General features: G+C 37.4%; 210 protein-coding genes, 1 tRNA gene and 1 CRISPR repeat array (1 of these 212 cut by a window edge). Of the genes, 84 read left to right on the top strand and 127 right to left on the bottom strand.

Annotated elements, in window-relative coordinates; translation table 11 throughout:
• Nucleotides 1–70: 70 nt before the first annotated feature.
• From cmk to AS4_RS09665, 24 genes are all read right to left on the bottom strand, one after another.
• Nucleotides 71–760 carry a (d)CMP kinase gene (cmk, locus tag AS4_RS09780; protein WP_096734015.1) on the bottom strand — a complete coding sequence of 230 codons (690 nt, stop codon included), beginning with the start codon at nt 758–760 and terminating at the stop codon, nt 71–73.
• A gap of 11 nt (nt 761–771) precedes the next feature.
• The gene (locus AS4_RS09775) at nt 772–1206 is read right to left on the bottom strand and encodes an SRPBCC family protein (protein WP_004821248.1); all 435 of its coding nucleotides are present in this window, start codon (nt 1204–1206) and stop codon (nt 772–774) included.
• A gap of 85 nt (nt 1207–1291) precedes the next feature.
• Nucleotides 1292–1816 (bottom strand): tRNA adenosine(34) deaminase TadA, encoded by a 525-nt coding sequence (gene tadA / locus AS4_RS09770; protein WP_034610219.1) that lies wholly within the window; start codon nt 1814–1816, stop codon nt 1292–1294.
• 6 nt (nt 1817–1822) lie between these two features.
• Complete coding sequence (locus tag AS4_RS09765; RefSeq protein WP_034610216.1) at nt 1823–2944, bottom strand: enoyl-CoA hydratase/isomerase family protein; 1122 nt, start codon at nt 2942–2944, stop codon at nt 1823–1825.
• Nucleotides 2941–3654 carry a uracil-DNA glycosylase gene (ung, locus tag AS4_RS09760; protein ID WP_004821244.1) on the bottom strand — a complete coding sequence of 238 codons (714 nt, stop codon included), beginning with the start codon at nt 3652–3654 and terminating at the stop codon, nt 2941–2943. Before ung ends, AS4_RS09765 begins: the two co-directional genes overlap by 4 nt.
• Before the next feature lie 74 nt (nt 3655–3728).
• Nucleotides 3729–4325, bottom strand: a complete 597-nt coding sequence (locus tag AS4_RS09755; protein ID WP_096734014.1) for a 6-pyruvoyl trahydropterin synthase family protein — start codon at nt 4323–4325, stop codon at nt 3729–3731.
• Between the two features lie 232 nt (nt 4326–4557).
• On the bottom strand, nt 4558–5514 hold the full coding sequence (gene gspK, locus AS4_RS09750; RefSeq protein WP_096734013.1) for a type II secretion system minor pseudopilin GspK: 957 nt from the start codon (nt 5512–5514) through the stop codon (nt 4558–4560).
• Between the two features lie 47 nt (nt 5515–5561).
• Nucleotides 5562–6218 carry a type II secretion system minor pseudopilin GspJ gene (gene gspJ / locus AS4_RS09745; RefSeq protein WP_096734012.1) on the bottom strand — a complete coding sequence of 219 codons (657 nt, stop codon included), beginning with the start codon at nt 6216–6218 and terminating at the stop codon, nt 5562–5564.
• Complete coding sequence (gspI, locus tag AS4_RS09740) at nt 6218–6601, bottom strand: type II secretion system minor pseudopilin GspI (RefSeq protein WP_004821236.1); 384 nt, start codon at nt 6599–6601, stop codon at nt 6218–6220. Before gspI ends, gspJ begins: the two co-directional genes overlap by 1 nt.
• Nucleotides 6588–7154 (bottom strand): prepilin-type N-terminal cleavage/methylation domain-containing protein, encoded by a 567-nt coding sequence (locus tag AS4_RS09735; RefSeq protein WP_034610211.1) that lies wholly within the window; start codon nt 7152–7154, stop codon nt 6588–6590. Before AS4_RS09735 ends, gspI begins: the two co-directional genes overlap by 14 nt.
• A gap of 5 nt (nt 7155–7159) precedes the next feature.
• Entirely contained in the window at nt 7160–7774 is a 615-nt protein-coding gene (locus AS4_RS09730; RefSeq protein WP_004821232.1) for a TetR/AcrR family transcriptional regulator, read from the bottom strand.
• Between the two features lie 87 nt (nt 7775–7861).
• Entirely contained in the window at nt 7862–8635 is a 774-nt protein-coding gene (locus AS4_RS09725; RefSeq protein WP_004720827.1) for a TatD family hydrolase, read from the bottom strand.
• Nucleotides 8636–8662: 27 nt separating this feature from the next.
• The gene (locus tag AS4_RS09720) at nt 8663–9004 is read right to left on the bottom strand and encodes a PilZ domain-containing protein (protein ID WP_004821228.1); all 342 of its coding nucleotides are present in this window, start codon (nt 9002–9004) and stop codon (nt 8663–8665) included.
• Nucleotides 9005–9030: 26 nt separating this feature from the next.
• Nucleotides 9031–10011 (bottom strand): DNA polymerase III subunit delta', encoded by a 981-nt coding sequence (locus tag AS4_RS09715; protein WP_096734011.1) that lies wholly within the window; start codon nt 10009–10011, stop codon nt 9031–9033.
• A 66-nt stretch (nt 10012–10077) separates the two neighbouring features.
• On the bottom strand, nt 10078–10839 hold the full coding sequence (gene kdsB, locus AS4_RS09710; RefSeq protein ID WP_096734010.1) for a 3-deoxy-manno-octulosonate cytidylyltransferase: 762 nt from the start codon (nt 10837–10839) through the stop codon (nt 10078–10080).
• 4 nt (nt 10840–10843) lie between these two features.
• A complete protein-coding gene (gene lpxK / locus AS4_RS09705; RefSeq protein ID WP_004821223.1) occupies nt 10844–11860 on the bottom strand; it encodes a tetraacyldisaccharide 4'-kinase in 1017 nt (338 codons plus the stop codon).
• Nucleotides 11861–11866: 6 nt separating this feature from the next.
• Nucleotides 11867–13597, bottom strand: coding sequence for a lipid A export permease/ATP-binding protein MsbA (msbA, locus tag AS4_RS09700; RefSeq protein WP_034610206.1), 1731 nt, complete (start codon nt 13595–13597; stop codon nt 11867–11869).
• Between the two features lie 3 nt (nt 13598–13600).
• Entirely contained in the window at nt 13601–14023 is a 423-nt protein-coding gene (locus AS4_RS09695) for an ExbD/TolR family protein (protein WP_004821219.1), read from the bottom strand.
• Between the two features lie 20 nt (nt 14024–14043).
• Entirely contained in the window at nt 14044–14676 is a 633-nt protein-coding gene (locus tag AS4_RS09690; RefSeq protein ID WP_004821216.1) for a MotA/TolQ/ExbB proton channel family protein, read from the bottom strand.
• A gap of 35 nt (nt 14677–14711) precedes the next feature.
• Nucleotides 14712–15602: a ParB/RepB/Spo0J family partition protein gene (locus tag AS4_RS09685; protein WP_004720851.1), complete on the bottom strand. Its 891-nt coding sequence runs from the start codon at nt 15600–15602 to the stop codon at nt 14712–14714.
• Entirely contained in the window at nt 15599–16381 is a 783-nt protein-coding gene (locus AS4_RS09680; RefSeq protein WP_096734009.1) for a ParA family protein, read from the bottom strand. The genes AS4_RS09685 and AS4_RS09680 overlap by 4 nt, the downstream gene beginning before the upstream one ends.
• Before the next feature lie 24 nt (nt 16382–16405).
• A complete protein-coding gene (gene rsmG, locus AS4_RS09675; RefSeq protein WP_004821214.1) occupies nt 16406–17038 on the bottom strand; it encodes a 16S rRNA (guanine(527)-N(7))-methyltransferase RsmG in 633 nt (210 codons plus the stop codon).
• Between the two features lie 106 nt (nt 17039–17144).
• Nucleotides 17145–17834 (bottom strand): N-acetylmuramate alpha-1-phosphate uridylyltransferase MurU, encoded by a 690-nt coding sequence (murU, locus tag AS4_RS09670; RefSeq protein ID WP_096734008.1) that lies wholly within the window; start codon nt 17832–17834, stop codon nt 17145–17147.
• Nucleotides 17831–18850, bottom strand: coding sequence for an aminoglycoside phosphotransferase family protein (locus tag AS4_RS09665; RefSeq protein WP_096734007.1), 1020 nt, complete (start codon nt 18848–18850; stop codon nt 17831–17833). Before AS4_RS09665 ends, murU begins: the two co-directional genes overlap by 4 nt.
• A gap of 119 nt (nt 18851–18969) precedes the next feature.
• Between AS4_RS09665 and AS4_RS09660 the strand changes: the two genes are divergently transcribed.
• Both AS4_RS09660 and AS4_RS09655 read left to right on the top strand, forming a co-directional pair.
• Entirely contained in the window at nt 18970–21420 is a 2451-nt protein-coding gene (locus AS4_RS09660; protein ID WP_096734006.1) for an LPS-assembly protein LptD, read from the top strand.
• Complete coding sequence (locus AS4_RS09655) at nt 21420–22736, top strand: peptidylprolyl isomerase (protein WP_004821208.1); 1317 nt, start codon at nt 21420–21422, stop codon at nt 22734–22736. Before AS4_RS09660 ends, AS4_RS09655 begins: the two co-directional genes overlap by 1 nt.
• Before the next feature lie 133 nt (nt 22737–22869).
• On the opposite strand, the gene hfq is transcribed toward AS4_RS09655, so the two are convergent.
• The 4 genes from hfq to tsaE form a co-directional block, all read right to left on the bottom strand.
• Nucleotides 22870–23385 (bottom strand): RNA chaperone Hfq, encoded by a 516-nt coding sequence (gene hfq / locus AS4_RS09650; protein ID WP_004720864.1) that lies wholly within the window; start codon nt 23383–23385, stop codon nt 22870–22872.
• Between the two features lie 90 nt (nt 23386–23475).
• A complete protein-coding gene (miaA, locus tag AS4_RS09645; protein WP_004720866.1) occupies nt 23476–24420 on the bottom strand; it encodes a tRNA (adenosine(37)-N6)-dimethylallyltransferase MiaA in 945 nt (314 codons plus the stop codon).
• Between the two features lie 6 nt (nt 24421–24426).
• Nucleotides 24427–26436 carry a DNA mismatch repair endonuclease MutL gene (gene mutL, locus AS4_RS09640; protein ID WP_096734005.1) on the bottom strand — a complete coding sequence of 670 codons (2010 nt, stop codon included), beginning with the start codon at nt 26434–26436 and terminating at the stop codon, nt 24427–24429.
• Between the two features lie 65 nt (nt 26437–26501).
• On the bottom strand, nt 26502–26960 hold the full coding sequence (gene tsaE, locus AS4_RS09635; protein WP_004720868.1) for a tRNA (adenosine(37)-N6)-threonylcarbamoyltransferase complex ATPase subunit type 1 TsaE: 459 nt from the start codon (nt 26958–26960) through the stop codon (nt 26502–26504).
• Between the two features lie 147 nt (nt 26961–27107).
• On the opposite strand from tsaE, the gene AS4_RS09630 reads away from it, so the two are divergent.
• The 3 genes from AS4_RS09630 (at nt 27108) to AS4_RS09620 (ending at nt 28982) form a co-directional block, all read left to right on the top strand.
• Nucleotides 27108–28025, top strand: a complete 918-nt coding sequence (locus AS4_RS09630) for a pseudouridine synthase (protein ID WP_096734004.1) — start codon at nt 27108–27110, stop codon at nt 28023–28025.
• Between the two features lie 107 nt (nt 28026–28132).
• Nucleotides 28133–28444, top strand: coding sequence for a type II toxin-antitoxin system RelB/DinJ family antitoxin (locus AS4_RS09625; RefSeq protein WP_004720870.1), 312 nt, complete (start codon nt 28133–28135; stop codon nt 28442–28444).
• Between the two features lie 94 nt (nt 28445–28538).
• Complete coding sequence (locus AS4_RS09620) at nt 28539–28982, top strand: GNAT family N-acetyltransferase (RefSeq protein WP_004821200.1); 444 nt, start codon at nt 28539–28541, stop codon at nt 28980–28982.
• 21 nt (nt 28983–29003) lie between these two features.
• On the opposite strand, the gene AS4_RS09615 is transcribed toward AS4_RS09620, so the two are convergent.
• The 3 genes from AS4_RS09615 to AS4_RS09605 form a co-directional block, all read right to left on the bottom strand.
• On the bottom strand, nt 29004–29339 hold the full coding sequence (locus tag AS4_RS09615) for a peptidyl-tRNA hydrolase (RefSeq protein ID WP_096734003.1): 336 nt from the start codon (nt 29337–29339) through the stop codon (nt 29004–29006).
• Nucleotides 29340–29341: 2 nt separating this feature from the next.
• The gene (locus tag AS4_RS09610; RefSeq protein ID WP_096734002.1) at nt 29342–30064 is read right to left on the bottom strand and encodes a pseudouridine synthase; all 723 of its coding nucleotides are present in this window, start codon (nt 30062–30064) and stop codon (nt 29342–29344) included.
• A 107-nt stretch (nt 30065–30171) separates the two neighbouring features.
• Nucleotides 30172–31080, bottom strand: a complete 909-nt coding sequence (locus tag AS4_RS09605) for an NAD(P)/FAD-dependent oxidoreductase (protein ID WP_004821193.1) — start codon at nt 31078–31080, stop codon at nt 30172–30174.
• A gap of 102 nt (nt 31081–31182) precedes the next feature.
• On the opposite strand from AS4_RS09605, the gene AS4_RS09600 reads away from it, so the two are divergent.
• The 3 genes from AS4_RS09600 to AS4_RS09590 all read left to right on the top strand — a co-directional run bounded on the left by AS4_RS09600 (nt 31183) and on the right by AS4_RS09590 (nt 33721).
• Entirely contained in the window at nt 31183–31641 is a 459-nt protein-coding gene (locus AS4_RS09600) for an RrF2 family transcriptional regulator (RefSeq protein WP_004720880.1), read from the top strand.
• A 108-nt stretch (nt 31642–31749) separates the two neighbouring features.
• On the top strand, nt 31750–32208 hold the full coding sequence (locus AS4_RS09595; protein ID WP_096734001.1) for a DUF441 domain-containing protein: 459 nt from the start codon (nt 31750–31752) through the stop codon (nt 32206–32208).
• 604 nt (nt 32209–32812) lie between these two features.
• Nucleotides 32813–33721, top strand: coding sequence for an alpha/beta fold hydrolase (locus tag AS4_RS09590; protein WP_096734000.1), 909 nt, complete (start codon nt 32813–32815; stop codon nt 33719–33721).
• Between the two features lie 223 nt (nt 33722–33944).
• Here the strand turns inward: AS4_RS09590 and AS4_RS09585 are convergent, their stop codons facing one another.
• The 4 genes from AS4_RS09585 to AS4_RS09570 form a co-directional block, all read right to left on the bottom strand.
• Nucleotides 33945–34958, bottom strand: a complete 1014-nt coding sequence (locus AS4_RS09585) for a sensor domain-containing diguanylate cyclase (RefSeq protein ID WP_004720885.1) — start codon at nt 34956–34958, stop codon at nt 33945–33947.
• A 458-nt stretch (nt 34959–35416) separates the two neighbouring features.
• A complete protein-coding gene (gene gltS / locus AS4_RS09580; protein WP_096733999.1) occupies nt 35417–36637 on the bottom strand; it encodes a sodium/glutamate symporter in 1221 nt (406 codons plus the stop codon).
• Between the two features lie 334 nt (nt 36638–36971).
• Complete coding sequence (locus tag AS4_RS09575; RefSeq protein ID WP_096733998.1) at nt 36972–37424, bottom strand: hypothetical protein; 453 nt, start codon at nt 37422–37424, stop codon at nt 36972–36974.
• Between the two features lie 170 nt (nt 37425–37594).
• Nucleotides 37595–38578: an ion transporter gene (locus tag AS4_RS09570; protein WP_004821177.1), complete on the bottom strand. Its 984-nt coding sequence runs from the start codon at nt 38576–38578 to the stop codon at nt 37595–37597.
• A gap of 787 nt (nt 38579–39365) precedes the next feature.
• Here AS4_RS09570 and AS4_RS09565 point away from each other — a divergent pair.
• Both AS4_RS09565 and mqo read left to right on the top strand, forming a co-directional pair.
• Complete coding sequence (locus tag AS4_RS09565) at nt 39366–39851, top strand: Lrp/AsnC family transcriptional regulator (protein WP_004720894.1); 486 nt, start codon at nt 39366–39368, stop codon at nt 39849–39851.
• A gap of 320 nt (nt 39852–40171) precedes the next feature.
• A complete protein-coding gene (gene mqo, locus AS4_RS09560; RefSeq protein WP_096733997.1) occupies nt 40172–41818 on the top strand; it encodes a malate dehydrogenase (quinone) in 1647 nt (548 codons plus the stop codon).
• A 354-nt stretch (nt 41819–42172) separates the two neighbouring features.
• Here mqo and AS4_RS09555 read toward each other — a convergent pair whose 3' ends face one another.
• A complete protein-coding gene (locus AS4_RS09555; protein ID WP_004821175.1) occupies nt 42173–42505 on the bottom strand; it encodes a helix-turn-helix domain-containing protein in 333 nt (110 codons plus the stop codon).
• A 128-nt stretch (nt 42506–42633) separates the two neighbouring features.
• Between AS4_RS09555 and AS4_RS09550 the strand changes: the two genes are divergently transcribed.
• The gene (locus AS4_RS09550) at nt 42634–43062 is read left to right on the top strand and encodes a hypothetical protein (RefSeq protein ID WP_035370957.1); all 429 of its coding nucleotides are present in this window, start codon (nt 42634–42636) and stop codon (nt 43060–43062) included.
• 650 nt (nt 43063–43712) lie between these two features.
• On the opposite strand, the gene AS4_RS09540 is transcribed toward AS4_RS09550, so the two are convergent.
• From AS4_RS09540 to AS4_RS09520, 5 genes are all read right to left on the bottom strand, one after another.
• A complete protein-coding gene (locus AS4_RS09540; RefSeq protein WP_004720906.1) occupies nt 43713–46352 on the bottom strand; it encodes a bifunctional aconitate hydratase 2/2-methylisocitrate dehydratase in 2640 nt (879 codons plus the stop codon).
• 384 nt (nt 46353–46736) lie between these two features.
• A complete protein-coding gene (locus AS4_RS09535; RefSeq protein ID WP_096733996.1) occupies nt 46737–47006 on the bottom strand; it encodes a hypothetical protein in 270 nt (89 codons plus the stop codon).
• A gap of 176 nt (nt 47007–47182) precedes the next feature.
• On the bottom strand, nt 47183–47860 hold the full coding sequence (locus AS4_RS09530) for a tetratricopeptide repeat protein (RefSeq protein WP_096733995.1): 678 nt from the start codon (nt 47858–47860) through the stop codon (nt 47183–47185).
• Between the two features lie 65 nt (nt 47861–47925).
• Entirely contained in the window at nt 47926–48300 is a 375-nt protein-coding gene (locus AS4_RS09525) for a hypothetical protein (RefSeq protein WP_004821171.1), read from the bottom strand.
• A gap of 71 nt (nt 48301–48371) precedes the next feature.
• The gene (locus tag AS4_RS09520) at nt 48372–49136 is read right to left on the bottom strand and encodes a glutathione S-transferase family protein (protein ID WP_004821170.1); all 765 of its coding nucleotides are present in this window, start codon (nt 49134–49136) and stop codon (nt 48372–48374) included.
• Between the two features lie 396 nt (nt 49137–49532).
• Between AS4_RS09520 and AS4_RS09515 the strand changes: the two genes are divergently transcribed.
• The 9 genes from AS4_RS09515 to AS4_RS09475 all read left to right on the top strand — a co-directional run bounded on the left by AS4_RS09515 (nt 49533) and on the right by AS4_RS09475 (nt 59464).
• Nucleotides 49533–50738: an SfnB family sulfur acquisition oxidoreductase gene (locus tag AS4_RS09515; RefSeq protein ID WP_096733994.1), complete on the top strand. Its 1206-nt coding sequence runs from the start codon at nt 49533–49535 to the stop codon at nt 50736–50738.
• 36 nt (nt 50739–50774) lie between these two features.
• Nucleotides 50775–52007, top strand: a complete 1233-nt coding sequence (locus AS4_RS09510) for an SfnB family sulfur acquisition oxidoreductase (RefSeq protein WP_096733993.1) — start codon at nt 50775–50777, stop codon at nt 52005–52007.
• Complete coding sequence (locus AS4_RS09505) at nt 52007–53440, top strand: LLM class flavin-dependent oxidoreductase (protein WP_096733992.1); 1434 nt, start codon at nt 52007–52009, stop codon at nt 53438–53440. Before AS4_RS09510 ends, AS4_RS09505 begins: the two co-directional genes overlap by 1 nt.
• A 55-nt stretch (nt 53441–53495) precedes the next feature.
• Nucleotides 53496–54377, top strand: coding sequence for a MetQ/NlpA family ABC transporter substrate-binding protein (locus tag AS4_RS09500; RefSeq protein WP_096733991.1), 882 nt, complete (start codon nt 53496–53498; stop codon nt 54375–54377).
• A gap of 10 nt (nt 54378–54387) precedes the next feature.
• Nucleotides 54388–55224, top strand: coding sequence for a MetQ/NlpA family ABC transporter substrate-binding protein (locus AS4_RS09495; RefSeq protein WP_056510766.1), 837 nt, complete (start codon nt 54388–54390; stop codon nt 55222–55224).
• 11 nt (nt 55225–55235) lie between these two features.
• The gene (locus AS4_RS09490; RefSeq protein ID WP_096733990.1) at nt 55236–56306 is read left to right on the top strand and encodes a methionine ABC transporter ATP-binding protein; all 1071 of its coding nucleotides are present in this window, start codon (nt 55236–55238) and stop codon (nt 56304–56306) included.
• Nucleotides 56287–56946 carry a methionine ABC transporter permease gene (locus tag AS4_RS09485; RefSeq protein WP_004720927.1) on the top strand — a complete coding sequence of 220 codons (660 nt, stop codon included), beginning with the start codon at nt 56287–56289 and terminating at the stop codon, nt 56944–56946. The genes AS4_RS09490 and AS4_RS09485 overlap by 20 nt, the downstream gene beginning before the upstream one ends.
• 349 nt (nt 56947–57295) lie before the next feature.
• Nucleotides 57296–58387, top strand: coding sequence for a redox-regulated ATPase YchF (ychF, locus tag AS4_RS09480; RefSeq protein ID WP_004720929.1), 1092 nt, complete (start codon nt 57296–57298; stop codon nt 58385–58387).
• A gap of 465 nt (nt 58388–58852) precedes the next feature.
• Complete coding sequence (locus AS4_RS09475; protein WP_056510760.1) at nt 58853–59464, top strand: superoxide dismutase; 612 nt, start codon at nt 58853–58855, stop codon at nt 59462–59464.
• A 222-nt stretch (nt 59465–59686) separates the two neighbouring features.
• On the opposite strand, the gene AS4_RS09470 is transcribed toward AS4_RS09475, so the two are convergent.
• Nucleotides 59687–60229 carry an Mpo1 family 2-hydroxy fatty acid dioxygenase gene (locus AS4_RS09470; RefSeq protein WP_096733989.1) on the bottom strand — a complete coding sequence of 181 codons (543 nt, stop codon included), beginning with the start codon at nt 60227–60229 and terminating at the stop codon, nt 59687–59689.
• Nucleotides 60230–60561: 332 nt separating this feature from the next.
• Between AS4_RS09470 and AS4_RS09465 the strand changes: the two genes are divergently transcribed.
• The gene (locus tag AS4_RS09465; protein ID WP_096733988.1) at nt 60562–61263 is read left to right on the top strand and encodes a Crp/Fnr family transcriptional regulator; all 702 of its coding nucleotides are present in this window, start codon (nt 60562–60564) and stop codon (nt 61261–61263) included.
• A 168-nt stretch (nt 61264–61431) separates the two neighbouring features.
• Entirely contained in the window at nt 61432–61839 is a 408-nt protein-coding gene (locus AS4_RS09460) for a hypothetical protein (protein WP_096733987.1), read from the top strand.
• A 75-nt stretch (nt 61840–61914) separates the two neighbouring features.
• On the opposite strand, the gene AS4_RS09455 is transcribed toward AS4_RS09460, so the two are convergent.
• Complete coding sequence (locus AS4_RS09455; protein ID WP_004720940.1) at nt 61915–62397, bottom strand: hypothetical protein; 483 nt, start codon at nt 62395–62397, stop codon at nt 61915–61917.
• A gap of 102 nt (nt 62398–62499) precedes the next feature.
• On the opposite strand from AS4_RS09455, the gene AS4_RS09450 reads away from it, so the two are divergent.
• The 6 genes from AS4_RS09450 to dapC all read left to right on the top strand — a co-directional run bounded on the left by AS4_RS09450 (nt 62500) and on the right by dapC (nt 69528).
• A complete protein-coding gene (locus AS4_RS09450) occupies nt 62500–63237 on the top strand; it encodes an AzlC family ABC transporter permease (protein ID WP_096733986.1) in 738 nt (245 codons plus the stop codon).
• 1 nt (nt 63238) lies between these two features.
• Nucleotides 63239–63574, top strand: coding sequence for an L-valine transporter subunit YgaH (gene ygaH / locus AS4_RS09445; RefSeq protein ID WP_004821146.1), 336 nt, complete (start codon nt 63239–63241; stop codon nt 63572–63574).
• A 167-nt stretch (nt 63575–63741) separates the two neighbouring features.
• Nucleotides 63742–64239 carry a metal-dependent hydrolase gene (locus tag AS4_RS09440; RefSeq protein ID WP_096733985.1) on the top strand — a complete coding sequence of 166 codons (498 nt, stop codon included), beginning with the start codon at nt 63742–63744 and terminating at the stop codon, nt 64237–64239.
• 189 nt (nt 64240–64428) lie between these two features.
• Nucleotides 64429–65637 carry a formate-dependent phosphoribosylglycinamide formyltransferase gene (gene purT, locus AS4_RS09435; protein WP_096733984.1) on the top strand — a complete coding sequence of 403 codons (1209 nt, stop codon included), beginning with the start codon at nt 64429–64431 and terminating at the stop codon, nt 65635–65637.
• A 26-nt stretch (nt 65638–65663) separates the two neighbouring features.
• Nucleotides 65664–68330, top strand: a complete 2667-nt coding sequence (gene glnD, locus AS4_RS09430) for a [protein-PII] uridylyltransferase (protein ID WP_096733983.1) — start codon at nt 65664–65666, stop codon at nt 68328–68330.
• Between the two features lie 28 nt (nt 68331–68358).
• Nucleotides 68359–69528 carry a succinyldiaminopimelate transaminase gene (gene dapC / locus AS4_RS09425; protein ID WP_096735505.1) on the top strand — a complete coding sequence of 390 codons (1170 nt, stop codon included), beginning with the start codon at nt 68359–68361 and terminating at the stop codon, nt 69526–69528.
• Nucleotides 69529–69581: 53 nt separating this feature from the next.
• Here the strand turns inward: dapC and AS4_RS09420 are convergent, their stop codons facing one another.
• Complete coding sequence (locus AS4_RS09420) at nt 69582–71759, bottom strand: TonB-dependent receptor (protein WP_096733982.1); 2178 nt, start codon at nt 71757–71759, stop codon at nt 69582–69584.
• Between the two features lie 431 nt (nt 71760–72190).
• Between AS4_RS09420 and AS4_RS09415 the strand changes: the two genes are divergently transcribed.
• Entirely contained in the window at nt 72191–73366 is a 1176-nt protein-coding gene (locus AS4_RS09415) for an efflux RND transporter periplasmic adaptor subunit (RefSeq protein ID WP_096733981.1), read from the top strand.
• A gap of 1 nt (nt 73367) precedes the next feature.
• Nucleotides 73368–76538 (top strand): efflux RND transporter permease subunit, encoded by a 3171-nt coding sequence (locus AS4_RS09410; protein ID WP_096733980.1) that lies wholly within the window; start codon nt 73368–73370, stop codon nt 76536–76538.
• 137 nt (nt 76539–76675) lie between these two features.
• Here the strand turns inward: AS4_RS09410 and AS4_RS09405 are convergent, their stop codons facing one another.
• From AS4_RS09405 to msrB, 4 genes are all read right to left on the bottom strand, one after another.
• On the bottom strand, nt 76676–77296 hold the full coding sequence (locus tag AS4_RS09405) for a LysE family translocator (protein ID WP_096733979.1): 621 nt from the start codon (nt 77294–77296) through the stop codon (nt 76676–76678).
• Between the two features lie 72 nt (nt 77297–77368).
• A complete protein-coding gene (locus AS4_RS09400; protein ID WP_096733978.1) occupies nt 77369–78214 on the bottom strand; it encodes an AraC family transcriptional regulator in 846 nt (281 codons plus the stop codon).
• A 35-nt stretch (nt 78215–78249) separates the two neighbouring features.
• The gene (locus AS4_RS09395) at nt 78250–78732 is read right to left on the bottom strand and encodes a glutathione peroxidase (protein ID WP_096733977.1); all 483 of its coding nucleotides are present in this window, start codon (nt 78730–78732) and stop codon (nt 78250–78252) included.
• Nucleotides 78729–79148 (bottom strand): peptide-methionine (R)-S-oxide reductase MsrB, encoded by a 420-nt coding sequence (msrB, locus tag AS4_RS09390; protein WP_004720961.1) that lies wholly within the window; start codon nt 79146–79148, stop codon nt 78729–78731. Before msrB ends, AS4_RS09395 begins: the two co-directional genes overlap by 4 nt.
• Nucleotides 79149–79299: 151 nt before the next feature.
• Between msrB and AS4_RS09385 the strand changes: the two genes are divergently transcribed.
• Together AS4_RS09385 and AS4_RS09380 are read left to right on the top strand one after the other, a co-directional pair.
• The gene (locus tag AS4_RS09385) at nt 79300–80535 is read left to right on the top strand and encodes a pyridoxal phosphate-dependent aminotransferase (RefSeq protein WP_004720962.1); all 1236 of its coding nucleotides are present in this window, start codon (nt 79300–79302) and stop codon (nt 80533–80535) included.
• A 308-nt stretch (nt 80536–80843) separates the two neighbouring features.
• Complete coding sequence (locus tag AS4_RS09380) at nt 80844–81902, top strand: type II asparaginase (protein WP_004720964.1); 1059 nt, start codon at nt 80844–80846, stop codon at nt 81900–81902.
• Between the two features lie 126 nt (nt 81903–82028).
• Here the strand turns inward: AS4_RS09380 and AS4_RS09375 are convergent, their stop codons facing one another.
• On the bottom strand, nt 82029–83375 hold the full coding sequence (locus AS4_RS09375) for an esterase-like activity of phytase family protein (RefSeq protein WP_096733976.1): 1347 nt from the start codon (nt 83373–83375) through the stop codon (nt 82029–82031).
• A gap of 110 nt (nt 83376–83485) precedes the next feature.
• On the opposite strand from AS4_RS09375, the gene AS4_RS09370 reads away from it, so the two are divergent.
• Nucleotides 83486–84025, top strand: a complete 540-nt coding sequence (locus AS4_RS09370; protein ID WP_096733975.1) for a hypothetical protein — start codon at nt 83486–83488, stop codon at nt 84023–84025.
• A gap of 68 nt (nt 84026–84093) precedes the next feature.
• On the opposite strand, the gene tsaD is transcribed toward AS4_RS09370, so the two are convergent.
• Complete coding sequence (gene tsaD / locus AS4_RS09365; protein ID WP_096733974.1) at nt 84094–85110, bottom strand: tRNA (adenosine(37)-N6)-threonylcarbamoyltransferase complex transferase subunit TsaD; 1017 nt, start codon at nt 85108–85110, stop codon at nt 84094–84096.
• 145 nt (nt 85111–85255) lie between these two features.
• Here tsaD and rpsU point away from each other — a divergent pair, with 145 nt between their 5' ends.
• Complete coding sequence (rpsU, locus tag AS4_RS09360; RefSeq protein WP_001136722.1) at nt 85256–85471, top strand: 30S ribosomal protein S21; 216 nt, start codon at nt 85256–85258, stop codon at nt 85469–85471.
• 38 nt (nt 85472–85509) lie between these two features.
• Complete coding sequence (locus AS4_RS09355) at nt 85510–85956, top strand: GatB/YqeY domain-containing protein (protein ID WP_004720970.1); 447 nt, start codon at nt 85510–85512, stop codon at nt 85954–85956.
• Nucleotides 85957–86080: 124 nt separating this feature from the next.
• Here the strand turns inward: AS4_RS09355 and AS4_RS09350 are convergent, their stop codons facing one another.
• The 6 genes from AS4_RS09350 to AS4_RS09325 form a co-directional block, all read right to left on the bottom strand.
• Entirely contained in the window at nt 86081–86641 is a 561-nt protein-coding gene (locus AS4_RS09350; protein ID WP_096733973.1) for a GNAT family N-acetyltransferase, read from the bottom strand.
• 38 nt (nt 86642–86679) lie between these two features.
• On the bottom strand, nt 86680–87039 hold the full coding sequence (locus tag AS4_RS09345; RefSeq protein WP_004821117.1) for a hypothetical protein: 360 nt from the start codon (nt 87037–87039) through the stop codon (nt 86680–86682).
• Between the two features lie 150 nt (nt 87040–87189).
• Entirely contained in the window at nt 87190–88587 is a 1398-nt protein-coding gene (locus AS4_RS09340; RefSeq protein WP_227548159.1) for a M48 family metalloprotease, read from the bottom strand.
• Nucleotides 88588–88759: 172 nt separating this feature from the next.
• The gene (locus AS4_RS09335) at nt 88760–89725 is read right to left on the bottom strand and encodes a 2-hydroxyacid dehydrogenase (protein WP_096733971.1); all 966 of its coding nucleotides are present in this window, start codon (nt 89723–89725) and stop codon (nt 88760–88762) included.
• A 34-nt stretch (nt 89726–89759) separates the two neighbouring features.
• Complete coding sequence (locus AS4_RS09330; protein WP_096733970.1) at nt 89760–90467, bottom strand: hypothetical protein; 708 nt, start codon at nt 90465–90467, stop codon at nt 89760–89762.
• Between the two features lie 152 nt (nt 90468–90619).
• Nucleotides 90620–90832: a hypothetical protein gene (locus AS4_RS09325; RefSeq protein ID WP_096733969.1), complete on the bottom strand. Its 213-nt coding sequence runs from the start codon at nt 90830–90832 to the stop codon at nt 90620–90622.
• A gap of 735 nt (nt 90833–91567) precedes the next feature.
• On the opposite strand from AS4_RS09325, the gene AS4_RS09320 reads away from it, so the two are divergent.
• Complete coding sequence (locus AS4_RS09320) at nt 91568–93196, top strand: long-chain-fatty-acid--CoA ligase (protein ID WP_096733968.1); 1629 nt, start codon at nt 91568–91570, stop codon at nt 93194–93196.
• 366 nt (nt 93197–93562) lie between these two features.
• Here the strand turns inward: AS4_RS09320 and AS4_RS09315 are convergent, their stop codons facing one another.
• Together AS4_RS09315 and AS4_RS09310 are read right to left on the bottom strand one after the other, a co-directional pair.
• Nucleotides 93563–98104 carry a translocation/assembly module TamB domain-containing protein gene (locus AS4_RS09315; protein ID WP_096733967.1) on the bottom strand — a complete coding sequence of 1514 codons (4542 nt, stop codon included), beginning with the start codon at nt 98102–98104 and terminating at the stop codon, nt 93563–93565.
• Between the two features lie 35 nt (nt 98105–98139).
• Entirely contained in the window at nt 98140–100884 is a 2745-nt protein-coding gene (locus tag AS4_RS09310; protein ID WP_096733966.1) for an autotransporter assembly complex protein TamA, read from the bottom strand.
• Between the two features lie 175 nt (nt 100885–101059).
• Here AS4_RS09310 and AS4_RS09305 point away from each other — a divergent pair, with 175 nt between their 5' ends.
• Nucleotides 101060–102379: an MFS transporter gene (locus AS4_RS09305; RefSeq protein ID WP_096733965.1), complete on the top strand. Its 1320-nt coding sequence runs from the start codon at nt 101060–101062 to the stop codon at nt 102377–102379.
• 1 nt (nt 102380) lies between these two features.
• Complete coding sequence (gene coq7, locus AS4_RS09300; protein WP_004720993.1) at nt 102381–103016, top strand: 2-polyprenyl-3-methyl-6-methoxy-1,4-benzoquinone monooxygenase; 636 nt, start codon at nt 102381–102383, stop codon at nt 103014–103016.
• Nucleotides 103017–103138: 122 nt separating this feature from the next.
• Here the strand turns inward: coq7 and AS4_RS09295 are convergent, their stop codons facing one another.
• From AS4_RS09295 to AS4_RS09275, 5 genes are all read right to left on the bottom strand, one after another.
• The gene (locus tag AS4_RS09295) at nt 103139–103663 is read right to left on the bottom strand and encodes a hypothetical protein (RefSeq protein WP_004720995.1); all 525 of its coding nucleotides are present in this window, start codon (nt 103661–103663) and stop codon (nt 103139–103141) included.
• Nucleotides 103664–103690: 27 nt separating this feature from the next.
• The gene (locus tag AS4_RS09290; RefSeq protein WP_016539512.1) at nt 103691–104122 is read right to left on the bottom strand and encodes a 2-amino-4-hydroxy-6-hydroxymethyldihydropteridine diphosphokinase; all 432 of its coding nucleotides are present in this window, start codon (nt 104120–104122) and stop codon (nt 103691–103693) included.
• The gene (folB, locus tag AS4_RS09285) at nt 104079–104459 is read right to left on the bottom strand and encodes a dihydroneopterin aldolase (protein ID WP_096733964.1); all 381 of its coding nucleotides are present in this window, start codon (nt 104457–104459) and stop codon (nt 104079–104081) included. The genes AS4_RS09290 and folB overlap by 44 nt, the downstream gene beginning before the upstream one ends.
• A gap of 108 nt (nt 104460–104567) precedes the next feature.
• Nucleotides 104568–105866 carry an ABC1 kinase family protein gene (locus AS4_RS09280; RefSeq protein WP_034612833.1) on the bottom strand — a complete coding sequence of 433 codons (1299 nt, stop codon included), beginning with the start codon at nt 105864–105866 and terminating at the stop codon, nt 104568–104570.
• Between the two features lie 39 nt (nt 105867–105905).
• Nucleotides 105906–106688, bottom strand: coding sequence for a HesA/MoeB/ThiF family protein (locus AS4_RS09275; RefSeq protein ID WP_096733963.1), 783 nt, complete (start codon nt 106686–106688; stop codon nt 105906–105908).
• 299 nt (nt 106689–106987) lie between these two features.
• Between AS4_RS09275 and AS4_RS09270 the strand changes: the two genes are divergently transcribed.
• Both AS4_RS09270 and AS4_RS09265 read left to right on the top strand, forming a co-directional pair.
• Nucleotides 106988–107461 (top strand): Lrp/AsnC family transcriptional regulator, encoded by a 474-nt coding sequence (locus AS4_RS09270; protein WP_004721004.1) that lies wholly within the window; start codon nt 106988–106990, stop codon nt 107459–107461.
• A 164-nt stretch (nt 107462–107625) separates the two neighbouring features.
• Complete coding sequence (locus AS4_RS09265; protein ID WP_096733962.1) at nt 107626–108099, top strand: GrpB family protein; 474 nt, start codon at nt 107626–107628, stop codon at nt 108097–108099.
• Nucleotides 108100–108344: 245 nt separating this feature from the next.
• Here the strand turns inward: AS4_RS09265 and AS4_RS09260 are convergent, their stop codons facing one another.
• The 3 genes from AS4_RS09260 to AS4_RS09250 all read right to left on the bottom strand — a co-directional run bounded on the left by AS4_RS09260 (nt 108345) and on the right by AS4_RS09250 (nt 111779).
• Nucleotides 108345–109799: a hypothetical protein gene (locus AS4_RS09260; RefSeq protein WP_034612843.1), complete on the bottom strand. Its 1455-nt coding sequence runs from the start codon at nt 109797–109799 to the stop codon at nt 108345–108347.
• A 560-nt stretch (nt 109800–110359) separates the two neighbouring features.
• The gene (locus AS4_RS09255) at nt 110360–111109 is read right to left on the bottom strand and encodes a YebC/PmpR family DNA-binding transcriptional regulator (RefSeq protein ID WP_004821088.1); all 750 of its coding nucleotides are present in this window, start codon (nt 111107–111109) and stop codon (nt 110360–110362) included.
• 106 nt (nt 111110–111215) lie between these two features.
• Nucleotides 111216–111779, bottom strand: a complete 564-nt coding sequence (locus AS4_RS09250) for a 1-acyl-sn-glycerol-3-phosphate acyltransferase (RefSeq protein ID WP_004721021.1) — start codon at nt 111777–111779, stop codon at nt 111216–111218.
• A gap of 740 nt (nt 111780–112519) precedes the next feature.
• Between AS4_RS09250 and AS4_RS09245 the strand changes: the two genes are divergently transcribed.
• The 3 genes from AS4_RS09245 (at nt 112520) to AS4_RS09235 (ending at nt 114966) form a co-directional block, all read left to right on the top strand.
• Entirely contained in the window at nt 112520–112948 is a 429-nt protein-coding gene (locus AS4_RS09245; protein WP_096733961.1) for an MAPEG family protein, read from the top strand.
• Nucleotides 112949–113414: 466 nt separating this feature from the next.
• Nucleotides 113415–114521, top strand: a complete 1107-nt coding sequence (locus AS4_RS09240; protein ID WP_004821080.1) for an OmpW/AlkL family protein — start codon at nt 113415–113417, stop codon at nt 114519–114521.
• Between the two features lie 211 nt (nt 114522–114732).
• Entirely contained in the window at nt 114733–114966 is a 234-nt protein-coding gene (locus AS4_RS09235; RefSeq protein ID WP_004721027.1) for a DUF2171 domain-containing protein, read from the top strand.
• A 426-nt stretch (nt 114967–115392) separates the two neighbouring features.
• Here the strand turns inward: AS4_RS09235 and AS4_RS21750 are convergent, their stop codons facing one another.
• Nucleotides 115393–115563, bottom strand: coding sequence for a hypothetical protein (locus AS4_RS21750; protein ID WP_096733960.1), 171 nt, complete (start codon nt 115561–115563; stop codon nt 115393–115395).
• A 311-nt stretch (nt 115564–115874) separates the two neighbouring features.
• Here AS4_RS21750 and AS4_RS21745 point away from each other — a divergent pair, with 311 nt between their 5' ends.
• The 3 genes from AS4_RS21745 to AS4_RS09220 all read left to right on the top strand — a co-directional run bounded on the left by AS4_RS21745 (nt 115875) and on the right by AS4_RS09220 (nt 118274).
• Nucleotides 115875–116021, top strand: a complete 147-nt coding sequence (locus AS4_RS21745; RefSeq protein WP_167468940.1) for a hypothetical protein — start codon at nt 115875–115877, stop codon at nt 116019–116021.
• A 591-nt stretch (nt 116022–116612) separates the two neighbouring features.
• Nucleotides 116613–116689, top strand: a tRNA-Ile gene (locus tag AS4_RS09225).
• A gap of 547 nt (nt 116690–117236) precedes the next feature.
• Nucleotides 117237–118274: a jacalin-like lectin gene (locus tag AS4_RS09220; protein ID WP_096733959.1), complete on the top strand. Its 1038-nt coding sequence runs from the start codon at nt 117237–117239 to the stop codon at nt 118272–118274.
• Between the two features lie 91 nt (nt 118275–118365).
• On the opposite strand, the gene AS4_RS09215 is transcribed toward AS4_RS09220, so the two are convergent.
• The 3 genes from AS4_RS09215 to atzF are packed head-to-tail and all read right to left on the bottom strand — an operon-like array spanning nt 118366 to nt 124510.
• On the bottom strand, nt 118366–119058 hold the full coding sequence (locus AS4_RS09215) for a GntR family transcriptional regulator (protein ID WP_096733958.1): 693 nt from the start codon (nt 119056–119058) through the stop codon (nt 118366–118368).
• Nucleotides 119059–119061: 3 nt separating this feature from the next.
• Nucleotides 119062–122664: an urea carboxylase gene (uca, locus tag AS4_RS09210; RefSeq protein WP_096733957.1), complete on the bottom strand. Its 3603-nt coding sequence runs from the start codon at nt 122662–122664 to the stop codon at nt 119062–119064.
• 13 nt (nt 122665–122677) lie between these two features.
• Complete coding sequence (atzF, locus tag AS4_RS09205; RefSeq protein ID WP_096735504.1) at nt 122678–124510, bottom strand: allophanate hydrolase; 1833 nt, start codon at nt 124508–124510, stop codon at nt 122678–122680.
• Between the two features lie 573 nt (nt 124511–125083).
• On the opposite strand from atzF, the gene AS4_RS09200 reads away from it, so the two are divergent.
• Complete coding sequence (locus AS4_RS09200; protein WP_096733956.1) at nt 125084–125356, top strand: putative quinol monooxygenase; 273 nt, start codon at nt 125084–125086, stop codon at nt 125354–125356.
• Between the two features lie 46 nt (nt 125357–125402).
• On the opposite strand, the gene AS4_RS09195 is transcribed toward AS4_RS09200, so the two are convergent.
• On the bottom strand, nt 125403–125942 hold the full coding sequence (locus tag AS4_RS09195) for a type 1 glutamine amidotransferase domain-containing protein (RefSeq protein ID WP_096733955.1): 540 nt from the start codon (nt 125940–125942) through the stop codon (nt 125403–125405).
• A gap of 296 nt (nt 125943–126238) precedes the next feature.
• Between AS4_RS09195 and dctA the strand changes: the two genes are divergently transcribed.
• The 3 genes from dctA (at nt 126239) to AS4_RS09180 (ending at nt 129376) form a co-directional block, all read left to right on the top strand.
• Nucleotides 126239–127522, top strand: coding sequence for a C4-dicarboxylate transporter DctA (gene dctA, locus AS4_RS09190; RefSeq protein WP_096733954.1), 1284 nt, complete (start codon nt 126239–126241; stop codon nt 127520–127522).
• Between the two features lie 376 nt (nt 127523–127898).
• Nucleotides 127899–128414, top strand: a complete 516-nt coding sequence (locus AS4_RS09185; RefSeq protein ID WP_096733953.1) for a GNAT family N-acetyltransferase — start codon at nt 127899–127901, stop codon at nt 128412–128414.
• 152 nt (nt 128415–128566) lie between these two features.
• Nucleotides 128567–129376, top strand: coding sequence for a siderophore-interacting protein (locus AS4_RS09180; RefSeq protein ID WP_096733952.1), 810 nt, complete (start codon nt 128567–128569; stop codon nt 129374–129376).
• A gap of 138 nt (nt 129377–129514) precedes the next feature.
• Here AS4_RS09180 and AS4_RS09175 read toward each other — a convergent pair whose 3' ends face one another.
• The 3 genes from AS4_RS09175 to AS4_RS09165 form a co-directional block, all read right to left on the bottom strand.
• Nucleotides 129515–130294, bottom strand: a complete 780-nt coding sequence (locus AS4_RS09175) for a TIGR03915 family putative DNA repair protein (protein WP_096733951.1) — start codon at nt 130292–130294, stop codon at nt 129515–129517.
• Nucleotides 130295–131554: a putative DNA modification/repair radical SAM protein gene (locus AS4_RS09170; RefSeq protein WP_096733950.1), complete on the bottom strand. Its 1260-nt coding sequence runs from the start codon at nt 131552–131554 to the stop codon at nt 130295–130297. It abuts the gene before it with no gap.
• Between the two features lie 201 nt (nt 131555–131755).
• Nucleotides 131756–132178 carry a PACE efflux transporter gene (locus AS4_RS09165; protein WP_004821026.1) on the bottom strand — a complete coding sequence of 141 codons (423 nt, stop codon included), beginning with the start codon at nt 132176–132178 and terminating at the stop codon, nt 131756–131758.
• Between the two features lie 93 nt (nt 132179–132271).
• On the opposite strand from AS4_RS09165, the gene AS4_RS09160 reads away from it, so the two are divergent.
• A complete protein-coding gene (locus tag AS4_RS09160) occupies nt 132272–133195 on the top strand; it encodes a LysR family transcriptional regulator (protein WP_096733949.1) in 924 nt (307 codons plus the stop codon).
• A 139-nt stretch (nt 133196–133334) separates the two neighbouring features.
• Nucleotides 133335–134051 carry a tRNA (guanosine(46)-N7)-methyltransferase TrmB gene (gene trmB / locus AS4_RS09155; protein WP_096733948.1) on the top strand — a complete coding sequence of 239 codons (717 nt, stop codon included), beginning with the start codon at nt 133335–133337 and terminating at the stop codon, nt 134049–134051.
• A gap of 56 nt (nt 134052–134107) precedes the next feature.
• Here trmB and AS4_RS09150 read toward each other — a convergent pair whose 3' ends face one another.
• The gene (locus tag AS4_RS09150; protein ID WP_096733947.1) at nt 134108–134962 is read right to left on the bottom strand and encodes a hypothetical protein; all 855 of its coding nucleotides are present in this window, start codon (nt 134960–134962) and stop codon (nt 134108–134110) included.
• Between the two features lie 155 nt (nt 134963–135117).
• Here AS4_RS09150 and AS4_RS09145 point away from each other — a divergent pair, with 155 nt between their 5' ends.
• Together AS4_RS09145 and AS4_RS21740 are read left to right on the top strand one after the other, a co-directional pair.
• Entirely contained in the window at nt 135118–136521 is a 1404-nt protein-coding gene (locus AS4_RS09145; RefSeq protein ID WP_096733946.1) for an aminotransferase-like domain-containing protein, read from the top strand.
• Between the two features lie 129 nt (nt 136522–136650).
• Nucleotides 136651–136809: a hypothetical protein gene (locus AS4_RS21740; RefSeq protein WP_004721086.1), complete on the top strand. Its 159-nt coding sequence runs from the start codon at nt 136651–136653 to the stop codon at nt 136807–136809.
• Between the two features lie 42 nt (nt 136810–136851).
• Here AS4_RS21740 and AS4_RS09140 read toward each other — a convergent pair whose 3' ends face one another.
• From AS4_RS09140 to AS4_RS09105, 8 genes are all read right to left on the bottom strand, one after another.
• The gene (locus tag AS4_RS09140; RefSeq protein ID WP_096733945.1) at nt 136852–137631 is read right to left on the bottom strand and encodes a Rossmann-like and DUF2520 domain-containing protein; all 780 of its coding nucleotides are present in this window, start codon (nt 137629–137631) and stop codon (nt 136852–136854) included.
• Between the two features lie 88 nt (nt 137632–137719).
• Nucleotides 137720–138754 carry a 14-3-3 family protein gene (locus tag AS4_RS09135; RefSeq protein WP_096733944.1) on the bottom strand — a complete coding sequence of 345 codons (1035 nt, stop codon included), beginning with the start codon at nt 138752–138754 and terminating at the stop codon, nt 137720–137722.
• A gap of 144 nt (nt 138755–138898) precedes the next feature.
• Nucleotides 138899–140449, bottom strand: a complete 1551-nt coding sequence (locus tag AS4_RS09130) for an OmpA family protein (RefSeq protein WP_096733943.1) — start codon at nt 140447–140449, stop codon at nt 138899–138901.
• A 193-nt stretch (nt 140450–140642) separates the two neighbouring features.
• Complete coding sequence (locus AS4_RS09125) at nt 140643–141878, bottom strand: dihydroorotase (protein WP_096733942.1); 1236 nt, start codon at nt 141876–141878, stop codon at nt 140643–140645.
• A 16-nt stretch (nt 141879–141894) separates the two neighbouring features.
• Complete coding sequence (locus AS4_RS09120; protein ID WP_004721095.1) at nt 141895–142911, bottom strand: aspartate carbamoyltransferase catalytic subunit; 1017 nt, start codon at nt 142909–142911, stop codon at nt 141895–141897.
• Between the two features lie 94 nt (nt 142912–143005).
• The gene (locus tag AS4_RS09115) at nt 143006–143599 is read right to left on the bottom strand and encodes a hypothetical protein (protein WP_096733941.1); all 594 of its coding nucleotides are present in this window, start codon (nt 143597–143599) and stop codon (nt 143006–143008) included.
• 111 nt (nt 143600–143710) lie between these two features.
• Nucleotides 143711–144070 (bottom strand): hypothetical protein, encoded by a 360-nt coding sequence (locus AS4_RS21735; RefSeq protein ID WP_096733940.1) that lies wholly within the window; start codon nt 144068–144070, stop codon nt 143711–143713.
• 164 nt (nt 144071–144234) lie between these two features.
• A complete protein-coding gene (locus AS4_RS09105) occupies nt 144235–144846 on the bottom strand; it encodes a LysE family translocator (protein ID WP_096733939.1) in 612 nt (203 codons plus the stop codon).
• A 189-nt stretch (nt 144847–145035) separates the two neighbouring features.
• Between AS4_RS09105 and rlmKL the strand changes: the two genes are divergently transcribed.
• Nucleotides 145036–147240 (top strand): bifunctional 23S rRNA (guanine(2069)-N(7))-methyltransferase RlmK/23S rRNA (guanine(2445)-N(2))-methyltransferase RlmL, encoded by a 2205-nt coding sequence (rlmKL, locus tag AS4_RS09100; protein ID WP_004721106.1) that lies wholly within the window; start codon nt 145036–145038, stop codon nt 147238–147240.
• A gap of 18 nt (nt 147241–147258) precedes the next feature.
• Here the strand turns inward: rlmKL and AS4_RS09095 are convergent, their stop codons facing one another.
• A complete protein-coding gene (locus AS4_RS09095; RefSeq protein WP_004820988.1) occupies nt 147259–147723 on the bottom strand; it encodes a hypothetical protein in 465 nt (154 codons plus the stop codon).
• A gap of 504 nt (nt 147724–148227) precedes the next feature.
• Nucleotides 148228–150807: an ATP-dependent chaperone ClpB gene (gene clpB / locus AS4_RS09090; protein WP_096733938.1), complete on the bottom strand. Its 2580-nt coding sequence runs from the start codon at nt 150805–150807 to the stop codon at nt 148228–148230.
• A 267-nt stretch (nt 150808–151074) separates the two neighbouring features.
• Here clpB and AS4_RS09085 point away from each other — a divergent pair, with 267 nt between their 5' ends.
• Nucleotides 151075–152223: a hypothetical protein gene (locus AS4_RS09085; RefSeq protein ID WP_096733937.1), complete on the top strand. Its 1149-nt coding sequence runs from the start codon at nt 151075–151077 to the stop codon at nt 152221–152223.
• Between the two features lie 57 nt (nt 152224–152280).
• Here the strand turns inward: AS4_RS09085 and epsC are convergent, their stop codons facing one another.
• Nucleotides 152281–153189: a serine O-acetyltransferase EpsC gene (gene epsC / locus AS4_RS09080; RefSeq protein ID WP_004820985.1), complete on the bottom strand. Its 909-nt coding sequence runs from the start codon at nt 153187–153189 to the stop codon at nt 152281–152283.
• Nucleotides 153190–153794: 605 nt separating this feature from the next.
• On the opposite strand from epsC, the gene AS4_RS09075 reads away from it, so the two are divergent.
• From AS4_RS09075 to AS4_RS09060, 4 genes are all read left to right on the top strand, one after another.
• A complete protein-coding gene (locus AS4_RS09075) occupies nt 153795–154283 on the top strand; it encodes a rhodanese-like domain-containing protein (RefSeq protein WP_004820984.1) in 489 nt (162 codons plus the stop codon).
• Nucleotides 154284–154487: 204 nt separating this feature from the next.
• The gene (locus AS4_RS09070) at nt 154488–155420 is read left to right on the top strand and encodes a family 2A encapsulin nanocompartment shell protein (protein WP_004721119.1); all 933 of its coding nucleotides are present in this window, start codon (nt 154488–154490) and stop codon (nt 155418–155420) included.
• Nucleotides 155395–157362: a family 2A encapsulin nanocompartment cargo protein cysteine desulfurase gene (locus AS4_RS09065; RefSeq protein WP_096733936.1), complete on the top strand. Its 1968-nt coding sequence runs from the start codon at nt 155395–155397 to the stop codon at nt 157360–157362. The genes AS4_RS09070 and AS4_RS09065 overlap by 26 nt, the downstream gene beginning before the upstream one ends.
• A 256-nt stretch (nt 157363–157618) precedes the next feature.
• Nucleotides 157619–158422 carry a peptidoglycan DD-metalloendopeptidase family protein gene (locus AS4_RS09060; protein WP_406565193.1) on the top strand — a complete coding sequence of 268 codons (804 nt, stop codon included), beginning with the start codon at nt 157619–157621 and terminating at the stop codon, nt 158420–158422.
• Between the two features lie 184 nt (nt 158423–158606).
• Here AS4_RS09060 and AS4_RS09055 read toward each other — a convergent pair whose 3' ends face one another.
• The gene (locus AS4_RS09055; protein WP_004721138.1) at nt 158607–159029 is read right to left on the bottom strand and encodes an OsmC family protein; all 423 of its coding nucleotides are present in this window, start codon (nt 159027–159029) and stop codon (nt 158607–158609) included.
• Between the two features lie 151 nt (nt 159030–159180).
• Between AS4_RS09055 and crp the strand changes: the two genes are divergently transcribed.
• Both crp and AS4_RS09045 read left to right on the top strand, forming a co-directional pair.
• Nucleotides 159181–159891 (top strand): cAMP-activated global transcriptional regulator CRP, encoded by a 711-nt coding sequence (gene crp / locus AS4_RS09050; protein WP_004721139.1) that lies wholly within the window; start codon nt 159181–159183, stop codon nt 159889–159891.
• A gap of 329 nt (nt 159892–160220) precedes the next feature.
• Complete coding sequence (locus AS4_RS09045; protein ID WP_096733934.1) at nt 160221–161270, top strand: NADP(H)-dependent aldo-keto reductase; 1050 nt, start codon at nt 160221–160223, stop codon at nt 161268–161270.
• A 94-nt stretch (nt 161271–161364) separates the two neighbouring features.
• Here the strand turns inward: AS4_RS09045 and AS4_RS09040 are convergent, their stop codons facing one another.
• From AS4_RS09040 to AS4_RS09020, 5 genes are all read right to left on the bottom strand, one after another.
• Nucleotides 161365–162150, bottom strand: a complete 786-nt coding sequence (locus AS4_RS09040; protein WP_004721143.1) for a M48 family metallopeptidase — start codon at nt 162148–162150, stop codon at nt 161365–161367.
• Nucleotides 162151–162261: 111 nt separating this feature from the next.
• The gene (locus AS4_RS09035) at nt 162262–162567 is read right to left on the bottom strand and encodes a hypothetical protein (RefSeq protein ID WP_004820960.1); all 306 of its coding nucleotides are present in this window, start codon (nt 162565–162567) and stop codon (nt 162262–162264) included.
• 140 nt (nt 162568–162707) lie between these two features.
• Nucleotides 162708–163499, bottom strand: a complete 792-nt coding sequence (locus tag AS4_RS09030) for a M48 family metallopeptidase (RefSeq protein ID WP_096733933.1) — start codon at nt 163497–163499, stop codon at nt 162708–162710.
• Nucleotides 163500–163679: 180 nt separating this feature from the next.
• On the bottom strand, nt 163680–164999 hold the full coding sequence (locus AS4_RS09025; protein ID WP_004721148.1) for an adenylosuccinate synthase: 1320 nt from the start codon (nt 164997–164999) through the stop codon (nt 163680–163682).
• Between the two features lie 70 nt (nt 165000–165069).
• The gene (locus AS4_RS09020) at nt 165070–166236 is read right to left on the bottom strand and encodes an ATP phosphoribosyltransferase regulatory subunit (protein WP_056510528.1); all 1167 of its coding nucleotides are present in this window, start codon (nt 166234–166236) and stop codon (nt 165070–165072) included.
• A 315-nt stretch (nt 166237–166551) separates the two neighbouring features.
• Here AS4_RS09020 and AS4_RS09015 point away from each other — a divergent pair, with 315 nt between their 5' ends.
• Nucleotides 166552–167061, top strand: coding sequence for a hypothetical protein (locus AS4_RS09015; RefSeq protein ID WP_096733932.1), 510 nt, complete (start codon nt 166552–166554; stop codon nt 167059–167061).
• A 71-nt stretch (nt 167062–167132) separates the two neighbouring features.
• On the opposite strand, the gene AS4_RS09010 is transcribed toward AS4_RS09015, so the two are convergent.
• Entirely contained in the window at nt 167133–167675 is a 543-nt protein-coding gene (locus tag AS4_RS09010) for a cysteine hydrolase family protein (RefSeq protein WP_096733931.1), read from the bottom strand.
• A 124-nt stretch (nt 167676–167799) separates the two neighbouring features.
• On the opposite strand from AS4_RS09010, the gene AS4_RS09005 reads away from it, so the two are divergent.
• Nucleotides 167800–168210 (top strand): Lrp/AsnC family transcriptional regulator, encoded by a 411-nt coding sequence (locus AS4_RS09005; RefSeq protein WP_096733930.1) that lies wholly within the window; start codon nt 167800–167802, stop codon nt 168208–168210.
• A 37-nt stretch (nt 168211–168247) separates the two neighbouring features.
• Nucleotides 168248–168820 carry an RNA 2'-phosphotransferase gene (locus tag AS4_RS09000; protein WP_096733929.1) on the top strand — a complete coding sequence of 191 codons (573 nt, stop codon included), beginning with the start codon at nt 168248–168250 and terminating at the stop codon, nt 168818–168820.
• Here the strand turns inward: AS4_RS09000 and AS4_RS08995 are convergent.
• Nucleotides 168817–169272 (bottom strand): Lrp/AsnC family transcriptional regulator, encoded by a 456-nt coding sequence (locus tag AS4_RS08995; RefSeq protein ID WP_167468978.1) that lies wholly within the window; start codon nt 169270–169272, stop codon nt 168817–168819. The genes AS4_RS09000 and AS4_RS08995 overlap by 4 nt on opposite strands.
• Nucleotides 169273–169429: 157 nt before the next feature.
• On the opposite strand from AS4_RS08995, the gene AS4_RS08990 reads away from it, so the two are divergent.
• The gene (locus AS4_RS08990; RefSeq protein WP_096733927.1) at nt 169430–170173 is read left to right on the top strand and encodes an AzlC family ABC transporter permease; all 744 of its coding nucleotides are present in this window, start codon (nt 169430–169432) and stop codon (nt 170171–170173) included.
• A complete protein-coding gene (locus AS4_RS08985) occupies nt 170170–170469 on the top strand; it encodes an AzlD family protein (protein ID WP_004721162.1) in 300 nt (99 codons plus the stop codon). The genes AS4_RS08990 and AS4_RS08985 overlap by 4 nt, the downstream gene beginning before the upstream one ends.
• Nucleotides 170470–170519: 50 nt before the next feature.
• Here the strand turns inward: AS4_RS08985 and AS4_RS08980 are convergent, their stop codons facing one another.
• The gene (locus tag AS4_RS08980) at nt 170520–170816 is read right to left on the bottom strand and encodes a hypothetical protein (protein WP_096733926.1); all 297 of its coding nucleotides are present in this window, start codon (nt 170814–170816) and stop codon (nt 170520–170522) included.
• A 126-nt stretch (nt 170817–170942) separates the two neighbouring features.
• Nucleotides 170943–171965, bottom strand: coding sequence for a type I glyceraldehyde-3-phosphate dehydrogenase (locus AS4_RS08975; RefSeq protein WP_096733925.1), 1023 nt, complete (start codon nt 171963–171965; stop codon nt 170943–170945).
• A 193-nt stretch (nt 171966–172158) separates the two neighbouring features.
• On the opposite strand from AS4_RS08975, the gene AS4_RS08970 reads away from it, so the two are divergent.
• From AS4_RS08970 to csrA, 5 genes are all read left to right on the top strand, one after another.
• Entirely contained in the window at nt 172159–172905 is a 747-nt protein-coding gene (locus AS4_RS08970) for a PA3715 family protein (protein ID WP_227548151.1), read from the top strand.
• A gap of 47 nt (nt 172906–172952) precedes the next feature.
• Nucleotides 172953–173735 (top strand): PA3715 family protein, encoded by a 783-nt coding sequence (locus AS4_RS08965; protein ID WP_096733923.1) that lies wholly within the window; start codon nt 172953–172955, stop codon nt 173733–173735.
• Between the two features lie 243 nt (nt 173736–173978).
• On the top strand, nt 173979–176672 hold the full coding sequence (gene alaS, locus AS4_RS08960; RefSeq protein WP_171066878.1) for an alanine--tRNA ligase: 2694 nt from the start codon (nt 173979–173981) through the stop codon (nt 176670–176672).
• Nucleotides 176673–176735: 63 nt separating this feature from the next.
• On the top strand, nt 176736–178016 hold the full coding sequence (locus tag AS4_RS08955; RefSeq protein ID WP_004721171.1) for an aspartate kinase: 1281 nt from the start codon (nt 176736–176738) through the stop codon (nt 178014–178016).
• Nucleotides 178017–178258: 242 nt separating this feature from the next.
• Nucleotides 178259–178510 (top strand): carbon storage regulator CsrA, encoded by a 252-nt coding sequence (gene csrA / locus AS4_RS08950; protein WP_004721174.1) that lies wholly within the window; start codon nt 178259–178261, stop codon nt 178508–178510.
• A gap of 79 nt (nt 178511–178589) precedes the next feature.
• Here csrA and rnhB read toward each other — a convergent pair whose 3' ends face one another.
• On the bottom strand, nt 178590–179159 hold the full coding sequence (gene rnhB / locus AS4_RS08945; RefSeq protein ID WP_004820802.1) for a ribonuclease HII: 570 nt from the start codon (nt 179157–179159) through the stop codon (nt 178590–178592).
• A 249-nt stretch (nt 179160–179408) separates the two neighbouring features.
• Nucleotides 179409–179786, bottom strand: coding sequence for a hypothetical protein (locus AS4_RS08940; protein ID WP_004820799.1), 378 nt, complete (start codon nt 179784–179786; stop codon nt 179409–179411).
• 224 nt (nt 179787–180010) lie between these two features.
• On the opposite strand from AS4_RS08940, the gene AS4_RS08935 reads away from it, so the two are divergent.
• Entirely contained in the window at nt 180011–180562 is a 552-nt protein-coding gene (locus AS4_RS08935; protein WP_004721181.1) for a cytochrome b, read from the top strand.
• A 99-nt stretch (nt 180563–180661) separates the two neighbouring features.
• On the opposite strand, the gene AS4_RS08930 is transcribed toward AS4_RS08935, so the two are convergent.
• The 7 genes from AS4_RS08930 to AS4_RS08895 all read right to left on the bottom strand — a co-directional run bounded on the left by AS4_RS08930 (nt 180662) and on the right by AS4_RS08895 (nt 193246).
• Nucleotides 180662–181015 (bottom strand): hypothetical protein, encoded by a 354-nt coding sequence (locus AS4_RS08930; protein WP_034611944.1) that lies wholly within the window; start codon nt 181013–181015, stop codon nt 180662–180664.
• A 70-nt stretch (nt 181016–181085) separates the two neighbouring features.
• Nucleotides 181086–182087 carry an adenosine deaminase gene (locus AS4_RS08925; RefSeq protein ID WP_004721186.1) on the bottom strand — a complete coding sequence of 334 codons (1002 nt, stop codon included), beginning with the start codon at nt 182085–182087 and terminating at the stop codon, nt 181086–181088.
• Nucleotides 182088–182208: 121 nt separating this feature from the next.
• The gene (locus tag AS4_RS08920; RefSeq protein WP_004820795.1) at nt 182209–183528 is read right to left on the bottom strand and encodes an NCS2 family permease; all 1320 of its coding nucleotides are present in this window, start codon (nt 183526–183528) and stop codon (nt 182209–182211) included.
• A gap of 884 nt (nt 183529–184412) precedes the next feature.
• The gene (locus AS4_RS08910) at nt 184413–185810 is read right to left on the bottom strand and encodes an efflux transporter outer membrane subunit (RefSeq protein WP_096733921.1); all 1398 of its coding nucleotides are present in this window, start codon (nt 185808–185810) and stop codon (nt 184413–184415) included.
• Between the two features lie 18 nt (nt 185811–185828).
• On the bottom strand, nt 185829–188924 hold the full coding sequence (locus tag AS4_RS08905) for an efflux RND transporter permease subunit (protein ID WP_096733920.1): 3096 nt from the start codon (nt 188922–188924) through the stop codon (nt 185829–185831).
• Complete coding sequence (locus AS4_RS08900; RefSeq protein WP_096733919.1) at nt 188921–192034, bottom strand: multidrug efflux RND transporter permease subunit; 3114 nt, start codon at nt 192032–192034, stop codon at nt 188921–188923. The genes AS4_RS08905 and AS4_RS08900 overlap by 4 nt, the downstream gene beginning before the upstream one ends.
• Nucleotides 192035–192037: 3 nt before the next feature.
• Entirely contained in the window at nt 192038–193246 is a 1209-nt protein-coding gene (locus tag AS4_RS08895) for an efflux RND transporter periplasmic adaptor subunit (protein ID WP_096733918.1), read from the bottom strand.
• A 298-nt stretch (nt 193247–193544) separates the two neighbouring features.
• Between AS4_RS08895 and AS4_RS08890 the strand changes: the two genes are divergently transcribed.
• Together AS4_RS08890 and AS4_RS08885 are read left to right on the top strand one after the other, a co-directional pair.
• Entirely contained in the window at nt 193545–194066 is a 522-nt protein-coding gene (locus AS4_RS08890) for an RNA polymerase sigma factor (RefSeq protein ID WP_004820783.1), read from the top strand.
• 254 nt (nt 194067–194320) lie between these two features.
• Nucleotides 194321–196537, top strand: coding sequence for a TonB-dependent siderophore receptor (locus AS4_RS08885; RefSeq protein WP_096733917.1), 2217 nt, complete (start codon nt 194321–194323; stop codon nt 196535–196537).
• A 317-nt stretch (nt 196538–196854) separates the two neighbouring features.
• Nucleotides 196855–198504: a CRISPR direct-repeat array (repeat unit 28 nt; unit sequence TTTCTAAGCTGCCTATATGGCAGTGAAC).
• A 325-nt stretch (nt 198505–198829) separates the two neighbouring features.
• Here AS4_RS08885 and AS4_RS08880 read toward each other — a convergent pair.
• The 3 genes from AS4_RS08880 to AS4_RS08870 form a co-directional block, all read right to left on the bottom strand.
• Nucleotides 198830–200887, bottom strand: coding sequence for a TonB-dependent receptor domain-containing protein (locus AS4_RS08880; protein WP_096733916.1), 2058 nt, complete (start codon nt 200885–200887; stop codon nt 198830–198832).
• Nucleotides 200888–201391: 504 nt separating this feature from the next.
• Nucleotides 201392–201571 (bottom strand): ribbon-helix-helix protein, CopG family, encoded by a 180-nt coding sequence (locus tag AS4_RS08875; RefSeq protein WP_004721206.1) that lies wholly within the window; start codon nt 201569–201571, stop codon nt 201392–201394.
• Between the two features lie 262 nt (nt 201572–201833).
• Complete coding sequence (locus AS4_RS08870) at nt 201834–202190, bottom strand: hypothetical protein (RefSeq protein WP_096733915.1); 357 nt, start codon at nt 202188–202190, stop codon at nt 201834–201836.
• A 1128-nt stretch (nt 202191–203318) separates the two neighbouring features.
• Here AS4_RS08870 and AS4_RS08865 point away from each other — a divergent pair.
• Nucleotides 203319–203870: a DUF2799 domain-containing protein gene (locus tag AS4_RS08865; protein WP_096733914.1), complete on the top strand. Its 552-nt coding sequence runs from the start codon at nt 203319–203321 to the stop codon at nt 203868–203870.
• 235 nt (nt 203871–204105) lie between these two features.
• Here AS4_RS08865 and AS4_RS08860 read toward each other — a convergent pair whose 3' ends face one another.
• From AS4_RS08860 to AS4_RS08850, 3 genes are all read right to left on the bottom strand, one after another.
• The gene (locus tag AS4_RS08860) at nt 204106–204513 is read right to left on the bottom strand and encodes a hypothetical protein (protein ID WP_096735503.1); all 408 of its coding nucleotides are present in this window, start codon (nt 204511–204513) and stop codon (nt 204106–204108) included.
• 81 nt (nt 204514–204594) lie between these two features.
• Nucleotides 204595–204798 carry a hypothetical protein gene (locus AS4_RS08855; protein WP_096735502.1) on the bottom strand — a complete coding sequence of 68 codons (204 nt, stop codon included), beginning with the start codon at nt 204796–204798 and terminating at the stop codon, nt 204595–204597.
• Between the two features lie 356 nt (nt 204799–205154).
• Nucleotides 205155–205415: a hypothetical protein gene (locus AS4_RS08850; protein WP_096733913.1), complete on the bottom strand. Its 261-nt coding sequence runs from the start codon at nt 205413–205415 to the stop codon at nt 205155–205157.
• A gap of 1735 nt (nt 205416–207150) precedes the next feature.
• Between AS4_RS08850 and AS4_RS08840 the strand changes: the two genes are divergently transcribed.
• Nucleotides 207151–208029, top strand: a complete 879-nt coding sequence (locus tag AS4_RS08840) for an ATP-grasp fold amidoligase family protein (RefSeq protein WP_096733912.1) — start codon at nt 207151–207153, stop codon at nt 208027–208029.
• Nucleotides 208030–208152: 123 nt separating this feature from the next.
• On the opposite strand, the gene AS4_RS08835 is transcribed toward AS4_RS08840, so the two are convergent.
• The 5 genes from AS4_RS08835 to AS4_RS08810 form a co-directional block, all read right to left on the bottom strand.
• Entirely contained in the window at nt 208153–208410 is a 258-nt protein-coding gene (locus AS4_RS08835; protein ID WP_096733911.1) for a hypothetical protein, read from the bottom strand.
• 1299 nt (nt 208411–209709) lie between these two features.
• Nucleotides 209710–210321, bottom strand: a complete 612-nt coding sequence (locus AS4_RS08825) for an NAD(P)-dependent oxidoreductase (protein ID WP_004820758.1) — start codon at nt 210319–210321, stop codon at nt 209710–209712.
• A gap of 586 nt (nt 210322–210907) precedes the next feature.
• Nucleotides 210908–211108, bottom strand: coding sequence for a hypothetical protein (locus AS4_RS08820; protein ID WP_004820756.1), 201 nt, complete (start codon nt 211106–211108; stop codon nt 210908–210910).
• A 25-nt stretch (nt 211109–211133) separates the two neighbouring features.
• On the bottom strand, nt 211134–211403 hold the full coding sequence (locus AS4_RS08815; protein WP_004721225.1) for a hypothetical protein: 270 nt from the start codon (nt 211401–211403) through the stop codon (nt 211134–211136).
• A 102-nt stretch (nt 211404–211505) separates the two neighbouring features.
• Nucleotides 211506–211664 carry a DUF1328 domain-containing protein gene (locus AS4_RS08810; RefSeq protein WP_004721227.1) on the bottom strand — a complete coding sequence of 53 codons (159 nt, stop codon included), beginning with the start codon at nt 211662–211664 and terminating at the stop codon, nt 211506–211508.
• 1102 nt (nt 211665–212766) lie between these two features.
• Between AS4_RS08810 and AS4_RS08800 the strand changes: the two genes are divergently transcribed.
• From AS4_RS08800 to AS4_RS08760, 7 genes are all read left to right on the top strand, one after another.
• Nucleotides 212767–213216: a BLUF domain-containing protein gene (locus AS4_RS08800; protein WP_096733910.1), complete on the top strand. Its 450-nt coding sequence runs from the start codon at nt 212767–212769 to the stop codon at nt 213214–213216.
• Between the two features lie 39 nt (nt 213217–213255).
• Nucleotides 213256–213723, top strand: coding sequence for a BLUF domain-containing protein (locus AS4_RS08795; protein ID WP_096733909.1), 468 nt, complete (start codon nt 213256–213258; stop codon nt 213721–213723).
• A gap of 1354 nt (nt 213724–215077) precedes the next feature.
• Entirely contained in the window at nt 215078–215266 is a 189-nt protein-coding gene (locus AS4_RS08780) for a hypothetical protein (RefSeq protein ID WP_096733907.1), read from the top strand.
• Nucleotides 215267–215391: 125 nt separating this feature from the next.
• Nucleotides 215392–216045: a DUF4145 domain-containing protein gene (locus AS4_RS21990; RefSeq protein WP_167468939.1), complete on the top strand. Its 654-nt coding sequence runs from the start codon at nt 215392–215394 to the stop codon at nt 216043–216045.
• A 384-nt stretch (nt 216046–216429) separates the two neighbouring features.
• Nucleotides 216430–217713 carry a Y-family DNA polymerase gene (locus AS4_RS08770; RefSeq protein ID WP_096733906.1) on the top strand — a complete coding sequence of 428 codons (1284 nt, stop codon included), beginning with the start codon at nt 216430–216432 and terminating at the stop codon, nt 217711–217713.
• Nucleotides 217714–217833: 120 nt separating this feature from the next.
• The gene (locus AS4_RS08765; RefSeq protein WP_096733905.1) at nt 217834–218244 is read left to right on the top strand and encodes a hypothetical protein; all 411 of its coding nucleotides are present in this window, start codon (nt 217834–217836) and stop codon (nt 218242–218244) included.
• Between the two features lie 39 nt (nt 218245–218283).
• The gene (locus AS4_RS08760) at nt 218284–218823 is read left to right on the top strand and encodes a hypothetical protein (RefSeq protein WP_096733904.1); all 540 of its coding nucleotides are present in this window, start codon (nt 218284–218286) and stop codon (nt 218821–218823) included.
• Nucleotides 218824–218954: 131 nt separating this feature from the next.
• On the opposite strand, the gene AS4_RS08750 is transcribed toward AS4_RS08760, so the two are convergent.
• The 11 genes in view from AS4_RS08750 to AS4_RS08700 are tightly spaced (at most 52 nt apart) and all read right to left on the bottom strand, a layout consistent with a single transcriptional unit that may run on beyond the window.
• On the bottom strand, nt 218955–219323 hold the full coding sequence (locus AS4_RS08750; protein ID WP_096733902.1) for a hypothetical protein: 369 nt from the start codon (nt 219321–219323) through the stop codon (nt 218955–218957).
• The gene (locus AS4_RS08745; RefSeq protein ID WP_096735499.1) at nt 219324–219830 is read right to left on the bottom strand and encodes a lysozyme; all 507 of its coding nucleotides are present in this window, start codon (nt 219828–219830) and stop codon (nt 219324–219326) included.
• Nucleotides 219814–220047 (bottom strand): phage holin family protein, encoded by a 234-nt coding sequence (locus AS4_RS08740; protein ID WP_034618350.1) that lies wholly within the window; start codon nt 220045–220047, stop codon nt 219814–219816. Before AS4_RS08740 ends, AS4_RS08745 begins: the two co-directional genes overlap by 17 nt.
• Before the next feature lie 44 nt (nt 220048–220091).
• Nucleotides 220092–220283: a hypothetical protein gene (locus tag AS4_RS08735; protein WP_004720115.1), complete on the bottom strand. Its 192-nt coding sequence runs from the start codon at nt 220281–220283 to the stop codon at nt 220092–220094.
• Nucleotides 220283–224755: a host specificity protein J gene (gpJ, locus tag AS4_RS08730; protein ID WP_096733901.1), complete on the bottom strand. Its 4473-nt coding sequence runs from the start codon at nt 224753–224755 to the stop codon at nt 220283–220285. The genes AS4_RS08735 and gpJ overlap by 1 nt, the downstream gene beginning before the upstream one ends.
• Nucleotides 224756–224807: 52 nt before the next feature.
• Nucleotides 224808–225458 (bottom strand): tail assembly protein, encoded by a 651-nt coding sequence (locus AS4_RS08725; protein WP_096733900.1) that lies wholly within the window; start codon nt 225456–225458, stop codon nt 224808–224810.
• Entirely contained in the window at nt 225442–226197 is a 756-nt protein-coding gene (locus AS4_RS08720; protein ID WP_096733899.1) for a C40 family peptidase, read from the bottom strand. Before AS4_RS08720 ends, AS4_RS08725 begins: the two co-directional genes overlap by 17 nt.
• Before the next feature lie 3 nt (nt 226198–226200).
• Nucleotides 226201–227001, bottom strand: a complete 801-nt coding sequence (locus AS4_RS08715) for a phage minor tail protein L (RefSeq protein ID WP_096733898.1) — start codon at nt 226999–227001, stop codon at nt 226201–226203.
• Entirely contained in the window at nt 226985–228160 is a 1176-nt protein-coding gene (locus AS4_RS08710; RefSeq protein WP_096733897.1) for a phage tail fiber protein, read from the bottom strand. Before AS4_RS08710 ends, AS4_RS08715 begins: the two co-directional genes overlap by 17 nt.
• Nucleotides 228161–228210: 50 nt before the next feature.
• A complete protein-coding gene (locus tag AS4_RS08705; protein ID WP_096733896.1) occupies nt 228211–228552 on the bottom strand; it encodes a phage tail protein in 342 nt (113 codons plus the stop codon).
• Nucleotides 228549–230686, bottom strand: the 3' portion of a protein-coding gene (locus AS4_RS08700; RefSeq protein ID WP_096733895.1) for a transglycosylase SLT domain-containing protein. 1738 nt of this gene lie beyond the right edge of the window; only the last 2138 of its 3876 coding nucleotides appear in the window; the start codon falls outside the window, past its right edge; its stop codon occupies nt 228549–228551. Before AS4_RS08700 ends, AS4_RS08705 begins: the two co-directional genes overlap by 4 nt.

The raw sequence follows: 230686 nt of genomic DNA, 5'->3' as shown, positions 1-230686 counted from the left end.
GTTAAGCCATCCACATAGTCCGTATAAACTGATCAAGCTATGCTTTGGCTAATATTTGGTTAAATATTCTTTATTTAGCTAAATGTAACTCGACATAATCAGTCATCAGTTTAAACACTTCATCGATGTTCATTTCTGAGCTATCAATGATATAAGCGTCTTCTGCTGGCTTGAGTGGAGCGACTGTGCGTTCCATATCTCTTTTATCTCGAGCTTGTATATTTGCTAAAATGTCGCTTATTTTAACATCCAGCCCCATTCCCTGCAACTGTTTTACACGACGCTCTGCGCGGGACTCCGCTGAGGCAGTGAGATAAATCTTCGCTTGCGCTTGTGGAAAAATAGAAGTGCCCATATCACGCCCATCGGCAACCAAGCCAGGCGACTGAGCAAAAGCATGTTGTCGATCTACCAATGCCGCTCTAAGCGCTGGAATTGCTGCGACTTTTGAAGCAAATTCACCAACGCGTTCAGTACGAATCGTTTGTGAGACATCTTCACCATCCAACAAAATCATGATTCCGTTGTCAGCACTCTTAAATACGATATCTAAATTTGTTGCAATCGTCACACTTTGTTGCAATACAGATTCAGTGTCTAATGCGTCCAACAATTCTTTTTGATGCAATGACAATCCAAGCAAACGATACAGCGCACCAGAGTCTAATAAATGGAATTGATAGTGATGCGCAAGTTTTGCTGCAAGTGTTCCTTTACCAGAACCACTTGGCCCATCGATTGTGATAATTTGAATTGTCATTGAATTTCCAATTAAGCTACAGACTTAGCAAGTTTCTTAAATCCAAGTGTAATCGCTAGTTTAAGCTGTGCAAGTATTAATTTACTCACAAATGGTGCACGTGCTTGTAATTCGATCGTATAGTCAACACGGGTTTTGTTTGCAGCAAGCGCTGTAAATTCAATAATTCCAATATGATGTTTAATCAATGGATTGTTAATTAACTTATATTCAATACGTTTATTGACATCCAGATGCGTAATTTGCTCTTGAATCGGCTTGATCGGACCAAACCCCATACGACGGATAGAACCCAATCCATCTGGGCGTTCAGGATCAGCAGCATCTTTTACCCGTACAACTTGAATGGGAGCAAAAGCCACATTATAGGTTGAATGTTTTGATAACAAGTCAAAGACCTGATCGATTGGTGCATTAAACTCTTGTTTTACTTGAATAGAATTCATTGTTAGACCCTTTTAAACTTTAACTATATTTTTAAACCCTTATTTTGACAATTTTCATTGTCACTAAAATCTTGTGTATTTTAGATCATTTTAATGAGTCATTTAAGGTCTTTTGTTGTAACTTTAATTGTTTTTTTTGCTCACGGCGCATTTTAAAAAAATCAGACAGTTGGCTTGAGCACTGCGTTTGTAAACAACCACCTTCAAACTGAAATATATGATTGTAATAGCCAATCTCTAGCAGTTGACGACTACTGATGAGTGAACCCGCTTTAGGTTCAGTCGCGCCAAAAACCACACGTTTGATTCTTGCATGGATTAATGCACCAACACACATGGTACAAGGTTCAAGTGTGACGTATAACGTTGCATCTTCTGGTAGGCGATAATTTTCAATCTTTTGACACGCATTGCGCAGTGCCTGAATTTCCGCATGGGCTGTTGGATCATGCTGAGCAATCGGTTGATTATAACCTTCACCGATGACTTGCCCCTGACTTACAATCACCGCGCCTACAGGAATTTCACCGATAGATGCAGCAAATGCAGCTTGCTCTAAAGCCAGCTGCATCCATTGTTGATCTATGTAGTGTTGAGTTTCTTCAGTCATACGACCTTAAATAATACCGTACTGACTTAGCAGCGTATTCCAACTGTCAATTGTTGTTACAGGTGGGTTTTTCGCAAGGATTCCACGCAATGTTCGCGACTCAACCTGTTCCCACTCTGGTGATAAATCTTTATCCACCAAACGTGCGCGTACACCTTCAACAAAATCAGGATGACGAATTTTCCAATCAGAAATTTGTTTTTCTAATTCAAAAACCTCAGACCACGGATGAACTTGACGTCCCCACTGCCATAACAACCAGGTAATCGCAGCAGTACTTGGTGAACCTTTTTGTAGATTCTCGCTGGCTTGACGCAACCAATCACTACGCGCATCACTTAGACCAATAATCGCTTCATAATCATGTTCAAAGTTTACACCACGACAAACACTATGAATCACATCCAAAGAGTTTTGCAACGGTCCAGGTGAAACAGGACGATGTAAACTATTTAAGGTGTCATCTAAAGCACGGAAATCACCAGCAGGATAATGATCCCAATCGATATCAATCAGTTTCTGTAAAACCACATCACGTTGTGCATCACAAATATGGGTTGCCCAACCAATCCCATAACCACCTGCTGCAGTCATGATCGATCCAGTTAAACCCGTAAATAAACCTATCGGACCACGATCTGCTAAGAAACGTGTAGCACCCACATCTGGATATAGACCGATATTCACTTCAGGCATAGCAAGACGCGAATACGGTGTAACTAAACGGAAAGGCGCTGCCATGAATAAGCCTAAACCACCACCCATGACATAACCTTCACCCCAAACCACTACAGGTTTAGCATAATTATGCAACAGTAAATCTAAAGCATATTCGGTTTCAAAAAACTTATTGGCTGTTTCAACTTCATTGTTGATCACCAATTGACGCAGTTTACGAACGTCACCGCCTGCACAAAAAGCTTTAGGCGTGGTTGAATCTAACCAAATTGCCTTAACTGAGTCATCATGATGAAAATCCTCAAACAGCTTCAATAATGCCGCAACGATAGATTCATCAAGTGCATGAAGCGACTTAGGACGATTTAAGCGAATAATTCGCCATCCCTTTTTCGCTTCTTCGATAATCAGATCTGGGTGATAATTATTTATTTCGGGAGAGTTTGTCATGCGTCCAGCTGCCAGTCGATTGGCTCAATGCCATATTGTTTCAGATAATTATTTGTTTTTGAAAAAACCTTACAACCAAAAAAGCCACCACGATTTGCTGCCAATGGAGATGGGTGCGCAGCTTTTAATACCAGATGCTTTGTTTGATCTATACGTTGTCCTTTTTTCTGAGCATATGCGCCCCAAAGTATAAATACAATGTGCTCTCTATGCTCATTCAACACATCAATCACATGATCTGTAAAATTTTCCCAACCGCGTTTTTGATGTGATGTCGGTTGCCCAGCTTCCACTGTCAACACACTATTTAAAAGCAATACACCTTGTTGAGCCCATTTGGTGAGATCACCATGACGGGATACAGGTACAGCTAAATCTGTATTTAATTCATGAAAGATATTACGTAAAGACGGAGGCAATGCAACGCCTTTTTGTACGGAAAAACTCAATCCATGCGCTTGATCAGGACCGTGATAAGGATCTTGTCCTAAGATGACCACTTTTACATGATTCAATGGCGTTGTGTCTAATGCATTGAAAATAAGTGAGCTCGGTGGGTAAATGGTTTTATTTGCATTTTTTTCAGCAACTAAAAAAGAACGCAAATCATCCATTTGCTGACTCAAAAGAAACTCAGCTAAACCTTCTTTCCAACTTTGATCTAACCGAACTTGATTTAATTTTGTTTGTTCGAGTTCAGATAATTGCATCAACTTTCATCCTAAATTTCATTTTCCTAAAAATTTATTTGTCCTAAAGATGGATTTCACTCAAAAATCATCATTTAAATTTTAACCTGTAAATCCACTTCAGGGTTTTGAAACGGAATACCCTGTTTCAATTTTTCATACATTTCTGGGTCAGACCATTCAGATGTGACCTGCTCAGAAAAAATAATTTTATCCAGACTCAACAGTCCCATCTGAGCATTTTCAATATCTTCTTGAAAACTTTGCGCATAACCTGTATCGGTTTCATGCACAATCACAGAATAGACTTCAACATCCCCTTCCCCATTTTGGGTAATGGTTGATTTTAAAATCTGTTGCGCGAGAAAAAAGAATATCCGTGAAAACTGTTCAGCCGAAGGAGAAACAGGCAAAGCCACCCAACGAGCACTAAAGGTTTTACACGCCTGAATATATTCAGGGTTATCTTCTTGCCAAAAACAGATCGCATGGTCAAAACTGTCGAAAACTTCTTTGATTACACCTTTAAGCAAGCCAAAGTCATATACCATTTGACCATGATCAAGTTTTGAAGCTTTAAGTAGTAATTCAACTTTATAGCTGTGCCCGTGTATAGACCGTTTGCAACGATCTGACGTGCAATTCCGCACAATATGTGCATTTTCAAACTTAAATAACTTACGAATTAACATGAGCCAAATTTTATAAACAAATCGGTAAAGAATCTCGATTATAAAGCAAAACTCGAACCCTGAGCATTAATTTTCACGTTGATTGCAATTAGCCAAAAGGATGATCTGCTTTTTTAGGCTTATTTAGCTTATCGAATCATGTTTAGTCAATCAACCAACCTTTTAACTACCTTTTAACTATTTTTTATAGTTATTTAAAATCATATAGTTAAAAAAATATTCACTAAAATTTTCAAAATGGTGCAAGGCTACGCGAATAAACATAAACTTGTGATTTATCATTACGCATAAAGCGTGTAGTAAATTGACGCTTGCGATTGCTTAAAGATACTTCGATCTTAGCTTTAAAATAACTGGATGTTACTCCAAAAAACTTGTCTGCCTCTGTTTTGCTTGCAGCTTCCAAGCTGTCAAATGGTGCGATTTTCATTAGCTCGCCCACATTGGCAAAATGCTCAAGTTTTTCTTGTCGCGCTTTTAAAGCTGTTTGTACGCTATTTATGTCTAGTTTCTCATCCATGGCTGCCAAAACCATTGCAGGTGCAGTATTGACATTAATTTTTGTTGCAATATCAGGCAGTGCCGATATATAAGGTGCAATTAAATCATACTTCTTTTCTTCAAAACCACGTACTTGTTTAAGTTCTTCAACACTGGAAAATTTTCGATTTGCAGCCAAATATGGTTTAGGCAAACCTTGGTAATAACTTGTTTCAGCACCGTATGAACCTATGGTTTCATTGTCTGGATCTTGCCAATCAATCACGGCTTGAACAGCATCAGCAGGTAAACCGACACGAACCAAAAGCTTAGAAAAATATTTCTGTGCCGCGTCGTTGGGCTTACCTTCATTGGTTAATAAACTGTTTAAATTGAATTTACCGGACTCATCCTCCAACACACCTGTGACATATCCATCTTCAACTGGAAATGCTGGCATCGGTTTTGCCCATGTTTCTTGTAAGTAATCTGCCTCTTTGCTGTTTTCGCTGTCTTGTACCAATATCTCAGAATAAAATGCTTCCGCACTCTTTGCATAAAAAAGTGCTTGGCTTTGCCGTTTTAAAAACCCTGTACTTTCATTGGTGTAATTTTGACGTTTAGCAATCGTCGCAGCAATGATGGTTGCTAAAGCGACCATCACTAAAATCGTAATTAATGCGATACCTTTTTGCTGCTTTAATTGCATGAATGATTTACCTAAATTTATTGATCCGCATCGACCACAATACTGATTTAATTAGCTGCGCCGTTATTGATCAGATAGTCAGAATTGAGCAAACTAAAAATCCATTCATATTCTATATCACGAATCGTGACTTTAATTTTAATCCCACGCGGCAATTGCCCATCATTTTTAATCATATCGTTTGGCCAACGATCTAATTCTGTTGGATTTAAAACATCAATACGATACTGATCAACATCTGCCAACAACACACTCGACAAGGGCTGTTCTGAATTATTTCGATTTAAATTTGAATATTTTAACCGATAAAGTTTTTTCTCTTGCGCATTGTAAACATATTCAATTCGTTCATAGGGTGACAACCCCTGTTTAAGCGGGTCGGTTACACCTGTTTTACTGAAAGAAAGTTTTTGATTATCTAAACCTAAAGCAGGTTCAATTTCCTCACCACTTCTTGCAGAAATAGGAACAATCTGTAAGGTATCACGCTGAATCTGTTGATAGGCACCTTGTAATTGGCCTAAATTTTCCTCATGTATGACATTACGATCTTTAACTTTAATCAGGTAGTCAAATATTTTCCAGCCCAATGCTGACAAAACAGCAAAGATTGCTATGGCCACCAAAAGTTCAATTAAGGTAAAGCCTGTGCTTTTCTGTGCATACACAGTTTGATTTTTTTTATGCTTGATTAGATTCATCATTATTTTTCTTTGATCGGATAATTAAAGAACACCATATTGGTAATCCCTGCTTCTACTTTACCCGTATCAGGATTAAAAAGGCTCACTTGCACATCTATTTTTTGTACATTTGGGCTCAGTGTAGATTCTGCTTTTTTATCTACCTGCCAAGTTTCACCTTGTGTGGTGACTTGTTTGGATGACGTTCCTGACAGCCATTCACGATTAATCATCATCATTGAGATTTCATTCTGTGCAACAAACTGAGCCTTGGTTCGTAAAATCGCATTGGCGGTCGACTGCGTATATTGCATCGCGACTTTGGTCAAAGCCATTGCTGCGACTGCAAAAATCGCCAAAGCCACAACCACCTCAATTAAAGTAAAGCCTTTATTTTTCTTCATCTACTTTACCCAAATAATCAACTCGAATTACCCCACCCACTGGCTTTTGCTGATAATACATTTGAATTGTGACAGGTTTGACTTCACCATTTCCAAACCAAATCAATTTAGGTGCATTATTTCCCAAGAGTTCTGAGTTATTTGCATTTTGGAATTGATGATCTTCCGTTTCAATAGAAAATGAAACGTATTCTGGCAACGCTCTTTTAGGAAAGTCCGTCACTTCTTTCCATGGTTTATTGTCAACCACTCGAATACGTTGCTCAGCGTCTTCTTTGACTGGAATATACTCAATAACACCATACTGTGCAGCTGCAACATCCGTAGCATTGTGTAAATCAAGTGCATAAATACGCGCTTGATCATTGGCTTCACGATTAATCTGCTTTAAATCGAGCAATAACATCTCACGTGCTTGCATAGCTTTACGCTGATCTACGCCATCAATATTTAAAATGATCAATGAGGCAATAATACTGATGATGACGATCACCACCATCACCTCAATTAAGGTAAAACCTCGTATTTTTTGAGATGATCGTAGATTTTTCATTGCAGCTAAGCCACCTGTTCTGAGGCTTGTGGATGTTTTGGCACAGCCAATGCCTGATCAATCAATGCGACACGTAAGGTATCTCGACAACCTAAATAACGCTGATAGAAGCTGGAATTCAGTATCGCTGCTCCACCATGCGTAATTGACCAAATCGAAGCCAAATAATCACGTACCGACATCAAACTTTGAATCGATTCTAGATAGCTTTCTGTCATGCGAATAATGATACGTAAACGTTGTTTACGTACTTGATAGAGTTCGCTAAATAAATGATGGATGCCTTGTCCTGTGGTGGATAGTCGCTCTTCGATCTGATGGAATAACACTGCACGTTCAGGATGGTGTAAATGGTGCAACATAAAAAAAGCCAAATGCTCAGGAAATGCTTTCTCAGTATCACGTACCATTTCAAGTAACATACGTTCATTACGAATGATAAGCAGTATATACAACTCATCCTTACTCTGAAAATGCTTATAAAGTGTTCCCTTGGCTAGATCTAGTTCTGCAGCAAGGGCATCCAATGTCATCCCTGCTTCACCATTTTCTAAAAGCAGTTGTTCAGCAACCTGAAAAATCAATGCTTCTCTTGCTCTAAACTGAGCCTGTCGATCCATCTTCACCCGATAAACTCTCTTGTTAATTCTATCCGTTAATAAATTGACGCACTTCTATTGATTGCTTTTTAAATCAGTGCTTTTCAATCACTTTTGTTGAAGCAGATTTTCAAAATTTTGTGTGGTAATGAAAGCGATCTCTTCAAGCGTTTTATCATATACATCACTCAGCGCTTTGGCTACATAAGGAACGTATTTTGGTTCATTCGGTTTTCCTCGATAAGGCATCGGTGCCAAATAAGGACTATCCGTTTCAATCAACAAGCGATCTAAAGGCACTTGCTTTGCAACATCTCTTAAATCTTGCGCGTTTTTAAATGAAACAATTCCAGAGAAGGAAATATAATAACCACAATCTAAAACGGCTTTTGCTGTTTCCCAATCCTCTGTAAAGCAATGCAAAATACCATGTGTTGATTTTTCAGCGCGAATAATATCTACGGTTTCATGTTTTGCTGAACGGGTATGCACAACTACAGGCTTTTTAAGCTGTTGCGATGCGTGAATATGTCGTGCAAAACAGGCTTTTTGTTCAGCAATAAATTCTGTGCTATGAAAATAATCCAAGCCTGTTTCACCCAATGCCCAAACTTTTTCAGCTTGCGCCAGTTCAACCAGTTTTTCAACGCTTGCACGTTGCATCACTGCAGGATCTTCGCATGGATGTACACCAACACTATAACCCACATCTGAATGTCTTGCGGCAATTTCTGCAAGTGCGATATGGTCATCCAAATCTACAGAAATTCCCATAAATTTGGACACACCAGCATCTCTTGCTTGTTGTAATGCGGCATCGAGATCCCCTGCATAAGGTTCAAGATTTAACATGGTTAAATGGCAATGCGTATCAACAAACACAGAAATTCCTAAATATTGAAAATTGGCTTACATTGTAAAGCTAGGACGGTCTAAAGACATACTCCCAGCGAGTAGTTTTTCTGCTTCCATTTTGTAATAGATGCCTTTTTCGCCAGTGAGTTGAATTGCAAAACCTTGTGGCTTAATTCCATTTTGCTTTTGCGAAATCCAAATTACTTTCCCTGTTAAAGGAACTTTCTGTGATTGATCTGGCAAACCAGCCAGTACAAACACTTCATCGCCCATTTTTACAGGATTCTTTGATGGTACAAATAAGCCACCGCCTAAAATATAAGGCATATAACTGGCTTGTAAAGTTGCGCGATCATTGATGTTGACTTGAATCAAACCGCCCATACGTGGTTGCATGATTATTCCCCCTGAATATTCAAATTTTATGTCACATTCATTAACTGAATAGACAATTGATCAATAATTAGATTTGTTTGTACATTTTGATCAACTTTTAGCTTCGATTGTTGTAAATCTTCATAAATAGAGAACAAGCTTTGCAATTGATACTGCGCAGCAAGCTCATCTAATTGCAAGTCTGAATTCTTTACAACTTGATTCAGCTTGACACAAATTATATCTGACAACAAGTATTCAAACATTTGTAAAAAATCATAAAAACTCAGTTCTTTATTCCATTTTGAAGCAAACTGTAAAGGCATGCTTTTTTGACTGACCAGTTTTTGCCAATCTTGTAAAAATTCGCCACGTCGATTTAACCAATCCAGCTCAGCAAGTGCCAATGCTTGTAATGGCATATTATTGGATAAGTTCATCAACAAGTTGATTTTAGAATGCATTTCAATCGGTAAATGCTGTTGCAAATATTGTTCTGAAAGTGTGGGGCTAATACGATCCATAGCAAAGTGCTGTAATCGACTACGAATCGTTGCTGGCAGCTTTAGATAATGTTCTGCAAGTAAGATAATCTGTACCCGATCACCTGGCTCTTCTAGTGTTTTTAATAATGCATTTGCAGAAGCAATGTTTAAAGCTTCTGCAGGTTCAATGACTATAACGCGCCAACCATCTACTGTCTGCTGCACAAATGGTAGTAAATCACGGATCTTCTCGATCTTAATTTTCGCGTTTTGCTTCTTATTCTCTTCATCGGTCGTGATATTAACATAGTTAGGATGGGTATCCGATTTGAGCCACTGGCAACTTGCACACTCGCCACAAGCACCTTGAGGTGTTTTATTTAAACACAAAACCCATGACAAAAAATGTTGGGTAAATGCATGTTTACCACAACCTTTTTTACCATAGAACAATAAACCATGCCCTAATTTTGGAAAGCGACCTGTTAAGGTTTCCCATGTTTGTTGCTGCCAAGGATAAACCTGAGAATTAGAAGCATCCATGAATCAAAAACCTAAATACAAGTGAGGTAAAACAAGTGACGCAAATATAAATAATGCAAAGTCAAACTATTCAAAAACCGCTACATCTAAGGCGTTTAAGCGATCCAAATCTGCTTGAGTATCGACACCAGGTGGTAAATTTACTTGTGCGATATCAATCGCAATACGATGTCCATTTTCTAAAACACGTAATTGCTCTAAACTTTCCAACTGTTCTAAAACACCCACATCCCAAGTGACATATTCTTGTAAAAGCTTGACACGGTAAGCATATAAGCCCAAATGGCGATAAGCATGCTGATGTAGCTTTTGCTCAACCTGTTTAACACCCTCTCGATCGTAAGGAATTTGTGCACGACTGAAATAAAGTGCTTCGTTGAACTTAGACATCACCACTTTCACAATGCTGTCACGCTGAAACTCGTCAAGCTGATGTATAGGCTCACATAAGGTCGACATTGAACAATCCGCTTTCTGTGCCAGCAACTCAGCTACTTGAATCACCAATTGTGCAGGCAATAAAGGCTCATCCCCCTGTACATTGACAATAATATCCTCGGCATCCCAACCTTTGATCCGAGCAACTTCACTTAAACGGTCTGTGCCCGAAGGATGATTCGGATCAGTCATCACAACATCCACACCTTCTGCTCGACAAAGCGCTGCAATACGTGGGTCATCTGTCGCCACACAAAGATCATCAAATCCCTGTACTTTTTTTGCTTGATCGACCACACGTAAAATCATGGCTCGCCCATGAATTTCTAAAAGAGGCTTACCGGGAAGGCGTGAACTGGCAAAACGCGCAGGAATAACAATATGTTTCATCAAATTAACCTTGTATTAGATCAATACCAAGTTGAGTAAGTTGTTGGTTGAGTAATAGATAACATTCATCAGACAAGACAGCTCCCACTGGAACCACCCAAATCTCACGACTAAATGTAGAATGATTTTTCAATAACGGTAAAAGCTTTACCGCATCTTTTTCAGTGGTAATAATCGGATTGTTATCTTCAAACTGCAAATCATCAATTTCATAATCATAATGGTCTGGAAATTCATGACATTGAAATTGAGTTACACCGATACTTTCCAAGGTGTTATAAAAGCGTTGCGGAAAACCAATTCCAACGACTGCATAATAATCAAGTGCAGGATCAAACTGTTCAGATTGGTCAAAACTTGGATTTAATAGATAAGGTTCAGTCACTTCTAAATGCATATTGAGAGCTGAATGCGGCTGATGCGCATGCTCAATCACGGTACCGTGTTTTAAACGGCTCACAGGCTCGCGTAAATAACCTTCAGGAAGTAGCTTCTGATTGCCCAAACCTCGGTTATTATCCAGTACAATCCATTCGATTTGACGCGCCAAAGCCCAATGCTGTAAACCATCATCACTGATGATTAAATCAAGTTCATAATGTTGCAGTAGTAACTCAATATTGGCTTGGCGATTACCACCCACCACCATGGGAACCTCAGTAGACTGAACAATTAAACAAGGTTCATCGCCCACTTGATCAGGCACAGAATCTAAAGTAACCAGTGCAGGGAAAGGCCCTTGCCCCCCATAACCACGACTAATCACGCCAACGCGAACATGGTGATGTTGCAAATATTTCACCAACTGGATCAATAACGGTGTCTTTCCACTCCCGCCCACAGTAATATTTCCAATAATCATCACGGGGACAGGTGCTTGATAGGTTTTTTTTATACCTTTTTGATACAGTTGCTTATTTACCGTAAAACCGAACTGATATAACCATGACAATGGCCGCAATGCAATCAACCACTTGGACTGTTTATTCCAAGCATCTTGAATGATTTGCGCAATAGACATGTTCGATTATTCCTCAAAGTTACGTTCATACAATTGATAGTAAGCGCCATGCTTCGCCAATAACTCAGTATGAGTACCTTGTTCTATGATACGCCCTTTATCCATAACCACAATCTTATCCGCTTTTTCGATCGTAGATAGACGGTGAGCAATCACTATCGTGGTTCGATTTTGATCAAGCATCGCTTCATCAAATGCTTTTTGAATAAAGTGTTCAGACTCATTATCCAAAGCACTGGTGGCTTCATCAAGGATAAGAATTGGTGCATTTTTAAGGATTGCACGTGCAATAGCGATACGTTGACGTTGACCACCTGAAAGACTTAAGCCCTGCGCACCCAAAGGTGTGTCATAACCTTTTGGTAATTCCATAATAAAGTCATGTGCATAAGCTGCTTTAGCAGCGGCAATAATGGCTTCCTCAGATGCTTTTTCTAATTGGCCGTATGCAATATTTTCACGCACTGTTCGATCAAATAACACTACTTGCTGGTTGACCATCGCAACTTGGGTACGCAAACAACTGAGTTCAATATCTTGAATAGGCAGTTGATCTAGATAAATTTGCCCTGCACTAATTTCTTGAAAGCGCACCAACATATTCACCAAAGATGACTTACCAGCACCTGAACGCCCAACCAAAGCAATGGTTTGGCCTGCTTGTATGTCTAATGAGAAATCATCAATCCCTTTTACATTATTTTTATAAACCAAAGACACATGATCAAACTTGATATTACCCAATAATTTTGGCGTTAATGTTCCGGTATTTTCTTCTTGAGGCAGGTCTAGAACTTCAAATACAGAATATGCAGCTGCAATACCACGTTGTAATTTTTCATTGATATCTGTTAAATTTTTAATAGGCTTCGCCAATAACCCTGCTGCTGTGATATAGGCAACAAACTCGCCAGCTGAAGTATCGCCTAAAATTTGTGGACGTAATGCCAACCAAATAATGATACCTAGAGCAAAAGCCATGACCAATTGTACAAGTGGACTATTTAAGTTTTGTACAACCACCATTTTCAAACCACGTTTTAAGTTTTCTTCTGAAGACTTATAGAAACGTTTTTGTTCATTTTCCTCGCCAGCAAAGCTTTTGACAACCGCATTCGCACTGACTGTTTCTTGCACAATATGGTTCACATCTCCCATGGTATTTTGCACTTGAATAGACAGCTTACGCATGCGTTTTGAAGCTTTACGCACCAATAAACCAATAATCGGCATAAAGATAAAAATACACAAGGTTAAACGCCAATTGGTATACAGCAAATAACCCAATAAACCTAAAGCAATTGCACCATCACGAATTAATGTTTTTAACGATTCAGAGGAAGCTGCGGTTAACTGCTCCACGTTATACATAATTTTTGCAGTGATGTGACCTGATGAATTATCCAAATAATACTGCGCGGGTAGTTTTAACAGTTTGGCATAAACTTCTTGACGAATACTAAATACCAAACTTCTTGAGATGACTGCAGTAAAGTAGCCCCCCATAAACAACCCTAAGCCACGGAAAAAAATCAACAAGATAATTAGCGCTGGAAACCAATCAAGATCTCCACGATTACCATCTTGAATTGCATCAATAATATATTTAAGTAATTTCGCTACAGAAACTTCAGTTGCCGCATTTACGCCAAATCCAATAATAACGAGTAAGGCTGCCCCCCAGTACGGCTTTAAATACGCCAAAAGACGGACATAGACCTTAAAATCTTGATTCACTAATTAATAACCTCGAGATGGAACTTTGGTACTGATATTGATGTTAACGAAACCGAGCTGTCCTGCGACATCCATCACTCGTATAACATCTTGATGCGTCGCTTTGGCATCTGCAGCAATCACAAACATCAGATCACGATTGTCATTTGCTGCTTGCTTAATTGCAGTACTTAAATCAGCCGACTCTTTACTCGAAAGTGCCTGCCCATTTACTGCATAATGCCCTGCCGAGTCTACCATGACTTCAATTTTATTTTTGTATTCTTTTGGCGGAACACCTTGTGCATCCGGTAAAGAAAGATTGATCCGACTTTGCTGGTTAAAGGTGGTGGTCAGTAATAAAATCACCAATATAAATAACAAGCAATCAATCAATGGCGTAAGATTGATATGAATATCTTCAACTGTTCTGCGTCTAAATTTCATGAAACACCCCTAAAACGGATTTAACCAGCTTTCTTTTTTTCATTTTCAAGGTGTTTCTGAAAAAATAAGGCGGCATGAAATAAAGTCGACTGTTGCTCAAGTTCAGCCACATATTCCTGAACTAGGCGCTGAAAATAACGATAGGCAAATAGTGCTGGAATAGCAATCACCATACCTGCAGCTGTGGTAATTAATGCCTTAGAAATACCTGGAATCATCATGGTTGGATTGGCATTTGTACCTAAATCAATCACCAGAAAAGACTCGATAATCCCAATCACTGTACCCAATAGTCCCAATAACGGTGCAACAGCGCTCAATGTACCTAAGAAATTGATATTTTTTTCTAAATACCCAATTTCGCGCGAAGCAGTCGCTTCCATCTGAGCACGTGCAAATGCCTCGCCTTGAGCGTAAGCATCAATACCATCTTTAAAAATATAGCCCAATGCCGTTTGGCAAACTGCTTGATCTTGTTCCATTTCATCTAAAACATCGTCAACACTGCGGCCTTTTTGCATCATAAGCGACTTAGGTAGAACTAAAGATCGTTTCAGCCGTATAAATCTCTCGATTGAAATCGCAACAGTAAAAATTGAACATAAAACCAATGGCAGCATTAACCAACCGCCGGCTTTAACAAGTTCCCACATCTTTAGTTCCCCAAATTAATTAAATCGCTTAAACATTATTGTTCTGGTAAACAGATATTTAAAATTCCATCTAACTCATCAAGCGAGTTATAACTGATGACCAGCTTGCCTTTACCCTGTTTGTTATAGTCTAATTTTACACTGGCACTAAAGCGCTCTGACAGTTTCTGAGTCAGTTGTTGCACATCTGGCGCAAGTGGATCTTTAGATTTTTCCTGCTTTGGCGTATTCCAATCACGCACCAACTGCTCGGTTTGACGAACAGACAAACTCTTATCAATCACGATTTTTGCAATTTGCAATTGATCTTTAGCTTTTAGAGTCAATATCGCACGGGCGTGCCCCATGTCTAACAGACCTTGTTGCATTAAATCTTTAATTTCATCTTCTAGACTTAATAAACGCAATAAATTACTTACGGTAGTCCGTGCTTTACCTACAGTGTCTGCAATTTCTTGATGACTAAGCCCAAATTCTTCATGGAAGCGCTGTAATGCCAGTGCTTGATCAACTGGGTTTAAATCTTGACGCTGAATGTTTTCGATCAATGCCAAGGCAATCGCAACTTGATCGGTCAAATCACGCACAATTGCAGGGATTTCAGTTAAACCCGCCAATTGAGCAGCACGCCAACGACGTTCACCTGCAATGATTTCATAGGGAGTTTCGTCATTTTCAATCGGACGAATCACAATCGGCTGCATTACACCATGTTTTTTAATTGATGCTGCAAGTTCTTGTAAATCTTGCTCACCAATAAAACGACGGGGTTGATACGCGCCGCGTTTTAATTGGGTTACATCCATCTGTTTTAATTGGCCATGATCCAATGCTTGAACTTCAAGTTGTAATTTTTCTTTTTGGATTGAACCTAATAATGCATCTAAGCCACGACCCTTTGCCAACCCTCTTTTTTTCACGGTCATGCTTTATTTCCTTTTTTCACTTTACTCTTTTTCAACATTTCAGCTGCTAAATTTAAATATGCAATTGCACCTTTAGAGCTTTTCTCAAAATAAATAATCGGTAATCCATGTGCTGGCGCTTCGGCCAAACGCACATTACGCGGAATCACTGTATCATAAAGTTTCTTACCAAAATACTGTTCTAATTCGGCAGAAACATCACGGGTGAGTGCATTACGTGCATCATACATGGTACGAAGCACCCCAATAATTTCCAATTCAGGGTTTAACGCCTGTTGAATTTTATCAATGGTCTGGGTCAGATCTGCCAATCCTTCTAATGCATAATACTCACATTGCATTGGAATAATCACTGCATCTACTGCGGCTAAAGCATTGACCGTAATTAAACTTAAACTTGGTGCACAATCAACAATAATATAATCAAAGTCTTTTTCAATTTGCTGTAAAGCGTTACGAAAAATAAACTCACGTCCATCTTGCTCTGCGATTGCCAGTTCAACACCTGCCAAATCACGATTTGAGCCAAGTACTTTATAACCGACTTCAGCTTTACTAATTGCAGTTTCAATCGGTACTTCACCCAGAAGTACATCGGTGACTGAATATAACAAATCATTTTTTTGAATACCCGATCCCATGGTAGCATTACCCTGAGAGTCCATATCCACCAATAAAACACGCTTTTTCAACACTGCCAAAGAGGCAGCCAAATTCACGGCTGTCGTGGTTTTACCTACGCCACCTTTCTGGTTTGCGATAGCAATAATTTGAGCCATGGTAACCCCAACCCTTAGTCTGTTTTAAATCTGTTTTAATAAAAGTAAATGACGTTGTTCGTCTAACCGAGGTACATGCAATTCAATAATGTCACAACTCCACTTGTCTTTTAAAGCATCAACTTCTTCAGTGGGAATCAAACCTTTCATTGACGCAATGATACTGCGTTCATGCATATAAGGTTTTGAAGCTGTCACAAAATCTGTCAATGAAGCAAATGCACGACTGGTGATCACATCAAATTGTCCTAGATCATGGATACTATCTTCATTTTCTACACGTGTCTGAACTGCGACAACATTTTTTAGTTTTAAATCTGCAATAAACTGTTTCAGAAAACGAATTTTCTTACCATTTGAATCCAACAAAACACATTGGCGTTCAGGCTGGCACAGTGCAATGATCATCCCTGGCATCCCCCCGCCTGTACCAATATCGAGTAAACGACCAGCGGGTAAATCATTTAAAATACTTAAGCTATCCAATAAATGTTTAACCAACATTTCTTTTGGATCGCGAATCGCCGTTAAGTTATAAGCTTTGTTCCACAGGACGAGTGCATCTTGATATTGCAACAATAATCCTAATGCTTCATCACTAAGTTTTAAGCCAAGCTTTAGACTGCCTTGCTTTAACTCTTGAAAAAATGGATGCATGATCAAATAACATCTCTAAATAGTTAGCTGAAAGTATACCTATTTCTCGCCCGTGGAACAGTAGTTAACGATGAGTTAATACGCACTTAGGCGTATTTATCCTCACTTAACTATACTCACCCTGTCTTATTTGCAAATCCAAGGCTGTTAAACGCTCAGGTGTACCCACATCAACCCACGTTGCCTGCATTTTCTCAGCTGAGATTTTACCGTCTAGCATGCCTTGTTTAAGCAAGGGTGCAAGCGGTCTTTTACCCTGTTCCAGACCATCAAACATTTTTGGGTTAATCACAGCGACACCACTATAAGTTAAATTTTCACCTTGCTGATTTTGCTCAAAGGTATAAGCACGACCATTTGCCAAGGTAAAATCGCCCTGAGGATGCTGTTCAGGATTATTGACAAAAACCAAATGTGCAAGATCATCGGCAAGATTGATATTTAATAATGATGCAAAATCAAAAGTGGTCCATACATCACCATTGACCAGAATAAAAGGTTGATCACCGAGAAGCGCTAAGGCATTGATAATCCCACCTGCGGTTTCCAAGCCCTCATCTTCACGCGTCCAGCGTATAGTCACACCAAATTGTGAGCCATCACCCAAGGTACCAATCAGAATATCTGCCAACCATGCAGAATTAATCACGATTTCAGTCACACCGATTTTTTTTAATTTTTCTATATGCCATACAATCAGTGCTTTGCCGCCAACTTCTAATAAAGGCTTTGGCTTATAGAGGGTCAAAGGTCGCATTCTATTGCCTAGCCCCGCAGCTAAAATCATTGCTTTCATGCTGCAATCACCTCATATACGCCATATTTTTCTTCAAATTTTGGTAAAACCCGTGCATGAATAAAATGCATAAACGGTTGTAATTCTGGGTAAGGTTTTGATTCTTCCAATAAGTACCACATGACACGAGGCAAGTCTTTGAGATAACCAGATTTACCATCACGCTCAAACAAACGCACAAAAATACCTAAAATTTTGATATGGCGCTGAATTGCCATAAAGTCAGCATCTTGTTTGAATTGATCAAAATCACGATCTTGCTTGGCAGATTCTGGTAACAAGTCATAAAACACTTTAAACCACCCATACACACGCTCAGGACCCCACTGTACGTAGGCATCACGGGTAATCGAAATCAAATCATAGGTGTCCGCACCAATCACTGCATCTTGAAAATCAATCACGCCTTGGTCTTTCTCAGCTTCAAGAATCATCAGATTACGACTATGGAAATCACGATGTACGATTACTTGAGGTTGTGCCAAAGCTGCATTGGCAAGAATAGCAAAGGTTCGTTTAATTAACCCAAGCTCTTCATCTGTTACTTGGATAGCTAATGAGGGTAACAACCAATCCGTTAACAATTCCATTTCTGAGATCAGCTTTTCATAGGCATATGTTGGCAAGTGTGATGAATCAGCAGCAATAGACTGCAACTGCACCAACTGCTTAAAACTTTGCGCATAATGTGCATCTACCGTTTGACCATTCAATTGTGTAGATAACAATACATCGCCAAAATCTTCAAGTAACAACAAACCTTGATCTAAATCCTTGGCAACAATATGAGGTACACGCACCCCATTTGTGTCAAAGAATTCATCAATCGCAACAAAAGGACGACAATCTTCCTTCTCAGGAGGTGCATCCATAAGCATAAATGTTTTATTATTCAAGGTAATTCGTGCATAACGACGGAAACTCGCATCGCCTGCTAAAAAATTGATTTCAAATTGATCTGAACTGAGTACAGATGTTAACCATGTTTGTATCAATTGTTCACGTTGTGTATTCATTTGCAATTTAATCTAATTCAGGCTGAATTTTTGAAGTGCTAAGTGTAGCTACTTATCGACTTTTTCTCTATGATGCGACAATAATTAATTGCGATTAGCATATTTGGTTAACGAGACAAATGAAGCATCAGTTTAAATTTAATCCTTTAGCGACTGCTATTTTGACACTTCTTTGTGGAAGTTCAGTATCCAGCTATGCTGAATCGACAGACACTGTTTCTGAAGTTAATAATAAGCAACTGAATGCAGCCATCAAAGAAAGCTTTGCAGGGCAAAATTTCTTTGAACAATATTATGTGGACAAAAACTCACCTGAAGCACAGGTACGTGATTTAAAAAATCCAAGTACCCGTTATTGTGAAGGTGTCTGGGTTACACCTTTTAGCACCCAAGCTAAATCAACAAACCCAGAAGAAGCATCATCTGTGATTACTGCAGATAATGGTTATTACAATCCCAATGGCGACTCTTTCCTGTCTGGTGATGTGGTCATTGACCAATCTGGACGTATGATCCGTGCTGATGAAGTGACCATTGATAAAACACAAACTTTCGCCAAAGCGAAAGGCAATGTACAAATGGCACAAGGTGGTATCATCGCGCAAAGTGATCAGATTGATTACAACCTGAAAGATGAAACTGGGCAGCTAAATAATAGTTTCTATATTGCAGAATTGACCCACGCACATGGTCATGCAGAAAAAATAGAAAGAACTTCGCCAACCAATATCGTCCTTGAAAATGCCACCTACACCACCTGCCCACCCGATGAAAAACCCACTTGGAAAATTCAGGCCAATAAAATTGAATTGGATCAAGACACTGGTCGAGGTGTAACGCGTGGCACCAAACTCTATGTTAAGGATGTGCCTGTACTCGCAGTTCCATATTTTAACTTCCCAATCGATGACCGCCGTACTACAGGGATTTTAAATCCTAGTTTTGGCTTTACCAATGATGGTGGTTTTGAACTCGCAGTTCCCGTTTATTTAAATTTGGCGCCCAACTATGATGCCACCATTACACCACGGCTGATTACTGACCGTGGTCTTATGGCTCAAGGTGAGTTTCGTTATTTAACTGAGAACTTTGGTGCTGGTAGCGTTTGGGGAAGTTACTTACCTTCTGACCGTGATTATAATGATGAAGATCGTAAAGACCTGCATTTTCTGCACAAGTGGGATATCACTAAACAATGGTCAACCAACTTAGAATATAACTATGTTTCTGATAAAGATTTTTTCTCAGATCTAGATAATAACCCAAACACTCGTACAGAGCTGAACCAACGTCGCGCATGGGAACTCAACTACAATCACGGTATTCCAGGCTTAAAAGCTCAGCTTAAAGTTGAGGACTTCCAAACCCTTGATAAAACCATCAAAGATGTAGATAAGCCATATGCCCGCCTACCGCAGTTTTTACTGAACTATGTCGCTGGAAATCCGCAAGGTTTGGAATACGAATTTAACAACGATACTGCGTATTTCCAAAAAGACATCAATGATGCCGATTATAACAACCAGCCAAGTGGTACACGTTTATATAACCAATTTGCGACACGTTATAATTTCCGTAATCCATGGTCTTTTGTGATTCCTGAAGTCTCTGTTCGAAGTTTAAATACTTTCTATGATCAAACCACAGTAGATCAACTTAATTTAAATAACCAAAGCCAAGATAGCAAAAACAAATCCGTTGTTGTTCCTCAATTTACTTTGGATACGGGTTTAACATTTGAAAAGGACGGAAAATTTCTCCAAACCATTACACCTCGCGCTTTCTATGCGTATGCACCATATAAAAATCAAACAGGTTATCCAAACTTTGATTCAACAACAGCTTCTATCAGCTATGATCAATTGTTTAGCCCGTACCGCTTTTATGGACATGACCGTTTAGAAGACAATAACTTTTTATCTCTTGGTTTAAGTTATAGCTTATTTGATACAGTCGGCTTAGAGCGCTTAAGAGCCAGTATTGGTCAAAGTTATTATTTTGATGATCGAAAAGTTACTTTACTCAACAATACAGATGATTTAGACAGAGAAAAACATACTGGTCCTGTGCTGAGCCTTTCTAGCCAACTTTCACAAAACTTCACACTGAGTACCAATTCAGCGTGGATGTCAAATGGTGATAGCGCTCAACATGACTTCCAATTGTATTATACAGGCCAACGCGGAAACCTTTATAACGTTGGTTATTTTTATCGCAATAACCTCCCTGACCGTCAACGTGCATATGATCAAGCAGTTGCATCATTTATACAGCCTGTAAAAGACAACTGGCGTATTATGGGACATGTTCAATATGACCTTGACAACCATGTCGCACGCGAATATTTATTGGGTGTGAATTATGAATCTTGTTGTTGGGGAATTTCCGTCTATGGTCGCTCGTACTTTAATGATCTAGATGACGTTTCTCTTCCTGATACAAAGCCAAAACGCGCAGTGATGGCTGAGATCACACTAAAAGGACTTGGTGGTTTGAACAACAAGTTAAGTTCATTACTTGAAAATCGTATTTTAGGTTTTGATAAAGCTAATCAATCTTGGACACATTAATGAAGACGCAAAAATTTAAAAAATTATTTAAAGCATCAACCTTAGCTTTACTCATCTCCACCTCGGTATCAGTTTATGCTGCTCCGCAGGACCAAATCATTGCAATTGTTGGTTCTACAGCAATTTTAAAAAGTGATTTAGACCAAGGTGTTGCTGAAGCGACACATCGACTTCAGGCACAAAAGAAAGAAATCCCACCACAAAACATTCTGCAACAGCAAGTACTGAGTCAGCTCATCACCCATGATGCACAGCTTGAACAAGTGAAGAAGTATGGCTTAAAAGCAGATGAAAAAAGCTTAAATGAAGCCGTATTGAAAGTTGCCCAACAATCTGGTGCAAATTCTTTAGAAGCTTTTCAAAAAAAATTAGATGCTGTTGCACCGGGTACCTATGAATTACTGCGTAACCGTGTTGCGGAAGATTTACTCATTCAACGATTGAGTCAACAACAAGTGATGTCTCGTATCAAGATCACTGACCTTGATGTTGAAAACTTCTTAAAATCACCTGAAGGTCAAGCTGCTGTTGGTAGTCAAGTCCATGTACTACATATGCGTATTTCAGGAGAAGCGCCTGCAAGCGAGTTAGAAAGTATTGCAAAAGCAGTCCGTACTGACTTAAAAGATAGCAATGACGTTAAAAGCATAGAAAAGAAATTTAGCACAGCTCAAGTTAAAGTTGATGGTGCTGATATGGGCTTCCGTCCGCTTTCAGATATCCCAACAGATCTTGCTGCACGTGTTACTACCCTTGAGCCAGGACAAACCACTGACTTAATTCCAGCAAAAGACGGCGTTCATGTTTTAAAATTATTAGAAAAAAAATCGAATGAGCAAAAAGCTTTAGTTCCGCAATTTAATACGCGTCATATTTTGATTAAAACATCAGAAGTTGTTAGCCCTGAAAATGCAAAGCAAACCATTGACAGTATTTATAACCGCTTAAAAGCGGGCGATGATTTTGCTACGCTTGCTTCAACCTATTCAAATGACCCTGGTTCTGCTCGTGATGGCGGAAGTCTTGGCTGGGTAAGCCCTGGCATGATGGTTCCTGAATTTGACAAACTCATGCAGAGTTCACCAGTCAACGAAATCAGCAAACCATTTCAAACTCAGTTTGGCTGGCATATTCTCCAAGTTACAGGCACACGTCAACAAGATATGACCTCAGAGTACCAAAAGCGTATGGCTCGCCAAATTTTAGGTGAACGTCAATTCGAATCAGAATATGACGGCTGGTTAAGAGAGTTACGTGCAAATACTTACATTGAAATCAAAGACCCAAGCCTAGATCCAAAGAAAAATGAAAGTTAAGTCTATGCTAAGTCGTTAAATTAAAAACCAGTGCTTTTGCACTGGTTTTTTTCTCTCTAAATTTAGCAGCACCAATAAAAAAGAGACGCCAATTTGGCGTCTCTTTTACAATCGTTCTTGTTAAATCAAGAAATTAACGATTGTTTTCATCTTCTTGTGAATCTTCAAATTTTGTTTCGCCACCAAAGTCAGTACCTTGACCGCCGAAGCCACCTTGACCACCGAAGCCGCCTTGACCACCGAAGCCACCTTGACCGCCGAAGCCACCTTGGCTACCGAAACCACCTTGACCACCGAAACCGCCTTGTTGACCACCAAAGCCGCCTTGTTGACCACCGAAGCCGCCTTGACCACCGAAGCCACCAGCTTGACCACCGAAGCCGCCAGCTTGACCGCCGAAGCCACCAGCAGCGCCTTGAGCACCAGCAGGAGCACCAGCAGGACGTGGATTACGTGCAGGTACTACAGTTGAAATAGCATGCTTATAAACCATTTGGCTTACTGTGTTTTTCAACAAAACAACATACTGGTCAAAAGATTCAATATGACCTTGTAATTTAATACCGTTTACAAGAAAAATAGAAACAGGAATACGTTCTTTACGGAGAGAATTTAAGAACGGATCTTGTAAAGTTTGACCTTTAGACATTTTATACTCCAAAAAAAATTAAAATCAGCGCAAAAACTACCTTTATTTTTCAATTAAAATTTATAAAAAAGGTAGTTGTTAAATTTTGCTTTATCCGTATAAGTTTCGCAAGTCTTCTTGTGCTTGGTTTATCGTAAAAAAAGTTTGAAAAGAGTGTGTTTCTTGCAAAGATCGTAACCATGTGTATTGACGTTTTGCTAATTGTCGTGTCGCAAATAGTGCTTTATCCTTCATTTGACGCTCACTTTCTTGACTCAAATCACTGTTTTTTAAAAAATCTATCGCTTGTCGGTATCCAACAGAGCGTGAAGAAGGTAAATTTTCTTCGAGATCGTATTTTTTCATAAGATTTTCAACCTCATTTAAAAATCCGATTTCCCACATTTTTTCCAAACGAAGTTCAATTCTCTTGTGCAGCTCTAGGCGATCAGGCAATAAAGCATAATTATGAAAATCATATCGGTACGGTTGATTCTTCGGTTGTTCCGCCTGTAGTTGAGTAATCGGACGACCAGTAATTTTATACACTTCTAAAGCGCGAATGATTCTTTGCTTATCACTGACTTTAAATTTTTCACCTGCCAATACATCAACAGATTTTAATTCATCATACACCGATTGCCAGCCTTCCGTTTCACCTTTTAACTCAATCGCAGCACGAATCGCGTAATCAGCACTCGGTAAATTTGTAGAAAGCCCCTCAAGCAACGCTTTAAAATATAGCATTGTACCGCCAACTAAAATAGGTGTTTTACCGCGTGCATGGATATCATCAATCAGTTGACAAGCATCCTCGACAAATTCAGCAGCGGAATAAACCTCAAGTGGGGTAATAATATCAATCAAATGATGCGGATAACGCTCCTGCTCCGCTTTGGTTGGCTTTGCAGTACCAATATCCATATCTTTATAGACCAAGGCAGAATCTACAGAAATAAGCTCATAATTCCCATGATCATACAATTCACATGCCAAAGCAGTTTTACCGCTTGCGGTTGGTCCCATTAAATTGATGACGGGCAATTGATTTGACATGTACAACTACTCTCCTCGAGCAAATAATTTATCTAATTGGGGCAATGGAAATGCACGCCATGTTGGTCGACCATGATTACACTGACTGGCAAATTCTGTGTGTTCCATTTGACGCAACAAAGCATTCATTTCGGAAAGACTTAGCATCCGATGGGCACGCACTGCACCATGGCATGCCATGCCTGCTAAAATTTGATCACGTTTTTGCTGTAGCGCCTGCGCTTCATCATTTGGATCTAAATCATTGAGTAATTCAGGTACCAAGGATTCAAAATCTGCTTTATGTAAAATCGCAGGTACACCACGTACAATCACTTGATCATCACCATATTGATCGATTTCTAGGCCTAAGCGTTCCAACTGTGGTTTTAAATCATCAACACGGGTTGCCTGCATACGGGTAATCGAAATAACTTTAGGAATAAGCAACTGTTGTGAGGTCCAAAATTCTGGTTTATCCCATGCAGATTTCATTTGTTGTAGCAAAATACGTTCATGCGCTGCATGCATATCGACAATAATCAGGCCTTCCGTATTCTGTGCAAGAATATAAATCCCATGTAATTGCGCTATTGCAATTCCCAACGGATATTCATCAACCTGATGGACCTGTTTATTTTGGATCTCTTGTACAGATCGCTCATAGGACGCTTGATCTGTTAATTCTTGATCAGCATCACCAGACTCACGTAAAGGGGCTAAATAGCTTTTCAAGGCGTTATTGAGTTGTTGAGTGCCACGATACTGCTGTTGTGGTTCATAGTGGGAATAATTGACTGTTTGGGCTTGTGTATCCCTAAAATCTGTTAGACCACTATGCTGTAAAGACCCATCTGAATTGCTTCGGCTATTTTGATCACTTTCATGTTGCTCAGCTGGCGCATTGCGATGTAAAGGAAATTGTTCCTGATAGCGTGGCTGCGCTGACAATGCTTGATTTTCTGTTACCCCATCCTGCTTCATTGCAGAAGATAAATCCGCAGTTGCAGTCTGAAATTGAGATAAGGTGTCTTTAGCAAAATGTCGTACAAACTCATGTACTTCACGCTGATTAAGGAAACGGATTTCATGCTTGGTTGGATGCACATTGACATCAATATTTTCAGGATCAACTTCTAAAAACAGCAAATACGCTGCATGTTGATGTCCATGCAAAATACCATCATATGCCATACGCAAAGCATGAGAAATGGTTTTATCTTTGACAATACGACCATTCACATAGACATATTGCAAATCGGCTTGTGCTCGCGCATCTGAAGGATGTCCTAACCAGCCTGATAAACGCATGCTAATACTGTCTGCATCTATCCAATAAGCATTTTCAGTGAATTGGCGACCCAATAATTGCTGTACCCGTTGAAATCTTAGCTCACCACTATCTGCAATCGGCAAATTAAGGCGAATATTGTCATTATGTTCTAAAACAAAGCGGATATCGAAATGCGTAAGCGCCATTCGACGTACAATTTCCTCAATATGACCAAATTCAGTACTTGGTTTCTTTAAAAATTTACGCCGCGCAGGCACATTAAAAAACAAATCCTGAATACGGATATGTGTACCTTGTTGGGTTGCTACCGCTTGAATATCTTGATGGTCAAATGCTGTACCATTGACTTCTAGTTGGTAACCGACACCTGAATCATCCTGACTACTGGTTAAAGTTAAACGCGAAACCGCTGCGATAGAGGCAAGCGCCTCTCCACGAAAGCCTAAACTCACAATTGCTTGTAAATCTTCAGCAGATTGAATTTTACTGGTTGCATGACGGGTGACTGAAAGTGCTAAATCCTCAGCGTGAATACCTCGACCATTGTCAATAATTTCAATTAGGGTGCTACCACCATTTGCCACACGAATAATCAGCTCAGTCGCACCTGCATCAATCGAGTTTTCAAGCAACTCTTTCACTACAGATGATGGTCGTTCAATCACCTCACCTGCAGCAATTTGGTTGGCCAGTGCTGGATCTAAGTTTTGGATACGTCTTAAACTGATATCTTCGCGTTGCATTCAATTAACCTAAAAATTTAAATAAATTAAAATATATGATGGGCTTAAAATGCTGAAACCATTGATCAAGTCAACGCTTCAATCAATTCAGCAGAAATACTTTCAATGACCACTTCTCGTGCAGCTTCATCTTCTGTTTTTAAAATGCGAATGACGTGATCTGGCTGTGGAATTTCATCACCGCCCTTAGAAGGCCATTCAAATAAGAATAAAGCATTCTCGACCTCTAAATAATCACGAATACCCATCAATTCAAGCTCATAAGGATCATTTAAACGGTATAAGTCAAAATGAAACACCTCTTTCGCATTGATATTATAAGGTTCTACCAAGGTATATGTTGGACTTTTAACCGCACCCTGATGACCTAAACTTTGCAACCAATAGCGTGTGAGTGTGGTTTTACCTGCCCCCAAGTCACCGATTAAATAAATCACGCCTTTTGCAATATGTTGAGCTAACTTTTGTGCCAACATTTGGGTGTCTTGTTCATTGCTCAGACTTAATTTATATGAATATTGCATAACGCTCACGACATGATTCAAACCAGACAATATGATAGCATTGCGTGACTTTAAAACCTATGTTGCATTGTTTAGAAATCATGTTTTGATACTTTCCAACACGCTTAGACAACTCACTTTAAACTTATCTGCATAAAAAATACGCTTATGAAACCCGCCACCCCTGTTTCAGAATATCAACCGCCAATGAGAGATGGTGTAACTGCATCAAAAGTTTATCTCCCCAAGCGAGCAGATTTACCTAAAAATTTATTCAGTTATTTATGTGAGCATTTTCCACATATTCCAGCCAATGAATGGCAACAACGTTTTCAAGACCAACTCATCATCGATATGCAAGGACAAGCATTAACCGTTGATCACCCCTATCTAGAGAATACCCATCTTTACTACTATCGATTTTTACCCCATGAAATTCATGTGCCATTTCAAGAAAAGATATTGTTTGAAAATGAAAATTTAATCGTGGTAGACAAGCCTCACTTTTTAACCATCAGCCCTTCTGGGCAATATATACAAGAAACCTTATTAGTTCGTTTAAAAAAAACCACAAACAACCCAGACCTCACCCCAATCCATCGCTTAGATCGAGAAACTGCTGGCGTTGTATTGTTTTCAAAACGGTCTCAAACACGTGGTTTATATCAACAAATGTTTGCTGAGCGGCAAGTCAATAAGACCTATCAAGCGATTGCTCTATTCAATGCTAATTTAAAATTTCCATGTGCTGTGGACTTGAGAATGGAAAAGGGCGAACCCTTTTACACCATGAAAGTTGTTGAGGGAAAATCAAACTCATATACCGAAATTGATCTGATTGAACACAATCAAATTTGGGCAAAATATTTACTAAAGCCGACTACAGGTAAACAACATCAATTACGGATGCATTTAAATTGGTTAAATATTCCAATTAAAAACGATCCTTTTTATCCGCAAGTTCTACATAAAGATGCTGCTGATTTTTCACAACCTTTACAGCTATTAGCCAAGAAAATTGAGTTCCTTGATCCGATTACACAAGCCGAATATTGCTTTTGTTCTGACTATGAATTGACACTGTAATTTTGACGTAATGACAAATATATGACTTTTTGACGATTAAGCATTGAAATTCCGAAAGCTTTGATTAAAATAAGCATTCAAACTCAAATTTTGTTTGGTCACTATTCATGAGAAAAACCGAAGTCTATCAAGTACGTCTTGATTCACAAGAAAAAAAACTAGCATTTGCTGTTTTTAAACAATTGGGGATTACGCCTGCACAAGCAGTTCGACTGTTTTTTAAACAAGTTGTCATCACAAAATCCATCCCTTTCGCCATAGAAAATCAGAATATCAATATGGATCAGTTATTCAAGCTGAGAAAACTTAAGCAAGACCAACAAAACGGACAACTGAATTCTTCTGTTGATTTAAATGATGACGATGAAGATCTATTTGCAGAGTTAAATGCCATCTTGGGTGAAAGTGACAAAAAATAACACTGTCGCATTTTTAAACAAATAATTAAGTTTACTTTTCTATTTTTTGGTTATGCTCTTTTGCAAAGATAAAAATCATTGCAAGGAGTAATAAATGATCGTTAGACGAGCGACCAAAGAAGATTTAAATCAACTTGCTACTTTATTTGATGAATATCGCCAATTTTATGGTGCATCTTCCAATATCCAACAGTCCTTTAATTTTTTAAAACAACGTTTTGAAAATAAAGAAAGTGTTATCTTCATCCATGTAAAAGATGATGTTTTTACAGGCTTTGTGTTGTTATACCAAGGCTTTTCATCTGTTTCTTGTTCAAAGTACTATATTTTAGATGATGTGTATGTAACACCTGTTTTTCGTCGACAAGGTTCTGCCAAACAACTGATTGATACTGCAATTCTCTTTGCACGCCATGAAGATGCGCAACGAATCAGTTTAGAAACCCAGAAAAACAATTACCATTCACATCAGCTCTATGAGCAAATGGGCTTTGTTAAAGACAATGAATTCCAGACATTTCATTGTTTCCTCAAGTAGTTTTTACAATGCATTTTTTGATCAATTCAATGTCGGTTTCCACATCTTTGCGAATTTAAGTACATTGGGTATCGAGTCCTGTGAAATAGGAAAAACCACAGCACAGGATTTCTTAGCATCCAATACTGTACTTTCATGTCCTAAATAACACTTTAATTGAGCAATTTTATCAAATTCTTTTTGATTCACCTTGACCACAACTTTACGAAAAGAATGTTCTAACCAATTTTTATAACTTTCAGCATCAGCATCTTGAACAAATTGTAAGTGCGCAGCCAAGACTGCATGCGCAACAAGGGTTGGAACCATAAAGTCTGGCATTTCATCTAAAACAGCAATATAGAGCTTTAAAGCCATGATCAAATCACTATTTGTTCATTTTGACTATTTCTAGCAGCATTCACCTGATCTTCTGTCAAATAGACCCACTCACCTTCAACTAATTCTTTGAGTGCTAATTGCCCGACTTGTGCACGATGCAAGCTTTCAACCTTATTGCCCACAGCAGCCAACATCCGTTTGACTTGATGATAAACCCCTTGGTGTACAGTCATTTGTAATGCATATTCAGCCAAGCGCAGTACATCTGTTGCTGCAAAGATACCCTTTTCATTGCGTAATTCTACGCCCTGTTCAAGTTGTTGAATCTGATCATCTGTAATCGGATCTGCTGTTTGTATTTGATAAACTTTAGCCACATGCTTTTTAGGATGAGTCAATGCTTGTAAAAACTGCCCATCATCCGTCAGTAGCAATAAACCTGTCGTGTCCTGATCTAAACGACCAACAGTTTGTAAACCTCGGTTCATAAGTACATCATCAAATAAATCAAAAACACTAAAATGGTGTGTTGATTGATGGGAACATTCGTAGTCCTGCGGTTTATTTAAGGCAATATAGACTTTTTCACGGTATTGAAATGTTTCGGTATACACTGAAAATACTAGATTTTGGGTATCAAGTTTAAATTTGGGGTCGGTAACAACCTCGTTTTGGATTTGAATTGCACCATTTTTAATGAGTTGTTGGCAATGCTTACGTGAACCAAAGCCTTGTGATTGCAACATTTTTTCCAAGAACATAAATCAATACCTTAAAAATTCACGATACATTTTAAAGTATCGTAACTTGAAACCCAAACAACATTCAGGCTTTTTTAGCCTTAATGATTAATTAATAGATGCTTTTATCAGGTATTAAAGATAAATGACTTATGTACAGCAACACCCGCCAGTGCTCCATCTGCGACTGAGAAAGCAACTGAACCACCTGAACGGGTAATATCACCACAAGCATATATCCCTTTAAGATTGGTTTCTTTCATGGCTGTGGTTTGAATGGCTTCGCTATATTCATTTATATCAAGCACTATCCCCAGTTTTTTAATCCAAGGGGCGTTGATGCGCATAAAAGTAGAGACGAATAATCCATCTAATTGAACCTGCTCACCATCTTCAAAAACTAAATCACAATGATTGTGTATTTTGACAATTTTGCGTGTATCCAATTTCACATTTCGTTGTTTAAGCTGCCCAAGTGTGATGGGATCTAATTCAGCTTGTGAAATTACATCATTTAAAAATAAAGTGGTATTGCCCCAGTCGGGTAACATCAATGCCATATGGATCGAATGTAGACCTGAACATAACATTCCAAGTGTTCCAAGATTTAACTCATAGCCATCACAGTATGGACAATGAAAAATGCTTTTCCCCCACCGTTCTGCTAAACCATCGATTTCAGGTAAATCATCTTGAACACCTGTAGCAATAATTATTTTTTTGCCTTGAATGGTTGCAAACTTGTCATCGGTTTGGTCTATTTGAATCTCATATTGCTGCCCTACAGCGCTCACATCGGTGACGGATGCGTTAATACATGACAAAGTTTGGTATTTATCTAACTGTAATTTTGCATCACGAATAATTGCTGCTGGCGTATTGCCATCTTGGGTTAAGAAATTATGCGAATGTTCAGCAAAACGATTACGACGCATGCCTGCATCAATCATTAACACTTTTTTTCTAGCACGAAGCAATGGTAATGCTGCTGATAAACCTGCATAACTCCCACCAATAATTACGACGTCATAGTTCATTTTCAATACCAATAAGTAACTTTTAAAGTTACTATATTGAGTTATTTTTCTAATTGCAACTTTTAATGTTACAATTAACAAAAGAGTGTTGACTAAAAAACTATGCGTAAAGACAGTAAGCTTTCTCGGATGTTGCATGTGCTATTACATATGGCCCGTGAAAAAAAACCGTTCACATCTGAACAAATTTCAATCATGTTAGACACCAATCCTGTCGTAGTACGTCGTACCATGTCTGGTTTAAAAAAAGCAGGCTTTGTGCATGCAGACAAAGGCCCCGGTGGGGGCTGGACCTTAGTACAAGCTTTAGAGGAAATATCTTTATTTGATATTTATCAGGCTGTTGGAGAACCTACTATTTTTGCCATTGGCAATGAACAAGAAACACCCAACTGTCTGGTTGAATTGGTGGTGAATAAAGCTTTAAACCAAGCCATGCAAGAGGCACAAAACATTTTAATACAACAGCTTAAATCAACAAATCTGTCTAAACTTGCGCAAGACTTTGAGTATGAATGGAATTTATTGGGTGCTGAAACTGAAAAATTTATTGTCCACTAAATCCACACTCGACTGAATTTAAATGTGAATCATTGCCAGACAAGGCAAATTCACATACCGCTTTTTAGTATAATGAATGGATATATTAATTTTTAATGCTGAATATTGATGAGTCTTTCTAGTCTAGACCTAAATTTAATTGTGCTCCTTGTTTTATTGGCCTGCGGCATTTTTAGTCACAATACTGCGGTCACCATTGCAGCTGGCGTTTTGATCATCTTTAGAATCACACCTTTAAGTGAATTTTTCCCATTACTACAAACCCACGGTTTAGAAGTCGGCATTATTATTTTAACTATTGGCGTGCTTACTCCAATTGCCAGTGGCAAAATCCCCGGTGATGTCATCTTAAAATCATTTATGCACTGGAAATCATTAACAGCCATTGCGATCGGTTTATTGGTTGCATGGTTAGGTGGTCGTGGCGTTTCCTTAATGACCAGCCAACCCAATGTTGTTGCAGGCTTATTGATTGGAACAGTCGCTGGAGTTGCATTGCTTAAAGGTGTTCCTGTGGGTCCCTTGATTGCTGCAGGAATCCTATCTTTACTGATTGGAAAAACTTAAGGTATTTTAAAATCACCAATTGTGTATCTAAAAAGAATGTGCTCGCTGAACTTTATCAATAGGCTTACTTTCGCCAGTAATTCTATAGATAAAGCACAAATTTAGAATTCTTCACGCATCATTGATCATCCTTCCACTGCTTTAATAAAATTAATTTTTTAAAATTTACTTATTATATTTGGACTCTTGCATAAGTCCTTTTTAAAACCAAAGCTCAGCATAAAATCCCCCTCATCCTAGCCTTCTCCCAAAGGGAAAAAAGAACGTTCAACCCCCATATAACTCACTTTTCATGATCACTTTCTGAGTTTTAAAAGATCTTTATTCATCAGATAAATAACAATTTGTTATCATAAAATAAGTGAACAAATCACCGTTTTCAAAATAGAAACTCAAGATATTTTAATCAAACAATTACAAGTCATCGCTACACTTGTTTTTTCTTAGACCATTCATCGGGTTTATCATCTGGTATAGATAAGCTAATATATAAGCTTGTATAAAAATACTTTTTAAAAATCAGAATCAATACAGAAACATTTTTAGATTCGTTCACCTTACCATTTTTTGATTTGCTCAAATAAAATGAGGAACCATATTGGACATGAAGAATAATGCAAATTCGATAGAAATACAGTCTTCTACGCTGCAGTCAGCAATTTATAAGACGCAAATGCAAAGCAACATTGTCGATCATAATGGAAATACTTTATTTAGTATTGTTTATCCAAATCCAGACAAAGAGACACTAATTTTATTGCATGGAGGACCTGGTTTTCCAAGTGATCTCTCTGCCGTTGCCGATCTTTTAAAAGATCATTTTCAAGTGATTACATTTCATCAAAGAGGAACCCAAAAATCTCCTTGTCTTGATAAAGACTATTCTATGCAGGCTTATTTAAGCGATATAGAAACTGTTCGAGAGTTCTATAAAATCAATAAGTTTCATTTATGGGGCCACTCTTGGGGTGGACTTTATGCACAAATCTATGCTGAAAAACATCCCGAAAATTTACTCAGTCTTTTTTTATGTAGTCCAGGTTCAGGTACCAATACGCAATGGAAACAAACTGAAAAAGAAGTCATGCAACTTAATAAGTCCAAAACAAGTGCTTGGGCATGGACAAAAATGGGATTAAATAGCCTTTTAGGCGCACTTGGAAGCGATGAAGCTTATAAACGGCTCTTTAAACAAGTCATGAAAAACTATAATGAAGGATTTATAGCAACAGATCATTCAGATCTCATTGATGATTTTGATTTACTGAAAGCAGAACCGATCAATAAAACCAGACCTGAAATCATCAAGTATCCGCTGTTAACGGGATTAGAAAAACCAGATTTTAAGATTACCATTGTCTATGGAGATCAGGACATCTATACAACAAGTAAAAACTTCGTGATCAATCGATACCCTACAGCACAGCTATTTACGCTTTCAAACTCAGGGCATATTCCTTGGTTACATCATCCAGAGGCTTATAATGATGTAGTGAGAAATCATTATCAGTAATGAGTTATTATCAGCGCTAATATATATAGCTCAAACCTGATCTGACAGTTACCGATATTTGATTGAGACTGTCAGGTTAAATTTGAGCTACATTCAATTCATAAAATTGATAAATGCGTGTACATAATGATTGCAAATACTTTCAATGCATATACTCAACATAAATAATATTGATGATATCTAAACTTCACTAAAATTTATTTCCTATTAAAGATATTAAATTTCAAGTATTTAGATTAATCATTTTTCTAGAACGTTTATGTTCATACATTTTAAGGTCTGCAAATTCAATCAACTTATTGAGTTCAATACCATCTTCAGGAAATAAAGCCAGACCTACACTTGCACCCATGGTTAATTTGACATTTTCAAATACAAACGGTAATCCACACGCCTCAACAATACGATTCATGACTTTTTTTGCCAGCTCTTGATCGCCAAGACTACTTAATATCACTGCAAACTCATCGCCACCTAAACGTGCAACCAAATCATCGTGTCGGGTAATATTGACGATACGTTTACCTATTTCTTTTAATGCCTCATCACCTAAACGATGTCCATATTGATCATTGATTGGTTTCAAACCATCCATATCAATGATCAAGATTCCAAGTAACTTTTGTGTACGTTTAGCTTGTTCAACACCTTGTCTTAAACAATCGAGGAATAAAGCGCGGTTGGCAAGTCCTGTTAACTGATCCTGTGTCGCAAGTTTATAGAGTTCTTGAGCACCAAACTTACTGGCATGATACATCGCAGCAGCAATCAGTTCAGACATCAGTGTAAGTAAATTGATATCACTTTCTTTAAAGGCATTTACCCGTTCTGAATAAATTTTTAATACACCAATCGGTTCATCACAATGAATTAGCGGTACAACAGCCATAGAACGCAGTCCAACCCGTCTACATGCTTCACGATCTACACGCTCATCAGTTTCACTGTCTTTACAATATAAAGTCGTATTCTGCGCGATACAAAGCCCTGAAAGGCTAGAACCCATCTTTAAGCGTAGGCCTAGAAATTGATTTGCACCATTCGAAACGGCACGATAGACCATATCACCTTCTTCAGCGAGCTCTACAATTGCACCTTTTGCATGGGTAATCAATTGAACTTGCTCTGCCACTAAAGTCATGACAGCATTGATATCTAAGCCTAATTTTGCAATTGCTGTCTGCGTCTGAATCACTGACAGTAATTGTTTTGAGGTTGGTTGTTTCGTTTTAGACATACATCATCCTAGACGAGTGTGATCCAATTTAAGTATATAAGCTCAAACTCTACACTGATGAAATAAATGCAAGTGCCTAGCGCTGACTTAATTTCAAAGCTTGAACACGTAAAATATATCAAATACAGAGTTTGTGGCATACATATTATGATGATTCATATTTAAAGTATATTACTGTGTTCATTAAATTTTTGAGTAAAACTTCAATCCGTTACATCCTTTAAGCGTTGATCTCGCTCAAATATTCAATTCCTCATCGAAGTGTTTTTGAAAGTTTAAAGTCACTAACAGAAAACCTTAGTCTAAATCACGATTTACTGCAGCCATATGAATTGTATAAAACAGTGTGAGATTCAAAAGAGTAATGATCAAACTGATTTAAATACAAAAAAACAGCCACTTTTTGTGGCTGTTTCCCAAATGCTTAAGTCATCACATCGCTTTATCTAACAGAACATTCAAAAGAACTTTGTAATGGTTTGAATAACAACGGCATTCACAATATCAACAAAAAATGCGCCAGTTAGAGGAATAATTAAAAATGCTTTATGCGAAGGCCCATAAGTATTGGTTACAGCTTGAATATTGGCAATAGCAGTCGGTGTTGCGCCTAAATTTACCCCACACTGACCTGCACACAATACTGCTGCATCATAATTTTTACCCATAACTCGGAAAGTGACAAAAAACAGATATAAAGCAAGAAAAACCGTCTGAACGATCAAAATGATCACCAATGGACCTGCTAAATCAGCAAGCAACCATAATTGCAAAGACATTAAGGCGATAGCTAAAAATAAAGCCAACGAGGCATTACCAAACACATCAATACAACGGTCAAACAGTTCAATTTTAAATACATATTCCAGTGTATTCCGTAAAAACACCCCACAACCCAATGCCCATACAAAAGTCGGTAACTCAAACCACTGTCCTTTGGCAACACCGGTCATGAAATTAGCAAAGACGATACACAGTGCAAACATTCCTATGGTTTTAACCGCATCATCAGCGGTAATCAAACGGGTTTTTTCTGGATATTCAAATGGCGCTGTTTCAGCAGATGGAGGAGCTTGCATACGCGCTGCAGATGGTTCTATTTCTTCAGCCAATTGATAACGACGAATCAGAAATTTTGCAACTGGACCACCCATCATTCCACCAATAACCAAACCAAATGTCGCACTCGCCATTCCTAAGACAATCGCACCTTTGATACCATAATTTTCTTCAAAAATACTGCCCCATGCTCCAGCTGTACCATGCCCACCAGTTAAAGTGACGGATCCTGCAATCAAGCCAATCAAAGGGTTTAAATCGAGTGCAGTTGCCAAACTTATCCCAACAGCATTTTGAAGTAGCACATAAATCACTACGCAGACCATAAAAAGAAGCAGCGACTTGCCCCCTTCTTTTAACTTAAGCAAACTTGCACTCAGTCCAACAGAAGTAAAAAACATCAACATAAAACTTTGTTGAATATTGGCATTAAAATTTACAGTTAAATTAAATTGCTTAAAAAGCACAAAAGTTACAGCAGCAGCAATTAACCCACCCACGACAGGTTCAGGAATATTATATTGCTTCAATATACTGATCTTATTTACAAGAAAATAACCAATAAAAAGAACGGCTACAGCAATTGCAATCGTGCCAAAAATATCAACATTAATGTTCATTGTTAACCATTCAAAACTTTTATGGCGTTATTAATACTTAAATTTACTCAATAATTCATTAAAAAATATGTAAAAAATAAATTTAAAACTCTTATTCGGCTATTCGTTGGCCAAAATATTTAGCAGAATTTTCATCATTATACAGATTGAATTTATCGTTGTTATTGTGAAGCACTTAGCGCAAATAAAGCGAGGATTGATTCGTCTCAGCCAATTTAAGAATGGATAGTGCTATGCAGATGATGACCTAATTAAACCTTGATAAAGGTACATTAGAATAGAAACAAGGAAGCGCAGCGCTTCCTTGTTTCTATTCTAATAATAAAGTATTTATCTATTTTTTAACTTCTATTTCAGCAGCAGAATTTGAATCATTTTTATACTCTGACATTGTCAATAATTTAGAGCTTTCTAAACGATCATCAGCATCAAAAACCATTTCATAAGAAGTTTTTTTCCCATTAAAAGCTGATTCTGTTGGTGTGCCAATAATTTCCCAAAGTCCAAAAGTGACAACATCTGCCGCACCATGCCAAACCGCACGGCTTATTTTATTGGCCTTTGAATACCCTTGCATAAATGTGTAAATTTCATAACGTTTACCATTTTTAAATTCAGATGTAATAGGTGCCCCAATTTCAGCAATAATTAAACTACGATCTACACCTTTATTAAATATTGATAAATCTTTTTTTGTCGGTTGCTTTGTTGCCATGACAGCAGCACAGCCTGTATTTAGAGAAATTACAGCACATAAAACAATTTTTGATAAACTTTTAATTTTCATACTTCATTACAATCCAATGTGTTATGTCGACAATCCATTCTTTTGTTCAGTTGTAATTGCCTGATCATTTACATTGTATCTGAAGTGTAACTTTAGAAAAAGTTATTTTTAATCGTTACACTTCACTTTCACATTTATTTTTGATTGTATAAATCCCTTTTGAATCATACTCACTCAGGTAACTTATAACCGCAATTTGGACAGAAACAATACTTGTTTTTTTCTCTTTCCAATTCCTGTTCTTTACGTTCACGAATCAGTTGTAAAACAATATCTCGCGTCTGTTCAGCAGATAAGCCAACATCTCTACGAATATCATCAATTTTGTCTTCATCATGAATGATGTCAATTTCACAGCTTTCTAACAGATCTCGAAACTTTAACTCCAATTGTTGCTTTCTTAATTCCAACTCATTGGCTAAACCATTTGCCAAGATACCAGCGGGCAAAGCAGCCAATCCAACACCGAGTATGGTAATCAAAGCACCAAGGAAACGTCCAAGTGGGGTAATTGGCGTTACATCACCATAACCCACAGTAGTGAGCGTCACCACCGCCCACCACATAGATGCGGGGATTGAGCTAAAGACATCGGGTTGCGCACGACCTTCGACAACATAAATGCCTGCTGCCGCCATCACGATCATAATCACCAAAATAAAAATCACGGCTTGAAATGAACCTTTTTCACGTTCTATAACGCGCAGTAAAATCTGTAATGAAATAAAATATCGGGTAAGTTTTAATAAACGCAGTAAGCGTAGAATCCGTAAAAATCTTAAATCAATATGCACAAAGAAGTTGATATATGCAGGTAAAATCGCCAGTAAATCGATAATCGCAGCACCACTGGTCACATATTTCCAGCGTACTCTCCACTCAGAATCAAACGGTTCTTTTTCTGCAACACTCCAAAAACGTAAAATATATTCAACTGTAAAGACAATGATTGAAAAATCCTCAAATGCGTCGAAGTAAAGCTGATAGGCTTTATAAACATCATTGATTGACTCTAAAAGTACCGCGACAACATTACCAATGATTAGAAAAATCAAAGAGAAATTGATCGCACGACTAAACCACGTTTCATAATCTTCATTATGCAAATTGTCATATACAAATTTTCGGAGTGTGTACCAAGCTGTGAATCGCATGCATTATTCTTTATTTTAAAGATAAATCATCTTAATACTTCTCAATTTAATTGCACATCTTCAGCTGCTTGAGTTTACAATTTTGTTGATTATTTTGACAAGCATCGAACTCAAAGTATAAATATATCTTATTCATTGCATAATTTTTTGTTATACAATGGGGTCTGTTGACAATTCGTTTATGTTTGCGACTACGTGTGTTTTTTAGGCGATATTAGGCACGAAATACGAAATTTAGTCATTCTAAATGAGTAGTTCGTAACGACGTAGCGGCAAAAAACACACAAGTCCCCGCTGCGCCTTGCGCTGCAAACAAAGCAGTGCTTTGTTCTTGCTCAGGGTTGTGGCTAAAATTATCTCAGCCTTCGTTATGAAACTCGAAAATAGTCTCGCTATTCTATTCGTTTCATGCCTTGTCTGCTCAATTTTAACCTACAACGCAAGCCATTTATGAAATGTCTACAGACCCTAAATAAGATTACAATGTCTTATTGAATCATATGCAATTTGTGAAGGCGCGCTTGAATTTTATCGTTTTAAAGCTATTTTTATAATTTTTTTAAAGCGTAGAATAAGGTCGCGGACAGTATCGTTAAAGGCACCCTTTCCTCTAAAGATACTATCCGCTAAATCAAAGCCAGTCTCCCAAATGTCTTTGATTTGATAAGTTTATTCTAGCGTTCTACTGAATAGAATGTTTCCCGTATTTAATATAAATCTCCAGTATTTTCGGAATTATTTTTCATATATTCGATTATTCTCGAAAATATTTTCTGTGGTAAAGCTCATGAATGAAAGTCAGTACACTTTAGATAGGATTGATCGCAAAATTTTATCGGCACTTCGAAAAGATGGTCGTTTAACGGTCGCTCAGCTCTCTGAACTGGTTGGACTCTCCTCTTCGCCATGTTGGACACGTGTTAAACGTCTAGAATCTTTAAATGTCATTGAAGGCTATACTGCCACCATTAATGCCAAAGCCATCGGGATTAATGAACTATTTTTTATTGAGATCACCTTAGAACGTCATGATGACGAGATCTTAGAACAATTTAGTGATGCACTCAGTCAAATGCCTGAAGTTGTAGAAGCGCACTTGGTAACAGGCGATTATGATTATTTGGTCAAAGTTGCGGTGAAAAATGCTGAACATTATGAGCGCTTTTTACGTAAAAATTTATATTCAATGAAAGGTATTCGTCATACCCGCTCTATTTTTGCTTTACGTCCTTTAAAGCTTGAAAATAAATCAGACCTCATGATGATTGAATAAGCAAAAAAATCTTGAGAAGAGTTTTCATATTGAGGCTGGAAAACTCTTCTTTTTAGTGTATTTTTTAGCCAACTTAAAACTACAAAAAGCTTAACACCTACAAAAAATAGTACTTTAGTCTAAGAGTTTTTTGAATATTTATTACACAAATATACTAATCAAATTTTAATCTGGTTGTTTTCTATACACATCTTTACAAATTTAAAAACAAATTATTTCATATATTTAAATCATTTACGAAAAAAATCATTACACAAACTAACATTTATGTAACTTTTCTACATTACAATATTATTAAAACTTGATGAAACAGGAAATATATGAAGAGATTTTTTAAATACCTACTGATTGTCATCGGGGTTATTTTTGTTATTGGATTGATCTTTTTATTCAGACCAATTGCTTCTAAAAAAGTCAACACAACAGCAGATGAACCAGTTGTAGATGTGGTACTTGTTGGTGGCGGTATTATGAGTGCAACCTTGGGGACTTACCTCAATGAAGTTGAACCAGACTGGACCATCAATATGTATGAACGTTTGGATCAGGTAGGTCAAGAAAGTTCTGCGGGATTCAACAACGCAGGAACGGGACACTCTGGCTTTATGGAAATGAACTATACCCCTGAGAAAGACGGTAAAGTTGATATTAAAAAAGCCATTGATACTGCTTCACAATTTGAAGTAAGTAAACAATTCTGGGCTTATCAGGTCAAAAATGGCGTGTTGGGTCAACCAAACAGCTTTATTAATCCTGTACCACATATTGCCTTTGTTTGGGGTGATAGCGTGAACTACATGAAAAAACGTTATGAAGCGATGAGCCAAAGCCCAATGTTCGAAGGATTAAAATATACTGAAAATCCTGCTGAAATTAAGCAATGGGCACCTCTAGTTATGCAAGGCCGTGATGCAAATCAAAAAGTTGCTGCAACACGTATGGACGTAGGTTCTGATGTAAATTATGGTTCAATTACGACTCAATTAATTGATCATTTGAAAAAACAGCCTAAATTTAAACTTGAAACTTCATCTGAAGTAACAGGTATTAGTCAAAATGCAGATAAAACTTGGACTGTATCGTTTAAAAATCTAAAAACCAACACAACCAGCCATGTTAAAACTCGTCATGTGTTTATTGGTGCGGGCGGTGCTGCGATTAGATTATTGCAAATGACAGGTCTGGAAGAGACTAAGCAATATGCTGGCTTCCCGATCGGTGGTATTTTCTTGATGACAGACAATCCAGCTGTTACATCACAACATACTGCAAAAGTCTATGGTAAGCCTGAATTAGGTGCACCTCCAATGTCTGTACCACACATTGATACTCGTTATGTTGATGGTAAAAAGTATGTATTGTTTGGTCCATTCGCAACCTACTCAAACAAGTTCCTAAAAAATGGTTCTCAGTTTGATTTGATTGATGCGACCAACAAAAACAATGTGATTCCAATGGCAACCATTGGTATGGAAAATCTGGACTTGGTGAAATATTTAGTCAGCCAAGTGGCAATGTCTAAGCAAGATCAGTTCAATGAATTGAAAAAGTATTATCCAGATGCAAAAATTGAAGACTGGACTTTAAGCCAAGCTGGCCAACGTGTTCAAATCATCAAAAAAGCACCGGGTAAACCTGCAACACTTCAATTCGGTACAGAGATCTTCACCTCTAAAGATGGTTCAATCACTGGCCTTCTTGGTGCTTCACCAGGTGCATCAACCTCTCCATACATTATGTTGAGCTTGATGGAAAAAGCATTCCCTGAGCAAGTGAAAGGTAAATGGAATCCAAAATTGCATGAGATTGTGAAGTCTTATCAACAGGATTTAAATACCAACCCTGCTCTGCTTGATCAAGTGCGTACATATACCAGCTCGACTTTAGGTTTAAACTACACACCTACTCGTAAAGCTGCAAATGATGTGACAGCCGCTGCTGCACCTGCTGTAGCAAATGCACATTAATTTTCTTGTGTAAAAAAGATGAGCTACGGCTCATCTTTTTTATGGCTGAATATCTCATTTTGTGTTTTAATACAACCAGTATGAGATGAGCCTTATATAAGTATAGAGTGATCTATACGACTAGCCCCTGAATAAGGGGCTTTTTATTGTCTGATCATTTGATCAATAAGTTAAATGAGTATTATTATTTTAAAACGCAGTTAGTATATAAAAGTGATAAATTTCAAAGACACATACCGGGTTGATTTCAATTATATCAAGTTAGATTAAATTGCTTAAAATCATTATGCATAATGAAATAACTATAGAAGCTGAAGATCAATCGTATAATATTAATAAATATGAGATATAGAATTAGGACTTATTTTTAATCAAGCTATATATAAGCTGTTTTAAATTATCTTGAATATCTTTTGGGAGTTGTATGAATAGTGCATCTATGGGCATCTGATCCCAGTTTTCAGCAATGTTTTCATCATCATCTAAGCTTTCTGCCAATAAAAACAATTGCGCTACAGTGCAATTAAAAGCCTCAGCAAGGTACTGGAGTATTGCAGGACTGTACCCTTGATTGCCATTCTCAAGATTGGAAATATTACTTTTTGAAGTATTGGAAAAATCGGCTAATTGCTGCTGAGTCCAGCCTTTCCGTTTTCTCAAATAACGTATTGCATGACCTATATTCATTCTTTGATATTAGCTTAACAAAGTATCTTAGACGTATTGCAATGCAATATATTCTGCACCATAAGTATTGTTTTACAAAACAATAGTTTTGCAATACAATACCCATTGATTCACTAAAACTTAAAAAAATGATGCCTTATTCTAATATTATTCAAAATTTATCTGCAGATTTAGCAAGTTCATTTGCCTTGATTCAAAGTATGCTTAAAAACTATTTCATGGATTTAAATATTTTAGTGGTTGATAAAGATGAGTTTGACTACTTCTGTATGGCATTATTATTTACCATATGTTCAAGAAATCTAAGCAATGATGATCAAGAACTCATTCTATCTGGTTTTAAATACTCAGAATATGCAAAAATAAAAGTTAATTATTATATTGAATATTTTAATTTAGATTCATCTTGTATTATCCATGACCTAGAGATCAACTCACTAACAAATGCATTATTTGATTCCGTGAACACTGATTTTGATCCATTGAGCATCAATCATTTTGTCGTTATTTTAGATTTTAAAAATATGATGGCTGATATTATAAAAATGTATAGTTAACAATTTTTTATTTTTATCAAAAAATATCTGTACTAAATTCCTAAATGAACAATATACAATTGCCCATTTGAATCAATGACTTGTTTAATGCATCCTTTCAGTTGGTCAAACTGGTCGTCGACCATATTATATTTCTGAAATATTAATTTTTCTTGCCCTTCAGCAAGTTTATAAGTATATCCTTTACTAAATTTTAGAAATTTCGGAGATAGTTTTATAACATTTACAATACTGCTGATTATGTTATATGCGACTAAGGCCCCTTCAGAATCAATAATCGTTATACCATAGTAATTTAAACCAGTATGTCTAATCTTTTTAGATGGATTATAAGTTGGTATCTGTTGTAAAAAAACATAATTAGATCATCATGTATAGATACATCATAAGGTACTTGATTAACCAGTTGCATATGATCTTCATATGCATATGTTTCTTTATTTAAGACAACAAAATCATGTACTTGAGCCGTTTCTCACCAGTTTATATAAAATTGATGCAATTCCTTTACCCTATTATATAAACCATTCGAATATCATTTTAGCCATTATATTTAAGTAAATAGCATATATAAGCTTTTTTATACATAAAATTAAGGGCTGAATAATCAGCCCTTAGTTTTAACTCAATTTAATCTATTTTTCAATAAATTAGCTTAATTGAGCAGCAGCAATTTTCTTAGTATCGATGTCTTTAGCAGCATCTGTATACTCGCCCATCTTGTCGAAGTTCAAATATTGATAGATGTCAGCAGACATGCTGTCGATTTGAGCAGCATATTGTTGATACTCTTCTGGAGAAGGTAATTTACCAAGTACCGCAGCAACAGATGCAAGCTCAGCAGAAGCTAAGTAAACATTTGCGCCTTGACCTAAACGGTTCGGGAAGTTACGTGTAGAAGTCGATACACAAGTAGTGTTCGGAGCTACACGTGCTTGGTTACCCATACATAATGAACAACCTGGCATTTCAGTACGCGCGCCAGCTTTACCATAAATGTTATAGAAACCTTCTTCCATCAATTGATGCTCGTCCATACGTGTTGGTGGAGCCAACCATAAACGAGTAGACAATGAACCACCTGGTACTTTATCAAGTAATTTACCAGCTGCACGGAAGTGACCAATGTTCGTCATACAAGAACCAACGAACACTTCGTCAATCTTAACGCCTTGAACGTCAGAAAGAAGTTTAGCGTCATCTGGATCATTCGGGCAGCAAAGAACTGGTTCTTTAATGTCAGCAAGGTCAATTTCATACACTTTAGTGTATTCAGCATCAGCATCAGCTTGAAGAAGTGATGGATTTGCTAACCATTTTTCCATGTTCTCAACACGGCGCGCCATAGTACGTGCATCGCCATAACCTTGAGAAATCATCCACTTCAACATTGTGATGTTAGAGTTCAAGTATTCAGCAACTTTCGTTTCAGAAAGTGTGATTGAACAACCAGCAGCAGAACGTTCAGCAGAAGCATCAGAAAGTTCGAATGCTTGTTCTACAGTTAGGTCAGTTTCCATTTCTGTTAAGTCGATTTCTAAGATACGACCAGAGAAAATGTTTTTCTTACCTTTTTTCTCTACAGTTAAGTCACCCGCTTGAATCGCGTAGTAAGGAATTGCATGTACAAGGTCACGTAGCGTGATACCAGGTTGCATTTTACCTTTGAACTTAACAAGTACAGACTCAGGCATATCCAACGGCATAACACCAGTTGCAGCAGCAAACGCGACAAGACCAGAACCCGCTGGGAATGAAATACCGATTGGGAAACGTGTATGTGAGTCACCACCAGTACCAACAGTATCTGGAAGAAGCATACGGTTTAACCAAGAGTGAATAATACCGTCACCTGGACGTAATGAAACACCACCACGGTTCATGATGAAATCAGGAAGCGTATGTTGCATTTGAACGTCAACTGGTTTTGGATATGCAGCTGTGTGACAGAAAGATTGCATCACAAGATCAGCAGAGAAACCTAAGCAAGCTAAGTCTTTCAATTCATCACGAGTCATCGGACCAGTCGTATCTTGCGAACCAACAGTCGTCATTTTCGGTTCACAGTAAGTACCTGGACGAACGCCTTGACCTTCTGGAAGACCACAAGCACGACCAACCATTTTCTGAGCTTGAGTAAAGCCTTTACCAGTGTTTTCAGGTTGAACTGGAACACGGAATAAAGTAGATGCTGGAAGACCTAAAGCTTCACGCGCTTTAGTTGTCAAACCACGACCAACGATTAAGTTGATACGACCACCCGCACGAACTTCGTCAAGAAGAACAGGCGTTTTCAACTCAGATTCAGCGATTTGCTCGCCTGCTTTAAATGCAGTTACTTTTGCAGCAGCATGATCAATTTTAAGAACGATTTCATCGCCCATGTTCATGTTAGCAACATCAATTTCTACAGGTAACGCACCAGCATCTTCCATTGTGTTGAAGAAAATTGGAGCGATTTTAGAACCTAAGCAGTAACCACCGTCTTTTTTGTTCGGGATGTGAGCAATGTCATCACCAAAGAACCAAAGCACTGAGTTAGTCGCAGATTTACGAGAAGAACCCGTACCAACAACGTCACCAACATAAGCAACTTGGTTGCCTTTTGCGATGAGTTCTTTGATTTGGTTTAATGGACCAACTTCACCAGGAACTTCTGGGTTGATACCATCACGTACGTTTTTAAGCATTGCGTTTGCATGCAATGGGATATCTGGACGGCTCCAAGCATCTTGTGCAGGAGACAAATCATCAGTATTTGTTTCGCCAGTTACTTTGAAAACAGTAAGTTTGATTTCTTCTGGAACGTCTTTACGGCTAGTAAACCATTCAGCATCAGCCCAAGATTGCATAACGGCTTGTGCATTTGCATTACCCGCTTTGGCTTTTTCAGCAACGTCATGGAACGCATCAAATACAAGAAGCGTTTTTTTCAATGCTTCAGCAGCTAAGCTTGAAAGTGCAGCATCATCAAGTAATTCAACCAAAGGTGCTACGTTATAACCACCAAGCATAGTACCTAGTAAGTAAACCGCACGCTCTTTAGAAACCAATGGAGAAGTCGCTTCACCTTTAGCTACAGCAGTCAAGAAAGCAGCTTTTACATATGCAGCTTGGTCAACACCTGCTGGAACACGGTTTTCAAGCAAATCTACTAAAAATGCTTCTTCACCTGCTGGTGGATTTTTTAGTAATTCAACCAAGTCAGCAGTTTGAGCATCGTCAAGTGGCTTCGGTGGGACTCCGAGTGCGGCACGTTCTGCAACGTGTTGGCGGTAAGCTTCTAGCACGGTGTAATTCCTCTTTTTAAAAATTTACCTGTGAATTCCTGCTTATTAAAGCTTCACAGGCAATATGGACTGTCAAATTTTACTAAAAATCAAGCCAAAAGTTAATGCAATGAGCGTATTAATTCGTGATGACCATTATTTTATAAATAAATACTCATCACTTTTCGCTTCATTTAACTACAGATCTACACAGTACGCTTTCATCAGACGTTTATGTAAATTATTTCTCAAATTAATTTGAAAAAGCTCTAAAAATATTATCTTTGTAAAACATGAACTTCACTTTAATAAGATTGAAGTTATGTTTACCTTGCCTTTAGACTGTTTCAGCCATAAAAAAAGCAACATATGTTGCCTTTTTTTTAGAACAAAGTACATTCCACCTTAGTGGACTGTCGTACTGTCTACATACTTTTGGAATTCTGTACGACAACCTTCAAATTTCATTTGCACTTCATCTTCATGAAACATTGAATGTTCAGTACACGCAAATGAAATTTTCACTTGATATAACTTTGCTCGTTCACCAATGACTTCTTGAAAAAAAACTTGATCACCTAAACTCAGTACATAATGACTTCCGCTAATCACAGCGACACCATTGTCATCTTCTAAGAGCAAATCTGCATTATGTAAATAAGCAACTACTTCCATTGTCTCACTCCTATGCTACTTTTTATTTTCTATTTCTATAGTGTATATATGCTTTTCAATTTTTATGCTAATCATTTTTTGTGACGAGGTTTGACGATTACTTATATTTTTTCGATAACTCAACATAAAAAAGACTATGCTATGGTGATCTTTATGCAAAAATACACCTAAACGATTTAAAGGGATGGACACTCAAAAGTGTGCATGTCTTGACCATTCACGATTCGGATTTCTAGTTTACACAAATCGTATTCTTTTATTGTCTGTTGATCAGGTATATAGCCTGCTTGTTGTGCTTTAAGCATGACCTCGAGTGCTTTATTTTGATCTTTTTCTACACCTTTTCCTCGATAGTAAGCATTAGCCAAAAATAAATTTGCACTCAAATATCCACCTGCTTCTGCTTTTAAAAAATAATCAAACGCTTTTTGGGGATCTTTCTTTACATTATCACCCTTGGAATAAATCAAACCAAGAAGCATTGCTGCATGTACATTACCGTATTCATTGGATGTTTCAAGTAAGCGGATTCCCTTAAAAACATCTTTTTTTATGCCATCGCCGTGATAATACATCAATCCTTTCGTATATATAGCTAAAGGATAATTTTGCTTAAAGGCTTGCTTAAGATACTGCATTGCTTTTGCTTTATCATCATCTTGGTAAAGCATAAACAGCTGATATTGCGCCTTAGCTTCTCCATTTTCTGCTTGAGCAGTCAGTAATTCAATATTTAGCTTTAATTGTTGTTGAGTTTGATTACTTAAAACTCTAGTTGCTTTAGCATTGCTCAATACTGAAACAGCCAAAAATAATAATAAATAAGTTTTTGAAAAAATTTGTATTTTAAACATGATCAAACTCCATGTTCATTTACTATAATTATTACAAGGAATTTTTTTGTTAAAAAAACCGCTCCTTAGAACGGTTTATAATCTGGCATTTTTTTCGGATCATGCGGTGTATTTAGACATTGTTCAAATGCTTCGTTCTTAAACTTTGCTTGAACTGCATCTTTATCCGCTTTTAGCTCTGCATCTGATAATGCATAGACTTTCTCTAAATACTCAAGTACAAAGCCCTTAGTTGTTGGATCAGTGACTTTATTTGCATATTCAATTGCTTCTTTCTTGGTAATCCCATTTTGACGATCTAAAGTAATAGAACGTGCAGCATTACCAATACTGGTACAGTAACCTTTCCAAATTTCTTCAGGAGTTGCAGGCTTTTTCTCAGTACAACCCGCCATCAATAAAACAGTGCTTATCGCACCTAAAATTACGAACTTCTGCATTAAAAAATCTCCAATTCCACACTATGATACTTAATTTTTCAGTAAATTGGAGAGTTTCTTGCTTTGAAATCTTACATTCCTCGCCAATCTACACGTGCATTGCGCTCAGTGGCGTAAATTCTTTTCACGTATTGCCCTAAAGGCAGTTCTAACAAATGTTGGCTAAATTCGGTAAATTCTTGAGAAATATTCTCTGCATATTCCTTTTCCCACGGTGTCGCAGGTAATTCTAATAACGGTGCAAGGATTGAACATACCGAGATATCTGCCAAACCAAGACGATCGCCAACAAAATAACGGCAACCGTTATCAATTAAAATCTTATTTAAACTGTCGATAGTCAGCTCTAAATTGTATTTAGATTCTTCGACTTTCTCTTTATCCAATTGATAACTTTTTGAAACCATGGTTTTTAGAATAGGCTTTGAAATTTTTTCAAATTGACGTAAATAGCCTTTTTCACCAATCATAATTTCTAGCGGTTCATCGCCTTCTGCTAAAGCATGTGCCAATCCCCAACGACGTACATGAATACCTAACTCATTGGCAATCAAATCAATTTCTAAGGTTTTTTCGCGAAGCGTGTGATCTGTACGAAGTAGTCGATGTTCAGGATAAACGTCATCTAAATACAATGCGATTTGAGTCGACCCCGCAATAAAGCGTTCTCCATCTTTTAAAATAGGCAACTTATTTTGCCCTGTTTTAAGTTGTGCAAATGCACGATGTACACCTGGGATTAAATTCTGCGCAACAAAATCCAATTCTTTATGATCAAGCAACCAACGGGCTTTTTCACAGTAATGCGAGAGTGGGAATTGGTACAACGTACGCATGTAATCTCCAAATTATTTTTTTAATTAAAAGCTTAGATAAATCTAAAAGTTAAGATTAATCCTGAGTAATCTTGTGTACTTTAGACATTCATCGCTTGAATTACAATGTACTTTTTACTTCAATCGCTCGTCATATGACCCAATGCTTATTCTATGGTTATATCAGTTTCTTTATTCTTTATTCGTGATAGGAATAACAAAGCTGCTTCAGACTAAGAGCTCGACCAGAGGAATTCATAACAAGTTATAAATTTCAATTATTTAACATATATTCAATATTAAAAAACTTTGCGATTTTTATCCTAACAATAATTTTAGATAAGTTAAGCACAATAGTTCGTTTAATTTTTACCGCAATATTGCTTAGCGTTTTGGTATCTATTGAAAGGTGCCAATATGTCTAGTTTGAATTCTTCTACCTTAGCCTTTGTGATCCAAAACGATCAACAAGCGATAAATGCAGCTTACCAAGTTGCTGATTTTGCTTTGGTAGAACGAAATATACGTGATCAACAACGAATTTTACCTGTTGATGTCATTCAAGAATTAAGCCTCAAAGGATTAGGCGGAATTCGTATTGCCAAAAAATATGGTGGTGCTCAAGTTTCAAATAAAACCCTTGCGCATGTTTTCCGTATTTTATCCAAGGCAGATGCCAGTGTTGGACAGATTCCTCAAAATCAATTTGGCCTGTTAAATGCCATTGAGCATATCGCCAATGAACAGCAAAAACAGTTTATTTATACTGAAATTTTAAATGGTAAACGTCTTTCTAATGGTGGTCCAGAACGCAATACCAAAGATACTCGCACCATTGAAACACGTTTAGAACTGATCAATGGTCAATACCTTTTAAATGGTGAGAAGTTCTATTCAACAGGTTCATATTTTGCCGATTGGTTGGCGATACGCGCAATCCACCCAGATGGTCATATTGTTTTAACGATTATTAATGCAAAAGCTGACGGTGTTGAAATAGTTGATGATTGGGATGGCTTTGGACAACGTACAACGGCAAGTGGCACAGTGCGTTTAAAGAATGTCGTGGTTCACCCAGATCTTATTATGGATGAAAAACCGCTTGCCGATGCTTCAAAATATCGTGGGGCGTACTCACAACTGATTCAGGTTGCGATTGATGTGGGCATTGCAGAAGCTGCATTTGCAGATACTTTATCTGCAATCCATAAAGCGCGCCCAATCATTGATGCCAATGTGGATAAAGCCAGTTTTGAAGCGTATACCCTACAAGAAGTCGGTAAGCTCAATATCTTACTCGATGCATCGATTTTATTGCTGGATGAAGCCGCAGAATATTTAGATCAGTTAGATTCACAAGACATCGTCAGTCCTGAACAAGCCAGTAAAGCCTCCATTATCGTTGCTGAGGCAAAAGTGTATGCCAACGATGCAGCATTACTTATTTCTGAAAAATTACTTGAATTGGGTGGTAGTCGTTCAAGCCTAGAAACTCATAATCTCGATCAACACTGGCGTAATGCTCGTGTGCATACCTTACATGACCCTGTGCGTTGGAAACTTCATGCCATTGGAAACTATTACTTAAATGGTACGCAAAATCAGCGCCATGCGTGGATTTAAAGTTAAACGACTTTGTTACTCATCAGGGAAATATATATGACAACTTATCAAGATATCAATAAAACATTGGATGTACACAATCATCCCTTTGCGCAAGCACATATTATTCAAAATGATCAAGAAGCTTTAGAAATCGCGCAACAGTTGAGTCAGCAATTTAAAGAGAATGCGGTACTCCGTGATGCTGAAAGAATTTTACCTTTTGATGAGGTTGAAGCTTTTAGTCAATCAGGGTTATGGGCGATCACAGTACCGCGACAATATGGTGGTGCGGAGGTCTCTAGTCATACTGTCGCTAAAATTATTGCATTATTCAGCGGTGTAGATGGTTCTATTGGTCAGATTCCACAAAACCATTTTTATGCACTGGAAGTATTACGTAATACAGGCACCGAGCAGCAAAAGAAAAAACTCTATAGCGAAGTACTTCAAGGCGCTCGTTTTGGTAATGCGCTCGCTGAATTTAAGACCAAGACAGCTGCACAAAAGCATACCCAAATTAGTCAAACTGAACATGGTTATGTAGTCAATGGGGAAAAGTTCTATTGCACGGGCAGTCTATTTGCCCATCGTATTCCGACATTAGTCCGTGATGCTGAAGAACGTGAATATTTAGCTTTTATTTCTGCCGATGCACAAGGCTTACAACGTATCAATGATTGGTCAGGCTTTGGACAAAAAACCACAGGTAGTGGCACCGTTAAATTCAATCAAGTTTTTGTTGAATCTGAATATGTCATTCGTTTTGACACTGCATTTTCTGAACCCACCCTCGTTGGGCCATTTGCACAAATTATGCATGCTGCGATTGAAACAGGCATTGCTCGTGCAGCTTTTGAAGAAACAATAGAACGGGTTAAAAAAGCACGCGCATGGATTGATGCCAATGTAGAACGTGCAGACCAAGATCCACTGACCATTTATGAATTAGGTCGTGTTGCTGCGGATGTAAGAGCAAGTGAGGTTTTATTAAAACAAGCTGCTCAATCTATTGATGCAGCAAAACCACTACCTACAGTTGAAAATATTGCCAAAGCCTCACTAGATGTAGCTAAAGTCCGTGCACACAGCACAGAAACAGCATTAAAAGCATCTTCAAAATTGATCGAGTTGGCTGGAAGTCGGGGTAGTCAACGTGCCGATGGTTTAGATCGACATTGGCGCAATGTACGGGTACATACACTGCATGATGCATCACGCTGGAAATATTATTTTATTGGAAACTATGTATTAAACAACATCCTTCCACCACGCAGAGGGACATTGTAATGACAAATACATCTCAACATACAGCACTTAAAAAACAAATCTTACTCAATGCTTTTGATATGAACAGTGTCGGTCATATCAATCACGGCTTATGGACCCACCCGCGTGATGAATCTCATCGTTTTAATGAGCTCAATTACTGGACTGATCTTGCTAAGACCTTGGAGCAAGGTTTATTTGATGGGTTGTTTATCGCAGACATTACCGGTGTTTATGATGTCTACCAGAATGGTATAGATTTAACCTTAAAAGAGTCCATTCAACTGCCGAGTCATGACCCATCTACCTTGATTTCAGCAATGGCAGCGGTAACCCAAAATCTAGGTTTTGGCGTGACCGTAAACCTAAGTTATGAAACACCGTACCAATTCGCACGGCGCTTCGCGAGTTTAGATCATCTGACACAAGGTCGGATTGGCTGGAATATTGTGACGGGTTATTTGGACAGTGCTGAACGCTTGATTGGGCAAAAAGGTCTAAAAGATCATGACTTACGTTATGAACAAGCTGAAGAATTTTTAGAGCTTTGCTATAAGTTTTGGGAAGGTTCTTGGGAAAATGATGCAGTACAAAAAGATAAGCAAAAGCGTATTTTTACTGACCCGAAAAAAGTTCATCAAATTAACCATCAAGGGCGCTTTTATCAAAGCCAAGGTGTTTTCCAAGTCTCACCTTCACCACAGCGTACCCCTGTGCTCTTTCAAGCAGGTGCTTCACCACGCGGTTTAGCATTCTCCACACGTCATGCGGAATGTGTATTTATTGGAGGGGACCAACCTGCAAAAATCAAACAACAAGTGGATAAGATTCGAGAATTGGCTGTACAACAAGGCCGTAATCCAGAAGATATTAAAATCTTTGTGGGAATCACAGTGGTTACAGCAGAAACAGATGAGTTAGCTCAAGAGAAATTAGCTGAATATGCCCGCTATGCAAGTCCTGAAGCTGGTTTAGCACATTTCTCAAGTTCAGTCGGTATCGACCTATCCAAATATGCTGATGATGAAGCCATCCCATATCAACAAACCAACAGTATTGCTTCAGTCAATAATAAATTTAAGGAAAACCAGATCACACCTAATGATCTTAAAGCACAGCATCAACTCGGTGGTCGTTATCCACTGATTGTTGGAAGTGGTGAAACAATTGCTGAAAAATTAATTCAGTTGATTGATGAAACAGGTATTGATGGTTTTAACCTGACTCGTACTGTTGCGCCTGAATCACATCATGACTTTATTCGTTTTGTGATTCCTGAACTGCAACAACGTGGCAGATTTAAAACCAAATATGAAAATGGTTCTTTACGCAACAAAATCTTTAAACAGGGTGATCATTTAACCCAACAACACCCTGCTGCTGATTTTCGATGTCAAAACTCAAATCATAACAACAGCATCGAAACGGCAGATCGGCAAAAGCAAACTGCCTAAATAACCTAATCAGCAAACATGATGAATTAAATAATTTCACTTTAAGGGGTGTCACATGACTCAAATAAACTCACCTGCTAATGGTAATCCATCCAAAAAATCAGGCTCCAAGAATAAATTTATTTTGCTTGGCGTGATCATTATTGCCGTGATTGCAGGAATTTTTTATTGGAACCAACATAAAAAAGCCGGTTCAGAAGAAATCACCATTGGTATTAGCCCACCCTTTGCCAAGCCTTTACAAGTTGCAGCAGAGGAAGCCAAGAAACAAGGGATTCATATTAAACTGGTGGAATTTTCAGATTGGAACACACCGAATATCACACTAAATCATGGTGATATTGATGCAAACTATTTCCAACACCAACCATTTTTAAACAATGCGTTAAAAGAAACTGATTTTAAACTGAAACCGATTGCCACAGGTGTTGCAACTCATGTGGGCTTATATTCTAAAAAATATGATTCTTTAGCAGCGGTACCTGAAAATGCACGTGTAGTAATTCCAAATGACCCAGTCAACCAAGGTCGTGCACTGTTACTTTTACAACAGGCTAAACTCATCACCTTGAAAGATCCGAATAACCATTTATCAAACTTACAAGACATTAGCTCAAATCCTAAAAACTTTAAATTTATTGAAGTTGAAGGACCTCAAACTGCGCGTGCTGTAGATGATGCTGATTTAGTATTTAGCTACCCGCTTTATTTACGTCTTGCAAAAACCATTGATCCAAACAAAGCATTATTACTCGATGATAATACCAATACACGTTATGCCATCTTGTTTGTTGTAAAAGATGACTATGAGCAAAAGCACCCAGAAAAAGCCAAACAGTTAAAAGAGTTTGTAAAAATTTACCAAACTTCAGACAAGGTCAAACAGGCTTTAAATGATGATATTGGTGAAAATTTATGGTTCCCAGGTTGGAAATAAGGAATAACTCATGTCCCAAGTTTCCAAACTCAAAAACAAGAACCTGCTGATTGGTCTTGCTGTTGTCATCGTATTATTAGGACTTTTTGCCTATCGTTATGTACAAAATCAACAAAAGGATAATGTACTCACGATTGGCATTAGCCCACCTTATGCCGAATTACTACAAACGGTTGCCAAAGAGGTAGAGAAAGATGGTATCCATGTCAAACTGGTCGAATTTTCAGATTGGCAAGCACCCAATGTTGCGGTACAAAACCGTGACATTGACGCTAACTTTTTCCAACAAAGTGTATTTTTAAAGAATGCCATTAAGCAAACCAATTACGATTTGCATGCTTTTGGTACAGGTAGCGGCAGCCATGTCGGTTTATATTCAAAACAATATAAATCCTTAGCAGCCTTACCTCAAAATGCTCGTGTTGTCATCCCGAGTGACCCCGTTAACTCTGCGCGTGCTTTGATCCTGCTACATCGTGCTGGGTTAATTCAAATCAAAGACATCAACAATGAACTTTCCACACTTCAGGATATTGTTTCAAACCCTAAACAGTTGAAGTTTTTAGAAGTCGAAGGTCCACAAACAGCTTTAGCTTATGATGATGCAGATCTGATTTTTGGTTTTCCACATTACTTAAATATGGCAAAAAAAGCCGATCCGCATAGTGCCCTGTTTTTAGATCCCGTTGATAAAAAGTACGCCATTCTTTTTGTGACACGTACCGATTATCAAGACAAAAATCAAAAGTTAGAGAAATTTATTCAAGCTTTCCAAAACTCACAGCAAGTTCGAGATATTTTAGATAAAGATTTCGGCAAAGATATGTGGTTTGCAGGCTGGAAATAAGGAGAATAGAAATGGTGAGTTTCGGTTCGCATGTTGATTTTTCAGTCCCACATATCAAAATTCGTGATCTGAATAAATACTATGATGGGCAAGATCAACAGATCCATGCGTTAAAAAATATCAACTTAGATATTCCTCAAGGCAAGATTTTCGGCATCATCGGTAAAAGTGGCGCAGGTAAATCTTCCTTAATTCGAACCTTAAATGGTTTAGAAGGTATTTCTGAGGGCAGTATTCATATTCATCAACAAAATTTGGCTGAACTCAGTCATGCTGAATTGATTCAAACACGTCAAAGAATCGGGATGATTTTTCAGCATTTTAATTTAATGTCTGCCAAAACAGTTTGGGACAATGTGGCTTTGCCCTTAAAAATTGCCCATGTCGATAAAGCTGAAATTGAAACACGTGTCAACGATGTTTTAGAACTGGTCGGATTGGGAAATAAAGCGCATAACTACCCTTCACAGCTGTCTGGTGGTCAAAAGCAACGTGTTGGTATTGCTCGTGCGCTGGTGCATCATCCTGAAATTTTATTATGTGATGAAGCTACGTCTGCACTTGATCCTGAAAGTACCTCAGTGGTGTTATCCTTGCTGAAAAAAATCAATCGAGAATTAGGGATTACCATTGTTTTAATTACCCATGAGATGCAAGTGATTCGTGAAATTTGCGATCAAGTGGTGGTGATTGAACATGGTGAAATCGTTGAGTCAGGACAAGTCTGGTCCGTGTTTTCACAGCCTCAGCAGAAAATCACACAAGAATTGTTAAACCTAGAACAACTCGATTTGCCCTTTCCAGTGCATACAGAGCTACAACAAGATTCAACCCATAGTATTTTAAAACTACGTTATGAAACCGATCCGAAAAACTCACCTGATTTAGTGGAACTTTTTGAAGTTTTTGAAAAATCCGTACATTTATATCAAAGTCATATCGACAATATCCAAAACCATTTGATTGGAACGCTGATTGTCGGTACTGAACAAACCCATTTAGACCTGCATAATTTACAAGAAAGGTTAAAACATCAAATTGCGCAAATAGAGGTACTTGGCTATGCAAGACCAACTCATTGATTTGTTGCTGACCGGAACCATAGATACCTTACTGATGGTTGGCGTATCTGCCATTGTTGCCTTTTTGATTGGCTTACCTTTGGCAGTGATTTTGGTCAATACATCTGAACAAGGGATTTATCCATCTAAAAAGATTAATCATGCATTAGGCACGGTGATCAACATTACCCGATCTGTTCCCTTTTTGATTTTAATGGTGGCGCTGATTCCTTTAACCCGTTGGATTGTCGGAACCAGTTACGGAGTCTGGGCAGCTGTTGTTCCATTAACTTTAGCCGCGACACCTTTCTTTGCCCGTATTGCAGAAGTTAGCTTACGTGAAGTGGATCAAGGTCTAATTGAAGCTGCACAAGCGATGGGCTGTAACCGTAAGCAAATCGTTTGGCATGTACTTTTACCTGAAGCGTTACCCGGCATTGTGGCAGGTTTTACAGTCACAATTGTCACCATGATTAACTCCTCTGCAATTGCGGGTGCAATTGGTGCTGGTGGCTTAGGTGATATTGCCTACCGTTATGGTTATCAACGCTTTGATATGCAAATGATGTTTGCTGTGATTGTGGTCTTGGTGGCTTTGGTCATGATCGTTCAGGCATTTGGTGACAGTTTGGCAAGTCAGTTGGATAAACGGAAGATTTAAGTTTTTCCAATTAACTTCATTTGCATCAATATAAATAAAATAGATTTCGCTTTTGCCTTGTTGAATGATACAAGGCTTACCCATCTGTAGGGCGACATGGATGTCGTCGTTAGACGAAGGATAGTAACTTTACTTAATTGATCCACTTATAAAAATTATGCTAAATCAATTGTCACTGCCCTAGAATGCTCATTTTGTTCAATAAAAGTGCTGATCTCAGGCAAATATGTAGCACTTGATATATTTGAGATGATCTGATTTTAAAACTTATAGGTCGTAGACCTGACTTTGTCATGGCTTTCATGTAAAATCATCCGCAATTTTTATATAACACTTTGTGAGTTATTTCATGGGTTTTAATTGCGGTATTGTCGGCTTGCCGAACGTTGGTAAATCTACACTTTTCAATGCATTGACTAAAGCTGCTATTGCTGCGGAAAACTTCCCATTCTGTACCATTGAACCAAATACAGGCATCGTACCTGTACCTGATCCACGTTTAGACAAATTAACAGCCATTGTTAAACCACAACGTGTTATTCCAACTACGATGGAATTTGTGGATATTGCAGGTTTAGTTGCGGGCGCATCTAAAGGCGAAGGTTTGGGTAACCAATTCCTTGCAAACATCCGTGAAACTGATGCAATTGCTCACGTTGTACGTTGTTTTGAAGATGAAAACGTAATTCATGTAAATGGTAAAATTGATCCATTAGATGATATTGCAACGATTAATACTGAACTTGCACTTGCTGACTTGGAAACTGTAACTAAAGCAGTTACCCGTTTGGCAAAATCTGCAAAAAGCGGTGATAAAGAAGCCCTTGCAACAAAAGCAGTTTTAGAAAAAATTCTACCTTTACTTGATGAAGGCAAGCCAGCTCGTGCAGCTGATTTAGATGATGATGAACGTAAACTTGTGCGTGGTTTTGGTTTAATGACATTAAAACCAACCATGTATATTGCAAACGTTGCAGAAGATGGTTTTGAAAACAACCCACACCTTGAAGCTGTGAAAAAGTTAGCTGCTGAGGAAAATGCAATCGTTGTTCCGCTTTGCAACCAAATCGAAGCTGAAATTTCATTGTTGGATGATGAAGATCGTGCTGAATTCCTTGAAGCATTAGGCATGGAAGAACCAGGTCTAAATGTGGTGATTCGTGCAGGTTATAGCTTACTTGGCTTACAAACTTACTTTACAGCAGGTGTTCAAGAAGTACGTGCTTGGACTGTAAAAGTGGGTGCAACTGCACCTCAAGCTGCGGGTGTAATCCACACTGACTTTGAGAAAGGCTTTATTCGTGCAGAATGTATCGCTTATGATGATTTCATCCAATACAACGGTGAAAACGGCGCTAAAGAAGCAGGAAAATGGCGTTTAGAAGGTAAAACTTACATCGTTCAAGATGGTGATGTCTTGCATTTCCGTTTTAACGTATAAGCAGATCTCATGCTTTGATGAGACAGGTTGAAGACTTCTTCAACCTGTTTTTTTTCATCATAGAATCTTTCGCTGGTTTTAGTTTGGTTTATAAATGTCTGACGAATATTTAAAACTTGTTTTCTAAATCTAGATTCAACGATCTGTTGATTGATTTGCGGATCACTTTGACCATTCGCGTTATCGATCTAATTTTAACTCTGCTTTTTAATGAAACACGTATTCAGGTTTTTATAAAAAATATCAACATTTAAAATTATAATATTCCAGTAAATATACACGATATTTATTCACAGCATAAAACGCTCCAAACGTCTATCGCTAAGCCCCTGCCTCAATTGATCATCTCTATTTTGAAATCAGCTACACAATAATAAAGTTAAGTTGGTTGCACTTTTGATGCTCATATATAATAATGATAATTATTAGCATTATCACTATTACTTAACATCACAGGATTGATTCATGGCTTACTCGCTTCCACAACTGCCTTATGCATACGATGCACTTGAACCTAATATTGATACAAAAACAATGGAAATCCACCATACCAAGCACCATCAAACCTATATCAATAATATCAATGCCACAATTGAAGGCACAGCATGGGACAAGTTGTCGATTGAAGAACTGGTTTCAAAAGTGAATGAAGTTCCTGCTGATCTTAAAAATAGCGTGATTAATAATGGTGGTGGACATGCTAACCACTCTTTATTCTGGACAGTAATGAGCCCTCAAGGTGGTGGAGAGCCGATTAAACAAATCGCTGAAGCAATTGACAGAGATATTGGCAGTTTTGAAAACTTTAAAGAAGCCTTTACTAAAGCAGCACTGACACGATTTGGTAGTGGCTGGGCATGGTTAAGCGTAACCCCTGAAAAGAAAGTCATCGTAGAAAGCAGTGCCAATCAAGATTCACCACTGATGAATGGCAATATCCCGATTCTGGCTTTAGATGTCTGGGAACATGCTTATTATTTAAAATACCAAAATCGTCGTCCCGAATATATTGCGGCATTTTATAATGTTGTGAATTGGGAAGAAGTGAATCGCCGTTATTTAGAAGCAATCCAATGAAATACTATACAGACCATATGACGATGCCAATGTTCAATTCTTCACTGATTAAAAAAATAAAATTTTATATTGGTTGCGCCATTTTTTTCTTTGGTTTAGTGATATTTATCAAAGAATTCTTATTCTAAAACAAACAAAAATATAGAAGTCGATATCCTTTAAGTCAGTTTAAATTACTGACTTAAAGGGTTTTATCATAAACTAGATTCTTTATCTTTCAAATTATTTCGCGTGTAAAGCGTCTAATGATTTTTCATCCATTGCAGTACGTTGCATTCTGGCTTCTGCTAGCATTTTTTCTTGTAAATCTTTACGAAAACCCAGCAAGAATACAAACTCAGCTAAGACAAATAATGGACCAATCGCTAAACCGACTAAATCATCAACAAATGCAGGTTTTTTCTTTTCATAAAAATGCCCTACAAATTGGAATACCCATCCTACAACAAAAGTACCAATGCTGATACTTAGCCAAGTTCCCATGCCTAATTGAGCAATTTTATAGGCAAATGGATAGGCTACTGCATAAATAAGCAACATTAAAAAGCCGAATAATTTATCCAGACTATAATAATAAATCACACTTAAAACCAATAGAATCAATGCCAAAGTGATTTCAAAACCTGAAAGCATCACCCCTGCTCTAGCCGTTAGACACATGATTGAAAATACGATCATCGGAATACCAATAAAATGCGTAAATACATTTTTATGGTCTAAATGATAAGCTGCGTACTGGCTAAGAAGTTGCTCTAATCTGTTCATTTTCAGCGTCCTTGTTAATCTCTTCATTTCACTATATAAAAGCGCTAAGATAAAAGTTGTCGTCTAGCTGACAAGTTGAATTGATTTTTCATTTAAATTTGCAAAGAAGTAAATAACAACAGCTTTCACAATAAATTTATTGATACATTATGGCCAGTGACTCTGTCATATTCACGCTAAATTGCTGCCCTTAAAGGAAGATTGTAAATGGTTCTACTCAGTGCTTATCGCTACTGATTTTATCTAAGGAACTTTCTATCCTACTGACTATGCTGTTAGATATATTTGAAAATCAAAGCAAAGATTAACAATGATACCTAAAAGGACATATTGTGCTGAATTCAACGGACCTTGAATTATTATCAAAGAATTTATGGTATTCACAACTGCCTATTCCTTTTCAACAATTGATTCAACAACAAGCCCATTATCAAAAATTTGAGCGTGATCAAGCGATTTTCAGATCAGGCGATCTATTTAATGGCATCTATGCGGTCTTAGATGGTCGGGTACGCTTAGGCTATATTGATATCGAAGGAAATGAATCCGTTGCTGCTATTGCAGAACCGATTATGTGGTTTGGAGAAATTTCTTTGGTGGATCAACAACCACGTTCTCATGATGCCATTGCTGTTGGAAAATGTTTAATTTTACATATCCCCAGCCAAGCGATTCAGAAAATTCTAAATGACTATCCGCAATATTGGTTCCATATCGCCCAATTGACCAGTCAAAAACTTCGCTTTGCTTTTTTAGAACTCATTTCAATTCAGACCCAGCATATACAACAACGATTGGCTCAACGTTTGATGTTTATCTTAAACGGTTATGGCAATCATATCCGTATTGAAAATAACATCATTCATTTATCTCAAGAACAATTGGCATTGCTGCTCAAATGCTCACGCCAGACCATTAACCAAGAATTACATTTACTCGAACAACAAGGTGTTTTAAAAATTGCCTTTAAAAAAATAGAAATATTAGATATCAATCAATTACATTCTATTGCTCACTCACTAGGCCAACTCTAATTTAACACATCACTTTTCCACTTTTAGACAAATATTAAATTCACCTTAAACGGCTGGAATATATAATCATTTTATAAATAAAATATACAAATTATTTATTCTACTTTGTGAAAAATACAATTATATTTTAGCTAGGCGCTAATGCCATCTCAATAAAAGTTGAAATAAATGAAAAAAATCACAACATTGCTCACAGCGGGATTATTCACTGTACTTAGCGCGTCTGCATTTGCATGCCCTAAAGGTACAACATTGGTTGGTGGTACAGGCCCAAACCATAAAGGCGGTAAATGTGTTGCGGCAAATCCTGCAGCTCAAGCCACTCAAAAAGCAACAGCTGCAAGTACAAAAGCCAAAGCTGATGCAACTCAAGCAAAAGACAAAAGTGTAGCTGCAACCAAAGCTGTTGAAGCGAAACCGAAAGAAGCAGCGACAAAGATAAAAACTGAAACTGCTGCAAGCAAAGCAAAAGCTGAAGCAACAACCAAAGCAGTGAAAAATGACGCTGCTGCAAAATCAACTGCTGCCAAAGACAAAGCAGTGAAAACTGCATCAACCAATCCATTAAAACCTTAAGTAACACCGAACGTACTTAACCTAGATCTGTATCAATAAAAAATGGCGCATATTTGCGCCATTTACTAAGGTCTGTTAAAAAATATTATTATTTGCTTTAGTATTGCCTAAACTTGGATTTTCAATTGCGTCTTTACACTGGGCTTTATCACGCTCATATTGCGCTTGATTTTTTTGCATTTCACCATCTTTTTCCAATGTCGATCTTGCCCAAGTATCTAAACTGGTCATGGCTTTACGACACAACGCGTATTTACCTTCTGTCACCGAATCGGTCATTTTGACATTGATACGCCAGTCGGTACTTAATTTCCGTAAAGGTTTACGTACATTGTCTTCAATCAAATTCAATTGCTTACGGTAGACAAAGGGTTCCACCTGATTGATCAGTTTCCATGCTTCATTGGCATAGGTTGTCGCATCATTGGTTAGTTTTGGCGCAGCTTTAATTTCAACTTTTTCTTTAGGTTCAGAAGATGAATTACCACATGCTTGTAAACCTAAAACACCTAACACCAAGGTCATACTCAATAATAATTTCGACTGATTTGCGAACATAAAGTTACGCCTAAATAAACATTTCGCTACTATGCTAGTAAATTCGGGTAGAATACACAATCTTGATTTTACCTTTTGTTTTACTCTCGTTTTAGGTGTCCTGTGTCAGAGCACAATCCCTCAGTCCAAACTGCTGGCTTTTGGCAAGGCGCTAAAGACAGTCAAGCCATCATCTTTACTTATCTGCCTGTATCTTTTGCCTTTGGTGTATCCGCGACCCAATTTGGTTTTAGTGCATGGGAAGCCTTATTTCTATCTTGCTCTATGTACGCTGGTGCTAGCCAATTTCTTGTGGTTGCATTATTGGGCAGTGGTACATCTATTTGGATGACAGCACTTACAGTCATTGCACTGGATATTCGCCACGTACTTTATGGGCCAGCCTTACAAAACCTGATTCAAGACCGTTTAAACCTAAAAAAGACCGCAGTATGGGCATGGGGTTTAACCGATGAAGTTTTTGCGGCTGGAATGATTAAACTTTCCCAACGTCGTCAAGAATGGTCAGAGTCTTGGATGCTAGGACTCAGCTTGTTTAGCTGGATGTCATGGGCCTTGGGTTCATTTTTAGGTGGTTTATTTGCAGATCAAGTCAGCGACTTGCCACAATTTTTACAAGCCGCTTTAGACTTTTTATTACCTGCATTGTTCTTAAGCTTCTTATTGGCTGCCTTTGAGAAAAAACATACTTTTGTGGTTGCCGTATCTTTAGTGGTTTCCGCATTGGCCTGTTATTTTATCAACATGTCGGCAGCAATTTTTATTGGGATTGCATCTGGAATTTTAGCGGGATTATTTAAACATTTTGTTTTAAAGCAAACTGATGAAGTGAGTATTTAAAGTGGATTTACAGATTATCTTGGTGGGGATATTGGTCGGTATTGCAAACTTTGCTTCACGCTTTGGTCCATTCTATCTGCTGCAAAAAAGCCAACAACACACACAATCTCGTGGCGCAACATGGTTAAAAATTGCATTAGGCAGTATTGGAATTGCGGCAATCAGTTCAATGTTAATTGTTGCCACACTCCCGCCATTGATCGAAACCCCAAATAAAAGTTTTGCGATGTTGGTGGGCTTTATTGTACTCACAGGATTATATTTTAAATTTAAAAGAATTGTTTTAGCAACACTCACAGCAGCATTGGCCTATGGCTTGGTCTATACCTATCTGTAGTTTTGTTGTTTGAGCATACTTTAATGTATCATCAGATCAGCGTTTAAATTTAAAGTCTTTCGGATTTAAAATACTTTGATCTAATCAATTTACAATAAAAAACCATGTGAATTAATTAGTTGTGTATGATTGCTTTCAAATATAAGATTTAAAATACGCAACTCGATATGTTTATCGCACACTTACCTTCAGGCTATATCTTGGCTAAACTTTTACTCAAGAAATTTAAAAAGACAAAAATCACCAATAAAGTTTTTTTTACGCTGATTATGCTTGGTGCCGTTTTTCCTGATATTGATCTATTCTATTTCTATTTATTCGATCATAGGTCGGTACATCACCATAAGTATTTTTTACATTGGTTTTCATTTTGGCTTCCAATCTTTCTAATCGCTTTATGTTATTTCATCCATTCTAAATACACGGCTAAGCCTGCCCTGATGATCAGTCTTTTTTCGGGTGCTGCCCTACTACATATTGGCTTGGATACTTTTGTAGGTGATGTTTGGCTTTTTGCACCGTTTATTGATCAACCCTATGTATTTTTTGAAGTCAGCTCACGTTATCAGCCGTGGTGGTTAAACTTTATTCTGCATTGGTCGTTTTTTGTAGAATTATTGATCTGCCTCATTGCGTTGATTCTGTTGGTTGGTAAAAAGAATTAATTAAAAATTCTTAATCAGTTTCTTGCGCAAATTCAAAGCCACTTCATTTGTAGTGGCAAACCACCTATAAGCTAAAAACTTTATAAAAAAATCTGTTAGACAATATCATTATTTTATGTCAATCAACCCTTAACACACGCCTGAGTTCTGCTATGCTAACAGTCCATAAGACAAGCATGGAAGAATAGCATGAGCGTTACTATTGGTACCCCACTTCAATCATCTGCATTTAAAGTTTTACTGTTAGGTTCAGGAGAGCTTGGTAAAGAAGTGGTGATTTCATTACAACGACTTGGTGTCGAAGTTCATGCGGCAGACCGCTACGAAAACGCACCTGCCATGCAAGTTGCTCATTTCTCTTATGCCTTAAACATGGCAGATGCAACAGAATTAAAAGCTTTAATTGAAAAAGTAAAACCCAATCTTATTGTTCCAGAAATTGAAGCGATTGCTACTCAAGTATTAGTCGAAATCGAACAACAAAATATTGCAACAGTGATCCCTTCGGCAAAAGCAGTGAATTTAACCATGAACCGTGAAGGGATTCGTCGCTTAGCGGCAGAAGAACTTGGTTTACCGACTTCCGCTTACCGTTTTGCCAATACTTTAGAAAGCTTCCGTTCTGCATGTGATGACATTGGTTATCCGAACTTTGTTAAACCTGTCATGTCTTCCTCTGGTAAGGGGCAATCTCGTGTCAAAGAATATGCAGAAGTAGATGCGGCTTGGGAATATGCTCAAACGGGTGGTCGGGTAAATCAAGGTACAGTCATCGTTGAGTCACAAATTGACTTTGATTTTGAAATCACCTTACTCACTGTACGTTCGAAAAATCCAGAAACAGGTGAAATTGAAACCGCTTATTGTGACCCAATTGGGCATCGTCAAGATTCAGGCGACTATGTAGAAAGTTGGCAGCCCCAAGCAATGACAGAAGCAGCTTTAAATGAAGCCAAACGCATTGCCAATAAAGTCACTGTAGCACTTGGTGGCTGTGGAATTTTTGGGGTAGAACTGTTTGTAAAAGGTGATAAAGTATGGTTTAGTGAAGTATCACCGCGTCCACACGATACAGGCTTAGTCACACTTGCATCACAATTCCAAAGCGAATTTGAATTACATGCGCGTGCAATTTTAGGTTTACCAGTCAATACTGAACGGCATAGTATTGCTGCAAGTGCTGTAATCTATGCAGGTATGGATGCAAACAATCTTTTATACACTGGCTTAGATCTTGCTTTGCAAAATCCTGCGACAGACTTACGCCTGTTTGGTAAACCAGAAGGATTTAAACGTCGTCGTATGGGCGTGGCAACAGCGCGTGCTGAAACAACAGACCAAGCACGTGAACTTGCACAAGAAACGGCTGCAAAAGTCACTGTTCATTTAAACAACTAGCCAATATATTTGCGGACAAGACATCCATGATCAACACCTCTCCTCTGTTGGAATATGTAACTGATATACATGACATTAAAGCGATTAATCAATGGCGTAGCGATGTCGAACAACAGTTAAATGAGGCCTATGATCATGGTACAACAATACGCGAAATTGTGCGTACCCGCTCAAATGTGGTGGATGAAGCCCTTATGTTTCTCTGGAAGCATTCAGGGCTGGATCAAACAGATCTCGGTTTATTTGCTGTTGGTGGCTATGGACGACGCGAAATGTTGCCCTATTCCGATGTCGACATCATGATTCTTTCAGAAGAAGATCTTTCTCCTGAACAAGAACAAACGGTGACGCAATTTATTTCTACACTTTGGGATGTGGGGAATTTTAAACCGGGTGTCAGTGTACGTACCATCCGTAGTTGTTTTGAACAAGCTACCAATGATCTTACTGTGGCAACCTCGCTGATTGAAGCGCGATTAATTATTGGCAATCAACATCTGGCAAGATGGCCTCGTCGTGTCGTTTCCCAAACTTGGACAGATAAAACCTTCTTTGATGCCAAGATGGATGAACAAGCGCAACGCTATGCACAACATAACAATACTGAAAGTAATTTAGAACCCGATATTAAAAATGCACCCGGCGGTATTCGGGACATTAACCAAATTGGCTGGATTGCCAAACGGCATTTTCGAGTCAATCGTATTTACGACTTGGTTCATTTGGGTTTTATTTCTGAATTTGAATTGGGCGTTCTGGAAGAAGCTGAAAACTTTCTTTGGGAAATTCGCCATCATTTACACCGTTTAACTAAACGTGATGAAAATCGTCTATTGTTTGATTATCAACGTGATATTGCAGCTAAATTTGGCTATACACGAGAAGATGATCATCATCCAAATTATCCAATTGAACAGTTCATGAAGCGTTATTATCGTACCGCGCAACAGGTTTCGACCTTAAATGAAATGTTATTGGCTTATTTTAATGAATCGGTGATTACCCCACGTTTACCCGACTATGAACGTAAAATCGAAAATATTAACGAACATTTTAAATTGGTTGATGGCAAGCTTGCCGTTCAACAACATAAAACCTTTTCAGAAAATCCAAGCGCTATTTTAGAGATTTTTTATATCTTGGCGAATCGCCCTGAAATCGAGGGTATTCGTGCACGTACATTGCGTCTTTTGACTTTAGCAGCAAAACGCATTGATCAAGCATTTCGTGATAATCCGACCCATCAAGCATTATTCATGGCGATCATCCGCTCTCCATATCGTTTATATGAAACCATGGTGGCAATGAAGCGTTATGGTGTATTAGGAAATTATATTCCTGCATTTGGTCAAATCATGGGGCTGATGCAATATGACTTGTTCCATATTTATACCGTCGATGCACATACCTTACTGTTAATTCGTAACTTAAATCGTTTTAAAGAACCCGGCTTTGCCAAAGACTATCCTGTTGTCAGTTCTGTATTTCAACGCTTAGTCCGCCGTGACATCGTATTCCTTGCTGCATTATTCCATGATATTGCCAAAGGCCGTGGTGGAGATCACAGTGAACTTGGCGCTGAAGATGCAATTGAATTCTGTCTTGCGCATGGGTTTACTGAGCGCGAATGTAATCTGGTTGCTTGGCTCATCCAAAACCATTTACTGATGTCGATGACCGCACAGAAAAAAGATATTTCTGACCCAGATGTGGTGAAAGAGTTTGCTGAAAAGCTTGGTGATATGGAGCATTTAGATTATCTCTATACGCTGACAGTTGCCGATATCAATGCCACCAATCCAAAACTTTGGAATACATGGCGCTCTTCTTTGATGCGTCAACTCTATACCCATGCGCGTGATGTAATTCGTTCTGGTTTGGGTCGACCTGTTGATTATCAAATGCTGATTGAAGATACCAAATTCTCTGCAAGTGAAGTCTTGGTGGATGAGTTTCCACTGGATCAAGTTGAAAAGGTTTGGCAAGAGCTTGGGGACGAATACTTCCTTAAAGAATCCGCAGATGAAATTGCATGGCATACCCGTGCAATTTTGCAACACGGCGACAATCCTGCACCATTGGTGCTCATGCGTGCGCACCGTAAAGCAGCACAAGATGCTGTACAGATCTTTATTTATACACAAGACCAACCCAATCTGTTTGCCACCACAGTGGCAATTTTGGATCGAATGAATCTAGATGTCCAAGATGCACGGATTATCACTGCAACCAAAGCCTTTAGTTTAGATACTTATGTGGTCTTGGATCGTTTCGGTACCTTATTAACCGATCCTGAACGTGAAGAAACAGTCAAACAGTCATTAATTAAAGCCTTAAGCGAATCAGATAAATATCCGGGTTTGATGCAACGTCGTATTCCACGTCAACTTCGTCACTTCGACATTGAAAATACCGTGAATGTAACACTTAACGAAGCTTTGCAGCAAAATATGGTAGAAATCTCTACCCTCGACCAACCTGGCTTACTTGCACGCGTTGGTGGTTTATTTATGATGCAAGGTCTAGACATACATTCTGCTAGAATCGCCACACTGGGTGAAAAAGCAGAAGATATTTTCTTTGTCACCAAAAAAGATGGCACCCCCCTCACTGAAGCTGAGGCTGAAGTCTTTACCGCAAAATTAAAAGCGGCATTAGATGAAGCATCCAATCAGATCTGTGGGCAACATTAATCTTACTTTCTATCGTGGTAATTGTTTCATGAACTCTAGTTTGTCTTTATTACATCCTTATCCATTTGAAAAGTTAAGCCAGCTTTTTCAGGATGTAAAACCTGCAGATTTACCTTTGATCCCACTTTCAATTGGAGAACCAAAGCATCCTGCTCCTGAGTTTGTGAAGCAAGCGATCATTGATAATTTTCAGCACCTTTCAACTTATCCAAACAGCAAAGGTTTACCTGAACTTCGTGAAAGTATTGCTCAGTGGCTAACCCGTCGTTTTAAACTGAATGCAATCAGTGCCGAAGATCATGTCCTTCCAGTTACAGGTACACGTGAAGGGATTTTCTCTTTTGTACAAGCCTTGATTAATCGTGATGATGTACCTTATGTGGTAATGCCTAATCCGTTCTATCAGATTTATGAAGGTGCAACACTTTTAGCTGGTGCCAAGCCATACTTTGTCAACTGTACCGAAGATAACAATTATCTCGGTGATTTTGATGCTGTACCTGCTGAAGTTTGGGAAAAAACTGCACTTTTGTTTGTTTGTACGCCGGGAAACCCTACTGGTGCGGTACTTTCAAAAGCACAATTTAAAAAGCTCATTGCACTTTCTGACCAATATGACTTTGTGATTGCGTCTGATGAATGTTACTCAGAATTGTGGTTTGATGAAGCACCGATCGGCTTATTAGAAGTCTGTGCTGAATTAGGTCGTGACGACTATAAAAATTGTATCGTATTTCATTCTCTGTCTAAGCGTTCAAACCTACCAGGTATGCGCTCAGGTTTTGTTGCTGGGGATGCAAACTTACTTAAACCTTATTTAAAATTCCGTACTTATCACGGCGCTGCAATGCCAGTCCAACATCAATTGGCTTCAATTGTTGCTTGGAACGATGAAACACATGTTGAAGAAAATCGTAGACTTTATCTTGCTAAGTTTGATTTATTCCAAAATGAACTCGGTCATCTTTTAGCATTACAAAAGCCTGATGCTGGTTTCTATTATTGGTTAAAAGTCGATCATGATGAAAACTTTGCCAAAATGTTAATGGAAAAAGCCAACATTAAAGTTTTACCGGGGCGTTATTTGTCTCGTGATACTGAACAAGGCAATCCTGGTGAAGGTCATGTTCGTATGGCATTGGTCGCGGATATTGCTCAATGTGAGCAAGTGATTCAACGTCTAAAAGCTATTTTATAAAAATATACTGTTATAAAAAAATGCCCCAAATTTGGGGCATTTTTTTATGGTATTTAAAAATCAAAGGTTGCACTTAATTTAAAGGTACGGGGATCACCTAAAGACAAATAGGTATAGTCATTTACAGATGCTGAAGCCCAATAATCCTTGTCTAAAACATTAGTCACTGAGAAATTGAATGTTGTCGGAACTTTATTAATTTTGGTTTTATAATTTGCACCAACATCTAATCTCGTCCAATCGTTAATTTTCAACGTATTGGCATTATCGGCATATGTTGAACCCGTATACACAACACGACCATTTACACTAATATCCTGTTCAACTGGCAATTTCCAATCTGCTTCTAAATTCGCTTGAAACTTTGGAACGCCAATAACTTCATTATTATTGTATAAACCTTGATAAGTATCCTTCTGTTTGGTATCAATCCACGTCGCACCACCCAAAATCTTAACGAAGTCAGTTAATTGACCATAGGCATTAAATTCAAGACCTTGATGGATATTGGTTGCCTGACTCAATTGTGGAGTTCCAGAAGTATTCACAGAAGCTTTTCGACGGTCTGTATAGAAGTAACTCAATGCACCACCGAGGTGATCATTTTCGAACTTTAATCCAACTTCTTTCTGCTTAGATACAAAAGGATCAGCAATATAGTTATTACCGACACTATCCTGTATCGCATCCCCTTGTACTAAAGCTTCTATATAATTAGCGTAAATTGCCATTTCAGGGGTTAATTTATAGCTTACACCTAATGCTGGGGTAACTTTGTTTTTATTAATATCGTACTTATAGGTACCATATGAATAAACATCTTGTTCAATTTCTTGATAGCGCGCACCAAGCATTACAGTCAAACGATCATTTAGAGCAGAAATATTATCGCCTAAAGCTACACTTTTTAAAGTATTCACCCCTGCTTTGGGGTATGTACCAGCGGCACCTAGCCATTTATTAATATTTGAGCCATCTGTATAAATAGGATTATAAAAATTATCGTCTAAACTTGTTGCATAACCATAACTATATCGTTTATCTGCTCGATAGATCGACCCAGAAAAAACTACATTGTGCTTTAAAGTACCTGTATCAAATTTCGTTTTTACCCCAATTTCTGCACTGTTATTGGTATCTTTTCGTGGAATGGTCGATGCCGATAATTTGGCAGCTCCTGTTTGAGTATTACTTAATTGCTGACTTGAATAGACACCATCTTCTTCTGTTTTACGGAATCCATAAGCAGCATATGCAGTTGTTGCATCATTTAAATCATATTCTGCACGGAAGCTACCAAAAATATCTTCTTCATTTGAATATGTCCATGACTGACCATGATAATTCGCATACTGTGATGCACTTGGTAATGCAGTTACGCTATTGGTTAAACGCAAACTTGGGCGATTTTCACTTAAACGGTTGTTGGTATATCCCAAATCACCAGAGAGGCGTAATTGTTCACCTTTATAATCCATCGCAATTGAAGCTACACCTAGTGAATTATCTTCTTTGTCAATTTCTGTATTGCCACCATGATATGCCGTATTTACACGCACACCAAATTTCTCATCTTCACCAAAACGTCTCGATACATCTGATGAAATATAGCCACCATTAAAATCTGTACCTACATTGATACGATTTAATGACTCATTTCCCGCTCTTTTAGGCAACAAATTAATAGAACCACCAATCCCAGTTCCTCCGGGAATCGCTCCATTTAAAAACGCTGAGGCACCTTTAAATACTTCGACACGTTCAAATAACTCCGTTGGAATATATTGACGAGGAAGTATTCCATATAAACCGTTATAAGCCGTATCATCAGAAGCTAGCACAAAACCACGAATAAAATATGCTTCCTGAAAATTCCCAAAGCCCTTTGCTGTACGCACAGCTGAATCTGCCTGAAGTACATCTCCCACACTCTCAGCTTGTCGCTCTTGAATATATTGATTGGTATAACTGGTTAGATTAAACGGCGTATCTATATTTTTCTGATTACCAAATATCCCAACTTTACCGCCAGAAGCCACTTGTCCACCGGCAAACGCTGGCATTAAACCCTCTGCTGATGCATCTGCACTTGCGACTACTGTAATCGTACTCAGTTGTTTTGCATTACCATTGCTCGACTGAGACAATGAAGCATCTTGTTGTTCAGCATGCGCAATTGCAGCACTTGTCGCCACTGCCATCATCACAATTAAGGGTTTAATTTTTCGCATAGGAGGCTCTAAAACAGTCGTCTAAATTAAGCCGCCATATTAAATGATAATCACTCTTACTTAAACTTACTTTCTCATTTTGTAAGCGTGATTTTTTAAATAAAAAAGCAAGATCTCATGGTATTTATTTATTAAAAAATATTATAAATTGTGAATGGTCTTGTAGTTTTTATACAAAATTATGCTGATCTTGATGGTTTCTATATTAAAAACATATAAATAATTTTAACCACTCAAGCCATCTAATAATCAAGGCCATAAAACAACAAATATCACTAACTTCAACGGCCTCTCTATAGCAAAATTTAACTGCTTAACTTTCAAAAAATCACATTAAGCGCTGTATTGCAACTTGACCAAACATAGAGCCTTTAGAGATACTCAACTTATCTCTACTCATTTAAAAAACTAAAATGAAATCGCATGACCCAATGAAAAAAAAGCGCATAAACTCAAAACTCGGGATCATTATTGCAATTATTTTTATTGTGCTAATCGTCGCTTTTATTGGATGGAAATCTTCAAGTAAAAAACAGACTTCTCCAGAAAATGCAGCAACATCCGCTTCTAACACTAAGCCAGCACTGACTGTAATGGTGATACAACCCGAGCTGCAAAACTGGAAGCAAAACTTTACGGCCAATGGCAATATTGCTGCATGGCAAGAAGTGGTGATTGGCAGTGAACTTTCGGGGCAACGAATTACCAAAGTCAATGTCAACGTTGGTGATAACGTACAACGTGGACAAGTTTTAGCTGAAATTAACAGTGAAAGTATTCGCGCTGAATTGGCGACAGCAAAGGCCAATTATGCTGAAGCGAAAGCTGTGCTCGCTGATGCCAGTATCAATAATCAACGTATTCAACAACTCAAAAATACTGGTGCAATTTCACAACAAGAAGCGACAAAATACCTGACTTCTCAAAGTACAGCACAAGCCCGCTTAGATGCAGCCAAAGCCCAAATTGACAGTAATCAGCTTCGTTTAACGCAAACCCAAGTGATTGCACCCGATCATGGGGTTATCTCAGCACGTACAGCAACAGTTGGCTCATTGGCACAAACGGGACAAGAACTGTTTCGCTTGATCCGTGATAACCGTTTGGAATGGCGTGCCGAAGTCACCTCGACAGACTTATATAAACTTAAAAAAGGCATGACCGCACATATCACCTCACCTGATCCTAGCCGTTCAGCCGTTTCAGGTAGCGTTCGCATGATTGCACCAGTCATTGACCCGCAAACACGTTATGGCTTGGTCTATGTGGACATACCAACCACTGATGCTGTTCGTATGGGTATGTTTGTCAAAGGTGAGTTTGATCTAGGCGAAAAGCCAGCACTCACAGTGCCTCAAACCGCAGTACTTTTACGTGATGGTTTCTCTTATGTGTTTATTGTCAATAAAGATAATCGAGTGACTCAACAGAAAGTCACACTTGGTCGACGTTTAAATGATCGTGTTGAAATTGTTGATTTAGCAGCAAACACTCAACTGGTTGCCTCTGGAACAGGATTCTTGTCAGATGGTGATTTAATCAAACGTGGGCAAGCTATTCCAGATACACCATTGACCAAACAACTCGTTAGCACGCAGGAGAAATAACATGAATTTCTCCGCTTGGTCGATTAAAAATCCGATTCCCGGTATCTTGCTTTTTATCATGCTTGGTTTAGCCGGTTTGATGTGTTTTCATTGGATGAAAATCCAACAATTCCCCGATATTGAATTACCGATGGTTACGGTTACTGCGGCTTTACCCGGTGCAGCACCACCGCAACTGGAAACAGAAGTTGCACGTAAAATTGAGAACTCGATTGCAACTTTACAGGGACTTAAAAATCAATATACCAATATCCAAGATGGTGTAGTTACCGTAACTGCCGAGTTTCAACTGGAAAAACCACTGCAAGAAGCTGTTGATGATGTCCGTAACGCGGTTTCACAAGTACGTTCAGATTTACCTGCGGATCTTCGTGATCCAATTGTCAGTAAAATCAATCTTTCAGGTTCACCGATTCTCACCTACACTATCCAATCCCCTCGTATGGATGAGGAAGCACTGTCTTGGTTTGTAGATTATGATGTTGCACGTGCAATGTTAAAAGTCAAAGGCGTTGGTGCGGTTTCTCGTGTAGGCGGTGTCACGCGTCAAGTTGAAGTTGAATTAGATCCTGAAAAACTCTTAGCGTTAAATGCCACTGCAACAGACATCACCCGACAATTACGCCTTGTTCAGCAAGATGCTTCTGGTGGGCAAACCAAAATAGGCGGCAGTGAACAGTCTATTCGTACCATTGCCACAGTAAAAACTGCTGCTGAAATTGCAGCAATGGATATTGCCTTGAGTGATGGTCGCCATATTCGGCTGGATCAAGTTGCCAGCATTCGTGATGGCATTGCTGAACGACGTTCTGCTGCACTGTTAAATGGCCACCCCGTGATTGGCTTTGAAATTACCCGCAGTAAAGGTGCAAGTGAAGTTGATGTTGAAATCGGAGTAAAAGAGGCACTTGAAACATTAAAAGCGGCGCATCCTGATATTAAAATCACTGAAGCATTTAACTTTGTAAATCCTGTGGTTGATAACTATAAAGGCTCAATGTCCTTGCTGTATGAAGGCGCACTGCTTGCAATCTTGGTGGTTTGGCTGTTTTTACGTGATTGGCGTGCTACGATCATTGCGGCTACTGCTCTGCCTTTGTCCATTCTACCTGCCCTAATTGGCATGTATTACTTAGGTTTTACTTTAAATATTGTCACACTGTTAGCCATGTCGTTGGTTGTGGGAATACTGGTCGATGATGCCATTGTAGAAATTGAAAATATCATCCGGCATCTTCGAATGGGGAAAACGCCTTATGAAGCGGCGATGGAGGCAGCCGATGAAATTGGTTTAGCCGTGATTGCCACCACTTTCACCTTGATTGCCGTGTTCTTACCCACTGCCTTTATGAGTGGTATTGCGGGTAAATTCTTTGTGCAATTTGGCTGGACAGCGGCTTTGGCTATTTTTGCCTCACTCTTGGTGGCACGCTTACTGACACCTATGATGTCAGCCTATATTCTTAAACCTTGGGTTGGTAAAGTTGAAAGTCATCACGACAATCAAGTATTAGATGATCAAAGCCAAGCAATCAAAGATCATGGTGATCTTGAACTTCAACATGATCGTGCCAAAGATGGTCGGGTGATGCGCGCATATATGCGGATGGTGACGTGGTGTTTAAATCATCGTTGGATCACCTTAAGCAGTGCCATCATATTTTTTATTGCTTCACTGATGCTCATTCCATTACTCCCTACAGGCTTTGTTCCACCGCCTGATACTGGGCAGACCCAAGTGCGTGTAGAGCTTCCACCAGGTTCACAATTTCCCGATACCTTAAAAGCAGCAGAATACGCCCGTAGTTTAATTAAGGATCATCCTGAAATTAAAAGTGTCTATACCACGATTGGTGGTGGTTCAGCAGGTACAGATCCTTTTGCAGGTGGTGCATCAAGTGAACCAAGAAAAGCAACCTTAACCATTCAAGTCACAGCACGTTCAGACCGTGCTGCAAGTTTGCAAAAAATTGAAAATGATTTGCGCCAACGTTTAGCTCCACTGCCTGGTGCACGAATTCAAGTCGGTATTGCAGGCAATAACAGCCAATACCAAATTGCGCTGTCAGGTGATGACCCTGATGTACTAATCACGACAGCACGTCAAGTAGAACGAGAAATCCGTACTATTCCAAATATTGGTAGTATTACCTCAAGCGCAGCATTGATTCGCCCTGAATTGGTAATTCGCCCTGACTTTGCAAAAGCTGCGGATTTAGGCATTACCACACAAAATATCGCTGAAACTGTGCGTATTGCCACGGCGGGAGATTTTGATCAGAACTTGGCAAAATTAAACCTTTCGCAACGACAAATTCCAATTGTCATCAAACTGCCCCTGTCTGCACGTCAAGATCAAGATCTGATTAAACGCTTGATGATTACTGGTAGTAAAGGTCCAGTGATGTTAGGCACCATTGCACAAGTTAATATTGAAAGTGGTCCTTCACAAATTGACCGTTTTAACCGTTTACGTAACATCAACTTTAATATTGAGCTCAATGATCAGCCTTTAGGCGATGTTGCGGCTGCTGTAGATAAACTTCCAACCATCAAAAACTTACCTCCGACAGTAAAACGTACCAATCTGGGTGATGCCGATGTGATGGAACAGCTCTTTGCAAGCTTTGGTTTAGCTATGCTAACAGGCGTATTGTGTATCTATGTGGTCTTGGTGCTACTGTTTAAAGACTTCTTACAACCGATCACCATTTTAGTGGCATTGCCTTTGGCACTGGGTGGTGCGTTTGTGCTACTGCTTTTAGCAAAAAGTAGTTTTTCGATGCCAAGTTTGATTGGCTTAATCATGTTGATGGGAATTGCCAGTAAAAACTCGATTCTTTTGGTCGATTATGCAATTATCGCCCGTAATGAACGGCAGTATTCACGTATGAATGCGCTCTTAGATGCCTGCCATAAGCGTGCACGCCCCATTATTATGACCACTTTGGCGATGGGCGCAGGTATGTTTCCGATTGCCTTAGGAATAGGTACAGATCCAAGTTTTAGAGCACCGATGGCAATCTCTGTAATTGGTGGACTGATTACCAGTACCTTCTTGTCGTTATTGGTTATTCCTGTTGTGTATACCTTTATCGATGATATTCACAACATGTTATTTAAGCGCAATAAAGCCAATAAATCGAACGAAGCAAGCGTATCTCATTCTTGATTTTTTAAAATTGAATCAGATGCTCAACCGAACTAATTGCTAGACCCAATGGATGAGATGACAACATAATGTAAAAGAAAATGCCTATCTAGATCTTTATTAGATAGGCATTTTTATTGGGGCTAATTTTATTTGGGTTAATTCAGCAACAAAGCCACAGCAAATAAACCAAAGCATAAGGATGAAAGATAATAAATATATTTGATTTTGGTTTTAAACCAATGCATAGCTTTATTTTGAGTCATCAATCGCACCAGAAACAAGTTCCAGATCAAAACCACACTCACCATCCACAGACAGGTTAAAGTCAGTTGAACAACATTATAGTGTTGATAAATTGCCATAATAATACTGCTATAAAACAGGATATTTTTAGGATTTAATAAACTCGACTGTATCCCCAGCAAGACATATTTTATCCATGCAAAGGTTGGCTTATTTTGGTGTTCTATATGATAATCCACTGTTAGCTTAGCTTGTTGTGCAAATATGAAACACCGATAAGACAAATAACTTAAATAAGCAATACAGCCCCATTTTACCAACTTTAAAATTTCATCATCAAATTTGCCAAGAAAAAACAATGAGCCCAAAATAAGACCAATCACGACAACATTTCCCAAGACGATCCCTAAACAAACAGCTCTCGCCGCATGTGGCCCATTTCGAAACAATGAGGTTAAAATAAGAAAAAAATCAGGGCCGGGTGAAAGTAAAGCAATGAAATGGGTGACAATCACAATAAAGAACAGTTGCATTACTCGATCCAAAAAATATTTAGATGAGCTTAAATACTTTTAGAACTTGTTATCTTGTAGATAATTGCGCAGTTAGAGCATGACAAACTGCGCTTGAAACTGCTTTGGTGTGATTCCGGTATGCGATTTAAACACATGATGAAAATGACTTTGGTCTGTAAACCCCAAATCATGTGCAACTTGAATAATTGCTTCTCCAGACTTCAAACGCTTTCTGGCTATATTTATTTTTTGATTTAATTGATACGCATGTGGTGTTAAGCCAAAATTATTTTTAAACAAGCGAATAATAGCATAACGACTAATCCCTAGACTTTGACTGAGATCCTCTAAAGAAAGCATCTGTTTACTATGCTTCATATCATCAATCATTGCACCCAAATGCTTTTGAAAATAATCAGACTGCTTTAATAAGGTAAATTCAAAATTGGGCAATAATATTTCACTCAGCACTTCAATTAATTGTTGTTGTTTGAATAAAATCGATATGGTTGGATCAAATAACAGCTGATTTAACTGGGTAAATGCTTGGTATATATGCGGGTTTGTTAAAATTTGTGGTTTTAGCAACGGAATGTGATGAGGATAAAGCTGCTCAATATCTTTGACTAATTCTGAAACGAGTTGAGCAACCCAATGTGCATCTAAATGCATCATCTGATAACTCCATGCTTGATTTTCCAGTGGATTACATGCGTGTTCCACCTCAGCTGGAATGATCACTACACTTCCTGTTTGAATTTGCTCTTCACTGGCAAAATAGCTACTAAAGCGGCTTATTCCACAATCTACAGCACCAATCGAAAAGGTCGGATGGCTATGTGATTTATAGCAAATACGGCTTTGACATGCCCTACGTGTTTCGACATAGGGCATTTGCGGATCAGTCCAAAATTCAACTGTAGTGTCTAATTGCATTATATCCTCAGTCTTATTTTGGTCTTTACAACAGGTTATTCTGCTAAAGCTTTTTCAATATCCTGTTCTATATCCTCAGGCTTCGTGGTGGGTGCATAGCGGTTAATCACTTCACCTTTCTTATTAATTAAGAATTTGGTGAAATTCCACTTAATGCCACTGCCGAGTATGCCCTTACTATTATTGGTTAAATAACGGAATATCACATGCGCTTCAGGCCCTTTTACATTCACTTTAGCGAACATTGGAAAAGAAACACCATAATTGCGTTGGCAATAAGCGCCGATTTGCTCATTTGTACCTGGGTCTTGTCCACCGAACTGGTTACAAGGAAATCCTAAAACTTCAAGACCTTGGTCTTTATATTTCTCGTAAACCTTTTCTAATCCTGCAAATTGTGGAGTAAAGCCACATTTACTTGCAGTATTTACAATCAATAAAACTTTTCCTTCATAATCAGAAAAAGATTTATTTTCACCCTCTAACAGCTCAGCCTCAAACTGATAAATGTTGGTCATGGATACGTTTCCTCGTCGCCTTTTTCTTGTGATTTTAATTCTAAAGAAGCGGAATTTACGCAGTAGCGTAAGCCCGTTGGTTGTGGTCCATCTTCAAATACATGCCCCAAATGAGCGTCGCAATGATGGCATATAATTTCTACACGTTCCATACCATGCGAATGATCATCTTGTTCTTCTATAACAGTATTATTGATTGGTTTAAAAAAGCTCGGCCAACCACAACCACTGTCATATTTAGTTTCTGAAGAGAATAATTCTTCCCCACAACATCGACATACATAGGTTCCATGCTGCTTGGAATTCCAATACTTTCCAGTAAAGGCAGGTTCAGTGCCCTTTTGTCGAGTGATTTTAAATTCCTCTGGTGATAACTCTCTTTGCCATTCTCGGTCTGTTTTATTGAGTTTTCCCATCATTAAACTCCTTTAAATCTTTGACATTCAATGTCATGCTTCAGTACTTCCATATTTACGCTAGAGCTTGGAAAATTTCTAGCTAAATTTCAACATAGATTGTGATATTTCAGTAATCTATTTTTTTAACTCAAAATAATTGGATAAAATTATGTCCGTTTTAGGTAACACAACCCCACGTGAAATCAAGAAATCGTCAAAGCTAGAGCATGTTTGCTACGACATTCGTGGACCAGTGTTACGAGCGGCCAATGAGATGGAAGAAGCCGGTCATAAAATTATTAAATTAAATATCGGTAACCCCGCCCCGTTCGGCTTTGAAGCCCCGCAAGAAATTATCAATGATGTGGCTTTAAATTTGCCTAATGCTGTCGGTTATACAGATTCAAAAGGAATCTTCCCTGCGCGTAAAGCCATCTGTCAGTATTATCAGCAAAAAGGTATCTTGGATTTACATGTCAAAGATGTGTACATCGGGAATGGTGTATCTGAACTGATCGTTATGGCGATGCAAGGTTTATTGGATGATGGCGATGAAATGCTGGTTCCAATGCCGGATTACCCATTATGGACGGCAGCCGTAAATCTATCAGGTGGTACAGCGATTCACTATAAATGTGATGACCAAAACTACTGGTATCCTGATATGGCGGATATGGAAAGTAAAATCACCCCGAATACTCGTGGTATTGTGGTGATTAACCCAAACAATCCAACAGGTTCAGTCTATCCACGCCATGTTTTAGAACAGATTGTCGCATTGGCAAAAAAACATGATCTGATTTTATTTGCGGATGAAATTTACGACAAAATTGTTTATGACGGTATCGAACATGTCTCTGTTGCAGCATTAGCAGGAAACCATTTATGTGTTTCTTTTAATGGTTTATCTAAAGCCTATCGTATTGCAGGTTACCGTTCTGGTTGGATGGCGATTACGGGCGATAAGTCTCGTGCAATGGATTACATTGAAGGCTTGGACATGCTTGCCTCTATGCGTTTATGTGCCAACCATCAAGCCCAATATGCGATTCAAACTGCTTTAGGTGGCTATCAATCAATTAATGATTTGATCCGCCCAGGTGGTCGTTTATATGAACAACGCAATATTGCTTGGGAAATGCTTAACGATATTCCTGGCGTGTCGTGCGTAAAACCAGAAGGTGCAATGTATTGTTTCCCTAGGCTGGATCCTGAAATCTATCCAATTGAAGATGATGAAAAATTCATGTTAGATTTCCTCAAAGCTGAAAAAGTTTTACTGGTTCAAGGAACAGGTTTTAACTGGCCTACACCTGATCATTTCCGTGTGGTATTCCTCCCTGCAGAAAATGAATTACGTGAAGCAATGAACCGCTTAAGTCGTTTCTTGGCAAAAATGCGTTAATCTTTATAAAGTAAAGATAAACTCAAAAAGGCATTCAAAATTGAATGCCTTTTTTAATTGCTCAATTCATCTGTACAACTAAAAACTTAGTCATTGACGTTATATTGCACAACATCTTCATTGAATGCTGAAAAAACGCACTGGCAAGCACTTTATCCAGTTTTAATAGTATGTAACTATAAATTTGAGTGATTATTTGAAAAATTACATTTTTAAATAAGTATGGGCAACAGCTCAGTATTTATATAGATTGAAAAACTGGTACAAAAAATGCTTATGACCAGAACAATGATTGAAAAGGATAGTTTATGAAAAAGACGGTTACTGCACTTACACTTGCAATTGGCATGCTTTTACCCTTTACGAGTTATGCAAAAAATAATGTCGTTGTCGTCGCAACTGGCGGTACGATCGCGGGTGCTGGAGCAAGTTCTACAAATAGCGCAACATATACTGCTGCGAAAGTTCCTGTAGATGATTTGTTGAATGCAGTTCCGCAAATTCAAAATCTTGCCAATGTTACAGGCGTACAGGCTTTACAGGTTGCTTCAGAAAGCATCACTGACAAAGAGCTTTTAACCATTGCACGCAAAGTGAACGAATTGGTTAAAAAGCCTGATGTGAATGGCGTGGTGATTACCCATGGTACAGATACTTTAGAAGAAACTGCTTATTTTCTAAGTCTTACAGTTCATACAGATAAACCAATTGTCGTTGTTGGTTCTATGCGTCCACCTTCAGCACTTTCAGCTGACGGCCCTTTGAACCTGTATAGTGCTGTTGCGCTTGCTGCCGCAGACAGTGCCAAAGGCAAAGGCGTTTTTGTGTTAATGAATGATGATATTTTTGCAGCACGCGATGTGTCAAAGACCATCAATATTCATACCGATGCTTTTGTCAGCCAATGGGGTGCTTTAGGTACACTGGTTGAAGGTAAACCTTATTGGTTTAGAAACGTTGCAAAACGTTTTAACAATAGTTCTGAGTTTAATATTGAAAACATTCAGGGTGATGCGCTACCAATCGTTCAAATCGTTTATGGTTCAGGCAATATGCTTCCAGATGCCTATGTGGCCTACGCGAAAGCGGGTGCTAAAGCCATTATTCATGCGGGTACAGGTAATGGTTCCGTAGCAAATTATATTGTTCCGACATTAAACCAACTCCAGCAACAAGGCGTACAAATCATTCGTTCTTCCCGCGTTCCACAAGGTTTTGTGTTACGTAATGCTGAACAGCCTGATGATAAATATGGTTGGGTGGTTGCTCACGATTTAAATCCGCAAAAGGCAAAACTTTTAGCCGCTTTGGCACTCACTAAAACCAAAGATGCAAAAGAAATTCAACGGATGTTCTGGGAATACTAAGTTTAATCTTTGAATCAAGCTTAATACTTGAATCATCTTTAAAACCAGCACAAAGTTAAGCGTGAACTATTGATTAAACCGTCAAATTAATTTGGCGGTTTAATTTTATCTTGATTGGATAATGATTTAATCCGCTGTTAAATCCAATTGATCAAGGATATAAAGTGTGTTGCCATCAATGATATTTTTATCGTGATCCAAATACTTTTGTTCCAGTACTCCATCCGTTTCAGAAAAACCATAGTCATCATCATTGAGCACTGCTAAATGCTGTTCATCAATCACCCATAGACCTTCAATTTTATCGTGCGGATACTGTAAACGCGCAACCAAATCCACCACTAAGGTTTTTTCTACTGGGTAGATACCCTGTTGAGCCAGACCACTCCAGCCTGCTGTTAACACATATTGTTCTAAGGTTTGTTCCGCTATCAACAAACCGAATTGTTCATCTTGCCGAATCGTCGAAGTTGGCTTTAGCTTTTCTAAATCAGTGGCATGTTGCAAATTGATTTTATAAATCCGTTTAAATGCTTGATGATTATCTTTATAGAAATCATCATCACGTTCTGCGACTAGAAATTGTGAGGCACTCAATGCGGTTATTGCCGTATTTGAATAAGCCTTCGGACCTCCTTCTTGTTGATACAAATACTGAGAAACGACTTTGCTTTCTAAATCAATCATCACAATACGCACAAGATCTGATTTGCTTACCGATGCATCAGGATTGCTCATGGTGGATTGCATGATGCCCACCAGCTTTTTTTGATCGGGTGTAATGGTTAAACCTTCCATTCCTCGATTCTGGCGTCTATTGGCATATTCTTGGGGCAATAAATACCCCGATGTTCTTCGCTCATCTAAAACATAGGCATTGATCCGGTCGATTTCTAGCCCGTCTGCATTAAAATGCACAATATGAGGACCATATTCATCACTGACCCAGAAAGTACCATCTTTGAGTGCAACCAAACCTTCAGCATCCAATCCAAATTCATCTGTCCCTATGGCTAATTTCTTGCCATCTTGGTCATAGGCGATTTCTTTACTTGCGCCAAAATGCTGATTAGGCAAACCTGTAATATTTCTGCCTGTTGGATCTTTTAATAGAATTTCTTTTATTTTCTGAATAGTTCCATCATTTTTTAACTCAAATAATCCAATCTTAGGGGTATAGTCAGGCTCTAAAAAGATTTTGCCATGATCTTGATTAACGTTATACGTGGTATTCGGCCCACGATCTGTAAGTGCATAGAATTGATACTTTTCTGTAGGGTGTGCTGAAATTTCTGAACCAAACCCACCACAACGAATCTCGATAAAATGGCCAGGTTTTGCACCATCAGGAATATTGTGAATGTTTAAAACTTCATAAGGCAAACGCACGCCTTGGCTAAATTTTTTATAAAGCTGAGGATCTGTATCAATATTGTTTGGGTCGATATGCTGTTCAGAAGACAATAAGTCCATGTTCCAATCTCATTTTTTAATATTCTGATTATTTTTTATCATGAAATCAGATAAACCACAGTAAAAGAAATGCGATAAACTGTGTAGATACACTTTCAAAGTCAATATAAATGAAAAGATTTTTTACCCTATCACTGATTGTTTGTTCTGCATCGCTACAATTGGCATATGCTGGGACGACGTTTAAAAAAGTTTCTGAGTGTCAGAGTGATTATTTTAATGGCGATTATTGTTCTAAAGCCAATCTTGCCAAATATAAAAATGCGCTTAAAACAATGCAGCCCAATTTTGATAAAAAATATATTTTACTCAATACGGGAACTTCAGATTCTTTAGAAATGGTTGCTTTAGATACCCAAACAGGGATGGCCTATCCACTCAATTATCAGTTTACGGGTTGGGAAGATAATGAAGGCAATGTCAAAAAGAAGCCCACTTATACATTTGCATTGAATGACTCAAAATTATGCTTAATGGGTTCACAATTCGATGGTGATCACCCTGGCACACATGAAACCTATAGCAATATTAAAAATTGTTTTAGTATCAATCATCAATATGGCCATACAAACTTTGAATCAAATTACGATGATCAGGTTCAATATAACTATGATAATAAAAGCAAAACATGGAAGCCTTATTCGCGTTAAATTTTAAATCCATAAAAAAAGAGGCTTTCGCCTCTTTGCTAAATTTAATGATCCGTTCAATACCAGACTTAAACTAATTCAGGTTTAGTCAATTCGGTCATTGGCCAACGTGGTGTTGTCGTCACCGATAAACCATCTTTTTGTCCAGCTTTTAAACGCTGGTAACCTGCAAACGCAATCATTGCACCATTATCTGTACATAAAGCAGGTTCTGCATAATAAACCGTTGCTTTAATTTTAGCTAAATCTGCTTCTAAACGCTCTCTTAAACGTTTATTGGCACTGACACCGCCCGCAATCACCAAACGTCTTAAACCCGACTGTTTTAATGCTTTAATCGACTTTTTGACCAAAGTATCCACTAAAGCTTCTTGGAATGAAGCTGCAATATCTGCATCACGTTGTTCTTCACCTAATTTTTTTAACTGCACTGAAACAGCAGTTTTTAGACCACTAAATGAAAAATCTAGTCCTTGATGCAACATTGGACGTGGAAATTCAAACGCGTTTTTGTCACCTTGTTCCGCCAATTTTGAGATATTTGGACCACCTGGATAAGGTAATTTCAACATTTTTGCGACTTTATCAAAAGCTTCACCAGCGGCATCGTCAATCGACTCACCTAGAATTTCGTACTCACCAATTGCATGTGCTGCCATCAATTGAGTGTGTCCACCTGAGACTAATAATGCGACAAACGGAAATTCAGGTGGATTTTCGGATAATAATGGAGCAAGCATATGACCTTCCATATGATGCACGCCAATTGCGGGTTTATTCAGCGCAAAAGCCAAGGTGCGACCAAATAATGCCCCTGTCATCAGTGCGCCCATTAAGCCTGGGCCGCGCGTATACGCCACTGCATCGATCTCTGATTTTTTTACACCGCTTTTCTCAAGCAACTGATTAATCAAAGGAATTAACTTCCGAACATGATCACGAGAGGCCAACTCAGGGACCACACCACCATACTCTGCATGCAATTTAATTTGACTATATAACACCTGTCCTCTTAAGCCGACTTCATTGTCATAGAGCGCTAATCCTGTTTCATCACATGAAGTTTCTAAGCCCAGAACGATCATTAAATTGCCTTTTACCCATTTCAAAATATTGCTAAAGCTATTATAGACTTGTGGTATGAGATGTAAATGAGTAAAATACTGACCTTCACTTGTGATCTAGGGTAATTCGACCCTGATCTTATCCATAACTTAATGAGGATTCTTCATGCCACAAGTTAAATTGAAAGAAGGCGAACCAGTAGACGTAGCTATCCGTCGTTTCAAACGTTCATGCGAAAAAGCTGGTGTTTTAGCTGACGTTCGTAAACGTGAATTCTACGAGAAACCTACTCAAGAACGTAAACGTAAAAAAGCTGCTGCTGTTAAACGCTACCAAAAGAAATTGGCGCGTGAATCAGTACGTACTACTCGCCTTTACTAAGATTAATTTGTGATTGATTGACTCACCTGGACAGATAAATGACTACTTTAAAAAACCAAATAACTGATGTTTTAAAAGCAACAATGCGTGCTAAAGAAATGGGTAAGTTAACGGTAATTCGTGGTCTACAGGCAGCAATCAAGCAAATCGAAGTCGATGAGCGCATAGAGCTTGACGATACTCAGGTTCTTGCGGTCATTGAAAAGCAAATCAAACAACGTAAAGAATCGGTCAAAGCCTTTGAAGGTGCAGGCCGTGAAGATTTAGCTAGTAAAGAACAAGCCGAAATTGAGGTGTTATCTCAGTTTCTACCTGAAGCTATGTCAGAGGACGAGCTTGATTCTCTCATTGCGCAAACTATTACTGCGCAAGGTGCAACTAGCATGAAAGATATGGGTAAGGTGATGAATTCTCTACGTCCGATCATAGCCGGACGTGCCGATCCAGCACAAGTTTCTGCAAAAATTAAAGCAAAACTTGGCTAAACCCAACGTTCTTAAATCTGAATTTCTGTTTGATTTGGTCTATTTAACAACTTAAATAAAAATTATTTTGCAATGAAATAGTTTCTTGTTAAATAGCCCAAAATCGTCAATTTACAATATCACTTCATTTATTTTCTATCTGATAATGACAAATATCTCTAAAGCCACCATCGACTGGATTCTGTACAGATTGATATTGAATATTTTTAAGTAAAAACCCTGCTTTTTCACATAATTTTCGTGCCAATATATTTTCCACATCGACATAAGCATTTAAACCTAAAAAATTCCATTTCGAGAATAAACTACTTACAAATAGTGTTAGCGCTTGTGCCATATAGCCTTTTTGTTTAAATTTTGAGTTTCCCCAAAACCCAATAGATGCAGTATTTTGCAACCAATCAATTGCATGGATATCAACCACCCCTAAAAAATCATCAGTTTCTTTTAAACGGATAATAAATACAAAGTTCTCTTTATTTAATAATGCCACCAAACGAGATTGGCAGAATGCCATTGAAGCTGGCAAATTAGGTTCTTCCAATGCCCATACTAAACTTGCAGGAAACTTTCTAAGCTCGGTTAAAGTATTTTTTATTGCACTATATAAATCTTCAGCATCAGATACTTGAATGATGTTGAGAACAATCTGCTCATTCTCAATTTGAAATTGGCTAAAATCCATAAATGATGTGGCTCAGATGTAAGATGTTAAAGATAAACCTATTTCAAATCACACTGAATATTATATTTTTTAAGCAGCTGCATTTCAGGTGATAACATCACTTTATCAATCACATTTTGTTTGGTCATAGATTGCGCTGATGGTGGGAGGTATTGACGATTTTCATCTGTCGTTTTATACATATCATCGACATATTTTTTAACAATGCCACAGAATTGTGACTCTTGTTGCGGGTTAAACTGACTCAATTTAGGATCTAGACTACGCAAAAAAAATTTCATGTCGGCACTGTATTGCGTCGAAATACGCTCAACTTCTCGAACATAGCTTTCTGGTACTGCTGCAAATGTTGAGTGAGCATAGAAAAAAATGCTGCATGCGATTAAAATTTTCTTCATGTGAATCAAATACTTTATTATAACTTTAAGTGATTTTAGCTTAACCTGTTCACGCAAGAATAGAAAGTAAATTTTCTTTAATGGCACATTTAAAATCACCCATTATTCTTAGTTTTTTAACTCAAGTTTTAAGTCCTTTAAATCAAGCTTTTAAATTTTTAACTTTCGTTCATCTTGCATCACTTTTAAGCGTGTATCGATACGGGCACTCATCGCATTATTTTCTTTAGCCAAACGCTTGGCATGTAAAAGTGATTTAATTGCATTTTCTTCATCACCAGACCAATATTGAACTTCTGCCCGATTTCTCAGCACATTGACTGTACGCATTGGATTCTTTTTATCTAAATTTGCCGCTTGTTGTAACAGTTGCCAGCCAATAATATCTTTATTATTTTTATTCACAAAACGATTAACCAATTGCTCAGCTTCTTTGGGCTTCTGCTGTCGAATATAAACTTCGGCTAATTTATAACTTAATGCACGATTTTCTGGGGTTATGATTTGCTTACTGATGATGGTTTGATAGGCATCATCTAATTTATTTCGCCCTAAATAAATATCAGTTTGAATCAAAGTGACCAAAGTATGCTCAGCGTTGACCTTCTTGGCTAAATTCAGCTGCGTCTGCGCATTGTCATAATCACCTTGCAGCAAATAAAACTCACTTAAAGCCAATAGACCCGCTAAATTATTCGATTGCGCTAAAGCTAGCAATTGACGGTCAGTGGCTTGTCCCGAAATTACTGCGGTATACCATTTAATAATATCAAAATCAGATTGCTGGGCACGAAAAGGAACTTTTGGAAATTGATTTGCCCTTAATCTTGCTTCACTCATACGCTCTGTTGTTAAGGGATGGGTTAACCAAAAATCAGGTAAAAAACTTAACCGACTGGTAGAACGATGCATGGTTTCAAAGAAATCAGCCATACTTTCTGGGTCATATCCAGCCCCATACATAAACTGCATGCCGATCCGATCAGCTTCACGTTCTTGATTTCGGCTATAACTGAGCTGCTTGTCCATCAATGCAGCTTGTGTACCCATCATCACCGCACCACCAATATCACCATCCGCTTTGGACGCCAATGCAGCGCCAACAATGATTCCAGCAAGTGCCAATAAACCTTGACCTTTAAATGCTTCCTGTGAACGGCTGTAATGACGTTGTGTGACATGGGCAATTTCATGTCCCATTACACTGGCAACTTCATCCATATTACTTGAAGCTGTAATCATTCCACTATTTAAGGCAAACATGCCCCCAGGTACTGCAAATGCATTGATCTGTGCATCTTTGATCACCACCAAGCCTACTGGTTGTGAAAGCTGAGTTTGACTGAGAATTTTTGAAAAAACCAGCATAAACTGATCTTCCAGCCAAGGATCTTGCAGAACTGGCATTTGCTGTTGAACCTGACGGTAAACTTTTTCACCAATGGTTTTTTCTTTTTGTTGATCAATAAACCCCACCCCACTGCCAATTTCAGGTACTTCAAATTGAGTACTATTCTGAGTATGCAGAAAATCATCAGCTGAGCTAATTGAAGTGCTTAAGCAGAGACAAAGGCTGAGGAAGGTCTTGTTCAATTGATCGTCCCAATTATTTTAATATTCTAAATATAACATTGAATTTAGTACAAATTCGCAATGAAGTGTTAGGGGGCTGTAAACACTTCATATGTAATTTGCATTATCAGCAAACATTCAACATCAACTAGAAGTTTTCATTGACTAAATATCTTGGTGTGCGTTGTTCCAAAGCATCGACTAAATTTTGAAAAGCCAGTTCCGCCATTTTCTTGCGCGTCTCGGCAGTTGCTGAGCCGATATGCGGTAAAGTCACGACATTATCCAACTCAAACAATGGCGATTGTTGCAACGGTTCTTTTTGGTATACATCTAGACCCGCAGCAAAAATTTGACGGTTCTGTAAAGCCTCAGTTAATGCCTGTTCATCCACTACTGAACCACGCGCAATATTGACAAAAACAGCATGCTTTTGCATCAAGGCAAACTCTTGAGCACCGATTAAGGCTTTAGATTGGCTATTTAAGTCTACTGCAACCACAACAAAATCAGCTTGTTTTAACAGTGCTTCAAGACTTTTATATTGTGCATTAAACTGTTGTGCAACTTCGATTTTTTCACGGCGATTATGATACACAATATTCATATTAAAGCCATAAAATCCACGTCGTGCAATTGCCGCACCGATATGACCTAAACCGATTATTCCTAAAGTTTTACCAAAAATTTCTTGACCAAATTGTGTTGCATTGACTGTACGTTGCCACTCACCTTGTTTGGTCCAGTGATCTAGACTCGGTACTTTACGCGCAGCACTCATCAACAAAGTAAAGGCTAAATCCGCAGTCGTTTCGGTTAATACGTGTGGTGTATTCGACAACCAGATTTTCTTTTGATTTAAATAATCAACATCGTAATTATCATAGCCCACACTGACAGAGGAGATAATTTTTAATTTTTCTGCAGTGGCTATATTGCTTTCATTAAGCAAACGACCCGCACCAATCATTGCATCTGCATCAACAACTGCTTGACGAATTTGTGCATTGATATCGCCTTGCTTAGGATTCAATACAACCAACTGATATTTTTCTGCTAATTTTGCTTGAACTTCTGAGTCGATTTGACTAAATACAACCACTTTTTTATTCATATCCCAGAAAACCTCTCAGTACAGATCTTGAAAATTAATTCAGTTTATTTTGCATAAATTGCCATAGACGGCGTTTTAATAAAGGTTGCTCAATCATCTCTTGTAAACTTGCCAATTCAAACATTTCAGTATTGTTTAAATAAGGCAATTGACCAAGACTGATGACTTTACGCTCTTGCCTTAAAGCATCAACAAACCCTTGGATATACATCGCAGCCCCTCTTCCATCTTGAAGCTGCACCATTGGAAAAGGCCATTTTAAATCATAAAACTGCCCTACAAGCGCCTGCTGTATATTGCCCCATAGCGTGAATTGGTCAGCGCTGATTTGAGTACAATCGACAAAAATGACACAGCTTTCAATGCAATAGGCTTGGATTTCAAATGGCGCAATTTGTAATGCAGGCTCAACAGTAAAGTTTGTCTGTTGCTGAATTTGCTCAGGTGCCGAAACCTCTTCAGTTTGCTGTGTTTCTGGATTTCGTTTTAATAAAGAAACTTCAGGCTGATGTACTTTTTCAATCTGTGGCGGCTGTACATTTTGATTTTCTAATTTTGCATCAGATTGAGTTGAATATGTGTTCAACTCAGCCACTACAGCAATATCTTGTTCAACTTGAGCAATATCACGGTATAGCGCATTTTCATAATGACGTGTTTGAACATCAACCTTGGGGATCCAAAGCTCTATTCCCATCGTAGCCAAAATGCTACGCTGATGTTCTGATACATTCATATTCATTATGGATTCAATACACACTATTCAAGCTATATTTTAGCTGTGTTTTGCCTTTTTTGTCGCACTAATCAAAGCAAAAAAACACGATAAATTAAATTTAAACGCAAGAATATGTTACATGCTGATTTTAGCGACAATCATTGAGCACCAACTCACTATAAAGATGTGATTAAAATTCCGTACTTTGCCGTAAGATACATCCCCTGACGAATGATATCTGTACCATTGGCATGATGAACTTTGAGTTCTTGAGTCAACACATCAAATTGAAAAGCATCATAACAATCTTGATGTTGGCATAACCAAGTTAAAGTATCAGCAAGATGTTCATCGACAATATAATTTTCAGCTAAAAAATCTTTAGACATTATGATTCAAAGACAATAAAACAAGAATAGGGTTATTCTAACGTAAATTTAACCATACTGAAAAAACCAAGACAGCCTTAAGCAATAAAATAAAACAGCCATATGCAATCAAACAAGGACATCTATCGCCATAAGATTGAATGAATCAGCTTGAAAAACTAGATTTTTATTATTTTCATTTAGAGATATAACGCTTTCTAAATATCACCATATTTTATCGAATGATCATAATACAGTGATATTTTGAGATAGCTTCTAGAAAATTAATGATGAGCACCACACTTACGACACTCTTTAACCACAATATTATGTCCAATTTCATATTCAAAACTGTGGATACACAATAATTTTCTGATTTTTTGAAACATTCTAAAACTCCTTTTAATATCTCACGTCAATATAGTTTCATCCTAAAACATCAATGCCTTAACAAGACATGTAATATGTTTAGCACATATACATATATATGAATAATACTTTTTCCTAGTTCTTTAGTCTGATACCCCCAATTTCATCATCAAATTTTCAAATTGTGATAATCCAACTAAGTTATTGTTTTTTATTGGTTAAAACAACAAAAATGTTGCAAAAAAATATTGTTTTTAAGCTTGATTTAATCTGACTTTTATATAGGATGAAATGATAGCTTTTTCTATTTAACAAATTTTTTCACTTAGAAAGCTTCTGAGAAAAATACAATTTAAGCCTATCAACAAGATTATAAAGGAATTTTATATGCAAGGACGTATGATGCAGCAACCATTATTAATCAGTAGCCTCATTGAGCATGCTACGCGTTATCATGGTGATACTGCGATTATTTCAAAAAATACCGATGGCACGATTACAAAGACAGATTGGACACATGTAAGCGAGAATGCGAAACGCTTTGCCAATGCACTTGCTGGACTGGGTTTAGGCTTAGGTGACCGAGTTGCAACGATTGCATGGAATAATCATCGTCATCTTGAATCTTGGTATGCAATTTCTGGAAGTGGCTTGGTCTGCCATACCATTAACCCTAGACTCTTTCCTGAACAATTGATCTTTATTATCAATGATGCTCAAGACAAAGTGGTGTTATTTGATAAAACCTTTTTACCACTAATCAAAGCAGTGAAAGCCCTTACCCCTAATGTCGAGCATTTCGTTTATCTGGGTGCTTTTGACCAAGATATTGCCGATGCCCTCCCAGATGTTAAATTCTATGATGTGCTGATTGCAGAACATTCTGTACAGTACGAGTGGCCAAATTTTGAGGAAAATACCGCAAGCTCGCTTTGCTATACCTCAGGAACAACGGGCAATCCAAAAGGCGCTTTGTATAGTCATCGCTCAACCATTTTACATACCTATGCGATCGCACTGCCCGACTCACTAAATTTATCTGCAAAAGATATTATGTTACCTGTGGTTCCCATGTTCCATGTCAATGCTTGGGGTACACCTTATGCCGCAGCAATGGTCGGTTGTACATTGATACTCCCGGGGCCGGGTCTAGATGGTGCCAGCTTAGTACAAATGATTGATGAATATAAAGTCAGTATTGCGCTCGGTGTACCGACCATTTGGCAAGGCTTGCTTGCCGCAGCAAAACAATCTGGTAGCGCTCTTGAAAGCCTTAAACGCAATGTCGTTGGCGGTTCAGCTTGCCCACCTGCGATGATGAAAGCATTTAGAGACATCTATCATTGCGAAACTATTCATGCATGGGGCATGACTGAAATGAGCCCATTGGGCACAGGCAACCAACTTAAAGCCAAACACCTAAATTTAAGTGAAGAAGAACAATTTAAAGTTCGCTTGTCTCAAGGTCGCCCACCTTTTGGCGTAGATTTACGTATTACCGATGAAGAAAATGGCACACATGAAGTTGCGCGTGATGGACATAGCACGGGGAATCTGCAAGTAAAAGGCCATTGGATTATTGAGTCTTATTATGGCAAACCTGAAAAAGCGTTAAGTGCTGATGGTTGGTTTGATACTGGTGATATCGCTACGATTAATGAAGATGGCTATCTGCTGTTAAGCGATCGTGCCAAAGATTTAATTAAATCAGGTGGTGAGTGGATTTCTTCTGTTGAACTTGAAAACATTGCCATGAATCATCCTGAAATTGCGATGGCTGCTGTGATTGCAGCAAACCACCCGAAATGGGATGAACGCCCAGTGGTGATTGCGATTAAACAGCAAGGCACTCACATTACTGAGCAAGAACTACTGGATTACTATGCAGATAAGATTGCGAAATGGCAAATCCCCGACAAAGTGATTTTTGTTGAATCCATTCCTTTAACAGGTACTGGTAAGATGTTAAAGCGTGATTTACGTGAACAATATGGCGATGTGTTATTAACTGAATAATTCTATTGAAAAGCTTTAGCGCGTAACGCCCTATTCAAATCAGTTTTAAAAGCCCAATAACATTGGGCTTTTCTAATTCTAAAAAATTAGATATTCAATCCATGATCAGCCTTAAACAAGCAGTGTAAATCAGCAAGATAAGTGTAATATAAAGATCTTTAATATACTCGCCTATTGGCTTTGCAATAGCATGTGCAAAGTCTTTGCGCTGCTTATAATCCAAACATTTTACGATGATCTGCGTTTAGCTCAATGACTCATCTCATTTGATATAAACATAAAAAAACTCGGACCGTAATCCGAGTTTTTTCAATATCGATCAACTACATTTCAATGCCAATTGCATCTAAAATGTTTTATCAATGTCTAGAATCTCCAATGATAGAATACGTCAATGGCTTTTTCTAAAGACTGGCTGGCTTCTAGATATAAACGTTTATTCATTTGATAACGTAAAGTCAGTTTATTCACTGGTGTAAATACCCCCACACCATAGCGAATATACAAGTCAGGGGTAATATAACCCGTCAAACTGACCTGCGTATCATCCCCAGTCCCTTGTGCATCAAATGACAAACCACTTAAACCAAATGTACGTCCAATTTGATTGGTAAATGCGCGCGTTCCCCCTAGCCCCAAACTGATCCCTGCTGCTGCAATCGTATTGTTTACATCCGATTTAAATCCTTCAGCATTACTTAAGCCACTAGAACCTTCATTAATACGTCCTGTAATTAAAGCATTCATCGCTTCCTGATCTGACAAACCAGCATCATTATAAACTTGAATGTTTGGACTAGACGCTGTGCCTGTAATACGTAGACCTACCGTACTGCCAGAAATGCTCTTATTGGTATCAACATCCAATGTAGGATTAGATAATGGACCATTAAAACGAGCAATGGCACGATTTAAGTCTAAGCGCTGACCATAAGCCTCAACAGTTACTTTTTGACTGACACCGATCGCACCATTGGCACGCATTGCAGTTTCCAAACCGCGTTGAGAAAGGTAAAGACGACCCACCAATGGAATACGACTGTTAAAGCCTTGGAAAATAACTTTGTCGCCCAAGTTTACAGAAACATCTGCACGTATAGACCAAGGCTGTGCTGCTTTAAGCACGGCAAGCTGATTTTGACCTTCTTTTACTATACGGACATCAGGTGACACATTGACTACGGTTGCACTGGATTCAGGCATTGAAATTAATGCACTAGGTACATCAACTTTACCTTTAACGGTCAGTTTCTTACTTAAAGGTAAAGCATCCAATTCAATATCAGTATCGACAACTGCTGTGATCAACGGTGCTTGACGAATCAGTAACTTGTCGCCATTGAGACGTAATTGTACATGGGGATCATTTTTCCAATCGATACTGCCATTAATTTTACCGACACCACGACCACTGTTAAATGCACCATTAATTGTTGCGACATCTTGACGAATCGAAGTGTAAATCTGAACATTATTCAAATTCACAGGCAGTGAAATCATACTAATTTCACCATTTTTTAAGCGCATTTCTCCATCAAACAATGGTTGTGTCAGCGTACCGTTAATTTTTCCTGCAAGCGATAAAGTCCCATCGAGTTTACGTACATCCGCAATAAATGGTTTTAAGATTTTCAACTGAACTTCGTTAAACGCCACCTCACCACGCATCGGCTTAGATTCGACATATGGATTGACAATGACACTGGCATAACCTGTTCCAACATTCGGCGCTTTTAAATCAACACGCAATAGCAAACCATCTTTTATGCTTTTTGCAATTACACTGGCTTCGTCATAGTTCATTGAAGTTGAAGGATCATTCGGATCTTCTGCCGCAATACCAATTTGCCCATTACGAGTAACCAGCTTGGCATCTAATTTAGGCTGTGCACCTTTCGCCCATGATGCTTTTGCATAACCATTTAATTTCCCCGTCAGTGCCAAACCTTCTGGCATAAACGCAGCAAAATCATTCAGATCTAGGTTTTTAGTAACAAAAGAAACATTACCATTTTGCTGACTTGCGCGGATCGGTTGATCAAAACACAATTGGCTTTGCTGACTTGACCAACAATGCTGCCCAACATATAACTCCGATTTTGACGCGTTAAAAATAACCGGCGCATTTTGTTGTTGTAATAAGTGCGCTCTTACTGAGTCAAACTCACCTTTTTGAATCTGACCCAACCAATCATTTTGCGCATTAAATCCACCTGCAAGCTGCACATAGAACTTAGAATAATAGTTCCATGCCTGAAGCTGTAATAAATGTGCTTTACGTGTTCCAGAAAGTGTAATCCCTGCATGCTGAATCTCACGGTTTCCACTGCGCAAAGTATCCATTTGCGCCACCATTTTCGACGCTACAGTTTCAGAAGTTGGTAATTCACCTTTTAAGCTTAATTTTTTAATGCTTAGGCTATCATTAAAACTAAAATTATCGACTGTGAGGTTTGCAGTTGCACTCAGACGTGGCTGTGCTTGTAAATTCAAATAACCATATGCTGTGCCACGCAATCCTGGATAAAGCTCATATAATGCAGGTGCATTGACTTTTAATCGTAGATTCTGTGCATTTCCTGTCGCCTGAACTTGGTTATTGGCATAAGACAAAAATAAGTTGTTGGCTTCAAATTGCTGTGGCATCAAGCCTTTTAAATCAGAATTTAAAACAACTGCAAGGTTACCTCGTCCTCTCAAAGGTTTGTTATTGATCATGCCTGCAATATTCAATTGTTGAATATTAATTCTCTTCAGACGATCTGACCAATTCCCCTGAGTCTTCACATTCCCAGAAACTTCACCACGGACAGAAGAAACAAAATATTGTGGCTTAAAACGCACCAAAGATGCGTTGATATCCCAACCGATGCCATTACTGATATGCACCAAGCCATTGGCTAAGATTTTTCCTGCAACACCATCATGCTGTAGTTCAGATATTTTAATCAGCTCTGGTGTACCCGCAACTCTGATCTTTAACAAGCCACTGCCATGTTTCAGCTGCGAAGCATTTAATGCGCCATCATAATTCACAGCAAAGCCTTTAAACGCTCCACCAGCATTAGCATCATTGAAAATAACTGCGGCTGTACTTTTACCTGTCAATTGGATTGTTTCAGGGTTGGCTTGATTTGCAAGTCGCCCAGTTAAATTAATCGCATCAAAATTAATCAATTGTTGATTTGGTTTTGCATAACCATTGGCTTTTATTTGTCCATTGATTAAATCTACTGGTGCTGTTGCGACAATACTTTGTGGATTAAAATCTTTTGCATTGAGCAAGGCATTCCATTTTAACTGGCGTTTTTCAGTAGGTAATTCAACAACTGCGTTTCCAGATAAACTGCCTTTCGTTGCCACATATTCAAATGCTGGTACGTGTAGATCATTGCCTTTTAGGTCTAACTGAGCTGTGTATTTACCCTCAGGTAAACTGCCTTTTTCATGTTGACGTACAACGGTTGCCACATGAATATTTTGCTGATCGTCAACCAGTGCAACTTCAACCTGACCTTGTTCACTGCTTAACCAACCCACATAAGGCACGGCTCGGTCGATATTTTTCCAGTTAACACCCAATAACATCGGTTCAGGCTTTTTACCCTTTTGTTCAGCTTGATCTAATTTAACCTTCCAAGCTTCATATTTATCAAAATCAACATTGGCAGTTAAATGCATACCTTGTTTTAATTCGCCCACTGAACCAATTTTGGCATCAAGGGAAACAGGTAAAAAGTCCTGAATCACTTGTGGGATAATTTTATCTTTTGGATTAATTCGATCTAAACGGCCTTGTACATCCCAATGCACATGATCTTTCCAGCTGACCAAACCGGCAAGATTTAAAGCACCACCCATCAATTGACCATTTAAATTATTAATATTCAACTGATTGGTTAAATCGGTATGTGCTAAAGCAGTATATTGACCTTGTGGGATATTTTTACCACTAATGTCTGTATTAATATCTAAGTTTAAGCCCTTAACATCACCTTGAAATTTCGCCAAGCCTTTTTTAGAGAGTAACTCTTGTTCCTGCAACAACGGCCAATGATAGTCTTTAAACACCAAAGCACCATTCATTGGAACATCATGACGCATCGGATGGATCACCGCCCAACCCGTTAAAAGATCTGGCGTTTTGGTTGCAACACCCGCTTTAATCGTGCCGAGTGAACCACGCGCATGTACATAAATATCTTCAACATTTAAACTTTTTAAACTTGGGATCCGCAAAATTGCCTTGGCATTCAGCGGATAATCGCCTTGTTTAAAGTTCATATTACCTGTCGCGTCTTTTACAGATAAATAGCCCATGTCCATTTTAGAGTTTTCAAACTTCAACTCTGTACCCGACCACAATGCATTTTCTAAATGAATATCGTTAAAATCAATTTTTGAAGATGCAGTTTGCAACTGCATATGATCTACATTCGCTTCATCTAAACGTAAAACAAAGGGTAACTTGATTTCGCTAAACTTAAAGGGTTCATCACTTGGTGGTGTTTTGCTGATAATTCTTAAATTGTTGACATCAGCATGGCTCAGATGAATTTCTTTATCTAATATTGCGCGCCACCCCAAGGAAACATCCGCACGATCAATTTTGACATCAACTGCAGTGAGGGTGACCAATACATTTTTGAGTATGATCCCTTGCAACAAGTTACCGCTTTCATATTGGTAATCAATAATTTTCTGGCTTGAAGCAACCCGATCCAATAAAAACTTACTGCCTTTATCGGTACTAAACATCACAGCCAATGCAGCAATCAATAAAATAATGACCAAAAGCAATGACATCAGAATATTACGCAATATATTGCGCTTCTTCGGAGCCTGCTCTTGCTTTAGTTGATCATTTTGCTGTTCATTTTGAACATCTTGATGTTCTTCATCAGCCATAATATTTCCAGTATTTCTCTTATATTTTTAGTTAATTAAAGTTGTGAACCAATAAAGAAGTGCAGTCGAATTGGACGAGCAGGATCTGAAACACCTGATGCAACATCAATTCGAATCGGACCAATTGGTGACTTCCAACGGATTCCTAAGCCTAAGCTATATTGGGTATCGTTACTAAATGATTTATCGTAAGCATTACCAAAGTCGCTGAAAATTGCGCCACGCCAACCCTCTTTAAATTGGTAATTGTATTCCAATGAACCGACAGCCAAACCTTGACCACCGACTTTATAACCATATTCCGTTGGAGATAAGCTCTTATAATCGAAGCCTCGTAAACTCTGGTCACCACCAGCAAAGTATCTTAAATTATAAGGAACTTGATCAAAATCTTTGGCAAAAATATAGCCGACATTCAAACCACCAACAACCTGATGATTATCATTTTGACCAAAAGAATATAAGCCTTTCCAATCTGCACTGGTGATCGCCATATCGGTATCTGAAAGTAAAGATTTACTGCCAAGCTGAATTTTATAACTTTGCTTATATCCGCGTGTTGGATTGATCCGATTATCACTGGTTGTTTTGGTTGCTTCATAACCCAACAATAATGATTGCTGTTCTTGATTTGAACCAGGAATTAAAAAAGCATCAGGGATATTGGCAATATCTACAGGACCATTTTGAGTAACACGGTCTAAACGGTAACGCACGCCAAGAATATGCTGCCACTCTTTTCTGGAACCTTTAATAATACGGTCTACCCCAGCTACCGCAGATTCAATGACCAAATCCATGTCATTACCAATACCATCACGGGTTTCTCGTTCATAACCCGCAACCAAACTAAAGTAATCATTTAATGGATGTTTATAAGGAATGTTGTAGCGAGCATCAATCGCTTGACGAATTTGTGACAGTTCCATATTGGCATCAAAAGAATGCCCTAAATGGTTGACAATCGCACGTCTATATTGGCTACGTAAACGTACCCCTGTATCAGTCCCATAACCAATACCTGTTTCTAAACTGTTTAAGCGATCCGCATTTAAAGTCACAATCACAGGAATCTTTTTATTCTCACGTGCCTGATCTTTTAATAGATCATCATCAGATTCTTTTTCTTTCTGCTGCGCTTGAAGCTGCTTTAAGTTCGGATTGACTTCTTCACCTTGCGTTCCAGCAAACTGATTTTCATTGACCACATTTTGGGTCACTTCTTTATCTGACAAATGTGCTTTATCGGCATTGGTTTGCGCAGACAATGTCGTTTCAGTGATTTTTTGCTGATCCACTAAGGCTTGCAGATCTGCAGGAAGCTCAAGTGGTTTTACAATTGCATCCGGTTTAATCGCATCAACCAAGGTATAGTTAAAATAACGTGAGTTAGTTAAGTTATTGGCCAAACCATTGACACGCCATGCGGTGTAATCTGCACCATCTTCCCACGGCGCTAAGGTTTTTAAGATTTTTAAATCGATTGGGAGCGGCTTAGAAGGATCACTCATTCTGAACTCTACATCTTCGAGTTTATAACGATCGCCCGTTTCGTATTTTAAATCAATTTTGGCTTTGTTTTGTGGTTGTTCAACTTTGACATCATGTAAACGCCAATAACCATCAAAAAATCCATTATTCGATGCTGCATCTACTATTCGGTTTTTGGTAGATTCATAAGCACCATGATTGAGAATATCACCTTCTTCTAAATCAGGAAGTACGCCAATAACTTGGAACTGTGCCAGTTTAGCGCCAGCCCCTGTAAACTCAATATTTTGTTCAGCCACTTTGACTGGATCATGTGGAGTGACTTTAACCCCTAAATGAGTATCATCAATTTTAGTAAACTTGAATTCTGCATTGTAATAACCTACTGCTTGGGCAGCCTGTACCGCCAGTGTTCTTAACTGTGGCACCGAGCCATTAAAATCAGAATATGCTTCTTGGGTAAAAGTTCCTAATTTTGCTTTTAAATTAGTTGCAAGAATCGTAGGTGCACCCGTCACGGAAACACTGATTTTTGGAATTGGTACACCGTTGTCTTGCGGCCCACGAATTTTATTGACTAAACTTTTAAAGAAACCAGGTTTAGCCTTTTCTTCATCGCTATTACTCTGTGTATTATCAACCAAGGTTTTACCCGATTGATTTTCCTCTACAGAAATTTTATTGTCCGCACGAATCGTTTGTATAAGCTGATCAACATTGACTGGCGCTTGCGTAATTTCATTCAATTCTTGCTGGGTCGCATTAGTCACTTCAACTTGAGGCGCTTTGGTCACCCCATTACGAAAATTCTGCGCATCCGTTTTCGCATCTTCAGCAACTTTATAAATTTCATTTGCTAAAGACTGATCCACAGCAACAGCGGGTAACTCTTCAAGATCTTCAAATTGGATCGGCTTAAAATCATCTTGCACCCCCATATTTTTTTCTTGTTGTTCAAGCATTTTAACACTATCGATTTGATCAGTTTGTTGAGCTTGTTGAATTTTCTGATCTAACTGGTCGATCTTTTCGTTGGGTACACCTTGTTGAATGGCTGCTGATTCTAATTGTTCTTGAGTATTGCTGATTTTTTCAGAACTTGTACTGATGGTTTCAGAGCTTGATGGCAAGTTCTGATTGCTTTGTATTTGATCGGCATAACTGACAGGGATTGCAAAAACACTTAAAAAAACACTTGAACATATCAGTTTATTGATATGATAACGGTCAAAGTGTAAATGTACACTATGTGAAAGCACAGATTTTTTAAAATTAATTTTTGCTGGCATACCAAGCTCGAATGACCTAAATTTATTTGTAGAAAGATCAATTATTAAAAATCTTTCAAATACCCAAACCAATTGGTTTTACACATGATTTAAGTTAAAAACATGATACATGATTTTGAGAGATAGTTACCATTTCAACACATTTCTTATATATAACTAAATGAAGTCGTCTACAATGGAAAAAAATGAGCATATTTTAGGGACAAGACGTTTTTTACCGATGTTCCTTACCCAGTTTTTTGGCGCCCTGAATGATAATGTTTATAAACAATCATTATTACTCGTCATTACCTATGGTTGGATTCATCATCAGTCTGCCAATATCAGTACACTCAACAATCTCGCTGCGTTACTGTTTATTCTACCCTATTTCATCTTCTCTGCGACCGCAGGTCAAATTGCAGATAAATACGAACGCTCATTTTTAGTCCGAAGTATTAAAATTTTAGAAATCATCATCATGCTGATCGCCTCGGCGGGTTTTTTATTGGGCAATCTTTGGATTTTACTCTTCGCCTTATTTTTAATGGGTACGCACAGTACTTTTTTTGGGCCAATCAAATATGCGATTTTACCTGAAATTTTAAAACCCAATGAACTGATGTCTGGTAACGCCCTGTTTCAGTCAGGCACATCCATTGCGATTCTAATTGGGATGATTTTAGGCGGTGCAGTCATTTCGCTGTCACAAGGCAATATGATCTGGATTTGCTTAACCATTGTGTCTATTGCAGTGGTGGGTTATTTATCCAGTCGTTTTGTCCTTAAACAATCTACCTCAAATGAAGACTTAGAAATCGATTGGAATTTCTTTCGAACCAGTTTTCAAACCATTCGTTATGCTAAAAGTTTACCGTTAATTTTTATCGTACTTTTAGGCAATTCTTGGTATTGGTTTTATGGTGCAACTTATCTCACACAAATCCCACAGTTAACACAGCAAAACCTGCATGCCAATGAAAATGTCGTCAGTTTATTGCTTACATTTTTTTCTGTCGGCATTGGTGTAGGCTCGTTGCTGTGTCGTAAAATTGGCGGCGCAGAAGTAAATATCAAAATGGTACCGCTTGGTGCAATTGGCTTAACGCTATTTGCGCTTTATTTGGCAGGCAGTTTGGCCTTTGTTCCAGAACGAACGGGTGATCTGATTGCGATTCCTGATATGTTTAACTCAGGGGCAATTTATTATCATGTCATGCTTGCGGTGACCTTATTGGGTATAAGTGGAGGTTTTTATATCGTTCCACTTTATGCCATGATGCAAGCCTATGCCCCAAAATCACACCGTGCACGTGTGGTTGCGGCAAACAATATTTTTAATGCAATATTCATGGTTTCATCGGCAATTTTTTCTATTCTCATCTTAAGTATTTTGAAAATAGATATTAAAATTTTATTCTGTATCACAGCTGTACTGAGTGCTATTTTTAGTACTTGGTTATTAATTCGTTTAAAACCATTAATAGCGACTACTCAGGTTTCTTTGGAGGACTAATATGCGTCAATATACTGGCATCGATAAATTGATCAATTCATTTGACCAAGCTTTAAGAAGTTTAGTACCTGGTGCAACTTCGGCACAAAGAAGCAATCCGTCTAATGCAGTTGAAACCAAGCTGGCTGTCAGTGAAGCACGCCATGTTGCAGGCTTAATGCGCGTCAACCATAGTGGTGAAGTCTGTGCTCAAGCGCTTTATCATGGACAGGCATTAACAGCCAAACTTCCAAATGTACGTCGTGAAATGGAATTTGCAGCAATTGAAGAACAAGATCATTTGGCTTGGTGTGAGGATCGTTTAAAGGAACTCGACAGTCATACCAGTTTGCTGAATCCTGTATGGTACGGTCTTTCTTTTGGTATGGGTGCGCTTGCAGGTATTGCAGGCGATAAATATAGTTTAGGTTTTGTGGCTGAAACTGAACGCCAAGTCAGTTTACATTTACAACACCATATCAGTCAGCTTCCAGCTCAAGACGAGCGCTCACGTAAAATATTGGTGCAGATGAATGAAGATGAACTGCATCATCGTGATACAGCATTAACTGCTGGTGGTGTAGAGCTGCCTATTCCAGTGAAGATCACCATGACTGCTATTTCTAAACTGATGACCAAGACCAGTTATTTTATCTAATTTATCTAACAGTCTGATTTAACTGATTTACAGGCCCACTTGCTGGGCTTGTTTTTTTAGTATTTTAATAAGGTCTGCTTAACCCACATTTTGATGTAGAGATGTAGGTTAAAAATAAAAAATTACTCAGCAACGCCCAAAAGTAATTTAGCTGTATTCGGTGCCAATTTTGCAGTTGCGACAGGCAATAAAGATGGATTGAGCGGATATTGAGTTCCATCAAATTTCAACATCACTTGCCCATGCTTTCGGCTATAAACCAGCACTTGCTTCCAACCATTATGCATATATGTTGTAGAGTAAACTGGTGTATCCACCAAGGTTGTTTTACTTAAAAAGTCAAACTGGTGATTAGATTTTCCTTGAAAGATCAGCATTGTACAACCACCAGACCCACACCAATCTTGCCCTTTTAAAAGCACGATGGCTTCATCTTGTCCATCTTGATTGAGATCATCAAATGCCACATCAAATAAAGCTTGATCTTGTGTATAAGCATTCACTTTTTGCTTAAGATTGTTATCCCGCTGTTGTAAGCTTTGCACTTCACTTACAGCTTGTACTGGTGTAACAGATTGTTCAGGTAAATGGCGACATGCACTAAATAAAAGCACACAACTGAATAATGCCAAGGGCTTAAAATACATTGTTTTTTAACCTATTTATTTTAAAGACTATAAAATGATAACTGGAAATTGATCTGCGGAATGTTTGAATAATGCATCTTCCCAAAGATCAGACATCGGCACTTTAACATCCAACGCCAATGGTAGTTTCTTTGGATTAAATTGCATTGCGGTTAAATGAGATCCCCATGCAATGAGATCAATATCCAAGGAAATTTGATGTGATGGGCGTACACGACCTGAGTCTGCTTCCATCTTTTTTAATAAAGACAGCATTTCATCTACAGACAGCTGACTTTGAACCAAACATGCAGCATTCCAATAATCTGCACCAATTCCATCACGGCATGGAATCAAATAGATTGGAGAAAATGACACCATTCCCAAATGGGCAATCTGAGCAAATGCTTTTTGAAAATTTTGTTGTGGATCGCGATTACTCGCTAGAGCTAGGGCGAATATCATTTCGGTGTCGTTCAAGACGAATTCCTACAGAATTTGCTTGCGGGATAATGGCAGGCTTACGGATCGTAATCATAATCGATTCAATAGGCGGAAAGGTAGAGAAAAGCGTATTCAATACCAATTTTGCCGCATGTTCGATCAATTTTGGCGCAGCATCCTGAATCACTTTGGCTGAAACTTCACAAATTTCTGCATAGTTCAACGTATCGACCAATTCATCTGAGTTAGACGCTTGTTCTAAACTGGTTTGAATGTGAAGATCCAACATTAAAGGTTGGATAATTTGCCGTTCCCAATTGAAGCAGCCAATCACCGTCTCAACTTTCAACCCTTCAATGATAATTGCATCCATGACGTTTATAAATTCTCAATGTAAATAAAAAAATGCCCTTTTAAAAAGGGCCAAGTAAGATTTTACAATCAAACTCAACCAGCTTTTCACAAAGGGAAAACCTCTATATCAATGTTTTAACAGCGACACAGGATCAATATTTTGCACCATCTGTAAACGTTGGTCAGCATAAATATCGGTATATGGGGCAAGAACACGCATAAAACGATCAAAATAGAGCATTTGCTTAAATAATAAAGCGAAGTCACGTGGGAAACGAATACCATGACGCTCGCCCACACCCACCATATCCATCATGATGTCATTTAAATCAGATGGATTAGACGTCATAATTTTTTGTGGATCTGCAAGCAGTACCCCACTAAATAAACGCTCTAAATCTTCTGCCAAAACCTGCGTATCAACTTGAGTGCTGGTCATGCCCATACCCAACATATTTTCAGCCATCAACTTGTAATCAGTCTTTTGCAAAGCATCCATAAATGCCATACATGCTTGCCAAACTTCAGGTTTTAACTGCCCAACGATACCAAAATCAATAAAACCAATACGGCCATCTTCAAGCAACATTAGATTACCTGCATGCAAATCAGCATGGAAAGACTGGCATAACATCAAACTACCAAACCAAGTATTCATGGCGGTAATCAGCACTTGAGATGGATCTTTCGCGACCTTTCTCACCACATCAAAATCAGTCAATGGCACACCATACAAGCGTTGCATGGTAAGTACCCGACGTGTTGAAAATTGATGATAGACCTTTGGTGCGGTTGCTGCGGTGTTTTGCGACACATTAAGATAATTCACAAAATCATCTAAATTTTGTGCTTCTTCAATAAAATCAACTTCACGTACCATACGTGTTTTAATTTCATCAACAATATCTGCCAATGAAGCGAATTTTACTTTTGGAATCGCTTTTTCTAACACCTTTGTTGCCCAGTGCAATACATTTAAATCGGTATAAAGAATAGTTTCTACACCGGGTTTTTGCACTTTAATTACAACATCTTCACCGGTCACCAATTTGGCCGCATGAACCTGAGCAATAGACGCTGAAGCAAGAGGCTTTTCATCAATAGATGCAAAGATTTCACTTAAATTACGTCCAGCAAATTCTTGTTTCAACACCTCCTGAACATAGCTAAAAGGTAAATAAGGCGTTTGATCTAAACAGCCTTGAAACTCTTCAACATATTCACGAGGAAATAAAGATGGTGTACTGGCAATAAATTGACCCAATTTAATATAAGTTGAGCCTAATGATTCAAAAGTTTCACGCATCAGTTTGGCATTACTTGGTTTTTCAGTGGCGTATTTAATGCCAGCTTTGGCTGCGATAACGGCAGTCTCCCCAACTCGGGCAACTGAACGCAGACCATCTAAAAAGATATTATTTTTCATAATGTCAACATTAAATTGAATTTGTATAAGTGTAGCAAATTAATCAGCATTTGCAGTATGGCTTGCCTGACAGTTTGTACAATCTCTATCTTTTTCAAAGGCTAAAATTCGTTGTTTCATTGTTAACCCATCCCAAAGCATCAGTTTTTGTTTCAGTGGGGTTTTCGCCAAACCTAAATATAGAAGTGCATGATGTGCCTGTAAACTTGCCATGACATTGGGTGTAGTGGCCAATACACCAGAGTCAGCACAACGCAGACTTTCATTATGCTGTTGCGCTTTGGGAAATAAACATTCATAACAAGCTGTATCACCGTCAACCATAAAGAGCTGACCTTGGAAACCAATCGCAGACGCGCTAATCAGTGGGATATGCAGCTGGGTACAGATGTGGTTCACTAGATAACGGGTGGTAAAGTTATCGCAACCATCTAAGACTAAATCTTGCTGAGCAATCAATACTTGCGCATTATTTTCATCCAATTTACTGGTATAGCTTTCTACTTGGATAAAAGGATTAATTGTTTGTAATCTCTTGGCCAAGATCTCCGATTTATAAAAACCCACATCTTGCGCAACATAGGCAATTTGTCTTTGTAAATTACTGATTTCAACCGTATCAGCATCAATCAAACTAATTTTTCCAACACCTGCACGCGCCAACAATTCGGCAGTGGTACACCCTATTCCACCGCAACCAACAATCAGTACATTGGCGAGTTTTAATTTTTCCTGTGCCTCAATATCCCAACCATCCAGCAGAATTTGACGGGAATAGAGATGCATTTCAGATTCGGTAAGTTCTAGATCGTGTTCAAGCATGGGTGGATAAACTTTTCAATTTTAATCAGTATAAAGTAAAAATTTTATAGGGGAGCAATAACTAAAAATAATCTTTAATCCTTTGGCTTAAGTTTTAGCAATTCGCTCAATGTTTTCAACAGGTCATTTGCAAAATCATCATGATATGGTTCAACACAGTATACAATCAAATTTAAACTGTTTCATTTTCCATAACCTAGCATTTTATGATATTTATTCTCAAAAATGATTCAAATATTGAAAAACTATAAAAATCAATCTACATTAATACAGAAAATTTTTTCAAGCTGGATAAAAATATGGAACTGGATCGTTACGACAAACAAATTTTAGAAATTTTAACCCATGAAGACATCAATCTAAATGAATTGTCAGAACGTATTAACCTGTCAGTAAGTTCTGTCCATCGTCGTATCAAACACTTGATCGAAACCGATATCATGACCAATCTAAAGCGTGATATTAATTTTGAAAAATTAGGCTTTAAATTACATGTCATTTTACAAATTTCCCTAAGCAAACATGACACCGATACCTTTGCTAAATTTTTAGAAGAACTCGAAAACATCCCTGAAGTGATTAACGCCTTTTTAGTCACTGGGCAAACCGCTGATTTCCTTGTCGAAGTTATCGCAAAAGATATGGAGAATTACAGTGAAATTTTACTCAAACGTATTGGTAAAATTGAGCACGTGGTTGCACTACATTCAAGCTTCGTGATTAAAGAATATAAACGTGTGTTTAATTGTACTGGCCTACTCAATCGAATTTAAATTATGTATTGAGCCAGTTTAGTTTCTACACGATGAATAGAATGCACTTAAAAGTCTACGAAGCAAAGCTACTCTCATTGGTCTTAAACATTGGTTTTATGATGTTTTAAATAAGTAGAATTTAAAAATCAAAGATATCAGATTGTATTTAAATGGGTCTTTTTATGAGATTTTATTTTGCCGAAGAATATCAACCACAATGCAATGCACGGTTTGCGTATTATCAAACTCAAATCAAAGCACTTTTAACCAATGCAGAGATTGAGCACATTGGCGCCTCTGCGATTCCAAATGCAATCTCTAAAGGAGATTTAGACATTTATATTGCAGTGGATCAATCTGAATTTAATGATGCAATTCAAAAGCTTTACCACTTAAACTTTCAAGAAAAATTAGCAACACTGAGAACGGATCAACTGTGTATGTTGGAATCGCTCAATGGTGATGATGTCGCCTTTCAATTGGTTGTTAAAGGTTCTGAATTTGAGTCATTTATTACGTTTAGAGATAAACTCAGGCAATCGCCTGAACTAGTGCAAACGTACAATGATCTAAAAAAGCGTTGTGAAAATTTAGATATGATCGATTATCGGATTGAAAAAAATAAATTTATTTCCGCAATTTTAAATCAGCAATAAATTCTCTGAATAAAAAACGCACCGAAAGGTGCGATTAACATTTAATTAAATCAATATGTTGTATTTTAGTTGCACTCAATATTTTCATTTATTAAATTTAAAAAATAATCATGTTTTATTAAATATTTATCATCATTGCACTGCTCAAATCACTCTTAACCAGATATGATTTATTACTGATGCTCAGATTGTCAGTATCCGTAATGTTCTCTTTTAAATTCTGTACGAATTCCAGTAAATTAAGATTAACAAAATTTGAGGCTACCATAACAATTTGGGGCAAAATTTTGCCCATTAAGCTGAAGGTTAGATAGATTCATTTGTAGGGGAGCAACATTTGATAAATTTACATTTCCAATATTTGCATCAAGTCCATTTCCACTAATAATTCCACCAAGATCATTGGTTCTAGCAGGATATTGCTGTAAATAATCTCCAGCTTTCGTAGCAAATTGACCAAGCAATGGCTCAATACTTAATTTTTGGGTTGGTTCTACTCGACCTATACTGATAGGATCTGCAAGTGCTAACCACCAACCTGGCTGTGCAATATTTAAGGATTCAGAACCTGGCCACAATAAACTCTGATTTTGTAAGCTTAAAGATGCAGCCGAATTCACCTGTAAGCTATGAATAAAGCCAAGAGCTTCTTGAAAATTTACAGTCGCTTTCGCACCACTTACTGAACCACTCATTTTGATATTAGTAAATTGACGCCCTGTTGGTGCTGCTAAACAAGCTGGAATTAAAAAAACCGTGTTTTGACATCCTGTTATCTTAGCGTCTACAGGATTACCAGCTGTGTATACTGCTGTTGTGGTTCCATTTGCATCAAAGGTTGTTCTACCTATTGCTGGATAATCATTTCCTGTCCCTAAATTGATAGTTGGAATATCAACAGATGCAGATAAACCAACTGATGTCTTACGATTTCCTACAACAACAATTTGGGAGGTTTCAAAAGGAAGGTTATTCATTTCTGGAATACTGAATCCCCCTCCAGTTGTGATAAAACTTGCATTTGCTAATCCAATTGCAACTAAATTGCCTTTAATTGGATATGTAGCTAGATTCATAAACTGTGCAGCAGTATCGGCATATCCTTTAATTTTACTTTGTTCTGCAACAGTAGTACCAATACCTGACTGTACTTTCATGTATCCAGAGAAACTATTTAGTCCATTCGCAACAGATGAATTTTCTGTTCCCAAAGTCATCAGACCTAGTATTTTCTCGGCACTCAGCCTCAATCCTACCATTTCTCTTGTTGATGACTGACCAGGATTTTTAATTGCAAACTCAATGAAAGGGTTAGTTAATTTTGCACTGGAACTTGCTCTGCCAGAATTAGTATCAGAAATACCACTTAAACTTAAATTATCAATATCAATGTCACATCCACCAGCCCCGTTCAATCCCCCACAACCTAGCTGTAATTTTTTAATATTAGCATTCAACTCTAGTTCTGCTTCCAAACCTAAGCGATAAAAACCGATATTCTGGCTACCGCCAGTACGCTGTCTTTCCAAGTTATCTGAATCATTAGGTGCAATAAAAGACATACTCATTAAAGCCTGACCAGTTGTCGCTGACATTTCACTTTCTGACATAGGTTGAAAAGTTTCAGAACTTGCATAAACTAAATGGTTGCTAAAACAGATTAACCCCAAAAAAGCATTTGATAAAAATACCTTTTTCATTATAAAAATCCTTTTTTCATTGTAAGAATACTTATTAGTTTAAAAATTCAAACAATTACTTTTATTAATAATTGCAATGTAATTTTGATGTAATTGTATACTTTTTTTTATTCTTCTCAAACTCTTTTTAATTTACCTAAACATTCTAATGTATAAAAATTTTGGCTATTGAAGACTGTGGTCCATAACTAAAAAGAGAACTCCAGCATTGCCCACCGTAAGTGGGTTTTTATCTCAAAATCCGATCTTAAATTCACCATACGCAAGCTTTATAATTGTTTTGGCAAAATTTTCAGTGTTAACTAAAATCGACAGTGCATCAGAAATTTCATTCAGGCTAAAAGAGTATTCAAATCGTCCAATTTCCATTAAATCTTTGATTGATTGATTAACAGAAGCAATATTGATCTCATCTTGTTGAAGGATTTTATTTAAGGAATTTAAATTTAGTCAAATGAAAAACAACTTATAAACTATTGCTTTTTAATTAATAAATTAAATTTAAACACGTAATAATAAAAAACGCACCCAAAGGTGCGTTTTATCAACTCAAATCAGACTTAACTGTCTAATTCAGCCAATACTTCATCTGTGAATTCAACGTTGGTATATACGTTTTGAACATCATCAAGATCTTCAAACATATCAATCATTTTCACAATGAGTTTTGCTTGATCCACATCAGCAATCAATGCTTTTGTTGATGGGCTCATAACCACTTCTGCATTATCAGATTTTAAACCAGCAGCAGTCAAAGCATCTTGTACATCACCAAAGCTTTCTGGTGTAGTGATCACTAAGATTTCATCTTCGTTCACTTCGATATCTTCAGCGCCAGCTTCCAAAGCCACATCCATGATTTTGTCTTCTAAAGAAACATCTTCAAAAGTAATCTCACCACGTTTGGTAAACAAGTATGCCACTGAACCCGCCGTACCTAAGTTACCATTGGTTTTAGAAAAACAATGACGTACATCAGGCACAGTACGATTAAGGTTATCTGTCATGGTTTCTACGATAACCGCAACACCACCCACACCATAACCTTCATAAGTGACTTCTTTTAAATCATCGTTGTCTTCACCACCAGCACCACGTTGGATAGCACGGTTGATCGTGTCACGTGTCATATTCACTGAAAGTGCTTTTTCGACAACAGCACGTAGACGAGGGTTACTTCCCACATCAGGACCGCCAAGTCTTGCTGCTGTGGTTAATTCACGAATATATTTGGTAAAAACTTTACCACGACTTGCATCTTGTTTTGCTTTGCGATGCTTAATATTGGCCCACTTGGAATGACCCGCCATGCGAAATATGCTCCTGTAGATTGGCTTTATGCCATATCAAATTGCGGCAATTCTACCATAAGCACTTTTTTATGAGAAAGTGCTTATTTTTTAGATTTAATGTAAATTAAGAATTTTTTGCTTCAGGAATCACAATATCGAGCCCTGTATGTTGTTTATATAGACGTTTAATTTCTGCTAAGTCTTGATCTAGATCTGTTGGGTAAATTTTTCCAAAGATCCCACCCTGTTTTGTTTTTGAGTTTGCATACATTAAAACAATAGGAACACCAGCTGCTTTTGCGATATGCCAAAAACCAGTACGGATCGGTTTACGTGCTTGCCCTCGTTCTGCGCGAGTCGCTTCTGGCGCAATCACCAAATTAAATTCTTCATTACTCTGAAACAGATCAACCATTTGTGAAACGATGTCTTTGTTTGACTTACGGTCTACAGGAATACCACCAATTTTTTCTAAAATCGGTTTTAAAGGCCCTTTAAATAATTCTTTTTTAATTAAAGTATGGATTTTAATGTCATGAATTTGAAAAATAGCCAATGACAATACAGCATCCATCATGGATGTATGTTCAAAACCGATGATGACTTGTTTTTTTTCTAATACACTTTGATCAACTTCGTATGACCAACCTGAGAGCTTAAAAGTAAGTTCTCCCAACATCTTTTTCATAAATACCTAACATCATAAAATCATAATTTGCGAATTGTCCGAGTAAAAGCTTAAAAAGACAATCTCTATTGTGCTTATTTTTTACATTTGTATATTTATTTTTGTCATTTTAAAGACTTGTTTTGCTATACCGAAATGGGTGATTAAAATGTAAAATCGTTAAATCCACCAATGTCATCTAACTCACTTTAGAACAAAAATATAAATTCTTCATAAAAAACATTCATATAAATCATAGTCTCAATAATAAAACTCAAATCAATATTCTTTATCTTGTTAAAATCATTTAGACTTTAGTCTTAATTGCGCCATAAGCTCAAAAATTTTACCTGCAAAAGGATTGCAATATGTTGATGCCTCTCTTTGGCGTAAGTGCCTTAGTCTTTGTTTTGATTTGCACATGGAGTGTATTTGAAATTTATTTAGAAAAACGAAAAAAGTAACACTGCATATTATTCCCGCTCAATAGCCACAAACTTCGCTAGATCATCGTATACCGCAACACACTCAGCAGCAGCTCTCATTGACTCAAAACTTAGATCATTGTTAGAACTATCCAATTAATTTTCAATTTTGGTTAAGCTTTTAATCATTCGGCTCTATTTCAGTTATTCTCACCAAAAAATAAATCAGACTCATCAAGCATTAAAACTGCTTCTAAAAATTTCGCTCGACAAAGTTTGAAAATCACTTTAAATAGATACACTTACTTCTAAAGCATATAAAATAAATGGGGATCTATGAATAATTTACTACATATCTATGCATTTTGTGCGGTTTTGCTTTTTTTTAAAATGCTTGCAATCTCTTGTTATCAAGGATTTTATCGTATAAAGAATAAAGCGTTTAAAAATACCGAAGATGCTAATTTTGTCAGTGTTCAAGCCAGACCCGAAGAACTACCACAAGTGACCAGAGCCAGCCAAGCTTGGGCAAATGATCTAGAAAATATTCCCGTGTTTTGGGTGCTTGGAGGACTTTGTATTGTATTAAACCTAAGCAGTGATTTTATTGTCTGGATCTTTTGTATTTTTACGATTGCAAGAATCACACATACAGTCACCTATCTCAGTGCAATTCAACCATGGCGCAGTATTTCTTATGCTGTTGGAATAATCTGCCTTATTATTTTGGCAATTCAAATCGTAATCACATGTATTGGATTTTAAACAAATGCTAATCAATAGGCATTAACTGATATTTTTATGCTTTATTCGCTGTTTTATAACCGTTCATTTCTTTATAAGTTGTATTTTATAGCTAGGAAAATAATACAACTTATATCAATAATTCATCCAAAATATCCTATGAATAATAATTAAATTTAGATTTACTAATTTATCTTATAATTTTTTCAATATAATCAAAAGTAAAGTAAATTTATCAAAAAGTAAAACTATGTCACTATTTTGTAATACTTTATTTATATGAAAAATATAATTAAAAATACATTATTTTCAAACAACTCTATGATTTTATGTTTTTTATATTAATTTTCAATCATTATTAATTAACTTTTAAGTCTTAATACTGTTTTTAAATTAGAGTTTTTACTCTACTTATTGGTTATTTTATGTAATTTTAATAATCTCATTGTCAAGAAGACAGTGATTGTATTTAAAAGGATGAATTAAAGTGAAAATAAAAAAGATCTTTCAAAAAGCCATCGTTACAACCTCACTCTTGTGTATTGCGGGAATAAGCCAAGCTGAAGATTTTAAACGCTTCTCGGTTTCTTCAGGGTGGTTGCATATGTCATCAATGGGGAAAGCACAACCTTTTAGGATTAATACCTCTGTGGGTAATGGTACTAAAGCTGCTGTGGGGGTAATTACAGGCCAAACCATTTTAAATAATGTCGATCAATCTCGTATTGATGCGATGGATCCCAACCTAATTAGCTTGCTCAATGCACCAAGTAATGAAGAAGGACGATATTTATTTGATGACCTGCTGGATGTAATCATGGCAGACGACCCAACCTTAATCGACCAATTAACAGGAATTGCTGAAATCAATGGGATTGCCAATTGGTCAGCGGATGCTGGTTTGGAAGTTGAGGATGTAGACACGTTAGGTATGATGTTTACTTATAATGTCACTGACAATGTTGCCGTTCAATTGATTGCAGGGATTCCACCAAAAGTTGATCTAAAAGGGAAAGGTACTGTCTATGCACCCTTTTCAGCAACATCTCAGCCACTTCAGGGCTTAGTAGGTGATTTGTATTTAAAAAACAATCTTTTGATTACAGATTTAGATAGTTATAACACTGCTGCATCTGCTAGAGCTTGGACGCCTGCCATACAAGCGCAGTACTATTTTGGTAAATCTGGTGTCAATAAGTTCAGACCATTTGTAGGTGCTGGTTTAATGTATGCCTACTTCAACGAGATCGAAATCAATTCAGGGATTGAAAATGATTTGATACGTGCTGGACATATGATTCAAAACATTCATGATGGTAAAGCAGGTGCTTCTCTAGAAGGAAAGCAATCAAGCGGCAACATGAAAGTTAAGGTAGATGCTACTGATGCCATTGCACCGATTGTTACTGCTGGTTTTACCTATGACTTTAAACAAAACTGGTTTGCGACTGCCTCTATTTCGTATGCGAAGTTAGACAATACTGCAACCATTACAGTCCTCAACACCAACAACAATGCAAAGCTTATTCAGGCTAAAACTAAAATTGAGATCGACCCACTAATCACTTACCTTGGTGTAGGTTATCGTTTCTAAGTCTATCTGTTAAAACCTGAAGCCATTACAGCAACTTAAATACTGTAATGGCTTCATTTATAATTAATTTCAAAAAATTACCATGTATAAAATTTAATTCATTAAGTAATTATTTTGGCTGTCTTGTAGCCTTTTCATTTCAGACCAAGACTCACCTACCTATTTCATATAAGGTAAATATTCAAATCACATTTCAATAGGAAAGTATCAAATGACTTCTATCAATGTTGAAAGTATTAAGAATCATGCCGATGTTATTGCGTCTTGTGGAACCAAAGTTGGTGAGGTAGATCACCTTGTTGGAGCAGACCAAATCAAGCTGACTAAACATGGCGATGGACATCACCATCTCATCCCAACATCTTGGGTTGGTGAGATAAAAGGCGAAAAAGTTATCTTAACTAAAGATTCTCAAGAGGTTAAAGACACTTGGCTAGAAGTATAGATTTGGCCTATTACAACTGAGTTATATTCAATTTTATAGGTGTCTCGTTCTGAAGTAGATTGACACTTATTTCATATAAAACGCTCGATGAATTTCATCGAGCGTTTTATATTTGATTAAATCTTATTATTAAGACTTTCGTATCTTCATCTAACCTTAATTGGCGTTGTCTTTCGCCTTCATTGATAAGGTCAAGGCGTTTGCCCCAGTATTGAATTGCATATTGATATTCACTCTTTTTGCTTGTTGATATATTTTCTATTCTAGAATTTATAAGTAGTAATATGGATAATGACTAACAGTGTAATATTTCAAATAACCCTATAAGTAAAATTTAAAAATCATCTTTAGGATGCTCTCATTTAGTTTTTGGAAATTAATAGTTTATTTAGCAAATAAAAAATCCACCGAGGTGGATTTAATCAGTCAAGAATGCTGTGTTTTTCTTTTCCCACCACCATCCTGCTTATTTACAGTCGCCCAAGCAATACGTTCTGCATCTTCATCTGAGCGACCTTGTTTTTTCTCACTTTCATAAATATGTTGCGCTTGTCTTTTCTGCTTTGCTGTATATGCTGATTTATCACCTATAGACATAATCACTTCTCCATATAACGTTAAATAAAAGCATTGTTTTTATAGCATGGATTATTTTATTCGCTGTTTAGTGTTGTAAGTACTTGTGAATTTAGGCCCTGCTTATTTATTTTAACTCAATATAGAATACCAATTAACACTATGTTTTTATTTTAAAAATAACTAGCCATTATTTTAAAGCATCATTTGATTTAATACTTAATCTTTCATTTAATCTACATTGATCACTTTTGAACAACATTTATTCACACAGTATTGATGAGATTAGTCCACCATATAAATTAATCACTTGATAAATCTTAGAGGTTAATATGCAACATGATAACAACCCATCAACCGCTCAAGAAAGATCTGAAAAAGCACAAGAAAAGCGTAGAATCCCTAAATATATTTTACTCTTAGTGGGTCTATTTTTAATTGCGATTGTGATCTATATGCTTGCGAGCTGGCAAGGCTAAGTTAGAGTAATGTGCAGCTATTTTTAAACGACCTATTTTTGATTGTATAGTCCATAATTGATCTTGATTGAAGAGGCTTTACATTGAGGTAATCCATAAAAGCTTGGTTTGCTATAGCTGCTGTAGACTTCTTTTTCTCGATATTTAATTGTTGTTGCTGCTCTAATATTTTTTGCTTTTTTATGGTTGGGATTTATTCCTTATGCCATTTGTAGCAATTTCCCCTGTGTTAAGTCATGTGCTTTCCCTAGACTGATATTTCCATATAATCCAAAGTCGTGCGCACAGATCTACCAAGAACTTTCTTTCAGCGACAGTAAGTTTTATCGCTGTTATTTACACGTACAACAAAGCCAATCAACTCCTTGTCTCGATAAATCGCAGATCTAAGCTCCAATTGATCAATAAATGTCTTTGTCAGCTTTACTCTTGGTGTTGACCTATATAGAATCTCTAGCTGTCGCAATGCTAAACACTATATCAAGCTATTCTCTACAGTCTACTTGTAAAAAAAACTTGATAAACTCTAAAATCTTAGATAGTATTGCACACGTTCCAAGTAGTTGATAATTAATCAATTCACTTGATGAAGGGCCTGTAGCTCAGTTGGTTAGAGCAGCGGACTCATAATCCGTTGGTCCCCAGTTCAAGTCTGGGCGGGCCCACCATATTAAACCTCGTAGATTATTGATTTATGGGGTTTTTTATTGTCTAAATTTTTTGACCATCGAAGAGTAAAGCAGATGAAAAATAAAAATATTAGAGATATTCGAGACTTTATCCGTTGGTCCCCAGTTCAAGTCTGGGCGGGCCCACCATATTAAACCTCGTAGATTATTGATTTATGGGGTTTTTTATTGTCTAAATTTTTTGACCATCGAAGAGTAAAGCAGATGAAAAATAAAAATATTAGAGATATTCGAGACTTTTAGTATTCATTTTGTTTGTATTGCATTTGGCATTATTGAGACTGAATACTGGTTATCAAATTAATTGCTTGTCATAGTTAACTAGACAAGCATTTATTTATACGTTTGATGAGGTACAAGTTGATACGACTTGCTATTTCTTAGGCATCACAATCATTAAAGATTAAAGGATTGTCATAGTAACTTATTTTTTTCATATGTTAATTATCTAATACCCAATTCTAGGGATATTTTTAATTCTTTTGGTCGTTTATAAAATAACTTCTTAAACCAAAAGGAATATAAAATGACTATTAATTATAAATATAGTGAAACCGAAAAAGTAGGCGGTAACGGAGGTAATCCTTTTAAAATACAATTAAAAGAAGATGCCGTGAAAAAATTAACAATATTCTTCGATAAAAACTGTATTAGAGGTATAGAAATTTTATCGGCTAAAGATGAATTGACACTAAAGGGAAGTAAAACTGATAAGTATCAATCTATATCTTTTCAAAGTGATGAAACGATTACATCTTTAATTGTTTATAAAAATCATTATCGTAACGGGAGATGTTCTGGAATATCCTTAAGAACTAATAAAAATAAAACTTTATATATCCCACCGATTGGTGATTCAGAATCTCATTCGCTAAATGGTGGTAAATTAGTCGGTATTCTTGGGAACTCAGGATCAGATATAGATTCTTTAGGCTTTATCTATACTTTAGATATTCTTAGCTATAAATTAAAAAATGTTTCATATGACTTATCCAAACTTGAAACGGCTGTGGCACCTCAAATAGTAGCAAAAATCACTTTTATTAATAAAAGTGATATTACTCAAAAAGGCTCACACACTGAATCTAAAACAGTAACTAAAACATCTTCATGGAGTTGTTCATTAGGTGTTAAAGTTGGTGTTAAAGCAAGTGGTGAGGCTGGTGTTCCTTTATTAGCTAAAGGTAAATGGGAAATTTCAACAGAAGTTAGTTTTGCTTATACTTTTGGAGAGTCTGTCAGCGAAACTACTACCTATAATTTCACAACGAATTTAGATATCCCACCACATAGTAAAATTACATGTGAAAACATTCTGAATGAAGGAAAAATCAGTCTTCCATATAAAGGCACAGCTGTTTTAGAATTTGAAGATGGCAGTTCTTTGGAACTTCCCGAATCTGGTATATACAAAGGTATTGGAAGTTTTGAATCATCAAGTGTCATTCTTCCTCCTGAACCAATATTGGGATCACCTAAAAACCAAAACATTGAAGTATTCTCTAATAATCAGGAAATTCCAGAAAAAATAATTATTTTGGAGGATGATTTAGTACAAGTTTAATAATTTTATTTTCCCATTATTATACCAAGCCGTTCTAGAATCGACTCTACTAGAACGGTTTTTCATAACTATTCAAGTTCAACCCCTTCGTCTAAATAAATTGACTAGAATCTAGCATTTGCAATGTAATTTTCTTTACCTCATCGCGGCTCTGTTTAATATGTTCGGTAATCGCATTTAAGGCAGAATCCCGCTCTTTTCTAAAAATAAAACCTAAAATAGTCTGATGCTCAGCATAAGTTGCCTCTATACGATATTGTTTGGAGAAATCTAAGTGTCGAATAATCCTAATTTTTTCACTCAGATCTCGATGTATTCGTGCCATTTCCTGATTACCTGCTGCACGAACAAGAGAACAGTGAAAATCTTCGTCTTGTTGAGAAAGCGCCTTAATGTCTTTTAGGTACTCCTCAGGTTCGATACACCATAAATCTTTTAATACTACTAACTCAATTGATGGTTCCCCAATATGAGTACAAAGTATTTCGATTGCGGCTTTTTCTAAAATGATGCGAACATCATACAGTTCTTCATAATATCTAAAGTTCAGTGGTCTTACCTGCCAACCACTTCGAAAACTAACTTCGACATAACCCTCCTGCTGTAAACGATATAAAGCTTGACGTATAGGGGTGCGACTCACTTGATAAGTTTTAGCAATTTCTGACTCAGTAAAACGCTCACTCGGCATCAGTTTAAAATCAAAAATATCATTCTTGATTCTTCGGTAAACCAGCTCAGACAAATTGTCTGAGCTTTTTAAAGGATTTTTTATTCCTGTCATATCCTATTCCATATAGACCAATGGCTCACCACTATGTACTGTCTGACCAGCGCGACAAGTCACAGCTTTTACAATACCGTCTTCAGATGCATATACAGGTAATTCCATTTTCATAGCCTCGATGATCGCTACAGTTTCACCTTTCTTCACCACTTGACCATGTTCAACCAATATTTTCCATATATTGCCTGTCATTGAGGCATTTAAAGCGACAAAGTGACTAAAATCTTGCTGTTCAATGTAATCCTCTTGGGTTTCTTCTGGATGGATAAAATCTTCTTTCCATCGTTCAACTTCAGTCTTAAAGGCAAGCTGCTGTTTTTCTTTAAACACCTCAATGCTGTCAGCTTCATCCTCTAAAAATTTACAATATTGCGCATAATCAAATTCAGTTTCTTCAATTTGAATTTGAGCTTGACCATTGGCAAAATCTAAACGCCACTGATCTAATTCAGCTTCAGAGACCTCAAAAAATTTGATTTGATCAAAAAATTGCAGAAACCATTGTTTATCACCAAATTGTTTATTCTTTTTAAATTTATTCCAGATTGGTAATGTGCGACCAATTAATTGATATCCACCAGGTGAATCCATTCCATAAATACACATGTACATACCACCAATTCCCACAGTCCCTTCTGCGGTAAATGTACGTGCTGGATTATATTTAGAGCTTAACAAACGATGACGCGGATCAATGGGTACTGCGCAAGGTGCTGTCAGATAAACATCTCCTAATCCAAGCACGAGATAATTTGCATTAAATAAGATTTGTTTAACTTCATCACGGTGTTTCAAACCATTAATTCGCTGAATAAAATCCACATTATTTGGAAGCCACGGTGCTTTGGCGCAAACACTTTCCTGATATCGTTCAACTGCACTCAGGGTGGCACTATCTTCAAATGCCATGGGTAAATAAACGATACGTGATGGTATTTTAATCTGACTTAGATCCCCCATTTGTTCTTCTAAATAGAGCAGTTCAGCAATTAGATTCTTTTGTGGGATGATCAAGCCATCATATTTAATTTGTAAGGAACGAACGCCAGGTGATAATTCTAAAATACCTGCAATATTACGAGCACGTATCAGTTCTATCAATTTGTGGACACGTAATCTAAGCGAGAGGTCCAGAATATTGTCGCCATACTCAAGTAAGATATAACTATCACCTGCTTGACGATAAACTGTTTTTGGAGAAAGCTGCATCGCTTCCCTTTGTGCCAAAATCGTCGTACCCATTTCCGCTTTAGAAATAGGGGTTACATCTGGAACAGCAGTTGAAAAGTTTTCAATCAAATCTAGCTGCTGTTGTTCTAATTGATTCGCTTGTTCTACGCTTAATGGATAAAAAGAGATTTTATCATCTGCTTTAAGTTGTCCGATTTTCCATAATTCTGCTTTAGCAATCGTTACTGGACAAACAAATCCACCAAGACTTGGTCCATCTTTAGCTAAAATAACAGGGAAATCACCTGTAAAGTTGATTGCGCCAATGGCATATTCACAATCGTGTACATTGGAAGGATGTAATCCCGCTTCTCCACCATTTTCTCGTGCCCAACTTGGTGTTGGCCCACTTAAACGAATTCCTAAACGGTTTGAGTTAAAATGAACCGTCCATTCTGAAGCAAAGAATTCTTCAATATATTCTTGTTTAAAGAAATCTGGTGCGCCATGTGGACCATATAGCACGCCGATTTTCCATTCAGTGCTATAGCTTGGAATTAAGTGGCTAGACAATGCTTGTGGTTGTGCAATGGCAATAGGTAATTCATTCGTAAGTAGAGTCGGATTCACCATTTTAATCGTATCACCTGCACGAAGTGTACGACCAGCATGACCTCCAAAATTACCTAATGCAAAAGTCGAGCGACTGCCTAAATATACAGGGACATCCAAACCATCACGTACTGAAAGATATGTTCGGCAACCCAATTCAACCTGACCTAATTCAAGTATCTGCCCAGACTTGACTGTAATCGGTTGCCAAAAATGAATAGCTTGATCGTCAAGATATGCAGAACACGGCGCACCTGTTAATGCAATGGTGGTATCAGCATGAAATTTTAACGTAGGCCCCATCAAGGTAAATTCAAAACCTGCAGCTTTAGCATCATTGCCTACAATTTTATTTGCCAATTGGAAAGCAAAATCATCCATAGGACCTGATGGTGGGACGCCAATATCCCAATAACCAACACGCCCAGGGTAATCTTGAATCGAACTTAATGTCCCCGGCTGAACAACTTCAATCACCCGAGGTGTATATTTAAAGTCATCTAGCATTCGTGTCCAGATTTGCATACTTTCAAAGCGAACATCTGAAATAATCTCACGCGCATAATCAAGATTGGTACTAATACCGTTGAGGCGTGCTTCAGCTAATGCTTGTTTCAGCTTTTGTATCGCAGCCGCACGGTTTTCAGCATGAACGATGATCTTGGCAATCATTGGATCAAAATATTGAGAAATTTCAGTGCCTGTAGATACCCATGTATCAACTCGAATCCCTTCGGGGAAATAAACATCAGTTAAAACACCTGGACTCGGCTGAAAGTTCTTAACGGGGTCTTCTGCATAGACCCGAACTTCTATAGCAGCACCTTGGGGCTGTATATGCGCTAAGTCATCCCAGTCCAACCGATCCCCTGCTGCCACTTTTAGCATACATTCGATTAAATCCAACCCTGTTACCATCTCTGTTACAGGGTGTTCAACTTGAAGTCGGGTATTGACCTCTAAGAAATAAAACTCATCTCGTGCTGCATCATAAATAAACTCAACGGTTCCAGCGCTACGATATTGAACCGATTTTCCGAGCTCAATTGCAGCTTGATGTAGTTTTTTTCGTGTTGCGTCAGGTAAATTTGCTGCAGGTGTTTCTTCAACAATTTTTTGGTTACGACGTTGTAGTGAACAATCCCGTTCTCCCAAAGCAACCACTTGACCTTGACCATCACCAAATATCTGTACCTCTACATGACGCGCCTTATCTATAAAGCGTTCTAAAAAGACCCCAGCATCCTTAAAAAATTGCTCACCTAAGCGTTTCACACTTTCATAAGCTTCCATTAAGGCATCTTTTGAGTCACAGCGGGTTAAACCAATACCACCACCACCAGCGGTACTTTTCAGCATGATCGGATAACCAATTGTTTCCGCAGCTTCAAGTGCTTCATCTAAACTATTTAATAAACCTGTTCCGGGTGTCATGGGCACATTGGCAATGGCCGCCAGTTCACGTGCACGATGTTTTAGTCCGAATTCTAAAATTTGCTCGGCTGTAGGCCCCATAAATGCAATATCGTTTTCTTCACATGCTTGTGAGAACTCTGCACTTTCAGAAAGGAAACCATAGCCCGGGAAAATCGCCTGAGCGCCAGTATCTTTTGCGATTCGGATTAACTTTTCAATACTCAAATAAGTATCTGCGGGCTTAATTCCCTGCAAAGCAACTGCGTGGTCTGCATCTAATACATGCTGAGCATAACGATCAGTGTCTGAATAGACAGCTATACTTTTGATGCCTAGTTTCTTTAAGGTTCGAATGGCTCTAACAGCAATTTCACCACGGTTTGCAATTAATACAGTATGAAACATGATGCTTTCCCCCTTAATTCGATACAACTAGTGCTGGATTATTTCGCTGTTGGATATATGCACGCCATCCTCCCAAATGACTGATATTCTCTGCATCCTCCAAACCATAAGGTTCACAGATAAAGCCTTTTACCCAGCGACCATCTTCAAGCTCCACATTTCCCATACCCAGTGGTGTCGGGATTTCTGCAACAAACTCCCCAAAACGAGCAGTTGGAATATCCCAAAGTTCTACAATAATGGCGTTCCCCTCAGCTTCATTACGAGCAAGGCCGGGTTTAGGCGGCACTGTCCCATTCAATGCATATAGAGAATATTTACTGGCAGTTTTGGTTGTTTCGATATGTACAGCATCTCTGCTGGTCAATTGAAAATTCAGTGGCATACCGGTTAAATGTGCCCCCACAACAGCAACACGAATATGATGATCAGATCGGGCTAAATCCAGTTGAGCAGATTTCAATTTTGCTTGTGTTGCCCCTAACTTTAAATCAAGATATCGCTGCCAGAGTTTTCCAAAATGAACTAATGCAGCATCGTGCCAAGCAGGTGCAATTAAAGTAATTCCAAAAGGTAAGCCATCCTCTCTAAATCCTGCGGGTAAAGCCAGTGCACTTAAATCAGCCAAATTGGTGAAATTGGTATATGTACCAAAATGAGAGTTAAACTTAATGGGTTCAATTTTCATTTCGTCGATTGTGTAAATTGTGGGTGATGTCGGTACGATCAAAGCATCAAATTGAGCCAATTTCTCCTGAATTTCACGTGCCAAATCTTGTTTTAGATACTCTGCGTTGTAAGCATCAATTGCTGTGTATTGATAACCCTGTTTAACAATTTCTAAAACTGTTTGATCAAATGCTTCAGGATTGTGTTCAATAAAACCCTCTAAAGCAACAGTTCGTTCAGCCACCCAAGGTCCTTGGTAAAGCTGTACTGCGAGTTTTTCAAATGCCGTAAAATCAATCTCTGTAATAGAAGCTTGAAAAGACTCAAGTAATTTTAGTGCTTGGCTAAACGCTTGTTCTGATTGCCGATCACCAAAAAAATTTAAAGTGTCGGGTATCGCAAAATTGAGTTTTGAGGTAAAGCGTGCTGGTGCTGTTTTTGGATTTTTTCGCGAGTAACTATCTCGCGCATCATATTTTTCTAATAGATTGGCTACATATTCAGCATCTACGACTGTTAAAGCAAAAATCGAAATACAATCAACAGTCTTACAGGCAGGCAATAGACCATGATTTGAAAAACGCCCTTTGGTTGGTTTTAATCCAACAATATTGTTAAAACCAGCTGGAACACGACCTGACCCTGCCGTATCAGTTCCCAATGAAAAAGGCACCAAACCACGAGCCACTACGCTTGCTGAACCTGAACTTGATCCACCACTTACATAATTTGAATTAAAGCTATTTTTAACCGCGCCATAAGGCGATCGAGTGCCAACCAATCCTGTTGCAAATTGGTCCAAATTTGTTTTACCAACAACAACCGCACCAGCATTTTTTAATAATTGCACGAGTGCGGCATCTTGTTGAGCAGGATGAGAAATGATCTTACATGCCGCTGTCGACACAAATCCTTTTACATCAATATTGTCTTTAACTGCGAATGGAATTCCATATAACGGAAATTGCTTATAAATATTCTCTATGTCATGAGTATCGACTTGAAGATCTTCAATCTGTTGTTTGATTTGCTCAGCAGTCGCAATTGAAATCCATGCATTGTCCTGCGGATCGAAGTCACTCACTAAGTCACACAATTTTTCGATATTAATTTCACCAGTTTGGTAAGCCCGTTGCCAATCACTAATCGTCCAGCCACTCATTTTTTCTAAGTACATTGTTTGAATCCCATCTTGTATACAAGTTTGAGTTACATTTGCAGGATTCATGCCAAAAATTAACTATCTGTTTTTTATATTCTTTTTATATATGTGAGACTGACATGCAATAATTTAGATCAAATTTTTCAATCAAAATGCAAGCATGCTATTTATGAGTGCAATATAGAATGGTTTATAAAATGGGTACTCTGCTTAAGCAGCTTCACCCACTTGGTGATCTAAATAGATTGAAGTCCGTAACAGTCAACTGCTTTGTACAGTGAGTCAGCATAGTCTTTACGCTCTTTTAAAAAGCTCATGGTTTTTTATGATTTAACTTATTTTATCGTGGCGATCTTTTACGTTTTTTATGCGTTTTTCTACATGTTTTTATTTTTCTTATGCAGAGGAATATACCGATGTACGCTCTAAATATTAACCTTATATTTTAATTGCCGCTTCTCTATAAGCATTATGTAAGCAATTCAATAAAAAATGCACATTAAATTTTTACGTAAAAAATAATAATATATGCAAGACTCGTCCTACGCCTACATATGACAACAGCTCTATTTTATCAAGGAGAATGCGATGGTTAAGCTCAGTGGTCAGTTAATCTGTGTTTCTGAAGAAGAATTAAATATCGTAATCAAGTGTCTTCCAGAACATATCAAGTTAACCAGACAAGAACAAGGTTGTGTTTCTTTTGAGGTTAAACAAAGTCAAAATCCCTTAATTTGGGACGTGCATGAAGTGTTTGAGAATCGACAAAGCTTTGAAAATCATCAACGTAGAATATCTGGTTCTGTATGGGGAATTGAAACCCAAAACATTCAAAGATTGTATGAAATAACCCTCGATTAAAGGGCTATCTCAAAAATTTAAACTGTTCTTAATCTGCTCTATTCACTTATTCTAATTCTTTTAATATCGCCTCATTAAAGGCAGGAATATCATCTGGAATACGCGATGTAATGAGTACCCATCCACCCGTATTACAACGATGAACTTCTTCATCTACCCAGTTTGCACCTGCATTCTCTAAATCTATACGAATACTTTTATATGAAGTCAAATTTTTATCTTTAATTCTTTCTGCATTGATTAAAGCCCATGGTCCATGACATATAGCAGCAATCGGTTTTTTATGATCTGTAAAGGATTGAATGATTTTCTTAGCATTCTCATCAATTCTCAATTGATCAGCATTGACTGTTCCCCCTGGAATAACCAGTAAATCATAATCACTTGGATCTACTTTTTCCAAAATCGCATGCGGACTATATGACACCGATTTTTCATCATCATGAACAACGGTTCGTACATCGTTTAATTCAATCGCAGCATGAATGCTTTCTATGCCTTTGCTCGTCAAAAAGTCTAAAGGTTTTTTAAGTTCATCATGCTCAACGCCAGAATTTGAAGTGATGAATAATACTTTTTTAGTCATTTTCTTACTCCAACAATACGGTATATTTCAAGCTAACAAAAAACACGATCGTAGATGTACAAGTTCTAGCTTGTTATTGTTAAATGTTTTAGGACATTCTGTTAAAGCTTGTTATATATCCATTTTTATGCTTTTTTGATCTATAAATAATCCAATACTGCTATTAAGCAGTCTATATATTTAAACGATCAATTATCGAAACAACAAAAAATCTGAAAAAAGACCAAAAATTATTCATTCAAAAAATGGCATAACTATTGCTTTTTCAAGTGACCTTTTAGTTATGAATCTCCTCAATGAAGCTTATTAAACGCTCTTTATTTTTACAAGTGATCATTGCATTGGTGATTGGTTGTTTATTCGGTTACTTTTTGCCTCATATTGCGATCAATTTTCAAGTGTTTGGTAATGGCTTTGTCAAACTTGTCAAAATGCTGATTGCACCGCTTATATTCTGTGTCATTGTGTTAGGAATCTATGGTGCAGGAGACTTAAAAAAAGCTGGGAAAGTGGGAATAAAAACGCTGATTTATTTTGAAATAATGACCACTATCGCTTTAATTTTAGGATTAGCCGCAGCCTACATATTTAAACCTGGGCATGGTATGCACGTGGATATTTCAACTTTAGATGCGTCCCAAATGACCAAGTACAATGAAAATATCCATGCAGTTACAGGCGTATCTGATTTCTTTTTAAATATGATTCCTCAAACCGCTGTGGGCGCATTTACAGGGAATGATATTCTGCAAGTGGTTGTCTTTTCAATTTTATTTGGCGTTGCATTATCTATGCTGTCTAAAGATGTCAGTGAGCCTGTCGCCTCTTTTATCGACAAAATCTCTCAAGTTATTTTTAAAATCATGTCTATTATCATCAAACTGGCCCCTATCGGCGTTTTTGGTGCAATTTCTTTTACCGTAGCAAAGTTTGGAATAGAAACTTTACTTAATCTGGGCTATTTGGTCTTAATTTATTATGTAACTGTGATTTTCTTTGTGGTCGTGATACTTGGTCTGGTATTAAAACTCTTAGGTTTCAATATTTTTAAGCTCATCCGCTATTTTAGAGAAGAAATCACCATCGTATGTGGAACATCATCTTCTGATTCTGTACTACCGCAAGTGATGTATAAACTAAAAAAATTAGGGATAAAAGACTCCACGGTAAGCCTCGTCATTCCATCGGGCTACTCTTTTAACTTAGATGGTTTTTCAATTTATCTTACCCTTGCTGTGGTATTTATTGCACAAGCGACAGGTGTTCATTTAACAATTTCAGACCTTATTATGATTCTTTTAATCACCTTGTTTACCTCAAAAGGAGCACATGGCATTCCCGCATCAGCGATCGTTGTACTCGCTGCGACCTTATCCAGTTTTCCTGTTATCCCTGCGATTGGCTTGGTATTAATCCTTTCAGTGGATTGGCTGATTGGAATTTTGAGAGCAGTAAGCAACTTGATTGGTAATTGTGTCGCAACTTTAGTGATTGGTGTATGGGAAAATGATGTTGATAGGAAACGTGTACATCAAATGTTAGATGATCCGAAATGGGCAAAAAGTGAATTGGGCAATTAAAACGTAATTAACACAGAGTCATGGTAAAAATTAGAATTTTCTCTTGTAGCAAAACCAACACGCTATAACCAACACGCTATTACCAACACACTATTACCAACAAAATATGCTTTAGATATAATCCTTTAATGCTATCTTAAGCACTCATATTTCATCATAAGCCATTTCAGCATTGAGTCACTGAAATGGTTTTTTATAAATCATGGCATTTACTTAAACTAAAGTCCTCAATCGAAGACCACTCCAGAAAGCACAGGAACATATTAATGACTTCAATTTAAGATGGTTTTTAGCTTAAACCTATCCTAATTTTAACCATGTACCTTTTGTCATCTATGCGATAAATTAACTGTAATTCTGAATTTTCGAGGTTTTTTTGAACTGGAATAATATAGAGATCCATTTTTCTCAAGTTGTTTTAAAACCATTTACATCTTTAGATGCTGATGAGGTATTTCAGCATATTACTCCCACCTTGACTCGATATATGGCTTGGGATCCTCCGCAAAGCCGTCAAGAGTTTGATGAGATCTGGCATAAATGGCTAGAGAATATTAAAGATGGGAATGAGTTAATTTTCGTTGTCAGAAACATTGTTAATCATGAGTTTCTTGGCCTTGCAGGACTGCATCAAATACAAACGGAAACACCTGAATTAGGCATTTGGATTCGGGAAGATCGACATAAGTCAGGATTTGGTAAAGATGCGGTAACAAGCATGGTTCATTGGGCTTCAGTTAACTTGAGTTTTAAAAATTTTATTTATCCTGTAGCTGTCGAAAATTATGCCAGTCGCCATATCGCGGAATCTTTAGGTGGGGTTATTTCTCATTATAAAAAGAAACCTAAATATGATTCTGTGACTTATGTTATTCCTCCTCATACTGAATGATGCAAATGGATAGCTTGAATTGTTTATGATTTATTGGTGATGAATGCTGAGCATCTTTGCAGTTTTGCAATCAACTCACGCGGTAATGGTGGCATTTTCATGTAAAAGCCGATACGATAATGAGAATTATTGTTATTTATATGGAATAAATCATGGCGCTGAATGCACATCGCACTTTTATTCAAGTGAAAGAGAAAATATATCTAGGCCCAAACTATGTTCGTATTATTTTTGACTGTGCAGATGTAGAGAAATTCAAACACACCAGTATTGGTGATAACAATAAAATTTTTATTCCAAGGCATGATCAAACCACAATAGAAATTCCTGATTTTGATTTTAATCAACGTAAATGGATTGTCAGTAATCCTGAGATGATGCCAGAAATTCGGACTTATACCCATCGAGATATTGATTTAGTCAATAAAACCCTAACCATCGAGTTTGCAATGCATGGTACAGATACGGTGGCTTGTCACTGGGCAGATCGTGCTCAACCTGGAGATCAAATTGGCGTAACCATGTCTACTGCCGCTAAAAATTCAATCCCTACAGGACTAAATCATTATCTCATTATCACTGATGGGACTGGACTTGCAGTCACTCAAGCGATCTTAGAAAAATTAACAACTGATACCAAAGTATATGTCATTGCAGAAGTGGCAACTGTAGAAGATCAAATCGAACTGCAGACGCAAGCTGTTTTAGAGCAAATATGGCTGTTCAATCCGAACCCGCTTCAGCAAAGTTTATTGGCTGACGAATTGTTACGCCATCCTGAATTCATTAATCTACCAGCAAGCCGTTTTGCACATATTACCGCTGAACTACAAGCTGTACGCGCATGTCGTAATATCTTAAGAAAGCAAAGTGATTGGAGCAAAGAAGATTGTTATGCCTGTTCTTACTGGCAGATTGGGAAAGCAGATAATGAACGACAGTCTAAAGTGCTAGATGATTAAGCCCTAAGTGAATAAATGATCAATCCCGAAATATCTGATTTATATTATTTCTGATCGATGCATTAAAACCTTATAAACTAGCGTTTATAAGGTTTTTGTTTAAAAGCTCAATTAAAAAAATGCTATTATTACAAATATTTAAATCGTTTTCTCATTCATATAGCGCCAATATCGCTTTGGTACATATTGAATATGCAGTTTAATGTTTTTCCGCGCTGAAATATTTACACTGTTAAAATAATCTTTCCAAAGCTGATCATATAGAACCTCTTGATGATCTAATTCAACACTAAAATCCTGACTAGAGCCTTGATGAATATTTTGATCAATGTCTAAGACATTCATATTGACTTGATGAACCTGTCTTAAATCATAATAGATACCAAAATTTCGTTTTTCATCATAAATAAGCCAGCGCTGGTCTTGATATCTGGCTTTAAAATGCTTTTCGATCAAAGGCAAAACATTGAAATCTGGCTTGACCAAGCTTAAAAATAATTCATCTTTACATTTTTTAAAGCGAACAAAAGCTTCCATACGGTGCTTTTCTCTTCCCACTTGTTTGGCCCATTTTGACAGTGCCAAAACATCTGGATGACCATAATCACGGTCAATCGCTTTTTGAGCGGAGAATGCATAAACACTAAAATTAAACAGATGTTGAAAAGCATCTTCCTGTTCAGATAAAAAAGTATAGTAAAAATTACGTAAACCACTTGCTGAAACTTTTAACTTTAAGCCTTGCCAAACTCGATTGGCTTGAGCGTCATTGGATTCAACAAAAATCGTTTCATCAAATAAAGCGGCTTGGGTGTTGTTTTCACTAGAGACAATGACATCAAACTCTTTAAATTGAAATGCACGAAATACACAGCACAAAATCCCTGTCATGGTCCCATCAAAAATATATTTCGCCATTTAGAATAACAAATCCAACTGGGGTGAAAGTTGTTGAGTATATTTTGAATGCCCTGTCTGTAATATTTTCTGACGAATTTGGCTGGGTAATTGATCTTTTAAAAATGGCGGGGTATCTGCACAACGAATAAAATGCATTGCCCTATTATAAGCAATACCCAATTTTTTGATTTGATCAATATGAATTTTACCAAAGCGACGTGCTTGCACAATTTTTTTAGCTGAACGCACCCCAATTCCTGGGACTCTTAAGATCATTCGATATTCAGCTTGATTGATATCGATAGGAAATTGTTCAGGATGACGTAGTGCCCAACTCAGTTTTGGGTCGATATCTAAGTCTAAATTTGGATGCTGTGCATTAACAATTTCAGTCGCTTCAAAGCCATAAAATCGCATTAACCAATCAGATTGATACAATCTATTTTCACGCAGTAATGGTGGTGCTGAACCCACCGAAGGTAATGCTTTTTCTTCATCATTAATCGGAATATAGCCTGAAAAATATACCCGTTTTAGTTTAAATTCTTTGTAATGGCGATCAGCCATTAAAATAATATCCTGATCCGTTTCGTTATGTGCACCCACCACCATTTGAGTTGTTTGTCCTGCTGGAACAAACTTCGGCACAGTTTTTATAATTTTTCTTTCATCTTTAAATTGAATCAAACGATCGCGAACAATGCCCAAATCTTTTTGCACTTCGTCATGGGTTTTTTCAGGGGCAAACTTTTTTAAACCTTCTGCGGTAGGCATTTCTAAATTGATACTCATCCGATCTACATAAAGTCCTGCCTCATGGATAATCTCCTGTGAAGCACCTGGAATTGTTTTCAAATGAATATAGCCATTAAAGTTTTCTTCTAATCGTAACTTTTTAACAACTTGTAGCATGCGTTCCATCGTATAGTCAGCTGACTTAAAAATTCCTGAACTGAGAAACAGCCCTTCGATATAATTTCTTCTATAAAAATTAATGGTTAAATCAACAACTTCTTGTACCGTAAAAGCAGCTCGTTTGACATCATTAGAACGGCGAGAAACACAATATGAGCAATCAAAAATACACACATTGGAAAATAAGATTTTAAGTAGCGATACACATCGACCATCTTCGGTATAACTATGGCAAATTCCAGCCCCCGTATTGCCTAGCCCACTGTCTTTATTTTTGCGGTTACTGCCACTGGATGAACATGACACATCATACTTCGCAGCATCTGCTAAAATTTGCAGTTTTTCTCTAATACGCTCTGTCATCACTCACACCTAATTTTCCGAATGAACTTTAGTGATTATATAAATTATGAGCAGTCAACAATGGCGATTTCTTTATTGTTGCGACATGAGCTGTCGTATAAATTTAAAGCGTTAAATAGAAATCATTGTGCTAGAAAAACCTACATTATTTGCCCATTTAATTGAATGGGCAAATAACTTAAGCAGAAACAACTACATTTTTTAAGCTTGAGCAGAAAGTGGGACACCAAATAATCGATCAAAAGACCAATTAAAAATAAAGGTATAAATTGGAATGATAACAATTAAAGCCGCATCTAATAAAAATGCCTCTAGAAAACTAATATTCATCCACCATGCAATCAATGGAATAAGAAAAACCACCAAGGTTAATTGAAACCCGATCGCATGAGCTACACGGCGTTTGACCGTGCGTTGACGTAAAGTTTGGCGTTTTTCCCATGCTTCAAAAATTAAGTTATAAATAAAGTTCCAGCTCACGGCAATCGTGGTAATCAGGAAAGCTAAAGGCCCCGTATGGGTTAATTGTGTACCCGAAAGTAGTGCTAGCCCTAAAGAAGAAATACCCAATCCAATGATTTCATAGGTACTTACATAAATTACTCTACGTTTAAGACCTTGCATAAACTTACCCAAACAGATTTTCAAAAAAGCTATTTTAATTTCAGTTATAATAATAGATAAAGACAATAGCTTTCAGTTTGACTGATACCAATTATGAATTTCACCAGCGAAAATATAGAATTATTTGTAAAAGTACTGGATACAGGCTCTTTTTCTGCTGCGGCTCGTGCCTTAAATCGAGTACCATCAGCTGTCAGTATGGGCATCGCAAATATTGAGGCAGAATTAGGTTTACAACTGTTTGAAAGAACACCCCGCAAAGTGATTCCAACAGCGTCAGCACTTGCCCTAGCCCCACAAGCAAGAATCATCTCAGAACAATTAAAACAATTGAGTAAACATGCTTATGAACTGTCCTTAGGTTTGGAGAGTACCTTAAAAATAGGGGTTGTATCGGATGTAAACAATCAAAAGCTTTTACAATCTATTGATAAACTTGCATCAAAATACCCACTGCTCAATATCGAAATCATTACTGCACCACAAGATGATATTTTGCATTTACTGTATTCAGAACAAATCACAATTTGTTTAGCGGGTTCAGGGCAACATATTAAAATGCAAGAACATTTGCAGTTGGTCAGCATGGAGGTTGTTGTTGCAACAATATCTGCAAATCATGCCTTGATGAATCAAGCAGTTCATCCTATTTATATCGAGGATTTGGTTAATGTTCGGCAAATTGTTGTTGCGAGTAGTGCGCTTGATATTGCAGATTTGAGATCGGTAATTGCTGCATCTTATTGGCGAACCAATGATCTACAAACGGCGATTGATATGGTTGAGATCGGCTTAGGATGGGGAAATTTCCCATATTCGTTGGTCAAGTCACATATTGATGCTGGGCGTTTAATCCAAATTGATTTTAAAAACACCTACAATCAACTTTCTGTTCCGATTTATCTGATTTGGTTAAAGGATAAAGCACTACCTAAAGCATCGCGTGAATTAATCGAGTTAATTAGACAAAGTCTAAATGAACATAACGACGCATTAAGTAACAGGAATAGTCTCTGACTCAGCGCGCGATAATGATTTTATTTTATCCAGTTTTCATCGTAAATTTATTAGAATTGAATGAAATTCTATAAAAAATTTGACTTGCGAAGCTCAGCACTTACAATACGCCTTTTAGATTTCTAGTATTACCTAAATCATGTCAAACGATCAAATTGAAGCACAAATTGTAGAATTAGACAATTTGCAAGAACACCGTGAAATTGTGACATTTATGCGTAGATCGTCACCGCTCAATACTTCACAACGTACTGCGCTTGAACAACATCGTGATTTAATTTTGGAATACCCTGTTGGTGATTTACGTCAACACTTTGAACATCCAGAACGCCCACTTACGGTAGAAATTGGTTTTGGTATGGGGCGTTCTTTGGTCCTGATGGCAAAAGCCAATCCTGAACGTAATTTCGTTGGAATCGAAGTGCATGTGCCTGGTATTGCACAATGTGTTTATGAAGCAGGTATGGCAGAAGTTAAAAACCTACGTGTTTTAGATGCAGATGCAATCCAAGTTCTGCGTGAAATGCCTGACAATAGTATCAATACAGTTCAACTTTATTTCCCTGATCCTTGGCAGAAAAAGCGTCATTTTAAACGCCGTTTTGTTTCTCATGATCGTATGCCATTGGTTGAAGAAAAACTCGAAATTGGTGGTACATTCCATGCTGCAACAGACTGGGAACCGTATGCTGAATGGATGCTCGATGTTTTAGACAATCGTCCTCGTTTAGAAAATTTAGCAGGCAAAGGCAATAGCTATCCTCGTCCTGAATGGCGTCCACAAACCAAGTTTGAACGTCGTGGTATTGAGGCAGGTCATAAGATTAATGACTTTATTTTTAAGAAAATCAGTTAATTAAATCTCGATTTAGCTGTAACCTTGGTTACAGCTTCTTTATTGATTAAGAGCCTCTAAACTTGCAAACTTGACACAGATTTGAACTTTGGACTAAACACATTGTTCTGTAATCGTGTCTGCATATATTCAGCATAAACCGATAATTTTTCATAAATATGTTCAGAATAAAACATATCTTCGACTAGGTTTTGCGCTTGAGCTAGATCATAAAGACCTGATAAATTTAAAATTTTAGCATTCATTTCTGAAAATTTACGACATAAAGCCACATGAAAATCATCTTTATATTTAAACAAAAGCTTCTGCATGTTTAATTTATGATCATGATGATCTAATTGCAGATTTATATCATCTTGATCATTTTCGCTATTTACCAAGAAAATTCGAACGTTAAAAAAACATTCTATTTCAAACAAATAATCTGGATTGATCCGCTGATCTGTAATTAAAAAGATACGATCAACTTCTGCCTGAGTCAGTGCTTTGAACAACTGAAAATAAACAAATTCCTGCGCATCCCATGTTTGATCTTGTAGATCTAAAAATAGATTTAAACTTTCTAACACGACATCATCCTTGCTCAAGTTCATGGTTTTTTCAACCTGATAATAAGGTTTTAAAATATCTTGAACTTGTGCAGTCAAAAGTGTTGAGTAAAGCACGGTTTGATTTAAATTTGCCAAAATAAACGGTGAAAACAAATAAGCCAGACTTAAATGATTTGAAGCAATTGCAGATTGGATAATCGCTGTACACTTCTTTTTTGAAAATTCACGCAAGACTTTGGCACGCAACAATGTTGCTTCTAAGTTTACAAATCTTTGATTGAGTTGCTCTATCACATTTTCAGAGCAACCATGCTCACATAAAACTTGTGTGAGCACATTCAACTGAGTCGTCACAAACATATCCCTGCCTCATTCTATACTGCATCGCGTGCGACTATTTTCGAAAGAAATCAAAAAGAAATATAGCCACAAAATTTTAGAAAAAATATATAACAGATAGAGCTGTGCTGATTGCTTCTGTTATAGTCATTTTAAATACCTACTTGCATTGACCTATGTATAAATCTGAACAACTGGCCCATAGCCTAAAATTATTGATTGAAAATGGGACGTGGAAAGCACATGAAAAGTTACCCTCACTACGTCAACAGGTTGAACAATCAGGTTTAAGTCTGATTACGGTGATGAATGCTTATCAAGAGCTTGAAGCACAAGGACTGATTTATTCAAAAGAAAAGTCAGGGTATTTTGTTGTAGAACAAAACTCAGATCACCCTACTACATTACATGTGATTAATGAAACAGTTGAAATTAACTCAGTTGTTTTTAAATATTTAAAATCAACCCAGTCTGAACACATTATCCCTTTAGGTTCTGCCTTTCCCAATAGCCAGTTACTCTATTCCGCTAAACTGATACAAACGCTTGGGCAGCTTGCTCGACAACGGCGTAGCTATGAACAGACACCCAGTCTACCACCTGGAAATTATCAACTGAGAAAAATTATTGCTCAGAAATATGCTATGCAAGGCATCCCCACTGATCCATCTGATATTGTGATTACGTCTGGAGGTTTAGATGCATTAAATCTTTCATTGCAAGCACTTACGCAAGCTGGAGACTATATTTTATTACAACAGACGATTTTTTATGGTGCATGGCAAGCAGCTGAACGACTTGGATTAAAAGTAATTACCATCCCAGAACATCCTGAACATGGTATTGATTTAGACGCATTCGAACAGGCAATTTTAAAATATCCAATTAAAGTGTGTTTGATGATGTTAAACGGTCAGAATCCAATTGGCTTTACCGTGAGTGATGAAATTAAATTAAAATTGGCGAAGTTACTCAACCAATATCAGATTTATTTGATTGAAGATGATGTCTATGAAGAACTTTACTATGATCAGAAAAAACCCCTCTCGATGAAGTATTTTGATCAACAAAATTGGGTACTACATTGTTCTTCTTTTTCCAAAATATTAGGTGCAGGTTTTCGTATCGGTTGGGTCTATGCAGGTAAATTCTCTGAACATATTCAGCACACTCAACTTATGAGTACCCTTTCAGTCAACTCATTTATCCAAAATGCTTTGGTTGAATATCTTTCCCATCGTCATTATGAAAAACATTTAAAAACTTTACGATCCACCTTGCAACGCTATAAAAAACAATATTTTAATTATTTAAAAACTCATTTACCTGAACAATGTCATGTCAATTATTATCCTTCAGGGTACTTTTTATGGATTGAATTACCTGAACAAGTCGATAGTAATGAGATCTATCAGCACATGTTAGAACACGGTGTCAGTGTCGCGCCGAGCAGCTTATTTAATATTAGTAATCAACAAAATCACTTTATTCGGATGAATTGTTCATTTGAAATGAATGAAAAGATTCAAAATGCATTAAACCAATTGATTTATATTATTGGTAAATCAGTGAGGTCATAAGCTGAATTTTTATAACAGATTCATCATTGCTTACTTATCTGTTATAGTTTTTTTCTAATTTTTTGTATCTACAGTGTGAATACGTTTCTATCCATAATGAACCTATATTAAGCAGAAAGAGATTTTGCGATGAATGATGACAAAAGCCCTAAAAAACCACAATATGCTGATAGCTCGATTTCAGACAAAGCCTTTAAACGCATGATCATCTGGTTTTTTATCTACTGTAGCCTGTTTTGTATTGGTGTTATTGTCACAATCGGTGCAGATCACGCTGCTTTAAACTAGATCTCAATTGATTTAAAAAGATACGATTGATAAAACACTCACTTAATCAAGTGAGTGTTTTTTCTGTATCTGTTGGCTTAAAAGTGTATAGGCATCTTTAAGATCTTCCCGCCCCATATCCTGTAACATGTGTTGATGCATATCTAAAATATTCACATCTCCACGTCTTGCAGGACCCGTCTGCATTGTTTCAGGATCATTTTGAGTGGCTTTTTTTGCTGTTTCCAAAATTAATGGATACAGTAAATTAAAATCGACCTGCTGCGCATCGACCACTTGTTTAGCCATGTCATAACAATAATTTGTAAAATTACAGGCAAATACCCCTGCCAGATGTAAGCTCAGCCGCTGCGCTGAATTATATGGATAAACCTGATTACTTAGACTATTTGCTAGCGTCGTTAAAGTAGACAAATCTTCTTGCAAAGCCGTTTCAATAAACAACGGGGTATTCTGCCAATCCACTTCACGTTCAAAGCTAAAAGTCTGTAAGGGATAAAAAACCCCAGATTTTACATGGTGTTCAGTCAATATATTGAGATTGGTACTGCCAGAAGTATGAACAATCAAAACATCCGAAAGTTGTGAATGAATCGTTTGGATGACTTGAGCAATGGCTTGGTCACTTACCGCAATAATCAATAAATCAATTTCAGGGTCTATACAATGCACAGCATCAATAGCCTGAGCATTCACCTGCTGGGCTAAGTGTTGTGCATTGTTTAAATCACGACTATAAATCTGAACAATATGATGTTGTTTTGACAGTGCTTTTGCAAAATGTGTAGCAACCCGACCTGAACCAACAATACTAATACGCATATCAACATCTAAAACTTTAAATATACTGACAGCATGCCAATAAAAAAGGGATGAATCAATTCATCCCTCTCAGATTATGATGATTACATCAATTTAGTGCATTGTTTAAATAAATAATTCGCTCAGCGGTACGTTTATTAAAGCACTTGGTATATTGCATCTCTTTGTTTTGCTGAGACATCGCATCATCCCAATATTGACGTTGTTGCTGATAGGTTTCAATTTCACTGTCTGGAATATCGCCAAAACTTTTCTGTGAAATGACTTTACAATCAACATCACGTTTTTCAAACCATTCTGTTTGATCTTGCTTAAATTGTTCTTTTTGTTCATCACTCAGATTGTCCCAAGTCTGGTTTAAACGATCAACTTGTTTGAGCTTTTCTTCATCTAGCTCTTTTTTACGGATATCCATGGCTTTTTGCGCGAGCGCTGTTTGCTCTGCATTTTCAATTTGATTGACCTGTTCGCGGTCACGCATGTCTTTATTTTCTTTCATATAGGCTGCGTATTGCACCGCTTTCACTGTAACAAAGGTTACCCCTTGAATAACAGCATCTTGATTAAGTACATCAAGTGTTAAACCATCTTTGTCTGTTTTCACAACATTATAATTAAACTTGCCTTTTAGCTGATCATTGGCTAGTACCAATTTAGATTCACCAGCTTCGATATACTCACGTATGCTGCGATACCCATCACCTTCACATCCCTCCTCACACTCTTGCCCAAATTCTGCATATGAGTTTTCAGCACGCTGTTGTAAGCCTTTCGGGAATTGAACCACTAACTGACTTTCACATTCCAGCTGATTGGTTTTAGACGAGTCTTCAGTGATCGTACGAACATTCTTCACTTCAAACTTTAAAGCGTTGTTAATTTTCTGAAGTAATGCTTGGTCAGCTTCATAACCAGAATTTTTAATATTATCTGCGACTTCACGCAAATACTCATCTTTCAAATATTTTTGAATTTGATTGATATTGTCTTGATTGGTACAACTCCACTCTGCAAGTTCAGCATTACCTTCATCTTTTTTCTTTTTGAAGTAATCACAGCCTGACAGCATCAAAGTACTAGAAATTGCAGCAATCATAAATAATGGGTTTAATGATTTATTCATTGTTTATCCGATCATATTTTTATGTGGCTCATTTAACCAAATAATTGAAGAATTTTCGAGTAAAAAATAAAAAGCTTCTGGATATTCAGAAGCTTTTTATACAATTTATGCCCGTTTTAGCACAGAACATACCACTCAAAAGGATTATGGTGTTGTTGCACCAAGTACTTCAAACTCAATACGGCGGTTTTTAAATTGCCCTTCTTTTGTTGAATTATCTGCAATTGGATTATCTTGACCATGTCCTTCAGCTGTTAACTGTGAGGTATGGACGCCCTTTTCAACCAAATATGCAACAACTGATTTTGCACGTTTTTCAGATAATTTTTTGTTTGAATCTGCATTTCCAACATTATCCGTATAACCTTTGACCACGAGTTTTGCATCTGGTAGTTGCTTTAACAAATTCGCTGCTTTATCCAAAATCGCTTTATTGGCTTCTGGAATACCTGAAGAACCTGTCGCAAAATTAATGACCTGTAAATTCAATGCAGCCGCAATATCATTTACATTGGCTTTATCTGCCTGAATGCTTGAAAGTGCTTGATCAGCTTGTGAATTACTTGTATCTACATTTGCAGCACTACTGGTTGGCGCTGTATTTGCATCGGCTGTTTGCTGTGCAGAAATGTGTAGGTTAGGCGCAACAGCTTTTAACTCATCTGCCAATTTTTGTGCTTGCGCTAAATCTGGTGTTTGAATGCTAAGTTGATCACCAATCCAAGCCAATGAAATGTTTGGAATGCCTTTAATTTTAGCCAACACCTGATCTACAGCATTTTGATCTGGCAAATCAGCAGCATAAGCAGCACTGGCTGTAAGTTGACAATGATCGGTTTGGCCAAATACTGAAGCGATACTGGTTTTTAAACTATCCAGTAAAGATTGACTGCTCGATTGTGCCTGACAACTTGCTAATTTACCTTCAGCATCTGTAGAAATTTGCAGTTCAGCGGCTTGCAAATCAGCAACAGCTTGTGAAGCACCACTGCTTACTGGATCTCCCCCTACAGGCGGTTTGCTACTGCATTGTTTAAATAACAATGCTGCTAATCCTGCAATCACCAACAAAGCGATAATTGGCAATAACCAATTGGATTTTTTAGGTTCATCTTGGATCGAATTTGCTGTGATTGTAGAGGTATCAAGGGGTACTGGTGTGGGAGATACACTTTGTACAGGTATGGGTGCCACAGGTTCTACAGGGGGAATAACTGCCTCAGCAACAGGAGCAGCTTGCGTTGTGGCTGCGAAACCAAGACCGCCTACGCTTAAACCCAATGTAGCAAATAATCCTGTTGCCCAAGCTGGCAAAGCATCTTGAATATTGTTCCATTGCGCTTTGATAAAATCAAAAATTTCATGTTTATCATCGGAACCCGCTTGATCTGCAAGCAATGATAAAGTTGGAGCAATAGAGTGGTTTAATGTGGTTTCAATTTCTTGGGCTGGTGCATTGCCCGCAACCAGCCCTAAAAAATGTGCGACCGTTTCTGGTTGATGACTGAAAATATCACCTAAGCGAGGATTTAGATTTTGTTGAAGTGTATTAATAAGTTCTGGTTTTGATTTTAAAACAGAGAGGAGAATGGGATAAAAGGCACTTAAAGCACCGATTTTTTCATCTTGAAACTGAAGATCACCCTGTAAAACTTTTGTGGTCACCCGTTCTTTTAGAAGCTCAATAATATTCATAATTTTGGACACTCCGATTTCATTGTTGTATTTGTCACATTAAAAATCATTTTATTGATCATTTTTTATTCTAGTGATTAAATTCTAATAGTTATAATAGCTTTTTGTAGCACAGCGTGTTCAATATCTATTTGAAAAGCCAGCTTATGCTGGCTTTTTGTTTCAATTTTTGCGCTTATGTAAATTTTACAGCTTAGGCAGTAAACGTTTGTAGCACTTTACCGACCATTTTTTGATTGATTAATGGCGTATTTTTTCCATGAGATAAAATACTGTCATTGTTAACAACCCATTCTAAATCTGGATCAACCAAAGCCCAACCCGATTCTTTGACCCAACGATCCGTCATATTGGCCACTTTTGCAGGAGCAAGCGTGACTTTTTCAACCCATTCTAAAGGTTCAAACAAACCTTCACGAACCAATTGCACCCCAAAAGACACATAGGTATCAAATGCACTAATACCAGGTAAAGTCTCAGCAAAAGGCGCCAATTTCGCAGAACCACTCAAAGGTTCATGATGGGTACAAATCGCATCAATCACGCCTTCTTTGACGCCTTGGCGCAGTAGTTCTTTGTCTTTTTCAGCACGTAATGGTGGGCGCACATGTGCCAAAGAATTAAAACCATCAATTAAGTGTTCTGTTAAATGCAATTGATGCATTGCAACATCTGCCGTCACAGGCAAACCTTTGTTTTTTGCAATTTTAATCAACTCAACAGATGCACCACTTGAAAGCAAACCAAAGTGCGCTTTGACGCTTGTCGCTTCAATCATCAATAGGTATTTCGCAATGGCAACTGTTTCAGCCAGTGCTGGAATCATGGGTAGTCCCTGACGTGAGGCAATAAACCCCTCATGTACACAACCATCTTTTGCGATCTGGTGTTCTTCTGGATAAAACACCACGGTCATGTCTAAACCCGCCGCATATTCCAAGGTCCGCAGAACCACATCATCATCTTTAAAAGTAGCATAGGCGTTTGAAACGGCAGTACAACCACCCTTTTTTAAACCTGCCATATTTGCGGGTTGTTTACCATTTAAACCTTGGGTTTGCGCACCAATCACTTGTAAATGAATACCACCATCTAACATGGCTTTTTCTACAAGTCCATGAATCAAAGCACCGTTGTCTTGCACGATCGGCTTTGAATCAGGTGGGGTAAATACATGCAAAATACCATTTTCACGTGCAGCTTTACCTTCTGACTTCAAGGTACCATGCTGTTGCTGACCAGGCTCACGTAACCGTGCACACAAATCAACCATGGTCGGTATCAACCATTTTCCTTGCCCGTCTATTGTATCTACGACATTGGCAGATGATTCGACTATTTTTCCATGTTCAACATAAACCGTTTGTACAGTGTCAGTTTTTTTAATTGGGTCTAAGACACGTACATTTTCAATTTTTACACTACTCATGACTTTATCCTTAACCTTAAACCGCAATTGCTTCTAACAAACCTTTCTCTTGCAACTGACCTTGCATTGCCAAAGCCAAAACAGCCATTCGCACTGCAATACCATTGGTCACTTGATGCAAAATTACCGACTGTGCACCATCAGCAATACTAGAATCAATCTCTACACCGCGGTTCATCGGTCCCGGATGCATAACAATACAATCAGGTTTAGCCATGGCAAGACGGTCTTTATTTAAACCATACATTTTGTAAAATTCAGCTTGTGACGACAAAGCTGGCGAATCAATACGTTCATTTTGAATACGTAAAGTAATGATCACATCACAGTCTTTAATGCCTTCATCCATTTTATTGAACAAGCGAACGCCTTCACCATATTCATCAAAACCGCATGGAAGCAAAGTATTTGGTGCAATCACACGAATATCTTTACAGCCTAAAGTCTGTAAAGCTGCGATATCTGAACGTGCAACACGCGAATGCTTAATATCACCAATAATTGCCAGACTAATGTCTTCAAAGTTCTTTTTGGTTTCGCGGCGAATGGTTAACATATCTAACATTGCTTGAGTTGGATGAGCATGACGCCCATCTCCAGCATTGATGATTGCAACATGCGGACAAACTGTTTCAGCAATAAAATGCGCTGCGCCTGATGAAGAGTGGCGCACAACAAAAATATCTGCTGCCATCGCTTCGAGGTTCCATAGCGTATCGCGCAATGTTTCCCCTTTTGAAGTACTTGATCGTGCAATATCAATATTCAATACATTTGCAGATAAGCGTTTTGCAGCTGCTTCAAAAGTAGTTCGGGTACGTGTCGAATTTTCAAAGAATAAGTTCATCACTGTACGACCTTCTAAAAGTGGTGTCGTTATCAGTTGATTTTGATCATTTATAAAGGAATGGGCTGTATCTAGAATTTTGGTGAGGGTTGCTTTAGAAAGACCTTCGATGGTCAGGAAATGCTTTAAGTTTCCGTCATTATTGAGTTGAATCTGACTCGGTGTATGCAATGCCGCCAAGTGCATGAGAGATTCCTTAGAGGTTAAGTTAACGTATTATACAGATTTTCTTTTTCTTTGGCAGTTGAAGTTTTGGACAAATAGTCATAAAAGTCAGCGATCAAATTTTAAATTTGATCTGCTTTAAGTCTGCAAGTTTGAGTGTTAAGTTCATCAATTTTTCTCGAAGTTGCTGAATCATATTGAGGTAGTCAATATCTGATTGATCTTTTAACAGCTCAATATAAGCATCTATTCGCAGCAAGGCTTGATTACGCCATTTAAGTAATTCTGCTATTGGATGATACTTTTGTGGATCAAAATCATGCAGTTGATATTCCGATATTTGTATATTGGTTAATGTCGCATCATATTCTTTTACACGTTTTAAGCACTTTAAGGTATCTTCTAAACGAAAGCGGATCTCGTGTTCACAAAGAAATTTTAAATGTGCCAAATCCTGTTGAGCAGCAAAATATTGTGCCAATGGCAGAGTAAAATCCTCATAAGGATACCAACGCCCATGCGCACAGGAGATTAATTCTTTATATTTTTTCTGTTCAATCCACAGTTTAAACACAGCAGCCTTTGCCTGATGATAATGACTTAATCGTAGCTCAGTTTGTTGTTGCGACTCATCAGCCCTACCCACGTAAATCATTTGGTTGTTTTTTAAATATTTGCTAATTTCTGCATTGAATTTCGTATAACTCAAGCGATTTTCTCACACACATACTCAGCTTAAAAAACACTATAAATGAGTTTTAATTTTAATCACACTGTATTCATTAAGCTCTAACCCAATAGTTAGAGCTTAATACTCGACTTATCTCAATGCACCAATATAGTGATGTGAAACTTGTGCCCGATAAATTTCTTCTTCTGTTGCACCAGAAACATATGCTTCCTCGCTTTGCTCAACTTGTGTTGTCGTTACTGTATTCACAGAAGAAGCTGGTTGTTCCTGTTCTAATAAATGCTGTAAGCGCAAGGCATGACGATTTAATTCTGGATCTTGAGTCGCCAATGACATATCAATCACATACTGTGCATAGCTTTTATTATCCACTAAATACATCACATCAATCACACGCCCTGTCACACGTCTTAATCGCGTTAAGATTAATGCCCCAATGGAAAACGCATCTGCATGTGCAACAAATCTGCTGTTGTTAAGATCTTGCATAGAAATCCCCGTATTTATTAATTCATTAAAAATTCAATTAAATTTCTGAGCCAATACGATGGATAATTAAGCAAATTGTGTACCAAAATCACACCATTAAATGAATTAATAATGCATACGCATTTTTAAGGCATACCTTGAATAAAAGAATTTTAAATCAAATTTTAATGATAAAAATAGCGCCAACACATTTCCAATGAAATCAAAATTAATAACAATCCCATCACGATATTAAAAAGACGCGCCCGATTTCCTGTATTTAAAAAGCTTGCTAACTTTTCACCAGCAATCCCCCACAGTACTAAAGATAGATAACAGACAACAAAATAAATCGCTACAAAAACTAATAAAACAGCATGGATATGCCCGGTTGAAAATAGTCCTGTACCTGCCACTGCGGCAATCCATGCTTTAGGATTTAGCCATTGCATTAATGCACCTTGTATAAAGGTTGGTATTTTTGCTTCATCATGGGGTTGACTTGAGATAACGGTCCCTTTTGCACGTAGAATATTGAGCCCAATCCACAACAATAAAACTGTACCTAAAATCGTGATCACATCAAGAAGTACAGGATAGATCACAATCATTTGATACAAACCAAAACAGACTGATGCCAATAACAAGGTAAAACCAATGGTCGCCCCTGAAATAAATGCAAAAGTTGCATTTACACCATAATTCATACTGCTGGTTAAGATAGTTAAATTCACAGGTCCTGGTGAAATCGACATAGACAGCGAAAAAATAAACATTGAAACAATAAGACTGAGCATTTTTTAAATTCGTTATTTGATCTTATCTACATATTGATATTTGAATATATTTCAAGCAAAAAACCCAAATTTTTAACTGAATTTAGTACTTTTTATAAAATTTCGGACTTAAAAGGCCATTCTATAAGTTTTCGTCATTAAAATACGCTAAAATACGCGATTGCTTTTTTAATGTCTTTGGAAATATTCATGAATTCGAAACCACGTCTTTCTACATATTGGGTTACCTGTGCAGATGGACTAGAAACCTTACTGCAAGAAGAAATTCAAGGTTTAGGGATTCAAGATATTGAAAAATTTCCTGGACGTTTGATCTTTAAAGGCAAACTCGAAGATGCATACCGTGTTTGTATGTGGTCACGTTTAGCTTCTCGTGTACTAACACCGATCCATGTTCATGAACTTGAATTTACCCATGACGCACGTGACGTTGCAGAAGAACTTTATGAAGGTGCGATCAATTTTGATTGGTCACTTATTTTTGCACCACAAAGTACTTTCGCAATTCGTCTTCACGTAGAACGTGATATTAAAGTCAATACACAGTTTGCAACTTTACGTGTTAAAGATGGTGTGGTTGATTCTTTCATGGAAGCTGTCGGTAAACGTCCAAGTATCGACATTAAACAGCCTGAAATTACCCTGTATGTGCTTGCTGGAAAAACTGAACACACCTATTGTTTAGATTTATCTGGGGATTCTTTACATAAGCGTGGCTATCGTCGTTTTATGACAGATGCCCCAATAAAAGAAAACCTAGCCGCCGCTATCCTACAAAAAGCACAGCTTAAACAACGCAATCCAGAAATTATTCTTGACCCAATGTGTGGTTCAGGAACCTTTATTATTGAATCATTGATGATCCTAACTGATCGTGCACCTGGTTTAGTGCGCCGTTTCGGCTTTAATGGCTGGAATGGACATGATCATGAGTTATGGATGTCGATTAAAGCTGAAGCAGCTGAACGTCATAAAGTTGCCTTAGAACAACCTTTACCTAAATTCTATGCTTATGATGCAGATTGGGAAGCAGTAAAAGCAACCAAACAAAATATTATTGCTGCTGGATTTGAGCAACAACTGGATCAAATTCAAATTGAAGAGCGTACTTTAGCAGATTGGCCTGATTTCCAAGCTGAAGGCAAAACTTCATTTATTGTCACCAACCCACCCTATGGTGAGCGTTTAGGGGAAAAAGCTTCTAACCGAGCTTTATATCTGGGTCTGTCAGCACTTCTACAAAAGAATTTCCCCAATCAACATGCTGCCGTTATCGCAGCGGCTGTTGAACAAGCTGATGTATTGGCATTTAACAATCCACAAATCTTACGTTTAATGAATGGTAAATTGCCAATTTATATCCGTTTTGGTGATATTAAACCAGCAGCTGTGGTTAAACCTTTCCTTGCAGATTGGCAACCTCAACAATTTGAAAAAATTGAAGGTGCAGAAGACTTTACCAATCGTTTGCAAAAAAATATGCAAGCTTTGAAGAAATGGGCTGTAAAAGAAGATATTTATTGTTTACGTCTCTATGATGCAGATTTACCAGACTTTAATGTCGCTGTAGATTTGTATGGTGATCGTTTACATGTTCAAGAATATGCACCACCAAAAACCATTGACCCAGAAAAAGCCAAAAAACGTTTTAACCTTGCTTTGGCTTCAATCCGTGCCGTAACAGGTCTAGGTCGTGATGCGATCTTTATCAAAACCCGTGCCCGTCAAGAAGGTAAAACCCAGTACGCAAAACAAAGTACTGCATCTAAACGTTTTATCGTACAAGAAGGTAAAGCCAAAATTTTAATCAACTTGACTGATTATTTGGATACTGGATTATTCCTAGATCACCGTCAAATGCGTCTACGTATTGCAGCTGAAGCTAAAGGAAAACATTTCCTGAACCTGTATAGTTATACCTCTACAGCAAGTCTACACGCTGCTTTAGGTGGTGCTGCAAGTACGACAAGTGTTGACTTATCCAATACTTATCTAAATTGGTCTAAAGAAAACTTTGTCTTGAATGGCTTAACAGTTGATCATCCAGATGAACAGCATCAATTCTTCTCAAGTGATTGTTTTGAATGGTTAAAAGAAGGTCATGAACAATATGACATGATTTTTATTGACCCACCAACCTTCTCAAACTCAAAGAAATTCTACGGTACTTTTGACGTGCAACGTGACCATATTTCTTTACTTAAACGTGCAATGAATCGTCTAACCACAGAGGGAACGTTGTATTTCTCAAATAACTATCGTGGTTTTGAGATGGACGAAGAAATCGATGCAATGTTTGATGTACAAGAGATCACCAATGAAACGATTGGCTTAGATTTCAAACGTAATCAAAAAATCCATAGAGCATGGAAAATTAAACACTTCCCTGTTTAACCATGTTAGGCCTCGGGCTTATTTATAAGCCACGGGGTCAATTTCATGTCCTATATAAAGTGTAACGCGATCTTGGGTTGTTATTCGCACATCATGGCGTTGATATGGATTATAGCCAACCTCAATTATTCTATATTTTTCAAGTGGCTTTAAATATTTATCCCCAGGTTGATTTGGATCTGGGTCTTTTTTCTGCCACTCGAAATCAGTTAACACGGTAGAATAAATTTCATCTTTTTTAGCATCGTCTGACCTTTCCTGAGCAACTTGTTTATGCAGGTTATTTTGCTCTTCGACAGGTTGTTGTGCATTATCCTTGACAGCTTTAATAATAATGGGTGACAGTTTAACCACACCTACAGATTGCTCCGCAAGATCTTGATCATCTAATTTATCTGCCAATGCCTCTATCGAACTAAATGCCATCAAGAGAAAACCGAGTATTTTTAAATAATCAGATTTGTCCTTATCTTTGATCATCATGATCAACTTTTCCTTTCTTATTATTCCTCATTGAAAAACTATCAATTTTTGACCGTTTTTTCAATAAATTCATGAAAAACCCGATAATAGGTAAAACCTAAATAAACACGCATAAATATCTGATGATTAAAATAATATGATAAAAAGCCAAGGCTATGCCGATTGCTTCTTTTAAATGGTTTATAAACCTATACATCCCTAATAGCTCTGGATGCTTGATTGGGGGAATTAAACAGGCACTAAACCTTTGCATCAATTCTATGATGTGTAGTGTTTTCCCTATTATGCGAAAGTCTTAATGTGGCATTCTGCTGCTCAATCAACCTCATTTCCCCTTCACAAGTGCTATCCATCAAGATTACTTCCCCTTGCACCAATGCTTACACTTATGTAGAACGCGAAAATCCTACTGATCGGAATCTGTAACGCAAAAATATAAATGCGTATCCAATAAAAAAGCCAACCACCTTACGGTAGTTGGCTTCGGTTATACTGCTGGATAAATTAACTTAATTTTAATTTACCAAAATCAAGTTGACCATTTTCAGCACTGATTAAGATGGTATCACCTGCTGTAAATTGACCGGCAAGGATTTGCTGAGCCAATGGATTTTCAACCTGTTGTTGAATTGCACGTTTAAGTGGACGCGCACCATATACAGGATCAAAACCAGCATCAATCAGAATATCAAAGGCCTGATCATCGACTTTCAATCCAATGTCTCGTTCAGATAAACGTGAACGTAAACGATCCAATTGAATATCCGCAATGCCACGAATTTGTGATTTTTTCAACGAGTGGAACACCACCAATTCATCGATACGGTTAATAAACTCAGGACGGAAATGTTGTGATACGGCATTCATCACCGTTAAACGAACATCTTCATCACTAGCACCTTCACCGAGTTCACGTACATCACTTGAACCTAAGTTCGATGTCATCACAATCACGGTATTTTTAAAGTCAATCACACGGCCTTGTGAGTCAGTTAATCGACCATCATCCAACACTTGTAATAAGATGTTGAATACATCTGGATGGGCTTTTTCAACTTCATCAAATAACACCACACTGTACGGTTTGCGGCGTACTGCTTCAGTTAAAACACCACCTTCTTCATAACCCACATAACCTGGAGGCGCACCCACCAAGCGACTCACCGAATGCTTTTCCATAAACTCTGACATATCGATACGAATAATTGCATCATCACTGTCAAATACGAAGTTACCTAAAGCCTTGGTTAACTCAGTTTTACCCACCCCTGTCGGTCCAAGGAATAAGAACGAACCACTTGGACGATTTGGATCAGATAAGCCCGCACGTGAACGACGAACTGCATTTGAGACAGCAACCACAGCTTCATCCTGCCCCACCACACGGTTGTGTAAGAAATCTTCCATATGGAGCAATTTCTCACGCTCACCTTGTAGCATTTTTGACACAGGAATACCTGTTGCAGCACTAACCACTTCTGCAATTTCATTTTCAGTCACTTTGGTACGAATCAGTTTCGGTTCTTCATTGACTTCCGCAACCTCTTCTTCATTCAAACGTTTTTGCAACTCTGGAATCACCCCATATTGCAAACGACTTGCTTCTGCTAAGTCACCTTCACGTTGCGCTTTTTCAAATGCAGTACGTGCTTTATCAAGCTCGATTTGCGCCTGATTTGTACCATCGACTAGACGCTTTTCTGCAATCCAAATTTCTTCCAAATCACTATATTCTTTTTCAACATCTGCAATTTGTTTTTCCAAATGCTCAACTTCAGCTTTACTGACTGAATCTGCATCTTTTTTTACCGCTTCCAATTGCATTTTTAACTGGATTAAACGGCGATCTAAACGGTCAAGTGGCTCAGGTTTAGAGTCAATTTCCATTTTGATACGTGATGCTGCTTCATCAATCAAATCAATCGCTTTATCTGGCAATTGACGGTCTGTAATATAGCGATGTGACATTTTCGCAGCTGCAATGATTGCAGAGTCGAGAATTTGAACACCATGATGCGTTGCATATTTGTCTTTTAGACCACGTAAAATTGCAATGGTGTCTTCAACACTTGGTTCATCCACCAAAACTTTTTGGAAACGACGTTCCAAAGCTGCATCTTTTTCAATAAATTGGCGATACTCATCCAGTGTTGTTGCACCGACACAACGTAATTCACCACGTGCCAATGCAGGTTTTAACATATTACCTGCATCCATTGCGCCATCACCTTTACCCGCACCAACAAGCGTATGTAGCTCATCAATAAACAGGATGATTTCGCCATCAAATTTAGCTAAATCTTTGAGTACGGCTTTTAAACGTTCTTCAAACTCACCACGGTATTTTGCACCAGCCAACAACGAGCCTAAGTCTAACGATAAAACACGTTTACCTTTTAAGCCTTCAGGCACCTCACCATTGATAATACGCTGTGCCAGACCTTCCACAATCGCTGTTTTACCTACACCTGGTTCACCAATCAATACCGGATTATTTTTAGTCCGACGTGACAGTACTTGAATGGTACGACGAATTTCTTCATCACGACCAATCACAGGGTCGAGTTTGCCTTCCGCAGCACGTGCCGTTAAATCTACGGTATATTTATTGAGTGAATCTCGCTGATCTTCATGGTTATTTGCCATAACTTGTTCGCCACCTCGAATATTTTCAATTGCTTTGCGTAGTTTGTCAGTTGTTACACCGACACTTGTTAACAATGTTTTGGTTGCACCTGTTTCAGCAAGTGCCAAGATCACCCAGTCGGTAGATAAAAATTCATCTCCTGCTTTTTGAGCAAAACTATCTGCCAAATTAAGCGCACGTACAGCCTCTGGATTTAAATTAATATCCCCAGTTGGTGTTCCAATTTTTGGCGCATCTGTTAAGGCTTTTTGCAGTTTTGTTTTTAACTCAGGTAGATTGGCGCCTGACTGTTGCAACAAGCTAAGATTGGATGGTTCTTCCAATAAAACGGAAAGAATATGAATACCTTCAATAGCGGTATTATCATTACCCATTGCCTGAGATTGTGCATCAGATAAGGCTTGCTGCAGGCGGTTCGTAAATTTTTCAAATCGCATTCTTGTTATTCCTCACAACAAATTTTGTACTTGAATAATAAATGGGAACGTTTTTTTCGATTTCAATAGCAATAGTGAATTAATTTATATATTTTTCAAAAGCTTACCAAAACAATTGGAATAGATTTCAGTATTAATATCTGTGCTGAAACGTTATTTTTCAAGTAAGATGATGGAAAAATATAGAAGATTAGTTTTTTAAGCGTTTGTATTTTCAACGATATGCTTTTAGAGTAAGGAGTATTGAGAGATTTTAGTATAAGAACAATGTTGACTTTCGGTAAATCATTCTCTGTATTAATTGCAGTATCTGCACTGTATGCCTGTGGCTACAAATCGCCAAATAGTGAAGAATTTCCGCACCAACATATCCAGCAATTAACACCGAATATATCAGGCTTAGAATTCACATGGTTTAAAACCTCTGATGATATGAATAGAAAAGCCATCAATGAAAATTTTATTGTCTACAATTGCCCTGAAAGTCATGTAAAACAGAACCCTGTAAAGAATTTTAAAATATGTACTTACGATCTAAATCATGATCAACAGATTCAGCCTCATTTCATTGCTGCGCAAACAAATCAATTGATCGATCAAATTTTCGCCTTAAATCACAATCACTTTCTCATCACTATAAAAACCTTTCAATCTGGTGTGAATGATCCAATGCAAGCTTATTTGTTCAATGCACAGACACAAAATTTAACGGCCATGACTTCATTTTCCTATACTGCATTTGCTCAGACAATTTTAGAGCAAATGGTGCAAGAAAAAACATATCAAAAGAAAGTCTTAGAATATGGCACTACGGTTTATTTTGATCCTCAATATATTTCGGCCAAAGCAGCCGCAGAAGCTCAAAAAGAACATAAACAACAGCAGCAATCTGTAATCGAAAATTTCAAAGATATTTTTAGAGACAAGCCTGAACAACCAAAACGTGATTTTTCACCAGATGATTATCCTGCTCAACCTGCCGAACCTTTTAATTTAAAGCTCATTCAACAGTTAAAGCTTTATCTACAACAGCACCAAGCAGAATGTTATTTAATTCTTGATCCCGAAACACAGCTCTTAAAAACACCACAAAGTTATCTCTATAGCCGCGATTTTTCCAAATTTCTGCCAAAGTTGGAAGATGAGATAAGACTGCCTGAATGCAAAAAGCCAGTAGAGTTACCCACTGTAAATGCCAAATATCTAAAATATCAAAGTATTGATGATGTTCAAGGTTCAGGAAATCATTATATATTCTGGTTTACACCGATTGGCTATGACGTATTTGAAATCAAACAACATGGGCAAAATAAACAATTTAAGCTGCCCATTGACACTGCTTGGATATATCAAATTAGAAATAAACTGATCATCTCGGTTGATCAAACTTACTACATCATTCCACTTTCTGAATGAAGCATTTTAACCGCATAAAAATTTTAAGCTAAGCTACTCATTAAGCTTTTAATGCACTTACACTTCTGACTTGGTTGCAGAACTTTGAGAAACTGCACTATTTGCTGCAACGCTTTGAGTAATCCATACATTTCCACCGATTACAGCGCCTTGACCAATAGTAATACGCCCAAGAATAGTTGCACCTGCATAGATCACCACATTGTCTTCTACGATTGGATGACGTGCATATTCTTTTTGTAAACGCCCAGAATCATCAATTTCAAAACGTTTAGCACCAAGCGTAACGGCTTGGTAAATCCGTACATTTTTACCAATAATACAGGTTTCACCAATCACCACACCTGTACCATGATCAATAAAGAAACCTTGATCGACTTGTGCGCCTGGGTGTATATCAATGCCAGTTTTTGAATGTGCAATCTCAGCAATTAAACGTGCCAGTAGTGACAAGTCTTTTTTATAAAACTCATGTGCAATACGATGGTAAATAATTGCCAAAATACCCGGATAACACAATAAAACCTCATCGACACTTCGCGCTGCTGGATCACCATCATAGGCCGCAATCACATCTGTATCTAAAATACGGCGTAGATCTGGTAATTTTTGTGCAAACTCACTGACGATACTTTGTGCCAATACCTCAATCACATCGGCATTTTCGTTATGCTTTTTATATTTATAATCATAAGTTAGATTAAGTTTGACTTGCTCCAATAAGGAATGCAAAGTTTTCTCAAGTGCATGTGCAATATAAAAATTTTCACTTTGTTGGCGTAGGTCAGGTGGCCCCAGTCGCATGGGGAACAAGATGCCACACAGATCATTCATGATTTTCTTAATTTCATCTTTTGAAGGTAATTCCCTACCGCCAAAATCTTTTAAGCTTTTACGTTGAGTACGCCATTCATTTCGAGCTTGTTGTAGCTCATCCACAATATTGGGGATATTCCATTGGGTCATATATTTACCTACTGAAATGACTTTTCACAATCCATGCGCTTAACATGAAATTTTATTATTCACTTTGAATGAACAGGGTCTGTTGGCAATTCGTTTATGTTTGCGACGACGTGTGTTTTTTAGGCGATCCGAGGCACGAAATACGAAATTTAGTCATCTAAACTAGTAGTTCGTAACGAAGTAGCGGCAAAAAACACTCTAGTCCCTCAACTACACTTTAAACTGCAAACAAAGCAGTGCTTTGTTCTTACTCTGGGTTATCGTTAAAATTATCTCAGCCTACATTATAAAACGCAGAAATAAGCTGGCTATTCTCCTTATCCCATGCGTTACGACATATACGCTCATGCTCAATTTTAACCTACAACGCAAACTATAATATGAAATGCTAGCAGACCCTTGATACTATTTTATTAGCAATCTTGTAGATAAACATTCTTCATATAAAGATATCTTTAAAAATCATTTAAACCTTATTTCAAAATAAGAATAAGCAATTCAATTTTTATTAATTTATTGAATATATAAAATCATTATAGTTGTTATCAATACATCTGATACATGATGACTTAGACGTGATTTAAGTCTCAAAAAAGGCAATTGAAATGACGAGTTTAAATCAGCAACACTTTACCGAATTAACAACGGCTCAAATTGAAAATATCTTTGAACAAGCAAAACAACGTGTTGAAGATCATTATCTAGAATTTACTGGAACGATTTTACCTCATGAAGCATGGGCTTTGTTTAAAGCAGGACATGTGGTGATTGTCGACGTACGCACCAACGAAGAACGTAAGTTTGTCGGCTATGTAGAAGATACCGTGCATATCCCTTGGGCAACAGGAACTGCACTAAACCGCAATCCACGCTTCGCCAAAGAACTTGAAACTAAAATTGGAAAAGACAAAATCATTCTACTGCTTTGCCGTAGTGGTAAACGTTCCGCTGCTGCTGCAAATGTAGCTTTTAATGCAGGTTTTGAAAATATTTACAATATCGAACAAGGCTTTGAAGGCGACCTTGATGAAAATGATCATCGTGGTTCTTTCAATGGATGGCGTTTCCACAATTTACCTTGGCGTCAGGAATAAGGCTTTTGCTTTATTCCCCTTATAAATTTTTCCTCGAAAATAGCAATAAAACGCACGCAATAAACCTCAAATTAATCCAATAAATATACAGCGCAATTAAACCCTAAGAGCAAAATTTTTACTTTATTGGAGAAGATAACAACAGCATTTTTAAATCAAACCAGTAATCAATAATTAATTTCCAATACCACCAAGGATTAAAACATGGCTAAGAACCAAGAAGTCACACGCCAAGCGTTGAATGATCAAGCAGCTCGTCAACTTGCCAATGCGACAAAAACAGTACCGCAACTCTCCACCATTACACCACGTTGGCTAACACATTTATTGCAATGGACCCCTGTTGAAGCGGGTATATACCGTGTCAACAAAGTCAGCAATACCGATGACATTCAGGTGGCGTGTACACAACGTGATGAAGCAACACTTCCACAAACTTTTGTTGACTATGAAGTTAATCCACGTGAATACTTTTTAAATGGTGTTTCCACAGTTCTGGATATTCATACCCGTGTTTCTGACTTATATAGTAGTCCTCACGATCAAATCAAAGAACAGTTACGCTTAACCATCGAGACCATTAAAGAACGTCAAGAAAGTGAATTGATCAATAATCCTGAATACGGCTTGTTGGCAAGTGTTGCAGATGAACAACGTATTTCCACTTTGACAGGTGCACCCACACCAGATGATTTTGATGATTTACTGCGCAAAGTTTGGAAAGAACCGGGCTTCTTCTTAGCACATCCCGATGCGATAGCTGCTTTTGGACGTGAATGTACCCGTCGTGGTGTTCCACCACCAACCGTAAGCCTATTTGGTTCACAGTTCATCACTTGGCGCGGTATTCCACTGATTCCTTCAAATAAAATTCCAGTTGAAGACGGCAAAACCAAAATCATCTTGTTACGTGTCGGTGAAAAGCGTCAAGGTGTTGTTGGCTTATTCCAACCAGGTCTTGCTGGTGAACAGGCTCCAGGCCTATCTGTACGCTTTATGGGCATCAATCGTAATGCAATCGCCTCTTACTTAATCTCCTTATATTGTTCTCTTGCTGTGTTGACAGATGATGCACTCGCTGTGCTCGAAGATGTGGAGGTAGACAAGTACCATGACTATCCAACAACTTACAAATAATCAAGCTACTCCAGATATTTCTTCTGATCATATTGCTGATGCACCCATCAGTGAATCAGTCATTGCACAATTGGCTGCTGAATTTTTTTCGGCTGTGCCCAAACAAAATCCACAAGGTTTTAACTTTGATCTACCCGATCAACGACCTCAAGGTATTAGTCATCAACCACAGCCTAAAGACCCAATTACTGCTTTGTCTGGGCGTATACCTGCCATTGTGCAACAGGCAAATTTAAATCCAGATTCTACACATCACTATGTAGAACCGACCGCCGACCATCCTGAGCGTAGAATTCTATCTTCCTCGCCCATTGTTGGGGGTGCAAATACTCCTGATCCATTTGCTATCGGACAAAAGCTAGATTTGTCATTGAATCCTACACAAATCACACAACAGACTGCTCCATCAAACCTAACAACGACTGCACCACATCAAGCTCAATCGAGTTATTACTTTTTGGATCTGCCTCACCCTGAAGTTGCCAGCGCCCAAACAGTAAATACAAATGCGGCTCAAACTGATGTGCTTAAAAATCCATATGCGTTTGATGATTATCATGTGACTGATGACCAGCAATTAAAAAGTGTATTACAAGATCGTAATGACAAACCTGCAACCGCAGCGTCTGGTTATTATTTTCTTCAATCACCTACCATTGAAGCTGTTCGTCCGCATTCAGATGTGCAAATACCAGCGAATACTCAGAACTATCAACCCATTGATATTTTGCAAATCCGTCGGGATTTTCCCATCCTACAAGAACGTGTAAATGGTAAGCAATTGGTTTGGTTGGATAATGCAGCCACCACCCATAAACCTCAGGCGGTCATCGATCGAATTTCATATTTCTATCAACATGAAAATTCGAATATTCACCGTGCAGCACATGAACTTGCAGCACGTGCCAGTGATGCTTATGAGCATGCACGAGATGTTGTGGCTCGCTTTATTGGGGCCGCTTCAGCAAAAAATATCGTCTTTGTTCGAGGTACAACAGAAGGCATTAACTTAATCGCAAAATCGTGGGGTAAACAGAATATTCAAGCGGGAGACGAAATTATTGTGTCCCATCTTGAGCATCATGCCAATATTGTGCCTTGGTACCAACTCAGTAAAGAAACTGGTGCAAAACTCCGTGTAATTCCTGTAGATGATACTGGTCAGATTCAGATTGAGGAATTTGTAAAATTGCTCAATCCTAGAACCAAACTGGTTTCGATTACGCAGGTTTCTAATGCCTTGGGTACTGTAACGCCTACTCAAGAAATTATTGCATTGGCGCATGCAGCAGGTGTGCGAGTTTTGATTGATGGTGCTCAGTCTGTTTCGCACATGCCCACCAATGTTACTGCCTTAGATGCCGATTTCTTTGTGTTTTCTGGGCATAAAGTTTTTGGCCCAACGGGTATTGGTGCTGTTTATGCCAAGTCTGAATTACTTGATAGCATGCCTGTATGGGAAGGCGGCGGAAATATGATTCAGGATGTGACTTTTGAGAATGTGGTCTATCAACCTGCACCAAATAAATTTGAAGCAGGTACGGGGAATATTGCAGATGCTGTTGGCTTAGGTGCTGCCCTAGAATACGTAGAAAGTATTGGAATCCATAACATTGCACGTTATGAACATGACTTGCTTGAATATGGTCAACATGCGCTACAAAGTGTTTCTGGTCTACGTCTGATAGGTACTGCATTAAATAAAGCCAGTGTGATGTCTTTTACACTAGCAGGCTATGAAACGGAAGAGGTCGGGAAAGTACTCAACCAGTATGGTATCGCTGTGCGTACTGGGCATCATTGTGCTCAACCGATCTTACGCCGTTTCGGTGTTGAACGTACGGTACGCCCTTCTCTTGCGTTTTATAATACCACTGAGGAAATTGATTTATTGGTTTCAGTATTGCATCAACTGCGCCGTGCTAAACCTTATAAATCCTAATTTTAAACTTTAGTTTTTAAAGCTTAGTTTTTAAGTTTTAGTTTTCAAAGGCTTTATTGATCGATCATAATCACATGCTTAATTAATTAGGCATGCGATTTTTCGAGGTGAAGCTCGTATGGTCCATCTTTAAGACTTGATGCTTTGATGAAATTAGTGATTTAAAAATACTCTACTTATAATTTAACAATCACATGCTTGAGCATCTGAATAAAAAAGCGAGATACTACAAAAAATTAAACCTTGTATGTTATTTATGCCTTCAATCAAAAAACTTTTCCTACTATCTAGCTTAATTATAGCAACTCAAGCCTTTGCCTTACCTCAAGACTCACGTCGTGCAGGTGGCATAGCGGTTATTCCTGTTGCTAAAACTGTGTTAAATGTCACTTACCAAGATAAACCTGTCTTGATCGTGGATGGTGAAAATGCAGTAAATCATATTGTTTTTGGAATTCCGCTTTCAGCACCATTGGGTTCACTGCAATTACAAAGCTCTACAGGCCCAATTAATATTGAAGTGAAGCCATTTAAATATGCTGAACAACGCCTCAATGTAAAAAATCAGGATTACGTCAATCCAAATCAGGAACAACTTGATCGTTATAGCCAAGAAGCGAAAGAACAAAACAGTGTTTACAGCTCATTTAGCCCTGCACAATGGAAAGACTTTCCAAAATTCATCAGACCTACAGCAGGAAAATTTAGTAATTCATTTGGTCGTAAACGTTTTTTTAATGGTGAAGAACGTGCTCCACATTCTGGTTTAGATATCCCTGCTCCCATTGGACAAAAAGTGGTTGCGCCTGCTGCGGGAACAGTGGTTGCGACTGGCAATTATTTCTTTAATGGAAATACTGTCATGATTGATCACGGACAAGGTCTGATCAGTATGTTTTGTCACCTCAGTAAAATCAATGTAGAAAAAGGGCAAATCTTGAAACAAGGAGATTTATTGGGATTGGTGGGTAAAACAGGACGAGTAACAGGCCCACATTTACACTGGGGAATGAGCTTAAATAATGCCAGAGTTGACCCACAATTATTTTTATCACCTTAATTTAGCAAGAAAAATGCTAAGAAACCTTTGAACGCTTGTTTCAAAAATGCTTATTTTTGAACAAATACACATTTTGTAATAATTTATTTTTTTTAATTTTGATCGGATAAGTCACCAACTTAAGCAGCTAAAACACGTTAAAAAAAAGCCAATCTTTTGATTGGCTTTTTTAAAATTAATTCCGTTATTCCGCGGAAATAATTTCAAAATCATGGGTGATTTCAACACCGCCATCGGACAGCATTTTACTTGCTGAGCAATACTTTTCGGCTGATAATTCAACAGCTTTAGCTACTTGTTTCTCTTTTACATCATGCCCTGTTACCACAAAATGTAAATGTATCTTCGTGAATACAGCGGGAATCGTGTCTGCGCGATCCGCTTTGAGCTGACAAACAACATTTGTTACATTTTGCCTAGATTTCTTTAAAATGGTCACAATATCGAATGAAGCACACCCACCAAGTCCCATTAATATGAGTTCCATAGGACGTGGGCCACGGTTTTCACCACCATATTCAGCAGAACCATCCATCACAATTTGATGACCACTTTCTGATTTTGCTTCGAAAGCAACATTCTCTAACCAATGAACGCTAGTTTGCATTGCAACTACCTAAAAAAAGCTATAAATTTACGGGGTACCTGTACACTAGCATAAAATGAGTTGATAAGGAATTTCATCTCTACTGCTTCTACGTGACGAGTTCAATTTAGATCAACAGATCTAGTTATTATCCAATTCGGAATTTTTAAGCATGTCTTCTAATTTTGCACAACTTAGTACAGATGCTTTGTCTCCTGGTCAACTACCTGAGTCAGTCAAAGCTTTGCTCAAAAGAGCCCACATCAATCGTTTTCCAAAACGCTCAACGATTATTGATGCAGGTTCAGAGTCAAAATCCCTGTATTTAATTTTAAAAGGTTCAGTTTCAATTATTTTACGTGAAGATGATGAGCGTGAAATTGTTGTTGCATATTTGAACCCTGGGGACTTTTTCGGGGAAATGGGATTATTTGAGCAAAATCCACAACGTACTGCGGAAGTAAGAACCCGTGACGTATGTGAAATTGCTGAAATTTCATATGATAATTTCCACGAAATTAGTAAACAATATCCTGACTTAAGTTATGCCGTATTTGCACAACTTGTTCGTCGTTTAAAAAATACAACACGCAAAGTAACTGACCTTGCATTTATTGATGTATCTGGTCGTATTGCACGTTGTTTAATTGATCTTTCAGCACAGCCTGAAGCGATGATTTTGCCAAACGGCCGTCAAATCCGCATTACTCGCCAAGAAATTGGTCGTATCGTGGGTTGTTCCCGTGAAATGGTTGGTCGTGTTCTAAAAACACTTGAAGAACAAGGCATGATCGAAACCGACGGTAAAGCCATCCTTATATTTGATGTATCTTTGGAAGAATCTAATTTTTCTGAAGACGAACTAAGCACAGATGATGAATAAAGCTTGAGAACAAATTTGAGAATTTAATTCCTTAAAGAATTATGTTGAATGGGATAAATATCAAATATTGTCAAAAAGTTAAAATATAGTTTAAAAGCAAACTCCCGAGTTTGCTTTTTTCATGTTGCGATAAATACACAGAGAATTACTGTGAGCTGGTCTCATGACCATGTTATAAAACAAGACCAAGCTAAAATGAGCATTTTATAAAAGAATCAGATAACTTTATCTTATTTTGATAATTAGAAACATTCTTTCACTTAGTTATCAAATTTAAATTACGTTATTATTCTCATAAGATACTGAATATTAATTTTGAAGGACATAAAATGAAGTCAAATCATTTAGGGCATTCTGATCTTGTGGTCCCTGAAATTTGTTTAGGTACCATGACCTTTGGTGAACAAAATAATCAGAATGAAGCATTTGAACAACTTGCTTATGCACTCGATCAAAATATTCATTTCTGGGATACTGCTGAAATGTATCCCGTACCCCCTAAACCAGAAACACAGGGGTCGACTGAAAGCATCATTGGGAATTGGATTGCTCAAAACGGTCAGCGTGACAAACTTATCATTGCCACAAAAATTGCAGGCCCCCAACAAGGTGGCAGTCAAATTCGTGATGGGCATACCAAGTTTATAGAAGCAGAGATCAGTAGTGCTATTGATAGCTCGCTCAAGCGCTTACAAACAGACTATATAGATCTTTATCAACTGCATTGGCCACAACGCCCTGTTAACTTCTTTGGCACGCTGGGCTACAGCAATCAACTCGCAGCACGTACACAAGAGATTACCCCGCTTGCTGAAACCTTAGAAGCACTCTCCAAAGAAGTTAAAAAAGGACGTATTCGCCATATCGGCTTATCCAATGAGACGCCTTGGGGTACCTTAAAATTTTTACATTTAGCTGAACAATTGGGCTTAGAAAAAATTGTGAGTGTACAAAACCCTTATAGTTTGCTCAATCGCACTTATGAAATTGGGATGTCTGAGATCGCACAACACGAGGGCGTCGGCTTACTTGCTTACTCACCGTTGGCCTTTGGTTACTTAACTGGCAAGTATCGCCACGGCGCACGCCCTGAAAAAGGACGTATTACGCTATTTTCTCGCTTTAGCCGCTATAGCAATCCACAAAGTGATTGGGCAACTGAACAATATGCACTGCTTGCAGAAAAGCATGGTTTAACACTTACCCAATTGGCTTTGGCATTTATTAAACAACAATTTTTTGTGAGTAGTACCATTATTGGTGCGACTACGCTCGACCAACTGAAAGAGAATATTCAGGCCTTTGATACCCAATTGTCTGAAGAAATCTTATCGGAAATAGATGCGATTCATCAACAGCAGCCAAACCCCGCACCTTAAGTACTGGTTTTAAAACACGTGTTGTTCTACATTGTTTTCAATAAAAAAGGATGCATAAGCATCCTTTTCTATTCGATAGGTTTTATCAAAAAACTTATCTTCCGCCTCGCGCAGTATAAACTGCCATTGCAGCAGGTAAATTCTTTTTCATTGCATTGATACGATTGACATCAGATGGATGTGTTGACAGTAATGCAGAACCTTTTCCTCCACCCTGTTTCGCCATTTTTTCCCACAAGGTAATTGCCGCTTGAGGATTATAGCCAGCTTTCGCCATCATCATTAAGCCGCCCTCATCTGCACGACTTTCTAAACTACGTGAGTATGGTAAGCCTACCCCGACTTGGCTTCCCAAATCGAGCGCCGCATTGCCTAATTCACCAATTTGGCTGCCTGCATAAGATTTACCAATACCAACTGCAAGATTGGTCAACGCTTGCGCACCTAATTTTTGTTTAGAGTGTTCTTCTAAAGCATGGGTCATTTCGTGGCCCATCACCGCAGCAACTTCAGCTTCAGATAGATTCAGTCGATTTACAATCCCTGTGTAAAAAACCACTTTACCACCGGGTGCAACATAAGCATTGATTTCATCTGACTTAAGTACTGCCAATTGCCAGTCAAATCTTTGACCCGTTTGGTTCATTTGATCAGCAAAAGGTTTTAATCGAATAAATGCTGCATTCACTTTTTTATAAGTTGCAGAAGTTGTATCTAGAGTCTTGTTCAAACGTGCTTCTTGCACTGTTTTATTAAAGCCTTGTGTTGCATTTAAATTAAGCGTTGCAGAATCAGCACCTGCCATATCCGCGATAGTTGAGCACCCTGAAATTGAAATGGCAGTCGCCGCACAAAGACTAAGCATTAATTTATTGTTCATTATAATCAACTCCATGGAGAACAAATAAAAGCATTGTGGATTATATGCAAATGTTACATAAGGATAAATCAATAAAATCCATTAATTCATATTAATTATGTAAGTGAAATATCACAAAAATTGAATCGCCAACCAATATATGAGACAAATTACATTCAGGGTCAAATATATGTTTTTCAATGGAATAATCTTTTGTTCTAAATGTTGATCATTTCTTTTGATCAACAAAAACGCATTCTGGATCAAAATAATAGGAACCAGTACACATGCAACCATCACACTCAGACCAAGCAATGCATTATTGATGATATTCAGATCATTGGTCTGAGCCTGAATAATCAGCATTGCGATCGTTGGAGCACCGCCCATAGCAAAAATCAGAGAATAAAATATCGTGCTCGATATATTCTTTTGCATCCTACAAACTCAATGTGTATCTAAAAATACATTTTAACAAGCTAAACTTGAAAACCTAGTCTAATTGATATCGACTTTAGTCTTTTTTAGCTGTAAATAAAAAGCCCGATTTACATCGGGCTTAGCGTTCTACAATCAAATTACTTTTTAATCACAGATTGATAGATTTGCTTTGCTTCAACCATGTTTTTGTTTAAATCTGAAATACGGTCATTATTTGATGGGTGTGTTGAAGTGAACTTCTGTACCCCATTATTACTGCCGCCATCGATCTTGTTCATTTTTTGCCAAACGCTGATTGCTGCTTCAGGATTATAGCCAGCTTTCGCCATAAGCATTAATCCACCACGGTCAGCAGATGACTCTAAACTACGTGAATATGGCAAACCTACACCATATTTACTTCCGATATCTAAAGCTTGAGTGCCGACTGAGCCCAATTTATCGCCCGCATAAGTTTTGCTCATTTTCACAGCAAAATCTGTAATTGCAGTTGCGCCAGCACCACGTTTAGAATGCTCTTCTAAGGCATGGGTCATTTCATGTCCCATAATGGCAGCAATCTCGGCATCAGTCAGTTTCAATTGATTGACGATACCTGTAAAGAACACAACCTTACCGCCAGGCATGACAAATGCATTGAGTTCATTGGATTTAAGCACGCTCAATTGCCAGTCAAATTTTTGACCAGTTTGATTTGCTTGATCAGCAAAAGGTTTCATCTTTAAGAAAACAGCATTAACTCGTTTATATGTTGCAGATGTTGTATCAAGTGCTTTTTGTGCCTTTGCATCTTCAACAAGAAGTTTATAATCTGCTGCTGCATTGAGGTTTAAAGTCGCAGAATCATTACCCGTTAATTCAGCAACAGTGGTACACCCTGTTAAGCCTATAGCCAACCCTAAGCCAAGTAATAGTTTCTTGTTAATCATTATTTTCACCAAATTTCATAGATCTTATTGCAAGCTTCAAAACGAAGCTCAGCTCTTAGCGGCTGAATTATGTTGTATTTTACAAAAAAAATCAAAATATAATCACACTTTATTTAAAACAGCTAAAAAGAATAACAATAAAAAAAGCCCCCGTAGGAGCCTTTTTAAAGATTGAATCAATTAAGCATCAAATGGATGACGCATCACAATTGTTTCATCACGATCTGGACCTGTTGAAATGATGTCGATAGGACATTCAATCAACTGCTCAATACGTTTTACATAGTTAATTGCGTTTTGTGGCAATTGATCCAATGATTTCGCACCAAACGTAGACTCAGACCAACCAGGCATAGTTTCATAAATTGGTTTTAATGTTTCAAATGCAAGTGCATCTGTAGAACCTACACAACCTGAATCTGCTGCTTCATAACCGATACAGATTTTTACTTCTTCCAAACCATCTAAAACATCAAGTTTAGTTAAGCAAATACCTGATAATGAGTTTACATCTACAGAACGACGTAAGATTTCAGCATCAAACCAACCACAACGACGCTGACGACCAGTCGACGCACCAAATTCCGAACCCACAGTACCCAAATGTTTACCAACAGCATCGCCAACATCATTGGCAGCATCATAAACAAGCTCAGTTGGGAATGGGCCCGCACCTACACGAGTTGTATAGGCTTTGGTGATTCCCAAAACATAGTCAAGATGCAATGGACCAAGACCTGAACCAGAACTTACCCCACCAGCAGTAGTGTTCGATGAAGTTACATACGGATATGTACCATGATCGACATCAAGAAGTGAGCCTTGCGCACCTTCAAACATGATGTTTGCACCATCTTTACGATAGTCATGCAATGTTGTAATCACATCTAAAACTAATGGCTTAACCACTTCGCGCCATTGATCACAAAGTGCCAACACATCTTCAACTTTAACGGCTTCAACACCGAAGAATTGAGTCAATTGGAAGTTATGATATTCAAGAAGCTCTTCAAGCTGTGCTTTAAGATGTTCGCCACCACGAACTAAATCCGCAACACGGATCGCACGACGCGCTACTTTATCTTCATAAGCAGGACCAATACCACGACCCGTTGTACCGATTTTGGCATTACCACGTTTCTTCTCACGCGCTTGATCAAGTGCAATATGGTGAGGAAGAATCAACGGACAGTTTGGAGAAATACGCAGACGTTCACGAACGGGTACGCCTTCTTTCTCAAGAATATCCATCTCTTTGATCAATGCTTCAGGTGAAAGTACAACACCATTGCCAATTAAGCAAAGTACGTTTTCACGTAAAATACCTGATGGAATGAGGTGAAGAACTGTTTTCTTACCACCAACGACGAGCGTATGCCCTGCGTTATGTCCGCCTTGATAACGTACTACCGCAGCTGCTTGATCTGTGAGCAGGTCAACGATTTTACCTTTACCTTCGTCGCCCCATTGGGTACCGAGTACCACAACACTTTTGCCCATAATAGCCTCATTACATCATGCTGTTAAAATAGAAAACCAAATCGAATGACATGAACATTCAATCTGATACTTAAATTGTTTCGATTTTCCACTCACCTGCAACATTCACCATCTGGTGGGTTGCATTTGGAACTGAGTTTAAATCGTCATTACCCAATAACTGAATTACACTTAAACCTTGTTGACGTGCTACGGCAATCGCATCCAGCAAAGTGGATTCGGTACCTTTCGGTGCAACTACTTTTTCAATCTGTTGACGTTGACCCGCACTTAAGGAATACAAGTCACAAGAAAAGCCTGTTGCAGGACGCGCGCGTCCAAAGTGTTCACCAATACCATCATAACGACCACCTTGTGCCAACGGTGCAGCACGGTTCGGTGCATACACGGCATACATTAACCCAGTGTGGTAATGGTACGAACGAAGCTCTACAACATCGATACCAATATTGAGTTTTGGCCAACGTGCTTGAATTTCTGTATATGTTGTTTTAAGTACCTCAAAAGCATTTTTAAATGCTTCATCAGCAAAAATCTCTGCGCTAATATTCGCTTGCAATGCATCCAGATCACTTGCATAACGACCTAAAGCATAAAAATCAGAACCGAATTCTAAATCTTGAGTGAATTCAGCAAGTTCTGGTAGTGCTTTGCGCTGATACAAATCAGATAAGTGGCTTTCTGTTGATTTGTTTAAACCCACATGTTTTACCAGACTTCTAAACAGTCCTACATGCCCTAAATCAAGATGGATACCATCAGCTAAACCCGCAGTATTAATCAGATTGAGCATCACGTCGATCATTTCAACGTCTGCGTCAATACTGTCTGAACCAAATAACTCTGCACCTAACTGAAGTGGTGCACGCGTGGTATTAAAACCTTGTGGTTTAGTATGAAGTACAGTTCCTGCATAGCAGTAACGCGCCACACCTTGTACTTGATGTACATGGGCATCAATACGAGCCACTTGTGGTGTCATATCGGCACGCACACCAAGTAAACGACCTGAAAGTTGGTCGATGACTTTAAAAGTGGCTAAGTCTAAATCTTGATTCGATTCGGAGAGAGAAGAAAGAGATTCGATGTATTCGATGAATGGCGTATACACCAGCTGATAACCTCGTGATGCGAGGAAATCTAAAGCTTCACGGCGCAATTTTTCAATTACTTGCGCTTGCTCTGGTAATACATCAGCTACACCATCAGGTAATAACCATGTCTCTGAAATGGGCATGTTGTAAACCTAAATCCTGTCAGCGCGGAAGTAATCCGCATAAAAAAATCGGGAACACACCCGATTTCTCTTATTTTAGCACGATCATCTGCGCCATGCATTAATAAAATAACTTTTGATGCCTAGATAATTTGACCACTTATGCATAATTTAGGCAAAAAAATATCTATTACACATTACCCTACTTCAATTCTTTGTATTTATTTAACTTTTCACAAAAGTGTTGATTGCTATTTACGTTGTTCAAAATATAATTTATTCGTTTAGAAAAACAGCATCTATTTAAAGCAACTGAAAACTAAAAATTGGGGAAGTATGGAACTACATAGCAACTTATATTACACGCATCCAAATACGGAAATCATGCAAAAGATAGGCCGTTTATTTCAAGAGCATCGCGGTGAACAAGACAAATTTATTGCTGTTGCAGTTGAGCTCAATTCACAATTGGGGCAAGAACTTGCAGAAGATCTTTTAAATACAGTTGACAATATTGAGTTTGATTTGGGTCCTGAAACATTACACACCATTGCAGGCTATTCAGTTGCCCATTTTGTGCATGGTTCTTCGGGTGATGAGTTTATCGAAGCAATCCTACTTTTCTTAAAAGCATTGCTCCCGGAAATTCACACACTGGCTTGGGGTTGTGGGGATGATGACCCGTGGGAATTTTGGTTTAAATTTGAAGGCGATGAATTGATTCGTGAAGATGATGAACCTTTCAATGATCCTGAACAAGATGACGAAATAAAATCTTCCATTTATACATGGTGGCATACAGGCTTACCTGAAAAAATCAAAGAAGGTTTCTTAAAGCAAGCATAAATTTTTATCCAGATTTAAAGGGAAGTACAAAATCGAATCGCAGTACTTCCCTGTTATTTTGACTCTTTCAACTATTTTAAATAGTCCTCGATACTGACCACTTCTGAAAACATTTGAAAGGCTGACAAACAGGCTGTTTGTACATCTTCTGCCTCAACCGTTCTGCCTGAATAGCTCAATTGACGCGTCGCTGTAGCGTCTGCAATGATCGTCGGTTGATAAGCAAATTCTGCCGCTGCACGTGACGTCGCATCAACACACATATGCGTCATCATGCCACTAATCACCAATTTATCAACATTCAGTCGCTCTAATTCTGCTTTTAGAGTGGTTTGAAAAAAGCTATTGGGATAATGTTTTTCAATCACAATTGAATCGGCCTTAACCCGTAAACCCGAATGTAGTGCTACACCCTGTGTTCCTGCTTGAAAAAATGTAGCATTGGGTTGATTGGCAATATGCTGTATATAAATAATCGGCTGCTCACGCTTTATAAATAGATCTTCCAATCGATTGATGTGTTTTAAAGCCTGTTCCGCACAGAACAACTCCATCTTCCCTTGAGGAAAATAATCGTTTTGGACATCTATCACTAATAATGCTGTTTGACTCATGCTGTTTCCCTAACCCTTGTGTTGATGTTTTTATAAGATTAATCAAAACAGCTGGCGATTTGCAGTCACTCATGAAAGAATAATCGATTAGAAACTTTCAAACTGAAAATTTGTTCAATTCACTATGTTGCCAAATGACCCAATTGACCTCAAAATTTTAAAAATACTAAAAACTGATTCTCGCTTAAGCAATAAAGAGATCGGAAAATTAGTACACCGTACAGGGCAAGCTGTAGGAAGTCGCATTGCGCGAATGCAAGATGAAGGAACGATTCAGAAATATACGATTACGCTACAGCATCAATCAACACAATTTATACGTGTGATGATGCAGAATAATGAATTTGAACAGTTTGAGGCATTTATCGCTCAATTTGAGTCAATTGAAAGTTGCTATAAAGTCTGTGGTTCCGCTTGCTATATGCTGGTTGCGCATTTCGATAGTCATGCAATCAATCTATTTATTGAGCAACTCTCTGAATGGGGACAATATTCAGTAGATAGTGTCGTAAGAGCAATTGAAGCTCAGCCTTAATTTTTATACCTAAATCTATATCATGTAAGAACAACAAATGAAATCTTCAGAAAAAACATTACGCGAACATAGTAAATTTCTAAGTTTAGTACTTCGGCATCAACCAGAAACCATTGCAATTCAACTCGATTCCGAAGGCTGGACGGATGTACATATCCTTTTGCAGCAAATGATCAAACACAAAAGACCGCTTAAACTCGTAGAGTTGATCGAGGTTGTTGAAAACAGTGATAAAAAACGCTTCCAGCTCTCACCAGACCAAAGCAAAATCCGCGCAGTACAAGGTCACTCTAGTGCTCAGGTTCAACGTGAGTATGCTGCTATCACGCCGCCCGATACTCTTTTTCATGGCACAGCAACTCGCTTTGTCGACAGTATTTTAGAAAAAGGCTTAATTTCAGGTGAACGTCATCATGTGCATTTATCTGCTGATTTAGTCACAGCACAAAAAGTGGGACAACGACATGGCAAAGTCATCATTTTCATCCTAGACACCAAACAGATGCACCAAGATGGTTTCCAGTTTTATTGTGCTGAAAATGGGGTTTGGTTGACTGAACAAGTGCCGATAAAATATTTAAAGTTATTCGAAAGCGAATCAAAAAACTAATCTAGCGGTAAGGCTGTGGTCTGTTTGATCTTCTGTAAAGGGATTTCAGTTTTGACATTCTGGATCCCTGGAATTTTATTTAAATGATTAATTTGAAATTTACGATATGCCTCTAAATCAGAAACCACAATACGTAAGAAAAAATCACAATCACCTGCCATAAGTTGACATTCAACAATTTCAGAAATATTCATAATGCTTTCGATAAATTGATTGACTGCTTGTTCATCCTGACTCTTTAACCAAATTCGTGCAAAGACTGTCAAACTGAGATCTACTTTGTGTGGATTGACCAATGCAACATATTGGTCAATGATCCCCTCATCCTCCAGTTGCTTTACTCGTCTTAAACAAGGTGAAGCGGATAAACCTATTTGTTCTGCCAATTCATTATTTTGTAGTTTTCCATTACGTTGTAATGCACACAGAATACGCCGATCTATCTGATCCAATTTCATAAAATTATTTCTAGTAGATAAAACCAAAAAATAACATATTCCAGCAATAATATTGCAAAAATTATTTTACAGGCAGCAAGTTTAGCGAAATATAGCGAATCATTTGGCATAAAATAAAAATCACCTTGTTTTAGCGACCATTGAGCGACTCATGTTAAGTTTTAAGAACACTACGACTGAACTGACCTATTCAATTGAATTTAGAGAGTTTGTACGTGGGCTTAAAACCTCTATTCCAATGCTACTGGGTATTATCCCTTTTGCACTGGTTTTAGGAACACAAGCAGCGCAAAAAGGATTTTCTGCTTTAGAAGTTCCATTGTTAACAGGACTCAATTTTGCTGGTGGTTCTGAGTTCGCCATTATTGAAGTCTGGACGCAGCCACCTCAATTGTTGTTTTTAATTCTGATCACTTTTCTGGTCAACAGTCGCCATATTTTAATGGGCGCAAGTTTAGCACCGTATATTCGACATTTGCCCAATCGCAAAGCTTTTCCATTATTGTTTTTTATGTGTGATGAGAGTTGGGCCCTTAGTATTACAGATGCACACAAACAAAACCCTCGAAATCCCTATGCAGGATTTAGTGTGTTTTTTTATATTGGCCTCTGTTTTGCGTTGTATGTCATGTGGGTGGTTTTTACCACGATGGGAGTCGGTATTGGTTCTTTCCTTGGCGATGTCACAAAGTTTGGTTTTGACATGGCATTCCCCGCTGTTTTTCTGGTGCTTTTACGCGGAATGTGGAAAGGCTTTAAACCTGCACTACCTTGGTTGATTAGTCTGATCGCGGCAGCACTGGCCTATTACTATCTACCTAAAGGCTGGTATGTATTGATTGGTTCTATTTCAGGAATTATCGCTGCTTTTTTACTGATTGGAGATGAAGCATGATTCATATGACGACATTCATCGCCATTGTTTGTGTGGGATTAACAACCTATTTAACTCGAATCTTAGGTTATTTACTGTTAAAAAATAAACACCTCAGCAAAAGAACCACGCGAATTTTACAGGTTATCCCCGGCTGTGTTTTGATATCAGTGATTGCACCCTACTTTGTTACGGATCAACCAGCCAACTTGATTGCAATTATCATCACACTGTTCGCAGCTTGTTATTTTTCATTATTGCCCACTGTACTGATCAGTATCATTGCAACAGGGATCTTGAGATACTTTATGCTTTAAACGTTCTCAATAGCCTGTCACTCCTGACTTGATGCAATTCAAAACCTCAATTAAGGTTTTGAATTTTGCTGTAATATTTTAATTAATTCAGCGTTTTGAAACTCAACTTGAGTCAAACGTGTTGAGGTATTGTCTAAAACTTGCTGCTGTACATGCATTTTTTTAGCCAAATCTTGCATAATTTGTAAGGCCTGTTTGAGATGTTGCTCTTGTGCATGGATCTGTTGCTCATGATTCTGCACATGCTTAAGCCATTCAAGGTTTTCTTTCTTTAACTTTCCCATTTGCCAAATCACAAACATCATGGCCAGATAAAGAATCACAATAACCAGATAGATATAAAACATCATTCACCCCCAACAAAACACGTCAATCTTCGTCTTGATTAAACTCAAGTCAGTAAAGTTATTTTAAAGTAATGAATATTTATAGTAGTGCATGAAATTTTTCATCACAGTCTGATAAATATTAGATTAATAAAATGATTCACACAAATCTAACAAGCGATTTGCATAGCCCCATTCATTGTCATACCAAGCAAGTACTTTGGCTTGCTGCCCCACAACCATGGTTTGGGTCAGATCAACAATCAGCGAATATGGTGAATGATTAAAATCACTGGAAACCAGTAGCTCATCCGTAACGGACATAATTTCAGCATAATCATATTTTGCTGCTTGAATTAAGATTTGGTTAATTAAGTGAGTTGTTACAGGTGTCTTGGACACAAATGTTAAATCAATGGCAGCAACATTAATTGTCGGTACACGAATTGAAAAACCATCAATACGATTTTCCATTTTTGGCATGACTTGTTTTAATGCGCCCAAGGCAGAAGATGTTGTTGGAATAATATTTTGTCCTGAGGCACGTGCGCGACGTAAATCTCGATGTGCATGATCCAATACAGATTGATCTGCTGTGACCGCATGGATTTCAGTCATTAAGGCGCTGTCAATTCCAAATGCATCATCAATAATTTTGACCAAAGGGACTAAAGCCTGTGTGGTACATGACACACCCGATATAATTTGATCACCAGCTTTCACATCATGATGGTTTACCCCATAAACAATGGCAGCATCAACAGTATCAAAAGGTGCTGCACCGATAATGACGCGTTTAGCACCTGCTGTTATATGCTGTGTTGCAGCGGCTCTTGAACGAAACAACCCTGTACATTCTAAAACAACATCAATATTTAAATCTTTCCACGGCAATAATTCAGGATTGGCTTGTCTTAAAATTTGCACTTTCTGTTTAATTTGACGTGCGTCAATCGACATATAAAGCTGTCCATGTTCTTGTACGATATTCACCGCACCGTCAAAACGACCATGGGTAGTATCGTATTTAAATAAATGAACCAGTGTTTCAACATCTGCAATATCGTTAATGGCAACAATTTCAAAATGGAAGTTTTTCGGATTTTCAAACCAAGCGCGTAATACATTCCGTCCAATTCGCCCGAATCCGTTTATTGCCACACGTTGCATCAGATGTCCTTTTACAGCCAAACTACTTTATGCGCTATATGTTATAAGATTTAGCGTGACTACTGTTAGAATATGCTTTATTTAGTCATAAAAATTTCTCAAAAATAATTTTTTGATTCAGCTAGGATAAAAATAAATGTATCCATCCATTAAAAATATTTTTAAACTAAATCAATTATTTTATCTTTACTGCATGATTTTACTAGCCTTTCTATATACACAACCAACACATGCACAAAATGCCTATTCAAACTGCTCAGAAACACAGACTCAACAACTCATTCAAAAATTCAACTTAAACACACAACAAAATTTAGATGCGCGTTATCCTGTATTCCAAACCTGCTTAACGATCAGTAAACACCAACAGATTATTGCAATCAGCAATCCTGTTGCTATGCAATCTAACTTTGCGGATTATGATTTGAATTTATATTTGATCGATACCGTATCTTCAAAAATTTTAAATCATTATACTTATCCGAAAACCGTCTCTTCCGATGCCAGTCAGTTTGAAAATTTAAAATTTGATATCAATCCTTACCCTAAAACTCCCCATACTCATATTATTGGATTGGCCTTAACTTATGGGCATTCTGGGGGAATGTATTATACAATTCGTGAATTAAAACTATTTCAAATCAATGCTGCTAAAGTTCAGCTCGTTTTAGATAATTTTATGACTAATTTTTCAGGTGGTAATACGCCGTCTAGATGTGAAACTGACGTACAAACCGAGACTCAAATTTTGCTTAATCCCTTAAAACAGCAAAGTCATGGTTTAGCAGATATTCAATTAACTGAAAAATCCGAACGTATAACGCTTGATGAGAAAAACTGTAAAACACACCGTATCGTCAAAAAACAAAACCATATTATGAAATTCGATGGGAAAAAATATCGTTTTAAACATCTTAAATTTTTAGACTTTGGAATTTAATTAGACTTTGTTATTTAATTTAATTTTACAATTAAAAAGGTTAGATCATGAAAACATTACAAATTGTATTGAACACTGCATTGCTTTTAATTGCTGGAAATAGTTTTGCAGCACCTTATCAACGTTGCTCAGACCAACAGCAACAACAATTGATTCAACAATTTAAATTGGTCAATCAGCGTTTTGCCAATACTGAAGCCAAAACATATAAAAGCTGTATCCATTTAGACAATCAACAAAAAATTCATCTTATTGCAATCAGTCAACCAATTGCTTATAAATCTTATGATGAAATGGAACATGATCTGAATTTATATTTAATTGACTCTTCTCAGCATAAAATTCTGCAAAAGTATAAAGCACCAGAAACTTTTTACTCAGATGCAGATCATTATGATGGAGCAAAACTCCACAGCACTAGATTTTCAACCTTGCCGAATACAGATGTGGTCGGCTTAGAGACTTCATCATCACATGAAGGTGGTTTTACCTATAGCCATAATAATCTTGCTTTATTTAAAGTTAACCCTCGCCAACCAATCAAACAAGTTTTTGCGGGTATTGGAACAAATAATAGTGGTTATGAAAGAATTGGAAATTGTGTAGGAAATAATACCAGTTCAGATGTAAGACGTATTTTAGTGCTTTCAAACAAAACCACACAAGGTTTACAAGATATTGTATTAAAAGAAACCAAAGACCAAACAAAAACCAACTATAAAACCTGCACTTCGGTGAAAAAACAATATAAGCAACAACAAACGCTTAAATTTAATGGTCAAGTATATAAATTTCAGCATCATAACTTTTTAAGTATTGATCCTTTTTAAGCAAGCTTAAATCCGATAATGGCAATGTGGCTATGTTTTAAATTTATACAACCAAAATTTACCCCAGACGAAAGTTGAAAATGTATAGAAATACCAATAATTCACCTTAAAATCATTGGTGGACACTACATTTTCCGTTATACTTTGGCGTTTTTAAAAATAAGCCCGTGTGGTGACTGAGCGCAAAAATCAGACTCAGCAACGCACTTTTAGCCAATACGAAAATTAAGGAGTGACTTGGTTGTGAGTACTCGTTTTATGACAACTGCTGAAATACGTGAAGCATTTTTGCGCTACTTTGAATCGCAAGGACATACACGTGTCGCGTCAAGTTCACTTGTACCTGCCAATGACCCTACTCTGCTTTTTACCAACGCAGGGATGAACCAGTTTAAAGACTGTTTCCTTGGATTAGAAAAACGTGACTATGTTCGCGCAACGACGTCGCAAAAATGTGTCCGTGCAGGCGGTAAGCACAATGACTTAGATAATGTCGGTTATACAGCACGTCACCATACATTCTTTGAAATGTTAGGTAACTTCTCTTTTGGTGATTACTTTAAGCGTGACGCGATTCGTTTTGCTTGGGATTTCCTTACAGGCGAAGAATGGTTAGCACTCCCTAAAGATAAATTATATGCCACTGTTTATCATACAGATGATGAAGCGTTTGACATTTGGAACAAAGAAATTGGCTTAGCTGCAGATCGTATTATCCGTATTGGTGACAATAAGGGCGAAAAATACGCTTCTGATAACTTCTGGGCAATGGGTGATACTGGCCCATGCGGTCCTTGTTCTGAAATTTTCTTTGACCATGGCGATCATATTTGGGGTGGCTTACCGGGCACACCAGAAGAAGATGGCGACCGGTTTATTGAAATCTGGAACAACGTTTTCATGCAGTTTAACCGTACTGCTGATGGCGTACTGCATAATCTTCCTGCACCATCTGTAGATACAGGCATGGGCTTGGAACGTATTTCTGCTGTTTTACAGCATGTCAATTCAAACTATGAAATTGACCTGTTCCAAGACCTATTAAAGTCTGCTGCTGAAATTATTGGTGTTGATACATCTGAAGCGGTTGCAACTGCACAAGCAAACAATAAACCTATTGAATACCCTGCTTCACTTAAAGTGGTCGCAGACCATGCACGTTCATGCTGCTTCTTGATTGCAGATGGCGTTAACCCTTCAAATGAAGGTCGTGGTTATGTATTGCGTCGTATTATTCGTCGCGCAGTACGTCATGGTAATAAAATGGGCGCAACGGGTACATTCTTCTACAAAATGTTGCAACCATTAATCGATGCCATGGGCACAGCTTATCCTGAGCTTGAACAACGTCGTAATGTGATTGAAGCGGCTTTGATTCGTGAAGAAGAATTGTTTGCGAAAACGCTTGAACAAGGTTTAAAACTGCTTGAGGGTGAATTAGCCAACCTCAAAGGTAAAACCATTCCAGGCGAAACCGTCTTTAAACTTTACGACACTTATGGCTTCCCTGCTGATTTAACCGCTGATATCGCACGTGAACGCGAACTGGAAATTGACGAAGCTGGTTTTGAAGTTGAAATGGCAGCACAACGTCAACGTGCACGCGATGCAGGCAAGTTTGCTGTTGACTATAACAGCATTGTGAAGGTAGATAGCGAAACTCAGTTTGATGGCTATGAAGCAACTCAAGGTCAAGGTCAAATTATTGCGATCTATAAAGATGGCGTACAAGTTGATGAAGTCGTTGAAGGCGATGAAGCACTAATCGTATTGAACCAAACACCGTTCTATGCAGAAAGCGGTGGTCAGATTGGTGATACAGGTCTGTTCAAAAACGATACTGGTATTTTTGAAGTTCAAGATACTAAAAAATCTGGTGGCGCGTTTGTCCACCAAGGTATCGTGACAATGGGAAGCCTAAAAGCGACGCAAAATGTTGAAGCAATTGTAAAAGCAGATCTTCGTGAAGCTACTGCACGCAACCACTCTGCAACTCATCTTTTACATGCTGCTTTACGTCAAGTATTGGGCGAGCACGTACAACAAAAAGGTTCGTTGGTCGCTTCTGACATTTTACGTTTTGACTTTGCCAATGACCAACCGGTGACATTCGAACAAATTCAACAGGTTGAACGTATTGTAAACCGTGAAGTGATTGCAAACACCGCCGTTTCTACTGAACTTTTAGACATCGATGCTGCCAAAGAAAAAGGCGCAATGATGTTGTTCGGTGAAAAATATGGTGATGAAGTTCGTGTACTTTCTATGGGTTCAATTCAAGATGAGAAAAATTTCTCTATCGAACTTTGTGGTGGTATCCATGTAAAACGTACTGGCGATATTGGTCTATTTAAAATCACCTCTGAAAGTGGTGTTGCAGCAGGTGTTCGCCGTATTGAAGCTGTTACAGGTACCAAAGCGCTTGAAATCGTTCAAAAATTTGATGCAGATATTTTGCATATCAACGATTTATTAAAAGCACAGAAAGATCAAACTGTTGAAAAAGTTCAATCAACGCTAGAAACAGCACATCAATTGCAAAAACAAATTGAGCAATTGAATCAAAAATTGGCGAATTTCCAAGCCTCTGATTTAATCAATCAAGTGACCGAAATTGCGGGTCGTCAAACACTTATTGCCACAGTTCAAGGACAAGATGCGAAGTCTGTTCGTCATCTTCATGACAGTGTCAAATCAAAATTAGATAATGCAGTGATTGTGCTTGCGGCTGTAGAAGGTGACAAAGTTAGTCTTATCGCATCTGTAGCTAAAGATTTCACTGCAAATCTAAAAGCGGGTGACATCATCAAACACTTAGCAACTGAGCTTGGTGGTAAAGGTGGTGGTAAACCTGACTTAGCACAAGGTGGCGCGCCACTAAACGAGAAGTTTGAACAAGTGATGGCAGATTTAACTGCTTGGCTTGCTCAAAAATAATACTTCACCTTTTGTGTAACTGACCCTAATGCCGATTAGGGTCATGGCTTATATGGAACAACTATGGCATTAATCGTTCAAAAATATGGCGGTACTTCTATGGGTACTCCCGAGCGCATTTTAAATGTTGCTCGTCGTGTAAAGCGTTGGCATGACCACGGCCACAAGGTTGTAGTGGTTGTATCCGCAATGAGTGGTGAAACAAACCGCTTATTGGCTTTAGCGAAAGCCATTACCGAAACCCCTGATCCTCGTGAACTAGACCAAATGGTGTCTACGGGTGAACAGGTAACGATTTCAATGTTAGCAATGGCGCTCAATTCAATTGGTGTTGAAGCTAAGTCACTCACAGGTCGCCAAGTTGGTATCAAAACTGACAGCGCGTTTACCAAAGCCCGTATCGAATCTATTGATACAGATGTGATGACAAATCATTTGGATGCAGGTCGTGTCATTGTTGTTGCAGGCTTCCAAGGTTTCGACATTGATGGCAATACAACAACTTTAGGCCGTGGCGGTTCTGATACTTCTGGTGTTGCACTTGCTGCGGCATTAAAAGCAGATGAATGTCAGATTTACACAGATGTGGATGGGGTTTATACCACTGATCCTCGTGTTGCACCTAAAGCAAAAAAAGTTGATCGTATTTCATTTGAAGAAATGCTTGAAATGGCATCTCTCGGTTCTAAAGTATTGCAAATTCGTTCTGTTGAATTTGCAGGAAAATACCAAGTGCCTTTACGCGTATTATCAAGTTTTGATAATGACAATGATGGCGCATTCGACGAAGATTTCAAAAACAATGTCGGAACACTAATCACTACTGAAGCGGAAGACAATATGGAACAGCCAATTATTTCTGGTATCGCATTTAACCGTGACGAAGCTAAATTAACAATTTTAGGTGTACCTGATGAACCAGGTATTGCATCTAAAATCTTATCGCCTATTGGTGCTGCAAACGTTGAAGTGGATATGATCATCCAAAACGTTGAAGAAGATGGCACAACTGACTTCACTTTTACCGTGAATCGTGGTGAACTTAAAAAAGCCAAAGCAATCCTAGAAGAAACGGCTACAGCGATTGGTGCGCGTGAAGTTGCTACGCGTGATGACATTGTTAAAGTGTCGATTGTTGGCGTTGGTATGCGTTCTCATGCAGGTGTTGCAAGTAAAATGTTTACTGCACTTGCAGATGAAGGGATTAATATCCTGATGATCTCGACTTCTGAAATCAAAATTTCTGTGATTATTGAAGAAAATTACCTAGAACTTGCGGTTCGTTCACTCCATACAGCCTTCGGTTTAGACCGTGAACATGGCGAATCGAGTGCGCGTGCATAATTTTTGATCAAATATAGCTACTTATTCGCTGTTTTGACCAAGAAAAAATCAGAGCCACTATAGTGTTTTCTATAGTGGCTCTGTTATATTAGTTTTGAGGTTTTAGAGAAATTTCAATAGAGCAATGTGAAAATGAAAAACTTGTCACATTATTCTGTTAAAATTATCGGTGCTATTTAAAGTTGTGTTTTCTAGTTTTTAGAAATTCATCGCAGGTTTAGCGTTTAAGCAAGGAGATAAACATGCTGATTCTGACCCGCCGTGTCGGAGAAACTTTGATGATTGGGGATCAAGTCAGTGTTACTGTGCTTGGTGTTAAAGGCAACCAAGTTCGTATTGGTGTAAATGCCCCAAAAGAAGTTTCTGTACATCGCGAAGAAATTTATCAACGTATTCAACATGAGCGTGCTATGCACGAGCATTTGCAACATATTGATCAAGATTATCAGCCTTCTTTTGAAGATGATAATTCGCAAAACACCTATAATCGTTAAGATTATAGTGGTTTTGGAAACTAAAGCGGCTTTTAAGCCGCTTTAAATTTTTATTGATCAGTAAAAAACATCATCCGTTTTATTCAAGACCTAGTGCTTTTCTGACTGGTGAATAGCTACGACGATGTTGATCAATCACACCATGTTCAGCAATGGCTTCAAAGTGTGCTTTGGTTGGATAACCTTTATGTTTTGCAAAACCAAATTGCGGATATTGTTTGTCTAATTCAACCATTTCATGATCACGCGTTACTTTGGCCAAAATACTTGCCGCACTGATCTCAGCATGTAAAGCATCCCCGCCTACCACCGCATCACAGCTCATGCTTAAGCCTTTAGGAACTTTATTGCCATCTACAAGCACATGTTCTGGTACCGTTTTAAGTGCCTCTACAGCACGTCGCATCGCCAATAATGAAGCTTGTAAAATATTCAGTTCATCAATTTCTTGATGTGTTGCTTCAGCAATTGCCCAAGCAATCGCTTTTTCCTGAATTTCAATGAATAATTTTTCACGTTTTTTTTCAGTTAATTTTTTAGAATCATTTAAGCCTTGAATTGGCTTGTTTGGATCTAAAATTACTGCAGCCGCGACCACAGAGCCAACCAATGGACCTCGTCCTGCTTCATCTACACCAGCAACTAACATTTTCTTTCCTATCATAAAAGAAGCTCAACAGGTTTTATCTGAGTTTATACATCATCACCTTGAAATGATGACAGATTGAAAGCCCTTTTCTTTGTACATAAATTCAATCGACTGATCAAAATTTAGAATATTTTGCTTCGCGTGAATGATGCCATATAAAGAAAACAGCATCAGGCCTAAGACCATGAATTTATCAATATAGAAAAATCTGTATCAATAAATTCATATGTCTTTGATGCTTTAATGCAATTATCTCATCGCTTCCGCAACACATGCATTAATTGTTTTTGTCACCACATTTGAAACAATCGTAGCACGCGCTTGAGGGTCTAAAGCAGCTGTTGCCAAATCTACAGTGCTGACACTTTGTGGTGCTTTTTCACTGACACAACCACAAATTTCACTTTGTACATTGTTTTTCTGATCTGCAGTCATGACTTTTGTTGCAGTCTTCCAAGCAGGTAAATTATTCAGTTCTGTTGTGCATTTCGCATTGATCGCAATTTTAAGCGCAACACCACCTAGCTGCTGAGTTGTTGACGCTGCTGCAGCACCTGTTGGGTCATTGGTCGCGCAAGCCGATAGAGCTAAAGCGATTGAAGCAAGAAAGACAACGCGTTTTTTCACAATTTTTTCCTTTTTATGAGATAAAGCTGGGCTATTTTGCCTAAACTTATACTTGGATTAAACTAAAAATTTGAATAATCACCTCATTAGACGCTAAATGGATAAATATTTCACAATTATTGCTTTAAGCGTTGCAAATTTAAAACAATACGTTGAGTTTTTAGAACTGATTTCTTTTAATAAAATCCATATCATAAGCACTAAATTAAATCGGAATCTGTGTCATGCAACAAAAATCACAATACTATACAAGGACAGCACAATGGTTGCACTGGATTATGGCAATCATCTTTATTACCGCTTGGGTCATTGGTTTTTATAGTGGCAATTTTTTAAGCTATGATGTCGATGGGCCGTTTAAAGGTGATGTCATTACCTTACATAAGAATATTGCATCGGTGATTATCTTTTTGGTGATTATCCGTATCTTTTGGCGTTACACTCACCCTGCACCTGAACTACCTGAAACCATGTCACCATTGATGAAAACTTTGGCTCATTTAGGTCATTTGGGTTTATATTTCATGTTATTGGCATTGCCAATCACAGGATGTTTATTCAGCTGGAGTGCTGGTCATCCCGTGCCTGTATTGTACTTATTTGAGATTCCAAGACTTGTACAAGATAACCCTGATTTAACAGCGATTGTAAAACCTTTACATATTTATATTTCATGGGCTGCAGGCTTACTTCTTGTCGGACATGTTCTGGCTGCGCTCAAACACCATTTCATTGATAAAGACAATGTATTGAAAAGTATGACACGACAAGGTTAGTCGAATATAAATTAAAAAATCTAGCAAAGCACATCAAAACGGTGTGCTTTTTTATATTTTTATTGTGGTTCAAATTTATGCTGCTTAAATTCTAGATCTTTACTTTAATGCTTCCTTTGCACAACCTTTTAAACTATTCATCACCGCTTGTTGAATCAACTTATTTTTTGCAGCTTCATTAAACGTTGCCATAACCAGCTGTTTAGCAGGGACATCATTCAAAGCATTCTCACTGACACAGCCACAGATTTTTTGCTGTGCATGTTGCTGTTGTGCAGCTGTCCATAAAAATGAGGATACTTGCCAAATCTTTGACGCTTTTAATTCACTGGCACACTGCTGTTCGATTAAAGGTTTTAACATCTTATGCGTAATCGTTTCTGTGCTTGAATCAGCACATGCAACAGTCACAGGTAAAATAATGAATAAGGTTAAACTTGTTAAAAATTTCATTCTATTTTCCTCATGAAAAAAAAGCAGTGTTCACACACTGCTTTTATAGGCTTAAAGAATATAGCTTGATTTAAGCCAATTGATCAATTTGATTGTTCCATTTTTGCTTTTCTTCATTTGAAATAAATGATGCTTCAAATGAATTTTTTGCCAATTGCTTTAACTCTGTATTGGAAAGATCTAGCGCTTCAGCAATCGAAATAAAATTATCATTCATATAGCCACCAAAATAAGATGGGTCATCTGAATTGACAGTCACATGTACACCTTTTTGCAATAAACGGTGAATATTATGCTGTGCCATATCATCCACCACACATAATTTTAAATTGCTCAGTGGGCAAACAGTCAAAGGCATCTTTTCTGCAATTAAACGTTGCATCAGTGCCGGGTCTTCTTCTGAACGCACCCCGTGGTCAATACGGTTTACTTTTAATAAATCTAAAGCTTCCCAGACATATTCAGCAGGCCCTTCCTCTCCCGCATGCGCAACCACCAAGAAACCTTCTTTACGTGCTTGAGCAAAAACTCGTTCAAACTTAGCTGGTGGATGCCCAACTTCGCTTGAATCTAAACCTACAGCAATAATTTGATCTTTATATGGCAAGGCTTGCTTTAACGTTTCAAATGCTGCTTCTTCACTTAAGTGACGTAGGAAACACATGATCAAATGAGAGCTTATACCCAACTTTGTTTGAGCATCATCGCATGCACGCTGTAGGCCATTGATCACCGTTTCAAAGGCAACACCACGGTCGGTATGTGTTTGTGGATCAAAGAACATTTCAGTATGTACAACTTTATCTTCTGCACATTTTTCAAAATATGCCCAAGCTAAATCATAAAAGTCTTGTTCATTGATCAGTACATTGGCACCTGCATAATAGATATCAAGGAAAGACTGTAGATTATGAAAGTTATATGCTTGTTTGACTTCTTCTACAGATTTATACGGGATATCAATTTGATTACGCTGAGCTATCGCAAACATCAGCTCAGGCTCAAACGTGCCTTCGATATGTACATGGAGTTCTGCCTTTGGTAAGGCACGAATAAGTTCTAATCTATTCACGTTTTTCCTCAAACTTATTAAATTAAATTTCAATCATCCAAATCGCTTGGATTCATTTCAATCTGATTAAAACAAAAAAGGGTGCAAACTTGAGTTTACACCCTTTTCTTACTTAAATTTATTAACCACCAAATGCAACGAATTTAATCACCCAGAGCACAGCAATGATCCAAACCATATATGGAACTGTTTTTGCTTTACCTGTAAATAATTTAACCAATGCATAGCTGATAAAGCCCATTGCAATACCGTCTGCAATAGAATAAGCAAATGGCATAAATACAATGGTTAAAAATGCTGGAACTGCCTCGGTAATATCATCCCATTCAATATTGATAATGCCTTGAATCATCAACACACCAACGAATAATAATGCTGGAGCAGTCGCAAATCCAGGAACAGATTGTGCCAGTGGTGCTAAAAATAAACACGCTAAAAATAAAATACCGACAACAACAGCAGTTAAGCCTGTACGACCGCCTGCAGCAACACCCGCCGATGACTCAATATAAGGCGTTGTTGATGATGTCCCCAAAGCAGCACCGGCAACAATTGCAGTTGAATCAGCAAATAGCGCCTTTTTCAAACGTGGTAATTTACCGTCTTTCAATAAACCAGCACGATGTGAAACTCCGACTAATGTTCCAGTTGAGTCAAATAAATCAACCAAGAAAAATACGAAAATCACGCCCACTAAACTTACCGTAAATAAGTTTTCAAAATTCATTTGCATGAATGTTGGTGCAATAGAAGGGATTGAACCAACAACCCCTTTAAATTCATTTAAACCTAAAGCTGTTGCAATACCAGTGACCGCTAAAATACTGATAATAATTGCGCCACGAATTTTATAGTGGTGCATAATCACGATCAGGAAAAAACCCAGTAATGTCAGTAAAACTGTAGGTTGTTTTAAATCGCCCAAACCCACCAAAGTTGCTTGATTTGCAACAATAATGCCTGAGTTTTTCAATGCAACCAGTGCAAGGAATAATCCAATACCACCACCGATTGCAAATTTCAATGACATTGGAATCGCATTGACAATGGCTTCACGGATTTTAAACATGCTAATTGCGATGAAGACAAGTCCGGAAACAAATACAGCAGCCAAAGCGGTTTGCCATTCAACGCCCATACCTAAACAAACGGAATAGGTAAAATAAGCATTCAGCCCCATACCTGGTGCAAGTGCAATCGGATAGTTTGCAACAACCCCCATGACCAAACAACCAATCGCAGCGGCCAAACACGTTGCCACAAATACGGCGCCATGATCCATACCTGTTTCTGAAAGAATCAATGGGTTAACAATGATGATGTAGCACATTGTTAAAAATGTTGTTAAACCTGCCAGTATTTCGGTTCTAAACGTTGTTTTGTTTTCGCTCAGTTTAAATAAGCGTTCAAGCAAACCCGCTGAAGGATTTGGATTCGTCATTGTTGAGCCCCTGTTAAGTTTGAGCTATTCGTTGATAAAATCGAGTTCATTTAAAAAAATGCTAAATGCCGTCAATTAAGGCCATAATTCAGCATTCAATAAACATACCAAAATGACATTTCCGATAAAAAACTTGAATTAAAAAAGCTGCAGATTAGCAGCTTTCGTTTTCTAGAAGGTTTAACGGTCGTTATCGATTACATATTACAAATTATAACATACAGTTTAAATAATTTTATCAATCTGACGCTTTTAGTCATCCAATTCATGTGAACTCAGAAGTTTAATGCTTTAAGGATATACAGTGCCTAAATCAAATCACAGTATTACTTACTTTGAGATGATTGTGATTATTAGGATTAGACTCAATTTTCCGAATGGTTAAATTCGCATCTTTGATAATATCTTGCATTTCTTGTTGTTTTTTTTGTTGCGAATCGACATAAGAAAAATAGCCTAGAAATATCACACTACTCAACACGAAAAAAGTTACAAGTTTTACCATTTCAAAATCAAATCAAGGTATAAATTTCGCTGATTATACACATAAATGTGACATAAATAACACTTTAACAATAAAATTGTCTGACAAATCACAAGTATTAACTTGCGCTTTCATAGTGCATACTAAATTTTAGAGCCTGCTATACATCTAAAATGGTGCTATTTATTTTAAATAATGATTAAAAAACAACATAAAACTTAATCAATCAAACACAGCTTTTAAATACATAAAGTTTTCAATAACAAAAGCTTAGACGGCTTAGCTTGCACACTTTAAGATGCATGTAAGCTTTTAAAGTGTGTAAGCTTTTAAATCAGTAATGTTTAAATACGCTATTCAAAGATTTAAACCAAGTCACTTAAGTTTTTACATCGTGCCTTCAACTTATATTGCCACCTAAGGCTGCAATCAGTTGGGCTGTATTTTTTAACTGCAACTGCTTGAGCTGTAAAGTTGCCTGTTCCGCCTGTAAGGTTAAATTCTGTGCTGTAACCACCTCTAAATAACTGACTAAGCCGGCATTATAGCGACGAGTTACAACTTGTTCATTTTCTAAAGCAAGTTTAAATAGTTGAGCCTGCTCAGATTGTTGCTGTTTAAAACTGGATGACTGTAAAAGCGCGTCTTCCACCTCTTTCCAGCCCGTTAAAACAGCCTGTCTATACGCTGCTGCTTTTTCAGCATAAGTCGCTTGTGCTTGTGCAATCTCAGCCTTACGTTTTCCACCGTCAAATATCAATGCCGTTGTTTGTAAGCCCGTCGACCATAAATACTGTGGTGCTTGAAACAGTTGACTCAACACGCGGCTATTTAATTCACTGGTTAAGCCAATACTGAGATCAGGTAACCATGCTGTTTGAGCCAAGCCCAATTGGGCATGTGTTGCCGCCAATTCACGTTCAGCACGGATCACATCAGGACGCTGGATCAGCATCCGACTTGGTAGCTGAGTGGGTAATAGTGGAACTTGAAAGTGCTGTTTCTGTTTGGCCAATTGAAATTGAGCAACTGTTTTACCTTGTACCACAGCTAAAATATTTTCTTGTAAATCACGTTCCCGCTGGGTTTCTATCTGCTGGATTTGCACTTGCTTGAGCTGTGTTTCAGCCTGTATCACATCCGCGCGCGCAATCATTCCAGCAACATATTGGTTATTTAAAATTTTGACGGAACGCTGATAACTGTTTTGGGTTTGTCGTAAAACATCCAACTGTGCATCCAGTATTCGGATATTCCAATAGGTTTCTGTGCCCAATAATTGTTGATTGAGTTTAATTGCGGCTAAGTCAGCCTGTGAAGCCTCTAAATTTGCCTGTTGCCCTTCAATCGCTTTAGCGACTCTGCCCCATAAATCAGGAATCCAACTGACCTGAACACCCGTCGTAAATTGGTTGTTTGGCGTACTGTCCTTTGTTCCACTACGTTGTGCAGAACCATTTAACTTTAAATTTGGCAAACGGTTAGCGCGTTGCTGCTCAAGTAAGGCATTGGCTTGTTGATAGCGTGCTTCAGCTTGTTTCAGACTCAAATTTTCTTGATTCAATTGTTGCATCAATTGACTGAGAATAGGGTCTTGATAGATTTCCCACCAAGTGTTGGCATTGACGTCTAAGCTTGAGGTTTTTTTCCAATTTAAAACAGCATATTTATAATGATCATCCGTTTGAAGGACTGGCACTTTATATTCAGGCGGATGCAACACAACAGTAGAATTGCATGCAGTCAATATCAAGAACACACTAAGGCACATGACATTTTTAACGATTAAACTCTGCATTATATTTTCCTATTTACCTCAATGAAGTGCGTATTTATTTTTTAATTTCAAACAAGATTCAGCACATTTTTCCAACACCAAATACAAGACAGGCGTTGTATACAATGTCAACAATTGACCCAAGGCTAAACCACCTACAATGACCACCCCCAAAGGCTGACGTAGCTCTGCCCCTTCTCCCCAGCTAAGTGCCAGTGGAATTGCACCCAGTAACGCGGCAGTATTGGTCATCAGAATTGGACGGAAACGAAGTGCTGCGGCAGATAAAATAGCCTGATATGCAGTCTTGCCTGCTCTTCTTTCTAATAAAGTAAAATCAATTAAAAGAATGGCATTTTTTACAACAATTCCGATCAATAAAAACATGCCCAAGAGTGCAATTAAGGTGAATTGGAAATTAAATAACCATAAGGTCAACAAAGCCCCCAAAGCCACTGCGGGTACTGTCGATAAAATTGTCAATGGATGAAGTAGACTTTCATAGGTAACCCCGAGAACGATATAAATAAGTAAGATCACCACACAGACAAGTAACGGCGTCGATAAACCAGCCTGCAAACTTTCTGCCTCGACATCTTTATCTGTCATGATAAAAATTTCATTGGGTAACATGACTTCGGGCAAGACACTACGAATAGCTGCATCCGCTTGTTCATAGCTATAGCCTTGTTTAACCACATAACCAATCCCCATTGCGGCATATTGGTTGCGTCGATAAACCCGATCATTGGTGATGCCATAAGACCATGTGGCAAAATTACTGAGTGGTACAGCAATGCCTTGTTGGTTTGGAATGCGTACATTTGCCAGCGCTTCAGGGTGTTCAGTAAAGCGTTTATCGACTTCCATCACCACATAAAACTGTTGCGTTTGATCATAAATAGTCGAAATTTGGCGCTGCGAAAATGAGTTATTGAGTACACTTGAAATATTGTCTATATCCACACCCAAACGACGTGCTGCTTCACGGTCAATGTCTAAAGTCACATGCTGAGCACCTTCATCGCCCATGGTTTCAACTTCTTCTAACTCTGGAAGCTTTTGCATTGCCTGAGCAACTTTAGGTACCCACTGACGTAGCAACGCAACATCATCAGATTGCAGTAACAACAAATAATCTTGCCCACTTCCACTTGAAAATGGATCATCCAATTCTAGTTCCTGTTTGACTTGTGCAGAAAAAATCGCACCTGCCAGCCATGGGGCATTTTTTTTAATTCTATCTACAATTTCATGTGAAGATTTGCCATCTCGCTCTGCTTTGGGTTTTAAACTCACCATTAAAAAAGAATTGGTGATTCCGCCAGCACCACCAGACGTACCAATCACATCTTTGACTGCGGGATCCTTTAATAGACTTTCGCTAAAGGTGGCGATTTTAGGCTGCATAATTTGAAAGGAGAAGCCATCATCCCCCCGAATAAAAGCTTCAACCCGTCCAGTATCTTGCTCAGGTAATACCCGTTTGGGTAATGTTTGATAGACATATACAGAGGCAGCGATTGCACCGCCCCATAGCAAAATGACCAAATAACCGTGTTTGATCATCCATTTCAATGAATGCAAATAGAGCTGACTCAAACCCTGCATCACGCGATGGCTATAGCGATATAAAGCCTGATGTTGATAACGCTCTAATGGTTTTAAACAGCGTGCAGATAAGCTTGGCGTAAGGACCAGTGAGACAAATACAGATAGAATAATGATAAAAATCAGTGTTAAAGAAAACTCTCTAAACAGTCTCTCGATGACACCGCCCATAAATAGCACGGAAATAAAGATCACCACCAAAGCCAAATTCATTGCCAGCAAGGTCAGACCAACTTCTCGAATACCATTTAAGGCAGCCTGTATAGGCTGTTCACCTTGTTCTATATGACGTTCTATGTTTTCCAAAACCACAATTGCATCATCAACCACAAGTCCAATCGCAACAATCACCGCCATAATCGACAAGTTATTCAATGAAAATCCAGCGAGATAAACCAGACTGCATGCGCCAATCAAAGTCACTAGCAAAGCAATACTTGGTACAAGAGCACTTTGCAGACGACCTAACATCAGAGCGACCACAATAATCACCAAAAGCAAGGAAAATAATAAAGTATCCCTTGCCTCATTTAAGCCTGCCCGAATAATTCCCGATCCATCCATCACTGTGGTCAGTTGTGAATCTGCTGGAATTAATCTGCTTAACTCTGGTAGTTTTTCTTTGATCTTTTCAATTGTGGCAACGGTATTTGCATTGGGCTGACGGCTGATTTTGATAATGACCGCGGGTTTACTATTGTGAAAACCACTTACATAACGGTTTTCGACCGAATCCTGTACCTCAGCCACATCTTTTAAACGAACAACTGTCTGACCATTTTGATGTACGATCAAATTGGCAAAATCACCCGCTTTTTTTAAATGACTTGGAAGCTCAACTTGCCAACGCAACTGTTCAGTTTCAATTACCCCTAAGGCTTGTACTGTATTACTTTTTACAATCGCTTCCCGAATTTGCTCCAAAGATACCCCTTGTGAAATCAAGGCATTTGGATTGAGTTGAATTCGCACAGCAGGCATAGATGCCCCGTCAATGACAACTTCCCCAACCCCATTAATTTGCGCAAGATTTGGCTGCAGCTGATTGCTGGCAATTTCATAGAGTTTGCCCGCAGAAAGATGTTCTGAACTCAATGCCAAATAAAAAATTGGACTTTGGCTTGGATTAATCTTGAAATATTCGGGTGGGCTTGGCATTCCAGAAGGCAGCTGTGACATGGCAGCATTGATCGCAGCTTGGACCTCTCTGGCGGCTTCATTGATGTCAGTGTTTAAATCAAAATGCAAAACCACTTGGGTTGCGCTTTGATTACTTGAAGAATTAATCGCCTTTACCCCTGAAACGCCCATCATGGCACGCTCTAACGGCGTCGCCACGGTGGCAGACATGCTTTCAGGACTTGCGCCTGGTAAACTTGCTCGCACCACAATCGTTGGAATATCTGCCTGTGGTAAAGCGGCTACAGGTAAGCGAAAATAGGCCAATATACCCAATAATACAATTGCGATTCCGAGTAAAATACTGGCAACAGGTCGGTGAATAAAGGTCGAGAGAAAAGTCAAAACTCTCTCCTTGTCGTATCATGATCTGTGGGTAAATCATCTACAGATAAATCTGAATTGGTGTGTTGCAATGAATATTGCAGTCGATCAAAAAATAAATAAACCACTGGTGTCGTAAATAACGTCAGGACTTGGCTTAAAATCAAACCACCGACCATGACGATCCCGAGAGGCTGACGTAATTCTGCCCCTGAACCCGATGCAAGCATCAACGGAATTGCCCCAACCAGTGCCGCAAGTGTGGTCATTAAAATTGGGCGAAAACGCATCAGTGCGGCTTGATAAATCGCTTGCTGTGCTGACAATCCATCATGACGTTGTGCAGCCAAAGCAAAATCCACCATCATGATGCCATTTTTCTTGACCAGACCAATCAATAAAATGATTCCAATCAAGGCAATCATGTCCAATGGCCGATTGACCATAAACAATGCCAACAAAGCACCAATTGCAGCAGAGGGCAAGGTAGAAAGAATGGTTATCGGGTGAATAAAACTTTCGTACAGAATGCCTAACACAATGTACATGGTTACTATTGCTGCAATCACCAACCAGAACGTATGTTGTTGCGAGTTCTCATAGGCAGCGGCTGCACCTTGTAGTTTTACTTTGACTTCTGTTGGTAGATTTAGACGCTGTTGTACGCGATCAATCGCTTTGATCGCATCCCCGAGCGCGACCCCTGATGCAAGATTAAAAGACACCCCATTGGCTGGAAATTGTGATTGCTGTTGCAGAATAATAGGCACGCGTTTTTGCACAATATTGGCAACAGAACTGAGTAATATCAGCTCTCCACTTTTATTATGAATATAGGTTTGCCCTAAAGCATCTATACCTTGAGTGAAGGTTTGGTCAAGTTCTAAAACAATACGATATTGATTAGATTGCGTGTATAAAGTTGCAATCTGGCGCTGCGCAAATAAATTTTGTAAAGCTAAACTGATATCTTCAATGTTTAAACCTAAACGTGCTGCGGCATCTCGATTGACATCAATAAATGCTTGTAAGCCTTGTCCCCCCTCTTCACTGGTGACTTGAGCAAATTCAGGTTGTTGTCGTAAAGCATCAACAAATATAGGGGTCCATTCGGCTAAATCTGTCGTTTTAGCAGCACTTATACTGAGTTGATATTGAGTACGACTAATTTTATCTTCAATACTCAGCTCTTGTACTGGTTGCATCCAGCCTTGAATCCCTTCAACTTGAGCGAACTGTCCTCTAAGTCGTGCCATAATTTGATCTACAGGATCTCTTTCAGCATGCGGCTTTAGATTAATTAAAATACGTCCATTACTCAGTTTTGGATTATTGGCATCTATACCAATAAATGAAGACAAACTTTCCACAGCAGGATCTTTTAAGATCTGCCCCGCGAGTGTTTGTTGACGCTCACTCATAGCTTGGAATGAAATATCATCAGGCGCTTCAGTCACCACCTGTATGACCCCACTGTCCTGTACAGGGAAAAAGCCTTTGGGAATCATCCAATACAGCAGACCCGCTAAAATGACGGTACTCAACATCACCGCAAGAGTCAGTACTTGATGCCGAAAAACCCACTGTAACGCTTTACCATATTGCTGGATAATTGGGTCTAGACTCCAGCGACTGTGAGAAGTTGAATGTTTGGCAGTTTTTAATAAATATGCGCACATCATTGGCGTCAATGTAAGCGACACCACCAATGAAATTGCGATTGCTGCTGCTAAAGTGACAGCAAATTCATGGAACAGTCGCCCAACCACATCCCCCATAAACAGTAATGGGATTAATACTGCAATCAGTGAAATCGTCAGCGAAATTAAGGTAAAGCCGATTTCTTTAGATCCTTTAAGTGCGGCTTGTAATAAGCTTTCTCCTGCCTCACGATGTCGTGCAATATTTTCCAACATCACAATTGCATCATCGACTACAAAACCTGTCGCAATGGTGAGTGCCATTAAAGTCAGGTTATTGACAGAAAAGCCTAAAAAATACATGACGACAAAAGTACCAATAATCGACAGTGGTACGGCAATGCTGGGAATAATCGTAGCGGATAAATTTCTTAAAAATAAAAAAGTCACCATCACCACCAAGCACACGGCAAAAACCAATTCTTTTTGCACATCATCAATGGAGCTGCGAATACTCTCAGTTCGATCGGTTAACACTCGAATTTTGACATTTTCAGGCAGATTCTTTTCTAACTCAGGCAATATTTGCTTAATCTGATCTGCAACTTGAATCACATTGGCATTCGGTTGACGCTGTACATTGACTAAGATTGCAGCTTGACTGCCTGCCCAAGCCGCCATATAGCGATCTTCGCTCCCTTCTATGACTTTTGCCACATCTCTAAGACGAATCGGTGCGCCATTGTTCCAACGTAAAATTAGATTTTCATAATCTGCAATCGAGCGAATCTGATCATTGGCATCCAACATGGTGGTGCGATATGGTCCATCAAAGCTGCCTTTGGGTTGATTTGCATTGGCAGAATTAATTGCAGAACGCACATCCTCAGCACTCATTTTATAGGCAGCAAGTGCCGCAGCATTCATTTGCACGCGTATTGCTGGACGTTGCCCACCCGCGAGGCTGACCATCCCGACACCTGAAAGCTGAGAAAGCTTTTGTGCAACTCGGGTATCCACCATGTCGTAGACTGTTGTTAAAGGTAAAGTTTCTGAACTGATAGCAAGGGTAATCACAGGAACATCAGCAGGATTTACTTTACGGTAAATCGGTGGTGCTGGTAGATCATTGGGTAATTTACTGCTGGCGGTACTGAGTGCTGACTGTACTTCTTGTTCAACGACACCAAGCTCTGCGCTCAGTTCAAACTGCAAGGTAATGACGGATGCGCCCACTGAACTACTGGAAGACATTTGTTTTAAACCAGCAATTTTGCCCATTTCTCGTTCGAGTGGTGCGGTGATTGTGCGTTGTACCGTATCGGGATTAGCACCAGGTTGAAAAGTATAGACTTGAATAATTGGATAATCGACCTGTGGCAAGGCAGAAACAGGTAGCAATCGCCAAACCAAGAAACCACTCAACAGCAATGCTAACATCAATAATGTGGTTGCGACTGGACGTAAAATAAAGAACCGTGAAATATTCATGATTTATCCAGCAGTTGGCTTGGCCGTAGAAATTGGCTGTTGATTTTCTGCAACAATTTGAACTTCTTTGCCTTCCGAAAGACGATCAATTCCTTCAAGTACTACTTTTTCGTTCCCCTTTAATCCGTCTAAAACTTCAATTTGACCATTTGAGGTCATCCCCAGTTTTAACATGCGAATTTCGGCTTTGTTTTGCGGATTGATAATATAAACATAGCTGCCTTTTGCACCATGTTGTACGGCATCAATTGGGATACTGATTGCATTTTGAATGGTTTGAGTCTTTAAACGCACATTGACAAACTGATTTGGAAATAAAGCATCATCCTGATTTGTAAAAATTGCTTTTATTTTTAAAGTTCCAGTACTGATATCAATCTGATTATCTATTGCTTGTACATGCCCTAGCGCAAGTTGTTTTTGTTCTGTTTTATCCCAAGCACTTGCCAACACCTTATCGCCATTTTTTAAGGATTGACGCAGATTTACTAAATGGTTTTCTGCCACTGCAAATTGCACAAAAATTGGATGCACTTGAGTGATACTGACTAAACCAGCACTTTCATTGGCTTGAATAAGGTTGCCAGCATCTTTCTGTCTAAATCCAACCCGCCCCTCAATAGGTGCATAAATTTTAGTATAAGACAGCTGTAGTTTTGCAGCATCTACTTGCGCCTTGTTCGCCTGTATCTGACCTTTAAGCTGGTTGACCAGCGCCAATTGCTGTTCTACTTGTTGTTTCGCAATCGAATCTTGTTTAAACAGCAATTGATAGCGCTGCAACTCTGTTTCAGCATTGTGCAACTGTGCTAAATTCTGCTGCTGTGTTCCTTCAGCCTGTGCAAGTGCGACCTGAAATGGCGCTGGATCAATTTGTGCAAGGAGCTGTCCTTTTTTTACGGTTTGCCCTTCTTTAAAATAAATCTGCTGTAAAACCCCAGCAACCTGACTTTGTACATTCACAGTATGCGTAGGAATGACTGTACCAATTGCTTTGATTTCAACCTGTAAATCTTGTCGTTGTACTGGCACAGTTCGCACGGGTACAGGTTTACTCCATTGGCTATATTCCTCTGCGGGTTTGGATGAGGTTTTTTTCCAATAGAAGCCTGCTAGTCCGAAAATAATCAGCAGCATAAATCCAATTAAATATTGAAACTTACGGCCAATAAAACTTTTTTTTGGGTTTACATTTACAGATGGCTTACTCATAAAAACTCTTATTCATACAGTCGCAGAACGATCAAAATTTACAATTGCGAAATAAATAAAGTGAAATTTCAAAGTTATTCATCATTTATCAATTAGATAATAATGTGAAATTTCACAATTACAAACCACCCATCTCATTAATAATCAAGAAGAAATAGTCTTTTAGCTCGCTAATTATCATGTTGCATTTTGTAATTCTTATTATTGCATTTAATAATCATTATCACTATCATTATTTTCAACACTTACTTTAACCAATAAAACTCCATGTTGTTGGCTTTTCAAACAGGCAACGCTTATGAATTTGAACGTACAAAAGCAGCAATGGTTTGATCATATTTATCAAGACCATCAAAATACTTTACTTTTGTGGTTCAAACATAAACTTCACAACCATCACCACTCTGAAGATCTTAGTCAGGAAGTTTTTTATCGTGCATTAAAAAGTAACTACTGTTTTGAAAATATTAAAGAACCCAAAGCATGGTTATTGGGAATTGCGAAACACGTGATTATTGATCATTGGCGCCACCAACAAGTTGAACACTTATATCTAGATGCACTAATACATACACCACAGGATGGCTATCCATCTGTAGAACATGAAATATGTATTCGAGAAAGTGTCTATCAAGTTCAACAAACGCTAGAAAAGCTACCCGAACGCGTCGCACAGGTTTTTTTATTATCACAAATGGAAGATATGACTTACCGCGCAATCGGTGAAAAACTTAATATTTCTGAAGCCACAGTAAAACGAGATATGAAACAAGCTTTTTTAGCCTGTTCTAGTATTTATACTACGACATTTAACTCATAATCTTTTTACTTATAAAACAAACGATTCAATAAAAATAAGTAGATAAAGCCGATTAGGTATATTTAAAAATCCATCTCGAACTTACATGACATCGATCTATTGATCATACAAATAGTTATAACCCTCTTCCCTATTCGCGCCTGCTCGCTATTGTTGTTACATCCAACGATATCCCTCATTTAAATCATAAAAAAATGAGCTTTTTTTAAAATAAAAACGACTAAGTAGATGAATATGACTCATACGAGAATTTAATGAAGGAACATCAAAGCAAACATGCATTAGCAATTGCAATTCGAACTGCAATTTGGGGCGGATCTATTTGTTTAATACATGGATCTGTATTTGCAGCACCGAACCCATCTGATGGCCAAGAACAAAACTCTACTCAGCTTCCTACCATCACTGTATCTGCCAATAATACCAATAGCCTTACAACCGAAGGCTCTGGTTTATATACCGCTAAAGCTACTACCGCATCAACAGGCTTGGCACTCAGCCTAAAAGAAACACCGCAATCAGTTAGTGTCATGACCCAGCAAAGAATGCAAGATCAAAACCTTACACAACTGACTGATGTTGCAAACCAAGTTGCAGGATTAACCGTTAGCCAGTCTGGAAATGTAGGTTCCGATACTTCACCCATTTATTCACGCGGTAAAAGTGTAGATAGCTATTTACTTGATGGTGTAAAACTCCTAAGTACCTACTCTTCTATTTTTCAAAGCCAAGACACTGCACTTTTCGATAGAATTGAAGTGGTACGAGGAGCGACAGGTTTAATGACTGGTGCAGGTTCCGCCAGCGCTAGTATTAATATGGTTCGGAAAAAACCATTACAAGATTTTAAAGCATCAATCAGTACAGATTTTAGCTCATGGGATTCATACCGTTTCGATGGTGATATCTCAACACCTCTTAATCAATCGGGTACGCTTCGTGGACGTGCTGTAGTTGCTTATCAGAACTCGGATTCATACATAGATCGCTTCAATGAAGAACGCAAAGTGGCCTATGCGGTTGTTGACACTGATTTGTCAGATAAGACTCAAGCAAGTCTAGGCTTAAGCTATCAACAAATTTATATTACTGGACAAGCTCGTGGTGGTTTGCCTGCTTTTTATAGTGATGGGACACGAACAAACTGGTCGCGTTCAGATTCAGCAGCACCTAGTTGGTCTTACTCAGATCGAACAACCACTTCACTCTTTGCTGATATCAATCATCAATTTAATGATAACTGGAAATTAAAGGCTTCATTAGCACGTATCATTACGGACTCAGATGAATTAGTTGGCTATGCAAGTGGTGGAACACCCAACAAAGAAACTGGTAGTGGGGTTTCGATTTATTCTACTCACTGGGCTTATAAACCCATTCAAGACTTGTTTAATATCAGCTTAAACGGCTCATTTGATTTATTTAATCAAACCCATGATGTGATCTTTGGTTCAACATTAACCAGAAGTGAAAATAGCCAGCCGTACTTTACCAATTGGTGGATTGATGGTTGGAGTGGAAATATTGATAATATATATAAATGGGATGGGAATACGCCTGCACGTCCAAATAATCCTGCCGTAGGATGGACCAAAGAAAATAATACAAGTTCATCATTTTATACCGCAGCTCGGTTTAAATTAAGTGATGATTTAGCACTGTTGTTGGGATCACGCTTAGAAAATTGGAAGTTAAAAAAAGAAGACAATAGCTATGAGAAAAACACAATTACAATAACCAATCGAAAAGAAGAAAATAAACTGATCCCTTATCTTGGCTTAGTTTATGATCTCACTCCCAATTGGTCTGCTTATGCGAGTTATACAAATATATTTTCTCCACAAGATCTAAAAACAAGAGCTGGGGATTATATAGACCCATTAGAGGGAAATAGTACAGAACTTGGAATTAAGGGTGCTTTTTTTGACAATCAACTTAATCTAAGTGCAGCAATCTATGAAAATAAAGAAGATAATTTTGCGGTCGCGATTCCTGAACAGCCAGATGGCTCGCATTTAGCACCTGATGGATCTCAAGCATATATAGCAGAATCTGGAACCAAGAGTCGCGGTATTGAATTAGAAGCCACAGGAAAACTCACAGATGCTTGGCAAATCTCCTCAAGCTTTGCCCGAAATTTAAGCCGAGACCGTAATGGCAAGCTATTAAACTCTAATATTCCAAGTAATACTGCCAAACTTTATACAACCTATAAACTTCCTTATCTTAATGAAGCAATAACCGTTGGCGGAGGTATTCGTTGGCAAAGTGAAATTCAATCAGCAGATCATAAATTTACCCAGAGTGAATACAGTGTTGTTGATTTAATGGCACGTTATAAAATAAACAATAAATTAACAGCCAATCTCAATATAAATAATCTTTTTGATAAAAAGTATTATTTAACAACAGGTAATAGCTACTACGGCGCACCGATTAATTTTAGAGTGGGGTTAAAATACGATTGGTAATTCTGAAGTCTATTTATAATTAGCTAAACATTAGACTTCTTTCATAAGCCCATTTTAAAACATAGATTGAGATAAAATCCCCCTCATCCTAGCCTTCTCCCAGTGGGAGAAGGAACTTTCAATACCAATATGATTCACTCTACATGATCATTTTTTGATTTATGAAAGATCTTTATTGATTTAGCTTTAAATAAACCAATGAGTTAGATGTAGAGAAAGTTAGCTTAAAGGTGATTTTCTCTACAAATTCAAATGTTATCAATATAACTAAAATTAACTCCTCTGCTGGTATACCTCATCTATTGTTTTTCCGTTGATTGTTAAACTACCTATATGGCAGTGAACATATTCAGAATTTAATGTCTATGATCGGGGAATTTCTAAGCTGCCTATATGGCAGTGAACATCCACAATGTATTTTTGTGCTTATCTTTATATTTCTAAGCTGCCTATATGGCAGTGAACTTGAAGATTATGACGATATTTTAGCGGCTCATTTTCTAAGCTGCCTATATGGCAGTGAACCCTTACCCATTCAATTTTATGACACTGCTTCGTTTCTAAGCTGCCTATATGGCAGTGAACGTTATCCCGACAATAAAATTGTACTGATCAATTTTCTAAGCTGCCTATATGGCAGTGAACGAAAATGTTAAAGAATTACAAGTCAAAGCAATATTTCTAAGCTGCCTATATGGCAGTGAACTGTAGTACGAGTAATGCCACCAACCAAAGCCTTTTCTAAGCTGCCTATATGGCAGTGAACAGACTAAACAGGGGTGAGAATATCGCTCAAACTTTCTAAGCTGCCTATATGGCAGTGAACTAGTTGCATCAAATGCGAATGCCGCTGAGGGTTTTCTAAGCTGCCTATATGGCAGTGAACAGTATTAGTTCAATCAATCAGTCGATTACAACTTTCTAAGCTGCCTATATGGCAGTGAACCAAAAAAAAGCATAAGTAAAAAAGTTTTCATATTTCTAAGCTGCCTATATGGCAGTGAACTAGCCATACCCGCTAAAAACACGGCAGTAAGTTTTCTAAGCTGCCTATATGGCAGTGAACTTGCTGAGCTGTAGCAACAATAGCGTTGCGTATTTCTAAGCTGCCTATATGGCAGTGAACTTTCTAAACTGCGGCATATGCGTAGTCAGAGATTTCTAAGCTGCCTATATGGCAGTGAACGCTGGAAAATGGGCAGATGGAATTTTTTAACTTTTCTAAGCTGCCTATATGGCAGTGAACAGAGACTTTATCACCGTTAGCATTAACTGAATCTTTCTAAGCTGCCTATATGGCAGTGAACTTGCTGAGCTGTAGCAACAATAGCGTTGCGTATTTCTAAGCTGCCTATATGGCAGTGAACCTTCTTTAGTCGTTAATTGGGGGCGATGCAATTTTCTAAGCTGCCTATATGGCAGTGAACTTTCTAAACTGCGGCATATGCGTAGTCAGAGATTTCTAAGCTGCCTATATGGCAGTGAACGCTGGAAAATGGGCAGATGGAATTTTTTAACTTTTCTAAGCTGCCTATATGGCAGTGAACTGAAGCTAACCTTGAAGAAGAATATGAGCTAGTTTCTAAGCTGCCTATATGGCAGTGAACACGCAGACTCACTTGAGCCTTCACTAGATAAATTTCTAAGCTGCCTATATGGCAGTGAACTCGTTGATGGTGATGTGAGTATTGCTGCATCTTTTCTAAGCTGCCTATATGGCAGTGAACCAATCGACTTTGCGACACCTGCTGGATTAATTTTTCTAAGCTGCCTATATGGCAGTGAACGCCGATTTAACTTTTGCTGAAACGGCGCGATTTTTCTAAGCTGCCTATATGGCAGTGAACGTATTCTGCGGTTTCGTGCGGCTGGCTTAGATTTTCTAAGCTGCCTATATGGCAGTGAACCTACTAGAGTTGCTGCAAGTCAAGGCTCAGATTTTCTAAGCTGCCTATATGGCAGTGAACTATAATTTTAAATCAAAAAACATTCTGATAACAGCAAGTTAAATATAAAAACCATAAAATACCCAAAGTTTTTTAAAAAACATATAACCTACTGATTTTATTAAACTATAAAATTATCAAAAAAATATTGGGGGAAATTTTAGTACGAACAAAAAATTCCTAAATTCTGAAGATCATTGCTTTACTATTTTATATACAGCACTTGATTCATCGAAATAAAATCACTTCCTAATAAAAATACATAACAAAAAACCATCCGAAGATGGTTTTTCTAACGCATGATTTATTATTGAAGTGAAGTCAGTCTTCGCTTCAATATGATTGATTAGAACTTAAAGGTTGCGCCTACAAATACTTTTTGACGCTCAACGAAGTATGCATCTGCACCATTTGACAATTTTTTATCAAGTAAATTAGTAAAGCCACCACGTACAGTGAGCTTATCATTGACTTGATAATTGCTTGCTAAATTTACAATCGTATGCGGTTTTTGCATCGTAGGAGTAGCGCTTTTATCAGTTAAATATTGCTTACCTAAATATTGCGCAGACAATTCTACATTGAGTGGATCTATCGGTTGCCAATTTAGGGCTGAATTTACCGTTAATTTTGAAGTGGTCAGTAAGGTTGCACCAGTATCTTCATTTTTTGCTTTTAAGAAATACGTTGCATTATTATTCCATTTTAGATTGTCTAAAACTGGGAAATTTACAACCATTTCTAGACCACGCGTTACTGCATTTTGAATATTTTCATTTCGAGTAAACCAAATACCACCTTCGTGACCTAACGGCGAATAAGTGATTTTATTTTTAAAATCTGTATGGAAGAATGTCAAACCTAAATCTGTACCAAAACCAGTATAATTTACACCAATTTCATAGTTTGTGCTTTCCTCAGGCTTAAGGTTTGGATTACCTGTCATAAAGCAGCTACCACCCGTATAGGTATCTGGCTTTTGCTTACTGTCATACCAAATTTTACCTCTTAACCCATTGCAACCATTCCCACCAGATTCAGTTGCCCCACCAGGAGATGATTCTTTCACAGTTGGTGCACGGAAACCTTTTGCGATCCCCCCTTTAATCACAAGATCATCCATTGGACTATAAACTAAATAACCGCGTGGACTATGGTGATCACCATATTTATCATCATGATCTAAACGATTCCCTACTGTTAATGTCAAATTATCGAGCAGTGAAATATTGTCTTCAAGAAATAATGCCCAATTTTTATTATCCACCTTAGGGTCGGTATAGCTTTTCCCATCCCAACTGCCACCAGGTAGAGTACCAATTGTGTCAGTATTGGTTAATTCTTGTTTTTTCCATTGACCGCCAACAGTTAAGACTTGCTTAAACATTAGCTCAAATGGCATGGTTAAGCTACCTTCAACAATCAATTCATTTGATTTAGTCTTAGAACCAAGCACACTTGAATCATAGTCATTGTAGTATGCACTTAACTTAGATTTACCAATTGCCCACTCACCATCATGCGATACGCTATATGAATTATGTTCTAATTTTTTAGCTCCCCAACTGGTCTCCTGTTCTGCCCCTGTTTTGGGGTTAATTTGAGAACCTTTTTTATTCTTTTGAATACTGTGCCCTGCTTCAAAACTGAATGACTGTTTATCTGTTGGCTGATAGTGCAACATCGCATTGTAGTTTTGATCTTGAGAACCTGTGGTTCCGTTACCTGCTGAATATTTCTTATCTGCCTCTCGTTCAGTCATCCCTGCAGTCAAGCGCAGACCTAAGGTATCAGTTAATGGACCAGCAGCCATGACACCTGTTTGTAAAGAAGTGCCTAAATCAGACGAAGTTGTTGGCTGAGTATAATTTAAAGTGACATTACCGCCCCAAGCATTGGGAATCTTCTTAGTAATAATATTAATTACACCTCCCATGGCATCTGAACCATATAAGGAAGACATTGGACCACGAACGACTTCAATTCTTTCAATCATATCGGGTGTAATCCAGTTTAAATCCTGACGACCTAAATCTGGACGATAACTTACATCTCTTGAAGACCCGATGCGTTTACCATCAACTAAAATCAATGTGTAATTGTCTGGTAAACCACGCAATTTAATCTTAGAACCTTCCTTCGAAGGACTAATTCCACCTGTTACCCCAGGAACTTTACTCAATAACTCTCCAAGACTACCCACAGGTTGTTTTTCGATATCTTCGCTTGTAATAACACTAATACTTGCTGGTGCTTCTTTAACATCTACTGCCTGACTACTCGCAGTCACTACAATTGTTTTTAACTTTGTCGCATCTTCAGAAGTATCTTTTGCATATGCTGAAATTGACATTGCGGTGAGTATAGAAATTGACAGCGTTTGAAATCTTAATTGTTTATTCATGTTAATACGCAACTTAAATTAAGGAGGAATTGTGAAAGAATTGTTGCGCATTGTATTTGAGCAAAACCTCAAATGCAATTGCTAATAATAATAATTATCATTTATTTAATTTTAATTTATGGTCAATTAACAGAAAAACACTTAATCATAATCATATGAAAAACAATGCTATAAAGGTCAAAACTAAGCTGAAGTTTTGTCAAAAAAGAATTCAAAAAATCTATTTATCGTATTGTTTCTAGGCTTTATTTTCAAAAAGAGCTTACAAGCCATAAAACGGCCTGTAAGCTCTCTTTTGCTTATTTACTCAATATCATCAAGCTCAAATTGGTCAGCTTTACAGAATCAAATATATTAAAAATTTATAAATATCAAAATCATCAATAATTAGTACAACATTTTTGATCAATCTTACTCAGTTTTCTCTGATTCAATATAAATAAGACCCGCTTTTCCCCCTAAAAAGCACAGTCCTATTTTTTGATAAAATTGATAATTTAAATATTACTTTTTCGGTAAAGTCGGTTTAGTCGCGTAATCAACACCATGCTTTTCTAAATACTCACGAATCAGTTGGCGAACCACTTGTGAAGGCTTTAGATCCTGACGGTTGCACAATTCTTCAAAAGCTTCCTTTTTATTCGGGTCTATCAAAATAGTTAATCTTGCTGTTTTATTTTCCATATTCCCAATCTCTTAATTTATTTAGAAATAGAATTCTAATAACATTTATGAGATTTTCAATGATATTTTTTTATTTTATGGTATTCATATTTATAACTTTACATTCATAGACTTAAGTCGACTATTTCACTCAAGTTTTAACATCTTTATATAGCCTATATTCAGACTGTATTTATATGCTAAATATGCATTCTATTTTCTTAGTATTGATGATTTAAAATGGCTATTACATCGTATCCAATATAATAGCCAATTGCTGCTTTTAAGAAAAATCTAACTCTTTTTCAAAAATTCGAAGTTCATGTCTTGCCATCGCTAAGTTCGATTTTTGGCGATCCAATACCAGGTATAAAAATAAATCGCTATTCTTTTCAAGTGGACGTAATAAATGGTACTGCTTCCCGAGTGTGATCAAAACATCATCAATCGTATCTTTCAAATCTAGTGCTTTTGCTGTTTTAATTTTTGCTCTTAAAACTTCCGTATTTCCAGCAGCAGCGAGTTCTAAATCGATTCCCGTTCCTTGAGCGGCAAGTGATAATCCGCTTGTAAAGTCGACAAGTGCTGCTGCTGTGAAGCCATCAATTTCAGCCAATGGATTTAAGTCAATTTTAGCCATTATTTTTTACCCCTTTTATTCAATATAAGATGATTTATATAGATTTATAGCGCTATATAACAACATAAAAATATCATAAAATGATAATAAAATATTATATTATTATAATGATATGTGATTTTTTTAATATTTTTCAGCACTTTGACACAAAAAAGCCCTCCAATGAGGGCACTATCAAGCTTTTTTACTTTTTAGCTCAGTGCTTACATTCCTATAGAAAATTAGATCTTTCTTTTTTAGCGACTTTGATAATTTTTGTTTGTTCTGTTTTTCACTGGCAAAAGTAAGTAAGAAATCTGTAAAAATAATTACGGTTAAAAGATATCCGATTAATTTTTAAATTCAACACCATGATTGCATAGCATTTTTTGACAATAAAAATTAGCCAAAAGTACTCTTGGTTAAAACCACAAAATTAGTCGTCATTCTGCTTGAATGATATTTTCATTTGTTTAAAAACCAAGCCTGATGCAATAAAACCAAGGCATCCAATAACGATAAACTCAACAATAGCTTCCGTTAAACCGAGAACAAAAAAAACTATGGATAAGACTACCGATACAGTAAAAACGATCTTCCCAAACATTAGAATTAAGCCACTTTAAAGATCAATGTAAATTTAACTATAAAATCATAGTATATAAGTTTTATGAAATTAAATAAGTAACTATAAATTTCTGTGTAATCGTCACTGCACTGAGCTCAATGATTGTCTATGTTTTGGATTTGTAGTCTTGCTTTAATCCGCTTTATTTTTATAGCGTTAGATGAAAAATCCTATTTTTAGAAAAAATCTGAATAAATTATCAATCTATTAAATTTAACTGCCCATCCGTTATTTTTAAATTAAATGAAGTTAAGAATTTAGCAGTTCTGTTCTTTTGAAGATGAATCCTTGGGTTTATATCTATCAACTGCAATACAAACATTATGCACAATCTGAAGATACGCCAAAGTTAAAATACGATATCGGCAATAGCTGCAGAATCATGATAAAAACACTTTTTTATCTCAAATTTTAGATGCACTTTTCATGTAAATCCGTATTGATGATCAGGAAATTATTGACCTTGTCATGATAAAATCATTTTTTAAAAGTAATTCAAAAATCGTTTGGAAGAATTTTTCATGAAACTTATAGTAATTTTATCTACTTTTACGGTTTTACTTTCCGGTTGTGCTGCAATGAGTGTTGAACAATGTAAAACTGCAAATTGGTTTAACGTTGGTGAAAAAGATGGCGCTGCTGGAAATAAATCCCATATAGATAAATACTATTCCTCTTGTAAAAAAGCCAATATTACTCCTAGTCAAAATCTTTATGAAATGGGTTACCTAAAAGGTTTAGGAGCTTACTGTCAACCTGAAAATATCTTTTACGAAGCTTTAGAAGGTCGCGGTAATTTTCGAGTTTGTCCTGCAGAGAAACGTGAATCCTTACGTCATTATTATCAAGTCGCCAGTAACTTTTATCATGCGAATTCAGAATTTAATACTGCACAAAACAATCTAGATTACTATCTTGGAAAATTAGACAGCAAAGATCTCTCTGCCAAAGATCGCGACGACTATAAAAAGAAATTATCTGATCTTCGTAGCAATAGCAGTCAAGTACGCTCACGTTATCAAGACGCACTTCGGAATCTGGAACGCTTTAAAGCTGAGCATGATCTCTATTAGTTTTAAACAAGTCACAAACAACTACTCACGAGCGATTTCGAACACTGCTTTGGAATAAGTTGTTCGAATAAAAAAGCCTCACATCACTGTGAGGCTTCCCCTTAATTTTGCGCTGATTAAGGATTATTGTATGTTTATTCACTATAATGAATTAACAATCACAGTTTTACTAAATAACGTGAAATGTGTCAATTTTAAATCATAAAATGAGCATACTTTTTTCAACTATTCACCATCATTCAATGATACAGACTTGTTTTCTTAATGGACTATCTCTTGCAAGATCGTCATTAGATGAACCAATACCATGTGTAATGCCGTTTTCATCATAAAATGACAAAAATGTATAAGTTTTATTTTTATCACAGTCTACATAATTGATCATTTTCATATATTTAAAAGAATTATCCTGCCTATCCTTAGCGACTCTCAGCATAACTGCTTTATATCTAGGCTGGTCCAATTTCGGCTCTCTTTTTACAAGAAAAAGCGACTTTTTTATTTTAGACGTATGTTTATCATCTAGCTCTTTTTTAAACTTTTCAATATCTAATTTTTCTTCAAGAAAAGTTGGTTTTATTGGATCAGCAAAGCTAAATTTCGAATTCAATATAAGAAATGCCAAGAGAATTTTTTTCATCATTGATTTAAGTATCATCTGCAAAAAAGTTCAATCACATAAATTAAAGCCCCAACTTTTGATGGGTACATTTGCGAATTAATTTTAAAGACTTATATCAATATCAATGTTGTCAGCAATATCAGAAACAATATCTTTACTCGTATTCACAATCAACCGACCTGTTTCCAAGATCAGATCAACGGCATCCAAAGGATTGATCGAATTCACGATATCATTCATTACGCTAGAATCTTTTTGCTCTGGTTGAGATTGCTGTTCTAAATCTTGATTATCTAAATTATTCACTTTGTTCTCCCATAAGCCCCGCATAAGAATTCCACAGTGAATTCAGGGGCTATTCGACGACATCACACAATAGCAGAACTATGCCATATTGCCACAACGCGGCCAATAGCTGACATCTAATCAGTGACTTAATCCTGCAAGTGCAGAGTCTTAGATTGATCTTGTTGATATGTATCTTATTTTCGACATATGCTTCACCCCACAATAAAACGAGACAGACTATTGAAATGATTTTCATCGTTGGGACTGTCTTGATTGAAAAATTAAACCCTAGAAAAAAGTAAAATTTGGTTCGTTTAGGTGATGGAATAAAGTTGTGGTTATTTCCTTCAGGAGACATTAAAACTTACAGTGTTTTAATTCCAAAAAACAGAAAATATTTTTTCTTTACCTTCATTTTTGATACTCACCTTGTAGCCCGCTTTCTTAAATTCTTCACCCAGATTAACGATGTCATGTTGTGCGAAATCTGTAGTGATGTATTCACTTACAAATAACTCTCCTTCATCGGCTTTTAATCTAATTTGTGTTTTCAAAAATCTTTTAAGCTGCTCAATTGAAAAATATGGCGCTTGATTGGAATCTGTTTTAGTCTCATTCATTTTAGGTATTGGCATTTAAAAACTCACACTCGCAAAGTAAAAAAATATTATGAACAGCTTAACTTTGAATTGAGTATAAAAATTGAAATATCATGTATTCCATGTTATTTCATTTACATGATTATTTTTTAACAACTTTTAGACAATGATGACACACCGCCAACTCTCCGTCTTTACAATAATGCGTATCAATCACACGATGAAAGCCAAACATACATTTTAATAACTGGATCAAAATCAATCCCTCCATAAAGTAAAAAGCCCATCTCAAGATGAGCTTTTCCATTAAGCAGTTTTATTTTGGAAACCATACGCCAGTTGGCACATTTCCCAACAGGTGTACCAGTAAAGTTAAGGCAATAAATACGGAAAAGAAAAAAACGATGTTTATTGATTTGTCTATCATGATTTCACCCTCATTTTATTGTTGTTTCTTTTTTATACAACAAATTATGTAAAATATCAAACAATTTAAGCAACTTAAAATATATTTTTTACCATTTGTTAAAATAAATCATCAAACAATCAAAATAAAAAAATCATGGATTATCCAAGATGATCACCATTTCACTGTAACCCAAATGCAGCAAGGCAAAATGAAAAAATATAAAAAAAGACGCCTTAGCATCTTTCATTTATATGAAGTTTATTTAAACAATAATATTTAATTTTTTAAGTAAAAAATTTTTAATAATTTCATTCTCATCTAATAACATCAGTTCATCAGATACCCAAAAAATATAAAATACGTTTTTAAACTGAATCTTTCTTTTAAAATAGTTTGTTGTTGAATTGGGTAATTTGCCTTTTACTTTAAAAGACTTTTTATTATCATTTCCTAGCAACTTACTTCCATGCCAGGGACCGCCTATACAAATATTCATAAGAATTAATTTTAAAGATGTTGTTCTGAATTTACATCAAATCTATAAATAAACAACCCATACCTTCGTATAAATTTTAAGCAAAACAATAATAGACCACATCATTGGATCAAATAGCGCATTATTTGAACTCCAATGATGTCAAGTTAGAAAGCAGAACATCCGTTTACAGTAGCTATTCCAAATATTAATTCATTCATTTTTATTAAAAGTGTGCTTAAAATCACATTAAATCCTCAATATTCTTTCAATAAAGCTTAACTATTCAGCTTTCCATCGATACTAATATTCATTTTTCAAATCGTTTTATGCTTTTAGATAGAAGCCAGATACTTATCATTTATTGATTAGGCTAAAATTAATAAACCCACCTAAAAATAGGTGGGTTTATTAAAGACTTAAATACCAAGTCAAAGTGAAAAGCACAACCTTCTTCACTGGTTAAATTTTACACAATTCATATTAAGATTCAAGAAAATATTTTACCTTTTGGTAAAGCTTCATATATGTATCGTAAATTTTATGTAACAGACTGCTTAAATCCTTAGCAAATCGCCTAAGGATTGTCGACCTAAGCAATCTAAAGCTTAAATTTTCATGGATTACAATAACCACGCGCTTGATTCAAATATGTCATATTACACATATAAAAACTGGATTCAACATATTGATTAAATATAATAATTTATAATTCAAAAACATAGCCCCATAAATTTTCCAATCCCCCCATAAGTGAAAGTAAATATGAAATATTCAGAGTAATAAGCCTATTACTATAATACTCATACATAAAGTCATTCGCTTTTTAAAAATTTTTTAAGTATTGCTTATTTATACTTATACGATCATTAATTGGGTTTTGACAAATGATTGACAATCTCACCTATTTTGCAAAAGTTATAAGAGCATATTTTGTCTCAGATAAGCAATATTTAACCAAACGTTTTATTAATAAACTTGGTTATATTCCCAATTTTGATCAACCCAAAAGTTTTAATGAAAAAGTTACAGCAAGAATGATTTTTGAAAGAGATCCATTACATACCTTATTGGCTGATAAATTAGCTGTAAGAGAAGTGATCAGCAATAAAATTTGTTCTTCTCATCTGGTTCCATTGATCGGTGTATACCAATCTTTCAAGGAAATTGACTTTAGTCGACTACCCGATAGATTTGTTTTGAAATGCAATCATGATAGTGGCAGCGCAATCATCTGCAATGATAAGTGTCAATTTGATCAAAGAAATGCGGAAAACAAATTAACGCATCATTTAAAGCAAAATATGTATTTCAGGAAAAGAGAATGGCATTATAAAAATATTAAGCCATCAATTTTAGCTGAGCAATATGTTGATTTATTGATTGACCAAGAGACTAAATTAACCATTACCACATGTAGAGTCCATTGCTTTGAAGGTCAACCCAAATTTATAGAAGTCGATGTACAAGATAGTCTCAAAAATGAATATTCAAATATTTACGATACTTCGTGGACACTCCAACCATTTACAGTTGATTTAAAAAGCAATAGCCCTGCATATTTAAAGAAACCAGCTCGGCTAGGCATTTTAATTGAGTTATCACAAACGCTCTGCCTGAAATATGGTTATAGCCGAATAGATTTTTTGATATCAAAAAATAATATCTATTTCAGTGAAATAACCCTAACACCTAATGCTGGAAGAATGGTCATTGAACCCAAAGAGTGGGATATGAAACTTGGTAGTTATTGGCATTTATTTTAAAATAATGTGAAAATACCCACAAAGAGCTGGACTTGTGGGTATATAAATCATAAAAAATGAGTAAAAAACCCTCGAAGTTTAGTTCAATAAAAATATGACTTATTGCATGTAGTCTTTATATCGCTACACAATAAATTTAAACTCAAATTTTCCTTTATAATCAATAGTATCTAAATAATCTTTAATGTCATGTGCTATATTCTTAAAGGTTTCTAAAACATCACTTGGTGGATCAATAACGACTTCAATTTTATAATTTTCATCTTCTTTTTTTGTAGTATGTGTATATATGCCATCACAGCTCATTTTTAATTTTAGATAATCCTCTAGCGTTTTAGTTAAATGATTTGTTACCAGCTCAATTTTTGAAAATTTGTGCATATCCCCTCTTTCCTAAATCACTAGTCATAACCAGATAAAGAATCTCGTATCTTCCCAATCAAATACTCTTTAACTTATCAGAAAGACCAGTTATCCAGACGTTGATGCTTAAGTTACGATTCACTATATCGTATTTTATAGATATACTAATTCAATCTTAGGTTGGAAATCAACTACTATTCTTTTGAAATTTCTACTATTTTGAGATTTAATGCCAATAAAAAAACTATTTTTAGTTATTTTCCCCTTCTATTCTTATATTTCCTAATATATTTATACCCATGTAGTTCTTAAAAAAGATATTTCATAAATCAAAAAATGATCATGTTGAGTGAATCAGATTGGTATTGAAAGTTCCTTCTCGCTTTGGGAGAAAGCTAGGATGAGGGGGATTTTATGTTGATCTATGGTCTTAAAAAGGACTTATGCAGATGTCTAAAGTATAAAACTAAAAGTCATATCTACAATGGTTGCAACTGTTCATATCATTTTACTCAGCACTAATCCAAGTACGAGCCAGTCCATGTATGACCTAATCTAAGTACAACCTAATCTAAGTTTGATGACTAAAACGCGAAAAATAATTTATCTTCAAATGACAAAAAAATTAAAAATGTTGTTGATTTAAATGAATTAATATTTAGAAAACTCAGAATAGTGATTTTAAAACCAATGACAATAAATCATTTATCATCATGCGTTCATCTATTTTCATACAAGACTCATTTAGAGACCATTATAACAATATCTTAAAATTCTTATAACGAATATACACTTAAATAAAAGTTACTGATTAAATTAAGAAACTGATAGACATTTTTCAAAGTTTTTTAAATGAATACTTTTTGTTTCATAACATTTCCAGCATATAAGTCTATCCATAAAAGTGTTATAGTATAACAATTCAAAAAAGAGCTTTTCATGACAAATCCATATATCAATAGCAAGTTCTATATTTTAATTTTGGTCTTATTTATATCAATTATGACCACTAATGTAATCCACAATGACTTTTCAGACAGCTTATTAACCATAATTAACTGTTTTATCATCATAAAAATATTACATGTATTGTCCATTCAACTTTTAAACACAATCTTTAAAATTTGCAATCCTTAATTCATTTAAACTATATAGTTATATTTATTCAATATAGATAAATAAAATGACCTACAGCAATGACCAAAATATTTAAAATAAAAATACTTATAAGTACAAATAAGTCTAGAAAACGCTAAAATCATCAATTTAATTTTTATAGAAAAAAACCCTCACATGAGGGCTCTTATACACTTCTTCTTAGTATCCAACAGTAAAACGTTGATTAATATGGTTGTTATTTTCAATTTCATCAGATAATGCTATTGCAAAATCTTCAGCTGAAATTTTACTGCCGTCTTTACCAATTATAAGTTCATCTTTGCCTAAACGAAATTCTCCTGTACGTTTTCCTGGACCAAACTCTGCCGAAGGTGATATAAAAGTCCATTCAATATCATCGACTTGTTTAAGTTTTTCAAGGAAATTTACAGCAGCTTCTGCTTCAGGTTTATACGCAGCAGGAAAGTCATCTGTATCCAATAAGCGTACATTTTTGTTGGGAATAGTCAATCCGCCAGCACCACCAACAACCAAATAACGCTTAACTTTAGAATCCCGAATTGTGTTAATCAATGCATTTGCATCTAAGCCATGAAAAGGAACAGCACTTATCACAACATCTTGCCCTTTTAGAGCTTCTACAAGCGCTTCATGATCATTTAAGTCCACATCTACGGATAAGACACGCTCTGTATCTGGTACTTTATGTGTATTACGTGCGATGGCTTTAACGTAATGACCACGTGAAACAAGCTCTTCTAAAATACGTGAACCCGCCATACCTGTTGCACCAATTAAAGCAATCTTCATAATCGTTCCTCACTTATTTAAGATAATTCAAAAATCTTAATCAAATCGTTTTATAAACCATTAAACTTAAAACTTATAATGTTTAAAATTTTATAAATAATTTACACATGAAATAATTAACAATTTATAGATTAAGATTGATAATCCATTATCACCTATATAATTCCATTTTGAATTATTAGTTAAGTTTATTTTCTGTCAAAATCATGTAAACAATGTCACTTTTTAATAGCTCTCATGTATAGGTATTTATTCTAAGTATAATGATTTTAGTAACTGGCTTTCACTTGAATAAAGTTTATGCCTTATTTTAAAATATACTTACTAAGATGGCTGAGTTACCTTAGCTTCCACCTATTAAAGGTGGTCAAGAAACAGAAAAACGTTATGATTATTCACTTCCAGTAGCTAAACGCACAGCCCTAAATTTTTGCATCTTTAAAAACTACCATAAGTGTAGCATCTTATATTCAGGATGTAGTTTTGATTAGTTAAGTTACTCTATGAGATAACTCTTAGTCACTTTAGACCGATTAAATTAAGGCTAAAATTATAAAAATGAATTGAGAAGCTTAGAATATTTGATTCAACTGCTTCTCATCATTTGTCGTTGCTGGCGAACTAATCCTAACTGCATCTTTCTCTCAAGTATTTCTTCTTCAGAGAATGATAAAGAATCTTTTAATATTTCAATAGGTAATGAACTATTTTCAATCAAATAGCAGTCTTGATCAGTTGACCATTCTGAAATCAATGCTGCTTTTTTTCGCTTATGTCTATGATGCATATAAATACCCTTAATCAAAAAAATCTTATAGATTTATTTGCCGATCAACCCATTCCAAAAATTTATTTTTATTATTTATTTCAGGTGCGTTGACTATTACTATATTTTTTTTACTGCCAAATTTACCCGAGATTTTGTTTGGTTTCTCAAAATTGAACTCATCATCTGTGCCCTCATTTAAAGCTCTGAAATATTCAGCGATCTTCTCAAAATTTGTTTTACTATTAAAGTCAGGTCTTAAAAGTAAAAAATTATAAATTTGTTCTAAAACAAAATCATAGTTAATATTTTTCATAATGTTCTCAGTTCAAATTTATTTAAATGATTTAAGTATTTTCAAATTCATTATATCTAACGATAGAATGATTAAATTCTATCGTTAGATGGTTTATAGTGACTATACCTTTCCACGAGAAATAAAACCAATCACAGTAAGGATAACAGCGACAACCAATAGAATAACTGCAAAATCTTTTGAAAGACCTGCTACACCACCAAATCCTAAAAGACTCGCTATAAGTGCTATTACAGCAAAGATAATCGCCCAACGAAACATACTATATTACTCCCTAAAATATATTTTGATTTAAAATAACACTATAAATTAATATTTTAATTCAAGTGTTATTTTATGTGATTAAAATGTTCTAGTTTATAATATTTACAACTCAAAACCACATTAACACTTAAACTCACCAATTAAGATAAACTTATAATTCAAGATAAAAATAAAAAAAACATTAAAAATTACTTTTTATATAACTTATTAAGAATAAAAAATCGATCGACACGTGTATCCTTTAATTTCGGCATAATCATTTTTATAATCAATAAAACAGAGCAAGAAATAAAAAGCATGACGATGACTTCAACCGAGTAACTTATCATGAATAAAAGGCTATAGAATCCTAAGAAGTAAGATAGACTTAGGAATACCTTTTGCAAATAAATTGTGATGAATACCCCATACAGTAAAGCTGATAAAAACAAGTTGAGTTTTTTATTCATCCCCAATTGATCAAAAATAATAATAAGCAATGAAATACTCAAAACAGAGACAATAAAAATAACAATATTTTTTAAAATTTGCATTTCATCCTCTCTCATTTCATATTTATAAAAATGCTCCCCCCTTAGTTGTCCGACTAAGGGGGAAGACTCCCCCAATACACAACACTTTTTATTCAACACATCATTTTTATAATGAATTTTTTTAATTTAAGCGTTAGCGACAATCACCTTAAATTAATATTCAGATTTATAATAATGATGAGCACTTGTGGTGTATCTAGGCAGTATAAATAATATGAAATTTAGCGATATAATCCATGGCTTACATGATTGTGAGAAATTTCGCACATTTGTACGTTTTTTAACCACACGAAATTAAAAATATATTTATTAAATCTATTATTTTCAAATATTTAATTTTAACTATAGGCTAAATTTATTTTGTAAAGTAACAAAACACTCAAACAGTGTTAAAAAACTTTACATTTCCTGTTTCGACCCATTGGTACGATTTGTTAGCTTTTGATTAATTATCAATGTATTGTAGTCATCGTTACTAATCTTTCTATGTGAATACATAAAGCTTATTAATAAAATTAAAGCGTTAGCACTAGTTCGAAGTAATTATTTATCGTGGAAGCCTTCTAATGGAATTTGTAAGAGTTTTATATGCAAGTAAAGCTACGAGTACTCATCCAGATCTTAAGAATGATTTGATAGAAATTCTTAACACAGCTGTTGATTTCAACTCTCGCAATGAAATCACAGGTGTTCTCTACTACGGACATGGATATTTTGTTCAATGTCTTGAAGGACGTAAAAGTAAGGTTGATGATCTTTTTTATAACCGAATTTTAAAAGATCAACGTCATCAAAACTGTGAGATTTTATATTACGAAAAATGCGACATAGGTTTGTTTAAGCATTGGAATATGAAATTTGCCCCTGTCAATAAAAGACTTGGTGACTTTTTCCTAGAAAATCATCGTGATGATTTCAATCCATTTCTTCTTTCTAGTGAGACGATCCCTTCTTTTATCGACCTTTTAGCGGGTGAATACGCTATTGAGGCATATAATTTTGATATCAATGAATAAAATTTTTTATACGAATCTACGCAACTTGAGAGAAGATGTATGCTAATTCGATTGTGCTATGCGAGTACTCGAAATGAATTAGCCAATGACCTTATTGAAGATTTAAATGCTATCTTAAATACTGCGCGTGATTTCAATGGAAAAAATAAAATTTTTGGTGTTCTATACTATGCCAATAATCATTTTTTTCAATGTCTTGAAGGTGAAAGGTCTATAGTTCAATCGTTATTTCATAGTATAAAAAATGACGCTAGGCACAATAGCATTATTGAATTTGAAATCATGAATATTGACAAAATTAGTTTTAAAAACTGGTCAATGAAATACGTACAAAAGTGCTCAAAAGTTGATTTATTTTTTAATCAGCTTGGCTATGACTCATTTACGCCAGCAGCCCTCAATAATGCTCATTTAAATAGCTTATTAAATGAGCTTTTGAAAGAAAAGCAAACTCGAGTGCGTAAAAAGGTCGGTTTAAATCAGCGAGGAATCTCCTCTTTTCTTTAAATATCAAAAGAGAGGGTTATGGACCCTCTCTTTTAAAGAATTTCAAAGTTTGACCGATTGACTCGCACCCAGTTGCTCTGATTCACCAGATATAGATGCTTTTACTAATTTAAAAAGCGTAACAAGTTTTCCAGCGACAATAGAAACCAAATCGAGTTAATGAATGGATTAATCTCTTGATGGCCACTTGTTAAGTTTTCACTTTTAATTTCCTATACCTATAGAGATGTATTGTTACTACCCCTAGATAGATAAAGTTAAATCGTTTTTACCTTAGGTACATGTTTTATTATTATGAAAATTATTTATCTTTAATATAATTAAGTTTTATGAGTAATTCATTTTATTGTTATTATTAATACTAACTACTTTAAAGTTACAATTTTTATAATTAATATTTTCGTTTATTCTTGCATGGTCAAGCTCATCCCATAATTCAAAGTAAAAAAATTCAGATGTGTCTGAATAAATCCAAAACCATAAAGTTGATTGATCTTTTTTGACTGGGTCATAAATACTATCTTTAACTTTGACAAGTTTATGTAAATGAAATTTATCATCTTGAAGTACTATTTCATGAATACTCAATAGTGTGATTCCTGCAATTTAAAATCATTTAGACTATAACTCATTTTTATTTCTTTTTTTTATTATGATTTTTTTAAAAATGTAATTTAATGATTAAATGTAAATGTTTCTTTCTATATTTAAGATAAATTTAAGCTAAGCTGGAAAGATTATTGAGTAATATATCAATAACGTGAATAGATTTTAATCCGTATTAAATTCAATACAGTAGAACCTGATTTAAAGTCGCACGTGTATGCTATGAGTCCTAACAATAATACACTCTTCTAAGGTATCTCCTGTTCCAGCATCACGAAGATGTTTGTACTTGACTTGAAGACGCCAAAAATTGCCACATTGTCTAAGTCTTTTTATTTTTATTTTGTTGCTAACTTATCGCAAACATGTTGAATATACCGCCAGTTTCTGCAATTTTTCTGAATTCACGTATAATAGAGATGGAATAAAAGCACAAAAAAAAGACCTATAAGCTCTTGAATCCCTTATAAGTCTTTAAAAATCTTGGTAGGTATATCCAGACTCGAACTGGAGACCTCTACGATGTCAACGTAAAGATAAATTTTTAAATATCAACATACTAATAAAAAATTGTCGTATATATGTCGCAAATGCTAAAAATCTTTTCAATAAAATATAAATTTCATACTTTCAAATTCGTTTCAATTAAAAATATTGGATGTCTTTACATAACAATACAATTAATATTGTTTACTGTAATTTAAAGTATTAATCTAGACAAAATTTATTTAAAGATTTTGGTAGGAAGATGAGTCAAAATTTAGAAACAAAACTCGAGCAAATTGAAATAAAATTACACAATGCAAGAAGAGAGAGAGATGTATGGGCATCTTCTAAAGGCGGTAATTCAAACGCAAAAATGGCAGATCAATTAGTACGATCCCTAGAAAAACAAAGAGATATATTAATTGAAGAAATAAATAGCCAATTAGAGTGAATTTTAAACTCCAAAAACCTTAAATCAATAATTTCTTATTTATCTCTCTTGAAAAGATCTAATCAAACTCAACAACATAGTAACTTTATAAACATTTAAATTCATCTAACCTTTAGGAATTATCCATGGAAATTGTACAACCTGAATTCGAACTAAGAGCTTTTAATTGCCCTTCATGTAAAGCTTATGCACATATGCAATGGAATCGCAAAATTCTTGTAGTAGGCAACTATTTAGTTCATACAGCCTCATGCGCTAAATGTAGCCAAGAATCTTTATGGCGCTCTCAACTTAATGAGCTAACTAATGAAATTTTAGAAACGCACATGATATTTCCAGATATTTCTGTCTCCGTTATTCCAGAAAAAGATATGCCGCACGATGTAAAAGTTGATTTTGAAGAAGCAAAGTCAGTATTTCATAAATCCCCAAAAGCATCAGCTGCCTTACTAAGACTTGCTCTACAAAAATTATTGAAACACCTAGGCGAACCTGGCAATAATATCAACGAAGATATCAAATCGCTTGTTGCACAAGGCAAATTAAATGCAGCTGTGCAACAAGCAGCAGATACTGTAAGGATTACAGGAAATAACGCAGTCCATCCTGGTATCATGAATGATGATGACATAGATTATATTGCTGCAAAAATATTCGATTTGATTAATTTCATTGTTAAAAAAACTATTACAGAACCACGAGAGATAGAAGAAATTTATAAATCAACTCCTGAAGGTGCAAGAGAGGCTATTACGAGAAGAGATGCAGCCAGATCATAAAATGTAAATACAGTATTAAAGGTTTTAAAGAATTCATATCTTTTAAACCTTTGTTTTATTTTTTATATGCAAATTAAATGGGATAACACAACTAAACCTAGTTAGGATCGCGGGAGTTGAACCCGCTTACACATTAAACAATCAAGTCATATAACATCTATGGCGTTTTAAATCAATGAGTTAAAACTTTTATAGTTGATAGTATATTACTAGATATTAAATATCTGTGGCAAAAAATGTGGCATGAATTTATAAAAACATCATGAGAAAAATTAAATTAAAACGTCTTATTCTGACGCACCCTTGTTTATCCACAGTTTTTAAATTTGAATTTAATTTACTAGAAAATTATCATGAATTTGATTTCGTTACGTAATCAATTTTATGAAAGAAAGGATTATCGCGCTCATCGATATTAATAATTGCTATGTGTCGTGTGAGCGCTTATTTCAGCCTAAGTTAAATGGAAAGCCTGTAATAGTGTTGTCCAATAATGACGGCTGTGCTGTTGCACGCTCTCAGGAAGCCAAGGATCTTGGTATAAAAATGGGTGTGCCACTTTTCCAAATCAAAGACATAGTTGAAAAGCACAATGTAGTTGTTCTATCAAGCAACTATGCAGTCTATGAAGAAATGTCACATAGATTCACAGCGACAATAAAATCATTTGTCAGTGAAAAAGATGTTGAAATTTATTCTATTGATGAAACTTTTGTTGAGCTTACAAGCTATGTAAATCAAGATCTAAATGTACTGGCTGGAAAAATAAAGGATGCCCTTTTGAAGTGGCTTGGCTTGCCAGTGTGCATTGGCATTGGTCGCAGTAAAACAGAAGCTAAGATGGCAAATCACATTGCCAAGAAGAATAAGCACTTTCAAGGAATCTGTAATCTTGTAGAAATGGACCCATGTTCCAAAGAAGGACTATTTCAAAATATAGATGTTGGTGAGATTTGGGGAGTCGGTCACAAGCACTGTAAAAAGCTTCATTCATTAAATATCAAGACTGTTTTTGATTTAGCTATCGCAGATCCAGCGTTTATTCAGAGTCAGTTTTCAGTTGTGATAAAGCGTACTGTATTGGAGTTGCAAGGCACAGCATGTATTGAATTGGAAGAAGTTGCACCTGATAAAAAGCAGATAGTTTCTTCAAGATCCTTTGGGCAGCGAGTCTCAGATAAAGATGCATTGTCTGAAGCCATGAGTTGTTATATACAAGGTGCTGTTAAAAAATTGAGACGACAAAATGGTTTGACTGGATGCGTTATAGCTTTTGCACATTCAAACCCTTTCGACACTAAAAAGCCATTTTATAAAGCAAGTGTGAGTGTTTCATTTCCTGAGCCAACAGATTCAGCAGCAGTAATTATTAAGCATATTCTTAGGCAAATGGATAAGGTTTACAAGGATGGTGTGGATTTTAAAAAGTGCGGTGTGATTCTGACTTGCATTGAATCTAAGTCGAGATATGTGCCTGATCTTCTTGCTGATCATGAGGAATTACAAAGGAATGACGATCTTCAAACTGCGCTTGAACAAGTGAATGAGAAGTTTAGTAAGAAGTTGGCGATTGGACCATGCTTATTGAAAGACAGAAAATGGAGCATGAGTCGAGGGAAATTGACGCAAAATTATTTTAGTTTTGATGGATTGTTGGAGGTTGGTTGACCGTTCGTCGGGAGATTTAAAATAAAGCAATTTTAAGCTTGAATGTGCAAATATAATTGCACATAATAAACATATAGAGAGAAGCAACAGTGCATCACTCAGAACTGCGAGGCAGATAAAATGAAAACTTTAATGAATAACTTGGAAGCTTTAGGATTTACTAAAGAAAATGGTTTGAATGGCTTATCTTTAAATAATCTTGCTGTAAGCTTACATTGGTCTGGTGAATCTGCAGTTGTTGCAGTTGATGGCAAGCAAGTATTTTCTTCTGAAAGTGAATCAGAAATTATTGAGTTCGTTAAATCAGAAATTATAAAAAACGAGGCTTCAAAAACTAATGATCAATATGATGCTGAAGTTATAGCAAGTGAAGTTGTAAAATATTCTGAAATGAAATATTACGCAGATGAAGATAGTCGCGGTAAAGCTGAATTAATTAAAAATGCCTTAAACTCCATAAATGAAGTCCTTCCTAAAACAATAAAATTCAGTGATTTTCAGAAGCTAGTTGAATCAAACCTACATCATTAATTTTAATTGCCCAGAAAGGGGCGGCCAAAGGATATTAAAATGAATAATCAAGACATTATTAATAATCAAATCTCAGCTCAAATTGAAAATCGATTTGATGTGGAAATTCAATACACTAAACATAAAAATATGGAAGACAATATCCGTATTTACGAAAACAAAGGGATCTACTACATTGGCTTGCGCGCAGTTGAGAAGCCAATTTATAAGCATGAATACACTGAAATCTTAGACATGGTTCAACAGGATCATTTTGGAAACAACTTTATTGTTATTTCTGAACATTACGATTGGTTTTGGAATAAGTATTTTAATTTCAAGGATAGCGACAAGCTTGAAAAAATAGGTGTTTCATTATTTGGAAAATCTTGGAAAAAAGCTTTAGCGGAAGCATTAAATGTTGATGAGCGCAGAATAACACATTGGCTTCAATGCACTAGACCTGTGCCAGATGGTGTGTGGAATGATTTAAAGATTATTGCTGATCAAAGGAAAAATGAAGTCCAGAATGTTATTGATATGCTCACACTATCAGTCGAAGAACTAACAAAGAAAGAAGCAAAAAAAGCCCTCAACTAAGGGCTTTATTCTTCGCATCATTCAAAGCGCTACATTCATTGTATTTAGCAACAGTATCAATGATCCAAAGTGTTATTTCTTTGCCCTGCCCTGACTCAAGTTTCAAGAGCTTAGGGCAAGGTACAACTAGATTAGCTGGAATCGTCGGTGATAAGTGTGTTGATGATGCGCAAGCCGTCATCATCAACACAAACATTGTTATAAACAGGACGCTCAATGATCTTTTGCACTTCACGGATTTTCGTTTCTGTGATGACACGTTGTTCTGATTTAAGCTGCTCATAATCTGCGCTCACTTTATTTATTTTGTTTTGCTTTTCGACCAATGCCTTTTGCTGATCATCTTTGAGTTTTTGAATCTTTATATTGCAAACTGTTTCAGCATTTCTAAGCTTTGTGGCCAAATGATTCGTATAAGCAATTTGTGCCAGGTATAAAAAAATAAAGACCGCAATTGCAATCCATTTTTTATACTTCCACAAGATTGTGGCTATTGGCATTTACTGCACTCCCATACACTTGCTATAACGATCTTGTTGGCGTGTCCAAACACCATAACAACCATTTGAACGTATTGAGCAATCTCGCTTGGCTACGTATTTGTATTTAAGAAGTGATGCACAGGCTTGCTTATACTGCCCTGCCTTCAAATTACGAAGCATTGATGAGCCATTCCAATTTGCTTGGCCATAGTTGTAAACAAAGTCGAGATATACGTCATACTCAGTCTGAGTAAGTTTCACACCCTGCAGTGACTTGCGAAACGCAACTTCATCTTTAGCGATATGGGCCTTTGCGATTTGAACTGCACGTTCTTTAGTGACAGGTTTATCGGTCATTTTGACTTTAGTACCATTTTCGTACTGAGTAGAACCGATACCAATCGTTGCAACTTTTGCACTGTCTAAATATGGTTTAGGCTCATAGCCCTCATACTTTATTAATGACGTAAAAAAAGCAGCCGAAGCTGCTAAACCTATTGCTATGTATTTAGTCTTGTTCATAATCTTTCCCATGCATGCGTTTATTGTGTAATTGCTGATCCCGCTGGTCTTTGCGATATGCTGACCAAAGCTGAATGATTAAACCCACTACAGCACAAATCCCCCCTACAACGGCCATCCATTCAGTGGTAGATAATCCCCCATATATAACCATTGATCCCCCTGCTAAATTTGTTGCTAAACCGAATGATGCTGTGCTTGATGTTGCTGGTTCTGCCATGACCTATTTCTCCAGAAAATAAAAAAGCACCTATGTAGGTGCTTTCAATTCAAATAATATTGGTTTTCAACCAGCTGCTGATTTTTGACCAGATAACGCTGTTGCTCTATCTGGTCCTCTATTTGTAATACATCTTGACCTGGATCAAGATGTATTCTTTGCTTTAAGAATTCAGGGCATTCAACAACATTTAGAATGACACCTGTTTCAATACAATACACTGCAAAATATGCCATTATTTCCTCATCGTCATTGCGTGAATATAACGCTGTGATACATTCACATTGCCGCCAGAATCTGAGCGCAATTGAAGCTCAAACGTTCCCGCAATCAATGTGGAATCATGCCTTGAAATATTTAAGGTTCCTGCACTTCGAGCACTGCCTCTAATCTCAACATTGTGATTATGAATCCCGTCTAAACCCATTGATGCACTTCCCGACAAACTTAAATTATGGCTATGTGAACCCGTTGTGTTGGTCGATCCATTGTAACTATGGTTATGTGAAGAACCCGAAATTGTTCCAGCTGTTGAGTTTTGGGTATTACCATTGAATGAATGCGAATGGCTTCCTGAATCGGTCATTGAGCCACTAACATTGACGGTTATACTGTGATTATGTTGCCCACTGTTTTGAGTCGTTGTACCAACAGAAGCATAATCAATAAAATGCACTTCTAAATCTTCAAAGATGACAGATCCATTTTTGAGTACTCGACACAGTAAACGCTGACTCGATGTATAACCCACAAAGCTAAATACAGATCCAAAAGTTAAGATCGTATGGCCCATATCTGCTGGTACAGCCAAAGTTTGCACAGTGGTATAACTTGTACCAATGGTCAGATTCGCTTCAGCAAATGCCGAAACAGGAACAGTCACAGCATTGTCTTTGATCTTTAGCGTATCTACCGCAAGGTTTGCTATTTTCCCCTCTGTCACGGCTAAATTGTCAATTTTTGCAGTTGTCACAGCCAAAGAATCAATCTTGGCCGTCTTAACAGATAAATCAACAATATGAGATGTATTCACTGATTGGTAATCCATCATTGCAGCTTTTAGATAAGCTGAGACAGGGAAAACAGTTCCTGTAACAGGATCAGTAAATGGTGTAGTTCGAAATATAAAAGGGTAATAACCTGTGCTATTTCCACTACCAATAGCGAATGAATCAAAATTTAAAATAAATTGAGATTCAACACCATCGTTTGCGCCACCCCACCCTGCAATTTTCCCATTCACATCAAGCTTGATAAATTTCTGCGCGTAAAGACCATTAACAGATTGTGTAACTTCTTGAACGGCAGCTTTATTACCATTCAATTCTGTTTGGACTGTATCCGTCCGAATGGCTTGCGCCATATCTGCTTCGATTCGTGCTGATTGTTCAGACCATACGCCAGCATAACCGCTAGAATTACCAATCAAATCAGACTCAGAACCGATCAATGGTGGATTGATTTGCGCATACACCCCATTCAGCATGGTTGTATTTGCAATGACGCGATTATCAACAGCAGATAAATCCGACTTGACCTGATTTAAAGCACCTGTACTTGCTTTGTCTTTAATTTCTAAATTTAAAGCATCAATTAACACCGCATTTGAATTTGATTTCTCAACTGCAATTTGTGCTGAATTTCGCACAGTTGCTAAAGCTTGATCATTCTCAACAATGTAAGTATCAATCTTTTGGACAGTGGCCTTATCTCCATCAATACGCGCTTGAACTTCTTGCTGTGCAAAGGCTTGAACATCATTGACTTGTGCAACAGTTGTATCAATGCGCTTACTCAAAACCAGATCACCTTCAATCATTGCGGATTGAAGCGACCAGGTTCCCGCGAAGCCTTGATCATTGCCAATCAGATCAGAAGTGGACCCAATTAAAGGTGGGTTCAACTGAGCGTAAACACCATCAGTTTTTTCAGCAGTCAATTTCAGATTATCAGCAACAACTTTAATTTCTGATTGTGCAGCGGCTATTCCATCCTCACTTGATTTCTTAACCGTATCAACAACCTGAAGTACAGCCTTATCTCCATCAATAATTTGCTGAGATAAACCATCTTTGGCTTGTTGAATTGCAGATTGACGATCAATAATTTCTTGATTAATCTGATCCTTAGTATTCTGAATGTCCTGTTTGATTGGCCCTATTTCTGCATCTACTGCTTCAATATGATCAATCTTAGTTTGCAGATCTTGATGAAGTTGCGTTTCAGTAATCTTACCTTCCAAGATTTCCAAAATATCCGATGCATCTGCTGAAGTGGTTGCATTGGTCCAGCTTGACCAGGGGCCAATATTTCCAATTCGATCAATCAGACGAGCACGATAATATTGTTTTAGGTTTGGTTGTAGCCCTTGCAAAGTATGCGTACTAGTCGGATAAGCAAATAATCCCAATTGAGCAATATTACTTACACCATCGGGTGAAACTTGGATTTCCGTATAAGCTGTATCCAGTGCACCAACCGCAGGAAAACCCCAATCCAGTTTGATACCAAATAAAATTCCCGTTGCATTAATAAAAGCCAATGCTGGTGGAGTTCCTTGTTTACCTTTTAACTCAGTCAAAATTGAATAGGTCGGTAATGAGGCCACTTCAAACGCATTAATCGCTGTGACTTTTGCTTGATAATTTCCTGAATAAATCCCTTGAACTTCAACTGAGTTGTTACCCGTTATCGGCATCTTCATCCAAGAGCCATCATCTTTGCGCCATTCGACCAAATACTTCACAGCACTTGCTGCCTGTGGCCAAGCGATTAACATCGTGGCAACCGTTAATCCTTGTTGCACCATTTCATCTGAAGAAACCGAAACTGATTCAACAGGTGATTGTAGATTTGGATTAATGATTGAGATTGGACGATCATCAATAAATGTTCCCTGGTCAATCGCATCAAATTTTGCAGGATTATATTGCAAGCCAGTTATTGTGAATTGATGTGTATCATCACGGCTGATTGATACCACTCTAAACTTCATTGTTGCCAAGTCTTGAGCATCCACAATCCACACGTTCTGTGCTGCTACAGAATCGAATGCAGCCACAACGGTAATTACTCTGCCATTTTTTGACTGAACCATTCGCGCCTGTGCTTTACCATCCTCTCCATTCACCACCAAGCGATCACCCGCGCGACATACAACATCATCACGATCAACAGTAATACTTTTTAAATCAGCACTCACTGAAGAAATACGTCCACCATTGGCACGGCCTGCAAAAATTGGATCTGCAATCTCAATCACTTTGCCTGGCCGCGGAATAAAACCATCTAGGCCGACTTTAAAAGTCACAGTTCGAGTTTCAAACTGTTCGGTTTTTAATGCCCAATTTCCAGCACGTTGTGCCTGACCCACTGAAGTACAACCATAGGCAGAAATATCTAAGATGCGAATGCCATACTTTGCAATGGCTGCCTCATCACGCACAATTTCATATTCAGTTTTATAACGATTTTCTGGATTGTCATAAGCCACTTTCGCAATTGTATGTCGATCACGTGCACGTGTGCCTGAATATTCAAACCGCCCATCAATGACGTTGGCACTGGTGAAAGTGTATAGCGTGTCTTGTGGAATATCGGCATCACAGACAATCGCTTGACCATCCCAATAAATATAGGCTCTGAAAGCCCCCGCCATTTTGGACAATACAGACCAAGCATCATCCTGAGATTGCTCATAAACATTTAAAGTAAATCGTGGTTCTTGCCCCCCTTTACCATCTGGCACCAGCTGATCACAATACTGGCCTAAACGATAAATAGACCATTTATCAATCATGGATGAATTGATGCGATTACCCAAAGCATAGCGCTTTGCAATACAAGCATCATAAAAATGCCATGCTGGATTGTTGCTATATGCTCGTTTAAAGCTACCATCCCATAGTCCTGTATATATTCGTGTCTCAGGGTTATAGTTGCTTGGTAAACGAATTTCCACACCTTCGCATTCAACTGCCATTTTTGCGACATTTGAAAATGTTTGTGCATCATAACGAAGCCCAAGCAAAGCGGTATTAGGATAGCGCAGCTTTGCATCAATCACTTCTGTGACCGCCTGCACATACATTTTATCGCTGATAAATTCTGAGCTGGTATTTGGTGTTAAACGTCGAATACGCACTTGCCAACCTGAATCAGCTTTTGGTAATTCAATGCGATGAGAACGTTCATAGTTGGCTGAAGTTTTATCAGAAATTTGAGTATTTAAGACTTCAGACCAAGTACCACCATCGGTTTGCACATCAACTGCATAACGAATGGTATATCCATTTAAATCACCATTACTCTCATTCTGTTGACGTAATGGTCCCCAACGTAGGCGCAAACGAACCGCATCAAGCTCTGTATTATTAAATGCTTTGACCCATGGCGTTTCAGACTTTAACTCAACCCCAATCGCTGTTTCAGATGATATGTCTGGAAATCCCTCAATATAGGTTTGATCGTTTGTACCCTCTCGGAAATCAACGCTGACATTTTCAAAGTTCCAATTACCATTTGCATCTTGCAAAGGTGTGTCATCTAAAAAAATTGATTTGTACCCGTTGGCCAAACCTTTAATTGGACCCTCAGACAAACCACCAAGAATTTTTATAAAAGTTTTAGATTGTGCTGAGTCAAGATCAATCACTGGCTGACGTGGCTGTTGTGCCCCAGCTTTTGCGCCCTTAATTGGTATATTCATAAATTCCTCAAGCATAAAAAAAGGCGCTTTATGCGCCAGGACTCAACCTTATCTACATCATATCTTCTGGATATTGCCCTGCCGATATAATGAATCCACCAATCTCTCGTTTACCACGCAATACAGGTACAGGATTACCTTGGGCAATGGTTGTCACCGCTCCACCAAAACCAAAATTGGCACGATTGCCATCTTGGTTTTGATTTGTATTCGGATCAACTTTAGGTACGAGCATTTGTGCGATACCACCCATCACCATGCCTGCACCCGCACCGATCAAAGCAACCCCCATGTTTGAAGTTGCGCCACCAGTCCAGAAGCCAGCAACAATCAATACAACACCAAGAACCAGCTGCAACACTCCGTTATCACCACCTGCACCCATCACACGTGGCACAATCTTGATTTCTGTTGTATCTGTGAGCATATCTATTTCAGACACACCAATATTGTGGCCAGAAATAATTCGTCCTGTTGATGCATCAAAACATGCTGCTTTTTTCTTGCCACGTTGTTTGGATTTTGAATCAGTAAAAATAGCAAAAGCCAAACCACGTTCATGCGCACTCAACATGTAATTTTCAAATCCATCAATCTGAGCGGATAAAGCACGAATCGCTTCACGTGGGCTCGCAACATCAAGTTTAAATTGATGACCAAATTTTTGACCAAGTACACCGTATAATTTAATTGTTTTTAACATTTCGATGCCTCACAGTGATGGCAACCCGTTCTTGCCATTGTTGGCCAAACACTTCACGTACAGACTTTCGATTGTATGGGTGATGCAAAATCAGCGAAGATCCCACACAAGGCTCAGTTTGTTCTGATTTCAATGTGCCAATATCGCCAAGCCAAATCACTGCATGATTCACATGTTCAGTGCGTCCTACTCGACATAGCAATACATCACCATATTGCAAGTCTGTAACTTCGCTAAAACCTGCTTTACTGAAGTTATCCAAATACAAAGAAGCATTTTCAGCAGATTCCCACCAGCGATCTAGGCGCTCAAAATCAGGCAATTTAATGTCGTATTCACGTTGATAGAAATCACGAACCAGTGAATAACAATCTTGCCAACCATGCTGATAATTACGCCCAACTAAAGGTGCTTGATAACCACATGGCTCATAGACTTGAAATTCAATATCGGGATAAGCACATATGACCCAAGGCTTTTTATGCAATTCAATTTGGATTAAATCCAGTTCAGAAGCCCTTGCTGAAGCATTCGGATGTGAATGCACATAGGCTTGGATTTCCCCGATATCTTCAGCGTGTGCAAGATCTATAGGATCAATTTCAAACTGGTCCTGAAAATTAGAGATATTCTGGCAACGAATATATTCCTTATTTACAATCACACCGCAACATTCGACTGGGTACATTTCAGCGGCATGCAAATGGATCTCTTTTTTAAGTTTTGCTGATAGCTTCATAAATCACCCAATCATGTTGGCTGCTGGTTGACCGCCAAAACTTCCTTCATTGTTTCGGATCTTGCAGGAACTTAAACGACCACCACATTTATCTAATGCAGGATTGTCCGTTGGTTCGTTTTTTTCAGTAAACATAGCCGCGCCTGTATAACCGCATTCTTCACCACGATAATCACCCATCATGCACCAATGGCATTGGCTACTGATTTGCCGTATTGGAATACGCTGACCTTCAAAGTCGATTGGATTCGACAATTCAAAAGTCACTTGCTCTATGTTTTCAGAGGTTTTTTGTTCGATAAACCAAAGCTGATTTTCAGCTTCATTCGATGCTGTTGGATTACCCTGGCTGAAATTTTCAGCATCAAGATATTTAGCCAATGTGGAAATTACGGTAAGTTTTGCACCTGCAAAATCATTGAACTGTAAACAATAAGCCGATACCGCATTTTGTAATCCATCTATATTGTTAGCCATTGATAAAGTTGGGCTTGATGCTCGACCTGTGGAATTCATTTCCATACCATCAGCTTGAATTGCCATAGCTGAAAAGGTTTTGCCTTGCCAAATGATATTGCGCTGCCAAACTTTATCTGTACCAACATCAAAAACTTTACCGATCAAACCAGTATCAGACCCAATCAGCCCATCTGATCCTATCGATGAGTAAATTTTTTCCCAATCCTGAAAAGCGATATGCCCATGAAATCGCAAAATGCCAGCTCCTAAAGCGCTGGCATCTAATTCAAATAATGTAATTAGCCCATCAACATAGAGTTTCTGATAATCACTGTTGAGGCTCATAAGTCACCTCGTCATAGCTTTCGTTCCCATCCTCATTGAGCACAGGTACATTATCAAAGATCGGCTGACCTTCACTGTCTACAGCTTGTACCCATTCGAATACTGGCTCACCTTTATCATTGATAACAGGTTGATTGCTCAAGATTGGAGTACCATTTTTATCAGTTTGAATATGGGTAACAGGCTTTTGATATTTCTGGCCATCCACGATGACGGTGTTACCTTCATCATCAAATAAGTCTTCATACTTGGTAATGTAAGTCAGTTGCGGTGCATACTTTACTTGTTGAACCATTCGAGGCTGTTTTTCAGTCCTTGGTACTTTTAAAACAACAGGCTTAGCATTTGAATGAAGTCGAACATCAATCCAGCGTGGTTCACCATTGGCATTATTTGGAATATCAATTGGTGCATCCAAATTCGCTACAATATCTCCTTCTTCATTGAGCCTTTTCTTAAAGGATTTAATTTCAAGATCACCATTTTCTAATGTCTGATATTCAACTGCACAAATACGATTGCCATTGGTATCAGTTGGTACTTCAATCCACCAACCTTCTTTAGCAAAGCCTAGTGTATTTTTAATCAGGTAATGACCAATATCCACTTTTTCAAAAATAGGATTTTGCTCTATTGCTTCATCATTCGCTGAAATCTTATCAGCAAATAATTGAACAATTGGAGATGCAGCTTTAACAAAACCGTTTGAATCTATTGTTGTATTATTTCCTGATAAAATTTTGCCATACCGCACTCCACGGACCGAAGGATCTACCTGAACAGAAGTAGAAACTCCGTGATATAAATCTCCATTATTAGTACCAATCAAATAATTATTTGTATAAGCACTTAAAGTTGGTAACGATATTGCAGTTCCCGAACCCGAAGACACATCAGGCACATCCTTAAAACTAATAAATCTTGTTTTACGTAACTCAGCAGTTGGTAAATTTTTAAATGGATTTGAAATCTCAGATTGAAAAGCACCTAAGCCAAATGCCCCAGTTTGCAGTAAATTTCCACTTTCTTCACCTACATAGCGACTTGCAGCATGGGTACTATTGGTGAAGTTTTCATTTAGTTTGGTGCCTGTCGAACGAAACGTATCACCACCAGCACCACTTGGTGCGGTTCCTAAATTAATGTATTGATAAGTCATATTTTTCTCGCAATAAAAAACCGCCTTTCGGCGGCTAATATTTGTTGAATTTAAGGGTAAAAGACCTGGGTAAATATAGTTGAGATTTGCCACAAACCAGCGCCTAACGATACCAATTGATATTCACCAGCTTTGACACGTACTTCACCATCTAAAGGCGAATCCCAAAGGAACGAATCAGCAGCTTTATGATCATCAAAAAAGGCCTTAATCTCTCGAATTAAAGCCTCTTTGCCATTTTTAGAGAATTGCCAGACACCTGACTTATTGTTAATCCCCACCGATACATTTTGTTCATAACCATCACCAAATTTACTGGTTAAGACTTTAAATGTATTGGATTGAGAGTTACCTTCAAAGTTTTGGCAGTATATAAATTTTCGATCACTCATTTAGATAATATTCCCCCTTGCCTTTTTTCTTGCCGTAGTACTGCCCGTACTGTATTACCAATTACTTGCGCTAGTTGCTTTTGGTCTTGGGTATTACCACCTGAAGTACTTACACCTGAATCTGAAACTTGAACTGTAATGTTAATATCCCCACCAGAGAACTGAGCCATAGAGTTATTAATAGGGTTATTGATTTGTTTAGGTATAGATAACCCACCAAGTGAAATATCACCTCCAACTAAACCACCCTCAGCATATCCAGCTAGAGCCATAAAGGACTGACTAGCAAGAATTTCGCTATTTTCAAACAGATCACCAGAACGGATTGCTTTTCTAAGATACTCAAATCCAGCAGGACCACCTAAAGCATTAATTTCCTCTTGATTTAAAACACCTTCCCCTTTATGAACAATACCAGCAGCTTCATATTTACCACCATCACCCGTATAACCACCGTCAGAAAATCCTGCAATGGTTTGTGCAGCTATTAACCCAACAGATGCATAACCCAAACCACGGATTGCTGCGGCCATTGGAATACCCATTACATAACCACCTTCAGCCATAGCCTTAGTTGCTGCAACTTCAGTATTAATCATAGCTTGGGCCATCGAAATCGACTGGTTTGTTAAAAACATGACCTTATAAGCAGCACTTGATTCGCCTGCTGTATTTTTAATCATTTCAGCCATTTGACTAAAAATAGTTCCTGTCCGGGATAAGAGATCCTGCCAAATATTCATTTGAATATCATGTTGACTCTGGATCAAGTCCTTTTCTCTTTGAGCATACTCATCATCTAATGCAGCCTTTGCCATTAAATAGTCTTCATGCGCAGACAAAAGTTGAGCATTTCGTTCTGTTTCATCATCTACACCATCAAAAATTCCTGAGCGCTGATTTGAATAAGACTTATCTAAAGCTCCATTAGCACCATCATAAAGATTTTGTAAATCCGTCCAAGCTGCCTGTTGTGGTTGTTGTTTACGATAAACATAGTCCAGACTTTGATAAATTGAATCATCCATAGACTGTCTATTTTTTTCTAAAACAGCACCGACAGCCATTTGATTGGCTTGCAAAAGCTTTTCACGAGTTTCTTTTGAAAGTTGATAATTTCTCAAAATTTCATCACGTTCAACTTTATAACGTTTTAAAACAATTTCAGTCTCGCTCATGTATGCCTCAAAGGCTGACTGAACTTGTTGCTCCTCATCACGTTTAACAGCTTCAATTTCAGCTTGCTTTTGACGTTCTTGTGCAGCAAGAATTTCCATTTTCTCTTTTTCAGACAGGTCTGTTCTTGCTTTTGTTAAACTCATCTCCTTTTCATAATTTTGAGTGATTTGAGTAATTCGGTCTGTCTCAAATTCAAAATATGACTGATATTCAGCCTTTTTATTAGCCCGAAGAGTATCTGATTGGGATTTATAAAGTGAATTCTCTTTAGCAATCATTTCAGCCAATTGAGGCGTTCCACCATAAGTCTGCGTAATTTTTTCAAGTCGGTCTTGATGATCCTGCGCAAGTTGCTGAGACTCTGAATAATATTTTGCATCAATTTCTTTACGCTTATCATCTAAAGCCTTTTGAGCATCCACAACATTCGAAGTTTGCTCTAACAGCTCAGCCTGTGACGGCAGTAAAATACTCTGATCAACTGTGGTTTTGCCATTTACACCTGCAAAATATTTTGCAAATTTAGGCACATACCCTGCTACTTCTTTGGCTTTTTCAGGTGACATTTGATTTTTACCATTGCCGATATTGCCAGCCAAATAGCGTTTAGTTCCTGTTGTTCCAGCGTTATATGCCATCAAAGCTTTATGTAAACTCCCAAATTCTTGAATGTTATACGCTAAATCCTGAGCTGCTGCTGTAGCCTGAGCTTCAATTGTACTACTGTCATTTAACTTGTATTTCTTTCTAAAAATACTCGTCGTTTGAAATAGACCTTTAGCACCTGTAGGACTAATTGCTCCAGCGCTACCACCAGACTCACCCAAAATCAACGCTGCTAAAGTACCTTTTGGCAATCCATAGCCTGCTTCAATCTGAGCGAAATTATTTTTTGAAGCAATACCATTCACTTTCGCTATTGCTGCCAAGTCAGTTTTAGTAAAATTGTAATTCT

The sequence above is a fragment of the Acinetobacter guillouiae genome (genome assembly GCF_002370525.2).
Taxonomy (GTDB): domain Bacteria; phylum Pseudomonadota; class Gammaproteobacteria; order Pseudomonadales; family Moraxellaceae; genus Acinetobacter; species Acinetobacter guillouiae.
The sequence above is the reverse complement of the archived record's forward strand: the minus strand, read 5'-3'. Positions and strand labels throughout refer to the sequence as shown.

Bases quoted from the DNA above. Each gene is read 5' to 3' on its own strand.
- cmk (WP_096734015.1), bottom strand. From the start codon at position 760: ATGACAATTCAAATTATCACAATCGATGGGCCAAGTGGTTCTGGTAAA.
- AS4_RS09775 (WP_004821248.1), bottom strand. From the start codon at position 1,206: ATGAATTCTATTCAAGTAAAACAAGAGTTTAATGCACCAATCGATCAG.
- tadA (WP_034610219.1), bottom strand. From the start codon at position 1,816: ATGACTGAAGAAACTCAACACTACATAGATCAACAATGGATGCAGCTG.
- AS4_RS09765 (WP_034610216.1), bottom strand. From the start codon at position 2,944: ATGACAAACTCTCCCGAAATAAATAATTATCACCCAGATCTGATTATC.
- ung (WP_004821244.1), bottom strand. From the start codon at position 3,654: ATGCAATTATCTGAACTCGAACAAACAAAATTAAATCAAGTTCGGTTA.
- AS4_RS09755 (WP_096734014.1), bottom strand. From the start codon at position 4,325: ATGTTAATTCGTAAGTTATTTAAGTTTGAAAATGCACATATTGTGCGG.
- gspK (WP_096734013.1), bottom strand. From the start codon at position 5,514: ATGCAATTAAAGCAGCAAAAAGGTATCGCATTAATTACGATTTTAGTG.
- gspJ (WP_096734012.1), bottom strand. From the start codon at position 6,218: ATGATGAATCTAATCAAGCATAAAAAAAATCAAACTGTGTATGCACAG.
- gspI (WP_004821236.1), bottom strand. From the start codon at position 6,601: ATGAAGAAAAATAAAGGCTTTACTTTAATTGAGGTGGTTGTGGCTTTG.
- AS4_RS09735 (WP_034610211.1), bottom strand. From the start codon at position 7,154: ATGAAAAATCTACGATCATCTCAAAAAATACGAGGTTTTACCTTAATT.
- AS4_RS09730 (WP_004821232.1), bottom strand. From the start codon at position 7,774: ATGGATCGACAGGCTCAGTTTAGAGCAAGAGAAGCATTGATTTTTCAG.
- AS4_RS09720 (WP_004821228.1), bottom strand. From the start codon at position 9,004: ATGCAACCACGTATGGGCGGTTTGATTCAAGTCAACATCAATGATCGC.
- AS4_RS09715 (WP_096734011.1), bottom strand. From the start codon at position 10,011: ATGGATGCTTCTAATTCTCAGGTTTATCCTTGGCAGCAACAAACATGG.
- kdsB (WP_096734010.1), bottom strand. From the start codon at position 10,839: ATGAAACATATTGTTATTCCTGCGCGTTTTGCCAGTTCACGCCTTCCC.
- lpxK (WP_004821223.1), bottom strand. From the start codon at position 11,860: ATGTCTATTGCGCAAATCATTCAAGATGCTTGGAATAAACAGTCCAAG.
- AS4_RS09695 (WP_004821219.1), bottom strand. From the start codon at position 14,023: ATGAAATTTAGACGCAGAACAGTTGAAGATATTCATATCAATCTTACG.
- AS4_RS09690 (WP_004821216.1), bottom strand. From the start codon at position 14,676: ATGTGGGAACTTGTTAAAGCCGGCGGTTGGTTAATGCTGCCATTGGTT.
- AS4_RS09685 (WP_004720851.1), bottom strand. From the start codon at position 15,602: ATGACCGTGAAAAAAAGAGGGTTGGCAAAGGGTCGTGGCTTAGATGCA.
- AS4_RS09680 (WP_096734009.1), bottom strand. From the start codon at position 16,381: ATGGCTCAAATTATTGCTATCGCAAACCAGAAAGGTGGCGTAGGTAAA.
- rsmG (WP_004821214.1), bottom strand. From the start codon at position 17,038: ATGCATCCATTTTTTCAAGAGTTAAAGCAAGGCAGTCTAAAGCTTGGC.
- murU (WP_096734008.1), bottom strand. From the start codon at position 17,834: ATGAAAGCAATGATTTTAGCTGCGGGGCTAGGCAATAGAATGCGACCT.
- AS4_RS09665 (WP_096734007.1), bottom strand. From the start codon at position 18,850: ATGAATACACAACGTGAACAATTGATACAAACATGGTTAACATCTGTA.
- AS4_RS09660 (WP_096734006.1), top strand. From the start codon at position 18,970: ATGAAGCATCAGTTTAAATTTAATCCTTTAGCGACTGCTATTTTGACA.
- AS4_RS09655 (WP_004821208.1), top strand. From the start codon at position 21,420: ATGAAGACGCAAAAATTTAAAAAATTATTTAAAGCATCAACCTTAGCT.
- hfq (WP_004720864.1), bottom strand. From the start codon at position 23,385: ATGTCTAAAGGTCAAACTTTACAAGATCCGTTCTTAAATTCTCTCCGT.
- miaA (WP_004720866.1), bottom strand. From the start codon at position 24,420: ATGTCAAATCAATTGCCCGTCATCAATTTAATGGGACCAACCGCAAGC.
- mutL (WP_096734005.1), bottom strand. From the start codon at position 26,436: ATGCAACGCGAAGATATCAGTTTAAGACGTATCCAAAACTTAGATCCA.
- tsaE (WP_004720868.1), bottom strand. From the start codon at position 26,960: ATGCAATATTCATATAAATTAAGTCTGAGCAATGAACAAGACACCCAA.
- AS4_RS09630 (WP_096734004.1), top strand. From the start codon at position 27,108: ATGAAACCCGCCACCCCTGTTTCAGAATATCAACCGCCAATGAGAGAT.
- AS4_RS09625 (WP_004720870.1), top strand. From the start codon at position 28,133: ATGAGAAAAACCGAAGTCTATCAAGTACGTCTTGATTCACAAGAAAAA.
- AS4_RS09620 (WP_004821200.1), top strand. From the start codon at position 28,539: ATGATCGTTAGACGAGCGACCAAAGAAGATTTAAATCAACTTGCTACT.
- AS4_RS09615 (WP_096734003.1), bottom strand. From the start codon at position 29,339: ATGGCTTTAAAGCTCTATATTGCTGTTTTAGATGAAATGCCAGACTTT.
- AS4_RS09610 (WP_096734002.1), bottom strand. From the start codon at position 30,064: ATGTTCTTGGAAAAAATGTTGCAATCACAAGGCTTTGGTTCACGTAAG.
- AS4_RS09605 (WP_004821193.1), bottom strand. From the start codon at position 31,080: ATGAACTATGACGTCGTAATTATTGGTGGGAGTTATGCAGGTTTATCA.
- AS4_RS09600 (WP_004720880.1), top strand. From the start codon at position 31,183: ATGCGTAAAGACAGTAAGCTTTCTCGGATGTTGCATGTGCTATTACAT.
- AS4_RS09595 (WP_096734001.1), top strand. From the start codon at position 31,750: ATGAGTCTTTCTAGTCTAGACCTAAATTTAATTGTGCTCCTTGTTTTA.
- AS4_RS09590 (WP_096734000.1), top strand. From the start codon at position 32,813: ATGAAGAATAATGCAAATTCGATAGAAATACAGTCTTCTACGCTGCAG.
- AS4_RS09585 (WP_004720885.1), bottom strand. From the start codon at position 34,958: ATGTCTAAAACGAAACAACCAACCTCAAAACAATTACTGTCAGTGATT.
- gltS (WP_096733999.1), bottom strand. From the start codon at position 36,637: ATGAACATTAATGTTGATATTTTTGGCACGATTGCAATTGCTGTAGCC.
- AS4_RS09575 (WP_096733998.1), bottom strand. From the start codon at position 37,424: ATGAAAATTAAAAGTTTATCAAAAATTGTTTTATGTGCTGTAATTTCT.
- AS4_RS09570 (WP_004821177.1), bottom strand. From the start codon at position 38,578: ATGCGATTCACAGCTTGGTACACACTCCGAAAATTTGTATATGACAAT.
- AS4_RS09565 (WP_004720894.1), top strand. From the start codon at position 39,366: ATGAATGAAAGTCAGTACACTTTAGATAGGATTGATCGCAAAATTTTA.
- mqo (WP_096733997.1), top strand. From the start codon at position 40,172: ATGAAGAGATTTTTTAAATACCTACTGATTGTCATCGGGGTTATTTTT.
- AS4_RS09555 (WP_004821175.1), bottom strand. From the start codon at position 42,505: ATGAATATAGGTCATGCAATACGTTATTTGAGAAAACGGAAAGGCTGG.
- AS4_RS09550 (WP_035370957.1), top strand. From the start codon at position 42,634: ATGATGCCTTATTCTAATATTATTCAAAATTTATCTGCAGATTTAGCA.
- AS4_RS09535 (WP_096733996.1), bottom strand. From the start codon at position 47,006: ATGGAAGTAGTTGCTTATTTACATAATGCAGATTTGCTCTTAGAAGAT.
- AS4_RS09530 (WP_096733995.1), bottom strand. From the start codon at position 47,860: ATGTTTAAAATACAAATTTTTTCAAAAACTTATTTATTATTATTTTTG.
- AS4_RS09525 (WP_004821171.1), bottom strand. From the start codon at position 48,300: ATGCAGAAGTTCGTAATTTTAGGTGCGATAAGCACTGTTTTATTGATG.
- AS4_RS09520 (WP_004821170.1), bottom strand. From the start codon at position 49,136: ATGCGTACGTTGTACCAATTCCCACTCTCGCATTACTGTGAAAAAGCC.
- AS4_RS09515 (WP_096733994.1), top strand. From the start codon at position 49,533: ATGTCTAGTTTGAATTCTTCTACCTTAGCCTTTGTGATCCAAAACGAT.
- AS4_RS09510 (WP_096733993.1), top strand. From the start codon at position 50,775: ATGACAACTTATCAAGATATCAATAAAACATTGGATGTACACAATCAT.
- AS4_RS09505 (WP_096733992.1), top strand. From the start codon at position 52,007: ATGACAAATACATCTCAACATACAGCACTTAAAAAACAAATCTTACTC.
- AS4_RS09500 (WP_096733991.1), top strand. From the start codon at position 53,496: ATGACTCAAATAAACTCACCTGCTAATGGTAATCCATCCAAAAAATCA.
- AS4_RS09495 (WP_056510766.1), top strand. From the start codon at position 54,388: ATGTCCCAAGTTTCCAAACTCAAAAACAAGAACCTGCTGATTGGTCTT.
- AS4_RS09490 (WP_096733990.1), top strand. From the start codon at position 55,236: ATGGTGAGTTTCGGTTCGCATGTTGATTTTTCAGTCCCACATATCAAA.
- AS4_RS09485 (WP_004720927.1), top strand. From the start codon at position 56,287: ATGCAAGACCAACTCATTGATTTGTTGCTGACCGGAACCATAGATACC.
- ychF (WP_004720929.1), top strand. From the start codon at position 57,296: ATGGGTTTTAATTGCGGTATTGTCGGCTTGCCGAACGTTGGTAAATCT.
- AS4_RS09475 (WP_056510760.1), top strand. From the start codon at position 58,853: ATGGCTTACTCGCTTCCACAACTGCCTTATGCATACGATGCACTTGAA.
- AS4_RS09470 (WP_096733989.1), bottom strand. From the start codon at position 60,229: ATGAACAGATTAGAGCAACTTCTTAGCCAGTACGCAGCTTATCATTTA.
- AS4_RS09460 (WP_096733987.1), top strand. From the start codon at position 61,432: ATGAAAAAAATCACAACATTGCTCACAGCGGGATTATTCACTGTACTT.
- AS4_RS09455 (WP_004720940.1), bottom strand. From the start codon at position 62,397: ATGTTCGCAAATCAGTCGAAATTATTATTGAGTATGACCTTGGTGTTA.
- AS4_RS09440 (WP_096733985.1), top strand. From the start codon at position 63,742: ATGTTTATCGCACACTTACCTTCAGGCTATATCTTGGCTAAACTTTTA.
- purT (WP_096733984.1), top strand. From the start codon at position 64,429: ATGAGCGTTACTATTGGTACCCCACTTCAATCATCTGCATTTAAAGTT.
- glnD (WP_096733983.1), top strand. From the start codon at position 65,664: ATGATCAACACCTCTCCTCTGTTGGAATATGTAACTGATATACATGAC.
- dapC (WP_096735505.1), top strand. From the start codon at position 68,359: ATGAACTCTAGTTTGTCTTTATTACATCCTTATCCATTTGAAAAGTTA.
- AS4_RS09420 (WP_096733982.1), bottom strand. From the start codon at position 71,759: ATGCGAAAAATTAAACCCTTAATTGTGATGATGGCAGTGGCGACAAGT.
- AS4_RS09415 (WP_096733981.1), top strand. From the start codon at position 72,191: ATGAAAAAAAAGCGCATAAACTCAAAACTCGGGATCATTATTGCAATT.
- AS4_RS09410 (WP_096733980.1), top strand. From the start codon at position 73,368: ATGAATTTCTCCGCTTGGTCGATTAAAAATCCGATTCCCGGTATCTTG.
- AS4_RS09405 (WP_096733979.1), bottom strand. From the start codon at position 77,296: ATGCAACTGTTCTTTATTGTGATTGTCACCCATTTCATTGCTTTACTT.
- AS4_RS09400 (WP_096733978.1), bottom strand. From the start codon at position 78,214: ATGCAATTAGACACTACAGTTGAATTTTGGACTGATCCGCAAATGCCC.
- AS4_RS09395 (WP_096733977.1), bottom strand. From the start codon at position 78,732: ATGACCAACATTTATCAGTTTGAGGCTGAGCTGTTAGAGGGTGAAAAT.
- msrB (WP_004720961.1), bottom strand. From the start codon at position 79,148: ATGGGAAAACTCAATAAAACAGACCGAGAATGGCAAAGAGAGTTATCA.
- AS4_RS09385 (WP_004720962.1), top strand. From the start codon at position 79,300: ATGTCCGTTTTAGGTAACACAACCCCACGTGAAATCAAGAAATCGTCA.
- AS4_RS09380 (WP_004720964.1), top strand. From the start codon at position 80,844: ATGAAAAAGACGGTTACTGCACTTACACTTGCAATTGGCATGCTTTTA.
- AS4_RS09375 (WP_096733976.1), bottom strand. From the start codon at position 83,375: ATGGACTTATTGTCTTCTGAACAGCATATCGACCCAAACAATATTGAT.
- AS4_RS09370 (WP_096733975.1), top strand. From the start codon at position 83,486: ATGAAAAGATTTTTTACCCTATCACTGATTGTTTGTTCTGCATCGCTA.
- tsaD (WP_096733974.1), bottom strand. From the start codon at position 85,110: ATGATCGTTCTGGGCTTAGAAACTTCATGTGATGAAACAGGATTAGCG.
- rpsU (WP_001136722.1), top strand. From the start codon at position 85,256: ATGCCACAAGTTAAATTGAAAGAAGGCGAACCAGTAGACGTAGCTATC.
- AS4_RS09355 (WP_004720970.1), top strand. From the start codon at position 85,510: ATGACTACTTTAAAAAACCAAATAACTGATGTTTTAAAAGCAACAATG.
- AS4_RS09350 (WP_096733973.1), bottom strand. From the start codon at position 86,641: ATGGATTTTAGCCAATTTCAAATTGAGAATGAGCAGATTGTTCTCAAC.
- AS4_RS09345 (WP_004821117.1), bottom strand. From the start codon at position 87,039: ATGAAGAAAATTTTAATCGCATGCAGCATTTTTTTCTATGCTCACTCA.
- AS4_RS09335 (WP_096733971.1), bottom strand. From the start codon at position 89,725: ATGAATAAAAAAGTGGTTGTATTTAGTCAAATCGACTCAGAAGTTCAA.
- AS4_RS09330 (WP_096733970.1), bottom strand. From the start codon at position 90,467: ATGAATATGAATGTATCAGAACATCAGCGTAGCATTTTGGCTACGATG.
- AS4_RS09325 (WP_096733969.1), bottom strand. From the start codon at position 90,832: ATGTCTAAAGATTTTTTAGCTGAAAATTATATTGTCGATGAACATCTT.
- AS4_RS09320 (WP_096733968.1), top strand. From the start codon at position 91,568: ATGCAAGGACGTATGATGCAGCAACCATTATTAATCAGTAGCCTCATT.
- AS4_RS09315 (WP_096733967.1), bottom strand. From the start codon at position 98,104: ATGGCTGATGAAGAACATCAAGATGTTCAAAATGAACAGCAAAATGAT.
- AS4_RS09310 (WP_096733966.1), bottom strand. From the start codon at position 100,884: ATGCCAGCAAAAATTAATTTTAAAAAATCTGTGCTTTCACATAGTGTA.
- AS4_RS09305 (WP_096733965.1), top strand. From the start codon at position 101,060: ATGGAAAAAAATGAGCATATTTTAGGGACAAGACGTTTTTTACCGATG.
- coq7 (WP_004720993.1), top strand. From the start codon at position 102,381: ATGCGTCAATATACTGGCATCGATAAATTGATCAATTCATTTGACCAA.
- AS4_RS09295 (WP_004720995.1), bottom strand. From the start codon at position 103,663: ATGTATTTTAAGCCCTTGGCATTATTCAGTTGTGTGCTTTTATTTAGT.
- folB (WP_096733964.1), bottom strand. From the start codon at position 104,459: ATGGATGCAATTATCATTGAAGGGTTGAAAGTTGAGACGGTGATTGGC.
- AS4_RS09280 (WP_034612833.1), bottom strand. From the start codon at position 105,866: ATGAAAAATAATATCTTTTTAGATGGTCTGCGTTCAGTTGCCCGAGTT.
- AS4_RS09275 (WP_096733963.1), bottom strand. From the start codon at position 106,688: ATGCTTGAACACGATCTAGAACTTACCGAATCTGAAATGCATCTCTAT.
- AS4_RS09270 (WP_004721004.1), top strand. From the start codon at position 106,988: ATGGAACTGGATCGTTACGACAAACAAATTTTAGAAATTTTAACCCAT.
- AS4_RS09265 (WP_096733962.1), top strand. From the start codon at position 107,626: ATGAGATTTTATTTTGCCGAAGAATATCAACCACAATGCAATGCACGG.
- AS4_RS09260 (WP_034612843.1), bottom strand. From the start codon at position 109,799: ATGAAAAAGGTATTTTTATCAAATGCTTTTTTGGGGTTAATCTGTTTT.
- AS4_RS09255 (WP_004821088.1), bottom strand. From the start codon at position 111,109: ATGGCGGGTCATTCCAAGTGGGCCAATATTAAGCATCGCAAAGCAAAA.
- AS4_RS09250 (WP_004721021.1), bottom strand. From the start codon at position 111,779: ATGAAAAAGATGTTGGGAGAACTTACTTTTAAGCTCTCAGGTTGGTCA.
- AS4_RS09245 (WP_096733961.1), top strand. From the start codon at position 112,520: ATGAATAATTTACTACATATCTATGCATTTTGTGCGGTTTTGCTTTTT.
- AS4_RS09235 (WP_004721027.1), top strand. From the start codon at position 114,733: ATGACTTCTATCAATGTTGAAAGTATTAAGAATCATGCCGATGTTATT.
- AS4_RS21750 (WP_096733960.1), bottom strand. From the start codon at position 115,563: ATGTCTATAGGTGATAAATCAGCATATACAGCAAAGCAGAAAAGACAA.
- AS4_RS21745 (WP_167468940.1), top strand. From the start codon at position 115,875: ATGCAACATGATAACAACCCATCAACCGCTCAAGAAAGATCTGAAAAA.
- AS4_RS09220 (WP_096733959.1), top strand. From the start codon at position 117,237: ATGACTATTAATTATAAATATAGTGAAACCGAAAAAGTAGGCGGTAAC.
- AS4_RS09215 (WP_096733958.1), bottom strand. From the start codon at position 119,058: ATGACAGGAATAAAAAATCCTTTAAAAAGCTCAGACAATTTGTCTGAG.
- uca (WP_096733957.1), bottom strand. From the start codon at position 122,664: ATGTTTCATACTGTATTAATTGCAAACCGTGGTGAAATTGCTGTTAGA.
- atzF (WP_096735504.1), bottom strand. From the start codon at position 124,510: ATGTACTTAGAAAAAATGAGTGGCTGGACGATTAGTGATTGGCAACGG.
- AS4_RS09200 (WP_096733956.1), top strand. From the start codon at position 125,084: ATGGTTAAGCTCAGTGGTCAGTTAATCTGTGTTTCTGAAGAAGAATTA.
- AS4_RS09195 (WP_096733955.1), bottom strand. From the start codon at position 125,942: ATGACTAAAAAAGTATTATTCATCACTTCAAATTCTGGCGTTGAGCAT.
- dctA (WP_096733954.1), top strand. From the start codon at position 126,239: ATGAAGCTTATTAAACGCTCTTTATTTTTACAAGTGATCATTGCATTG.
- AS4_RS09180 (WP_096733952.1), top strand. From the start codon at position 128,567: ATGGCGCTGAATGCACATCGCACTTTTATTCAAGTGAAAGAGAAAATA.
- AS4_RS09175 (WP_096733951.1), bottom strand. From the start codon at position 130,294: ATGGCGAAATATATTTTTGATGGGACCATGACAGGGATTTTGTGCTGT.
- AS4_RS09170 (WP_096733950.1), bottom strand. From the start codon at position 131,554: ATGACAGAGCGTATTAGAGAAAAACTGCAAATTTTAGCAGATGCTGCG.
- AS4_RS09165 (WP_004821026.1), bottom strand. From the start codon at position 132,178: ATGCAAGGTCTTAAACGTAGAGTAATTTATGTAAGTACCTATGAAATC.
- AS4_RS09160 (WP_096733949.1), top strand. From the start codon at position 132,272: ATGAATTTCACCAGCGAAAATATAGAATTATTTGTAAAAGTACTGGAT.
- trmB (WP_096733948.1), top strand. From the start codon at position 133,335: ATGTCAAACGATCAAATTGAAGCACAAATTGTAGAATTAGACAATTTG.
- AS4_RS09150 (WP_096733947.1), bottom strand. From the start codon at position 134,962: ATGTTTGTGACGACTCAGTTGAATGTGCTCACACAAGTTTTATGTGAG.
- AS4_RS09145 (WP_096733946.1), top strand. From the start codon at position 135,118: ATGTATAAATCTGAACAACTGGCCCATAGCCTAAAATTATTGATTGAA.
- AS4_RS21740 (WP_004721086.1), top strand. From the start codon at position 136,651: ATGAATGATGACAAAAGCCCTAAAAAACCACAATATGCTGATAGCTCG.
- AS4_RS09140 (WP_096733945.1), bottom strand. From the start codon at position 137,631: ATGCGTATTAGTATTGTTGGTTCAGGTCGGGTTGCTACACATTTTGCA.
- AS4_RS09135 (WP_096733944.1), bottom strand. From the start codon at position 138,754: ATGAATAAATCATTAAACCCATTATTTATGATTGCTGCAATTTCTAGT.
- AS4_RS09130 (WP_096733943.1), bottom strand. From the start codon at position 140,449: ATGAATATTATTGAGCTTCTAAAAGAACGGGTGACCACAAAAGTTTTA.
- AS4_RS09125 (WP_096733942.1), bottom strand. From the start codon at position 141,878: ATGAGTAGTGTAAAAATTGAAAATGTACGTGTCTTAGACCCAATTAAA.
- AS4_RS09120 (WP_004721095.1), bottom strand. From the start codon at position 142,911: ATGCACTTGGCGGCATTGCATACACCGAGTCAGATTCAACTCAATAAT.
- AS4_RS21735 (WP_096733940.1), bottom strand. From the start codon at position 144,070: ATGCAAGATCTTAACAACAGCAGATTTGTTGCACATGCAGATGCGTTT.
- AS4_RS09105 (WP_096733939.1), bottom strand. From the start codon at position 144,846: ATGCTCAGTCTTATTGTTTCAATGTTTATTTTTTCGCTGTCTATGTCG.
- rlmKL (WP_004721106.1), top strand. From the start codon at position 145,036: ATGAATTCGAAACCACGTCTTTCTACATATTGGGTTACCTGTGCAGAT.
- AS4_RS09095 (WP_004820988.1), bottom strand. From the start codon at position 147,723: ATGATGATCAAAGATAAGGACAAATCTGATTATTTAAAAATACTCGGT.
- clpB (WP_096733938.1), bottom strand. From the start codon at position 150,807: ATGCGATTTGAAAAATTTACGAACCGCCTGCAGCAAGCCTTATCTGAT.
- AS4_RS09085 (WP_096733937.1), top strand. From the start codon at position 151,075: ATGTTGACTTTCGGTAAATCATTCTCTGTATTAATTGCAGTATCTGCA.
- epsC (WP_004820985.1), bottom strand. From the start codon at position 153,189: ATGACCCAATGGAATATCCCCAATATTGTGGATGAGCTACAACAAGCT.
- AS4_RS09075 (WP_004820984.1), top strand. From the start codon at position 153,795: ATGACGAGTTTAAATCAGCAACACTTTACCGAATTAACAACGGCTCAA.
- AS4_RS09070 (WP_004721119.1), top strand. From the start codon at position 154,488: ATGGCTAAGAACCAAGAAGTCACACGCCAAGCGTTGAATGATCAAGCA.
- AS4_RS09065 (WP_096733936.1), top strand. From the start codon at position 155,395: ATGACTATCCAACAACTTACAAATAATCAAGCTACTCCAGATATTTCT.
- AS4_RS09060 (WP_406565193.1), top strand. From the start codon at position 157,619: ATGCCTTCAATCAAAAAACTTTTCCTACTATCTAGCTTAATTATAGCA.
- AS4_RS09055 (WP_004721138.1), bottom strand. From the start codon at position 159,029: ATGCAAACTAGCGTTCATTGGTTAGAGAATGTTGCTTTCGAAGCAAAA.
- crp (WP_004721139.1), top strand. From the start codon at position 159,181: ATGTCTTCTAATTTTGCACAACTTAGTACAGATGCTTTGTCTCCTGGT.
- AS4_RS09045 (WP_096733934.1), top strand. From the start codon at position 160,221: ATGAAGTCAAATCATTTAGGGCATTCTGATCTTGTGGTCCCTGAAATT.
- AS4_RS09040 (WP_004721143.1), bottom strand. From the start codon at position 162,150: ATGAACAATAAATTAATGCTTAGTCTTTGTGCGGCGACTGCCATTTCA.
- AS4_RS09035 (WP_004820960.1), bottom strand. From the start codon at position 162,567: ATGCAAAAGAATATATCGAGCACGATATTTTATTCTCTGATTTTTGCT.
- AS4_RS09030 (WP_096733933.1), bottom strand. From the start codon at position 163,499: ATGATTAACAAGAAACTATTACTTGGCTTAGGGTTGGCTATAGGCTTA.
- AS4_RS09025 (WP_004721148.1), bottom strand. From the start codon at position 164,999: ATGGGCAAAAGTGTTGTGGTACTCGGTACCCAATGGGGCGACGAAGGT.
- AS4_RS09020 (WP_056510528.1), bottom strand. From the start codon at position 166,236: ATGCCCATTTCAGAGACATGGTTATTACCTGATGGTGTAGCTGATGTA.
- AS4_RS09015 (WP_096733932.1), top strand. From the start codon at position 166,552: ATGGAACTACATAGCAACTTATATTACACGCATCCAAATACGGAAATC.
- AS4_RS09010 (WP_096733931.1), bottom strand. From the start codon at position 167,675: ATGAGTCAAACAGCATTATTAGTGATAGATGTCCAAAACGATTATTTT.
- AS4_RS09005 (WP_096733930.1), top strand. From the start codon at position 167,800: ATGTTGCCAAATGACCCAATTGACCTCAAAATTTTAAAAATACTAAAA.
- AS4_RS09000 (WP_096733929.1), top strand. From the start codon at position 168,248: ATGAAATCTTCAGAAAAAACATTACGCGAACATAGTAAATTTCTAAGT.
- AS4_RS08990 (WP_096733927.1), top strand. From the start codon at position 169,430: ATGTTAAGTTTTAAGAACACTACGACTGAACTGACCTATTCAATTGAA.
- AS4_RS08985 (WP_004721162.1), top strand. From the start codon at position 170,170: ATGATTCATATGACGACATTCATCGCCATTGTTTGTGTGGGATTAACA.
- AS4_RS08980 (WP_096733926.1), bottom strand. From the start codon at position 170,816: ATGTTTTATATCTATCTGGTTATTGTGATTCTTTATCTGGCCATGATG.
- AS4_RS08975 (WP_096733925.1), bottom strand. From the start codon at position 171,965: ATGCAACGTGTGGCAATAAACGGATTCGGGCGAATTGGACGGAATGTA.
- AS4_RS08970 (WP_227548151.1), top strand. From the start codon at position 172,159: ATGATTTTACTAGCCTTTCTATATACACAACCAACACATGCACAAAAT.
- AS4_RS08965 (WP_096733923.1), top strand. From the start codon at position 172,953: ATGAAAACATTACAAATTGTATTGAACACTGCATTGCTTTTAATTGCT.
- AS4_RS08955 (WP_004721171.1), top strand. From the start codon at position 176,736: ATGGCATTAATCGTTCAAAAATATGGCGGTACTTCTATGGGTACTCCC.
- csrA (WP_004721174.1), top strand. From the start codon at position 178,259: ATGCTGATTCTGACCCGCCGTGTCGGAGAAACTTTGATGATTGGGGAT.
- rnhB (WP_004820802.1), bottom strand. From the start codon at position 179,159: ATGTTAGTTGCTGGTGTAGATGAAGCAGGACGAGGTCCATTGGTTGGC.
- AS4_RS08935 (WP_004721181.1), top strand. From the start codon at position 180,011: ATGCAACAAAAATCACAATACTATACAAGGACAGCACAATGGTTGCAC.
- AS4_RS08930 (WP_034611944.1), bottom strand. From the start codon at position 181,015: ATGAAATTTTTAACAAGTTTAACCTTATTCATTATTTTACCTGTGACT.
- AS4_RS08920 (WP_004820795.1), bottom strand. From the start codon at position 183,528: ATGACGAATCCAAATCCTTCAGCGGGTTTGCTTGAACGCTTATTTAAA.
- AS4_RS08910 (WP_096733921.1), bottom strand. From the start codon at position 185,810: ATGCAGAGTTTAATCGTTAAAAATGTCATGTGCCTTAGTGTGTTCTTG.
- AS4_RS08900 (WP_096733919.1), bottom strand. From the start codon at position 192,034: ATGAATATTTCACGGTTCTTTATTTTACGTCCAGTCGCAACCACATTA.
- AS4_RS08895 (WP_096733918.1), bottom strand. From the start codon at position 193,246: ATGAGTAAGCCATCTGTAAATGTAAACCCAAAAAAAAGTTTTATTGGC.
- AS4_RS08890 (WP_004820783.1), top strand. From the start codon at position 193,545: ATGAATTTGAACGTACAAAAGCAGCAATGGTTTGATCATATTTATCAA.
- AS4_RS08885 (WP_096733917.1), top strand. From the start codon at position 194,321: ATGAAGGAACATCAAAGCAAACATGCATTAGCAATTGCAATTCGAACT.
- AS4_RS08880 (WP_096733916.1), bottom strand. From the start codon at position 200,887: ATGAATAAACAATTAAGATTTCAAACGCTGTCAATTTCTATACTCACC.
- AS4_RS08875 (WP_004721206.1), bottom strand. From the start codon at position 201,571: ATGGAAAATAAAACAGCAAGATTAACTATTTTGATAGACCCGAATAAA.
- AS4_RS08870 (WP_096733915.1), bottom strand. From the start codon at position 202,190: ATGGCTAAAATTGACTTAAATCCATTGGCTGAAATTGATGGCTTCACA.
- AS4_RS08865 (WP_096733914.1), top strand. From the start codon at position 203,319: ATGAAACTTATAGTAATTTTATCTACTTTTACGGTTTTACTTTCCGGT.
- AS4_RS08860 (WP_096735503.1), bottom strand. From the start codon at position 204,513: ATGATGAAAAAAATTCTCTTGGCATTTCTTATATTGAATTCGAAATTT.
- AS4_RS08850 (WP_096733913.1), bottom strand. From the start codon at position 205,415: ATGCCAATACCTAAAATGAATGAGACTAAAACAGATTCCAATCAAGCG.
- AS4_RS08840 (WP_096733912.1), top strand. From the start codon at position 207,151: ATGATTGACAATCTCACCTATTTTGCAAAAGTTATAAGAGCATATTTT.
- AS4_RS08835 (WP_096733911.1), bottom strand. From the start codon at position 208,410: ATGCACAAATTTTCAAAAATTGAGCTGGTAACAAATCATTTAACTAAA.
- AS4_RS08825 (WP_004820758.1), bottom strand. From the start codon at position 210,321: ATGAAGATTGCTTTAATTGGTGCAACAGGTATGGCGGGTTCACGTATT.
- AS4_RS08820 (WP_004820756.1), bottom strand. From the start codon at position 211,108: ATGCATCATAGACATAAGCGAAAAAAAGCAGCATTGATTTCAGAATGG.
- AS4_RS08815 (WP_004721225.1), bottom strand. From the start codon at position 211,403: ATGAAAAATATTAACTATGATTTTGTTTTAGAACAAATTTATAATTTT.
- AS4_RS08810 (WP_004721227.1), bottom strand. From the start codon at position 211,664: ATGTTTCGTTGGGCGATTATCTTTGCTGTAATAGCACTTATAGCGAGT.
- AS4_RS08800 (WP_096733910.1), top strand. From the start codon at position 212,767: ATGGAATTTGTAAGAGTTTTATATGCAAGTAAAGCTACGAGTACTCAT.
- AS4_RS08795 (WP_096733909.1), top strand. From the start codon at position 213,256: ATGCTAATTCGATTGTGCTATGCGAGTACTCGAAATGAATTAGCCAAT.
- AS4_RS08780 (WP_096733907.1), top strand. From the start codon at position 215,078: ATGAGTCAAAATTTAGAAACAAAACTCGAGCAAATTGAAATAAAATTA.
- AS4_RS21990 (WP_167468939.1), top strand. From the start codon at position 215,392: ATGGAAATTGTACAACCTGAATTCGAACTAAGAGCTTTTAATTGCCCT.
- AS4_RS08770 (WP_096733906.1), top strand. From the start codon at position 216,430: ATGAAAGAAAGGATTATCGCGCTCATCGATATTAATAATTGCTATGTG.
- AS4_RS08765 (WP_096733905.1), top strand. From the start codon at position 217,834: ATGAAAACTTTAATGAATAACTTGGAAGCTTTAGGATTTACTAAAGAA.
- AS4_RS08760 (WP_096733904.1), top strand. From the start codon at position 218,284: ATGAATAATCAAGACATTATTAATAATCAAATCTCAGCTCAAATTGAA.
- AS4_RS08750 (WP_096733902.1), bottom strand. From the start codon at position 219,323: ATGCCAATAGCCACAATCTTGTGGAAGTATAAAAAATGGATTGCAATT.
- AS4_RS08740 (WP_034618350.1), bottom strand. From the start codon at position 220,047: ATGGCAGAACCAGCAACATCAAGCACAGCATCATTCGGTTTAGCAACA.
- AS4_RS08735 (WP_004720115.1), bottom strand. From the start codon at position 220,283: ATGGCATATTTTGCAGTGTATTGTATTGAAACAGGTGTCATTCTAAAT.
- gpJ (WP_096733901.1), bottom strand. From the start codon at position 224,755: ATGAATATACCAATTAAGGGCGCAAAAGCTGGGGCACAACAGCCACGT.
- AS4_RS08725 (WP_096733900.1), bottom strand. From the start codon at position 225,458: ATGTTAAAAACAATTAAATTATACGGTGTACTTGGTCAAAAATTTGGT.
- AS4_RS08720 (WP_096733899.1), bottom strand. From the start codon at position 226,197: ATGAAGCTATCAGCAAAACTTAAAAAAGAGATCCATTTGCATGCCGCT.
- AS4_RS08715 (WP_096733898.1), bottom strand. From the start codon at position 227,001: ATGAGCCTCAACAGTGATTATCAGAAACTCTATGTTGATGGGCTAATT.
- AS4_RS08710 (WP_096733897.1), bottom strand. From the start codon at position 228,160: ATGACTTATCAATACATTAATTTAGGAACCGCACCAAGTGGTGCTGGT.
- AS4_RS08705 (WP_096733896.1), bottom strand. From the start codon at position 228,552: ATGAGTGATCGAAAATTTATATACTGCCAAAACTTTGAAGGTAACTCT.